The sequence below is a fragment of the Collinsella bouchesdurhonensis genome, assembly GCF_900155365.1.
GTDB classification, from domain to species: domain Bacteria; phylum Actinomycetota; class Coriobacteriia; order Coriobacteriales; family Coriobacteriaceae; genus Collinsella; species Collinsella bouchesdurhonensis.
In genome coordinates this window covers 288358-519043 of record NZ_LT699739.1, presented here as the reverse complement: position 1 = coordinate 519043, position 230686 = coordinate 288358, and the positions used below count along the sequence as shown (strand labels likewise).

Below are 230686 nucleotides of genomic sequence, written 5' to 3'. Positions count from 1 at the left end.
CTCGACGGACAATCTGGTACAAGAACGGCGACTTGATGTACTTGACCTCGATAGGCGTTGCATGCACGGTGCTTTCGCTCGAAAGGCGCAGGCTCGGATTGAGGGGCGCCACGATGTGCGTCTCGCGCTTTTCGCTGAACACCACTGCTGCCGCGCGACCGGTCTGTCCGTTGACGGCGATGCGCACCTGTTCGTCGTCTCGACCATCCGCCGCTGGACGGTCAACAAAGTACACGGGCACCATGACCAGGCCGTCCTTGTGCCTGCGCGCCTTGCGAGCCCACTTGCGGATGCTTTTTTTGTTGAACCCTAGGGCAGACTCGGCGTCATTGCCCGCGATATCGAGCGCTAGCTTGTCGATAACGACGTTGTCTTTGGTCGAGGCATCGACGGCGATCACGCGGAAGTCACCCTCCTGCATTGCGGGATCGAACGGGGCGACTTTCGAGAAATCCCAGGGCTCGAGAATTCCCATAAGGCGAACATCCAGGTAATTGGCTCGGGGGTACGCCCAGTCGAGTACCTCGTAATACACCAGTGCTTCCTTATTCAGGCCCTTGCCTGGGAAGGACGCCATCATACGCAGGTCGGCAAGCGCCATGGGGAAGTAGAAGAGCATCATATCGTTTTGAATGGCGTCTTCCACGTTATGGCCTGCAAAGGCATCGGGGTATTGCCGCACGAGGTGCAAAGCGTTGGCGCGTGCCTGTTGCTCGGTAATCGTGCATGGAATTCCCTGTTCGGGCACGTATTCCGCACCAACGCCCATGGTCAGGCGCTTGCTGAATGCGCCGGGTTTGAGCAAGTCGGCGACACCGATTTTATTGCCACACGACGGGCACTCGAACACGCGCTGTGTCGACGAGCCCTCAAAGGCCGCACCACAAAACGGGCAAGGGATGGTCACGTGCTCGGCTTCTTGGTACTCAGAAGCGGTGGCGCGGTCTTCCCATAGAAGATGCTCGAGCACCGTTTGGTTGCGCCAATGGGGATTGAAGAAATACCAATCGGGATCTTCGGGCGTTTCGAGCTGCGAGACATGGGTGAGTTTGAGCAGACCGTCGACAACTTGAAGCGTCTGATGCCGAATGCCCAGAGCGCTCTTGGGCTCTCCTGCGCCCGGGGCCCACGGTGTGGTCGTTCCGCAGTAGGCGCACTCAAATGAGCGGCTGGCCTGGTGCGAATACATGGGACCGCCGCAGTTTTGGCACTTGATGGCAAAGAACTCGTCCATAGGGTGAGCCTCCTTAACGCTTGGTCTGTTGCCACCAAGTATGGAGAGGCTTGTTTTTCGTGCCTAGACCCTTAGGTCCCGTTTTGGAGCTGTGACGGCGCCCTGCGGTGCACTGTCATGCAGGGCTAGATGGATGGGCGCCGTCAGGCGGTCGCTGTGCGTCGGGTGGCCATTTCATGTCCGGCGGTCATCGAGTGTCGGGCGCTCGCTCGTGCCCGCAGAGTCCTGTCCTCGCAAGAACCCGTGCTGGCAATCGTCAGCACGCACATGTGCCAGTGCCCGCAATCGCCCACGTCGGCAATCGCCAGTCCGCGCAATCGCCAGCGTACGAAAATGCCAATGCCCGTGACCGCCCACACCCACAGTCGCCCTACTGATACCTCAGACACTCCACCGGGTCGAGCTTTGCTGCACGGCGGGCGGGGTAGAAGCCAAAGATCACGCCTATACCTACGGATACCGCAAAGGCGAGCAGTACCGTCGTGATGGAAAAGCTCGGGGCGATTCCTCCGCTTGCGCCAAGCTCGTTCAGGATGCCGGAGTTTGCGGCAAAAAGCGTCAGCGCCCAGGCAAGCAGGTATCCGATGACCACGCCCAGGATGCCGCCCGTGATGCACAGCGCCGAGGATTCGGCCAGGAACTGGGCTGTGATATCGCGTCTGCTCGCGCCGAGTGCGCGGCGGATGCCAATCTCGCGGATGCGTTCGGTAACGTTGGTGAGCATCATGTTCATGATGCCGATGCCGCCCACCAAAAGCGAGATGCCCGCCACGGCGCCCATGATGAGCGAGAACGAGCCCATAAAGGAGTTCATGGCGTCGATAGCGCTTTTCATCGAGCTGACCATGACGTCTCCGCTTTCATCGTCACCGCTCAGCCCCTTGAATTCCTGAATCTTGGTCTTGATGGTATTGCACAGCTCGTCGATATCGGCGTCTTCTCGTGCGAGGGCCGTCACGTTGGGGAATACGCTATTCGAGTCCATGAACAGCGCAGCGATTGTCGCCCTCGGTATGATGAGCGACAGCGATCCCAGGGATTCGGCGCCATTATCGACCACGCCGATGATGCGCACTTCGCCGCTCGATACCTTGATTGTCTTTCCCAGGGCGTCTTCCATGTTTTGGCCAAAAAGTTGTTCAGCGCCGTTGCGGCTGATCATCGCCACGCGCGCGCCGGTCTTGGCCTCGGCCTCAGTATAGGAGCGTCCACAGAGGGGCTCGTCATATCCCTTAATCTTGAGCACGGAGATGTCCATGCCCTCAGTTGAGACGTTATATGTGGTGTCGCCTTTTTGATAATCGGTATAGGCGTTGTCGATGATGCCTATCTGCTCGATCTGGGGAATCGTCTTACGCAGTTTCTCGATATCCGAATCGGTGAGGTTTTCTGATGAATAGATTTGGATCATGCGCGCCGCATTGAGGCCCAGACTGTTGATGAGACCGTTTTGGATGCCGCCGATGAGCGAGGTCATGGCTATGACCGATGCGATGCCAATGACGATACCCAAGATGGTAAGCAGGCTTCGACCCTTGTTGGATTCAAGCGAGTGCAATGCCTCGCGAATCAAATCGCGGATGCTCATAGCGTTGCCCCCTCTCGTGGCTGCAGGGTGGGAAGTGCAGCGATATCCGAGCGAAAGCCGGTGGCGCCGGCAGCGTTGGCAGCACTTCGCGCGTGCGCCGCGCGCGGAATATAGGCGCCTTCGTGCAGACGTCCGTCGCGGATGGTCACGGCGCGGTCGGCCTCGGCGGCAATTCCGGGGTCGTGCGTGATGAGCACGATGGTCTTGCCGCGCTCCTGGAGCCTGTGGAACGTTTCCATGACAAGGGCTCCGGTGGTCGAGTCGAGATTGCCCGTGGGCTCGTCGGCCAGGATGATGGGCGGATCGTTGACGAGCGCTCGCGCGATGGCGACGCGTTGCATCTGGCCGCCCGAGAGCTCGGATATGCGATGGTCCCAGTGGTCGACGGGAAGCGTGACAGCTTGCAGTGCGTGGACGGCGCGCATCTCGCGCTGCGAGCGCGGTACATTGGTGTAGGAGAGAGGGAGCATCACGTTTTCGATAACCGAAAGACGCGGCAGCAGGTTGAAGCTCTGGAAGACAAAGCCGATGCTTAAGGCGCGCACCTCGGTAAGCTCGTCGTCATCGAGCTCGGCCACGTTGAGTCCTTGCAAGAAGTAGTCTCCCGCCGTCGGTTTGTCCAGGCAACCCAGGATGTTCATGAGCGTCGACTTACCCGAGCCGGAAGGGCCGGTGATGGCCACGAACTCGCCCGGATCTACAGCTAGGCTTACGTTATGGAGGATGTGCGCGCAGCCGGCCTCGCTCTCAAAGATGCGATGCACGTTGCGGATGTCGATGACGGGGCGCATTACATGTCCTCATATGGCGTAGCGTCTGCGGGAGCGTCGGCATCACTGGAGCCGGATTCCGTGTCGACCACAAGAGTGTCGCCGTTGCGTAGTTTGGTTACGGGAACGTTTGGATTGATCTCGTTGCCTTGGTCGTCGTACTCGGTTTCAACCTTACCCACCACGGCTTCGTCGTCATTTTGGGTCACGATGGTCACCTCGACGCGGCGGGTCTCGGTGCCCGTCTCGTCGGTTGCCAGGTTGACGTAGTACGTGTCCCCGTCGTCGGTCATGAGGGCGAGGGTCGGAACCATGACAACGTTGTCAAGCTGTTCGGTGATGATCGAGACCTCGGCGGTCATGCCGGGCTTTAGGCGTTTGTCGGGCGCGTCGATGAGGATGTCGACGTCGAAGTTCACGCCATCGCCGCCATCACCGCTTGCCACCGAGGCGATGGCGGTGACGGTTCCCTGGCTCGTGATATCGGGAAATGCGGGATAGGTGACGTTGGCGGTTTGGCCCACGGCGATCTTTGCGATGTCTTTTTCACCCACCTGGACCGTTACCTTCATCTTGGAGAGGTCGGCGATCTGCATGCACTGCTTGCCGCCGCTCGTGTCGCCTTCGCCCATGACCATGCCGCCCGAGACGGTGGCGCCAACCTTGGCGTTGAGCTCCACGATGCTGCCCGAGCTGGGTGCCTTTACGGTGCGCTCGGCGGCGCGGGCATTGGCCTGGTCGAGGGCCGCCTGGGCGGATTCCACGGAACGCTGGGCGCTCGAGACGGCGCTTTGTTCCGAGGAGGTGTCGGTAGAGGCAGGGCTGCCCTCATCATCGACGGCCGGTGCGCTCTGTGCGCTGGTCAGGGCCCTTTTTGCAGCGGCGAGGTCTTCCTGCGCCGCGGCGAGGGTGCGCTGGGCCTCGGTAACATCGCGATCGAGGTCGTCGTTCTTGATAGTCATGAGCACGTCGCCGGCATTGACCTGCTGGCCCGTCTGCACGTTGATCTCTGCCACGGTTCCGTCGACGGTAGGGGAGACTACCGATGCCGAGATAGGCTTGAGCTGGCCTTTTGCCTCAACCGAGGTCGTAAACGTTCCTTCCTGGACCGTCTCGAGTACGGGCTCGTTTGTGGACTGCGGTTTCGAGCTCATGATGGCGGTCGCAACGACAGCGATGAGTATGATGCCGGCGATGACGCCCGCGACAATGCCGCGACGGATGAGCTTCTTGCGGCGGCGTTCGGCACGCTTGGCTTTGAGCTTAGCGTATGCCTCTTCATCGGAGATGGAAGAATCTTGCTGCTCGGGGTCTGCGGTGGTCAAGAGCGGCAAGGTCTCAGTCGAGTCTACGGGCAGGTGCTGGACCTCGTCCTGGGAGGTGCGGGGATCTTGAGCCATGGGGTCTCCTCTATAGATTCGGTTTCCTCGATGGTTTACATGCTTTCCTCGAAAGTTTACATGACGACCCTGGACGGTGTGTCGTGCGTGCGCTTTCTTACGAGCATGTTAGGAACCGAAGGGACCGCTCGGGTGGCGTCCAACTGCGCACAAGAAGCAAATTCGACCAGTGTCACCGCGCCGCCGCGGGAACCGGCTCATCCTCTGTGCAAATGAAGCAAATAATCCCATTTAGAGCTCGTGACCGCGTCCCTAAGTGGGATTATTTGCTTCATTTGGAAGCGTGGCGAGCCCGTGCCTGTTTTTGCCCCTCTGGTCGTTCCTCGATTCCAAGGGTATCAAACGCCCAAAGCGGGGATAATACGGCCAAGACGATAAACCAGGGAGAATTATGGGTGATAGCCTACATATCCGGTCCGAGATCGGCCGGTTGAAAAAAGTCATGCTTCATCGACCGGGCAGGGAGTTTCTCAATCTCTCGCCGGACAGTATGGGACGTTTGCTGTTCGATGACATCCCGTATCTCGCGGCGGCGCAAGAGGAGCACGATAGATTTGCCGAGCTTCTGCGCGAAAACGACGTTGAGGTTCTGTACCTTGACCAGCTCGTTGCCGAGTCGATCGCATCGAACGCGGCTGCCCGGGAAGAGCTCCTGGATGGTTGGCTTGCGCAGTCGGGCGTTTCTTCCCCTTCGGTTCTTGAGGCGGTGAAAGATAAGCTCGAAAGGATTGAGGACCCCCTTGTCCTTGTTGACAAGCTGATTGAAGGTATCAGGGCCGACGAGCTCGAGCTTTGCACGAGTGGGTCGTGTCGTTCGCTTGCCGATGTTGTTGCGGCAGGCGGTAATGAGCGCGGTGGCCTTCTTATCGATCCCATTCCCAACTTGTACTTTACGAGAGATTCCTTTTCCATCATCGGACAGGGCGTATCGCTTAACGGTATGTGGTCGGTCACGCGGCGTCGCGAGCCGTTGTTTGGGCAGATCGTTTTCAAGCATCATCCTGTCTATGCGGGCGCGCCCGTGTGGCGCGAGCCCGGCCATGAGGCGAGCGGATGTATCGAGGGCGGAGACATTCTCGTGCTCGGGCCGAGTACGATTGGCATCGGCATTTCCGAAAGGACCGATGCTTCCGGTATTGACGCTCTCGCCGAGACGCTGCTGTGGGGGAGTCCCGCCTCTGGCGTCGACCGGGTTTTGGCGTTTTCGATTCCGCGCAAACGCTCGTGCATGCATCTGGACACGGTGTTTACGCAGCTTGATGTCGACGCCTTTTTGGTGCACCCCGGGATTCTCGGGACGCTTAAGGTTTTTGAGCTGACGCGTGGGGCAAGCGCTGGCTCGACTGCCATCAGGAGCCTCGAGGGGATGCCGCTCGAGAGTGTACTGGCCGATGCGATTGGGGTCGATTTCGTTCGAATCTACGAATGCGGTGGTGGCGACCCGTTGGCGGCTGCCCGCGAGCAGTGGAACGACGGTGCCAACACGCTGGCCGTAAGTCCCGGCAAGGTTATTGTCTACCAGCGAAATTCGGTCACGAACGACCTCCTGTATAAGAGCGGGTTCGACCTTATCGAGGTCCCGTCATCCGAGCTTTCGCGCGGTAGGGGAGGTCCTCACTGCATGAGCATGGCCTTTGAGCGAGAGGATTTGTAGGCACAAGTTCCCGTTGCAACAAAGCGCGGCGCGCAGATGCCCATGGCTCTGCGCGCCGCGCTATGTATATAAATGGGTTTTGCTGCGATACCCGAGAGGCTGTTTAGCCCCACACGCGCTCGGCCACGCGCTTGACCAGCGCGATCTTTGCCCATTGCTCATCTTCGGTAAGCTTGTTGCCGCATTCGCAGGAGGCAAAGCCACATTGCGGGGAGAGATAAAGATTCTCGAGCGGCACGTACCTGGCGGCTTCATTGATACGGTCGATCAAGAGCTCTTCGTCCTCAAGGCCGGGCTGCTTGGAGGTCACGAGGCCGAGCACGACCTTCTTGCCGGGCGCTACATACTTGAGCGGTTCAAAGGTTCCGGCACGCGGCGTGTCGAACTCAAGGTAGAAAGCGTCGACGTTCTCGTGGGCGAACAGGTACGGTGCGATGGGGTCGTAGCCGCCCTCGAAAGCGTATGTCGAGTGGTAGTTGCCGCGGCACACGTGCGTAGTGATCACCAGATCCTCGGGTTTGCCCTCAATCGCAAGGTTGTTGAGGTGAACGCCCAGCTCGGAGACCTTTTGGATGTCAACCGGGCTCATGCCGGTCTTGGCCACGAAGTCCGTGTCGCAGTAGATGCCCCAGGTGCAGTCGTCAAACTGGATATTGCGGCAACCTGCGGCGTAGAGGTCGGCGATGACGGTGCGATAGGCGGCAGCGATGTCTTCGATGAGGGCCTCGTCTGTCGGGTAGACGGAGCGCAGGCTTTCGATTTGCCCGTCGCAGCGGTCAAGAATCACCTCGGAGTAGGTTTGGACGGGGGCGGGGATGGTCTGGCGCGCGACCTGGTCGTCCTCCTCGAGTGCCTTCACGAATTTGAAGTGCTCGACGAACGGATGGTTCTCACCGGAGATTTTGCCGGCAACGACGGCGGTATCGGCCGTGGTCTCCTCGTCGTGGAACATATAGCCGGTGCGGCTCGCGCGGCGCTCGATACCGTTGAGTCCCCACATAAAGTCGAGGTGCCAATAGCTGCGGCGAAACTCGCCATCGGTGATTACGTGCAGGCCGGCGGTCTTTTGTTTGGCTACGAGGTCGCGGATGGCAACGTCTTCGACGGTCTTGAGCGCGGCGTCATCGATGATGCCTGCGGCATGGTCGGCGCGAGCCTGCTTGAGCACGTCGGGGCGCAGAAAGCTTCCGACGATGTCGTAGCGAAACGGTGCGTTATGGGTAGTGGGCATTGGGGTCCTCTCTCTGGTTTGATTAGTAAACCAGAGTATGGCAGCGGCTTTTGCCATAGGGAACTACTAAGAATTTATCGATATATATAGGTAATGGCTATGGTCTGACGAGGAATCTAGATTTGGATTGGTTTTCGCTTTGTTAGCAGGCCTGCGCCTGTTGAATGCTGCGGTTCGAAGTCGGATGGGGCTGATTTGCCGAGCGTCTGGGAAGCAGAATGATAGTATAAAATGTATAAAAATGTCCAAATCTGCTGTATAAATGTATCAAGAAAACTTCGGTTTTCCCATATTGACGTTTTGGGGCGCTTGACTGCAGGCCGGCTGCTCCGAAATGGCAAAAAAGTCAAATATTGCGCGATGGCAAGATGTCTTTTTGGCTCATATGGGGCATTTGAAGGTTTGGGGATGGTTCATGAACGGCGTTCATGAACCATTTTGCATGTTAAAGCATTTATACATTGATAAATTAAAGGGTTCCGAAGGCCCCCCATCGCGCATTTCTAAACTTTTTTACCAGATAGATCAGTGCATGTTGCAGCGAAGTTATTTTTTGTTGCGACCTAGTTGATATATCGCGACAGAGTGGGGGTCGAACATGTCTTTCAAGGCTCGATACTTAGCTTTGCCTTCGAGTGTCGCTTTGACTCTCGCGCTTTTGCTCAATCGAATACGAATGCATTTTGCATAGGAGTTTTCACTTGACGATTTTGTGTCGCCGGCGCCGCAAAAGCGCCCGTGCGATTCAATCCACGGCAAGCCGGGTAAGTATGCCATATGCCAACAGTGCCGCGGTGTCGATGCTGCGGCGTAGAGGAGGAACCATGTCTAAATACGCTGGAACCCAGACCGAGAAGAACTTGGCGGCTGCCTTTGCCGGTGAGTCGCAGGCAACCAATAAGTACACGTACTTCGCTTCCGTCGCAAAGAAGGAGGGCTTCGAACAGATTGCGGAGATCTTCCGTAAGACCTCAGCAAACGAGCAGTATCACGCCAAGATGTGGTTCCGCGAGCTCGAGGGCATCGGCGATACCACCGAGAATCTCGCCGCTGCAGCCGATGGCGAGAACTTCGAGTGGACCGACATGTACGACGGCTTTGCCAAAACCGCCGAGGAGGAAGGTTTCCCCGAGCTTGCCGCGAAGTTCCGTGAGGTGGGCGAGATCGAGAAGCACCACGAGGAGCGTTACCGTGCGCTGCTGCACAACGTCGAGACCGCTGCTGTCTTTGAGAAGAGCGAGGTCAAGGTGTGGGAATGCCGCAACTGTGGTCACGTCGTCGTGGGCACCAAGGCTCCGGACGTTTGCCCGGTTTGCAACCATCCGCAGGCGTACTTTGAGGTTAAGGCCGAGAACTACTAAGGTCCGGTAAGTCATATATACGACGGCCCCATCGGCTAGAGCTAACGCCACAGCATCGCACAGGTGCCGTGGCGTTTTTAATGCGCAACGGGCCTGGGTCGTATGTTTTGCGTTGAGTTTGCGCGGTCATGCTAGGATGGTCAACGAACTTTGACTAAAAGGGGATGCCAATCGTGACCATGCGTACCGATGATTTTGATTACACCTTGCCTGAGGAACTTATCGCCCAGGCGCCTGCCGAGCCGCGCGACTCGTGCCGTCTACTTGTACTTAACCGCAAGGGGGGCGACGCCGCAGATGCCGTGGCGTTGGAGCACGGTGGGACGGTCGAGCATCGCATCTTCCGCGACATCATCGATTACATCGAGCCGGGTGATCTGCTGGTCATCAACAAGACCCGCGTGATGCCGGCGCGCCTGATGGGGCGCAAGGCGGAGACTGGCGGTGTGGTAGAGACGCTTTTGCTCAAGCGCTGCGAGGACGTTGATCCTTTGGGCCACGTATGGGAATGCCTGGTCAAGCCCGGTAAGCGCCTAAAGCCCGGCGCGAAGATCGAATATCGTGCGGGCGGCGCCCATGCTCCCGAGAGCGCGCCGGTCGTGTTGACGGCCGAGGTTACCGATTACGTCGTTGACAGCCGTGGTGGCCGCCTGGTTCGCTTTGAGCCTCAAGGCACCGACCCCGCAACGGGCGAGTCGCGCACGCTTGACGAGGCCATTCATGCTGCGGGCCATGTGCCGCTGCCTCCCTATATTACCGATTACGAGGGTGATCCCGAGAAGTACCAGACCGTCTACGCGATGCCCGAGGAGCATTCGGCTGCGGCGCCAACGGCGGGTCTGCACTTCACTCCCGAGCTTATGCAGCGCATCGAGGATAAGGGTGCGCACTTTGCCGCTGTCGAGCTTGAAGTGGGTATCGATACGTTCCGTTTGGTGGAGGAGGACGACCCGACTCAGCATGTCATGCATACCGAGCGCTATCATGTGCCGGCCGAGGTAGTCGACGCCGTACATGCCACCAAGGCGGCGGGCCATCGCGTGATCGCCGTGGGGACCACCGCCGTGCGCTCGCTCGAAAGCGCCTTTGACGCGGATGCGCCCGTGGCCCCAAAACCCGTTACCGCACGGTACTTCGAGAATCGCGCCGATGGCGCCGACACTCTCGGGCGCGGCGATATCACCGTGCATGAGAACGCGACCACGCAGCTCTATCTCATGCCGGGAAGCACCTATCACGTGGTAGATGCCCTTATCACCAACTTCCATGTGCCGCGCTCCACGCTCATGATGCTTGTCTCGGCGCTTGCTTCGCGCGATCAGGTGATGGACGCATACAGGCAGGCCATCAAGGCGCGGTATCGCTTCTTTAGCTTCGGCGACGCAATGCTTATCGAGTAGGGTTTTCGCCATACACGTCCAAATATGAAGGCCGTGTGAAAATGTGACAAAATAAACCTGTCGTTTTGCTGTCACATCGATGAAAAACGGTCCCCCGGGGTGTGTGGGGCGACCGTTTTTCGTTACGTGCGATGTGAAAAGCTGCACTCGAGTTACTTCTTGATCCAGCTGAACATGGAGCGGATCTTCTCGCCGGTCTTCTCGATCGGGTGCTCGTTGATGGCCTCGCGCTGCTCGAGCAGCCACTTGTGGCCGTTGTTGCAGTCGCCCACGAACTCCTGGGCAAAGCTGCCGTCCTGGATGCGGGCGAGAATCTCCTTCATGGCACGGCGGCTCTCGTCGTTGATGACCTTGGGGCCGGCATAGTACTCACCGTACTCGGCGGTGTTGGAGATGGAGTAGTTCATGAAGTGGATGCCGCTCTCGTACATGAGGTCGACGATCATCTTCATCTCGTGATAGACCTCGAAGTAGGCAAGCTCCTCGGGGTAGCCGGCCTCGGTCAGGGTCTCGAAACCGGCCTTGATCATCTCGACGAGGCCGCCGCAGAGCACGGCCTGCTCGCCAAAGAGATCCTCCTCGGTCTCGTCCTTGAAGGTCGACTTGATGATGCCGGAGCGGGCGCCGCCCAGACCCCAAGCGTAGGAGAGGGCGATGTCCCAAGCGTCGCCGGTGGCGTCCTGGTAGACGCAAGCCAGGTCGGGCACGCCGGAGCCCTCGGTGTACTGACGGCGAACGATGTGACCGGGGCCCTTGGGGGCGATCATGATGACGTTGACGTCCTCGGGAGCCTTGATGTAGCCGTAGTGGATGTTGAAGCCGTGAGCGAAGCACAGAGTGTCGCCGGCCTCCAGGTTGGGCTCCACGAACTCCTTGTAGACGGCGGGCTGCGTCTCGTCGGGGGTGAGGATCATGATGACGTTGGCCTCCTTGGCAGCGGTGGCCATGTCGGTCACCTTAAGGCCTGCCTCGCGGGCCTTGTCGGCAGAGGAGGAACCCTCGCGCAGACCGACGCGCACGTCGCAGCCGGAGTCCATGAGGTTGAGTGCATGAGCGTGGCCCTGGGAGCCGTATCCGATGATGGCGACCTTCTTGCCCTGGATGATGCTGGGGTCGCAATCCTGCTCGTGATAAATGGTAACTGCCATGTCGTTTGTCTCCTTAAAATCGTTGGTAGGTGTGACATGTGCGCCCGTGGGGGGCTATCTATTCGCCGGATGGGCGGATAAACCGATGAATGGGTGTGCGGCCGCGCTGTGGCGCCGTCGCACAAGGCGTTACAGGTCGTGGTCGTGTGCCCCGCGGGACATCGCGATCTTACCGGTGCGCGTGAGCTGGCGAATGCCGTAACCGCGAAAGAGATCTTCCATGGCATCGAGCTTGGAAGGGGTTCCCGTGGCTTCGACGGTGAGCGTGTTTTTGCCCACGTCGACCACTTTGGCACGAAAGACGTTTGCGATTTCGATGATCTCGTGGCGACGCTCGGGCGTGGCGAGCACCTTGAAGAGTACAAGCTCGCGCTCGATAGCATCGGCCTCGGTGAGGTCGGAAATCTTGAAGACGCTCACGAGCTTATGGAGCTGCTTGGTGATCTGCTCAAAGCCCACCTCGTCTGCCTCCACGATAATGGTCATGCGCGAGAGCGTTTCGTCCTCGGTAGGGGCGACGGTAAGGGACTCGATATTGAAGCCGCGACGCGAGATCATGCCGGTGACGCGTGAGAGCACGCCGCTTTTATTCTCGACGAGAACGGACAAGATGTGCTTCATGCTCACTCGCCTCCCTTCTTGGGCCCGAAGCCCTTCTCGCTCACGCGCACACCGCCAAGGGTGACGTCGAGCGCGCCGATGATATCGTCGATTGGCGCGCCGGGGGCGACCATCGGGTAGACCGTCTGATCGATGGGGATTTGGACATCCAGCAGGTAGGGGCCTTCCGCCGAGAGCATCGCGTCGAGCGCCTCGTCGATCTCTTCGGGCTTGCTGATGCGCGCGGCCTGCCAGCCGTAGGCGTCGGCGAGCTTGACGAAATCGGGGTTGGCGTCGAGCTCGGTGAACGAGTAGCGCTCGTTGTAGAACAGGCGCTGCCACTGGTGAACCATGCCCAGGGCACGGTTGTCCATGATGAGCACCTTGACGCCCACCTTGTTGATGGCGGCGGTGGCCATTTCCTGCGAGTTCATCTGGAAGGAGCCGTCGCCTGCGATACAGACGACCTCGTCTTCGGGGCAGCCGATCTTGGCGCCAATAGCGGCGGGGAAGCCAAAGCCCATGGTGCCCAGGCCACCGCTCGACAGGAACGTACGCGCATGCTCGCGATGGATGTTCTGGTGTGCCCACATCTGGTGCTGGCCCACCTCGGTGGTGACGATGGAAGCCTCGGGATCGAGCTTGTCGGAAAGGTGGGAGAGCACGACTTCGGGTGCGATCATGCCGGGGAAATCCTCGAAGTCCTCGGTATAAAGCGGCCAGCGCTTGCGCCACTCGCACACGGTCTTGACCCACTCGGTGCCTACGGGTTGCGCCTCGGTCTTCTCGAGACGGTCGTTGATGGCGCCGAGCACCACCTTCGCGTCGCCCACGATGGGCACAGCGGGGTCGATGATCTTGCCGATCTCGGCCGGGTCGATGTCGATGTGGATGATTTTGGCGTGCGGGGCAAACTCATCGACCTTGCCGGTCACGCGGTCGGAGAAGCGCGCGCCCACGGCGATGAGTAGGTCGCACTCGGTGACGGCCATGTTGGCGTACTTGGAGCCGTGCATGCCCACAGGACCGAGGTTCAGCGGGTTGGAGCAGCGCATGGCGCCCTTGCCCATGAGCGAGGTGACCACGGGAATCTGCATGCGCTCGGCAAGTTCGGTGAGCTCGGAGCAGGCGTGGCTCGTCACGATGCCGCCGCCGGCGTAGATGAGCGGACGCTTGGATTCCTGGATGCAGGCCACGGCCTGGCGCACCTGCTTGGCGTTTCCCTTATAGGTGGGTCGGTAGCTGGGCAGGCTGATCTTGTTGGGGTAATGGAAGACCATCTCTGCGCTGGACAGGTCGCTTGGGATATCGATAAGGACAGGGCCGGGGCGACCGGTGCTTGCGATATAGAACGCCTCACGGAACGTGCGCGTAAGGTCATCGGTGGATTGGAGCAGGAAGGAGTGCTTGACCACGGGCATGGTGATGCCCACTATATCGGACTCTTGGAACGCGTCGGTGCCGATGACGCCGCGCGTAACCTGGCCGGTGATGACCACGAGGGGCACGGAATCCATGTAGGCGGTGGCGATGCCCGTCACCGTGTTAGTGGCACCGGGGCCGGAGGTGACCAGCACCACGCCCACCTTGCCGGTGGCGCGGGCATAGCCGTCTGCCATGTGCGTGGCACCCTGCTCGTGGCGGGCAAGCACATGGTGGATCTTCTTGGAGTCGTACAGCGCGTCGTAAATCTTGATGGCCTGGCCGCCAGGATAGCCAAAGAGCGTGTCCACGCCCTCGGCCTCAAGGCTGGCGATAACAGCTTGGGCGCCGGTCATGGTCTTGCCCTCGTGCTCGGTTTTCGAGCCGGGACCGAACGGACGGCCCTCGATGGCGGCCTTCCTCATCGCGAGTTTTTCTTCGAGTGTCGTCATCCGATATACGCCCCCTTATCTGCGCTGGAAACGAGTTTTGCGTACTTGGCAAGCACGCCGTGATTGTGCTTGGGTGCGGGTGCCGTGAAGGAGGCACGGCGAGCGGCCATCTCCTCGTCCGAAACGTCGACATCGAGCTTGCCACCTTCGATGTCGACGGTCACCATATCGCCTTCGTGAATAAGGGCGATGGGGCCGCCGGCTGCGGCCTCGGGGCTCACGTGTCCAATGCACGGGCCCTTGGAGGCGCCGGAGAAACGGCCGTCGGTGATGAGTGCCACGCTGGTGGAAAGCCCCATGCCGCAGATGGCGGAGGTGGGGGTGAGCATCTCGCGCATGCCCGGACCGCCAGCGGGACCCTCGTAGCGGATGACCACCACGTCACCGGGGTTGATCTTGCCGCCGAAGATGGCCTCGCAGGCCTCTTCCTCGGAATCAAAGCAGCGAGCGGGGCCGGTATGCTTCATCATCGAGGGGTCGACGGCTGCCTTCTTGACGATGCCGCCGTCGGGAGCGATGTTGCCGTGCAGGACGCGCAGAGCACCAACGGGCGAGATGGGGTTGTCGTGCGTGCGGCAGACCTCACCGTCAGCGGGCTTGGTGCAGCTCTTGAGGTACTCGGGCAAGGTGCCCATGCATGTAAGGGCACTCGTGTCGAGCAAGTTGAGCTCGGCCAGCTCGTGCATGACCACAGGCACGCCGCCCACGGCGTACAGGTCGATGAGCGGGCGCGGGCCGGAGGGCTGGAGCTTTACCAGATGCGGGGTGCGTGCAGATGCGGCGTCCCAGTCGTCCATGGTGATGGGGCAGCCGGCCTCCATGGCGATGGCGGTAAGGTGCAGCACCGTGTTGGTAGAGCCGCCAAAGGCCATATCGCACTCCATCGCGTTGTGGATGGCGGCGGGGGTGATGATGTCGCGGATGCAGATGTTTTTCTCCAGCAGCTCCATCACCTTCATGCCGGCGTGCTTGGCCAGGCGCAGTCGCTCGGAGTAGACGGCGGGGATGGTGCCGTTGCCGGGAAGCGCGATTCCCAATGCTTCGCACAGGCAGTTCATGGAATTGGCAGTGAACATGCCAGAGCACGATCCGCAGGTGGGGCAGGCGGAATCCTCAAGGTACTTGAGTTCCTCGTCGGTCATGGTGCCGGCTTGGACCTGGCCCACGCCATCGAACAGTGAGTTGAGGTCGGTGGTGGGGCCGCAGGTGCAGCCCTGCTTGTGACCGGGGAGCATGGGGCCGCCCGAGACAAAGACGGTGGGAAGGTTTACACGCAGCGCGCCCAGGAGCATACCCGGAACGATCTTGTCGCAGTTGGGGATGCAGACGGCGGCATCGAAAGCGTGGCCCTGGACAGCGATCTCAAAGCTGTCTGCGATGGTCTCGCGCGAGACCAGGCTGTAGTGCATGCCGTCGTGGTTCATGGCGATGCCGTCGCATACGCCGATGGTATCGATTTCAAACGGCACGCCGCCTGCCATATAGATGCCGGCCTTTACGGCTTCGGAAATCTTGTCCAGGTTGTTGTGCCCGGGGATGATATCGCTTTTGGAGCTAAAGACCGCGACGAGCGGACGGTTCATTTCCTCATCGGTGAGTCCGTCTGCCTTAAGGAGGCTGCGGTGGGGGGCTCGGGCCAAACCGCGCTTGATGGCATCGCTTCGAAGTTGCACGCTCGTGTCTCGCTTTCTCGCTGCGTTGGATACTCAACGGTGTGATGAGAAAATGCGAGCCAGATGGCGGTGCCCATCGCTCGATGCCTATGACGGAAGGCTTCCGGCCAAAAGGTACTTGCGCCGATCGGGACCGTGCGGGGGTGACCGCTGGCCGTGCGCGTTCGCTCGAGGCTGCTCGAGGGAATGTTCGGAACCGTCCACCGCAGGTTCTCAGATCCGCCTGCTTGCTGTGGGATGGATGAGGCTCCTACTCGCCCTGTCATCGCATTTACTCGTTGGCGGCTACTATACAGGAATATTGCGACTCACGGTTGAGAAAGTTTGGCGAAAGGCAGGAAATACTCTAGACGGCTAAAGTTTGTGAGGAAAATAATGCCCCCGAAATCTTGAGCGATTGCAGGGGCATGCGGTTTGAGGTGCATACTTGTGAACGCGTTGGGCTGGCTTACAGTTGCGTCTGAACAATCTGTGGGGTAAAGCCGGCGGCGGCAAGTGCCTCGACGATCTGCTGCTTGTGGTCCTCGCCGTAGGCCTCGATGGTTACGCGCAGCTCCACTGCGGCGTTGCGGTTGGTGGTCACGAACTGGTTGTGATCGAGCTTGATGACGTTACCGTTCTGCTCGGCGATGGCACTTGCCACCTTGAGGAGCATGCCGGGACGGTCGGGCAGCATCGTGGAGACGGTGAAGATGCGTCCGCGCTGAATCAGGCCGTGCTGCACGACGCTTGCCATGGTGATGACATCCATGTTGCCGCCGGAGAGGATGGAGACCACGCGCTTGTTCTCGGCGGGTAGGTGCTTGAGCGCCGCTACAGTGAGCAGGCCGGAGTTCTCCACGATCATCTTGTGGTTCTCCACCATGTCGAGGAAGCAGCCGATGAGCTCCTCGTCGGGGATGCGAATCACGTCGTCAAGGTTTTTCTGCAGGTACGGGAAGACTTTGTCGCCCACTTCAAGCACGGCGGTGCCGTCGGCGATGGTGTTGGCGTGGTCGAGTTTGACGGTGTGGCCAGCCTCGAGCGCACGCGTGAGGCTGGGCGCGCCCTCGGGCTCCACGCCGATCACGCGGATCTTGGGGTTGTAGAGCTTGGCAAAGGTTGAGACGCCGCAGGACAGACCGCCACCTCCCACGGGGACCAAAATGGTGTCGACCAGCGGCAGCTCCTGGATGATCTCCATGGCGATGGTGCCCTGACCGGTGGCGATGGTCTCGTCGTTGAACGGCGGGATGTAGGTGAGGCCCTCGCGCTCGGCAAGTTCGATGGCATGCGACTGTGCCTCGTCGAACACGTCGCCAAAGAGCACGACCTCGGCGCCGTAGCCCTTGGTGCGCTCGACCTTGATGAGCGGTGTGGTGGTGGGCATCACGACCACGGAGCGCGCGCCCGCATGCGAGGCTGCATATGCCACGCCCTGCGCGTGGTTGCCGGCACTTGCGGTGATGACGCCGCGATCGAGCTCCTCTTGGCTGAGCTTGGAGATCTTGTAGTAGGCGCCGCGCAGCTTGTAGGCACCCGTGCGCTGCATGTTCTCGGGCTTGAGCCACACACGATTGCCGCATTGCGCAGAAAGCGAGGGGCTTTCTACAAGCTTGGTCTCCTGGGTGACCTCCTTGACCTTTGCGGAGGCCTCCTCAAAGGCTTCGAGGGTGAGCATGTCTGCCATATGCACTTCCTTTTGATTTTTGCGCGTACGCCGCCGGTGATTTGCCTATAGTAAGGCAATCGGCTTTTCAATTTGGTGAGGTTTATGCAAAAAGGGGAGTGCGCATCTATGGAAGAGGAACGTATCGATGTGGGTTCGACCGTCATGCCGCCGCTGTTTCGCATTCACGATGCAGAGGTGGTGCGTGCGGGCAAGACGATTTTGCGCGTGGACGATTTTAGCCTGACGGAAGGCGAGCACGTGGCACTGCTCGGTCCTAACGGCGCAGGCAAGTCGACCTTCATCCAGTTGCTCACGCGCGAAGTTTTCCCGTTGTATCGCGACGAGCCTCCCGTGCGCTTTCGCGGGCAGGAGCGCCCCTTGCTGGACGATATTAAACGTGCCCTTGGCATTGTGAGCTCGACCATGCACGAACAGGTGCGCGTGCACCTGCCGGCCGAGGAGATCGTGTGCGGCGGCATCTTTGGCACGTTGGGTTTGCCCATGCATCGCGAGGTGAGCGACGTTGACCACGCGCGTGCGCTCGAGGCGCTCGACCGCTTGCACATCGCGAACCTTGCCGACCGCGACATCATGACGCTTTCCACCGGCCAGGTGCGCCGCGTGCTCGTGGCGCGCGAGCTGGTGCGCAACCCCTCTGTGCTGGTGTTTGACGAGCCTTGTACGGGCCTTGACCCGCAGGGTATGTATCATCTGCGCGAAACTATGCGCACGCTTGCCGCCGAGGGCTGCTCTATCATTCTGGTCACGCACTATCCGGAGGACATCATCCCCGCCATCGACCGCGTGCTACTCATCAAAGACGCGTCCATTTTTGCCGACGGCTCCAAGCGCGAGCTGCTGCGCGACGACGTGATGAGCGATCTGTTTGACGTGCCCTTGACCGTGAGCGAGCATGATGGCTGGTACTCGCTCTACGGCGCTCATCGGGGATAGGGGCTGCGATGTTAACGATTGGATGTCATCTTTCCATCTCGGATGGATACGAGGCAATGGGAAAGACGGCACTGTCTATTGGAGCCAACACGTTCGCGTTTTTCACGCGCAACCCGCGCGGCGGTTCTGTGCGTCAACTCGATTTAGACGATGTAGCCGCACTGCGCTCGCTCATGGCGGAGCATTCATTTGGGCCACTCGTGGCGCACGCTCCCTATACCTATAACCCCTGCTCTGCTAAAGAGCGTGCACGCGAGTTCGCGCTCGAGGCGATGGGGGAAGACCTGCGTCGTATGGAGGCGCTGCCGGGCAATTACTATAACTTCCATCCTGGCGCCCATGTGGGCCAGGGCGTCGAGCACGGCATCGAGCTCATCGCCGATACGCTGTGTCAGGTGATGTTTGAGGGGCAGCGCACGTGCGTGCTGCTCGAGACCATGGCGGGCAAGGGTACCGAGGTGGGAAGCCGCTTTGAAGAGCTCGCGGCGATTATCGATGCGGTGCGTACGCGCCGGCCCGAGCTGGACGGCTGCCTGGGTGTATGCCTCGATACCTGCCATGTGAGCGATGCCGGATACGATATCGTGCACGATCTCGACGGCGTGCTGGCTGAGTTCGACCGTGTGGTGGGGGCTTCGCGTCTTCGCGCCGTTCACATCAACGACTCCAAGAATCCCTGCGGGGCGCATAAGGATCGTCACGAGGTCATTGGCGCGGGCTACCTGGGGTCTGCCGAGCTCGGCGGGGGCGAGGAGGTTTTTGCGCGCATTGTTTCTCATCCGCGCCTGCGCGGACTGCCGTTTATTCTGGAAACGCCCAATGAGCTTGCGGGTTATGCGCATGAGATTCAACTGCTGCGGGGTCTGCAGGGGAACTAGTCGTTTGGGCGATTGTTTTCAATTGTGGATAAAAATAAGTCTATTTTGTTACATAGCACTTTTTCGTAGGGCAATTATGCACGGCGGAGCATAATGGCCCCTAGTTTTATGCGTTCCTGACCAAGAGGGGACGCGTGGAAGGAGAAAAGTATGTACAAGTTCAAGAAGTTTGGCGCTGTAGTCGCCGCAGGCGCATTTGCCGCTGTTCTCGCCCTTGCCGGTTGTTCCGGCAACGGTGGCACCTCCGCTGGTAGCGCCGATGCCGGTTCTGCCGCGAAGTCCGACAGCGTGCAGCTCGTCACCAAGGGCAAGCTGACCGTGGGCACCTCTGCCGAGTACGAGCCGTTTGAGTATATGGAGGATGGCGATTACAAGGGCTTCGACCTCGAGCTCATCAAGAAGATCGCCGAGAAGCTCGATCTTGAGGTCGAGTACAAAAACGTCGACTTCGACTCCCTGGTAGCAGGCGTTGCCAGCGGCACCAAGTACGACTGCTCCATCGCAGCTATCACCGCTACCCCCGACCGCAAGAAGGAAGTCGATTTCTCCGACTCCTATTACATGGACGACCAGGCTATCGTCACCCTTAAGGACAACACCACCATCACCGGCGACAACTATGCCGACGAGCTCAACAAGGAGGGCGTGAAGATCGCCGTCCAGTCCGGCTCCACTGCCGAGTCCTTTGCCAAGGAGAACTTCCCCAACGCCGAGCTCGTTCCTTTCAAGAACGCCACGGACTGCTTCTCTGCACTTCAGGCTTCGAAGGCCGACGCTTTGGTGACCAACCGCTCCGTTGCTTCCCAGCTCACCGCATCCTCGTTCGACAACTGCCAGACCATCAAGCAGATCAGCACTGGCGAGGAGTATGCCATCGCTGTCAACAAGGACAACCCCGAGCTCACCAAGAAGATCAACGAGGCTCTGAAGGAGCTTACCGAGGATGGTACCGTTGACGCTCTGATGGAGCAGTACAACATCAAGTAGTTTGTTGCCCCGCTTGTAGCCATCCGGCCCCTTTCGCTCACGGCGAGAGGGGCCTTTGCGCGTATTCGCGCGTGCTTTGGCGAGCGGGAGCGTAAGGAGTTTTATCGTGACTGAACCCGTGAACACAACACTTGGCGGCGCCCGCACGGCCCTGCGTCGTTTGGTTGCTGCCTGTGCCCTTGCGGCTTGTGCTTTGGGCTGCGGCGCCGTTCTGGCCCCTGCGCCTGCCTGCGCCCTTGAGGTGCAAAAGCTCACCGCGCAGCCCAATGCCGATGCCGGCAGCGACGTCCTGGGCGGCAAGGAGACGCGCCTGACCTGGGAGTTCCAGGCCGATGAAGACGAGGCTCTCACCGGCTTTACCGTTACCCTTCCGCAGGGGACCGAGTTTTCCACCGAGGACGCGCGCGTGACCATCCTGTCCGGAGAGGACCTGATGGATCGCACGTTCGTCAAGCCCAAGTACAGCGTCGATGGCCAGACGGTAAAGGCCACCTTCCCTAAGGCAACCGAGGCGGGCAAGTATTTTCGCCTTGAGCTCTACCATGTCGTCTTTCCTACGCAGGGCGGCAGTGAGCAACTGAGCGCAACGTATGAGCTCGCCGATGGTACCGAAAAGGATGTGGCGAACATTCCCGCCCTCACCATCAAGGGCACTTCGGCACTCGACCAGCTTGAGTCGTTCCTCGAGGAGCAGCCTTGGGTTGAGGCATGGAATTCCAACCGCTTCCTGCGCTTGTTCCTCAACCCGCTCATCATCGTCTCCAGTTTGCCTGTTGTGTTCTCGGGCTTTTTGATGGCGCTCGCCATCGTGCTCGTGGCGTTCCCGCTGGCAATTCCCTTTGGCTTCATCCTTTCGCTTATGCGCATCTCCAACTCGCGCATCCTGCACGGCATCTCGGGGTTCTATATCAACATCATCCGCGGCACGCCGGCGTTCCTGCAGATCTACATCGCGTTTTTCGGCCTGCCGCTTGCGGGCGTGAATATTGGCAACTATCCGCTGGGCGTTATCGTGATGGCCATGAACTCGGCGGCCTATCTGTGCGAGATCTTCCGTGCGGGCATCCAGTCCATCCCGCCGGGACAAAATGAGGCGGCTCGTTCCCTTGGCATGAATCGCATGCAGACGATGCTCTATGTCATCATTCCGCAGACCTTCCGCAATGTCTTGCCTACGCTTACCAGCGAGTTTATCTTGCTGTACAAGGATACGTCGCTGCTCGCCGCCGTGGGTGTGATGGAGATCGTCATGTATGCGAAGACGATCGTCGCCACCACCGGCTCCATCACTCCGTATGTGGTGGCGGCCCTGTTCTACCTGCTGGTTACCCTGCCGCTTACGCGCGTGGTGAGCGGTCTGGAAAACAGGCTTGCGGGTAAGACGCCTGCCAAGAAGAATTCCCCCAAGGGAGCCCGTGCAAAGGCGAATGCTGCCGACGCCACCCTCTAGGACCGAGAAGGAGATCTATCTATGAGTGAGAGCAACGAGGTCCGGGAGGACGTCATGTCCGAGGACGACGTAATCGTTCGCATTAAGGATTTGCACAAGAGCTACGGGGACCTGGAGGTCCTGCGCGGCATCGACATCGACGTACACCGCGGTGAGGTTGTGGTTGTGCTTGGCCCTTCCGGTTCCGGTAAGTCGACCATGCTGCGCTGCGTTAACTTGCTTGAGAAGCCCACGAGCGGCCAGATTATCTTCGAGGGCGCTGACATCACGGCTAAGGGCGTGGATATCAACGGTGTGCGTGCCAAGCTGGGCATGGTGTTCCAGCAGTTCAACCTGTTCCCGCATCTTTCGGTCAAGAAGAACGTCATGATCGCCCAGCAAAAGGTGCTCAAGCGTTCCAAGGAGGAGGCCGAGCAGATCGCTGTCCAGGAGCTTGGGAAGGTTGGTTTGGGCGACCGCGTGGATTTCATGCCGAGCCAGCTTTCGGGTGGTCAGCAGCAGCGCGTTGCCATCGCCCGCGCCTTGGCCATGAACCCGCACGTGATGCTGTTTGACGAGGCCACGAGCGCGTTGGACCCCGAGCTCGTTCGCGACGTCCTTGCCGTTATGCGTGATCTTGCCCGCGGCGGCATGACCATGATTGTGGTGACCCATGAGATGAAGTTCGCGCGTGACGTTGCCGACCGCGTGATCTTTATGGACGGCGGCGTGGTTGTCGAACAGGGCACCCCTGCCGAGGTCTTTGACCACCCCAAATCCGAGCGCACCCGCGAATTCCTCGGCCACATCTCCTAATGTGACAAAAAGTCGACAGGTTTATTTTGTCACATTTTCACAAGGCCTTCATATTCTAGGCAGTTGATTGCGGCGTCCCCGCTGAGGTGATCCTTGGCAGGGGCGCTGTTTTGCTTGGGTGTTTGGGACAGGCGAGTGCCAGCAGTGTCTTCTCGACAGCAACTTGTGTCCGGGCGGCATGCTACTTTGATGTCAGTTAAAAAACGAGCGTAAGGATTACCGTGTTTAGCATTGAAGAGAACCTGTTTGATTTCGCATTTTGTCCCATGCCTGCCTTTGCCTATCTGAGCGAGCTTGCCGCTCCCGAGGATTGGGGCGAAAACGATCGCGTGCTCAAGAACTATCTGACGTTTACATTCAAGCGCGCCGTCCATCTGTACAACAAGGCCGCTGAGGCGGGGGAGGGCTGCTCGGTCCTGATCTTTCAGCATGACTGCTGCCTGATGGATACGGGTCTGTTTACGGAGCGTTTCGAGCCCATCTACGTGCTGTTTGAGCCCAATGAGCGACCGGATGCCCACCAGCAGTGGTTTCTCAAGGGCTTCTATAAGGCGAGCGATCCGCGTCTGATTGAGTTCAGCGTGCTTCCCGATCGTGTGCACTTTAGCGAGAACCCTGCCGACTTCGTGTTTGATTATCGTCTTGAGGTACGGACCAATATCGACCATATCTTGGGCGATGCCGAGAATCTCTCTCGTATACCGGATCAGCTCAAGGGCGAGGGCAAGGCGTTTTTGCTACGCCACGCTTTTGAGGGTGCCGTCATGGAGGCAAGTCGCCGGGCTGCTGCCAATTACACCATCGCCGTGCCGCAGTACTACAACGGCAGGATTCAGCTGCTGCTGCCGCTTTGCTTGACGGGCGATACCCCGGAGTTGGCTCTCACCATTCAGCGTGAGGACGGTTACTATTCGGCTCGTACCTGTCTGACGCTTGATATGGCGTACAACAACGCGCGTTTGATCTGCCGCCCCGAGGCTCCTTGGATTAAGGACGCCGCTTGTCCGGACGTGTGCGATGACTAGTGGGCACGGCTGAATAGTTTGTGTCGAAGGATGACGACGCCCCCGCCGAGATTGATTCTCGGCGGGGGCGCGTTGCGTTTGATCATGTGCGCGCCAGGGCCGGGCGTGCTCCGGTGCGATGCGCATCGTTGCGGCTTCCGCGTGTGACGATCGAGGTGACGCGGGCGACAACGGGTGGCGCGGTCGGGCTTCTGGTTAGAGCGCAGATTCGTAAATCGCGCGGGCGTCGTCCAGTGTGAGCTTTTTGAAGTTGCCAAACACCTCGCCGCGCGTGATCTTGAGGCCCGGCATCAGGCTGTCGATATCATCGGCCTTCATGCCAAATTCCGCGAGCGTGCGCGGCATGCCGAGGGAGCAGAAAAACTCCTGGAGTTCGTCGATGGTTTCCATCACGGCATCTTCGATTGCCTGCTCGGGCGTGATGTCTACGCCGTCTGCCTCGGGGTCCACAGGCTCGATGCCAAAGACCTGACGGCCAAACTCCAAGAAGCGCTCGGGGTGCTCGCGCCACACGTAGCGCATCCAGGCGGGGAAAAGTACCGCGAGGCCGGCACCGTGCGTGATCTTCACATCAAAGGCCGAGAGCTCATGCTCCATGCCGTGGCAGGTCCAGTCGCCATCGCGGCCACCGGCACAGCCCAGACCCAAGCCTGCGATGCCATTGTGAGCGAGGGTGCCTGCCCACATGATGTTGGCGCGCGCGTCGTAATCTTGCGGATCTTCCATTACGCGCGGTGCCGCATCCATGATGGCGCGAATTAGGCCGCAGGCGATGTTGTCGGTGACGGGAACCGCGGGCTGGCCGGAGAAGAACCGCTCCATGATGTGCGCGCACATGTCGGTGATGCCCGCTGCGGTTTGGTAGGGCGGCAGGGTGAAAGTGAGCTCGGGGTCCATGAACGCCATGACGGGGCGGTTGAGGTCGGTGTTGCAGCCGCATTTGAGGTGCTCGGCATCGTTGCTGATGACGCAGGAATTGGAGGCTTCGGAACCGGATGCGGGGAGAGTGAGCACGCAGGCGACGTCTACGCGCTGAGCCGGCGCGGCGCGCTTGCGGAAGAAATCCCAGACATCGCCGTCGTAGGGAATGCCCAGGGCAATGGCCTTGGCGCAGTCGATGGCGCTGCCGCCGCCTACAGGCAGAATCAAGTCGACGTTTGCCTCGCGTGCGATGCGCAGGCCCTCGCGAACCGAGGAAATCTCGGGGTTGGGGCGTACGCCGCCGAGCTCCACGTGTGCAACGCCCGCGGCGTCGAGTGAGGCCTTAACGCGTTCGAGCGTTCCAGTGCGCACTACGGATCCGGTGCCGTATACCAGGAGCACCGAGGTGTAGCCAGCGGCTGCGATGTGCTCTCCTACGTGGTCGGCCATTTTGCGGCCAAACATGATGCGCGTTGGCGAATAGAAGGAAAAATCGTTCATGGGGACGCCCTTTCTCGATGGTGTCGTGGCGACATCTACTATAGCGCCCGCCGATGGGGGCCAACGGGCGCTATTTGGGCGGTGACGCAAATTAGCTGAGATGGGGCGCTCGGCAGTTACGCACATGCCGCTGCCGGAGGGCTTGATATTTTTTGATAGACGGCAAAATGTGACAGATTAAACCAGTCGACTATTTGGCACACATGGAGGTGTCGACCGCTGAGCGGTCGGATGTGACAGAATAAACCTGTCGACTTGCTGTCACATGGGCTGCTAGGCGAGTTGAGCGCCGAGGGCATGGCAGGCGGCAATGCCGTCGTCATCGGGCTGTTCGTTGATGATGAGGGAGTCGATGACGTTGACGCCGGTCTCTTCGGCATCTTCCTTCCAGGCATCCATCCACTCCCCGCTGCCCCAGCCGTAAGAGCCAAAGAGTACGACTTTCTTGTCGCCAAGACTGCCCTTAACTTCGTCCCACATGGGTTGGAATTCGCTGTCTTCAAGCTCCTCTGCACCCATGGCGGGGCAACCAAAGGCGTAAGCGTCGTATTCCTCGGCTGCGGAGAGGGAGAAATCGGCGGCTAGAATCTGTTCGACGGTTGCACCCTTTGCCTCGGCTCCCTTGGCCACTGCCGCTGCCATCGCTTCGGTGTTGCCGCTGCCGGTCCAATACACCACTGCTACCTTGCTCATGTTGAACTCCTTTGTTCGATCGATGCCCGGATGGGAAGGATTACCGTTGTACGTGTTGTGGGCGCGTTGCGTTGCGCCCGCTTGCCGCGGGGCTTACTGTGAGGCGGCGAAGGCTCTGTCCGCTTCGATATGCGCGAGCGTATATGCGTGCACAGCGTCGGTAGCGAGCGAACGTCCGCCTTGCTTGGTTTTGGTTGGCGTATACCTTCCAAGGGCCAACTTCGAGGTAGTTTTGCCCGCGGTTTTTGATGAAGCCGATCACGTCTTCGTAGGGATAGCCCAGGAAAAAGCCGATTTCGTGCGGAAACTCACTTCGGCAAACGCGATTGTTGCAGGGGCAGGGCTTGCTTTCATCGTGCACGCGTTTGGCGCCTTGTTTGGCGCTCTCGCTCGACCGGTTCTGCAGGCGACGCGACAGCTCATCGAGGCACGCATCGAGATCGCCGGGGCGATACCCTTCGTTCTCGAGCGGATGCGCCGCCCGCTGGTCGACAAGATACGCTGCAAGTTCGCGAGGGCGATACACGTAGACGAGGGCTCCGCAGCGCTTCCAGGCCAGAATGCGGATTGCGACCCCGGCGTTTGAAACTTGACGTTGGCAATACTTCACAGCTTCGAGAAGGGCCTGTCTGCGCGCGCTTGCTTCGTTCTGGCTTTCGGGCGCTTGCGCTGTGAACGAGCCGGGAAAGGTGAACAGGCTGGCGGGTTTTAGCGCAGCCAAAGTGGGGGAGCAGTTGCGCACTATGGCTTGTTCGAGGGCCTGGACATCGATGGGCCATGTCATGGCGTTCTCCTCTCGTGGTTTCGCTGCGTGCAGGGAGCAGCGGGTTGTTACCATAAGTTAACTATGGGGAACTTATAGCCTTGCAGCGCTGCAGTCAAGAGAAAAAGTCAACTTGATTAAACTTATATGACGGTCGATGCTTCCCAACCCGAGCGGGGTACAGTCGGCAGCGCATGGGCTCGGGGGTTGCCCACCAACAAGAAAGGCACATTGATATGTCCGTATCCACTGTCGTCGTCGTGATCATCATTGCGGTGGGATTCTTCTTAGGTCTCTCTCGCATTGTTGCCAGTTTTTCTGGCAAGAGCTGCTGCTCGGATGGGCAGAAGCGCGCGCGTGTTAAGAGGGCTATCGTGGCCGATATCGATGTCTCCCACTATCCGTATCAAGCGAATTTTCTCATCGGCGGCATGAGTTGCGAGGGCTGTGCGCAAAACGTCGCCAATGCCCTGAATGCCGTCGAGGGGACTTGGGCCACGGTTGACCTTGGGAGTCGTATCGCCACGGTTCGATCGAAGACTCCAATCGATCAGGGGGCTCTTTCGGATGCCGTGCGCAAAGCGGGCTATAAAATCTTGCAGCCATAGTGTTGCCGGGCGCATGCGTTGCGGCGCGTTGTAGCTCGGACGTCGCGTGGTGGCCGTCGCTGCGGCAGGCGGTATGACAAGGCGTGGCGGCCAAGGAGCCGTCTTCGATTCGTCCACGGTAACTCGACATTTCGGCCAGTGGCAAAATGTGACAGATTAAACCTGTCGTCTTTTTGTCACATAGGCATCTAGCTGGGGCTTCTTGGGAAGCGCTCCTCGGCGAAGGCTTGGATGTGACAAAATAAACCTGTCGTTTTTTTGTCACATGGGAGCAAGGGGCTTTTGGGTACACTTCCTTAAATTTGAAATGAGGAGGACACACATGCCTTATTACGGATACGGTTACGGCTACGGAATAGATCCGCTTTACTTGCTCGTAGTGCTTGTCTCCACGGTTATCGGTCTTGCCGCCCAGGCGTATATCAAGTCAACGTACGGCACCTGGTCTAACGTCAAGTCCGATGGCATCACCGGCGCCGAGGCGGCGCGCCGCATGCTCGACGCCAACGGCTGTCAAAACGTTGGCATCAAAAGCATTGGCGGCACCCTTACCGATAACTACAACCCTACCGATAACAGCCTCTATCTTTCGCGCGATAACCAGTATGGCGGGTCGGTCGCGAGCGTTGCCGTCGCTTGCCACGAGGCGGGTCACGCCGCTCAACACGAGCAGGGCTATGCGATGATGAAGCTCCGCTCGGCCCTGGTGCCGGTCGTGAACCTCACCCAGAACGCCTGGACGATCGTCTTTATCCTCGGCGTTGCACTGAACCTTGCGGGCCTGACCACGCTTGCCATCTGGCTCTTCTCGTTCTCCGTTCTCTTCCAGGTCGTTACCTTGCCGGTCGAGATCGATGCAAGCCGTCGCGGCGTGCGCTATATCCAGGAATCGGGCATGAGCGCTCAGCAGGTGCGCGGCGCCAAGAAGGTACTCACCGCAGCTGCGCTTACGTACGTGGCGGCTGCCCTCTCCTCGGTGATTCAGCTGCTCTACCTGCTTGCTCGTACGTCTCGTCGTAACGATTAGCGACCCTATCGAGAAATATGACAAAACAAACCCGTGGGCTTTTGTCATGCGGGGAGCAGTATCGCGTCGTTCCTGTCCGGGCGGCGCGATAGACTTGTTATTTGATAAGACGATGCTTCATATAAAAAGAGAGGGGGCTGATAGTGGAAGGCTGGAACTTGACCGGGACCTCTTCGGGCTCGTTTATCGACTTTGCGAACGCCATGGCCGATAGCGAGGCCGCGGGGCAATCCGCTGCGGGAAAGGACACCGACGCCCTTTCTGTTTCCCAAGCGGTCGAGATAGCGGCGAATGCGCTCGATGCCATCCCGCAGCTCACGGTAATTGGCGAAGTGACGGGTTTTCGCGGCCCCAACGCTCGAAGCGGCCATTGCTATTTTCAGATTAAAGACGATTCCTCTGCGGTCGATTGCAAGATTTGGCGCGGCGTCTACTTAAAGCGTGCCTTCGATTTGCGCGACGGCTTACAGGTGCAGTTTACCGGCTCGTTTGATCTGTACAAGCCCACGGGGCGCATGAGCTTTATTGCGCGGAGTTTCTCGCTTGCGGGGGAGGGCCTGCTTCGTCAGCAGGTGGCGGCTCTTGCCGAGAAGCTGCGCCGCGAGGGCCTTATGGACGAGACACGCAAGCGCCATGTTCCCGTGTTTTGCAATCGCGTGGCCGTGGTCACGTCGCTTTCGGGCGCGGTGATCGACGACGTGAAGCGTACGCTGCGCCGCCGCAACCCGCTTGTGGAGCTTATCTGCGTGGGCGCGAAGGTTCAGGGCGAGGGGGCTCCTGCCGAGCTTATCGAGGCCTTGCGCCGCGCCGCCGCAATCGAGCCTGCTCCCGACTGCATCTTGCTTGTGCGCGGAGGCGGTTCGTTTGAGGACCTTATGACCTTTAACGATGAGTGCTTGGCGCGCGCCGTGGCCTCCTGTCCGGTGCCCGTGGTGACTGGTATCGGCCACGAGCCCGACACATCCATCTGCGATATGGTGAGCGATCGACGCTGCTCGACGCCTACGGCCGCGGCGGAGTCGGTGGCGCCCGCCCTTGCCGACCTCGTCGAGGTGACCTCCACGCGCGAACGCCGCCTGGCAAACGCGATGAACGTGCGTCTGGCTGCAGCCCAAGATGCTCTTGGCAATGATTTGCAGCGCGTGCAGAGGGCTATGGACGCGCGCTTGGAGCGCATACGCCTCACGCTCGAGGCAGCTGCCGCCCGTCCCTGCCTGACCGACCCTACGGTTATTGTGGATCGCCGTCGGGTGGAGCTTTCGCAAACCGCCGAGCGTTTGGACGCGGCTATTGAACACGCGCATAAGCGTTTTGCGCAGCAGCTTGAGCTTGTGACCCCTCGTTTGCGTGGGGCCACTGCGGGCTTTTCCAAGAAACGTCACGCGCTCGAGCTCTCCACCTCGCAGCTTCGCCATGTGGGCGCGAGTCTTCTTAACGCTCCTCATTCGCAGCTGGCGTCTTCGGCCGCGGCACTTGATGCGCTTTCTCCGCTCAAGGTCCTTGCGCGCGGATACTCGATTGCCTATGCGCCCACAGGAGTGCTCACGAGTATTGCCGATGCGCGCCCGGACGACGAGGTTCGCATTGCGCTCGCCGACGGTAACGTGCGCGCACGCGTGACGTCTGTCGAGGCGGCAGACAACCTGAACGTCGATGCTGCGGACCCTGCGAACTAGCGGGAACTTTTGGATATAGATACCTTGGAAGAAAGGGATTGTGACAATGGAGAACCAGACCAACGTAGACGAGCTGAGCTACCGCGAGGCATCGACCGAGCTCGAGCACATCATTCGCAACCTCGAATCGGGCGATATGGAACTTGAGGCTTCCCTTAAGAGCTATACACGTGGTGTGGAGCTGCTTCGCAGCCTGCGCGGTCGCCTGGCAGATGCCGAGCAGAAGGTCTCGGTGCTCATGGCCGATATCGATGGAAACGATGTGCTGCAGCCCGCAGACGCAGCGAGCACGGAGGACAAGCCGAGCTTTTTATAAGGGTGCGCCGGGGATGCGCCGGCCTCGGCCGCTTGCGGTGAGATAGATGCGGCCGGCTCACCCGTGCTCGCCGTATAATCGAGGAGGCCTGCGCTGTCGTGGCTTTGCGTCCGGCTGCCGTGCACCGTGCGGCTGAAGCTTTGGCCTTGCAACTCAACATGAAAGGACCCAACATGGAAGACTGCATCTTCTGCAAGATTGCTGCTCACGAGATTCCCTCTACCGTGGTCTATGAGGACGATCAGGTTATCGCTTTTGACGATCTGAACCCTCAGGCGCCCGTGCACACGCTTGTTATCCCCAAGGAGCACTACGCCAACATCTGCGATGGCGTGCCGGGCGAGACGCTCGCCGCCATGGCGCACGCTGTGGACGAGGTTGTGCGCGCAAAGGGCCTTACCGGCGGATTCCGCGTGATTACCAATACCGGCGCCGACGCCGGTCAGACCGTGATGCACTTCCATATGCACGTGCTGGGCGGATGCGACCTTGGTGAGAACCTCATCTAGGTATGCATGACAACGTTTCCCCAGCGTTAACGTCGTATTTGGTTGTAAATACCCTGTAGCAGTTGCGTATTTTGCCCATGCAGACGCCGTTTCTGGCGTATTATGGGCACCGTTGTGTCGAGGGTGCGTCCTCGACACGCTTGAAAGTATCTTGAAGATAGGAGATTCATGAACGTTCTTGTTGTGAACGCAGGCAGCTCGAGCCTCAAGTATCAGTTGCTCAACACGACGACCGGTGAGGTTTTTGCCAAGGGTAACTGCGAGCGCATCGGCATCGACGGTTCCTTCATCGGCCACTCCGAGAATGGCAAGAAGGATACCCTGGAGGTTGCCCTGCCCGATCACAAGACGGCCATCAAGCATGTCTTCGATATCCTCAAGACCGTCGACCAGCCCATCGAGGGCATCGGCCACCGCGTCGTTCAAGGCGGCTGGTACTTCCCCGAGTCCAAGGTCGTTACCGACGAGACCCTCGGCTGGGTCCGTGAGGTTGCACCGCTTGCCCCGCTGCACAACTATGCCGAGGCCGATGTTATCGAGATTTGCCGCGAGATGTTCCCCGAGCTGGGCAACGTTATTGTTCCGGATACCGCATTCCACTACAACATGCCCGAGCACGCCTGGCGCTATGCCATTCCGCGTGACGTGGTCGACACCTACCATGTGCGCAAGTACGGCGCTCATGGCACCTCGCACCGCTACATCTGGCGCACCGTTGATAAGTTCACCAACCACGAGACCCACAAGCTCGTGAGCTGCCACCTGGGCTCTGGCGCTTCTCTGTGCGCCATCGAGGACGGTCAGTGCATGGATACCACCATGGGCCTGACCCCGCTCGACGGCCTGGTCATGGGTACCCGCTGCGGCACTGTCGACCCTGCTACCGTGTTCTATCTCAACCGCGTTGCCAACATGAGCATCGACGAGATCGACACTATGATGAACAAGCAGTCCGGTCTGCTCGCTGTTTCTGCCAAGTCTTCCGATTCCCGTGACATCACGGCCGCTGCTGCCGAGGGCGACGAGAAGTGCGCCATGGCCCTCGAGATGTTCTACTATCGCACGAGCCAGCTCTTCGCCGAGATGGCTGCTTCCATGGAGGGTGTGGACACCATGGCCTTCACTGCGGGCATTGGCGAGAACTCTGCCGAGATGCGTCAGGGCGTTGCCGACCGTCTGGCCTGGATGGGCGTCAAGATCGATCCCGAGCTCAACGCCATCCGTTCCGACGATCCGCGCGTCATCTCCACGCCGGATTCCAAGATTCGCGTTCTCGTGGTTCCCACCAACGAGGAGCTTATGATCGCTCTTGATGTCGAGGCCCTGCTTGGCTAATCTCAGCTGATTGCTCGATTGATGCATGCGCCCGGTCGCCCTGTGCGGCCGGGCGTTTTTTATCGCGCAACTGGCCCGCGCTACTCCACGGCACCACTCGGATTCCAGGCGATTCCCCCATGCTCTTTTTGCTTTTAGCCGTGGCCGTCCCTTTTGGTGAACGGTCCGAACAAAGATGTTCATCTTTTGTATGCCGAGTCAAAATAGCTTCGCCTGCGGGCTATTTAAGGCCGCTGGGGGAGGGCATCCGTCTTGGAAGAAATGGCAGCCGATACACTTGCACCAATTTGTTGCTTTGCGATAGCTCATTGCAACAAGAGGAGAAATGCAAGGTAGACAAGTAAGTTTAGGCTTACTTGCTGTGTGTTGCTATGGAGAGGGGAGACTGTATGGCAAGACTTCACGTAATGGAGCGCAGCCATGCGCAGGCGGTCATGGACGATCTGCACGACGCGCTTGGCCGCAGGCTGGCAGTGAGTTCGCTCGCGCCATGTCCTGTCGAGTTCACCGCAGCGCTCGTACGCATGTGTTCGACGCAGAGCTGTGGCAAGTGCACGCCGTGCCGAGTCGGACTGCGTGCACTCGATGACCTTTTGCAGGATGTGCTTGAGGGAGATGCCAACGACGACACGCTCGCGCTTATCGAGCGCACGGCCGAGACCATCTATTATTCGAGCGATTGCGCCATCGGTTACGAGGCGGGCGAGATGGCCCTTACCGCCATCCGCGGTTTCCGTGACGACTTTGAACATCACATTCAGCATCATAGCTGCGGGTTCGACAGAGCAGAACAGGTTCCCTGCGTTTCCGGCTGCCCTGCTCATGTTGATATTCCCGGCTACATCTCTTTGGTGGAGGCTGGGCGCAACACCGATGCCGTCAAGCTCATTCGTAAGGACAACCCCTTGCCGTGCGTCTGCGGCCTTGTGTGCGAGCATCCATGCGAGATGCACTGCCGTCGTGGCATGGTAGACGATCCCATGAACATCCTTGCGCTCAAACGCTTTGCTACCGAGCATATGGAGTGCGATTACCGCCCTGCGATCGCGTCTGCCACAGGCAAGAAGATTGCCATTGTCGGAGGCGGCCCCGCCGGCCTTTCGTGCGCTTACTACCTCGTTGTTATGGGCCATAAGGTCACGATCTTTGAGCAGCGTAAACATCTTGGCGGCATGCTGCGCTACGGCATTCCCAGCTATCGCTTGCCTCGCGAGCGCCTTCAGTCCGAGATTGACTGGATTCTCGCCTGTGGTATCGATGTCGAACTCGAGCATTCCATCGATGCCGCGGAGCTTGAACGTCTTGGTGCCGATTTCGATTCCGTCTATTTGGCAATCGGTGCGCATGCAGACAAGAAGCTTGGCCTTCCCAACGAAGATGCGCCCGGCGTCGAGTCTGCGGTGAAGATGCTTCGCGCCATTGGCGACGAGGTCATGCCCGACCTTTCGGACCAGCGCATCGTGGTCGTGGGAGGCGGAAACGTCGCCATGGACGTTGCTCGCTCCGCTGTTCGTCTTGGCGCACAAAAGGTTTCCATCGTCTACCGTCGCCGTATCTGCGATATGACGGCGCAGGATGCCGAAATCGCCGGTGCCCAGGCCGAAGGCTGCGAAATTCTCGAGCTCACGGCCCCTGTTGCGGTTGAGGTCGATGCATCCGGACATGCCTGCGGCCTTCGCGTTCAGCCTCAGATCATCGGCGAGCCTCGTCGTGGTCGCCCGGCACCGCGAGCTTCCGAAGAAGCCGAACGCGTGATTGCGTGCGAGCGCATCTACGTGGCCATCGGCCAGGATATCGTCTCTGCGCCGTTTGAGGCTATGGGTGTTGCCTGCAAATGGGGACGCATCCTCACCGAGCCCGATGGAAGCGTTCCTGGGTTTGACGGCATGTTTTGCGGTGGCGACTGCCAGACCGGTCCCGCAACGGTTATTCGCGCCATCAATGCGGGTAAGGTCGCAGCTGCGAATATCGACCATTATCTTGGCTTCGATCACAAGATCGGCATCGATACCGAGCTTCCTTCACTCAAGCTCAAGGGCCTTCACAAGTGTGGCCGGTGCGAGCTCAAGGAGCGCGAGGCTGGCGAGCGCATCGATGATTGGGAGCTTGTTGAGCAGGGTCTCTCGTCCGAAGAGGCGCGCCAGGAGGCTTCACGCTGCCTGCGCTGCGACCACTTTGGCTTTGGCTCGTTTCGCGGAGGGAGGATTGACCAATGGTAACGATTACGATTGACGGTAACGTCTGCGAAGTGCCCGCCAACACGACGATTCTGGAAGCGGCGGCTTCTGTAGGCATCAAGATCCCAACACTGTGCTATCTCAAGGATCTAAACGAGGTGGGCGGTTGCCGCGTTTGCGTTGTTGAGGTCGAGGGCGCCGAACACCTTGTTGCCGCCTGCAACAACATTGTTCTCGATGGCATGGTCGTCCATACGAACACGCCCAAGGTCCGTGCCGCGCGCATGACCAATGTCGAGCTTTTGCTCTCCCAGCACGATTCCTCGTGTACGAGCTGCGTGCGTTCTGGCAACTGCACTCTTCAGACCGTAGCCAACGACCTGGGCATCTATCGACTTCCGTACAAGAAGCATGTTGAGCATAACTCCTGGGATCGCACGTTCCCGCTTATTCGCGATAACGAGAAGTGCATCCGCTGCCTTCGTTGCATCCAGGTGTGCGAGAAGGTTCAGGGGCTTGGGGTCTGGGACCTTACCAATCGCGCCTCGCATGCCTCTGTGGACGTGTGCGGCCGCAAGCCCATCACCGAGGTCGACTGCGCCGCGTGCGGTCAGTGCATCACCCATTGTCCCGTGGGCGCTCTTCGTGAGCGCGACGACACCGAGCGCGTCTTTGACGCCATGGCAGACCCGAACAAAGTCGTCATGTTCCAGATCGCTCCTGCCGTGCGCACCTCCTGGGGAGAGGAGCTGGGTCTTTCCCGTGAGGAGGCAACGGTCGAGCGCCTCTGCTCCCTCCTGCATGCCATGGGTGCGAGCTATGTCTTCGATACCGATTTCTCGGCTGACCTCACCATTATGGAAGAGGGTTCCGAGCTGCTGCACCGCATTGCCAGGCATGACGCCGGCGGCGAGGATGCGCCCGCGTTGCCGCTCATGACGTCGTGCTGTCCGGGCTGGGTGCGCTACGTCAAGGCGCGCTATCCGCAGTTCGTGCCGCAGGTCTCGACTTCGAAGTCCCCGCAGCAGATGTTTGGCGCCATGGCAAAGACGCATTATGCCGATGCGCTTGGTGTCGAGGCGAAGGATGTCTTTTGCGTCTCGGTCATGCCCTGCGTTGCGAAGAAAACCGAGGCCGCGCTTCCCACCATGGTGGGGGAGGGCGGCGACCCCGATGTTGACGTTGTCCTGACGGTTCGCGAGGTCGTGCGCATGATTCGGGCGTCGCATATGGACCCCGCCAGCTACGAAGATCGCGAGCTCGATCGACCGCTTGGTTTTGGCACGGGTGCCGGTGTGATCTTTGGCACGACCGGCGGCGTTATGGAGGCGGCGCTGCGCTCGGCATATTTCCTTGTAGTGGGGGAGAATCCCGCGCCCGATGCCTTTAAGGGGGTTCGTGGCTGTGATGGCTGGCGCGAGGCCGTCTTCGACCTCAACGGCCGCGAGCTGCGCGTGGCGGTAGCCCATGGCCTGGCAAATGCCGGCAAGCTGCTCGATGCGCTGGAGCGCGGCGCTGTGCACTATGACTTCGTTGAGGTCATGGCGTGCCCGGGCGGCTGCGTTGGCGGTGGCGGCCAGCCCATTCAGGATGGCGTTGAGCTTGCCGACGAGAGGGCGGCGGTGCTGCGAGCGCTTGACCATGATGCGCAGATCCGCTTTAGCCACGAGAATCCCGACGTGGCAGCCTGCTATCGAGACTTTCTGTGCGAGCCGCTTTCCGAGCTTTCCGAAAAGCTGCTGCACACAGATCATACGGCTTGGGATATGCCGTAGCCTGTAGATAAAAAACGCCCTCCCTCGCTTTGACCGACTGGTCGTTACGGGGGAGGGCGAATTCTTACCGCGTAGACAGGCGCGTTAGAAAAGGGCTTTTGAGCAGCAAGGTTACTCGGCCATCTGAGCCTGGACGGCGGTGATGGCAACGACGCCCACGATGTCGTCTGCAGAGCAGCCGCGGGACAGGTCGTTCACCGGCTTGGCGATACCCTGGAGCACGGGGCCGTAAGCCTCGGCACCAGCGAAGCGCTGAACGAGCTTGTAGCCGATGTTGCCACTCTCAAGGTCGGGGAAGACCAGGATGTTGGCGTTACCGGCAACGGAGGAGTGGGGAGCCTTGAGCTCGGCCACGGACTTCACGAGCGCGGCGTCGAGCTGCAGGTCGCCGTCGAGAGCAAGCTCGGGAGCCTTCTCGTTGGCAAGCTGCACGGCCTCCTGGACCTTGGCGGGAACGTCGCCCTTGGCGGAGCCCATGGTGGAGAAGGAGAGCATAGCGACCTTGGGGTCGGCACCGGGCATAAAGGCGCGCCAGGAGTCGGCGGAGGCGATGGCGATCTCGGAGAGCTCATCGGCGGTGGGGTTGATATTCAGGCCGCAGTCGGCAAACAGCAGGGTGCCGTTCTCGCCGTACTCGGGGGTCTTGGTGCACATGATGAAGAAGGCCGAGACCAGCTTGGTGCCGGGGGCGGTCTTTAGGATCTGCAGTGCGGGGCGCAGGGTGTTGGCCGTGGAGTGGCAAGCGCCGGAGACCAGGCCGTCGGCGTCGCCCATCTTGACCATCATGGTGCCAAAGTAGGTGGCGTCGTTCATCTGCTCGCGAGCCTCGGGAAGGGTGACGCCCTTCTTAGCGCGAAGCTCGGCGAACTTGGCGGCATAATCCTCTTTGCGCTCGGCAGTGCGGGGGTTGATAACGGTGGCGCCGGGAACGTCGATCTCTGCGGGGTCGCCCAGGATGATGAGGTTGGCAAGGCCTTCCTCGACAATCTTCTTGGCAGCCTCGATGGTGCGGGGGTCCTCACCCTCGGGAAGAACGATGGTCTTCTTGTCTGCCTTGGCAGCAGCTTTCATACGGTCCAGGAAATCGCTCATGTCTCTCCTCATCTCTTTGCGCACAAACATTCAAGTTCATGTTGAGCATTCCTTGTGTGGCACGAAACATTATAGGTACCACGCGCTATAATCCATACGACATTTTGTGCACGCTATAGAGCTTGCGCATTCGAATTTCCTGCAAGGAGCTGTAATGCAGATCACTTCTGGTCTACCGGAGAAATTTAACCCCGACGCATATGACATGATCGTCGTGGGTGCCGGATACGCCGGCGCCGTTTGCGCGCGCCGTTTGGCCGAAAACGCTGGATTCCATGTTGCCGTGCTCGAGCGCCGCGACCATATTGCGGGCAACGCCTACGATTACCTGGACGAAAACGGCATCCTTGTCCACAAGTACGGTCCGCACATCTACCACACCTTCAACGAGCGCGTGCACAACTTCCTGTCGCGCTTTACCAAGTGGACGGACTATCAGCACAAGGTCCTCGCCAACATTCACGGCACCCTGATGCCCGTGCCCTTCAACCATCAGAGCCTAAAGCTCGCCTTTGGCGAAGAGCGCGGCGAGCAGCTCTTTAACAAGCTTGTGGATACCTTTGGCCGCGACGTCAAGGTTCCTATCATGGAGCTGCGCAAGAAGAGCGACCCTGACCTCGCCGAGGTTGCGGACTACGTGTTCGAGAATGTCTTTTTGCACTACACCATGAAACAGTGGGGCCAGACCCCCGATCAGATTGACCCGTCCATCACCGGACGCGTGCCCGTTTTCATCGGTGACGATGACCGCTACTTCCCGCAGGCTCCGTACCAGGGAATGCCCGCCGATGGCTACACCCCGCTGTTCGAGCATATGCTCGACCACGACCTTATCGATGTCTACTGCGATGTGGACGCACGCGATATCTTCGAGATCGGCGATACCATTGTGCGCGTGTGCGGCAAGGTCTATGGCGGCGAGATTGTCTACACCGGTCCGCTGGACGAGCTGTTCAATCTTGATCTGGGCGCCCTGCCGTACCGTACGCTCGACATGAAGTTCGAGACCCTCGACATGGACCAGTTCCAGCCGGTGGGTACCGTCAACTACACCACGAGCGAGGACTTCACGCGTATCACCGAGTTCAAGAACATGACCGGTCAGGTTGTTCCCGGCAAGACCGTTATCATGAAGGAGTACAGCCACGCCTACGAGCCTGGTAGCGGTCAGACTCCGTACTATGCGATTCTTGAGCCCGAGAACCGTGCGCTGTACGAGCGCTATCTCGAGCGCGTCCAGGACCTTTCCAACTTCCACCCGGTGGGTCGTTTGGCGGAGTACCGCTACTACGACATGGACGCCGTAACCGATTCTGCCCTTAACCTGTCTGATGAGATTATCGCCTGTCATGCCTAATACCGCCTGCGCCAAGACCATAACCTTCGGCATCCCCAGCTACAACGCCGCTGCCGACATGGACCATTGCATCACCTCTATCCTGGAGGGTTCTGCCTACGCTTCCGATGTGGAGATCATCATCGTCGACGATGGCAGCCACGACGAGACGCCGCAGAAGGCCGATGAGTGGGAGGCTCGCTATCCCGGGATCATTCGTGCGGTGCATCAGGAGAACGGCGGACATGGCATGGCCGTGATGGCCGGCCTGCGCGAGGCTCAGGGCATCTACTATAAGGTTGTCGACTCCGACGACTGGCTGGACGGCCAGGCGCTTTCTGCCATGCTTTCCATCCTGCGTGGCTTTATCGAGCGCGATTTGCGTGTGGACCTGTTTATCTCGAACTACGTGTACGAGAAAGTGCATGAAGGTACGCACAATACCGTGAGCTACCGCATGGCATTGCCGCGCAAGAAGATTTTTGGCTGGGACGAGATGGGCCGCTTCCGCCCCGATCAAAACCTGCTCATGCATAGCCTGTGCTACCGCACCGATGTGCTGCGCGATGAGGGCCTGCCCATGCCGGCGCACACCTTCTACGTGGATAACATCTATGCGTACGTGCCGCTGCCGCGCTGTCGCACCATGTACTACGCCGATATCGACCTGTATCGCTACTTCATTGGTCGCGAGGGCCAGAGCGTTAACGAGGCCACCATGGTTAAGCGTCTGGACCAGCAGTTCCGCGTGACGCGTATCATGATGAACTCGTTCCATTTGTTTGACGACATCGAGAGCTCGCGTTTGCGCAGCTACATGATGGGTTATTTCACCATGATGATGGCCATTTGCTCGGTGTTCACCAAGCTTTCCGACGAGGAGGGCGCTGACGAGCGCTTGAAGCAACTCTGGGCGGACCTCAAGGAGTTTGACGCTCGCATGTATCGCCATGCTCGCTATGGCGTGCTCGGCTTCTTTACCAACCTACGTGGCCGCGCCGGCGAGAAGACCACTGTGGGCATTTATCACATGGCCTCGAAGATCTTTAAATTCAACTAAATTGTCTGCGGTGCTAGCAGGTTGCGTTAAAACACGAAAAGAGGGGGCGTTCGCCCCCTCTTTTTTCAAAACTTCTCGAAATAGGTACCCTAAATAGAATTTCGTGAATAGACGACTGTTTTACCCTTCCGTATCCTGGGCCTTTGCTGTTCGAAAACGGTCTCTACTTCGCAAAATCGATTTAGGGTACCTATTTCGAATTGTTTTATTCAGGTCACATATTATATGGGCGGCAAAACAGGTCGAAACCCGTTAAAGGGCGTCGAGCGCGCGTTTGACGCGAGCGATGGGAAGACCCACCACGTTGTAGAAGTCGCCATTGATGGCGCGAACGAGCATACGGCCGCCTACGCCCTGGATGCCGTAGGCGCCTGCTTTGTCCATGGGCTCGCCGCTTGCCACATAGGTTTCGATTTCGGCGTCGCTTAGCTCATAGAATGTGACGTCGGTCACTTCAACAAAGGATCGACGTGTGCCTCCGGAGATAATGCAGACGCCGGTTGCCACCTGGTGTGTGCGACCGGAGAGGTCACGCAGCATGGCGAAAGCTTCATCGGTATCGTGGGGCTTGCCAAGCTTTTTGTTGTCGATCGCGACGATGGTGTCGGCTGCAACAACGATCTGGCTTGCTGCGAGTGGCAGCGCAGCGATAGCTGTCGCCTTGGCGCAAGCCAGACGTTCTACGAGCTCAAAGGGTGATTCTCCAGCACGCGGGGTCTCATCGATATCGGCGGGGACGATCTGAATGTCATAGCCGGCCTCTCGCATCAGCTCAATGCGACGCGGCGATTGCGAAGCTAAGATCACAGCTGGATACCCTCACGAACCTTGGAGACGGCAACCTCTCCGGCAATATCTTCAAGAACGGCGAGGGCAAAGGGAAGTGCCTGTCCCATGGCCGACGCAGTAATGATATTGCCGTCGACAACGACGGTCTTGCTACCTGCATAGGTGCCTTCGGGGAAGTCGAGCTCAAAGCCGGGGAAGCAGGTGGCGCGTCGGCCCTCAAGCAGGCCCAGGTGGGCCAGGATGGAAGGTGCTGCACAAATAGCGGCGACGTGCTTGGTTGCGGCGAACTCGCGCACAACGTCGCATACGCGCCCGTCGTTTTGCAGGTTGGTGGTGCCAGGCATGCCGCCGGGGAGCACCACGTAGTCATATTCCGAGAAGTCGACCTCGTCAAAGGTGCAGTCGCACGAGACGGAGATCTGTTGGGCCGAGATGACGTCGCGCGTGGGCATGATGGACACAAGCGTGGCGCGCACGCCCCCGCGGCGCAGGACATCGACAATGGTCAGACACTCGATCGTCTCAAAGCCATCGGCGGCAAGAATGGCAACAGCAGACATGTTTTCCCTCTCGGACGTGGTTGATGTTGGGGCTTTTATACCCCGCTAAGGCCATGAGTGTGACAAAAAGTCGACAGGTTTATTTTGTCACGTTCGGATTGCGGTGCGGCGCGGGCTATTTGCGCGTCAGATGAGTGACAGCCTCGCAGTGGAATGTTTGGGGGAAGAGGTCCACCGGGGTGATGCTTACAGGTACGAATGTGCCCTCGTCACAGAAGCGCTTGAGGTCGCGTGCAAGCGTGGCGGGGTCGCAGCTCACATAGGCGACGTCTCGGGCGGAGGTGCTGGCGATGAGGTCGATAGCCTCGGGCGCGAGTCCCGCGCGCGGCGGGTCCACAACCAGCACATCGGCATCCTCGTCGGGGAACTCGCGTACGGCATCGCCGCCGATGACGTCAACGTTGTCCAGGTGGTTGATTTCGAGGTTGCGACGTAGGTCGCGCACTGCGGGGCCATACGCCTCAACGGCAGCGACGTACTCGCAGCGGCGCGCAAGCGGCAGCGTAAAGGTGCCGGCACCGCAGTAAAGGTCCACGGCGACTTCCTCGGGCTGTGGGTTCAGTGCATCCATGACCAGATCGATGAGAATCTCGGCCGCTTTGGTGTTGACCTGGAAAAACGAAGGTGCAGAAAGGCGCATCTGAGAATCGGCGATATCCTCGGTCCATGAGCCCTCGCCGGAGAGAACCTCGACCTTGGAGACGCGACGAGCCTTTTTTTCGCCCTTGCTCATCACACGGACCATGCTTGTTGAGGGCAGTGCGTCGGAGAGTACACGCGACACTTGACCTCGGGGGAAGCCACCGGTGGGCGTCCACAGGGCAACCTCGAGCGCGCGTGTGCGGCGTGAAGCTCGAATGCCTACGCGTTCGAGCGAAAGGTCGTGCGAGTTGCCCAAAAAGCCCAGGGCACCAGAAACAGCCTTGATGGCGCGGGGGAACTTCTTTTCAAAAAGAGGGCAGGCGTCCACATGGATGATTTGCTGCGGATCGCGCCCGTGCAGGCCCAGGCGGAAGCGTCCATTTTGAATGGTGGGCGCGAGCTCGATTTTATTGCGGTAGCCCCAATCATCGCGGGTGGCGCGGATGGGCTGCACCAGCTGGGCGACAGCGTCGTCATCAAACTTGCCAATGCGTTTGAGCGAGGAACGCAGGTTTTCTTCCTTTGCGGCGAGCTGTGCCTCGCGGGAGAGGCCGCCCCAGGGACATCCGCCGCAGACGCCCACAAACGGGCAGGGCGAATTCACACGGCTGGGGGAGGGTTCCAGCACCTCGCTTACCGTGGCGCGCGAGAACGAAGAGCCGTCCTCGACGATTTGTGCCTCCACGACGTCTCCCGCAACACCGCCGGCAACAAATACAGCTTTGCCGTCCTCGGCGTGCGCGAGGCCGTCCGGTCCGTACATCATGGATTCGATAGTGAGTTTCATGATTATGCCCTCCTGCGTATTCAACCTGTTCATAGTAGCAGGTTGCGCAGGAGGGCACGGGTGGCACGTGCGTGTTGACGCGTTCTCTACTTGGTCTTACCGGTGATGAGCGTCTTTATGCCCATGCCGATGAGCCCCAGGCCTAGCTTGAAGCGGCCCGGCTGGCGGCGTGCAAGCGCCTTTTTTGCGGCCGCTTTGGGCCTTGCGTGCTGGCCACGAGAGCTGCCGGCAGTCGCGCGAGGTGCAGATTCCGCCTGGCTATCCGGTTCGGGCTCCACGATGGTTGCCTTTACGGGGATGCCTGCGGCAGCTGCGGTCTGCGGCGCCCCAGCATTCCCGCTTGATGCGGCCAGTGTCTGAGCCTCGACAGCGGATGCCTCGGCTGCATCAAGCTCCGCCTCGGCCTGCGCCATGGCTGCGGGGCTATCGTCTGGAATGTCCACTAGGGGTGCACTCTCGCGTTTGGTTGCTGCCTCGTCGGCATCGCGATATGCGCGGGCCAGCAGATACTCCTGCGAGTTGAACGGAGCCTCGCCCGCACCGCGCGTCACGGGCATCCACTCGCCTGAGGGCGAGAGCACGCGAGCTTTCACGTTGTCCTTGAGCTGCGTTTGCACATAGCGTTGCACGAGGGCACGGCATGCGGGATCGAGCACCGGGTAGGCAATCTCTACGCGATGCTCGGTGTTGCGCGTCATCATATCGGCGGAGGACAGATAGATCGTGTCGGAGTCCACGCCAAACGAGTAGATGCGCGCGTGCTCCAAGAAGCGTCCCACGATGGAGCGGATGTGCACGCCGTCGGTCTTGCCCTCGATGCCCGGCAGCAGGCACGAGATGCCGCGGATGATCATCTGCACTTGCACGCCGGCGCGGCTGGCCTCGGAAATCTTGTCGATAACCTCGCGGTCGGTGAGCGAGTTGAGCTTGAAGAACACGCGGGCGGGCTGGCCTGCCTGTGCGCGCTCGATCTCGCGGTTGAGGCCGCGCAGGATGAGGGGCTTGAGACCTGCGGGCGCTACGCCCAGGTAGCGGTAATCGCCCTTGAGGTTACCAAGCGAGAGGTTGCGGAAGAACAGGTTTGCATCCTCGCCTATGCCGGGATGCGCGGTCATAAGCATGAAGTCCGAGTACAGCTTGGCCGTCTTCTCGTTAAAGTTGCCGGTGCCCAAAAGCGTGAGACGCGTGAGCGACATGCCCTCGCGATAGGTGATCTGGCAGACCTTGGAGTGGCACTTAAAGCCTTCGGAGCCATAGATGACGGTACAGCCTGCCTCTTCCAGACGTTCGGCCCATTCGATGTTGTTTTGCTCGTCAAAGCGGGCGCGCAGCTCCATGAGGACGGTGACTTCCTTGCCGTTCTCCGCCGCGTCGATCAGGCTTTCGCACAGGCGGCTTTGCTTGGCTACGCGGTAGAGCGTGATGCGGATGGAGATGCAATCCTCGTCAAAGGCCGCCTGATGCACAAGGTCCAGCAATGGCGTCATGGCCTGATAGGGGTACATGAGGAGCTTATCGCCCTCGAGCACCTGTTCGCGCATGGGGCGGGAGGGGTCGATATCGGGGTTCTGCTGTGGCTTGAACGGGGGGAATAAAAGCCTCTCGCGCGCATGCGTCGGTACATGGCTTTCGATACCAAAGACATAGCCAAGGTCGAGCGGGGCGTCCATGCGCAGAACCGAGCGCGATTTGAGGCCAAGCGATTTGCGGATGGTCTTGAGCGTGGAGGGGGCAAGGTCGCCCGAGACGGAAAGAGCCACCGGCTGCAGGCGCAAGCGCTTCTTGAGAATGCGCTTCATGTGCATGCGGTAATCTTCGTCTTCTTCTACACCCTCGCCGTCGGGGTCGATATCGGCGTTGCGCGTCACGCGGATCACGGCGCGATCGAGTGGCGTATAGCTGCCAAAGCAGCTGTCAAAGCAGGCGAGAATAACGTCTTCGAGCAGGATATAGCGGTATTCGCCCACAGCGTGCGGCATCTCGATCACGCGGTTGAGCGAGGGCGGGATCTCGATCAGGCCCAACAGGTTTTCCTCTTCGGCGCTCTCGATGGCGCATGCCAGATACAGCCCTCCGTTGCGCAGGTTGGGGAAGGGATGGCGCGGATCGATGACGAGCGGTGAGATGACGGGGGAGACGTAGGCTTGGAAGTAACCCTCTACAAAGGTGCGCTCATCGCCGTCGAGCATGTCGGGGTGCGCGCGCACGATGCCATAGCTCTCCAGCGCTGCCTCGATGCGATGCTGGGCGTCAACTGCGCGATCGATCATCGGTGGGAGAGCATTAAAAACGCACTCTATCTGCTCGGCGGGGGTCATATTGCTCTTGTTGTCTACGGGCTGGCGCTTGAGTGTGGCGAGGTCTGACAGGCCGCCTATGCGCACCATAAAGAACTCGACGAGGTTGCTCTCGAAGATGGAGACAAACTTGAGGCGTTCGAATAGCGGAACCGTCTCGTCAAAGGCCTCGTCGAGCACGCGGCCGTCAAAACGCAGCCAGGAAAGCTCGCGATTTTGCGTGTAGCTGAGGTCGTGACGCTTGCGTGGCGAGACCGTTACCACGTTTTTCGCGGCCGATTTCTTGCTGTCCTTATTTTTTGCCATGATGCTCCCTTTGCATGTACTTTGCTCGCCATCAACAATACCCGGCTTTTGGGTGGGGAGGGGGCACATATTGGATTGTTGACCATATGATTACACAGGCGTTATGTGCTCGGTTTTACATGCCGGCGGGGCACGGCCGTGTACGCGCCGGGAATCACGATGCCGGCGGCAGCAGGTGGCCCAATCGTATACACGTGCCGCCCCTAGATGAAGGGACATTTTGTTAACAAAACGGCCCCGTGCGCTTTACCCGTGCAGAGTGCATGCGAACGTGGCATACTTTTGACCAGTTTCCCTGACGAAAGGACCTGCTATGGGCGTCAATATCTCTGGTCGCAGCTTTTTGAAGCTGCTCGACTTCTCTACCCAAGAGATCGAGTACCTGCTGGCACTCTCCCGCAACCTTAAGGACCTCAAGCGCACGGGCGCCCCGCACCGCTACTTGGAGGGCAAAAACATCGTCCTGCTCTTCCAAAAGACTTCCACGCGTACCCGTTGCTCCTTTGAGGTGGGCGCCATGGATTTGGGCATGGGCGTAACCTACCTGGATGCCTCTGGCTCGCAGGTGGGCAAGAAGGAGTCCATCGAGGACACCGCGCGCGTGCTCGGCCGCATGTACGATGGCATTGAGTTCCGCGGCTTTGCCCAGGCAGACGTTGAGGAACTTGCCGCAAAGTCCGGCGTGCCTGTGTGGAATGGTCTTACCGATGAATGGCACCCCACGCAGATGCTCGCCGATGTGCTTACCATCCAGGAGAACTTCAACTACGACATCAAGGGCCGCACCGTCGTGTTTATGGGCGACGCCAAGAACAACGTAGCGCGTTCGCTCATGGTCGTTTGCGCCAAGCTGGGCATGAACTTTGTTGCCTGCGGTCCCGAGTCCTGCATGCCCGCCGCCGACGTGGTGGACGCATGTACGCCCATTGCCCAGGAGAACGGCAGCACCATCAAGCTGACGAGCGACGTGGCCGATGCCTGCACGGGCGCCGACGTGATTTATACCGACGTGTGGGTTTCGATGGGCGAGCCCGACGAGGTATGGGCCGAGCGCATCGAGCAGCTGGAGCCCTACCGCGTGACGTCTGAGGTTATGGCGATGGCTAAGCCCGAGGCGATCTTTCTGCACTGCCTGCCCAGCTTCCACGACACCAACACCCAGGTGGGCGCCGAGAAGGCCGCGCAGTTTGGCATCACCGAGATGGAAGTGACCGACGAGGTGTTCGAGTCCGCGCAGTCCAAGGTCTTTGACGAGGCCGAGAACCGCATGCATACCATCAAGGCCGTGATGTACGCAACGCTCAAGTAGTTGTGCGCGCGACAATTTGCGAGTTTTGACGGGGACGTTGCCCTTGGGGCGGCGTTCCCGTTGTCTACCCCGGAGTGTGTCAAAAAGTCGACAGGTTTAATGTGACACATTGGGGGATGGGGCCGGGAGTTACGAGGCGTTAAAGCCCAAGCTTGGGAGCGTGGCCTCAATGGCGCTTGCCGCGCGTTCCTTTAGGTATTCGCGGTTGAGTTCCTTCTTGCGATAGGCAAGATAGGTGTCCTTAGTTTTTTGGATGAGAGCATCGGTGAAGAATGACTCCCAACTAAAGAACCGCTCCGAGTCAATAAAATCGGCTGGATGCTCGAGCATCTCTCGCATTTCGGTATCGTCGAATAGCCCCGAAGAAAGAACGAGCCACTCGAAGGACTCCGGTAAGAAAAGCTCGATGTTCTTTAGCCTTGTGAGTGCATAGACGGCTTCCATCTCGGGTCCGAAAGCGGCACCATCGGCAATAACCAGGAAGCTGGTTGCATTGCTTGCAAGAATGGTCGAGTAGATATTCGACTTTCCCTTTGCGCTTACGCAAGGAATGCCGCTTTTAAGGCACAAAGCGCTAAAGAATTCATATCCAGAGTTGGAATCTTCCACGATAACAAGCCCGGGGCGTTGCCCCGAGAACGATTGTTCTCCGTAGATGCGGTACGTCGACGTGTATATCCGGGAGTAGACGGGATACTTGGTTGTCGCCCTGTTGGTGTTTTTTAATCCGTAGATCTCATCCACGCTATAGGGAAGCTGGGGGAGGGATTCGCGTGCTACAAGGACATAGTAGTTGTCGCTCTCTCTTGCGGCGTGGGCAAACTCATGGGAGCGCATGAACGCACTGTCTTCATCGATAAAAACAATGCTTGAACTGATTTCTTTAAGATCGCGTTTCCAATTGCGCCCGGAAAGGACGTGACAGGGGGCATCACATACAACGGAGACGCCACTGTCCGGCCCTAGCTGGTCGAACTGATCGATAAGCTCAAGAAGGGTCGTTTTGCCGGTTGCGCTGTTGCCCTGGAGAATGGTTAGGTTGCGACGGATATTCAGTTTGAATTTAACCCGGTTGTTCGCCACGGTGACGAGGTACTCGCCGTGCATTATGCGGTCTCCTTTAGACAACGGAGCGCGATGGGGATAAGCTCGTTCATGGAGTGGACGATGTCTCCAGTGTTGGAGACGGTCATGGTAAATCTACCTTTACCAAAATCCATAAGATGGTAAAGATTGATGGTGATGTCCTGCTTAGCCGCGATTCGCAAAATCCAATACGAGCAGTTGTCGCCGCAGTTTGAGGCGTTGTAGACCATGTTGGGCATAAAGTGCATGAGTAGAAGCGTTTTGGTTCCGCTGGAGAGCTTCTCGGGAGGAATGATGCCCAGGGCTCTGGTCTCGATCGCATTGGGGCCGAGGACGGTTCCACGGTCAATCGATTTGATGATGCGCTGCGCAAAGGGGTCTTCAAACCAGTCGGGGGAATAGACGTTGTTGAAATACACCGACGTGTTGTACACAACGTTTTCCATGTCGCCAAAATGCACGGTGAGCAAGAGTGCACCTTTCTGAGTCATTTATTGGGTTTAAGTATAGCTTGATTTGTTCGGCGTGGTTTTAGCGAGGGATGTTGATAAGCAGAGCAAATGTAGATGAATAGATACTGAGCGGACAGAGCCGTTTACAACTGACCTAGAACTTTTGTCCGCGGGTTTCCAACACCTTTTTGATAAGAAGCCGATGCGCTATGTCGTTTGCGTAATTCCAGGGCCTGCGGGTGCTGGCGATAATCGCCATTTCGATATTAAGAAGCTGCTCAAACTCTAGCTTAGTTGATTCATTTTTTGAGAGATTATCGAGGTTGTATTTGATAAACAAGTCTAGAGATTCGAATAAGTGTGAATCGCGGGAACAAGGCTCCATCAGGTCGCAATCAATGAGGTAATAACTTCGAGGGTCGTTTCGAAGGCCGTTCACATAGTCCCGAATATCAAACAGCAATGAAATAGCCGTGCCTGGTTCCTTTCGGATAGTTACTTCTCCCAAGGAGGCCAGGTAGCTATTCAGAGTTTTTTGATTATTGAACAGATCCCAGTCCGGTGATGGATGGCCAAATGCACTTGCAAGTTGAATCGTAAGCGTTGTTAATTCGCTCTTTATTTCTGAATAAAAAGACCACTGTCGTTTCAGCTGAAGATTTCTTTCGGTTTCTTTTTGTATGGCTTCTTGTATTTGCAACAAGACTACAGAGCTCAAGACAATAGAAGCGACTTCAAAAACTACAACAAAGCGCGATTCTTCGCTGAAGGCATTGCAGACTGCGTATAACATTGCCCCCGCCGTTGGTACGAAGATAACAAGAACGGCAATCCAAATAATTTGGCGTTTCGCCAGTCGTTTCAATGCTCGTAATAGTCGCCGTATGGGAAACCAGAGCATCATAAGTCGCAATCGGATGCCCTGGAACAAGGTTGTTTCATATGTTTGTGAGTAAAAAGACAATCTCATTTGTTCTCCTTCGAGTTGATTGTGGAATTGACTTTATACATGCATGCAGATTTTGCTTAGGATTAATTGTATTAGAACGAAGTTCATTTATAGATATAAGTGTTTTCAGCGCTTGGTCCCCAGATAGCTTTCTTACTGCTTAACGATGCGTTGGTTAAGTTTCGGCAATACACTTAATGACGATACCAATTAGATCGAGAACGGATGACAAACATGCGGACACGATATAAGAACATCCTAGTGACAGGCGGCTGCGGATTTTGCGGCGGTGCGTTTGTCCGCTATGTCGTGAATCACGCGCTAGACGTTCATGTGACAGTGCTCGATAAGCTCACGTATGCTGCCGACATGCGTAACATCGAGGATTTGCCTGCTGGGCGGGTCCATCTTGTGGTGGGCGACATCTGCGATCGTGGACTGTTGAAGCGCGTGGTGCCAGGTCATGATGCCATCGTGCATTTTGCCGCCGAGTCTCATAACGATAACGCGATAGCCAATGCGGCGCCGTTCATAAAAACGAACGTTGAAGGTACGTATTGTTTGCTCGAAGTTGCTCGCGCGCACGGCATTCGCTTCCATCATGTAAGCACGGACGAGGTTTTTGGCGATCTTGCCTTGGAAGATCCTGTGCGCTTCACGGAGGATTCGCCGTATCGACCAGGTTCGCCCTATGCGGCATCCAAGGCGAGTTCTGATCTGCTTGTTCGCGCATGGGCTCGCACATATGGCTTGCCAGTTACTATTTCAAACTGTTGCAACAACTATGGTCCGCTGCAAAACGAAGAGAAGTTCATCCCTGCAGCGATAGGGAGCATTAGGTATGGTAGGCGTCCGAGGCTGTATGGCGACGGCAAAAATGTTCGTGATTGGATTCACGTTGATGACCATGCCCGTGCTGTATGGACCATTCTGAATGAGGGCAGGCTGGGAGAGACTTATCTGATTGGCGCCAATTGCGAGCGGAGTAATCTTGAGGTCCTGCAGACGATTCTTAAGGATATGGGCAAACCCCGTAACTTCATCGATTGGGTGAGTGATCGCCCCGGTCACGATAGACGCTATGCAATTGATACATCTAAGTTGCGACGTGAGCTTGGGTGGGTCCCCATACATGATGATTTTGAATCAGGGTTGCGGGAGGTCATCGTGGCGCGAACAGCAATGAACAAGCGCGACTTGGCCGACTAATCCCGAAGGGTGTCGGAGCTTATTTTCAAATACATTGCCTTTCGATAGCTGTCATTTCGCGATAATGCAATATGTATAGAAGCTCAGCCTGCTAAAATGATTGCTGCGTAAATGCCAGAGATTGTAAAGGCCGTCTTCATGAATCGATTTAAGCATCTAATTAAATCCGCCGTTGCTATTGCTCTCACCTACGTGCTGTGCGCATCGGCGCTTCTGCAGCCCATGGCTGCCTATGCTGCTACGCTGCAGACTCAGCAGTCTACTGCCGAGGCGGCTGACGCATCCAGTACACAGGATAGCTCTGCCGGGGACGTGTCTGATGGCACAACCGATGGGGTGAGCAAAGACGCTGACTCTGCGGATGCGGCGCAAGACGAAGCAGCCCCCGCCGACGCTGCGGATGAAGGCCAGACGGCGAACGAGGAGGACGCTGCGGCTCCCGAGTCTCTCGATACTGAGGACGAGCAGGCGGCAGATGGCACCGTAATTGGTGACAGCGAGGCAAACTCCTGGCGTTACCAGAACGGTCAGTTACGTAGCGACCTGCAGGACGATAACGCAACTGACCTCGGCATCGAGTCTCGCTCGATGCACGAAATGCCCGAAGGCGCTACGTTGCAGGGTATCGATGTAAGCGGACACCAGAAAGATATCGATTGGCAGAAAGTCAAGGATGCAGGTATTGACTTTGCAATCCTGAAGATTGGCAACATCAATGCTCGCGAGCCGGATGGCTGGTATACCGATAGCTATTTTCAGCGCAATGTGACTGAGTGCGAGCGCCTGGGTATTCCTTACGGCGTATACACCTATTCGTACGCACAGAATGCTGACGATGCCGTGAAGGGTGCAGATCGCATCATTGCGCTGCTAAAGGGCCATAACCCTACGTTGCCGGTATATCTTGACCTTGAAGATGACAGCATCAAGGACACCGATCACGCGGCGATTGCTACGGCATTCTGCAACACGATCTCTGCTGCTGGCTACACTCCCGGTATCTATGCGAGCGCCAGCTGGTTCAAAAACATCCTGACCGACCCGTGCTTTACCAATAGCGGCTGGAACATCTGGACTGCGCAGTATTGGTATGGGCAGCGCTATGACGCCTCTTTGGGCTTGGGTCCGGAGTATCCTGCCAAGTTTGACTGCTGGCAATATTCATGCCTTTCTACTGTGCCGGGCATCGATGGACATTGCGATATCAATTACTGGTATAAAGACGGTTTTTCTGCCGGCGGTAGTGATCTTCATGTCGAGTGCCGGGCCCACGTCGCGAAGTACGGCTGGCTCCCGGCCGTGCGCGACGGCGCGACCGCCGGCACCACCGGGGAGTCACTGAGGCTCGAGGCCCTCAGGGTCGCCCTGTGCGGCTCCGACTACGCCGACGGCTCCTCGGTCGAGGTCGACGCGAACGTCTCGGGCCTCGGCTGGCAGGGCTGGGACTCCCCGTCGCCCTCCGAGGGCGGCACCACGGGGCAGTACCGCGCCGTCGAGGCCGTGCGCCTGAGGCTCACCGGCGAGGCCGCGCGGGACTACGACGTGTGGTACCGCGTGCACGCCGCCGGCTACGGCTGGATGGGCTGGGCCAAGAACGGCGAGGACGCCGGCACGACGGGCTTGTCCTGCCGGCTCGAGGCCGTGCAGGTGAGGCTGGTTAAAAAGGGCGGGGAGGCTCCAGGTTCGACTGCCTCGCCTTTTGTGTCCGCTCCTGTTATTACCTATAAATCTCTTATTTCATCCGGTTGGCAAAACGAGGTCGCCGCCGATGGCATTTCTGGCGTGGTCGGTCAGGGATCTATTCATGCTTTTGAGCTTCGCTCGACCTCTGATATTTCCGGCTCATTTAAATATCGGGTTCATTTATCGGGTCTCGGTTGGCAAGGCTACGTTTCGCAAGGGGCTGCTGGTTCAACTGATTCATGCCATGCAGTCCAAGCGATTCAGATAACGCCTACCGGGGATTTTTCAAAGAAGTTCGATATCTATTATCGAGTTTACGTGGATAAGCTCGGTTGGCTCGGCTGGGCAAAAAACGGAGCTTCGGCTGGAACCATTTCCTGCTATCTGGATATTCAGGCTGTGCAGGTTTGCGTCAGAGCGCGTGGCACAAAGGCTCTCGGCGGCGGTATTCCTTTCTATTCGAGTAAGGCGACTCTTCCCTATATCGGTTTTCAAAATCCTAGTCAGTACTATCAAGTTTCCAATCGCTCTGTCTCTGTCAAAAACATGGGTGCGGGGATATTTGGCTATCGTACCGAGTCTCGAATCCCCTATAACGCTTCGAGAGAAGACTGCATCAACGCGATGATTACTCGTGCATATGACTACGTGGGCACCACGCCATATATTTGGAACTATTCATGTGCGCCAGGTGTCGGCGTGGATTGCGCCGGTCTTGCCATGCAGTGTTTGTACGCAACCGGCATGAATCTTGGGCGCTATAATCCGTGGGATCATTACTACACTCCAGGTCATGATCACTATGCAAACGATATGTGGAATGATCCGAAATTCAAACATCTTGATTTTTCGCAACGCCAGCGTGGCGATTTGATTTGCTATAGCGGCCATATTGCAATTTATCTTGGTAATGATCGTATTATCGAAGCAGCGTCCCCGCGTTACGGCGTGCGCGTGCACAGCGTTTACGTGGGATATCCGATTAAAGGCGTGCTTAGGCCGTTTGTCTAAAGTGCATGTAGATAAGGCGCCCCAGCGTCCTTTTGACCATTGGACTTTGGGCCGCCTCGCTTTTCTCCGTAAGGGATGCTGGAACTTATGCACGCGTCTTCTTGGCGTTTAACGCACCGGGTTTTCTCTGAGCAGGCTTACGAGCATAAGCAGTGAGCCAAGTATGTATGAGATCGCGATAACCAAGCTGACTCCGTTCATGCCGAATTCTCTGATAAAGAACGGTGTTAGAATGAGAGAAAGGCAAAGTGCAATCGCATTGCAGATGCAACAGATGATCATTTTTCGCTTTGCAACCAAAAGGTCGCCTAGAAAGGCAATGCAGGCGGCACTTCCGCATGACAGTATAGCTGCATACATCAAATAGGAGTAAGCGCTGATTTTTGCGCCAAATACAATTGTCAGGAATTGTTTTCCAATAAAGAAGAAGCCAGTTGCTCCAAGTCCAAAAACAAGAAACATTGCAACCAACACTTTCCCAAGCCTTTTTCTAAAACCTGGGAAATCATCATTCTCAATCAGGTTTGCAAAACCGCCCAATAGGGGCGCGTAGATATATCCGGCGCAGGCTTGAATGATTACGACAGGCGTGCAGACAGAAGCATAGATGCCAAGCATGTCTTGTCCCATGTTCGTACCAAGATATTGGCGAGCCTGAGTTACAACTAGATTGCACGCGGCCATTCCAATAACCGAGGGAAGGCAAGTCTTTAGCAGGAAAAAGATTTTTGAGAACTGAAATATGGGTTTAACTGAAGAGAATTGCGATGCGCGTTTTAAGTCAAGAATAATGATGGGATAGGTGGCGCAAATCATACCGACGATGGAAAGATTAAGGTTGTCGGTTAGGACCATCACGCAACAAAAGGCAGCGAGCATTAAAACGCCGCGAATCGCATTGGATTGCCCACAGTAATCCATGCGCAACTCTTTTTGATCGATGCCGTGGAGGACATCAATGAAGACATCTCCAGCCCTGAATACCAGGTAAAGAAAAATGCAGAGGATGTTGGAAATGGCCGTGGTGGAAAAAGCGTAAAGAAGCGTTATGGAGAATGCTACGAATATGGTAACTAATCTTAACGCAACGTAAACGCCGGATGCTATCTCATTTTTAACGTCTGATACTTGATAGGCCCTAATTCGATACAGGGCGATTGGCTGAAATACATTGCTCATGGCCATCGCGAGGGCAAGCGCACCAGAGGCACTGAAGTCCGCGGAGAGCTTGACGACAAGAACGGTGATGAGCCATTGGCACATTGAATAGGTTAGGGATCCGATGGAATTCCACAGCATATTGCTTTTTAGGGATAGCTGAGACACGTGAACCTCGTGGGATATTGGCTATTTTTAATGTCGTTATTATATGCCTTGTCGAGGGCGGGATTGAATTATCGATAATAAGCCCAGCATGTCCGCAAGGATGGGCCGCCTGATTCCGGCGAATCATAATGAGTTTGATATGTGATTAGGAGAGGGCGGCAACGATTTTCTCTGCGCTCGATTTCAGGAGAAATAGTCCTGCACACGCTCAAAAAGGCGTTTTCCAGCATTGATGGCTTCTTTGGGATTATCACAATATCAAAGGATCGCATCTACAAAGTTTTGAGCTGTTGGCGTTTCAACTATGGTTCCATGGCCAGGACTGGGTGTCGCGTCTGCAGCTCCGGCACAATTGGACGAGATGATCGCGAGTTTGTGGGCCGCCGCCTCGAGCAGAACCGATGGCAGACCCTCTGGATAGGTCGACGGATAGCAGAATATGTCGACATTCGACATGAGGGAGCAGACATCCGCAGGGGTTAGCGCGCCCACGAAGTGGATGTGGCTTTCCGTAAGGGACGCGATGCTGTCGGCGAGCGGGCCGTTCCCGGCGATAACCAGATCGACGTCCTCGCCTTGCCCGCGCAGAAGCTCGACGGCCTCGATGGCGGTCTGCACGCCTTTTTCTTTCACCAGGCGCCCGATGTAGGCGACCTTGATCCCGGTGCATTCTTTGTCGAGATCCGACCAATCCCGAGACGAGCCGAGCGCGAGGTGGCGACCGATTATGCAGATGGGGTGGATAGCAGACCATTTCATCCTTTTTTGCTTAGAAGTTTCTGTCTACATAGAGTTTCCTGTTTGCCCTGATAACTCAAGTAAACTACTATGTTCAAATACGTAAATAAATAGTAATGATTTGAACAAAGGTGTGCTCATGCTTACAAAATGTCAATTCGACGTGCTCCTTTCTTTGCGACAGAACGCGGCAGCTACCCAACGATCGATAGCCGAATCTATCCAAGTATCCCTAGGCTCAGTCAACAACGCTCTTGCTGAACTCAAGTCGAAGGGACTGATCGAAGCTGATGGGGCTTTAACGAAGGAGGGGCATGAGGCTCTTGCGCCGTATAAGGCGGACAGCGCCGTCATCCTCGCTGCCGGTGCGGGCACTCGATTTGCCCCGCTTTCTTTTGAAAAGCCAAAAGCGATGTTTGAAGTGTGTGGGGAAACGCTAATCGAGCGTCTTATTAGCCAGCTCAAAGAAGCGGGTATTAATCACATAGTTGTTGTCGTCGGCTACATGAAAGAGGCTTTTTTCTATTTGGAGGATAAGTATGGCGTGGAGATCGTCATCAACCATGAGTATGCCGACCGCAATAATCATTCCTCCGTTTGGGCTGCTCGCGACCATTTGAGCAACGCTTATATCGTCTCTTCCGATCAATACTATTCAAAGAACGTCTTCAAGTCTTACGTTTTTAAGTCCTATGTATCTGCGGTTTTTGAAGAAGAAGAGACTGAAGAATACGCTTTGCAGGCGGATAAGAAACACCGAGTTGTCGGAATGGCCCGGGGTGGAAAATACACGTATCGCATGCAGGGGCCTGCTTACTTTACGCGCGAAGACGCTCAAACCTTCCTTGCTCTATTGAAGGCAGTGCACGCTGATCCCAATGCTGCAGGGTTGCTTTGGGATGACGTTCTTGCTGCGCATCTAGACCAGTTCAACATCGTCCTCGGCCCCATTGAGCCCGATGTGATCCATGAGTTCAACTTTGTTACCGATCTCACGGCTTTTGATGCTGATTTCTTTGCCAACGTTGATTCCAAAATCCTCGACAACATTTGTGCCACACTCGATTGCGATCGCGAAGATATCGTTCGTGTGGATCCTATTAAGGCGGGTCTTACCAACCTGTCCGTTCTCTTTGAGGTCAAGGGCGCTCAATACGTCTACAGACATCCCGGCAATGGAACCGAGGAAATCGTTAATCGTAAGGCCGAGACTCATGCTCTCGGCGTTGCAAAAAAGCTGGGCCTAGACGATACCTTTATTTACGAGGATCCTAATGAGGGCTGGAAGATTAGTCATTACATCGACGGCTGCATTGATTTTGACTATCACAATCAGGTTCATGTTGAAAAAGCCCTCTTCATGATTCGAAAGCTTCATACGAGTGGGGAAGAGTCTCCGTGGTCGTTTGATTTTTATAACGAAGCATTGAAGATCGTTGAGTTGCTTAAGAAGCTCAATTACCCCTTCCCGCTTGATTTTGATGAGCTCTTCAAGCTGATCACGTCTCTCGGTGAAAAGATGAAAGTCGATCAGGGAAAACCGGTGTTTTGCCATAACGACTTCTATGGCCCCAATTTCCTCGTAAAAGGCGATGAGATGCGTCTGATCGATTGGGAATATGCCGCGATGGGGGATTATGCATGTGATCTGGGTAACTTTGTTGCCCAGGGATCGGGCTACTCTGTTGAAGAGGCATGCGATGTTCTACATTTTTATTATGGTAGAACTCCAACGGCTGCTGAGGAGAGGCACTGCTTGGCGGCGGTTGGCGTTGTGGGCTTTTATTGGTATGTATGGGCCATGTACAAGGAGGCCATGGGAAACCCTGTGGGCGAGTGGCTTTACGTTTGGTATAAGGCCGCAAAGCAGTTTGGTGCTGCTGCGCTAGAGCGCTATTAAAAGAAATGCAAATCGTGCCCGTAAGCTAGGCAATTGAATGTTTGAGTAGGTGCTGTTTTGGAAAAGGATATATCCCAATCTCGCAACGAAGATGCTGAGTACTTTGATAAAAGGAGCTTGAAAGCCGGCTCTGTTAATTGGATTTTGCTCATAGGACTAGGCGTGTCATACGTCATAAGCGGAGATTTCTCTGGCTGGAACTACGGTATTGCAAAAGGGGGATGGCTCGGTCTTGCCATCGCCTTTGCCGCTATGGGCCTTATGTATCTCTGCACCGTTTTTGGGCTTGCTGAGCTTTCGAGCGCTATGCCCACGGCCGGGGCGGGCTATGGTTTTGCTCGGAGTGCGCTGGGGCGGATGGGAGGTTTTGCAACGGGTCTTGCTCTTACCATCGAGTATGTTTGTGCGCCTGCGGCAATCTCAACTTTTATCGTAAACTACATCGTTTCTTTGGGGATAGCTCCAGATGTTCCACCTTTGGTAATGGTAATTATCGTTTACGCCGTTTTTACAGCATTGCACATTATCGGTGTGGGCGAAGCGCTCAAGCTCATGTTTGTGATCACTGCAATAGCGCTCTCCGCTTTACTTGTTTTTCTCTTTGGAACCGCTGGCAGTTTTCACCTCGGCAAGCTTTTTGATATTAGCCCCATTGCTTCTTTTGGGGCTTCTCGGGCATTGCCTATGGGAGTAAGTGGCGTTTTAGCCTGTTTGCCCTACGGAATTTGGTTTTTCTTGGGCGTTGAGGGCACGCCTCTCGCATCTGAGGAAGCAGAAAACCCAAAGGTCGATGTTCCTCGTGGCCTTATCGGATCGATGTTCATCCTTGTTGTTTCGGGTTTGCTCGTTCTTTTTTTAGCTGCCGGCACAGTGGGCGCTGCCACAATCGGTGCTTCAGATACGCCGTTGATCGATGCACTTGTTCTTTTAGATCATCCTGCGCTTGCGACGTATGTTAACTGGGCTGGCCTTGCGGGTCTCATTGCGAGCTACTTTAGCTTGATGTTTGCTGGCAGCAGACAGATTTTTGCCCTTTCTCGCGCTGGGTATTTCCCGACGTGCCTATCTGTTACCGGGAAAAGAAAGACGCCGGTCTCGGCATTGCTCGTGCTTTCGGTTGTTGGCATCGTCATTGTCGCAATCATGGGAGACGGTTCGCTTATTTTGAACGTAGCTGTTTTTGGCGCCTGTATTTCCTACGCGTTGCTCAATTTATCTCATATTATTTTGCGCAAAAAAGCTGCCGATATGAAACGTGGCTATCGTACTCCGGGCGGTACTTTGACCACTGCGATTGGCTTTTGCTTGAGCGTTGTTGCGGTTATCTCGACCTTTTTTGTTGATGTAGTCGCTGCCGGTTCCGTTCTTTGCATTTATGTGCTTGGTTTGCTCTATTACATGCTCTTTGCACGAAATAGAATTGTGGGCAACGCGCCAGAAGAAGAGTTGGCGGCTCTTATTTCTGCAGAGCAGGAACTGCGTTAGAAAGGTGCTGGCTTTCGGATGAAACTCATTACGTTCAACGATATTCAGAAATCCGGCGTTACACCTTTGCAGTGTATGGATTGGGTGGATGCCGCCATCGCTCGAAAGGAGGATGCGATTCTGCCGCCAAAGATCAGCTTGCATCCTGGGGTCGAGGGCACTTTTTGCAATTTTATGCCTTGCATTGCGCCCGATGCATCTGGTCGGCTGTACGGCGGCGTCAAGCTGGTTACGCGCTATCCCGAGCGCATACCAGCCTTGGACAGCAAGATGCTGCTCTTTGATGCAGAGTCTGGAGAAACCCTTGCGTTTGTTGACGGCGACTGGATAACCGCCATGCGCACCGGCGCTGTTGCTGCTCATTCGGTTTTGCTTTTTGCCAAGAAAGATTTTAAGAACCTGGGTGTTATCGGACTTGGCAATACCGGTAGGGCCGCGATGCTGATGCTGGCCGAAAAAATGCCGCAAAGGGACCTCTTCGTGACGCTTCTTGCACATAAAGGTCAGGAGGATTCCTTTATTGATCGTTTTAGCAAGTATCCCAACCTACATTTTGATGTTGTGGATAGCTATGAGGAACTGGTTTCACGTTCCGAGGTTGTTATCTCCGCGGTGACGTATTTTCCCGACGATATATGCTCGGATTCTTGCTTTAACGAGGGCGTTCTTGTTGTCCCGATTCATACCAGGGGATTTACAAATTGTGACCTGTTTTTTGACAAGGTTTTTGCCGACGACACCAATCATGTCAAGGGCTTCAAGAACTTTAATCGGTTCCGTTCGTTTGCAGAGGTATCCGATGTGGTTACCGGCAAGGCGGAGGGTCGTACGAACGAGAGCGAAAGGATACTTGCATACAATATCGGCATCGCCATGCATGACGTTTTGTTTGCGGCAAATATCTACAAGATGCTCGATAAGGATCTGTTGACTGATATCGACCTTGCCCAGCCTGACCTAAAGACATGGGTCTAGGCGTGGGTGCGTGGCGGATAAAGTGTTCGTTTGCTTTTTCGTGCGAAACTGATTGAGAAATTCGATTGTGGATTGGCAGTTGGTGGGGATATGACCGTATACGAAGGATCAATTCTGACCGTTGACCGTATGGACACTATTACCCGTTACTTGGTCGAAGACGCTGGAAGAATTGTCTATGTTGGCGATTGTCTCCCGGAACGATATCGTAGCGCCCCGCGCGTCCAGCTTGGTGGCAGGACCCTTTGCCCTGCTTTTGTTGACACGCATGAGCATCTGGCGAGCTTCGCTACGTTTAATGCTGGACTGAATGTGATGAACGCACGGTCCAACGAAGAAATCAAACAGATGATTTCTGACTTCTTGCCCTCTTCAAAGATGAAGATCGTGATTGCCTTTGGGGCGTCCCCGTATTCAGTGAAGGAGGGGCGCCTGCTCAATCGAGATGAGCTTGATTCGGTTTGTCCGGATCGGCCGTTTTTCATGGTCAAATATGATGGCCATGCCTGTATTGTAAACACGGCACTTCTCAATCAGGTAAAGGAAAAAGTATCCGCACTAAGAGGGTATCACCCTGAATCCGGAGAGATGAATCAAGAGGCATTTTTTGCTGTGAGTGATTACATCACTGCCAGCCTCTCGATCCCCGATCTTGTCTGCAATATCCAGCATGCCATCGACTACCTCGCCTCCAAGGGAATTGGAATGGTCCATTCGGTGAGTGGGGTTGGCTTTGTGCGCGATTTGGATATCTCCCTTGAGAATTGGCTCTCAAAGAGTGTCCAGCATGGCTTCTCCGTGCGTGTCTTCCCGCAATCGATGGATATCAACGCCGCTTTAAAACGAGGTCTGCCAAGGATAGGGGGCTGCTTTAAGTGCGCGCTCGATGGCTGTTTCGGAAGCGGGGACGCCGCGCTAAAGCACCCGTATTCAAATGATGCATCCAATGATGGCGTGCTCTATTACTCCGACGAGACGGTGATTGACTTTTGTATGCGCGCCAACCGTGCAGGTCTTGAGATTGAGATGCATGCGATTGGAGATGCGGCTTTTGAGCAAGCTACAAAGGCCCTCAAGGCAGCGCTCGATGATTATCCGAGGGGCGATCATCGCCATGGCATCATCCATGCCTGTCTGCCTACGGAAGAGGGATTGAAGATATGTGCTGACTATGGGATACATCTTCCTATGCAGACGAGTTTTATCGATTGGCCCCAGGAACCAGATGCGTATCTTGTTTCGATTCTTGGATCCGAGCGCGCGCTGCAGCTTAATCCGCTTCGTACTATGTGGGATAGGGGAATTGTTCTTTCGGCTGGATCTGACGCTCCTTGTACCGATCCTGATCCTATTTTGTGGATGTACAAGGCCTGCAATCATTCAATACCGGGCCAGAGCCTAACCATTCAGGAGGCGCTGAGGATGTGTACGTATAACGGCGCTTGGGTCTCTTTTGATGATGGGGAGCGCGGATCTCTTGAAGTAGGAAAGATTGCTGATATGTGCATCCTTTCCGATAATCCATATACTATGAATGCAAAAGACTTAAGAAAGCTTTACGTTGAGAGCTTGATATTGGGCGGTTGTGCATATCAGGATCAAAAACAGAGTTGGATTTCTGCTGTTGTTAAGGGAATGCTAGCTCGAGTTTGAGTTTAGACGGTTAGGGATTGTGATAATGGCTTTATTGACGTGTGATCAGTTTAATGAGCTGTGTGAAAAGCAGGAAAAGGGCGAGGCTACACAAAAGGAGCTTGATGCGCTTGAGCCGTACAAGGCTCGCCGCGCGGTTTTGCTCGCATCCGGCTTTGGGAGCAGGATGAAGCCCGTTACGCTCAATACCCCTAAGCCTCTTGTCAACGTGCGCGGCAGGCAGATTATCTCAACGATTCTCGATGCCCTTTTGGCTATCGATATTACAGAAATCTATATTGTGACCGGTTACCTGAAGGAACAATTTGAGCTCCTGAAGGATAGATATCCGACTATCACCCTGCTTGATAATCCTATCTATGATCAAACAAACAATATTTCTTCGGCGTACGTTGCAAAGGATTATTTCAAAAACGCTTATGTTTTTGAAAGCGATCTGTTTCTCGTCAATCCTTCATTGCTTAAAAAGTACCGATTTAATTCCTGTTATATGGGCGTTCCTGTTGCTTCTACGCCGGATTGGTGCTTTGACGTTGAGGACGGTCGCATTGTCGATCTGCATAAAGGCGGCTCTGACTGTTACCACATGTTTGGAATCAGTTACTGGAACGCCAACGACGGTGAAAAGCTCTCGGTCGACTTATCTGCTGCTTTTTCAAAAGATGAGAATCGCCAGCGTTTTTGGGACGATGTACCCTGCGTTCTCTCAAGGGACAACTATCGTATTTTGATCGAGCCGTGCGCGTTTGACGATGTGGTCGAGATTGATTCGTTTGCAGAGCTTCAAGAAATCGATCCGCGATATAAGGTTGACATGTAGTAAGAGTTGCTATGCAGGTTTTCTCGTGTATCGCTCTTATTGTTTATGAGGTCTTTAAATGACAAACGATGAAGTACTGAATGCTCTCCATCGCGTTGAGCTTGATGCTCTTCTGGCGATTGACGCTTTTTGCTCTGAACACGATGTTACCTGGTGGCTGGACAGCGGAAGCGCGCTGGGTGCGGCTCGTCATTGTGGTTTTATTCCCTGGGACGATGATGTCGATATTGCTATGCCGCGTGCAGATTACGACAGGTTTTGTAAATTGGTATCAGAGGGACACCTACCCGGCTATTCATTGCACAATACAGACAATACGCCGGAATTTGCGCCCTTGTTTTCCAAAGTGTGCGTTGATGGGACGCGCTTTGAGACTGCCGAGACGCGTGCTGCAGGTTATCAGCAGGGTATTTTCATCGATGTTTTTCCGTATGATGCATTATGTAAGGATCGCGCTAAGAGCTCACTTCAGTTCAAATATGCTTCAATGGCTCAAAAGCGCTCCTATCTCTATCATTCGTCTAAAATCAATGTTCCTCATGCCGGTTTGCTAGGGTTTCTTGAGCGTACGGGCTGCGTTTTGCTCCACTGGGTCGAACGGGCTCATGTGAAGGACCCTTCTGTGTATCAAAAACTGTACGAATCGATGCGTCCGTCTGCCGGGGAAGCATCTGAAGAGTTGTGCCCGTTTTCCTGGAGCCGTCAGGTTTCATTTCCCGTCTCTGTTTTGGTCCCCACGACAAGAATCAAGTTTGAAGGCCATCTGCTTCCGGTTCCTGCGGATTATGATCGCTATCTTACGCTAACGTATGGCGATTGGCACAAGGTGCCGCCGGCAGATCAAAGGCATACCCATCTCCCGCTCCTGATTCAATTTCCTGATGGCGAAGTATGGGATTCCTGCCCTGCTAAAGATTGTGCCTAATCAAGTATGTGCTCTTGATTGATGAAGGCGCTGTCGAACGATTCTCCCTCAGGTTGCTACTCTGTTTGCGAAAGGGCGTCTATTAGCTTTTCGGCACTTGTCTTCCAGGAGAAGTTTTTTTGCACATGTTGGAAAACATGTTTTCCAACAGCGGCCGAATTCGCTGGATTGTCGTAGTAGTGCTTGATTGCTTTCGCGAAGTTTGTGGTAGATGGATCGTTGAGTACAGTTCCGTATGCGGAATCAGGAATTACATCTAATGCCCCGGCGCAGTTTGACGAGATGATCGCGAGTTTGTGGGCCGCCGCCTCGAGCAGAACCGATGGCAGACCCTCTGGATAGGTCGACGGATAGCAGAATATGTCGACATTCGACATGAGGGAGCAGACATCCGCAGGGGTTAGCGCGCCCACGAAGTGGATGTGGCTTTCCGTAAGGGACGCGATGCTGTCGGCGAGCGGGCCGTTCCCGGCGATAACCAGATCGACGTCCTCGCCTTGCCCGCGCAGAAGCTCGACGGCCTCGATGGCGGTCTGCACGCCTTTTTCTTTCACCAGGCGCCCGATGTAGGCGACCTTGATCCCGGTGCATTCTTTGTCGAGATCCGACCAATCCCGAGACGAGCTGAGCGCGAGATGGCGATCAATGTCTATGGAGTTGGGGATGGTGCCCAGAAAAGCGAACCCAAGCTCCTCGAGCCAGCGTCCGCTCCTGCTCGATACGGCGTATGTCTGTGGTTGGAAATAGGCAACAAGCCGAGTGGCGATCTTTTCATATGCCCGGATGCACACGCCGAGCGCCGTCTTCTCTCCGGATAGATAACCGGAGCTGTGGTCGATGAGAACAGGCCTCTTTCCATTTTTCTTTGCGAGATGGCACCCGATTATGCAGATAGGGTAGTAGCGGGTGTTGATGACATATCCGTCAAAGGATTGGGATTTCAATCGGGCCAAAGCGCTATGAAGGGCGGCTCCGGGTTTGACGATGGGAAAGCGGTCCCCCATTACCGATACGGAGGGAATCTCAACGATTGAGAAGGGAAACTCATCGCGTTTGGGATTGTTGTCCAGGGATGACGTTACGACGGTGACCTCATGGCCCATACCGGTCAGCTGGCTGGCGATATTGAGCGTGTACTGCTCCACCCCGCCGATATGCGGGGGAAAGTAAGCCGAAAAAATAGCTATTCGCATTGGCGTCTCCATTGCTGCATGGCGATTGTGCATCACTTAGTGCTCTGTATATTTTAGAAGCGGGAGTGGGAAATCGCAAAATGCGCAAGATGTATGCTTGACGGTTAAGAAGGCCCTTTATTGAGGCTGCATGCTTTCGCTCTCTGTCTTGAAGGATTAGTTTTTAGCGTGCGTTATTTCATTTTTCCCTATCTTTTGCGATAAGATTATTTATTGCAGTTATTGATTCTGTTCTTACAAATCCTTTATTGTTTTTGTCTCATTTAGGTTACGTTTATATCTGATTGCTGGGCTATGTCGAATAAAGTGCTTGCCATTATTCCTGCTTACAACGAGGAGGAATGCCTCGAATTAACGGTTGAGGAGCTAAAGGCCGTTGCCCCCGATTTCGATTTTATCGTTGTGAATGATGGCTCGACAGATGCCACGGGCGATATTTGTTGCAAGAATAAATATCCCATGCTTGACCTTCCCGTTAATGGCGGCCTTACCGTTGGGTTTCAAGCTGGTATGAAGTATGCCGCCCGCAATGGTTATCGTTATGCCGTTCAGTTTGACGCTGATGGGCAGCATATGCCTGATGTTTTGGAGTCAATGCGTGCCAAAATGGACGCTTCGAATGCGGACATCGTCATCGGTTCCCGTTTTGTTCAATTCAAGAAGGAACACTCTGCGCGCATGTTCGGATCTCGTATCATCACCTTCATTATCAAGCTGACTACTGGCAAGCGCGTGAGCGATCCAACGAGTGGTTTGCGTATGTACAACTGCCGTATGATCGAGTTGTTCGCTCACGACTCGTCTCTCAATCCGGAACCCGAGACTATTGCCCACTTGATTCGAAAGGGTGCAAAGGTCGAAGAAGTCCAGGTGACGATGCGTGAACGCCAGGCGGGGGAGAGCTATCTTAATCTTAAGCGTTCTGCAGCTTATATGATTCGGGTTTGTACCTCTATTCTTTTTGTTCAGTGGTTTAGGTGATGTAGATGACAGGACCTCTACGTATCGTTTTGATTGTCTGTGCTGCTTGCTCGCTCTTTTTTATCGTTCGTCGACTCAAGAAAAACCAGCTTGATGTCATGGATACCATCTTCTGGCTGTTTTTGTCACTGAGCTTCGTTGTACTCGCTGTGTTTCCCGAACTAGCTGCACGGCTTGCTCATTTGCTTGGATTTCAGGCGGCGTCCAATTTTGTATTCGTTTACGTAATTGCCGTGCTTGTTATGCGTGATTTTTCAAATACGGTGAAAATCGCTGCTCTTCGCAAGAAGATTAACGCCCTCATTCAAGAGATTGCCTTGAGAAGCTAGGTTACCTGCTTCCTGTATTCTTTTATATAGGCTTTCCGTAAGGACTTTCCTGAGAGAGCGCTAATTTTTGGTAGCTGCCGAATGTCATGATCTGCAGCTTGGCAGCGTCTGATGAAGGCTGCCGCCAAAGCTTGCATTACATTGAATGTAAAGCGCGCGTGCCGCCTTATTTTGGGCGGCACGCGCGCTTAATCTTTGTTCCTGTTGATCGAGGACTTGCTATTCCATGAGGTCGATGCTGTATAGCCTCATATCGTCATAGCTTGCAATAAGGGTGAATCCAGGGGTTGATTCGTCAATCCGGTCGATTCCCTGCCATTTATTTTGATTATCGTTGTTATAGACGATGCGATATTCCTGGCTGGCGTCACCATGATCAAGCTGAATCACATATTTAGCTCCAAGCTTTTTTACAGCCTGCTGAACTTCTTCGTTATGGTCGACTTCATCCAGATGAAGTCGAATGAGCTTGCTTTCTTCGGTTTCTAGGTGCTTTGAAGGCGGATACCAGAATCGATAGTAGACATTAATGCCATACACACTGTATGCGAAAAGGCTTCCGTCATCCGGGTTGTTGATGATAAGGGCGTTTCCTGGGTTGAGTTGTTTGACCGTGGTAGTGCAGAATGCTTCTTCGAGCGGAGAGAAGACGTCGTAGTAGATAAGATTCTTGTCAAACTGATACTGCATCTCGGTCGTTTGATATCCAAAAGCCGTTTGAATGTCCTTATCTTTTCTAAAAGGAACAGATGGATAAAAAACAAGTAAGGCGATCACGATGGTGATGGAGGCAAAAGTGGCGCCCTTGATAGCTTTGGAGTATTTTTGAGCGAGCATGCATTGTTCGATGCGTGAGGTTATTGTACTAGCCGCGACACTTGCCAGAAGGATAGAAGTAAGACCAAGCATAGCGCTTATTCGGTGATAGTCGTTGTACCAAAAACCGGTTAGATACGGCTTGATGGGTAAATTGGTTCCCGCATCGATGACGTAGAAAACCAGCAAAATAAAATATGTGAAAACAAGGTTAGATCGATTGGACTTTATTGAAATGCATATTCCTATAAAGGTCAGTATCGGAATGAGCACTTGAATCGGATGAGTTGTGGTTCCAAGGAATAATGCCGACCCTACCGCTTCCCCAAGCGAGGTAATGGCGGGCCAACTGCAGTTTACAACCCCTTTCAAGAACGGCATGCGATTGACCGCAATCCATATGGCCGCAATTGCGATGAAGGGTATCGAATAGCAGCAGACTTTTGGGGCACGGGGCATCTTTTTATTCAGTATCTGTCCCAGTGCACTGACAATGCAAGGCGCGAGCATCAAACCAAGCGAGAAGACCGTATTTGTGTGGGCAAATGTCAGAGCTGTGATTCCGATGAGAAGGAGTATGGCGTTTTTGATGATATTCGCCGCGCGATCTTCTTTGTTTACGTCAGTGAGATGAAGCAGCAGCGCCATCTCACCGGGCAGGAGACAAAAGCCAAGAAGATTGGGATAGAGGGGGCCGTAAGAAATAAGATCCCAGGGAAATATTGGCACGCCAATGCAGATGACGGCGCAAATGGCAAGTTTTTTAGGATCGGTTATCCCCAGCTCTTTCAAAATGAGGAAAAACGTCAGGGGGAGAATGAGTCCAACGCAAAGGCAGTTAACCGCGTTCGCCGCTTCTGTAACAGGGATATTGAGCGCAGAAACCATCATCGCTGCCAGCAAGTGCCAGGCAGAAGGGTAGAAGGAAGGGGAGCTTGCCGCTGGAGCTAGATTGCTATCTAGATAAGATTGACTATTGAACGATGAGTAGTTCTTAGTTTCTATAAAAGACCTGATTCTTCTTAAATGTGACTGATTGTCCCAAGCCTGGAAATAGCAGTCTGGGCCATCGAGAACTACCAAGAAAACGTGGGCAGCTAGAAACGCGACAATCGCAATAAAAAGGAAAAGACCCAAGAGCTCCTTTTTCTTAATGGGCTCCCTAGGCGTTTTTTTAAATAATTTGAATGGCAATGAAATCAAAAAGGCTACCAGCGCGAGCAGGATTAAGCCTGCCGTGAGGGTCTTGTAGCTTGCCTTGATTCCGGTCTGTGCATACATGATGGCAAGGAAGCAAAGGATTGCAATCGACGAAGCCGGTGCTAGACAAAACGCCCTTGCGGTATTTGAAGTTAAAGATTTATTTAAAAGCATGCCTGGGATGAGCAGGCTGAAAAAAAGCAAGGTTGTAGCTAATGCGAGAGAGAGCATAGGGTCCTACCTTTAGGGATGGATTTTTCCGCCAACAAATAGCGATGAATGGTCGATTGCTGCGGAAAATGATTTGAGACCGATAATCGTCGGTTTACGGAACAATTTTCCTAACCAGGGGAATTCTCTTAAGTACCAAGATAATCCCGATACAGAAGATATAGAAGATAATCACTCCCACCGTCCGCAGTGCGATTGAGGTCATGGGGATATTCAGGCATCTTGGAGATAAGATGAAATGATCGAGAATCGGCTTGTGAATCAGGTATACGCCAAAGCTGCACGAAGAAATAGCCGAGAGGAGACGCTTCTCCTTTTCACCGAGCGTGCTGAAGTTCAGGTTCTTAAAGAAAGTGAAGACTGCAGCGCCTTGGAGGACGGCAGGGAACGCCAGATAGTTAAAGAAGAGACGATCTACGCCCCCGATTGCTTCACTACTTACCGCCGTGTAGGCAAAGCGGAAAACTGTTCCAAGAATGCCCAGGACATAAATTATCATCCGTTGCTTCTTGTTGAGTTCTGTCGTTGAGAGCAGGTAGCCCAATGCCGTAAAGAAAAGATTTCCGGAGAGCGCTAGAATCGAAATACTTCCAGACCACTCAATGCCAAGAACGGGGAGAGCGTACGGCAGAACGGATTGCAGAATGAAGGACGCTCCAACGCCGTAGGCAAGTGCTTTCTTGTTGTCGGCAAGCAGGGAGAGCAACGGCATTGAAAGGTAGATCGAAAACAGAGGGAAGAAAAACCAGTAGACCTGTTCAATCTGATTGTTGAGCATCATGTTGATGAAGCTGCGCGGCCCAAGGTGTACATCGCTGCTGCGCGTGGAGATGAGCAGGTACCAAATAAGGCTCCAAGCGATGAAGGGGATTACCGTACGCTTTACGCGCTTGGACAAAAAGGTCTTAGTGTCATAGCGCTCGTGATAGCGCATAAGGGTGGCGCCTGTGAGCATAAAGAAGATCGGTACCGCCCAGTAAAACAGCACTTCGATTAGAAGGGCAAACAGCCAGTTGTTGCCCGGCTGCCATGTATGCACCATCTGGTTGCAGTGGAGCGCAACGACAGAGATGCATGCGGCTATGTTGAGGAGATCGAAATAGTAAACTCGGTTCTTCACGTCACTGACCTGTCTAAATTCTTACGTTCGTACTAGGGGGCGGCTAAATATTAGCGACAAAGGGAAGAAAAGCCCCTCTTGAGAGCGGAGGCGAGTCCTTCTTCCTTGAGGTAGTAGGAAAAAACGGCCATCTTGCCCTTTTCGCGAGCAAGATCGAGCTCAGACTTGCATTCCCTGCTGTCACGAATCTCGTTCACGTATGCCTCGGGATCCTCAACGATGCTCTTGAGCCTCTTGAGCTCGTCGGGCCAAAATAGCTTTTCATCAATCTCGTTATTGTCAAAAGCCTGTTTGTATTCGGCAGAATACCTTTCCAGGAACGGAAGCTGGAACTCATCGGCGAGCCTGCTAAAGGCAAACTCGCAGTTGTGCGTCTTTTTGTACTCAAAGATGCCAATAAACTTCTGGCACAGCTCAGGGTTGCTCCTCAGCCAATTCTCAATCCACTGGTACTCATCGAGCATGACAAACACTTTATTGGACTGGTTAATCGAAGAGGCAGCGTTATCCTGTCGATAGCAATAGAATGCCTCGTCTAAAACGGCGATCTTGGTAGCCCAGCAATAGGACTGGAACCAAAAACCATTGTCCTGAAAGCCCGCTCCGGGGCTTTCGTTGAATTTGATGTTGTGCTCTGCGAGCCAGGAGCGCTTATAGATGCCTGTCCAGTTTTCCATGCGAATGTTGAACAGATCGACGTTGGTCTGCGGATTGAGCACCTTGTTGTAATAAGAACTCTTGTTGCAAATGGGTTCCTTCTCAAGATGGTCGACACCTTTCTCATTGGTGGTGAGGCGATAATAGTCGGAGCGAACAAAATCGAGGTCATCTTGAATTGCCCGGTTATAGAGCTTCTCGAACATCTCGGGCTTAAGGTAGTCGTCCGGCTCGAGAATGCCAGCGTATTCGCCGGTAGCATTGCTTATGCCCACATTCATGGCGTTGCCGTAGCCGCCGTTGGGCTTATCGATAACTTTGATTCGAGCGTCGTTTGAAGCATAGCGCTGCATGGTCTCGAGAGAGGTGTCCTTCGAGCCATCGTTTACACATACGATTTCGAGGTCGGTAAGCGTTTGTGCCAAAACGCTGTCAAGCGCCTGTTCCAGATAAGGTTCGGCATTGTATACGGGCATGACGACTGAGACTTTTGGCGTTGCGTTGCTCATGTATCAATCTCCTAAGGTGCGAGAGGATGTATTCTTAGCTGCAATTTTGCCAGTAAGGGCAAAGTCCGACCCTCGTGCTATATGAGAGCTCGGCTGCGAAACTGCCTGCTTCAGGAGTTTTCGCTTGAACCAACCAAGGCTCTTACGTAGAGTGCGGGGTAAACCGTCGTACTGGATTCCTTCGAGGAATTTTATCAAACGCGGGATGATGCGGTGGCGCTTTTGCTGCTTTGTGCTACTTGCGGTTTGTCCATCGTTTCCAATTGCTTCGTCTAGGAGGGCACAATACCTTGCGTAGGCGGTGGGTTCCAGGCCAAAGAAAGCGGGGGAGTGAAGCCCGATTTCAAGCTCCGGGAACTCGTCATTCGCAAGGGCCTTTAGCTGTATTTGACGGCCACTTTCGTCGTCCATGGTTTCGATGTTCCACACCAAGTACCCGATAGCCCAATTGAGAAAGCCCCAAGAGGTTTTTTCGTAAAGGTTCGGGTGCTTTTTGAGCTGCGCTTTTAGCAGACAAGTACTCTCGTAGAAAGCAAGTGGGTCTTTTGCGCGCGAGCCGGAGACCGATCCCGAACGGTTGACCCTATGGCTGATGAGTGGGGTGTCGACAATGGAGATTTTTGAGGCAAGTGCAAGGGAAAGGAAGACGAAATAGAGGTCCTCGCTGTTAGATAGCCGTGGATAGCGGATAGCATTTTCTTCGATAAACGAGCGGCGGTACAGTTTGTCCCAGGGCCAGCCGATGAATGCGGTGAAGATGAAGTCGCGCATGTCAGCGGCATTGAAAACTGGCATATCTGGAATCTGGGCGATGTTGATAGTCCACCACGAATCGACAGGAGCGCCGGTGGAGTCGTCAAATTGCGAGGACCTGCATACAGCAACATCGCTGCCGTGCGCCTCCGCGCTTGCATAGAGCTCTTCCAGAAGAGTTGGCTCGTAAATGTCGTCGGCGTCGAGCATGATGACATATGTTCCCGTTGCTGCATCGAGACCGGTATTGCGCGCTGCACCCGGGCCGGAATTCTCTTGCGTAAGGACATGAAACCTCGTATCTGCCTGGGAAAATTCTTCTAGAATACTGAGGCTGTTGTCGGTCGAGCCATCATTTACGCACAGGACTTCGAAGTCCGAATGCGTTTGTGATTGTATGCTCGTTAAGGTTGTTTCCAGATAGCTCTCTCCGTTATAGACGGGAAGAACAATGGAAATGCTCGGTGCCGTGGGGTTATTGTTCAAGTAAATCGATCTCTTTCGTTCAACGGACTGTCTTGTGTCATTTTATCGCCTGGTAATGTCTTTTACCTTGCTCAGAGGCTTAAGCAAGGTATTTCCTAGCTTGTAGGAATGGGACGCATATATATCTGCAAGTCTCTTCTCGCTTTCGTTTCGCCAGGAGTCAAACTGCTGACGCTCCGCCTCAAGTGTATGCGCCAGCTCCTCTCGCTCGCAGATTGCGTTATCGCGCTCTCTCAGCGTTGTGATAGCACTGGAGATGGCCTTTGCCCTGTTGGCATCCAGCAGCTCCATGAGTCTGTTCTCATATGGATCCAGGCGAAGGTCGGTGCTGCTGGGTATAGCGCGGATGATGGGATCGACCTCGCGAAGATAGGCATCTGCCTCGTTATCGGGCAAGCTCTCGATGGTCCAAATCGAGTAGTTGAGGATCCAGCGGTAATAGGAGTTTAGACAAGTCTTGCCATTTTCAGATTTGTTCAATAAATTCCCGATGGCGCGGATAGCGCACAGTGCGTTATCCCAGCTCTTTGCACGAGAGCCTTCCAACGAGTTCTTGTTGTTGGTCCGATGATGAAACAACACAGAGTCCAGGCACACGATGCTTTTTGCCAGCGCCAGGGCGCAAAAGACAAAGAGGGCATCGTTGGTGGTCCTGAGCGGCTGGAACGTCAGCTTGGTCTGGTCGATGAAGTCCTTGCGGAAGAGCTTGTCCCAGGGCCATCCAATAAAGCTTTGGAATAGCTTTCCGCAATACTCGGCATGCTCGACGGGGCGATTAAAATCTATGCCGTTGAGTGCACCGTCGATGGGCCAGGCGTTGCCCGTCTCGTTGTCGAAGCCTTCCGATTTGGCGATGGCGATATCCGCATGGTTTTTTTCAATGGCATCGACAAGCTCTTCGAGGGCTGTTTTTTCGATATAGTCATCTGCATCGAGAAAGTAGAGGTACGTGCCCCGAGCTTTGGCCATGCCGTTATTGCGTGCCACTCCGGCAAACTGGTTTGCCTGCTCAATGAGTGTGACGCGCGAATCTTTGCGAGCAAACTCCGCTGCAACGTCGCGTGTGCTATCGGTCGATCCGTCGTCCACGACGATGACCTCGATATCGCTGAGCGTCTGGGCAAGGACGCTCTCCAGCGTTTGCGCAATATACTCCGCCGCGTTGTAGCTGGGGATGATTACGGAGACGATAGGCATGTCTTGTCCTTTGGCTTGAGAGTAATGGTACGGGATGCCGCTGGCGTAGGCCGAGGCAGCTTGCGGCGGTGCTAGTCTTTGTGCCACAGGTCACGCGTGTAGACTTTGGCGGCTATGTCCAAAAGTTCATCGTTAAAACGATTGGCGATAATCAAGTCACAAGACTCTTTGAACTGCGCCAGGTCGTGCGTTACCGGGATGCCGTGGAACTGCTTGGCATCGAGTGTCGGCTCGTAAATAACGAGTCCAACATCGCGTTTGTGCAGCTCGTCGATAATGTCGACAATCGAGCTTTGGCGGAAATTGTCCGATCCTGCCTTCATGGCAAGGCGATAGGCGCCAATCATCTTTGGCTGCTTGGCCAAGATGCGCTCTACTATGAAGGCCTTGCGCGTGGCATTCGAGTCGACGATGGCGCGCATGAGGTCCTGCGGAATATCCTCGTAGTTTGCCAAAAGCTGTTTGGAATCTTTTGGCAGGCAGTAGCCGCCATAGCCAAAAGACGGGTTGTTGTAGTGGTTGCCAATGCGGGGGTCAAGGCACACGCCCTCGAGTATCTGTTTGGCGTCGAGCCCCTTGCTTTCCGCATAGGTATCCAACTCGTTGAAATACGAGATGCGCAGGGCAAGGTAGGTGTTCGCGAAGAGCTTGATGGCCTCCGCCTCGGTGGCGCCCGTCACCAATACGGGGGTGTCGTCGTCTTCCGATCCATCGGCAAGTAGGCGTGCAAAAAGCTCAGCGTCTTCTTTGCGCGCGGGCTCCGGCGTGCCAACGACGATGCGCGAAGGGTGCAGATTGTCGCCTAGAGCATGTCCCTCGCGCAGGAACTCGGGGGAGAACAGGACGCGAAGCTGTGGGTATTGCGTTGCAATCTGCTCAGTATAGCCAACGGGAATCGTCGACTTTATGACCACAAGCGCATCGGGGTTGAGGGCGGCGGCAAGATCGAGGACGCTTTCGATGCTTGTGGTATCAAAGCTGTGCGTCGTGTCGTCGTAGTTGGTGGGCGTGGCGATAACCACGATGTCGGCATTAGCGTATGCCGCATGGGGGTCGGTCGTTGCCGTGAGAGTTGCGGGGCGGCTCGCGAGATATGCCTCGATCAGCTCGTCGCGGATGGGCGAGATTCCTGCATTGATGGATTCGACGCGGTGGGCGTCGATATCGATAGCAGTGACGTCGTGATGTTTGGAAAGCAGGCATGCGAGCGAGAGGCCCACATATCCAACGCCCGCTACGGTAATCTTCATATCCGATCCTTAACGCCTGAGGAGTGCTCTAGGGATAGCGGTAATTGCTCTGCCTATTTTAAAGGAGATGCTACTCTCAAATTTTGCTTTAGTGACGTTTTCTGCATCGTGGTAAGCAGCGTTGCGTGCTGCCTGCAGTTCCGATTCTCGATTTCTTGTGTATCGCGCTCGTTGTTCAACGAGTTCATAAAATAGAATTTGCTCTTCGGGCGCATAGAGGGCCAGCAGTTCGGAAATTTCGCTCGCGTCTAACGCGCTGTAATAATCAGAGGCTGAAGAGAGCCACATATCGATGACGCTCGCACAGTCGTCGATGCGGCGAACGACGACTGTGCTTTTATATAGGTAATCAAGTGCTTTAAGAGCACATTTAAAGTAGCCATCAAGATTGGCCGTACTGGCGGTTTTAGTCATAATCGAGTTGGGGCGCACGCGGCGTATATAAATCTCGTTCGCTATAAACTTGACTTTGCTTGCATGGAGTAATGCCTCGAAGCTGAAAAGGTTGTCTTCATGAATGATTCCATTGCAGAAGCGTAGCTGAGCGGATTTAAGAAAAGAGAGGCTGAATGCCTGATGGCAGACATTGGGGCGAAAGTCGCCGTTGGGTAGAACCGCGTGCAGGTATTCTTGACCGGACATTACCGCTGGATAACTTCCTTTTCTTTTGTAAAAGGAGAGATATGCTGGTTTTTCTTTCTTTAGCTGCTCGCTTTCATACAATGGCTGTGAGCCAAAGGCGAGGATGTCGAGGTTGTTGTTCATAAATTGTTGGGCAATGAGCTCGAAAGCTTCGTTGGTGAACATGTCGTCTGCATCAAGGAAAAGAACAACTCCGTCGGTGCTGTAGTTTTGTTTTATCCAATCCAAACCGGTGTTTCTGGCCGCAGAAACACCCTCATGGCTATTGGAGACTACATGTTTTGAAAAGCCTTCAATCGAGAGTTCATTCATTTTCTTTAGAGTTTTGTCTTCGGAACCATCGTCAATAAAAATGACGACTTTGTTACCTGAATAGGTTTGGTTGGAAAGCGACTGAGCGAGACTATCGAGATATGTTTCGACGTTATAACCAGGAACGATCGTGTATATAGTCGGTTCAGTTGGCATGATTGCAATTCTGCTTTCTCTTATCAGATTTGGACTCGTGTGGGTGTTTTTTGCGGGCTATTCTTAATCTTATTTTAGTGACTTAGGCACTTTCAAGTGTGAACACTTGGGGGTTACGGCTTATTTGCTGCATGATTTAAAGGCCTGGCTTTTCTGCTTCCCGATGACATCAGAAAAACGCCCCGCACAGCACTTGCTGCACGAGGCGTATCCATAAACAATGGGGTGCGCCATGTCGGATTCGAACCAACGACCTTGGGATTAGAAGTCCCCTGCTCTATCCAACTGAGCTAATGGCGCATGTGCACCTGATTATACCGTGCCGGTCCGTTTCGTGATATGACAAATAAAGCTTCTAGGCTGTTGTCCCATCCTTGGGATAATCATCCCATAATTATGGTATTCTCAGCATAACAGCAGCTAAGGAGGCCGTTATGCCCATTTGCGTTCCCATCAAGGACCTTAAGGATACGTCGAAGTTCACAAATACGGTTCTTTCTGCCATGGAGCCGGTTGTCGTTACAAAGAATGGCAAGGAATCGTTCATTGCCATGTCTCCGGCCCAGTATGAGGGTTTGCGCCTCGAGGCCGCCCGTTCTCGTCTGTACCAGATTCTCGATGAACGTGAGGCCCAGATTGCAGCGGGAAACGTTCATGAAGCGGAGCAGACCGCCGACTACCTCAAGGCGCGTTATGGCCTATAAGGTTGTTGAGACCGATGCCGTGCACGATGAGCTTGTGAGGACGTTAGATTATCTGGAGTTCGTGCTGTTCGAGCCTTCGTTTGCTAAGAAGCTTGCCGGGGCGTATCTGGAGTTTCTCGGTAACATTAAATCATTTCCCGCTATGTACCCCGAGGCCAGGGACTCGCGATTGCAGGCGGCGGGCTACCGCAAGGCGAGTTTGCTTGGCTATGTTGCCTTGTACTTGGTCAAGGGCGATACAGTTGCGGTTGTTCACCTGTTCCATCAATCGCAGGATTACGCGCAATTGGTTTAGTGACCGCTGGGACTACTCGTCCGTCCTTGCTATTCCACATCCTTATCCGGCTGGATGAGCTCCTCGTAGCGGCTAATGTGCTCGCGGCCGCCTTCGATCTCGGGCAGCAAGAAGTAATAGAGGGTTTCGACAATCGCCATGGCAGAGATTTTGGAAAACGCGAAGTCGCCCGTGGTGAGCAGCGCTTCGTGGTTCACGGTTCGCAAAACGTACGATGCCTGGCGGGCGAGGGGAGACTGCTCGTCACTTGTGATTGCGATCACGCAGGCGCCACGGTTTTTGGCTGCTTGGGCAATGCGCATCAGGCGCTGGGAACGTCCGGAGTTGGAGATTACGAGCAAGACGTCTTCGGGCTGCATGGTGAGGGCAAAGCCTACGGCAATCTCGCTCACCTCGTGCGTGGTACAGCGCAGTCCCAGCTGAGAGAACTTAAACGTGGCATCGAGCGCGACGGAGTTGGTGTTGCCCACGGCAGCAATCTGGATAACGCCGGCACCTGCCAAGCGCTTAACCACCGCGCTGACCGTCGGTCCATCGAGGCCGCGTAGCGTTGCCTCGAGCTCGCCTACCTTGGTGGCCAGGATGCTTTTAAGCGAGTCTTCCACATTTTCGAGCGACACCTCGCCGTCTAAGTCCAGCCCGTCGTGCTTGAGCGTGAGGTCGCGCCCGAGTGAAAACTGGAAGCTGCGATAGTTGTCAAAGCCCAAGCGTTTGCAAAAGCGTGAGATCGTGGCCTCGGAGGTGCCGCTGCGGCGCGCGAGCTGTGCGGCGGTCATGGTGGGGGCCTCGTCACGATGCTCCAGGATGTAATCGACGATGCGCTGCTCCGAGCTCGAGAATTCGCGGGTCGACGTGATGAGCGATAACGCACTGAGTTCTCCACTTGCCATGAAAACCTCCGCAATTCGGTGAACGGTATTGGTCAATTAGCTATCGCAATCATTATCACGGCTTCTGAGCTGGTATTTGACGAAAACATTTCATACACCGTTCACCGGTGTGAAAGAACCTTTCACCCTGTGCGGTATCCCGCTGTGAAGAAGCCGTGTACGCACGTGCTATGATTTTCGGCGAAAACCCGGGAGGAGTGCGCATTGCACGTCTTGCGGATGATCGAGGATGCAGCGCCCAAAAGGGGAGGGCGCTCACTTCTAGAGAGAAGGAGGGACGTATGGCTCAGCAGTATGACGTTATCGCGGCAACCGGTTGCCCGACCGGCATCGCGCATACCTTTATGGCAAAGGAAGCGCTGGAGAAGGCTGCGGCTGAGCGCGGGCTCACCATCAAGGTTGAGACCCACGGCCAGGTTGGAATCGAAAACGAGCTTACCCCCGCAGAGATCGCCGGCGCTCGTGCCGTCGTGGTCGCTGCCGATAAGGACGTTCAGGCAGAGCGTTTTGCCGGTAAGCCCCAGGTGACGGTCGGCGTGTCCAAGGCTCTGTCCGTCGAGGCCGCAGGTGCCCTGATCGACCGCGCCCTGGCTGCCAAGGGTGACGCTTCTAAGGTCGTCGCTGCTGCAGACGACGCTGCAGAGGAGAAGGAGTCCATCGGACACCAGCTCTATAAGCACCTTATGAACGGCGTTTCCCATATGCTCGTGTTCGTCGTCGCCGGTGGCGTGCTTACCGCGGTGTCGTTCCTATGGGGCATCATGTCGTTCGACTCCACGAACGTCCAGTACAACACCTTTGCCGCGATGCTCAAGATCATCGGCGGCATTGCCATGAACCTCATGGTTCCCGTGCTTTCGGCCTACATCGCTGAGTCCATCGGCAAGCGTCCGGCTCTCGTTCCCGGTTTCGTTGCCGGTATGATCGCCATCACCGGCCTTCCCGTCTCGCCCGAGACCGGTCTGATTGACGCCGGTGGCTCGGGCGTGGGCTTCGGCTTCCTCGGCGGCATCGTCGGTGGTTTCCTTTCTGGTTACGTTATCCTGCTGCTGGAGAAGGTTTTTGCCAAGCTGCCTCAGAACCTCAATGGTCTGAAGGCCATTTTCCTGTACCCGCTGTTCTCCACGTTCATCGTGGGTATGGTTATGCTCGGCATCTCTGGTCCCATGGCTGCCATCAACACTGCCATGATGGACTTCCTCAAGGGCCTCTCGGCCTCCGGCCCCATTGTCCTGGGCCTGGCCATTGGCTGCATGTGCGCCTTTGACATGGGTGGCCCGGTCAACAAGGCCGCATACGTCACCGGTACCGCTATGCTTACCGAGGCTCTGGCCGCAGGTGTTGGCACCGATACGTACAACTTTGGCACGAACTTCATGGCTGCTGTTTCCGCCGCCTGCATCGTTCCTCCGCTGATCACCACCTTTGCCGTGGTTGTGGGCAAGAAGTACTTTAGCCAGGAAGATCACGACGCCGGTATCGTCAACTTCATCCTGGGCTGCACGCACATCACTGAGGGCGCCATTCCGTTCATGACCAAGAACATCTGGCCTGTCATGCCCATCATGATGATCGGCTCCTCTATCGCCTCTATCCTCACCATCTTCTTTGGCGTTCACGATCCCGCGCCCCATGGCGGCTTCCTCGTGCTGCCTGTCGTGGATGGCGGCCTGCAGTGGGTTATCGCCATCCTGATCGGCGCCATCGTGGGCGGTATTCTCTTCGTGCTCTTCAAGAAGGTCGAGTACGACAAGAAGCAGAAGGTGGTTCCCGCCGTCGAGACTGCATCTGCCGCCGCTGTGGCCGCTCCCGCTGAGGCTCCCGCTGCCGACGGTTTCGTCAAGGAGGAGAACATCTTCTTGGGCCAGGACTTCGCTGGTCGTGACGATGCGCTCTCCTTTATTTCCAACGAGGCTGTGAAGAACGGTATCGCCGATGACGCCGATGCGCTCATGCAGGCCTTCCTTGATCGCGAGAGCGAGGGCACCACGGGCATGATGGACGGCTTTGCCATCCCGCATGCCAAGTGCTCGGCCGTTAAGACCCCCGCCGTCATTGTGGTCAAGGACGACTCGGGCGTTACCGGTTGGGACACCATGGATCAGGCTCCGGTCAATGTGGCTATCGCCTTGCTCATCCCCGAGGCTCAGGCCGGTACCACGCACCTCAAGCTTCTTTCCAAGGTTGCCGAGGCGCTTATGGACGAGGATTTCCGTACCACCGTCAAGGGCGCTACCGAGACCTCCCAGGTGCTCAATGCCATTAGTGGCCGTCTGGCTTAACAGCATCTAGCGCAAGCTATCGCCCAGCGGGCGCGTCGCAGGTCCACCCCTGCGGCGCGCCTTTTTTCATGATGTGACAGAAAAACGACAGGTTTATTTTGTCACATTTTGCCGTTGAGCAGTCTTTTTCTTCCCATTGCGGCCGGGTGTGTAAATAAACCTGATGTCTTCTCGCATACTTGGGGGTTAGCCTCTCTTTGAGGTAAACTATGCGAGGTATGTTTCACACTTGCCAGCACGCTGCGCGTGATTGGTTAAAGAAGGAGTCGTCATGGTTTCCGAGAAGGTCACCCTTATCAACCCCCAGGGCCTGCATATGCGTCCCGCCGGTCTGTTCGCGTCCACCATGGGCAAGTTCGCTTGCGATGTGAAGGTCGTCGCGGTCACGGACGAGGGTTCTACTCGCGAGGTCAATGGCAAGAGCCCCATGGCCTTGATGGCTGCCGGCATCAAGAGCGGCGTCGAGGTTGAGATTCGCTGCGATGGCGAGGACGAGGCCGATGCCCTGTCCACCGCTATCGAGCTCATCAAGAGTGGCCTGGGCGAGTAATTTGCACATCATGCTCTGTAATTTTAGGTAACATAGCGCAGGTGCCCGCCCCATGAGGGTGAGTGCCTGCGTTATTTTATGCGGTGCCGCATCTGGGCACCAAAGAGAGAAGGGCGCCCGACGGGGGCGCCAAAGAGAGAGGACATCTGCATGTACAAGGGAGTAAACGCTTCCGAGGGTATCGGTATCGGCACCGTTGCCGTTGCTGTCGAGCCCGATCTGAGCTTTGAGGCGCACGCCGTTGAGGACGCTGCCGCCGAGAAGGAGCGCTACGCTAAGGCTCTCGACGTCTTCTGCCAGAAGACCGAGGCTCAGGCTGAGGCCATGAAGGTCTCTGTGGGCGAGCACGAGGCCGAGATTATGATCGGTCACATCGCGCTGGCTCAGGACCCCGGCATGAGCGATCAGATCAACCAGGCTATCGACGCCGGCACCTGCGCTGAGCAGGCACTCGTCGACACCACCACCATGTTTGAGAACATGTTCCTCTCCATGGACGACGAGATGTTCCGTCTGCGCGCTGCCGACATCGCCGACATCCGTACCGGCCTTCTGGCCGAGCTGCTGGGTCGCGAGGTCGTCGACCTTTCCGTGCTGCCTGCCGGCACCGTCATCTGCGTGCATGACCTCACGCCTTCCATGACCGCCACCATCGACAAGAAGAACGTTGCCGCTATCGTTACCGAGACCGGCGGTCGCACCTCTCACTCCGCCATCATCGCTCGTGCTCTCGAGATTCCTGCGGTTCTTTCTGTTGAGAATTCCTGCACCGAGCTCAAGAACGGCATGACCGTTATCGTCGACGGCTCCAAGGGCGTTGTCGTTGCCGATCCCGACGAGGCCACCCTTGCCGATTACACCGCCCGCGCCGAGGCCTTCGCTGCCGAGAAGAAGGCTCTCGAGGCCTATCGCGGCAAGGAGACCGTCACCGCCGACGGCGTGAAGAAGATCCTTGCTTGCAACATCGGTAGCCCCGACGACGTTACCGCTGCTCTTGAGCACGACGCAGAGGCTATCGGTCTGTTCCGCTCCGAGTTCCTGTTCATGGATGCAAAGGAGCTTCCTTCCGAGAACGAGCAGTTCGAGGCCTACCGTAAGGTCGCCACGGCTCTTAAGGGTAACCCTGTCATCATCCGCACGCTCGATGTGGGCGGCGACAAGGAGATTCCGTACCTGCACATGGTCAAGGAAGATAACCCCTTCATGGGCTTCCGCGCTGTGCGCTACTGCCTGGCTAACCCCGACCAGTACAAGGTCCAGCTGCGCGCCCTGCTGCGCGCCAGCGCCTTTGGTGACGTCAAGATCATGATCCCGCTTGTCACCTGCGTCGAAGAGGTTCGCGCCGTCAAGGCTCTCGTCGAGGAGTGCAAGGCTGAGCTCAAGGCCGAGGGCGTCGAGTTTGACGAGAACATCGAGGTCGGCATCATGGTCGAGACCCCTGCCGCCTCCCTCATCGCCGACAAGCTGGCTCAGGAGGCCGACTTCTTCTCCATTGGCACCAACGACCTGATCGGTTACACCATGTGCGCCGACCGTGGTAACGACACCATTTCCAACCTGTACCAGGTGTACTACCCGGCCGTTCTCCGTTCTCTCAAGAACATCATCGAAAGCGGCGTCAAGGCTGGCATCATGGTCGGCATGTGCGGCGAGGCCGCTGCCGATCCGCTGCTGGAGCCGGTGCTCATCTCCTTTGGTCTGGAGGAGTTCTCCATGTCTGCACCGAGCATTCTGCGCGCCCGCAAGACCATTTCCCAGTGGTCCAAGGCCGATGCCGACGCTCTTGCCGAGAAGGCTCTGGCGCTCGACACCGCCGAAGAGGTCAAGGCGCTTCTCGAGGCTAACGCTCGTTAATCGCGCAGCGGTCATGAGATAGGTAATTTGCAGGGTCGTACGGTGTGGAATCCCATGTCGTGCGGCCCTGTACTCAAGTTAGGGGGACCTTTGTTTTACACGTTAACCGCCAACCCTGCCGTCGATATGACGGTCTCCTGTCAGACACTCGTGCCCGACGAAAACATTCGTTCGAGCAATGCTAGTTACACGCCCAATGGTAAGGGTCTCGATGTATCGTTTGCCCTTAAGAAGTTTGGTGTCGACTCCGTCGCGCTCGGCTTCTTTGCTGGTTTCACTGGTCGCTTTATCGTTGACGAGACCATGAACATGGGCTGCCTGTGCCGTCCGGTGTGGACCGACGGCATCACCCGCATCAATTCGTACCTCAACGATGGCGAGCACGAGTACGGCGTTTTGAACCCGGGCGCTCCGCTTACTCCGCAGGCTCAGCAGGAGCTCTACGACATTTTGGATACCGCGGGTAACCTTGACTGCCTGGTTGTTTCCGGCTCTGTGCCGCCCAAGGCCTCTCCGGACTTCCTGGACAAGGTTATGGATCATGCCCATGCGCGCGGTTCCGATGTGGTTCTCGACCTCTCCAGCTCCAAGCTCAAGACGCTTGCCTCTAAGAAGCCGCTGCTCATCAAGCCCAACCATCACGAGATGCGTGAGATTTTTGGCGTCACCATCGATACCGATGACGACGCTCGTCGCGCTCTTGCCATGGCTCACGAGGTGGGCGTGCAAAACGTCCTGCTCACGATGGGTAGCCGTGGCTCCGCGTACTTCTCCAACGGCGAGGACATCTGGTATGCCAAGCGCCAGTTCAACATCAAGCTGGTTTCTTCCGTGTGTGCCGGCGACTGCACGCTCGCCGCGTTCCTCACCATGTGGTACAACGATCGCGACAACGTGGAGAGTGCTTTGAAGCTCGCTCTTGCTACCGGCGCAAACGTTGCAGAGAGCGTTGGCCTGGGCGACTTCTCGCATGTTGACGAGTACAGCAAGCGCATTGAGGTTCGCAAGCTTCCTCGTCTGTAGGACGTGAGGCTGCCGCCTCGTCTCGAACATATTGTTCGGTCTTTTAGGCCGGGTGCTATATCCCCCTATGGCACCCGGCCTTATCTATGTGACAAAAAGTCGACAGGTTTATTTTGTCACATTTTACCGTTCACGGGCTCAAATCGACCGTTGGCAGGAGTTTATGCAGGTAGATGAAGTGATGTCGCAATGCCCACCGCCGGCGTGCATCGCAGCCCGTCTTTCGCTTTTTGTCGTGTTTGTTTGTTTTTGGATAGGGCTTTCGCGGGTCTTCGATTTGGTACGCTAGGAGCGGTTTTACACAGCAATTTCGCCTCGTGGACCATACAAAGGAGACATCATGATCTACACCCTTACCGCTAATCCTGCGATCGACTACAACATTACATGCGATGGCTTGGAGCCCAACTGCGTCACGCGCACGCGCGACGCCGTCTACAGCCCGAACGGCAAGGGTCTGAATGTTTCTTTTGCCCTTCATCACTTTGGTAAAGACACTGCTATCCTTGGCTTTTTTGCTGGCTTTTCCGGCCGCTTTATCGTCGAAGGCGCCGAGGCCAAGGGTGTCGACGTGCACCCCGTGTGGACCGATGGCATCACGCGCGTGAATGTATTTCTTAACGCTCAGGATCGCGAGTTCAATATGGTGAACGCCGGTGCTGCGGTGAACCCTGCCAACGAGCAGGAAATGTACGACCTGATTGACTCGCTTGAGGATATGGAGTGCCTGGTTGTTTCCGGCTCTCTGCCGCCGCATACGTCCGAAGATTTCCTTTCGCAGGTCATCTCGCGCGTTAAGGCTCGCGGTGCGGAGTTCGTGCTCGACATCTCGAGCCCTCAGCTGTCCGATCTTATTGCGGCCGAACCGCTGCTCATCAAACCCAACGACGATGAACTGCTCGACATCTTTGGTCTCGAGGTTTCGCTTGATAACGAGCAGACGGTTGTGGACGCGATGGCCGAGCTTCATAAGAAGGGCGCCAAAAACGTGCTGCTCACGCTGGGTGGCAAGGGGGCGTATTTCTCCAACGGCAAGCATATCTGGTATGCGCGCTGCACGGTGCCGGTAAAGGTGCTTTCGACGGTTTGTGCAGGCGATTCTACGCTCGCAGCGTTCCTGTCCATGTGGCATGACGATCCCGAGCATGTTGAGGATGCGCTGCGTTTGGCCATGGCGACAGGTGCCAATGTTGTTGAGTGCGCAGGCCAGGGCGATTTTTCCAAGGTCGACGAGTACCGCCAGCACGTCGAGGTTCGCGCGATTGCCTAAATGTGACAAAAAGACGACAGGTTTATTTTGTCACATTCCGCCGTTCGCCGATTTTTACTGAATATGGCCTTTGAGATATGGACTCGCCGTGAATTATCGGCGGGTCCTTTTGTTTTGCGCTGTCTTGTTTGGCCATTGCAAGCAGCCATGTTTGATTTGTGTTAGATGTTGCGATCTTTTTTATTTGAAGGAGCGGAATTTCCGCAGATACCGTTCGCCATTGTTTTCCCTGTTAAAAGCTCCTTTTTTCTAATCTGTGGTCAAATGCAATTAACTGAGGGGGGCATTATGGCAACAGACGCGCGTAAAATGTCGGAATCTGGCTACTATCACGCAATCGCTCGTGGCAATGGCCGTCAGCTGATTTTCGAGGACGATGATGACCGGCTTCTCCTGCTGCAAAAACTTGAGGAGGTTTTCGCGCAAAAGCATATCGTTGTTATCGCGTGGTGTCTGATGGGCAACCATTTTCATCTGGCGTTACTCGATCGAGAACAAGCATTGTCTGCTGCTTTTCAAGCGGTTCTCTCGTCATATGCGCGTATATACAATCGCAAGACGGGTCATTCTGGTCATCTTTTTGATGCGAGATTTTGGAGTGAGCCGATCAAAAGCGACGCACAGTTGCTCGAGACCGTGCGCTATATTCACGATAACCCGCAAAAAGCCGGTATTGAACCTTCCTGGTGTTATCGATGGAGCAGCTATGGCCAGTACGCGCGCGGTGAAGAAGGGCTTGCGGATACGACTGTGGTGCTTGATCTGATTGGCGGACCGCGCGGCTTTGTTGCCTTTACGAACAATATCTTGCCCATATGGGATCCTGCGGAGGAGGAACTGGAGGAGCTTCGCCATGACTTTCGTGTGGTAGAGGTCTTGACGGAACATGGCGTCGCAAGTCCCGCGAAGATAAAAGCCCTGCCAAAACCCGAGCGCGATGGCCTTTTGAGAGATTTAAGGGCGCGCGGCTTCAGCATACGTGAGCTGGAGCGATTGACGGGCATTGGCAGGGGCGTTATTCAGCGATTGTGAAGAACCGATGAAAATGTGACGAAATAAACCTGTCGACTTTTTGTCACATCGTCTAGGCAAGAGATCCCATGGGGTCCCAGGGGGCAAGCTCGATTGGGTCGCTCTCGAAGGCGGCGAGCTCTTCGGGCGTAAGGTATTTCTTGTCTACGACCACCTGGTAAACGTACTCGTCAAACCATGCGGCGGAGCCGATGTCATAGCCTTCGTGGCCGTGGTCTTCGCCCCAGCTGTTCTCAATGCGCCAAGAGGTTGGCTCGCCCGCCGCATCTAGGCTCACGCCCTGCAGAGTCATGGCATGCGTCATGAGCGATTCGCCGTATTGCAGGCGATCGCCCTTGTTGAGACCAGCCTCGATAGGCAGGCCGAAGAGCGCGTCCACATCGATCGAGGCGGGGTCGAGCAGACCGCGCTCGGAATCAAATCCCTGGTCCACGTCGGAGCCAAACCACACAGGCAGGCCATCGCGCATCTGCGCTACCGCCACGCGCTTGAGTGACTCGATGGGGAGGTTTACGTATCGCACGCCGCCATCTTCGGCGACATTTCCCAGGTATTTAACGGTGTAGGAGCGGTAATAAGGCTTGTCGGGCGTGGGTGCATTGATGATTGAGATATAGCTATCGAGGTCCATGTCCACGTACTCGCGGAAGAACTCCTGCGGCGTATAGGTTCCCGATGCCTTGAGTTCGCCCTTTTCATCGCGGATGCGGACGTCAAATGACGCAGGTGGCTCGCCCAGGCAGATCACAAGGGCGCGATAGACATCGGAGAGCATCTCGTTCTTAGTCGCCTGCAGCTCTTCTGTGGTTTGGCCAGCAGTTACCGCCTCGCGGAGTTTCTTTGCACATGCGCGCAGATAACGGGTGAGATATTTATCCAGGTCACGGGTATTGGAGGAGTTTGCCGTTTCCGGCATAGCCTCTTTGGGACACACGCCGTATTTTTTAACGAGTGAGCGGAACATGTCCCACTGGCCTCCGTCACACAGTGGGTCTGCTAGCAGGAAAGACACCTCGCGGCCGGCAAGGTCTTGATTGGCGGTGGCGATAATGTTTTCGAAGAACCAGTTGGCACGCTCGTATTTATCCCAGAAGAGGGGATAGGCCTGCGAAAGTTCAAAGGTCTTGATGCCAAGCTTTTTGATGATGCGGTAGCGCATGGTATTGAGGCTGGCGAACATCCAGCAGCGACCGGAGCGTTTTTGGTTGGTGATGTCGCCCTGCTTGAGCTGCACATCAAAGGTGGTCGAGGCGAGCGACGCTGCCTGTGGATTGTGTGCTGCAGCGCGGATGCCGCAGGAACTGGCCGCATTGCGTGCAATGACGGTAGCGCGGTCCTGCGCGATGCGGGCTGATGTTTCCCGGGTTATGGCGAGGTCTATGGCGTGCATGGTCATGTTTGTCTCCAATCAAATGCATGCGTTCCCGTGCGATGCGGCGCAACAGGAACGTGACGGCTGACCATTGCAAATATATTCCTGTTCTAGGGCGAAAGAAAGATGGCGACCGCCAGCCCGGTCGCTTTTTGTTCCGGATGCAATGGCGCGAGTATCTGTCGGCTGCGTCTGAATATGTAGGACTCGTGAAAATGTGACGAAATAAACCTGTCGACTTTTTGTCACGGGGAAGTGGGGGCGGGGAGCGGAGTCGGTATACTGGTGGGCGAAACGTACGAGGAAGGGAGATCGGTGGCGGATATCAGCGCATATGAGGATGTCGATCTTGAGGGAACGCGACTTTCGGGGCCTGCGTGTCGCGTGCTGTGCGCGCTTGAGGCGGCGGGTCTTGAGGCATGGGTCGTGGGCGGCTGGGTTCGCGATGCCCTCATGCATGCGCCTTCCCATGATGTCGATATGTGCTGCTCGGCTCCGTGGCAGCAAAGTAAGGCAGCGCTTGAGGCTGCGGGCATCGACGTGGTTGAGTCGGGTATCAAATTCGGCGGCATTACCGCCATCGCGGACGGCGAGCGCATTGAGGTCACCACGTATCGTCTTGACGGCTTCTATACCGATGGCCGCCATCCAGAGGAAGTAACCCGGGCTGAACGCGTTGAAGACGACCTTGCCCGCCGAGATTTCACCGTGAATGCTATGGCGTGGCACCCTGTTCGCGGGCTCCTCGACCTCTACGACGGCGTAGGCGATCTTGCACGCCGTGAAATTCGGGCGGTGGGGGAGCCGCGTCGTCGTTTTGAGGAAGACGCCCTTCGGATGCTTCGTGCCGTGCGCTTTGCTTGTCGTCTGGACTTTACCGTGGAGCCCGCCACGCGAAAGGCCCTGGCAGATTGCGCGCCTCTGCTCGATGCCGTCGCTCGTGAACGTGTTGGCGTGGAGTTGCAGGGCGTTCTCGCAACCGGGCTTGGGGGAGATGCTCTCGAACGCTATCCCAAGGTGATGTGTGCTGCCATTCCCGAGCTTGCGCCCTGCCGGGACTTTGACCAGTGCAGCATCTATCACGATTACGATGTTTACGACCATACCCACCGTGTGCTTACGGTGGCCTGCGTGCTCGCTCGTGCGCAGGACGATGGGGGCGCTCAGGCGGTTGCTATTTCACCTTCGCTTATGTGGGCGGCTTTTCTGCATGACATCGGAAAGCCTCAAACGTTTTTTAAGGACGAGGCAGGCCATGGCCATTTTTACGGCCATCCCGAGCTTGGTTCCACGATGGCTCAAAAGATTATGCATCGCCTGGCATTGCCAAACGATTTGATTCGCGACGCCTGTCTTCTCATCAAATATCATGACCGCCCGCTCGGGGCTGATCGAAAGAGCCTGTTGAAGATGATGAACCGCTTTGCGGCAGAGGGTGTGGACACCCCACGGCTCATGGATGAGCTGTTCGACCTTAAGCGTGCCGACGCGCTGGGCAAGTCTGCGCTTTGCTTTGAGTACGTGTGGGAAGTCGAGGACATGCGGGAGATGTTTCACAAGCTACTTGAGGCAGACGAGGCATATAGCGTAAAGACCTTGGCTATTTCGGGCCGCGACCTCATTGCCGCGGGGGTCGAACCGGGCCGCCGGATCGGTGAGTTGCTGGATCAGGCTCTCGTAGCGACGATGCAAGGTGGCGTTGCCAACCGTCGGGATGATTTGCTGCGCTATCTCGCGCGGACGGCCAGCATTTGCGCAGATGCTCCTACCTTGTCTCTTCATGATTCATCCATAAATTAGGACGATTTTAAATCACCCCTTGCGCAAAAGCCTCAGTATCCCGTAATATAACTTTCGCATTGAGGCAGCAATGCTTCGGCACATGGCCCGTTCGTCTAGCGGTTCAGGACGCCGCCCTCTCAAGGCGGAGATCACCGGTTCGAATCCGGTACGGGCTACCATCGATTGCTCAGGGCTCCTTCGGGAGTCTTTTTTGTTATACAGTCAGTTTGGCGTCTGGCTCCACAGCGGTTTTTTTGATCCTTCTCTTCGGTCGGATTTTAATTCAGCGAAAAAAAGTTTAAATTTTGGCTTGCGCGCTGTTGGCATCTGCCGTAATATACTTTCTTGCGCAACGGCAGCAGCCGAGCGCGACTGGATGCATCTTGGGATGTCGTCTAATGGCAGGACAGCGGATTCTGGTTCCGTCAATGGGGGTTCGACTCCCTCCATCCCAGCCAGTGCATCTTACATATTATGGCCCGTTCGTCTAGCGGTTTAGGACGCCGCCCTCTCAAGGCGGAGATCACCGGTTCGAATCCGGTACGGGCTACCATCGATTGCTCAGGGCTCCTTCGGGAGCCTTTTTCATATTGCTTGCTGTCGTAGTTGCCATTCTCTAGCGAATGCGTCAAAGTCATACCTTTCAAAAATGTGATGCAGGCTTGCATGGAAGTCTGGGGATAATGGCGCTCAGGACGTACAATGGAACACGTTCTACGTCTAATTAAAGGAGAGCCATGACGGGGCCCCTTAAGCACAAAACTTCTCATCCGCAGGTTGACGTTCAGGTTGCCGGCGGCGACGATACCAAAACCGCGCGTCGCGGTGCCATCTTCATCGGATTGGTCCTCATCGCCTATATCGTTTATTTGGTGGTTACGGGACAGATGGCGCAGTTTTGGGGCGCTATGGCGTCTGTGAAGGGCGGTTGGCTGTTCGTTGCCTGCTTCTTCATGTTCTTGTACCTGGTTTTCGGTATCCTTGCTTACGCGATTGCCGTGTGGCTTGATCCCAATTCGCCTGTGGGCATTCGCGATCTTATCTCCGTCGAGGCTTCGGGCATTTTCTTTGGCAATCTCACGCCCATGATGATGGGCTCCACGCCCGCGCAGATTTACCGTTTGACCAAGGCGGGGCAAAACGTGGGCGAGGCGGGTGCCACGCAGTTCACGCGATTTATCGTGTATCAATTTGGCCTCGTTGCCTGGGGCGCCATTCTGCTTTTGGCTCGGATGCCGTATTTTGCCGAGCATTATGGCGACATCACGCTGCTGTGCGTCTTCAGTTTTGGCGGCCACTGCCTCATCTTGCTTGGCATCTTTGCCGTGGCGCTCATGCCGGGTATGGTGACGCGTCTGGCACATTGGATTATCAACCTGCTTGAGCGAGTTGGCATGTCCAAGTCGAAGATTGAGGGATGGCGCGGCTTTGTCGACAGCGAGATCTACTCGTTCTCCGATAAGTTCAAGCTTTCTGCCGGGCATTTCTCTTCGATGGTGCTTACCGTCATCATCACCATGCTGCAGCTTGCTTTCTTCTATTTGGTGCCATATTTTTTGATGCTCGCCTTTGGTAAGCACGAGGTCGACTTTTTCTCGGTCATGGCGGCGAGCGCTTTTGTGCAGCTGCTTTCTTCTGCGGTTCCTCTGCCGGGCGGCACCGGTGGTGCCGAAGGCGGCTTCGCACTGTTTCTGGGCCATTTCTTTGGCTCTGCTGCAACAGCAGGATATCTTCTGTGGCGCCTTATCACGTTTATTGCTCCCACTATCCTGGCGGCGCCGCTTCTGGGTCTTAAAAGCGCTCACAACGCGAGCATTCATGCTCGCTGGGACCGTGTGCTGCGTCGCTTTGGTAAGGATTCATCTGGATCGGCCACATCCTCCTCATCCGGCTCTGCGCACAAGAAGGGTAAGAAGCGCAGCCATCCCTCGCATCATGAAGACGAGATTGCTGCTCCGCTGGCTTCTGTCGGGTCTCTTGAGGGAGCGTCCGCATCGTCTTCCCATCGCTCGAGCGTCAACGGCGCCGCGTCTTCGGGCCCTTCGCGCAAAAAGCCTGTTGCTCGAAGGACGGTGCGCCAGTCGGCAGATGGCATCACTGTGTCCCCATCTCAGTTCAAAAAGAAGCAAAAGAAGCCTCGCGCATAGGGGAGTGCCAGGGCAGCGGCCCATATCGTCAACACTTTAGATTTGTTAGGTAAAAACGCTCTCTCGGCATTGTGCCGGGAGAGCGTTTGTCTACCTATATGGAGGACTCGTGAAAATGTGACAAAATAAACCTGTCGACTTTTTGTCACATTATTGCTTGAGAGTGCGGCCCTGGGCGGCGAACTTGTGCATGTCGGACTCGGCCATGCCCTGAGTGCGATCGTTGCGGCGCTTGGTGTACAAGGGATCGTTCTCATCCGTCCACAGGCGGTCGGCAACGGGGCTCCAGGCCTCAGCTGCGGCCTTGGTCTTCTCACGCAGCTGCTCGGGCGTCTCTTGCTCTACGAGGTCCGTAGAGTGTGCGCCGGATTCCGCGACCATCTTCGGCAGGACATCGGGATTCTCGAGCATGGGGCACGGCTTGAGGTAGTTGTCGTTAAACGGCATATTCTCGTAGTACTTCATGAACAGGGGAGAGCGCAGCGCATCAAGAAGACTCATGTCATGGATGTTGGCGTTGGAGTAGTGGATAAACACGCAGGGCTCTACGTCGCCTGCGGCGTTGATATGCAGGTAGCGACGGCCGCCGGCAATGCATCCGCCCACGTACTCACCGTCGTTTTGGAAGTCGAGCGTGAACAGCGGCTTTTTCTCGCGCATCTCGCGTACGAAGTGATACATGCGCTCGCGTTGCTCGGGTGTGGGGATGAGGTCGGCTGTGGCGCCGCGTCCGACGGGCATGAAGTGGAAGTACCAGCAGAACAGCGCGCCCTCGTTAATCATCCAGTCGATGTTCTCCTCGGTGGCAACGGCATCTGCATTTGCTTTGGTCCAGCAGCATGAGATGCCAAAGGGCAGGTCATGCTCGCGCAAGAGCTTCATTGCGCGCTCGATCTTCTTATAGGTGCCCTCTCCGCGACGGGCGTCGGTGGTATGCTCGTTACCCTCGGCCGAGATGGCGGGAACAAAGTTGGCCACGCGAATCATGTCCTGACAGAACTGCTCGTCGATAAGCGTTGCGTTGGTAAAGCACAGGAACGCGCAATCGGGGTGTTTCTCGCAGATGCGGATAAGATCTGCCTTGCGCACCAGGGGCTCACCGCCGGTGTAGATGTACATATGCGTACCCAGCGCTTTGCCCTGAGTGACGATGGAGTCGATATCTTCAAAAGAGAGGTTTTGCCTGTGCCCGTATTCTGCTGCCCAGCAGCCCGTGCAATGCAGGTTGCATGCGCTTGTGGGGTCGAGGAGGATGGCCCAGGGGATATTGCACTGGTATTTATCGCGGTTTTGCTCCTGCTCGGGCCACGCCAGGATATTGCCGTCGACAATGAGGGTCTTGAGCAAGCGTGTGCGCATCTCGGGATTTAGCTTAAATGCGCGCATGATAAGGTCGTACCAGTTGCCGCGACTCTTGATGACGTTGGTGAACGCCTCGCGCTGAGTGGGGAAAACGTTATCCGGTACCAGCTTGTTGATGAGGTCCATGATCTTATCAACGTGCTTTACGGGGTCTTCGTCCAGATAGTCGATGAGCTTGTTGAGCGCAGCGCGCTCTGCGGTTTCCTTGAGTGCCATGTGTACCCTCCTGGTTGATATCGACGAGTGGTCGGGCGGTGCGGGGTCTCTCGGTCTTCGAGAGAAGCGGCTGGGGTCGTAGATGCGGTAACGAGTCGCTTGTGGACGACATCTGCGAAATTGCACCGCCTGACGCATTCGCTACAGGAATAGTACCCAAACGTGATATATTCAACAAACGTAGAAAAGTCTATTGTGTCTATTCAACAAAGGTATCTAGGTTCGTATCTTCTTCTACAAAAGGGGTTGTGATGGCCAATATTAAAACGGAAAAGGGCGTGCGCGTTGACCGTCGCGTTGTGCGCACGCGCAAGGCGATCCTTGCCGCGTTTGAGAAGCTTCTCGAGAAGAAGGACCTGAGCGAAATCACCATCAGCTCGATAGCGCGCGAGGCAGACATCGATCGAAAGACGTTTTACCTGCATTTTGGCAGTATCGATGGCCTGCTCGATGCTGTTGCCGAGGAATCGGTCGACTATATCGTCAATACGGTAGAGGAGGCTTTGAGCGGACACCAGGCCGAAAGCGCCAAAGACGTGCAAGTTGCCGCTGATACGTTTTTCGCAACGGTGAATCATGTGGTAAGTCAAAACATCGTCATCAATAAACGTCTGTTTGAGCTGTTGCCGCCCGAAGAGCTCATTACTCGTATTCGTAAGCCGCTCGAACGTGCGCTGCTCGACGGCAATTTGGTGCCGAGCGACTTGCCCGATGAACTCTTTGAGTACTATCTTTCGTTTTTGCTCAGCGGCATCGTAGGTATTTACCGAGCGTGGGTGCTTTCGGACGGATCGATTCCTATCGAGCAAGTTTCTGCCGTTGCAAATGATCTTACGCAGCACGGCTTGATGTCACTGGAGAAGCGCCTCGACGCCTAGGGCGGCGTTTAGGACGTTGCTGGATTACAAAAAACGGCGGACCCCATTTCAAGGGTCCGCCGTTTTTCTATTGACGTTTGAGCGTGTTACTAGTTGTGCACGACTACGCAGTCGCCGACATTGATCATGTCGTAGAGCTCTGCTGCTTTGGAGGGCGGAAGGTTGATGCATCCGTGGCTGCCCACGCTCAGGTAGGCATTGGGATTGGAGAAGCTTGAAGATGCTTGCCAGTTGGCGTCATGAAGGCCCACGGCACCGCCGATGAAGGACATCCAGTAATCAACGTAGGAGATGTAGATGGGCTCTCCGGTCTCTGGATCTTTTTTGCCGGTGAGCTTAACGTTGCGCTCCTTGTTGTTGATGGAGTAAATGCCGGTAGAGGACGCATTGCCCTCATTGGGATTGCCTGAAATGATGCCAGATTCCCACTTGAGATTGCCGTCTGCATCGTAGTAGCGCGCGTGCTGCTCGGAAAGGTCGACGTCGACATAGGCGCCCCAATCGGGCTGGCCCGCATCGGTGTATTTTGCAGCGGTCTGCTTGGTGGGGATGTCGATATCGCCCGTCTGCTTGTTGGCAACGGCGTCTTGGATCATCTGGGCGAGGGATGCCTCGTCGCTGATCCAGCCATAAGTGCCGCCGCCGATGGTGACTTGCTTGCCATCCGGGCGCGTGTAGGTGCGCTCGCTGCCGGCGGTATCGAGCTTGGTCACGGCGAGGTTGTGAATCCATTCGGCAAGCTGATCGTGGTTGAGCGTGGGCTTGAGTGAATCGTCGAAAGTGATCCACTTGCACATCTGGGCGCCGTTGAGCGTAGCCACGGTGGCTCCGCCCATCTTGAGATTCACGTTGACGCCGAGCAACTCATTTGCTGCGTCGCAGGCCTTTTGGAGCTGTTCGTCGGTGGCGCCTCCGGCGAGGGGCTCGTAGGCAGAATCATCAAGGGAGCAGGTGGACTGAGCATGCTCGATGGCTTCCGTTGCCGCCTTTGTTACCGTATCGGCATTTATGCGCTGGCTCGAACGCGCCTTTTCGACGGTGAACTTGCCGGCATCGGCGTCATAGGCGCCGGCGGCATCGAAGGTGCCGGGTCGGTCTTGGTTGAAGGCATCGATGGCAGCGGAGAGCTCCTGGTTAAAGGCGTCCTTGTCGTAGGTTGCCTTGATTGTCTCGTCGAGAGAGGCGAGGTTTTCCTTGGCGTTACCCATGGCGAGCGATCGGATGAGCTTGACGGGCCAGAGGAAGGCTGAATCTCCCGCTAGAACGGCTTGTGCCTCGGCTTTAGCGTCGATGGAGAATGTCCCTTTGGCAGGCGTAAAGGTCCAGTCCATGCCGCAGCCGGTGAGGTGCATCGAGTAGTTTGCAAGTGAGGATTCGATTCGCTCCGCAGCAGTGTTTGCTGTGGCAAGAGACACATCCACGCCGGCAATCGACGTATTGGGATAGTAGATATTGGAGAAGGCGATGACGCCGGCGATATAGGCTACGACAACGACGCCTCCCACGATGGCGGCTGCGATCTTGCCATGCTTACGGTTCTTGGGCTCTCGGGGTGCAGAATCGCCTGCATTTGAAGCGGCCTTGGAAGGAGCCATATGAGTGGGCGCGCGGTGTGCGCCAGCAGGCTGCTGGGCGCGCGTGCTTGCCGAACGGGTGCGAGCTGCCTGTGGGACAGGGGGCATGATTCTGGTGGAGTTGGGCGTCACGGGCTGAGGCGGGGTTACGCCACCGTTCCCGGATTGTGCATCAAATGCCATCGGGTCTTTCCTCGATTTGATTGAAAACTTGCCATCTAGCAAAGGCGATTATACCTATTCGATCTTGAATAGGATGCACGACATGGAGTTTTCACCACTTTTTGAGGAGCATTTGAGGTGCGGAAACGGCGGCGTTGTAAAACGCTAGGCGCAGATGCCGCAGCGGGCACATGCCGAGAGCGCGGAGGGCGCCTGGGCAATGCCGCCGCGTGCGGTCTCGCGAAGGCTTGCGGGCAGGGCATGGCCTACGCTGAGCATGACTTTTGCCATCTCGTCAAAGGGGACAAGGCTGGCTATGCCGGAAAGTGCGAGCTGTGCGGAGGAGAATGCGGCTGCCACTCCAATGGCGTTTCGTATTTGGCAGGGTACTTCCACGAGTCCGCCCACCGGGTCGCATACGAGGCCCAAGAGGTTGGAGAGTGCCAAAGAGGAAGCGTGGAGTGCCTGCTCGGGCGTGCCGCCCATCATCTGGACGAGTGCCGCTGCCGCCATGGCGGCAGCGCTTCCGACCTCGGCTTGGCAACCGCCTTCGGCTCCTGCTACGCAGGCTGAGGTCGTAAGGTTGAGTCCGATGGCTGCCGCGCAGAAGAGCGCCTCTATGATGGTCTCGTCGCTGGCGTCAAGATGCTCGGCCAGTGCCAAGACGCATCCAGGGACGATGCCGGAGGAGCCTGCCGTAGGCGCTGCGACGATGACGCCCATGGATGCGCTTCGCTCGAGCACCGCCATGGCTTTGGCGGTCGCGGCGGTTTGGACCTCGCCCAAAAGGGAGAGACGCGTTGTTTCCGAAGCCGTTGCTACGCGTTGCGCTTCGCCGCCCAGGAATCCGCCAAGAGAGGGCGTGGGGTTCGCGAGGGGCGCGCTGGTCTCCTCGCGCATGACGTCGAGGGTGCGCGCCATGGAGGCACGGGCGCGCTCCTCGCCGATGAGGCGATGTTCGCGTAGCTCCATGACGGCGCCAATGCTCATCTTGCGCTCGCGGCAGGCATCGAGAAGTTGGGCGCCGTCATCAAAGAGCTCGGGTGTCGAGACGCCGGGGGAGAGCGAAGAGGCAGATCCGGGCAGCTCGATAAAGGTTGCAAAGTCTACGTGATCGAGATTTTTGAGTACGGGGAGCACCTCGCCACAGGCGGCTCCGTCGGTCTCGAAGACGGAGTACGCCTGACCGCCCTGCTCGGTGCGGTATGTGCGGCAAAAGGCGATGTTGACATGCGCATAGGCGAGCAAGTTGGTGAGGGCGGCAAGCACGCCCGGAAGGTCGCGATGGGCTACGAACAAGGTGCTGTACATGCCGGAGATATCGACGCCCACGCCGTTGATGCGACTGATGCGCATCTTGCCTCCGCCGAGGCTTTCGCCGCGCACCTGCATGGACTCGCCGCGGGCGTTTTTCATATCGATATCGACGGTGTTGGGATGGATGGAGCCGTCGTCGCCGGCAACGACGAAGGCGTAGCTGAGCCCACGAGCGTGTGCGATGTCGAAGGCGTCGCGGATGCGCTCATCATCGGTATCGAGGCCCAAGATGCCGGCCACGAGGGCACGGTCTGTACCGTGGCCTCGGTAGGTGTGGGCAAAGCTGTTCCAAAGCGTGAAGGTCACGTCGGTGACGTCTCCGTCGACAAGTGAGGCGGCGACCTGCGCGCAGCGCAATGCACCAGCGGTGTGGGAAGACGAGGGGCCCACCATGATGGGGCCGAGGACCTCGAATGCTGAGGTTGTGGCAAGTGTTTGCGGGGTTCCAGACATGAGGGCTCCTAACTGCGAGGCTGGCGGTTGGCATGCCGAGTTTCGGCTCGGTCAGGTCCTGCGCAAGACGAAGCGTCCACTGGACGCTTCTTTGCGTGCGGAATCTACCGAAACTCGGCATGCCAAGCGCCTCTAGGATAGGGCATTCGCGTCCCTACGGCTAAGCGGGAGGGAAAAGAAGTGTGCGCTTCGCGCACGTTTTGAGGCCGTTCGTGCGGAATCTAGCGAAATCAAACGGCACGGCACCCGGAAGAGCTGGCTACTAGAATAGGGCATTCGCGTCCCTACGGCTAAGCGGGGAGAAAGGAAGTGTGCGCTTCGCGCGCGTTTGAGATAGGAAAAGAGCCCGGCGGTGGACCGAGCTCTTTTGAAAGACTGTATTCGTGTGACTGCAGGGGACTTACAAAGCCATCGTCTTGGCGCGGGCGATGCGGGCCATGCAGTCTTCGCGGCCGATGAGCGCCATGGTGTCCGAAAGCGGGGGGCTCACCAGGTTGCCGCAGATCGCCACGCGAACGGCCTGAAAGACGATGCGCTTCTTGAGGTCGAGCTTTTCGGGCAACGGCTCCAGGGCGGCATCGATGGCCGCAGGCGTCCACTCAACGTCGGCGAGTGCCGCTTCGGCCTCATCGAGAATGGCGGCCATACCCTCTTTGGCGAGACCTTTGGCCACGGACTTCTCGTCGTACTCGAGCGTCTCGGCAGTGGCGAAGATGGGGGAGGCTACCGTAACGACATCTGCCGGGAACTTGGTACGCGGCTTTGCGATGGCGGCAAGCGCATCGATCCAAGCCTCATCGTACTCAAGGTTGCCTTCGATCAAGCCGGCCTCATGTAGCTCCGGAACCATGATCTTATCGGCGAACTCCTTGTCGGTCATGGTGCGAATGTACTCCGCTTGGATCCAGTCGAGCTTCTTGGGATCGAACGTAGCCGGGTTCTTGGACACGTGATCGAGCGAGAATTTGGAGGCAAGCACGTCGCGGGGAACGATGGTCGTTTCGCCATCGAGGGACCAGCCGAGCAGAGCCAGGTAATTGACGAAGGCATCGGACAGGTAGCCCTGGTCGCGGTACTCCTCCACGGAGGTGGCGCCATGGCGCTTGGAGAGTTTCTTGCCGTCAGCGCCCAAAATCATGGAGATGTGCGCGAACGTGGGCACGGGGGCTCCGAGTGCCTCGTAGACCATAACCTGGCGCGGCGTGTTGGAAAGGTGGTCGTCGCCGCGGATGACGTGGGTGATGCCCATCATGGCATCGTCGACAACGGTCGCGAAGTTGTACGTGGGGGTGCCGTCGGAGCGGAAGATGACGAAGTCGTCGAGCTCGCGGGCGTTAAACGTAACCTCACCGTGGACGGCATCGTGAATCACTACGTCGCCGCGGTCCTCGGGGACCTTGATGCGCAAGACATACGGCTCGCCGGCGTCGATGCGGGCGCGAGCCTCTGCGGGGTCGATATTGCGGCAGGTGCGCTGGTAACCCTGGAACGGGTCCTTGCGCGCCTGGGCGGCAGCACGATCTTCGGCGAGCTTTTCGGGGGTGCAGAAGCACGGATAGGCACGGCCCTCGTCCCAAAGCTTTTGGGCAGCGGCACGATACAGGTCCAGGCGCTCAGTCTGAGCATAGGGGCCGTGCTCGCCGCCGACTTCCGGACCCTCGTCCCAGTCAAGACCCAGCCAGCGCATGGCACGCAAAATGATCTGAGTGTTTTCGTCGGTAGAACGGGTGGGGTCGGTATCGTCGATGCGCAGGATGAAGGTGCCGCCATTGGCGCGGGCAAATGCCCAATTGTAGATGGCGGTACGAGCGCCGCCGATGTGCAGCTTGCCGGTGGGCGACGGTGCGAAGCGGACGCGAACGTCTGAGCTCATGGATGCTCCTTGCATAGATAGGTTCAACTGTTTGACCCATGCATTATAGAGCACAAGCGGGCGCGAACGTTATACGGAGCGCGGTATCGGCGTAAATGACGGATATCAACACTCGTTGGAGGCGCGAGAGGCCCTAAAGCGTCTCACGCTCTGACTTCTGTTGCTGTTCGGCGGTCGGTCTTGCCGCTACACCATTAGCGTGATGAGTGGGATGGTCAAAATCGATGCCACGATGGTCACGAAGTTCGCCTGCATCATCGGTTTGGGGTCAACTCCGTATAGGAGGCTGAACAGCACGCCGTTGCTGGCGGCGGGCATGGCGCTTCCCACCACGAGCACGCCTTGTGCCAGCGGATCGGTGACGAAGCCGCCCAAGATGAGGAGAATCGCGCACGGAACGAGAATCAAGCGCGCGGCTCCTGCCACATAGGCGCGCCAGTTTCCAAGCATCTCGCGTGCGTTATAGCTCGCGAGGGTGGAGCCGAGCATGAGGAGCACCGCCGGCGTGGTGAAGTTGCCGATTGTCGTCAAACCGTCTCCAAGGATCCCAAGGTCATGTATGCCCAACAAGACAAGGGCGAGCAAGATGAAGCTTGCGAAAAACGTTGGATTCGCTGCGTCGTGGACAAGCTCGCGCAGGCGTTCGCCAAGCGTGTGGTTGCGCTGCTCTTGCGCGTCGTGGGCGCCGGCTTTTACCATAGCTGCCCCGATACTGAAATTGAACAGGTTGAAGGGGATGTTGGCGATTGCGGCGTAGAGCACGGCTTGCGGCCCGAAGATGGCGGAAAGCGCAGGATAGCCGATAAAGCCCACGTTGCCAAAGGTGATGGAGAAGTGCCAGGCGCTGCGCTCGGTTGCGGGCGTGCGCATGAGCGCGGTGACCATGAACGCGATGATTGCCGCGATGGCATAGCCGACGATGGAAGCGGCGAGAAGCGTGAGGAGAACGGGTGTTTCTGGCAGGGTCTCGTTTGCGCCCACGGAGGCGACGACCATGCAGGGCAAGGTGATGTTCATGACGAGTCGCGTGAGGGCGGTATTCATCTTTTGGTCGAGAAATCCCGCGCGTGCGGCAACGATGCCGCCAACGATGGGGATACACAAGGTGAGCATCTGCAAAAAGATGGTCATGAAGGTCATGGGCTAGCCTTTGATGGTTGTGGTGGTTCGCAAGGTAAAACAGCGTGTGATTCTACCACGGGAGGGCCTTGGCGCAGCACGGGGCCACTCACGAATTATTCGGTGCAAATGGCACAACTGGCGGGAGCGTTAATGACCCGGGAGGACTACACTTGATTGCGTTTAATAGGCAGCGGAGTAGAATGTCTGCCTACACATATGCTCGACGGAATGGTAACGGTCGTCGGGCGCGTTATTGAAAGGGGCATGCCATGCCAGCTACTAATCGTTCCACCTCCGATCGCGGCAACTTCGTGTTCACATCAGAATCTGTGACCGAGGGACATCCCGACAAGATCGCAGACCAGGTGTCCGACGCCATTCTCGACGCCATTCTTGCCAAGGAGGCCGCGTTGCAGGCCCAAGGCTACGTGGCGCCCAACGGCGTACCCGCCAACGTTGACAACGTCCGTTGCGCATGCGAGACACTCGTGACTACCGGAACCGTGATCGTTGCCGGCGAGATTCGCACGCAGGCTTATGTTGACGTGCAGCAGATCGCACGCGACACCATTCGCCGCATCGGCTATGACCGCGCGAAGTACGGCTTTGACTGCGATACGTGCGGTGTCATGAGCCTTATCCACGAGCAGAGCCCCGATATCGCTCAGGGCGTGGACGAATCCTACGAGACCCAGACCGGTGTCACCACCGACCCGATCGACCTGATCGGTGCAGGTGACCAGGGCATGATGTTCGGTTACGCTTCAAACGAGACCTCGACGTTGATGCCCATGCCGCATTACCTGGCGAGCCGCCTGGCGGAGCGTCTGGCCGAAGTTCGCCATGACGGCACTTTGGATTACCTGCGTCCCGATGGCAAAACTCAGGTCACCGTCCGCTACGAGGACGGCAAGCCCGCGGGCGTGGACACTATCGTCGTTTCCACGCAGCACGCTGCCGAGATCGAGGATATGGGCATCATCAAGAACGACATGATCAAGCACGTGATTGCCCCCGTTATGGATGCCGAGGGCATCGATTGGCGCGATGCCGACATCTACGTTAACCCCACCGGTCGTTTTGTCGTTGGTGGCCCGATGGGCGACACCGGCCTTACCGGCCGCAAGATCATCGTCGATACCTATGGCGGCATGGGCCGTCATGGCGGCGGTGCCTTCTCGGGCAAGGATTGCACCAAGGTCGACCGTTCTGCTGCCTATGCCGCACGCTGGGTTGCCAAGAACGTGGTTGCTGCTGGTCTTGCCGATCGCTGCGAGATCGAGCTTGCCTACGCCATTGGCGTTTCTAAGCCGCTCTCCGTTATGGTCGATACCTTTGGTACCGCCCATGTGGATGAAGATCGCATCGTCGAGGCCATCAACAAGACGTTTGACCTGCGGCCCGGTGCTATCATCCGCGACCTCGATCTGCGTCGTCCGATTTACGAGAAGACCGCTGCTTATGGGCACTTTGGTCGCAACGATCCAGACTTTACGTGGGAGAAGACAGATCGCGTCGATGAACTTCGCGCGCTGTGCGGCATGAGCGCGTAGCCTGGGTTAGAATTGAGGCATGAACAAGCAGCCCTCGCTCTTTCCCCAATTGGATAGTAAGCCGAAGGAGGCGCCTGCTCTCGCGGGCGCCTCTTCCTTATCTGCCGCCCCGTGTGCCTACGTGCGCGTGGTGGTTGATATTCCCTCACGTGCGCTTTCGGAGCCGTTTACCTATGGCGTGCCAGAAGAACTGGGAGCTACGGCGCTTGTTGGCGCTACGGCGCTTGTGCCCTTTGGGCCCCGTATGGCCCTGGGCTACATCTGCGAGCGCATGGACAGCTTGCCTTTGAGCGGGGAGGGCTCCGTGCCCCATCCTTCGCGCATCAAGTGCATTCGCGATATCTTGGCTGCGCCTGCTTTTACCGAGCAGTCTGCACGCATCGCCTTTTGGATGGCGCGTGAGTATGTGGCTTCGGTTTCCGAGTGCCTGCGGCTCTTTTTGCCTCCCGGTGGGACGCCTCGTCTTGTGCGCGACGCCAAAGGGTCCTATCGCGTGGAGGCGCCTGCCACGTCCGAAGCGCACGAGCGATGGGTGTCCCTTACCGAAGAAGGCCGCTCTTTTGAGCCGGCCGCACGGGCCGTACGCCAGCGACAGGTGCTCGACGCTCTGGCCTGCGGGCCGGTGACCACGCGCGAGCTGCGCGTTCTCTATACCGACATGTCCGCCACGGTGCGCGCCCTCGAGCGTCGCGGCGTGGTGCGTGTCGAAGAACGTCGCGCATGGCGCGGATGCGAGGATGCGACGACGTTGTCTTCTGCCAATGGTGCGGCGCCCGTTGCGCTCACGGCAGGGCAGCAAGAGGCGCTCGAAGCCATCGAGCATGCGCGCGATGATGCGGCCGGTCGTGTGGTTGTTGTCGATGGCGTGACCGGTTCGGGCAAGACCGAGGTGTACCTTTCTGCCATCGAGCGGGTGCTTGAGGATGGCAAGTCGGCGTTTGTTCTTGTCCCCGAGATTTCGCTTACCGCTCAGACCGTGGGACGCTTTCGCTCGCGCTTTGGCTCGCGAGTCGCGGTCTTTCATTCGCGTCTTTCGGCTGGCGAGCGCCGCGATCAGTGGGATATGGTTGCAGCTGGGACCGCCCGCGTGGTGGTGGGTGCGCGCTCGGCGCTGTTTTGCCCCCTGCGCAATCCCGGGATCATCATCATCGATGAGGAGCATGAGCAATCTTATAAGCAAGGGTCTTCGCCGCGCTATCACGCGCGCGAGGTGGCGGCGCATATGGCTTCGGTCTATGGGTGCCCTCTCGTGCTTGGTTCTGCAACGCCTAGTTCGGAGGCTCTTGCCCGCTGCCGTGCAGGGGAGTATGCGGGCCAGCGTTGGCTGCGTGTTTGCATGCCCGAGCGACCCGGTGCCGCGCGTTTGCCCGAAGTTACCATATGCGACTTGCGCCGTGAGTTTATTGGCGGGAGTCGCTCGATGTTTTCCAAGGAGCTTCGAGAGGCGCTCCTGGGCGTGGCGGAGCGTAGGGAGAAGGCTGTCCTTTTGCATAATCGCCGAGGATTCGCTCCCTTTTTGATGTGCCGGGAATGCGGTTGCGTGCCAACTTGCAAGCATTGCTCGACGGCGCTTACCTATCATGAGCGCACGCATACCCTTGAGTGCCACACCTGCGGTGCTACGTATCGCGTGCGTCCCTATCCTGCTGTGGGTTCCGCTTGTCCTAAGTGCGGAAGTCGATATCTTGCGAAGATGGGGCTGGGCACCCAGCAGGTGGAGGATGCTCTTATCCAGCTGCTGCCCAACGACGTTGAGGTCATTCGCATGGATGCCGATTCGACTCGCGGCAAGGATGCCCACAAGGAGCTGCTCGAGCGCTTTGACGCCGCAGAGTGTGCGGTTCTTCTTGGTACGCAGATGATTGCGAAGGGACTCGACTTTCCCGAGGTAACGCTCGCCGCCGTGGTGAATGCCGACTATGCTCTTAAGATGCCCGACTTTCGCGCATCCGAGCGCGCTTTTGACCTATACGAACAGCTCGCGGGCCGTGCGGGCAGGGGAGAGCAAGCGGGTCGCGTGATTATCCAGACCTATTTGCCGGACGATCCGGTGATTCGCGCCGTGGCGACGCATGACCGTTCCATATTCACTGAGAGCGACCTTGCCCAGCGTGAGGAGGCGGCCTATCCGCCTTTTGTGAGGCTGACCAATGTCGTGGTTTGGGGTGCCGACGAGCGCGCCTGCCGGCGTTATATCGAGGAGCTTGCAGCGGCTGTCCGTGCTCAAATGGGTATTGACAACCCGACGTCTGCTATCGGTCTCACGCCGCTATCCGAAGATGAGGGGCTCGAACCCCCATCCTCCCCGGTTTTGCTTGGTCCCGTTCCCTGCGTAATTGAGCGTGCAAAAGACCGATTTAGGTTCCACTTTATATGTAAGACCCCGGTGGGGTACCATGTTTCAGACTGTATACGTGCCGCACTTGCGAGCGTCGGTTCCCGCGAGGGCATCAGCTTGAGTGTCGATGTGGATGCATACGACCTGATGTAGATGCGGGGCCGCACAAATTAGAAAGGAGCGATGGCGTCAATGGAGATAAACGGCATCGTGATATCGCCCGACCCTCGTCTTCGCCAGGAGTGCGCCGAGATCACCGAGATTGGGCCGGAGATCGAGCGCCTGGCCGAGCGCATGAAGCAGATGATGTTTGACAACGGCGGCTGCGGCCTTGCTGCTCCGCAGATTGGCGAGCTTATTCAGCTCGTGGTTATCGATACCGACTATACGGGCGCCGATGACTACGACCCTTATGTGCTTATCAATCCCGTTATCGTGGAGCAGTCGGACACGCTTGCACCTTATAACGAGGGCTGCTTGTCCATTCCGGGTATTAACTGCGAGATTTCTCGTCCCGATCACGTGGTTGTCGAGGCATATGACCTCGACGCGAACCTCATGCGCTATGAGGCGGCAGGCGATCTGATGTGCGTGTGTCTGCAGCACGAGATCGACCATCTCCATGGCAAGACGATGTTCGAGCGTTTGGCTCCCGGCAAAAGGATTGCCGCCCTCCATGATTATCAGGAGGCGCGCGCTCGCGGTGCCAGGCCTGGCGAGACGGAGTAGTAGCTGGAAAGGAGCGCACGAATGCGCGTTGTATTCATGGGCACGCCGGATTTTGCCGTGCCGTCCCTGCGTGAGCTTGCTTCGCGCTTCGAGGTGGTCTTGGTGCTTACGCGCCCCGACGCCGTGCGCAGCCGCGGAAAGAAGCTCGAGCCCTCTCCCGTAAAAGCTGCGGCTCTTGAGCTCGATATCCCCGTGATGGAAGCCACGCGCATCACCCCGGAGGTCATGGATCGTTTGCATGAGGCCGATGCCGATATCTTCTGCGTTGCCGCCTACGGCTGCATCCTGCCCGATGAGGTTTTGCATATGGCACCGCTCGGTATCGTGAACGTGCATGCGTCGCTGCTGCCGCGCTGGCGCGGTGCTGCCCCCATTCAGCGTGCGATTCTGGCTGGCGACGAGCGTGCCGGCATTTCCATCATGCGTATCGGCCATGGTGTCGATACCGGCGCCTACTGCGCTCAGGCGAGCTGCTCGGTGGCGGGCAAGACTGCCGACGAGCTTACCGCCGAGCTGGCACAGCTGGGCGCAGATCTTCTGTGCGATACTCTTCCGGCCCTTGCCGATGAGACTGCGGTGTGGACAGAGCAAGACGAGTCCCTTGTCACTCACGCTCAGAAGATCTCTAAGGCCGAGATGCGTTTGGACCCGCAGGAAAGCGTTCTTGTCAACCTGCGCCGCGTGCTCGCCTCTTCTGATGCGGCCCCTGCGCGCTGCATTGCTGCCGGGAAGCCCGTGCGCATTATGCGTGCCGAAGGCACGGATGGGGCTGCTCCCGTTTGTGCCGCGGGTGAGCTTATTTGCCAGGGTAAGCGTGTCTATATCGGTTGCTCGGATGGCGTGCTCGAGGTCATGTCCGTTAAGCCCGATGGCAAGCGTCAGATGGATGCGAGCGCTTGGGCGGCGGGGCTGCATGGCGATGGCCTTGCCTGGGAGATGCTCTCGTGACCAAGCTTTCACCTGCGCGTCGCCGCGCGTTGAGTGCGCTCATGGAGGCCCAGGATGGTCGGGGCTTTGTCCGCGACATCCTGGCGGCTTCTACAGGAACGTTGTCCGATGCGCGCGACGAGGCATTTGCTTTGACCCTTGCCTTGGGCGTGACCGCCACCGTGGGTGCGCTTGACGAGGCGCTTGATCGCTATATTGCCAAGCCTTCTAAGGTTTCTGCTCGTGTGCGCATGGCCCTGCGCATCCCTGCGTTTGAGATGCTCTATCTCGATACTCCGGGGCATGTTGCGGTGAGTCAGGGCGTTGAACTCGTGCGTTCGCAAGCACGCTCTGCGGCGGGCCTTGCGAACGCGGTGCTTCGTCGCGTCGACGAGGGGCGCGCTGCGTTTTTTGCGGCCACGGATATTTCCGATGGCGAGCGCGAGCTCACTGCCCGCGCTCGTCGCCAGGGAATTCCCGCTTGGCTTGCTTGCATGCTCGACGCTTCCCTTGCGCACCGTGGCTTTGGCGGAAAATCGCTTTGCCTCAATGGCATTGCCGCCCCAACCTGCGCTTGTATGTGTCCCGATGCTGTTTGTTCCGGCGATGTGTCGGACTGTCTTGAGCCTTCTGTGCTTGGGGGCTCTTATCTGGTGGGGTCTCCCGCGGTCGTTGCCGCGTCGAGTGATCTGGCTCAGGGCAAACTGGTGATTTCCGATCTTAATGCCCAGCTCATTGCTGCCTCAGCCGTGCGTCCTGGCTCATGTTTGGAGATCGGGGCCGGGCGCGGTATCAAGACGTATGTCATGGCATGCCGTGCGAATCGATTCGGGCTGCGCGGGCGTCATGTTGCCGTAGATCTTTCTGCGGCAAAATGCGAAATCAATCGCCTGCGCCTGGAGCAAGCCGGTCTTGCCAAGGGAATCGAATTTGCGCCGGGTGATGGTTGTAATCTTGATGCGACGCTTGCACGCATCGATGTTGCAGGCGAGCGCACCTTGTTCGATACGGTCTTTTTGGATGCGCCCTGTTCGGGTACGGGCACCATGCGCCGGCATCCCGAGATTCCCTGGCGTTTGGTTTCAAGCGATGCCGAGGACGGTCTTCCCAAGTTGCAACTGCAGCTATTGCAGGAGGCTTCGCGTCGTGTGAAGCCTGGAGGCGAGTTGATCTATGCCACCTGTTCGGTACTCGAGGAAGAAAACGAGCAGGTAATCGATGCGTTTTTGCAATCGGAGCAGGGACGTGCATTCAAGCTTGCCCCGCTGCACGAAGCCGATCCCTTCAAAGACGAGACTGAGGCTATGGCATATATTTGCGAGCGAGAGGACATGCGTGGGCTCTTCCAGTCCACCCCTCTTTCGCCCACAGACTTCGATGGCCATTTCTGCGCCCGCCTCATCTATCAAATATGACAAAAGTCCACGGGTTTGTTTTGCCATGTTTTTCTGTCAACGCCCTGTCAACGCGAAGCGCCCAGCAGTCTGAATAAACTGCCGGGCGCTTTTAGCTGCATAGCGATGGACGCTTAGTTGTTATGGGGGCAATCGGCGCAGGAATGCGTCTCACTTGATGCGCCCGACGTCGCCGAGGTGCTCGAAGAGCCACCGCGCTGGTCGGTGTTATAGAAGCCTGAGCCTTCGAATTTAATGCCACTTGCGTTAAAGACGCGCTCGGTGGCGCCGCCACACTCGGGGCATACGATGTCCGGGTGCTCTGTCATACCATGCTCGACCTCAAAGACTTTGCCGCATGAGCCGCAGCGATAGTCGTACCGTGCCATGAAACTCTCCTCTTAAGGTATACGATGTAAGCAACGTTGCCTACTGTACCCGAATCTGCCCTGATTTGTTCTTAAAACTCAACAAGCCTATTTCTGTCACATAAGAGCTCGTCCGCAACGCACCGCAACTTCTTTCATGCGCTCAATCGAGGCCTCGAGTTCTTTTTCGGTTGCCTGCCAAGACCAATTGCCGCCGGTGGTCCCGGGAACATTCATGCGAGCATCATCGCCCAAGAGCATCACGTCTTGGAGCGTAAGCATAACAAGAGGACTGCTGCTTTTGAATGCACGTTCGATCATGTCGAGGGCGGTTTGTTGAAGCTCCGGATCGTTTTCGCTTGCGTTTGCAAACCAGCGAGATTTCACCCAGCCCATGAGTGTTGAGGTGTCATGGGTTGAGGTGTAAACCACGTTTGCCGGATTGTCGGGCATTGAGAAACGGGGATCATCGTCGCTAAACTCAAGTACATCCATACCGGGGAAGCCGCACTGCACTTTGAGCGCGCGCACGGCGGGTGTGAGATACCCCAGGTCCTCGGCTATGAAGGGCAGGGGTCCCAGCTTTTCGTGAATGTGTTCGAACAGTTCCAGACCGGGACCGGGAATCCATCGGCCTGCGGAACCGGTCATCCCGGCAGGGATGGAGAAGTACGACTGGAAGCCAAGGAAGTGGTCCAGGCGCACCTCGTCATAAAGATCGAGAGAACGGCGCAGACGCTCAGTCCACCATACGTAGCCGTCGTCGTGCATATGGCGCCAACGGAACGTGGGGTTTCCCCAAACTTGTCCTGTCTCGGAGAAGCGGTCGGGTGGAGTGCCGGCGATTTCTGCCGGCAATCCCGCTGCATCGAGTTGGAACATCTCCGGTTCGCTCCAGGTATCGGCAGAATCGTCCGAGACGTACATGGGGATATCGCCGATGATGCGAATACCGCGCTCGTTGGCGTAGCGTTTAAGCTCGCGCCACTCGCAGTCAAAACGATATTGCGCGAAGGTATGGAAGCGTGCGCGTTCTCGATAGGCAGGGTCGTCGAGAATCGCGATATCGTAGCGCGAAAGCTTTTCTTCCCAGGTATGTCGGGATGCTCCGTCGTGCACATCTTTCACTGCTGCGAATGCGCAGTAGGGGTCGAGCCAGGTGCTTGCGCGCTCGGCGAAAGCGCGAAAATCAGCTTGGTGTTCGCCATCGCTTGCGATGAATGCGCGATATTGCTTTTGAAGCGCGGCGCAGTCTTCCTCCAAGAGGTCGATATTGCCTGCAAAGGCAGAAGGGCCAGCGTAGGGAGAACGATGTTCATCGGTTGGGTTGAGAGGCAGAACCTGCCAATACGATGCTCCCATTTCCTGTAGATGATCGACAAAGCGACGTGCTGGAGCGCCCAGGGTACCGGGCTTGCCCTCACAGGGGATGGAAGTGACGTGGCACATCACGCCCCAACCGTGGCAAAGCGGCTTTTGCAGGCGCTCGCGCGAATGAAAATAGACAGCAGCACTGCCCAGGGGGTACAGCGTTACCGTCGTCATGCCATCGACATCTGCGCGGAGGGTGTGCCCAGAAATGAGGTCGGTCGCGGCTTCTCCCATAAACGGAATGCGCACCGTATGCGTGTTGCAGGAATCGCGATTGATGAGCATGCTCACGTGCTCGTTGTGAGCGCCGTGCCTCGTGTACATGAGGACGTCGGCATCGAGAGCTCGAGCCTCAATCGATGCGGTTCCAAGTAGCGGCATAGACCGGCGAAGAGAGGCGGCGTTTTTAATCATAGCCTGGAAATCCAGGTCTTCATGTCCCCATGGGTAGGTTGAGCGGTTGCCGGGGTCTGTGGCGCCTTGCAGGCCTGCTTCATCGCCGTAATAAATGCACGGTACGCCCGGATAGGTCATCTGCATGAGCGTGGCGAGCCAGAATCGGCCCTTGGCAAGACCGAGCTTGTCGCCTGACAGACGCCATGTTGCCCGCTCGTTTTCGGGAATGCCATCCGGATTGTCCATCCCGCCTAAAACCGAGATGATGCGTGCGCGGTCATGGCTGCTCAGAAGGTTGAGCGAGCAGCGCAAGGCCTCCGCAGGATAGTTCTCGCTTTGCGACTCGATCGTCTCGGCGGCACGGTAGGCGTCGATGCCCTCAGCGCCGGTAAGAAAGCCGATCACCATGTCGCGGAACGGATAGTTCATGGCCGCATCGAGCTCATCGCCCAGCAGGTAGCGACGAAGATTGCCATAGCTGATCTTATTCGAAGCGTCTTCCCAGACTTCACCCAGTACGAGCGCGTCGGGCTTTTCGGTAGTCGCCGCTCGCTTGATTTCGGCGATAAAACCATCGGTAAGCTCGTCTGCCACATCCAGGCGCCAGCCGTCGGCACCCATGCGTAGCCAGTGGCGAATCACGCCGTCTTTTCCCAGCAATAGCTCACGAACGGCGGGGGAGTTTTCGTTGAGCGCCGGCATGTTGGTTACGCCCCACCAGCACTCGTAGGTCCCGTCTTCGTTGAAGTTGAAGGCGTCTCTCCAGGGTGAAGTTCCACCTTGCCAGGCGCCAGGAGCGGGATAGTTCTCGTAACGGTTGAAATAGATTGAGTCGTCGCCCGTATGGTTAAAGACGCCATCGAGAATGATGCCGATGCCATGCTCGTGTGCTGCTTGGCATAGGTCGCGAAAGTCTCCGTCGGTTCCCAGCATCGGATCGATATGCAGATAGTTTGCCGTGTCGTATCGATGATTGCTCACAGCTTCGAAAATGGGGTTGAGGTAGATTGCCGTAATGCCCATTTCGCTCAAGTGGGGGAGTTTTTCTTCGATGCCCTTGAGCGATCCGCCGTAGAAGTCCCATGAGGTAATGGAGCCGTCGGGGTTTCTGCTATAGGTGGGGGGTGTGGACCAATCCTCTATGAGGTGCTTGGTGCTGCCGCGTCGGGGCTTTGCGCATTCGGTTGCAGTTCGCTCGCGCCAGGCAGCGTCGCGCGCAAAGCGGTCCGGGAAGATTTGATAGGCAATGCCATTTTCATACCATGCAGGGCGCTGGCGGCGCGGCTGATACACCGTGAGCTGGAACGAGGGAACTTCTGTGTAGTCATAGACAACGCCCTCGCCGCCCTGGGCGCCCGCCGGGGCTCCGATGCGCACTTCGGTGCCGTCGGCCTGGCAAATGATGAACGAGTACCAGACGATAGCCGGTGTGTCCCTGGTAAACGTTGTCGAGAACATGCCGTTTTCGCCACGATCCATGGCAATGAGCGTTTCGCCTTCGCCATCGATCCAGATGCGCAGCGTGCATGTTGTTTCTTGAGCTTGGCAGCTATCGACCTGGCAGCTCAGGCGCACTGTCGTGTTGCAGGGGACTGCTCCAAAGGGGCTTCTAAATTGAGGGGAACGGGAGTTGTGTCGGAAAGTCATCGACGGTTATTCCTTTGATGGATGTATAAAAAGCACTGTACAAGTTTACAAGAATCCAAAAGAAAATACGGGATGTTGCAGCTTAACTGCCACAACATCCCGTATCAGCGCTTGATACCTTTTGTATAGGTGTGTGGTTACTTACTGTTTGATCGGCTGCGGCCTTTCGGCTCGGTGGAGGACATCTTGCGCGAGGCGGCCTTTTTTGTGCCGTTGCCGCTCGTTTTGCGCGCCCTGACCGATTTCGCGGGATTCTCGGCGGTTTTTGTCGAGTTCGAAGAGGTCTCTGCTTTTGCAGCGGTCGTCTTGCGCATTCGCGTCGATGCGGACTTTGCCGTAGGCTTGGGCTTGGCAGCCGGGGTGCCTTTGGCAGCTTCGGCTTTTGGTTTGCCAGCGGCGGCCGATTTGGGTGCTGCCTCAGGTTGAGGCAGGCTGCAATCCGGGTGCAGGCTCAGGTAAAGGTCAAGATAGCGCGCAGCAGATGCCGTCCAGCTAAAGTCGCAGGACATGGCCTGGAATACAAGCTTCTTCCATACGCTGGGCTCGTCCCAGAACAGACGTGCCGCGCGGAAGACCGTATCGCCCATTTCCTCACCATTGAAGTGTGCGAACGAAAAACCTGTGCCTTCTCCCGTGTACTGGTTGTACGGGGTCACGGTATCACGAAGGCCGCCCGTTTCGCGTACGATGGGCAGGGTGCCATAGCGCATGGCAATCATTTGGGATAATCCGCATGGCTCAAAGAGCGAGGGCATGAGGAACATATCGGCACCGGCATACATCCGCTGCGAAAGCGCCGGATCGAACTCAATGCGTGCCGCCATCTGACTGGGATAGACCGATTGATACCAGCGCAGGGCATCTTCGTAGTCGGCATCGCCCGTGCCCAGAACTGCCACCTGAACACCACCGTCGAGGATACGCTCAAGGCAGTACATGACCAGATCCATACCCTTTTGCCTGGTGAGGCGCGTAACCATAACCAGGAGGGGACGGTCGTCTCGTACCTCAAGCCCCAGCTCTTCTTGAATGGCCTTCTTGCAAAGCGCCTTGCCCGTCATGTCTTCTATCGAGTAGGGTGCAGCGATGCGCTTGTCGTGTGCCGGATCATTGCGCGCCACGTCGATGCCGTTGACGATGCCGTGCAGGACATTTTGACGGCGACGCAGGGCGCCGTCGAGGCCCTCGCCGTATTCGGGCGTGCGAATCTCTTCTGCATAACTGGGAGATACGGTTGTAATGGCGTCGGAGTAGTTGATGGCGCCGAGCATGTAGTTGATGGAATCGGCATCGCTTCTCAGCTGGCGTGCCGCGGCTTCCACGCCGCCGAGTCCCAGGATATCGCCGAGGACAAAGTCGCTGAATTGCCCCTGGAACGCGATGTTGTGGATGGAATAGACGGTGCGCACGTTTTCGTACAGGGGAAGACCCTGGTAGAACTCGCGCAAAAACACAGGCGCCATGGCGGTGTGCCAGTCGTTGCAGTGCAGGATATCGCAGACAAAACCATCTGGTAGGTGCTGCAGGGACTCGCAGATGGCTTTGGAGAAGAATGCGAAGCGTTCGCCATCGTCAAAAAAGCCATACGGATAATCGCGCTTAAAATAGCGCTCGTTGTCTACAAACAGATACGTGATGCCGTCGTACACGAGGCGCTCAAGGCCGCAGTACTCGTTGCGCCATCCCAGGGGCACGTAAAAATCGGTGACATGCTCCATCTGGTTGAGGTAGGAGCTATCGATTGTGGAGTATTTGGGCACCATCACGATGACTTCTGCCCCAGCCGCCTTCAAGGCATGGGGGAGCGAGCCCGCGACATCGCCAAGGCCACCCGTCTTGACAAACGGAGCGGCCTCCGCGCTCGCGAACACCACATGGAGGGGTTTGGTTGCCGCTTCGGTCATATGCTGGGTTTCCTTTCTTTGTCGCGGGTCACGTGAACCGTTGGGGTTAGTCAAGGGTTGCAAGCTCCTTGGTCGCCAGGGGCGCCTTGGGGATGATGAGGGTTGCGTCGGGGGTGCCACGCAGCTCTGTCTGCGCCGGAATCACGTTGTTCTTATCGACGATGGCGTTCTCCACGCGCGCCCCGCTACGAATCACGCAGCTCTGCATGATGATCGAGTTCGATACCGAGGCGCCGTGCTCAACGATAACGTCGCGTGCAAGGATGGACCCGCGTACCGTACCTTGAATCAAACATCCTGCAGACACCAAGGAGTTGCACACCGTGCTGCCCGTGCAGTACTTTGCGGGCGGTGCGTCGTGTGCCTTGGTCATGATGGGACGATCGGGGTTGAACAAGCGGTCGTTCAGGTCGGGGCGCAGCATCTCCATGGAGCGCTGGTAGTAAGACTGCTCATCAAAGACACCGAATGCCAGGTCCTTGAACTCGTAAGAGCATACGTCGATGCGGCCGAACTCGGGCTCGATGGCCTCAAAGAGGTCCAGATGATCAACGTCTTGATAGTTGTCGATAATGTCGAGCAGCACGTTTCGGTTGATGACGCAGCAGTCAAGGAATTTGTTGTCGCCGAAGGAGCATCCGGCGTGTAGGGCGTGCACGCGTCCCGCCTCGCCAATTTCCAGAGCGGTTACGTCATCGTCGTGTTCGCGCTCTGCGCGACAGTACACCATCGTGGCGTGGGCGCCAGAGCGCTCGTGGGCATCGATGATTTCGGCGAGGTCGATGTTGAAGATGATGTTGCATCCGCACATGACCACATAGGGCAGGTCGGAGCGCTGGAAGAGCGTCTTGTTGGCGATGATGTCGCGCAGCAGGAAGCGCATGCCACGCTTGGAGGCGCCGAATGCGTTGCCGGGGAGCAAGAACAGGCCGCCTTTTTTGCGGTCGAGCATCCAATCGCGGCCCGACTCCATATGGTCGATAAGCGAGCGGTAATTGCTCGGCATCACGACGCCGACGGTTTTGATGCCGGCGTTCATCATGTTGGAGAGCGGGAAGTCGATCAGGCGATAGCGGCCAAAGACTGGCAGGGCCGCCAGGGGACGGCATTCGGTGAGCTTGGAGCTCGTGCGACAGGTATAGTTTGCGGTGATGTAGCCGATGGCTTTACGGTTGATCATCGGTTCATTCCCCCTTCCCGATCACGACATCATTACCAACGACGGCGGTGTCCTTTGTAACGTCAACGCTGCCGAGCTTGACGTCTTCTTCGACCGTCGAGTTTTCGCCCAGAATCGCACGGGCCACGTGGGCGCCGGCCTTGACATGGGCGCCGGGTAGCAGCACCGAATCCTCAACGACGGCGCGCTCGTCAATTACGCAGTCGGTCGAGATGATGGAGTGGCGCACGGAGCCAAAGACCTTGCATCCATTTGAGATCAAGCAATCCTCGACGCGCGCATCTGATCCAATGTAGTGCGGTGGGCGCGTGGTGACGTTGCTCATGATGGGGAAGTTCTTGTCGAACAGGTCGAACTCGGGATTTTCGCCCAGCAGATCCATCGAGGTTTCGTGGAAGCTCGAAATGGTGCCGACGTCTTTCCAGAAGCCATGGAACTCATAGCAGTACAGACGGCGGTTTTCTTCAAGAAGTTTGGGGATGATGTCCTTGCCAAAATCATGACTGGAGCGCGGGTCGAGGGCATCTTCCTCGAGGGCATCAATCAAAAGCTTGGTGCTGAAGATGTAAATGCCCATGGAGGCAAGGTTGGAATCGGGCTTCTCGGGCTTCTCCGTAAACTTGAGGATGCGATCGTCCTCGGGGTCCTTGGTGATGATGCCGAAGCGGCTGGCCTCTTCCCAGGGTACGGGCATGACCGAAATCGTGAGATCGGCGTTATGCTCGATATGCGACTTGAGCATCTTGCGATAATCCATGCGATAGAGATGGTCGCCAGAAAGAATCAAAACATATTCGGGGTCATGCTCTTTGATGTAGCCGATGTTTTGCGCAACGGCATCGGCGGTCCCTGCGTACCAGCTGCCGCCTTCCTGTGTGGCGTAAGGGGGCAGAATCGATACGCCGGCGCCGCGCTCGTCCAGATCCCATGCCTCGCCAGAGCCCACGTAGGAGTTGAGGAGGTAGGGGCGATATTGCGTAAGCACTCCCACCGTATCGATGCCCGAATTGGCGCAGTTCGACAGCGAAAAGTCGATAATCCTGAACTTGCCGCCGAAGGAGACGGCTGGTTTAGCGATCTTGCTGGTTAATGCACCCAGCCTACTGCCTTGTCCTCCTGCGAGGAGCATGGCAATGCATTCCTTCTTGCTCATCGGTTTCTCCTTTTGCCGATTGACGGTTACCTATACGTGCCAGATATCGCGAGCGTACTCACGGATGGTGCGGTCGCTCGAGAAGTGCCCAGAATTCGCGATATTGGCCAGTGCCTTGCGCTGCCACTCACGTGTGTCGTCGTAGGAATCCGTAAGCTCGCGCCAGGCCTGCGTGTAGCTCGCGAAATCGGCGATGACAAAGTCGTAGTCGTTGTTGTTCATGAGTTCGGCATGAATGCTCTCAAAGTTGCCGGAGAGCGCACCAAAGGTGCCATCGACGAGCTGCTTGACGCAGCGGCCAATGTGTTCACGATCGTTGTTCACCACGTCCCATGCAAAGTAGTTGCCGCGGCGCAGTGCCTCGACTTCATCGACTTTCATGCCGAAGATCTTTTCGTTTTGCATACCCGCAAGCTCGGCGATTTCGATGTTCGCGCCGTCGAGGGTGCCCAGGGTAAGGGCTCCGTTCATCATGAGCTTCATGTTCGAGGTTCCCGACGCCTCTTTGCCAGCCGTCGAGATCTGCTCGGAGATTTCGGTAGCGGGGTAGATAAGCTGGGCGTTGGAAACGGCGAAGTTGGGAACGAAGGCGACCTTGATGTAGTCGTTGACGCGCTCGTCGTTGTTCACAACGTCGGCCACGGAGTTGATGAGGCGAATCGTTTCCTTGGCAAAGGTGTACGCGCTTGCTGCTTTGCCCGCGAAGATGAACGAAGTCTTATGCGGTTTGTAGCTCGGGTCTGCAAGCATCCTGTTGTAGATGTCCATGACCTTGAAGATGTTTAGCAGTTGACGCTTGTAGGCATGGAAGCGCTTGACCTGAACGTCGAAGATGGAATCCACATCGAGCTCAACACCGGTCTGCGTAGCGATGTAGCGAGCGAGGCGCTCCTTGTTCTCGCGTTTGGATGCAGCGAGCGCATCGAGGAAGGCATCGTCATTTGCAAAGGCTTCAAGGCGCTTGAGCTCCTCGGCGTCGCGCAGCCAGCCGTCACCGATCTTTTCGGTGATGAGCCGGGCAAGCGAGGGGTTGGCGTTTGCGAGGAAGCGACGCGGCGAGATGCCATTGGTCTTATTGTTGAACTTCTCGGGCGTCATCGCATAGAAATCATGCAGCGTCTCGCGCTTGAGGATGTCGGTATGAATCTGTGCCACGCCGTTGACGGAATGGGAGCAGACGACGGAGAGGTTTGCCATGCGCACCTGTCCATCCCAAAGGATAGCGGTGTTGCGCAGGCGATCTTGCCAACCTTCGCCCTCGCGCGGGAAGGATTCCATATAGCGGCGATTGATCTCGTCGATGTACATGTAGACACGCGGAAGAAGGCGCTGGAAGGTATCGATCGGCCACTTTTCCAGGGCTTCGGGAAGAACAGTATGGTTGGTGTAGGAAATGCTCTTGGTCACGATGTCCCAGGCGGTATCCCAATCCAGGCCTTCTTCATCCACCAGCAGGCGCATCAGTTCGGCGCCGCACATGGCGGGGTGCGTGTCGTTGGTGTGGATTGCCACGAGCTCGGGGAAGCGTTTCCAGTCGGCATCGGGGTGATCGAACTTGAAGTTGCGGATGATGGACGCAAGGCCGGCGGCAACGAACAGATACTCCTGCTTAAGGCGCAGGATGCGACCATGCTCGCCTGCATCGTTGGGATACAGGATTTCCGAGATCGCCTCGGCATCGGTGCGGAACTTCGCGGCAGCGGCGTAATCGCCACGGTTGAATGCATCAAGGTCGAAGTCCTCTTGTGCGGGCTCGGCGCTCCACAGGCGCAGACGATTCACGGTCTTGCCATCCATGCCAATGATGGGCACGTCATAGGGGACGGCCTTTACCATCTCTCCGCCCTCTTGGCTAAACCAGAACTTTCCGCTTTCGTCTTCATGGCGAACAACCTCTCCGCCAAAACGAACGATGACGGAGCTCTCGTCATGTCGCGTTTCCCACGGGTAGCCCTTGTCGAGCCAGTTATCGGTTACCTCGACTTGGCGTCCGCCCTCGATTTTTTGACGGAAGAGTCCGTAGCGGTAGCGCATGCCGTTGCCAAAGCCCAAGATGCCCTCGGCGGCCATAGAGTCGAGGAAGCAGGCGGCAAGGCGGCCCAGACCGCCATTGCCCAGGCCAGGGTCTCCCTCTTCGGCCAAGACATCGTCGAGCTTGATGCCCATGCTGTCCAGGCCCTCGGTGACAACATCGCGGATACCATAGTTGAGCAGGTAGTTATCGAGCAGGGGACCAAGCAGGAACTCCAGCGAGAAATAGTAGACCTTTTTCTTGTCGCTTTTGGCGTTTTCCGAGTCGGACTGCGCAAACTGCTGGTTTGCCTTTTGGGCAATAAGTTTGGCGAGTGCCTGGTAGCGCTCGGTGTTGGTGCAGCCGGCAAGGTCCTTTCCAACTTCGGCGGTCAGAACGCGCAGATATTCATCGGCGAACTGCTGTGGGGTTTCGAAAATCTTTGTCATGCATTCTCTCCTTTGCGTGCGCTGCTGCGCTGGGATTTCTTCTTTTTGGTTTTAATGGACGCTTTGGCAGATGCCTTAGCGGGGGTCTTTGAACGCTTGCGCGCGGATGCCTTGGGCGGCACGTAGCTCGAGGGCCCAATCCTGCGGAATACAAGGCCGGCAAGACCGGGTACGGGAGTTTCGATTGAGTTCTCCCTGCCGTTCCAGGCAACCGGTTCGCTTGAAACAAGCTCGCGCACGGGATAGTCAGAGCCTCCGTAGCGCGCATCATCGCTATTGAAGACGAGCTTCCAGTCGCCTTCGCATGGGGCGCCTATACGGAATCGCTCATAGGATGCCGGGTCGAAGTTGATAAGGATGAGCAGGTCGTCTTTTGGGTCGTCGCCATGGCGCACAAAGGTCACAATGGACTGATCGGCGTTGTCGGCATCGATCCACTCAAAGCCGTCCGGAGTGTAGGAGCGCTCAAAGAGTGCGGGTTGTTCGAGATAAAACGCGTTGAGGGCTTTGACGAATTGCTGCTGGTTGCGGTGGGTCTCGTATTCATGTGTTAAGAACCACTGAATGGACTCGTAGTAGCGCCATTCGATGAACTGAGCGATTTCATTGCCCATGAAGTTGAGCTTTGCTCCCGGGTGCGTTATCTGGTAAAACGCGAGCGTGCGCATGCCGGCGAACTGGCGCCACCAATCTCCGGGCATACGGCCGATCAGTGAGCATTTGCCGTTGACGACTTCGTCGTGTGAGAGCGGCAGCACGAAGTTCTCGTTAAAGGCGTACATCATCGAAAACGTAAGCAGTCCGTGATTGCCGGGTCTCCAGGGAAAATCGGTTTGCATGTAATGCAGGGTATCGTTCATCCATCCCATATCCCACTTGTAGTGGAAGCCCAAGCCGCCTTCGCTTGGCGGATAGGTGACGAGGGGCCAAGCTGTGGATTCCTCGGCGATCATCATCACGTCGGGCATGCGCTCGGACACACAGGTGTTGACGGAGCGAATGAAGGCGCTGGCATCCAGGTCCTCCTCGGTTCCTAGGGCGTTGAATTTTTTATCGGATTCGTTGTCGATTCCGAAGTTGAGATAGAGCATGCTCGAGACGCCGTCCATGCGGATGCCATCGATATGGAAGTTCTCGAGCCAGAACAAGATGTTGGCAGTAAGAAAGCTCACTACCTCGGGGCGCGAGAAGTCGAACTTGTGCGTTCCCCAGTTGGGGTGAATCTCGTGTTCGTAGAGCATATGCCCATTGAACGTGGCGAGACCATGGGCATCTGCGCAAAATCCGCCGGGGACCCAGTCCATGATGACGCCGATACCTGCTTGGTGGGCGGTATCGACAAGCTGCATGAACTCCTGAGGCGTCCCAAAGCGCGCCGTGGTAGCGTAGTAGCCCGTTGTTTGATAGCCCCATGATCCGTCGAAGGGATGCTCGGTTATCGGCAAGATTTCGATATGGGTATAACCCATATCTTTTGCGTACGGCACAAGCTCCTGCGCAAGGTCGAGGTAGCTGTAATACGTTCCACGCTGGGCGGGGAAGGGGTCGCCCGGGCCGGGATAGGTTCCATCTTCGCGCGGCTCTCCCTGGGGCTCATTGCCATGGCGATTCCAGCTGCCCAGGTGCACCTCATAGATATTGAGGGGCTGTTTCATGTGGTTTGAGGCGCGGCGCTGCTCGAGCCATAGCTCATCGTTCCACTTGTAGCCATCGAGCGACCACAGCTTCGAGGCAGTTCCCGGCGGAAGCTCATCTGCCACTGCCATGGGATCTGCCTTGAAAAGGATCTCCCCAGAATCCGTTTCCAGCGCGTATTTGTACAGCTCACCGGCCTTGAGTCCGGAGATAAAGCCCTGCCAGATATCGCTTTGATGCACGCGTGCAAGGGGATGCGTCCCCGGTGTCCACGCGTTGAAATCTCCAACAACGCTTACGCTTCGGACCGCTGGTGCCCAAACGGCAAAACTCCATCCGCGGGTTCCATCTTCGATGTCGGGGTGGGAGCCGAGCTTTTCGGCGCAGCCGAGCCAAGTGCCTTGGCCAAATAGATAGATATCGTCTTTGCTGATGGCGAGGGAGGACTCGACGGTGGTTGTGGCAAGGGTTTCGTTTTGTTTGCTCACGATAATCAGTCCATCGAATGTCGGGGTCTTCCAAGGAAAAAATAACCTTTTTTAAGGTAGCACTTCCCAGCTCTTTCCTGCTCATGGGAGCGCGGGGCGGTCGATTTTAATCCATGGGTGAACGACGCTTGACAACTTACGATTATCGTATTTTCGATTTAGATGCGCGGCTTTCGGTGTCCTTCGTCTTGGTTTGGTGTTTTGCTACCATGGACACTGTTTGATGTATTGGTTTTTCGTTCCAGGCCAGTCTTCCGAGAGGGGATTTTATGACACTCGACCAGAAGATGCCCCGTGCATTTATCTTTGATTGCGACGGCACTATTTTGCAGTCCATGGGAATGTGGCTGCGCATACAGCCTGCACTGCTCAAGACGTACGGTGTCGATACCGTGGCTGATGATTTTGCCGAATTCGAGTCCCTTTCCGTTATGGGCGAGTGCGAGGGATACCATCGTAAGTGGGGCGTCGGTAAAGACGCGCAAGAGGTCTATGACCGTCTTTTGGGCATGCTTGCGCGCGGCTACAGTGAAGAGGTTTCTGTCCGCGAGGGAGTAGCCGATTTCTTGAAGTCTGCGTATGATGCGGGCATTCCGATGGCTATTGCCACATCAACCCCTGCGGAGTCGGTTCAAATCGGTCTTGATGCGTTGGGCATCGGTCGTTACTTCGATGTAATCGTCACGACGGCAGACGCCGGTGCTTCTAAAGACCATCCGGATGTATACAATTTGGCGCTGGAAAAGCTGGGCGAGATCCACGGCATGAAGGATGTCGACCATACGGATGTCTGGGTATTCGAGGACATGCCGTTCGGTCTTATCAGCTCCGCTTCTGCGGGGTATCGCCGTGTGGGCATCTTTGATCCCGAAGGCCGTGCCCCCCGTTCGGACGTCCAGGCGAATTGCGATATCTTCATCGATTCCTTTACCGAGCTCACACTTGATCGCATTCTTTCGTATGAGGACTGAATTCCCGGGCAGCTCTGCGCAAATGGATGTTCTCATTGTGGCCTCTGTGCAGAGCTGATGCGGCGACGTGCAGAGGCTGCACAGGCCGCCTATCTTGACGATATCGAGGTGTACGAAGGGTTTGAGGGAGATGAGGGCCTTGTCTAATTCGGATGTCGATTGTGTTCTCATCGTCGGTGGCTCCCCAGATCGCTCTTCCGCTAAAACGATTTGTTGTGCGGCACGGGGCTGTGCTCATATCGTTGCGGTCGATCGCGGCTTAGATGCCGTTCTCGATGCCGGTCTTTCGTGCGATCTGTTTTGCGGCGATGCCGATACGGTGGGGGAGCGCGGTCTTCGCCTTGTCGAGGAGGCACAATCGCGTATCAAGGCTGCTTCTTTTGAGGTTGAGCGCTATGACCCCCATAAGGATGCGACCGATCTTGCCCTGGCGTTGCGTGCGATCGAGAAGCGCTGGCCTCTTGCCGAGATTGTGTGTACATGCGTGTCTGGAGGCGCTCCCGATCATGCGCTTGGCGTGCTCGGGCGTCTTGCCGGAGCACGATCCTCTGTTCGCGTTATCGAAGACGATTTTGAAGCGCGGATTCTTCATGCGAATGACGCTTGGGAGATTTGCGCGGCCCAGGGTCGCCGTTTTTCGTGCATTCCCGTAAGCGTTGGGGCGGAAGTGTCTGAGCAAGGTTTTTGCTGGAATGTCGATCATGCTCAAATGCCCTTGCTCTCCGACTGGGGCATCTCCAATGTTGTTGAATCATCTCGGGCTAGCGTTCAATGTCATGAAGGCGTAATCGCCTGCTGGCTTTATTGCTAACAATTCTTGGTTTTTAACGATAGACGCCGCGGGTCGATGCAATTTCGCATCGACCCGCGGCGTTATGTGTTCGGGTTGCTTGGGTTGATATACGGCTCGACTAACGGCCCAGACGCACCTGTGGCTTACTGATAGTCCACAACATCGACCCAGCTCAAGAGCGCGTCACGATCCTGGCCTTCACGGTTGCGGGCAAGTTCTGAGGCGGCGACAACAGGCATCCACTGACGCACAACCTGCATCGGCGTGCCGGAGCGGTCACAATACATTTCAAGGAAGGTGTCGGCTTGCTGCTTGTCCTGGATGGAGAGGAGCAGATACGTCATGGCTGCGTCTGCCGCAGGCTCACCCTGGGTGGCGTGAGCCCAGTCGCAGACATAGAGCTTGCCGTCTTCACCAATGATGATGTTCGTGGGATTGAAGTCGCCATGGCACACACACGTATCCTTCTTCATGCCATCAAGACGCTCAAGGAGGTTGTAGCGGGTCGTGCCGTCGATTCCGTCGAGGCTCTTAATCATGCGGGAATACTTGTCCTTCTGGCGGTTGAGCTGCTGGCAGCGATAGCTGTGAATCTCAATCAAGAGGTCCACAAACTGCTCGAGATACTCGTAGAAGTGACCGGGCTCCGCCTGCATCTTCTCCGCCATCACGGTGCCGGGGATCTTGGTGGTCTCCATGGCCCAGCCACCACCGTTTTCGATTTCGGATACCTGCAGCACCTGAGGGCTGCGGATGCCGCACTCGTTGATGCGGGCAAGGTTGAGCGCCTCGTTGAAGACATCGGACAGCGGTTTTGTCTCGTTGAAGACCTTCACCATCTTATCGCCCAGGTCATAGACGACCTTGTTGCCGCGCTTTACCAGCTCGACCTTGTTCTCCGGAAGTTTCATGATCGATGCATCCCTTCTGCCCAGATGGGCAACCGACGTATGAAAAAGGGAGGTAACCGCCTATTGCGTGTTACCTCCCCTCAAACCCGAAGTTGCTACTGTTAGACGCCGTAGCTCTGCGGCTCACGGCCGTAGTATGCGTCCAGGTAGAGCTCCTTGATTTCGCTCATGAGCGGGTAGCGCGGATTGGCGCCGGTGCACTGGTCGTTGAACGCCTGCTCGGTCATCTCATCAAGTGTATCCAAGAAATACTTCTCGTCCACACCGTATTCGGCGATCGTCTTCTTAACGCCGATGAAATCGCACAGCTCGGTGAGCTTAGCGATGAAGTTCTCGAAGACCTCTGCATCGTCCTTGCCCTCAATGCCGCAATAGCGGGCCATGTCGGCGTAGGCGTGCAGCGCGTTGGGGTAGGGGTACTGCGAGAAGGTACCCATCTTGACCGGTGCCTCAGCAGCGTTGTAGCGCATGACGCGCGTCAGGATGACAGCGTTTGCCAGGCCGTGCGGGATGTGATGGAAGGCGCCGAGCTTGTGGGCCATGGAGTGGTTGAGGCCCAGGAAGGCGTTGGCGAATGCCATGCCGGCCATGCAGGAGGCGTTGTGCATCTCCTCGCGGGCATGCGGGTCTTTGGCGCCGTTCTCAAAGCTGGAGGGCAGGTTCTCGAATACGAGCTTGGCAGCGCGCTCGGAAAGGCCACGCGTGTAGTCGGAAGACATGATGGAGACATAGGACTCGATGGCGTGGGTCATGACATCGATGCCGGAAGCAGCGGTGAGGCCGCGCGGGGCGGTCATGGCGTTGTCGACGTCGACGATAGCCATCTTGGGCATCAGCTGGTAATCGGCAAGCGGCCACTTGATGCCGGTTTCCTTGTCGGTGATGATCGCGAACGGCGTGCACTCGGAACCGGTACCCGAAGAGGTGGGGACGGCGACGAAGTAGGCCTTCTGACCCATCTCGGGGAAGGTGTAGACGCGCTTGCGGATATCCATGAAGTCCATGGCCATATCCTCGAAGTTGACCTCGGGATGCTCGTACATGACCCACATGATCTTGCCGGCGTCCATGGCGGAGCCGCCGCCGACGGCGATGATCACATCGGGCTCGAACAGGCGCATCTGGGCGGCACCACGGCGAGCACACTGCAGGGAGGGGTCGGGCTCAACATCATAGAAGCAGTCGTGCGCGATGCCCATCTCGTCGAGCTTAGCCTCGATAGCGCGGGTGTTGCCATTCTTGAACAGGAACTGGTCGGTCACGATGAAGGCGCGCTTCTTGCCCATGACGCGGCCGATTTCGTCGAGCGCCACAGGCGTGGAGCCCTTCTTGAAGTACACCTTCTCGGGAGCGCGGAACCACAGCATGTTCTCGCGGCGCTCCGCGACGGTCTTGACGTTGATCAAGTGCTTCACCCCAACGTTCTCGGAGACGGAGTTGCCGCCCCAGGAGCCGCAGCCCAGGGTCAAGGACGGCTTCATGCCGAAGTTGTACAGGTCACCGATGCCGCCCTGCGAGGAGGGGGTGTTGATGACGATGCGGCAGGCCTTCATGGTGTTCTCGAACAGGGAGATCTTCTCGCTCTGGGCGGGGTGGACGTAGAGCGACGCGGTGTGACCCGGGCCGCCGGCGAGCACGAGGTGCTCGGCCTTGTCCACTGCCTCCTGGAAGTCCTTGGCATGGTACATGGCGAGGACGGGGGAGAGCTTCTCGTGGCTGAACTCTTCCTTCTCGGGGTCGGTCGAGGTGACCTCGGCGATCAAGATCTTGGTCTTGGCGGGAACCTCGATACCGGCGAGCTCGGCGATCTTGGCGGCAGCCATGCCGGGGATGCGGTGGTCGAGAGCGCCGTTCTTGAACATAGCCTCGCGCAGGGCCTCGAGCTCCTTGCCCTTCTTGACAAAGTAGCAGCCGCGGCGGGTGAACTCCTCTTTGACCTCCTTGTAGACGCTATCGATGACGGTCACGGACTGCTCGGAGGCGCAGATCATACCGTTGTCGAACGTCTTGGAGTGAATGATGGAGTTGACAGCCAGCTTGATGTCGGCAGTGTCATCGATGACGACGGGGGTGTTGCCTGCGCCGACGCCCAGTGCGGGCTTACCGGAGCTATAGGCGGCCTTGACCATGCCCGGGCCACCGGTGGCCAGGATGATATCGACGTCAGCCATGACCTTGCCGGTCAAATCGATGGAAGGTACGTCGACCCAGCCGATGATCTCCTCGGGAGCACCGGCCTTGACGGCGGCGTCGAGCACGAGCTTGGCTGCGGCGATAGTGCACTTGGCAGCAGCGGGGTGCGGGGAGATGATGATTGCGTTGCGCGTCTTCAGGCAAATCAGAGTCTTGAAGATCGCAGTAGAAGTGGGGTTGGTGGTCGGGATGACGGCACCGACGATGCCGATGGGCTCAGCGATCTTGGTGATGCCATAAGCCTCGTCGCGCTCGAGCACGCCACAGGTCTTGGTGTCCTTGTAAGCGTTATAAATATACTCGGCGGCGTAGTGGTTCTTGATGATCTTGTCCTCAAGAACGCCACGGCCGGTCTCCTCAATGGCCATCTTGGCCAGGGGGATACGGGCCTTATTCGCAGCGAGGGCTGCCTCGTAGAAGATCTTATCGACCTGCTCCTGGGTATAGGTGGCGAAGACCTTCTGCGCTTCACGCATGCGCGCGAGCTTTGCCTCGAGGGCGTCGATGTTGTCCACGATCTCGGGCGCGGCGTCAGTCGTTGGCTTTTTTGCCATGCTAAGCTCCTCCTCTTAGTTGGGCTGTGCCTACGAGCTGAAATTCTATGACATACATGCGCGTTTGGATGCGAGCGGTAGCTTTTTGTCGATAAATGGCATAAATGAAGCGTTTCACTTTCGATTTCGGTATTCAATTATGGCGAGAATCTGGAGGAGGCAAACGGTTTGTTCCTCTGGGATTTCGCAGATGAATAGCTATATCGTCATCGTTTTTACGCCCAGGTGTCGTTTCTTCGTTTGAATCGAAAGATGAAGCGTTTCAATAAAGAAATCGAAAGAAGCTATTCTGTCTTAACGTAAACGCGCCCCTAAAGATTGGTCCATTGCGGAAGATGGGCTCGACCTTATATATAAGTGCGATAAGTGCGCTGCCGGCGCCCATAATCGCCACTCTTCACTTTTAGCTCTTGCACGCAGGCGAAAGTGGGGTATGATAGCCTGCGCATTTGCTTGGGAACGGTCTGCTCCACGTATCTATGGTTTTCCAAGTTCATTGTGTAAATATCGCGCACTATTTCATTTCTGTGATATAGTGCAATGCTGTTTGTTCACGCGGCATCAACAACATACGCCGCCCAAGGAGGGTTACACATGTCCAAAGTTTGCGAAATCTGCGGTAAGCACCCCGTTGCTGGTCGCTCTGTCAGCCACTCTCACCGCGTCTCCATCCGCAAGTTCCGTCCCAACATTCAGCGTGTCTACGTTGTCGTCAACGGCCAGCGTCGTAAGATGAACGTCTGCACCTCCTGCCTTAAGTCCGGCAAGGTCGCCCGTTCCTAAGTTCTTTCGCGGCAGCCACGCGTGAACATGCCGATACATCGGCTCCGTCACGAACTTGAAAGCCACCTTCGGGTGGCTTTTTTGATATCTCGGATCGATAGCCATCTGTTTGTTGAGGATTCATGCCGCACCCGTACTCCGCTCATCATGTGTGCGCTTGATTGATTACTGATTTACATGCGCTTGCGTTGTAAAATACAAGGATGATTGCTCCCGCAAACCGATGCTTGGTATGCATCTGGAAAGGAGATTTCTGTGTGTGAAACCATTCCTGGCACCTTGAGTGTCTCTAACGACGTCATCGCCGATATCGCTGGGTATGCCGCTATGTCTTGCTACGGCGTGGTTGGCATGGCCGAGCAGCTTCAGGGCGCCGAGAGCGTGCGCCTTCTTCCCGGCCAGCGTCTGCGCAAGGGCGTCATGGTGTCGAGCACCGAAGACGGTCTTGTCGTGGACCTTCATGTCGTGCTCGAAAATGGCGTCAACATGAAGTCCGTCTGTGCGAACCTCACGAGCTCGGTGTCGTTCACCCTGGCCGAGATTGCCCAGATCGACCCGGCTCACCTCAAGATCGCCATTCACGTCGATGCCCTTAAGTCCCGCGGCTAACCCTCTTCTTGTTCGGAGATTCACCCAATATGATTGCCAATACCATCCGCACCTGCTTTCCCATTGCCGCGAAAGCGGTAGCCGATAAGGCCGAGGAGATCAACAAGCTCAATGTCTTCCCCGTGCCCGATGGCGACACCGGTACCAATATGTCCTTGACTTTGGCTTCTGTCGTCAAGGAGGTGGCGGAGCTGCCCGCAGATGCCAATATCGAGGCTATCGCCGCTGCCATCACCCATGGCTCCCTCATGGGCGCTCGTGGTAACTCCGGTGTTATTACTTCGCAGATTCTTCGAGGTGTGGCTGAAGGCCTTATCTCGGCGAGTAACCCCGTGAGCGCCGCCGATATCGCTGCAGCCCTTCGCAACGCCGTGAAAGTCGCTTTCCAGGCTGTTCGTAAGCCGGTGGAGGGCACCATTCTTACGGTGCTGCGCGATATTTCCACCAAGGCTGATGAATGTGCCAAGAAGAAAATGACTCCCGCCGATGCGCTTGACGCCATCGTGGTCGAGGCCTATCAGTCTGTGGCGCGTACGCCCGACTTGCTGCCCGTTCTCAAGGAGAACGGCGTGGTCGACTCCGGTGCGTTCGGTTTTGCCATCTTTGTCGAGAATTTCGTCTCGGCTGCCTTGGGCCGCACGTCCAATATCGAGGGCTTTTCGGCTACGTTTGATGCCGATGCCAGCTCTGCGAAGGAAAACGCGCTCGGTCGTGTCGAGATTGAGGCCAATGATGACTGGGAGGGCTCTGAGTTCCGCTATTGCAACGAGTTCCTCTTCAAGGCAGAGAAGAAGTTCGATGAGGAGAAGTGCCTCAAGTTCCTCGCCTCCATGGGCGATTGCGAGCTTCTCGTAGGCGCTTACCCCGACTATAAGGTGCACGTGCACTCCAATACCCCCGATAAGATTTTGGCTCATATGCTCAAGTACGGCCAGGTCTACGAGGTCTTCATCCACAACATGGATATGGAGTCCCACGAGCGCACTGCAAAGATCAAGGCCGATCAGGCTGCCGCCGCCGAGCCCGCGAAGCCGCTCGGTTTTGTTGCCGTGGCTGCCGGTTCCGGCCAGGCCGAGATCCTGAAGTCGCTCGGTGTCGATATGATCGTCTCTGGCGGACAGACCATGAATCCCTCCACTGCCGACCTTTTGGCTGCAGTGGACCAGGTGAACGCTGAATCCGTCATCATCCTTCCCAATAACGGCAATATCCGTATGGCAGCCGAGGCCGCTGCGTCTGCTTGCGAGAACAAGCGCGTTGCAGTTGTTCCCACCAAGACCGTTCCCCAGGCCTTCTCGGCTCTGTTTACCGTTGTTCCTGACGCTTCGCTCGATGAGGTTGTCGAGACCATGACAGAGGCTGTCTCCGAAGTACGCGATGGCGAGGTTACGACCGCTGTCCGCGATAGCTCCGCTTCCGATGGCAGCCCGATTCATGCCGGCGACGTCATGGGCATCATCTCTGGCTCTATCGATATCGTAGGCTCCGATGTGGCCCAGGTCACCGTCGACTGCATCAATCGCATGCAAGACGAGGAGGAGGGCGATACACTCACCATTCTCGCCGGCGCCGATATGTCTGATGATGACTTCGAAGACCTCCTTTCTGCTATCGAGGAGGCCCAGCCTGATCTTGAGATCGATTCGCACCGTGGTGAGCAGCCGCTCTATCCGGTGATCTTCTCGATCGAATAGGACGTGCGATATGACGCGCGCAATTATGACACCCGAGGCTTCCGCGCGTCTTTCTCGGACGGGCATCCTTGCGCAGGATGTTTCGCGTCTTAAATATGTTTCGGGTGCACGTGAGGAGGCTCTCCGTAGGCTCGGTATCGAGACGGTGGGGGACCTCCTCCTTCATATTCCGCGGCGCTATCTCGATTTCACGCGTGGCTACAGTATCGAGACCGCGCCGCTGGGGCAGGTGTGCACCATCATAGCCACCGTGGATCGCGTGATGGAAAAACGCCCGAGGCCTCGTCTGATTGTGACTGAGGTGATGCTTGTAGATGATTCGGGTGTTCTGCGCGTTTCGTTTTTCAAGCAGCCCTGGATTGCAAAGCAGCTCAAGCCTGGTGACCGTCTTGCCGTTATGGGGAAGGTGGAGTTTGCCTACGGCTTTAAACAAATGGCTTCACCGCATTATGAGCGACTCGATTCGTCTTCCTCCCTGGGCGCGATTGTGCCGGTGCACGGTGCGTGCGAGGGCCTGAGCGCAGCCTGGATGCGCCGTATTGTTTCTGTTGCCTGCGAGACAGCGGATGTGTTTTGCGATCCTATGCCCGCCAAACTGCGCTCACGACGCCGCCTTATGAGCATCTCGCGCGCGTTGCGCTCCATTCATTTTCCTTCGTCTCTCGCCGAGGTCACGCTTGCTCGCCGCAGGCTTGCCTATGATGAGGTCCTATACCTGCAGCTCGCCCTTCGATTGCGCAACGACGCTAATCTATTGGGCATTACTCCTGTGAAGCATATGGTCAAGGAGCACGTTTCTGCTGTCTTGAAGTCTCTTCCCTTTGCGCTGTCCGACGAGCAGCAAGCGGCTGTCGATGAGATTTTGACTGACATGCAAAGCTCTGATCGCATTATGAATCGTTTACTCTTGGGCGATGTGGGAACGGGAAAGACGGCCGTCGCGATGGTTGCACTGGCCTCGTGCGCGGATACGGGCACACAGGCCTGTGTAATGGCGCCTACCTCTGTGTTGGCTCGTCAGTATGCTTCTTCATGCATGCCCGTTCTCGAGCAAGCTGGCGTGCGCTGCGCGTTGCTTACCGGATCGACATCTGCTGCAGAGCGCGACCGTATCCTGCTTGCCCTTGGCTGCGGCGAGCTCGACATCCTCTTTGGAACCCACGCTGTGCTGGGGGATGACGTTGTCTTTTCGCATCTTTCGCTTGTGGTGATTGACGAGCAGCATCGTTTTGGTGTGGGACAGCGTAATCTTTTGCGTGCCAAAGGGCCCGGCGCCGACTTGCTCGTTATGACCGCTACCCCGATTCCGCGTACGCTCGCGCTTTCGGTTTACGGTGACCTTGAGACGAGCATTATCAAGCATAGGCCCGTTGCGGGTGCGGGTGTGACAACGCGCGTTCTTGCCGATGCAAATCGTGATATCGCCTATGGCGCGCTGCGCGCTGCTCTTGAAGAGGGCCAGCAGGCATACGTTATTTGCCCACTTGTCTGCGAAAAGGACGATCAAGATGAGCTTGACGTCCAACCTGGCTTGGAACTCGATGAGCTGGGGCGCCCTGTTTCGGCCCAACATCTGCATTCTGTCGAATCGGAGGTCGAGCACCTGTCCCATCTGTTCCCCGAGGCACGTATAGCCGCGCTTCATGGGCGCCTCTCCCCGCGTGACAAGGACCGCGTGATCGATGCCTTCCGCGGAGGAGAGGTGGATATTCTCGTGGCGACCACGGTGGTCGAGGTGGGTGTGGATGTTCCCCGAGCCACGGTGATGATTATCGAAAACGGCGAGCGATTTGGTTTGGCGACGCTGCATCAGCTCCGTGGACGCGTGGGCCGTGGCAGCTTGCCCGGTTCGTGTTTTGTCCTCTCGCAGCTTTCGAGTTCTAAACATACTGTTGCGAGCGACCGGCTCGAATCGCTCGAGAAGAGCAACGACGGCTTTACGCTTGCCGAGGAGGACCTTCGTCTTAGGCATGAGGGAGAGATTTTGGGGCTTCGTCAGCATGGCGGTGTGACCTTGCGCTTTGTCGATCTTGATGCCGACACCGATATTATCGAGGCGGCACACGAGGACGCGCGCGAGCTTTTGCGGTATGCTCCTACTTTGTCCTCGCAGGCTACGCTTCCGTTGCGCCTGCAGGTTGTCGAACGGTATGGAAATATCTTTAAGGAGGTAAGCGGAGGATGAGAATCATCTCCGGACAATGGCGTGGGCGCAAGATCGCCGAGCCGCAGGGGAGAGACGTCACAAGGCCTACGACCGATCGCGTGAGGGAGGCCATGGCATCGATGGTCGACTCTTCGCTTCCTCAGGGGATCGAAGGCGCTCGGGTGCTCGATGCCTTTGCGGGATCAGGCGCATTGGGAATCGAGATGCTCTCGCGCGGTGCTGCTTTCGCCGCCTTTTTTGACATCAATCGTTCTGCCGCGGCTCTGGTGCGCAAAAATCTTGAGTCGCTCTGTGCTCCACGCTCATCGTATCGCGTATTTTGCGCCGATTGCCTTGCTTCGGCAGCGCGCGGTCGTATTGAGGGAGCGCCGTTCGACCTTGTGATGGTCGACGCTCCGTATGCGTTGGGGGCAGACCCGGCCACGCAACTTGCGGAATCCCTTGTCAAATCGGGATTGCTGGCTTCCGGCGCTCTTGTTCTCGTCGAGCATGCTGCTGCGGACGAAGGGCCGCGGCCGGATGGCTTTATTGTCGAGCGCGAGAAGCGCTACGGCTCTACCGCTGTCGATCTTTTGCGTTTCGACGGCTCGCTTACCATCGAGGATATCGATCGCTAGCTTTAGCTTGCTTTAACTATAACCACCAACGAAGGCAGATTATGATTAAAACCATCGACCATGCACTCGTCCCCGGTACGTTTGACCCTATCACATATGGTCATATCGATGTGGTGCGACGTGCATCCCGTATGTTCTCTCAGGTGACGGTTGCTGTTGCCGAGTCGCTTGGTAAAGGCGGTAGCGGTCCCGTTTTTTCCCTTGATGAGCGCGTCCGACTTGCTACCGAGGCTCTTGTCGATCTTGAGAATGTGCAAGTGAGGCCTTTTTGCGGCCTCCTGGTTGATTTTGCCCATGAGATTAAGGCGGGCGCTCTTGTCAAAGGCCTTCGCGCTATGACCGACTTTGAGTACGAATTGCAGCAGGCCGATTTAAACTATCGCCTGGATGCAGACCTTGAGTCGATTTTTGTGATGAGCGCTCCGCAGTATGGTTATATTTCGTCTTCGGTTGTGCGGCAGATTGCCTCGCTTGGGGGCGATGTGTCCGGCTTTGTTCCCGACAATGTGGCGCATGCCCTTGCGGAGCGATTCAAGTAAGCAACACAAGCCACCACTTTGTGCAAGGCGATACTGTTCATGTGCTACTATTATCGGTTGATTATAAGCAAACGAAGGGAGACAGGATGGCTGGGGACAACTTTCCTGGCGAGAGGATCGAAAGCCTCGTAGACGAACTCGAGGGGCTTATCGAGGAAGCAAGGCCACCTTTCGGCAAGAACCAGCAGTTCAAGGTCATCGAAACGGAGGTCTTCTTCAATATTCTTGACGAGATCCGCATGAGCTATCCGGAGGAATGGCAAAAATCCCGCCGCATCCTCAAGGAGCGCGATGAGTTGATGGCCAGCGCCACCGCACAGGCCGATTCGATTATCGCCGATGCCCAGCAGCAGGCGCTCACTATCGCGGGCGAGCAGGAGATTGTTCGTCTGGCTCAGCAGCAGGCGGATGATATTCGCGATCGTGCCCAGCAGTATGAGCGCGAGACGCGCTATGCTGCCGAGGACTATGCCGAGCAGGTGTTCACTCACCTTGAGGAGAACCTCAAGAGCTTGACCGGCACGGTTGCCCGTTGTCGTCAGCAGCTCAACGAGGGCGCTAACTCCGCTCAGCAGAATGGCGCTTGGTAATCATGTCGCAGTTTGCTTCTGTTGTCGTCAGCCTTGAGGACAAAATCGAGAATCCCGGCGATACCCTCCCGGTCGCTGGGCACATCGATGCCGCGACCTATAAAGCGGGGGAGAAGTCCTTTTCTCTTGACGATGGCATTTCCTATGATGTGATGCTCACCAATACCGGCGACGGCGTTCTTGCTACGGGTATCGTTCGCGCGCATGTCACCGGCGAGTGCGATCGCTGTCTCGATGTTGCCCACTTTGAGGTCGCGGGCGAGATCGAGGAGTACTACCTCTTTGAGGAGCCAGAGGACCCGGAGAGCTATGAGGACGGGTTCGAGCTTGTGAGCGAGGACCGCACCATCGATCTTTCTGATGCCATTGCCGATGCCGTCGTGATGGACACGCCTTTTGTGGTTCTCTGCCGTCCCGATTGCGCTGGCCTTTGTCCCACGTGCGGAGCGAATCTTAACGAGGCTCCCTGCGCATGTGAGGATAAGCAGAAGGACGATTATGCCGCTTCGGATTCCAATCCTTTTGCGGCATTGAAAAATCTTAAGTTTGATGAGTAGACCGCTATTGTATGGTCAACTCTTGATGGAGAAAAACTTCCACCAAAACCCAGTGGAATGTGATAGTATCGGTGCTTGCGCGTAATTGTGCCAGGCAATAGTTATGTATAAGGAAGGTCATCATGCCAGTACCTAAGCAAAAAAAGGGTCGTGGAGCTGTGCACACCCGTCGTTCCGCCAACATGAAGATTGACGCCCCGTCTCGCTCCGTTTGCCCTCGTTGCGGCGCCGTCAAGCTTCCGCATCACGTCTGCCCCAACTGTGGCTTCTACAAGGATCGCGAGGTCATCGTTACCGAGTAGCTTTTGCTTAAGGTAATGCTGCGCGCTGCATCATCGATCTTGTTTTGCATGGCGTGATAGATCTGGAACAGACATGGCCGGCTCTTCGAGTCGGCCATTTCGCTATAGAGGGAGAGTTCATGGATAAGGTTCGTGTTTGCGTGGATGTCATGGGCGGAGACGAGGAACCGTCGGTCGTCATGGCCGGCATCGAGGCCGCGCTTGCTGCCGATGCCGATCTTACCGTTGTGGCCGTGGGTCCTCAGGATATTGTCGAGGCGTTTGCAAAGAAGCATGAGCGCGTCGAGCCGCTGGTGGCTCCCGATGTCATCACGATGGAGGACGATCCCATTCAGGCTGTCATGCATAAGCGCAAGTCGTCGGTGGTGATTGGTTGCCGAGCCGTCAAAAAGGGCACGGCGGATGCTTTTTTCTCCGCCGGCGCTACCGGTGCCATCACCGCTGCCGCCACCGCCTATGTAACTCCTTTTAAGTACGAGAGCGAGGGCACACGTCGCCCTATTCGTCCGTGCCTTACCTCGGCGCTTCCTAACCGGCAGGGCGGTTTGACCGTTTTGTGCGATATGGGAGCCAATCCCGATGTCGAAGTGGAAGACCTCGTTCGTTTTGCTCAGATGGGTGCTACGTATGCGAAGGTCGTCTGCGGCATTTTAAATCCTCGTGTAGGCCTTTTGTCCAACGGCTCCGAGGACACCAAGGGATCGCATTTCACCAAAGAGTGTTTCTTGCACATGGGCAAGAGCGTGCCGGGCTTTGCGGGTAACTGCGAGGGCACGGACTTGACCTCCGGTAACTTTGATGTTGTTGCTACCGATGGTTTTGCCGGAAACGTTGCGCTTAAGGCAACCGAGGGAGCCGCAAAGCTGCTCATGAGCGAGCTTAAAGGTGTGCTCATGGGGTCTTTGGGCGGAAAGATCGCCGCGCTTCTCGTTAAGGACGGGTTAAAAGAGCTCAAGGCCAAGCTTTCGGGCGATGCCAAGGGCGGAGCGATTCTTTTGGGCCTTCGTGGCGTTGTCCTTATTGGCCATGGAGCCACCAGTGTGGAGGCTATTAAAAACGGTACGCTGGCTTCTGCCTATGCCGTTCGCGAGGGTCTCGTGGATAAGCTCGCCTCATCCATGGAGAACATCGTTCGCTAACCGGTCTCTGTTGGGCCGATGCGGTAAAATCACACTGTTAATGCGTCGCGGCCGCGTGCCGTGTCCGTGTATGGGTGAAAGGAGCCCACAATGGAGCATTCTGAGATTTTTGAGAAGGTTGCCGACATCGCTAGCGATGTACTCGGCATCAATGCCGATGAGATCACCGAAGAGACCACATTTGACGATCTTGATGCCGATTCTCTCGATCGCCTCCAGCTTGTTACTGCGATGGAAGACGAGTTCGATATCGAGATCGATGATGAGAAACTCGAAGCAATCAATTCTGTAGCGGAGGCTATCGTAGCCATCAAGTCCGCTCTGGGGGAATGAGCGCGTGTATTCGATCGCTGAAAAAATGAATCGGGCGGAGGCGATCTGTGATTATACGTTTACCGATCGCGATTTGCTTCGTTCTGCCATTACGCATCCTTCTGCTGTAGAAGGCCAGCCCGTCTCTGCATCCTACGAGCGCTTGGAGTTTCTGGGCGACTCGATTTTGGGCTCTATTGTGGCGCTTGCCCTGTTTAAAGCCTATCCCAATTTTGATGAGGGCAAGTTGACGCGCCTTAAGGTGTCGCTGGTTTCTGGCGCCACGCTTTCCGATGTAGGCCTCGAGCTTGGTATCGACAAATGCATCGTCTTTGGTGCCTCCGAGACGGGGACGGGCGCGCGCGGCATGCACTCCGCGCTCGAAAACGTCTATGAGTCTCTTGTCGGCGCCATGTACCTCGATGGTGGCTGGGATGTTGCCGAGGCGTTCATCTCGCGTACGCTCAAGCCGCATCTGGCAACCGAGCGTGCCGAGCATCCCTCGAATCCCAAATCCTTTTTGCAGGAGTGTGTGCAGGGTGACCGCTTTGATCCTCCTGCGTATAAGCTTGTGGACACGAGCGGTCCTGCGCATGCGCCCACTTTCACGGCGGTTGCGCTCGTCGATGGCATTCGCCGTGGGCGCGGTACGGGATCTTCAAAGAAAGAGGCCGAAGCCGCAGCTGCTCTCGACGCACTCGAGCGTATGGGCTACACGCATAACGGCGTCATTTTGAAGAAAAAGCTTGGATAAGCGAGGCATAGGTGTATCTCAAGTCCCTGACACTCAAGGGCTTTAAGTCCTTTGCCGATCGTGCGCATATGTCCTTCGAACCCGGACTGACGGTTATCGTGGGTCCCAATGGTTCGGGTAAATCCAATATTTCAGACGCTATCCTTTGGGTTTTGGGCGAACAGAGTGCCAAGCAGCTGCGCGGCCAGGCCATGGAAGATGTCATTTTCTCCGGCTCGTCGGCGCGAAAACCCGTTGGCGTGGCGGAGGTCACTCTTGTTTTGGATAATTCTGACCATATGCTTCCGGTCGACTTTAACGAGGTCGCCGTTACGAGGCGCATGTATCGTTCGGGCGAGTCGGAGTATCTGATTAATTCGAGCCCCTGCAGGCTTATGGACATCCAGGATATCCTGCATGATTCCGGGCTGGGCAAAGATACTCATTCCATCATCAGCCAGGGAAAACTCGATGCCATCTTGCAAAGCCGTCCTGAGGAGCGCCGTGCTCTGATTGAAGAGGCGGCCGGCATTTCCAAACACAAGCGTCGCAAGGAGCGCGCGCTCAAAAAGATTGCTTCCATGGATGAGCATCTCAAGCGTGCTCGCGATATCAATCGCGAGATTACCCGCCAGCTGCGCCCCCTTGAGCGTCAGGTTGATCGAGCGAGGAAGTACCGCGACCTTACCGATCGAGCCAACGAGCTTACGCAGATTCTTGCTGTTGATGAGCTGCGCCGCCTCCAGGCTTCCTGGGGCGATATGGAGTCTTCGTCGCGTGAGGCCGATGCTGCGTTCGAGCTTGCGAACTATCGCTTGGGCGAGAAACAGCGCGAGCTTGAGAAGCTCCAGGTCATGCTTGAGGAAAAGGGCCTGTTCGTCGGCGACCTTGGCGAGCAGCGTCGCCATATGCAAGATGTCGTGGGCCGCATTGGCTCCGATATGCGCTTGCTCGAAGAAAAGGGCCGCAACATGGTGTCTCGACTTTCCGAGATGCGCGGCACGCTATCTTCTTCTGAACATCAGCGTAAACGCGTTGCGGACGAGCTCGAACAGATTTCTGCCCAACTTGATGAGGTGCGCGCTGCAGCGCATATTGCGCGAGAGGATGTGGACGAGGCTGCTCCGGCAGCCGAGAAGCTCCATGCGCGTCGTAAAGAGCTTGACGTTTCCATCACCGCGCTCACGCGCGATCAGCGTGATGCCCAGCGTGCCGCCGATGCAGCGGCGCTTGAATACGTCAAGGTCAAAGAGACGATCTCTAATGCGGAGCTCGAGGATTCGATGTATGCATCGCGTCTCGACCAGCTCGATGAGCAGATGGAAAATTTGGCGGCCTCTCTCGAAAACCGCCGGAGTCGTGCAGAGGAGCTCGATGCCGAACTCACCTCGACGGCCCAGCGCCGCGAGGACGCGAAGGGCGCCATTGATCTTGCCCAGCGTGCTCTTGAGGAGCTTCGTGCTCGCGAGACCGAAGCTCGCCAGCATCTTTCCGAAGTGAGAAGCGAGCTTGCCAGTTTGAAAAAGCTCGACGAGCGCGCAAAAGGTGCCTCTCCGCTTACTTCTACCATTGCAAATTCCCATGCTGGGGATATCGCTGCGCGACTGGGCGATCTTATCGAGGCTCCAGAAGACCTTGAGTCTTTAGTGGAAAGCCTGCTTTCTTCCGATATCGATGCTTTGGTCACTACTGATGAGCAGGCACTTGCCCGTTTGGGTTCCTTTGCTGTCGAGCAGAAGGGCGCTTCTGGTGAGGCTTTGCTGCTTTCGTGCGATGCTGCGGGTACAGACCCGGCTGCCAGCGCTGCTGGTTTCCGGTTGGTTGAGCGCCTGAGTGTTCGCGATGGTTTTGCTTGTGCTGTGGCGTCCATCCTCGGCGGCGTCTATGTTGTCGATTCCCTTGACGAGGCTCTTGGCGCCCCCGCCATTCCGGGCGTCATGTACGTGACGCGCGACGGCGCACGCGTTACTTCCGGTGGCGCTGTTCGCGTCGGTTCTGCGGGCGATGCCGCCGATGGCGCACTTGAGCGCAAGCGCCGTATCCGCACTCTCGAGGGCCTTGAGCCCGATCTTTCCTCCGTGTTCGAACATGCCGGTCATCAGGTTTCGGAGGCTTCCGACGCCGTGGCTCAGGCGCGATCCGCTGAGGCGGAGGTTGCGGGCGATATCGCTCGTATCGAGGGGGAAAAGCGCTCCTTGCTTTCTGAAATCGGTCGCTTGGAGCAGTCGTATAACCAATCGCAATCCGAGCGCAAGCAGGTTGAGCGCCGTCGTGAGCAGTCGGCGAGCGCCGTACGCGAGGCTCAGCCACGTCTGGATGAACTCGCGACGACGCGTGATTCCGAGCGCGAACGCGCCGATTCGCTTGCTCTCGAGATCGAGGATGCAAGCGACGAACTCGAGGCGCTACGCCGCGAAGATTCCGAGGCTGCGAGCAAGCTCGCTGATGCCAAGGTCCGTTTGGCACAGTCTTCCGAACGCTTGCGCAGTCTTGAAGCTCGTAAACCTGAGCTCGAGCATCGGCTCGAAGGGATTGACCGCCGCATTCGCTCCACGCGTCAGGCATCGCGTTCGCTTGAGGTCTTGCGCCTTCGTGTCGATCCGTTGCATGACCGCTATCAAGCCTTGTCTGAGCGCGCTCTTGACTGGGCTGCTCGTTTGCGAGATCAGGCGTCTATCGAGGAGGCCGACTCCGCGTCGCTTAAGAAGACAATCGCCGACGCGCGCGCCGAAGTGGAGCGTGCAAAAGGTGAGGTTGATGAGGCCAAGGCCGCTCAGGGCGAGGTCAAGGTTGCACGAGGCAAGCTCGAGGTGCAAGTCGAGGCAGCCATCAAGGCCATTACCGCCGATGGCAAGACAGTGCTCGAGGAGGCGCTTTCTCTGCCTGCGCCCGACGACCGCGCGGCCTGCGAGCGCGAGCTTGCCGACCTTGCGCGTCAGATCAACAATTTGGGCCCGGTGAATCAGGTGGCTTTCGAGGAGTATGAGCGTCTTCGCGAGCGTGCGGATTATGTTGCCACTCAGCTGGCAGACCTCGAGAGCGCCCGCACTTCGCTTACGAAGATTTCTCAGGCCATCGACCGAAAGATGCGCCGTCAGTTCCTGACGACCTTCGAGGCCGTCGATGCAAATTTCCGCGAGGTCTTCTCCATGCTCTTCCCGGGTGGTCAGGCGCATCTCGAGATGACCGACCCCGAGCATCCCGCGCAGACCGGTATCGAGGTGGTGGCGCAGCCACGCGGCAAGCGCATCACCAAGATGATGCTTATGAGCGGTGGCGAAAAGAGTCTGACGGCTTTGGCGCTTCTGTTTGCGGTCTATCGTACGCGTACGGTGCCGTTTTATGTGCTCGACGAGGTTGAGGCCGCCCTTGACGACTCCAACCTGTCTAAGCTCATCGGCGCCATCGATGTTTTGCGTCAAAGCACTCAGTTGCTTGTTATCTCTCATCAGCGTCGTACGATGGAAGATGCTGATGTCTTGTATGGTGTGTCGATGCAGGCCGACGGCGTGAGCCGCGTGGTTAGCCAGAGGCTCGACCGAGAGACCGGAAAGGTTGTGAACGCGTAGATGGGTTTCTTTGATTCGCTTTCGCGTGGACTTGAGCGCAGTCGCGAGGCGCTTAACCAGATTTTCTATTTTGGCGGCGACGTTACCGAGGACTTCTGGGAGGATCTTGAGGATACGCTCGTCATGGGCGATATGGGCGCCGACATCGCCATGCAGGTTACCGATGATCTGCGCGATATGGCAGCGAAGCGCAATCTTACCTCCGCTCGACAGTTGCGCGAGGCGCTGATCGACCGCCTGTCCGAAACCTTTGTGAGCCCTGAGTTCGATCCCTTTGACGACACGCCTTCCGTCGTCTTGTTCGTGGGTATTAACGGAGCCGGTAAGACCACTACGGTGGGAAAGATTGCCAGTGCCGCTGCCCATGAGGGGAAAAACGTGATTATCGGCAGCGCCGACACCTTTCGCGCTGCCGCAATCGAGCAGCTGGACGTTTGGGGCAAGCGCGCGGGCGTTTCCGTTGTCAAGCGTGATCGAGGCAGCGACCCTGCGAGCGTTTGCTATGACGTCTTGGACGAGGCCGACAAGTGCGGAAGCGAGCTGGTGTTGATCGATACCGCCGGCCGCTTGCACACAAGCGCCGACCTTATGCGCGAGCTTGCCAAGGTGGTTAATGTCACGCGCAAGCGCGCCGCCTCTGCGGCAGCGGGCCCCATGCCCGTGCGCGTGGTTCTTGTAATTGATGCCGCAACGGGACAAAACGGCCTGAATCAGGCCTTGGAGTTCAATGAGGCGCTGGGTCTTGACGGTATCATTATGACAAAGCTCGACGGCACGGCCAAAGGCGGTATCGCCATGGCTGTTGCCTCCAAGCTCAAGCTTCCCATCTTCCGTATCGGTGTGGGCGAGCAGGTCGAGGATCTGCAGCGTTTTGATGCCCACGAGTTCTGCCGTGCCCTGGTGGGCAACGGCGACAAGGAGTAGTCGATGTTCAACAGCCTTTCCGATCGCCTGAACGATACTTTTGACCGCCTGCGCGGCAAGGGCAAGCTGACCGAGGCCGATATCACGAGTGCTATGCGCGATATTCGCATGGCGCTGCTTGAGGCCGACGTCAACTTCAAGGTCGTCAAGGATTTTGTCGCAAAGACCAAAGAGCGCTGCATGACCGCCGAGGTCATGGAGTCACTCACCCCGGCACAAAACGTCGTCAAGATCGTGCTTGATGAGCTTACCGAGCTTTTGGGTTCCACCGAGAGCAAGCTTGTTCTCTCAAGCCGTATCCCCAATGTGATCATGCTCGTGGGTCTTCAGGGTTCTGGCAAGACCACTGCCGCTGTAAAACTTGCCTACCTGCTCAAGAAGCAGGGTCGTAGCCCTTTGCTCGCCGCGTGCGACGTGTACCGTCCCGCTGCAGCCGATCAGCTCGCCACCCTGGGCGGCGAGATCGGTGTGCCGGTCTTCCGCGGTGATGGCAAAGACCCGGTCGAGATTGCCCGCGGTTCTATTCGCGAGGCTGTCGACAATATGCGCGACGTGGTCATTGTCGATACCGCCGGTCGTCTGCAGATCGACGAGCAGATGATGCAGGAGGCCGTCGATATCAAGCGTGCGGTCAAGCCCGACCAGGTTCTGATGGTTGTGGACGCCATGACCGGTCAGGACATCGTCAACGTGGTCTCCACGTTTGCCGAGCGCACCGACTTTGACGGCGTCATCATTTCCAAGCTCGACGGCGATGCCCGTGGCGGCGGTGCCCTTTCCGTGCGCCAGGTTACCGGTAAGCCCATCAAGTTTGTCTCGATGGGCGAGAAGCCCGATTCGCTCGAGACGTTCTATCCCGATCGCATGGCCAAGCGCATCTTGGGCATGGGTGACGTCGTTGGCATTATCGAGCAGGCACAGGAGATGGCCGACGCCAAGCAGATTGAAAATGCCAAGCGCATGCTTCGTGACGGCTTTACCATGGATGACATGCTCGAGCAGATGGCCGCTGTCAAGAAAATGGGCGGCATGAAGGGCATTCTTTCCAAGCTTCCGGGCGGCCAACGCGCTTTGAATCAGATGGGTGGCAATCTGGATGAGAAGATCTTTGATCGCAACGAGGCCATCATCCACTCCATGACCAAAGCCGAGCGTCTTAAGCCTTCGATCATCAACGGCCAGCGCCGCGCTCGCATTGCCCGTGGCTCGGGCACGACCCCGGCAGATGTCAATTCCCTCATGAAGCAATGGGGCGAGATGAACAAAATGATGGGGAAGATGCGCTCGATGCAGCAGCAAGCGAGCGGGAAAAAAGGCAAGAAGGGTAAGAAGATGCGCATGCCCGCTATTCCCGGTATGGGCAATTTGGGCGCCATGGGCGGTATGCCGGGCCGTGGCGGCGGCGCCGATATGGACATGCTGCGCCAGATGGAGCAGCAGATGCGCCGCAAGTAGTTCTTTTGAACACAGACAATTTCATCTGTTTTTGGGCGGGTCTTCGGGCTCGCCTTTTTATTACTGGGGTATCCATGTGCGTCGGATATGGGTATGAGAGCCTCGATGCTTGCTGTCGTACAATGGGATGCATCGCTCGCTATCGTTTGGAGGCGCTGATGAGCAAGGCCGATGAACTCTTTGTTTCCATGTGCCAGGATATTCTCGATAATGGCACGACGACCGAAGGCCAGAAGGTCCGTCCCCACTGGGAGGATGGTACCCCTGCTTATACCATCAAGAATTTTGGCGTCACCAATCGGTACGACTTGCGTGAGGAGTTTCCCGCGCTGACCCTGCGACGCACGGCGCTCAAAAGCGCTATGGACGAGATCCTTTGGATTTATCAGCGTAAATCCAATAATATCAACGATCTTCATAGCCATATTTGGGATGAATGGGCCGATGAGACGGGCTCAATCGGTAAAGCGTACGGCTATCAGATTGCGCAGAAGTCCCATTACGCCGAGGGCGACTTCGATCAGATGGACCGCGTTTTATATGATCTGCAGCACACGCCATTCTCGCGTCGTATCATGACCAACATGTACACCTTCAGCGACTTGTCCGAGATGCACCTCTATCCATGCGCCTACAGCGTGACCTACAACGTCACGGAGCAGCCCGGAGACGAGAAGCCTACGCTTAACATGGTGCTTATGCAGCGTAGCCAAGATATCCTCGCCGCTAATAATTGGAACGTCTGCCAATATGCGATTCTGCTGATGATGGTGGCGCAAAGTTGCGGAATGATTGCAGGCGAGCTGCTTCATGTGATCGTCGATGCGCACATTTATGACCGTCATGTCGATATCGTTCGCGAGCTTATCGCACGTCCTCAGTACCCTGCGCCGCGTGTGTCCCTCAATCCCGAGGTGACGAATTTTTACGATTTTACAACCGATGATTTGATCGTGGAGGAGTATGAGCACGGGCCCCAGATCAAGAACATTCCCATTGCGGTGTAAGTCGATTTGACCAACATGTCGCATGAGTGAGAGGTTTAACCAATGGATAATTTGAAGGCAATCGTTGCAGTATGTGACGATTGGGGTATTGGCGCAAACGGAGACATGGTTGTCTCCAACCGTGCCGACATGCGCCATTTTGTCTCTTGCACCAAAGGCCATACTGTCATTATGGGCCGCAAGACGCTCGAGAGCTTTCCCGGTGCGCGTCCACTCAAAGATCGTCGCAATATCGTTTTAACGCGCGACCCGCTGTTCTTGTGTCGTGGTGCCGAGGTTGTCCATACTATCGAAGAAGCGCTCGCTGCTCTTGAGCCCTCTGAGCTCGCTTGGGTTGTCGGTGGGGGCAAAGTGTATGAGCAGCTTTTGCCCTATTGCTGCGAAGCGGAAGTGACTCGCAATCATTGTCTGCGCAATTCCGATACGTATTTTCCCAATCTTGATGAGGACCCTGCATGGGTTGTCGTCTCTCGTTCCGAGATGCAACAGGTCGCCGAAGGCGAAGGCGATGCTGGCGTTTTCTATGAGTTCGCCACGTACCGACGTCGTGATGAGAGAGCGGGGGAGTAGCGCGTGGCAGTTCAGCTCATACGTATCGAGTCCCTTGAGGACAAGCGCCTTGATGCCTATACCAAATTGACGGAGCGTGAGCTTCGTTGTGTCCTTGAGCCCGAGAAAGGCATCTTTATCGCCGAGAGCGCCAAGGTGATCGAGCGCGCCGTTGATGCAGGCCTCGAGCCGGTGAGCTTTCTTTTGGGTGAGCGTTGGGTGCCTCAGCTGCAGCCGTTTTTTGAGCGTTTGGAACAGGAGCGTCCCGAACTCGATATTCCTGCGTTTGTAGGGTCGATGGACCTCATGCGCGATCTTACCGGTTTTACGGTGACGCGTGGCGCGCTCGCTGCGTTTCGTCGCCCACCGCTGGCCGATGCGAGCGCCTTTCTTGCCGCGTTGAATACGCGTGCCGAGGGACGCTCCGTGCGCGTCTGCGTGCTCGAGGGAATTGTTGATCATACGAATGTCGGCGCCATCTTCAGGAGTGCGGCAGCCCTTAACGTCGATGGCATTCTGGTGAGTCCCACATGCTGCGACCCTTTGTATCGTCGTGCTGTCCGCGTGTCGATGGGAACCGTTTTTCAGGTTCCTTGGACTCGTATTGGAACCGAGGCACGCGTCTGGCCACATGATGGTTTGAACGTGCTGCACCAGGCTGGATTTGAGTGCGCGGCCATGGCGTTGACAGACGAATCCGTCTCTTTGGATGCTCCTGAACTTCAGGAGTGCGAGCGTCTCGCCATCTTTATGGGTACCGAAGGGGAAGGTCTGCAGGCGCGTACGATCCGCGGTTGCGATAAGACCATTCGCATCCCGATGGCACACGGAGTGGATTCCTTAAATGTGGCGGCGGCGAGCGCGGTGGCATTTTGGCAGCTTTGCCCCCATGTTCCCAATGACTATCATTACCGTCCCGGGATGTTCGCTTAATCTTTTTGACTAATCCGCACGCACGTTGCATGTTTTGCAAATCGTCGCTTGAAGCTCTTTGCGTGTCGGCGTACCCTATGGTGCTGTCGCGCTTAAGGGAAGAGAAGGGGGCGAAATGGCGAGGCCGAAGGAAACTGCTGTCGACGTTACCGAGGGCGTAATCTGGAAGCAGCTGTTTACGCTGTGCATTCCCATTTTCTTCAGTTCCTTTTTTCAGCAAGCGTACACGCTTATCAACACATTCGTTGTCGGACAATTTGGCGGCAAAGACGCCCTCGGTGGCATTCAAGCAACTACGTGCTTGACCGAGCTTGTCGTTGGTTTTTGCGTCGGCCTCGGTGCTGGCTGTGCCGTTTGTGCCGGACAGTTTTTTGGGCAAAAAGATGATGAGAGACTCTCTCGCGCCGTGCACACGGCCATGACGCTTTCGCTGCTCATCGGCCTTTGCGTTACCGCTTTTGGCGTGATCTTTATCCCCGATATCCTGCGCCTCATGGGCACGCCCGAAGAGCTTCTTCACGATTCGATTCTCTATTCGCGTTGCTATCTGGGCGCCATGACCTTTACGCTCATGATGAACATGGGCGTGGCCCTCTTGCGTGCGGTGGGCGATACACGTGGGCCCGCTTTGATCACGGCTGTGAGCTGCATTGTCAACATCGCGCTCGATCTTGTGTTCGTGGTCTGGCTTCGCCTCGAAGCACTGGGCTGCGGCATCGCTACGGCTCTCGCCATCGCAAACAGCTGTATGCTGATTCTTCACCGTATGCATAAGGCCGAGGGGGCTTGGCGACTCGAGTTTTGCCGAATGCGTATCGACCCCGTAATCTTGAAGAATATGGTGTCGTGCGGTTTGCCTCTTGGCATTCAATCTGCTGCTTATTCGATTTCCAACATCATCGTGCAATCCACCATCAACAGCTTTGGTGCCGATGCGGTTACGGGCTGTGGCCTGGCAAGCCGACTCGATGTGTTTGTCTGGCTGGTCGTAGAGGCACTTGGTGTGGCGCTTACGACGTTTACGGCGCAGAACTTTGGGGCGCGCAATTACCGGCGCATGCGTGAGGGCTACCACACCTCGCTTGTCATGTCGCTTGTGCTCGTGGGCTCTTTGTCCTTGCTGCTGATTTTCTTCGTCGATCCGCTATCGCGTTTCTTTATTGATGACGTCGACGTGACATATTACACGCGCCTGATGATTCACTATGTTGCGCCCTTCTACATTTTCTACTCTGTGGTCGATAATGCCTCCGGAGCCATTCGAGGTTCGGGCGTAAGCCTGCAACCCATGATCTTGACTTTGTTGGGTACCTGCGTTCTTCGTATCATTTGGCTTTTCACAGTCGTGCCGCTGCATCACGAAATGGGCACGATGCTCATGGTGTACCCTGTTACCTGGGTTGTGACGGCGATTCTTTTTGCCATCTACCATCACTCCGGTAACTGGCTGGGCCGCGCTCGCGAGCGCCAGGAACGTTTTGAGATTGCGCTCTAGTACTCGATGCCGCGCCGGGCGAGAAGGCCTTCGTCAAAATAGTGTTTTATCGGAACCATTTCGGTGACCAGGTCCGCTCTGTCGGCAAGGTCTAGCAATCCGCGTCCTGTAAGCACCAGCTCGGTTGTGGCGGGTTTTGACGCGATGAGCTTTTCGATGTCTGCTCGCGTTACGTAGCCTTGATGCATCGCGTAGCCCACCTCATCGAGCACGAGTACGTCTACGGGCTTATTCCGTGCAGCGATGGGGATGCTCGCGTCTGGAGCGTCTCCCGCTGGCGCCAGTGCCCAGTGCGCTAGATTCAAGATCTGCTGTGCGCATAGTTCTGGCGTTTCCCGCGTGGCTTGTGCAATTTCGAGGCCTATCTGTGGCGCTATCTCGTGTTCGGCGCAGACGAGCTTTTTTGCAAACTGGAGAAAAAGGACGTCGAGCCCTAGCCCGCGAGCGCGAAGGGAAAGACCGAGCGCTGCGGTGGTCTTGCCCTTGCCGTCTCCGGTATAGATTTGCACTTTTCCACATTCGAGTTGAGCCATCGTATTCTCGAGCCTTTCGTATACGCGACATATGTCTTTATGAGCTTATCGCTGGGGGGAGCTTCGCTTCGAAAACAATTTGATTATCTTATTGTCGATAGGGTATCAAACAGTAATCAACAATTCTCGAGATGGAGTATTGCCAATGGAGATGGATGATCGCAAGCGTAGACGGAATATGATCCTCTACGTTCTTATCGCGTTCGTTGTCTATCTTGTGCTCAGCACGGTGCTGTTTCCCAATTTGGGACGCACCCAGCAGATCACCGAGACAGATTATTCGACATTTGTGACCGCTTTGAAAAAGAAGAAGGTCGATAAGGTCGAATACAACACGGACGACTACACGATTTACTACACCAAGAAGGGTGAGAGCGAGGATATCGCCTATAAGACGGTGGGAGTCCCCAACGATTCGGGCTTTACCGATCGCGTGCTCGATGCCGGTGCCTCTCTGACCTCGGTGGTTCCTGATAAGAACTCCGGGCTTATGATGTACTATCTGCTCACTATGGTGCTTCCCATCGCCATCTTCTTCTTTGTTGGCTGGTGGCTCAACCGTAAGATGAAGAAGGCCATGGGCGACGACGGTCCGTCGATGAACTTTGGCGGCGGTTTTGGCGGCGGCGGTCTTGGTAAGTCTGGCGCGCGCGTGATCGCTTCCAAAGACGTGGGCGTGACATTTAAGGACGTCGCTGGTCAGGAAGAGGCCAAGGAGTCCCTGAAGGAAGTTGTTGACTTCCTCGAAAACCCAAAGCGTTATGAGGAGATTGGCGCTAAGCTTCCCCGCGGCGCTCTGCTCGTGGGACCTCCGGGTACTGGTAAGACCCTGCTTGCCAAGGCGGTTGCCGGTGAAGCCGGTGTGCCGTTCTTCTCCATCTCCGGCTCGGAATTTGTCGAGATGTTTGTGGGCCGTGGTGCCGCAAAGGTGCGTGACCTGTTCAAACAGGCCAAGGAAAAAGCCCCGTGTATTGTCTTTATTGACGAAATCGATACCGTTGGCAAGAAACGCGATGGCGGTGGGCTTTCGGGTAACGATGAGCGTGAACAGACCCTGAACCAGCTTTTGACCGAGATGGATGGTTTCGATAACCATAAGGGCATCGTTGTTCTTGCGGCCACTAACCGTCCTGACAGCTTGGATCCGGCGCTGCTTCGTCCCGGTCGCTTTGATCGTCGTATCCCCGTCGAGCTTCCCGACCTTAGCGGACGCAAGTCGATCCTTGAGCTTCATGCTAAAGACGTTAAGGTGCAGCCGCCAATTGATCTTACCGCCATCGCGCGCGCCACGCCGGGCGCGTCCGGTGCCGATCTTGCGAACATCATCAACGAGGGTGCCCTTCGTGCCGTTCGCATGGGCCGCAAGCGCGCTACCCAGGATGATTTCGAAGAGTCGGTTGAGGTGGTCATTGCCGGCCAGCAGCGTAAGTCCACGGTTCTTTCCGATCATGAGAAGCAGGTTGTTTCGTATCACGAGATCGGCCATGCCATCGTGGCGGCGCGCCAGAAGGGTTCTGCCCCTGTCACCAAGATTACAATCGTGCCGCGTACCTCGGGTGCCCTTGGTTACACGATGCAGGTTGAGGAAGATGAGAAGTTCCTGACGACCAAGCAGGAGATTCTTGATAAGCTTGCGGTCTACTGCGGTGGCCGTGCTGCCGAGGAGCTCATCTTCGGTGAGATGACGACAGGCGCTGCCAATGATATCGAGCAGGCAACGAAGCTCGCGCGCAACATGATCACGCGTTTTGGTATGTCCGATGAGTTTGGCATGATGGCTTTGGGTACGGTTCAAAACCAGTATCTCAACCAGGATACCTCGCTTACCTGCGCCCCTGGAACGGCCGAGCAGGTGGACGCCCTGGTGGTAAAGCTGATTGAGGAAGCTCACGCCCGAGCTATGCAGATCTTGAAGGAGAATAAGTTCAAGCTGCACGAGCTTGCTCGCTATCTCTATAAGAAGGAAACCATTACCGGCGAGGAGTTCATGACGCTTCTTTCGCGCGAGAATCCGCTGATGCCTAAAGCGCAGTAATTGATTACTTGGGACTTTCGTCCCGTCTTTGATGCACGCCTCGCATGCCTCACGTGTTTGAGGCTGCGAGGCATTTTTTGTATACATGGGTTTGGAAATCGCTTCGATTCGTATCGAAGCTGTGGCGTTTGTTAAGGATTTGTTTTTCGTCAGGTGGGCCGCGGTGCGTTATCAGAATTATGGCATCGCGTGCAAGCGTGGCGGTCTCTCATGAGTCCGTCGATTATCGTTTCGAGAAGGGCATTCCATGCGAACTGTCGAGTTGAGCAACTACACGATCGGCGAGGATTGCTTTGATGCGATTCCTGAGGTCTTGACGCTTCATAAGGCTAAAAAGATCATGTTAATCGGTGGTGAACGCGCTCTTGCGGCAGCTGCTCCCGGTATCGAGGCTACAGTTGCTGGCACTGATATCGAAGTGCTCGGTCGTCATGTGTACGGCAAGAACAGCACGCGAGAGAATATTGCCAAGATCGTTAACAGTCCTTTGGCCCAGGCTGCAGACGTACTCTTCGCGATCGGCGGCGGTAAGGCCATCGATACGGTGAAAACGGCGAATATCGAGCTCAACAAAATAGTGTTTTCAGTTCCCACCATCTGCTCAAACTGCTCGGCAGGTACTGCCATCGCCGTCGTGTACAACGCCGACGGTTCGCTCGAGGGGTATAGCTACCCGCATTGTCCCGACCACATTTTTATCAACCCTGCGATTATCGCAGCGGCGCCTGCAGAGTACTTCTGGGCTGGTATCGGTGACGCGCTTTCAAAGCAACCCGAGGTGGAGTATGCCACCAGTGCTGGAAACTTGGAGCATACCGCTGCTTTGGGCTTGGCCCTGGCTCGCACTTGCTCTGAGCCTCTTTTCACCTATGGAGAGCAAGGCTTGGCCGATGTACGTGCAAGCGCGAGCTCGGAGGCTGTGCGACAGATTGCGCTTGATATCGTGGTCAACACGGGTTATGTCTCAAACCTCACCAACCAGACTGATTTCTACTACAACTCAAGCGTCGCTCATGCTTTCTACAATGCGAGCTGCTCGATTGACCGCCCAGGCAGCTATCTTCATGGTGAAGTCGTAAGTTTTGGCGTCCTCGTTTTGCTCGCCTATATCGGTGATGAGGAAAATCTTGCTCGCTATGCTGCCTTCAACAAGAAACTCGGCCTCCCGGTGACGCTCGAGGCTGTCGGCTTGGATGAGAGCTTTATTCCTGCACTTTGTGAGGCTGCCCATGCTACCAACGAATGGAGGCAGGGCAACCCCGAGCCCTTTAGCGACGGTAGATTTGCTCAGGCTATCAAGGACGCCGACGCTTTTGGCAAACGTCTCAGCTAGAGAATGCGCTGTGGGCAGCGCTGTCAGGATGCCATGATAAACCTCGCTATTTAGCACTACTTCACCTTGATGTGGCATAGTGTCCTTATTAAATGGGATTCTATCCATAAGCAATGAGAGGAATGCCAATGGGCTTTTTTGATGATATTCAAGCCTCTATGAATCGAGGCATGGCTAGCGCTGGTCGTGCCGTGGATACGCAGAAGATCAAGATGCAGATGAACGATGCTGCGAAACGCCGGCAGGCGCTTGCGGCCCAGCTTGGTGCAAGCCTTTATGATGTCACCAAGGATACTCCTGAGTTTCGTTTGGGCCGCGAGCCTCTTTATGATGGCATCGCAGCTGTCGATGCCGAGCGTGCATCGCTTCAGGCACAGCTCGATGAGCTTGAGCGTCAGGCGCAGCAGGCGGCTCAGGCTGCCACCACATTTGCATGCCCCTTCTGCGGAGCGCGCATGGGCGTGAGTGATCTGTTCTGTTCCGGTTGCGGCAAACCTATCGCCGAGATCAAGGATGCCTTTGCCGCGCAGCAGCAGGCAGAAGCCCCCGTTGCATCTACCGTCGGTCCCGTGTGCCCCGCGTGCGGCGCTCCTGTTGTCGAGGGCGATGCTTTCTGCATGTCGTGTGGCAAGAAGCTTGGCGAAGACGCCTCTGCAGAGTAATGCGACATATGGCCGGGACAAAATCCTACGACGATTTTGTCCCGCTTTTTTTGCTTTGTAAAACATCGATGCTCGCACTGTTCGTTCGTGCTAGCATACAAACCTGTTAAGCGTTGATGGGGACGAGTAATCGGTCATACGCGCACATCAGAGAGTTGGACCTTGGCTGAAAGTTCGACGTGCGCGCCCGTATGAAAATCACCCCGGAGCTGCGGCCCCAACGGGAGCATATCCTCAGTAGGCGTCGCCGGGATGGTCGCCGATATAGGCCAGCCGAGTATCGGATGCGAGGCATACGTGGTTGCCTGTGCATCTAAGCTGGGTGGTTAAACGAAGAGCATGAGCGGCTATACCGCATGAGAGCGCTTCGTCCCAGCTTGTAGGGACGGGCGCATTTTTTGTGCCCAAAGGACGCGAGAGCGTCCGCGTGTATACGAAAGGGGTATTCGTGGCCAACGAGTACAAACAGACCATGAACCTGCCCAAGACCGGGTTTCCCATGCGCGCCGGTCTTTCCAAGTCCGAGCCCAAGCGTCTCAAGGACTGGCAGGACAACAAGGTCTATGAGCAGGTTTTGAAAAAGAACGAGGGACACAAGAAGTTCGTCCTACACGACGGACCTCCGTATGCAAACGGCCCGATTCACATCGGCCATGCCATGAACAAGATCTCTAAGGACATCATCAACCGCTATCAGGCCATGCAGGGCTATGAGACCCCCTACGTTCCGGGATGGGACTGCCATGGTCAGCCCATCGAGCACAAGGTCGAAGAGAAGCTCGGTACCGCCAAGTTCAATGAGACCCCGGTGGCGAAGATCCGCGAGCTCTGCAACGAGTTCGCTGTCGAGAATATCGAGCTCCAGAAGGCGGGTTTCCGTCGTCTGGGCGTGCTCGGCGATTGGGACAATCCCTACTTGACGCTGTATCACCAGCATGACGCTGCCGATATCGAGGTTTTCAAGGCCATGTTCGATCGCGGTATGATCTATCGCGGCCATAAGCCCGTTCACTGGTGCAAGCATTGCCATACCGCTCTCGCCGAGGCAGAGATCGAGTACTCCGACGAGACGTCCCCCTCGATTTTTGTCCGCTTTGAGCTCATGAGCAAGCCTGCGGGCTTGGAGGGTTTCGACGGTCCTGTCGATTTTATTATTTGGACCACGACCCCGTGGACCATTCCTTCCGACCAGGCGGTATCCCTCAAGCCCGGCGAGAAGTATGTTGCTGTTGAACACGACGGTCGCGCCGAGATCATGCTCGAGAAGCTCGCTCCTTCTTGCTGCGAGCAATTTGGGTGGGAGTACACCCCGGTTCAGGTCGACGGCGCCGACTATGTAGTCGATGCCGAGGTCTTTTATCATCTGCACTATAAGCAGCCCGTCTTTGATGGCGTTGAGGGCGTGGCGCTTCTTGCCGATTACGTTGGAACCGAAGACGGTACCGGTATCGTCCATAACTCTCCTGGCCATGGCGCCGACGACTACTACGTTTGCGTCAAGGAAGGCATGGATATCTGCATGCCGGTCGATGATGACGGCAAGTTCTACGTGGGCGATGAATTTGGCTGCGGTGGTCCCTTCAGCGGCATGGATACCGATGAGGCCAACCCTCACATTATCGAGTTCCTTCGCGAGCGCGGCACGCTTGTGATGGAGAAGAAGATCACGCACAGCTATCCTCACTGCTGGCGCTGCAAGCATCCGGTTCTTTTCCGTGCCACCGACCAGTGGTTTGTATCTATGGACAAGACCGGTCTGCGCGAGATTGCTGCCGATCAGATCAAGAACCATGTGAAGTGGTATCCCGCGCATGCGGCCAATCGTATTGGTGCCATGGTCGAGCAGCGCCCTGACTGGTGTATTTCCCGCCAGCGCAACTGGGGTGTGCCTATCCCGAGCTATACCTGTGCCGACTGCGGCGAGAAGGTCATGAACGACGACACGCTCGACGCCGTGATCAAGCTCTTCCACGAGAAGGGCTCCGATGCTTGGTTTACCGATGAGCCCGCAAGCTATCTGGGCGACGCCTGTGTCTGCCCTAAGTGCGGTGGCCATCATCTTAAGACCGACCGCGATATTCTCGATGTGTGGTGGGATTCCGGCGTCTCCTGGAAGGCTGTTTGCGAATATCGCGACGAGCTTCAGTATCCCGCTGATGTCTATCTTGAGGGTTCCGATCAGCATCGCGGATGGTTCCAGAGCTCGCTTCTCACCTCTGTGGGCGCCAACGATATTGCCCCGTACAAGGCAGTTGTGTCCCAGGGCTTTACCCTGGACGGCAAGGGTCGCAAGATGTCCAAGTCGCTTGGCAACGTGATCGACCCCAATAAGGTCTGCGACGAGATGGGTGCCGATATCATTCGCCTGTGGGTATCCTCGGTCGATACCAGCTCTGATGTCTCCATCGATCACGAGATCCTCGCTCGTACCTCCGATGCGTATCGTCGTTTCCGCAACACGTATCGCTTCCTGCTTTCCGAGCTTGAGGGGCAGTTCGATCCCGAGCATGACCGCGTTGCGTTCGACGAGCTTATGCCGCTTGACAAGCTCATGGTTGCTCGTCTGACTCAGGTGCAGGCCGAGGTCGATGACGCCTATGCCTCCTATGAGTTCCCGCGCGCTTACCGCGCTCTGTACGACTTTGTGGTCACTGAGCTCTCCAATGTCTATTTGGACGCTCTGAAAGATCGCCTGTACTGCGAGAAGCTCGGCTCTCTCAAGCGCCGCAGCGCTCAGACCGTCCTTGCAGAGCTGCTCTCTATGCTGCTGCGCGACATGCAGCCCATTCTCGCCTATACCACAGACGAGGTTATGGCGTATGCGCCCGCAGGCATCGTGGACAACCAAAAGTACGCTGCACTGCTCGATTGGTACAAGAGCCCCATCACTTTTGAAGAGGCTAATGAGTTCGAGGGCATTCTCGAGGCTTCGCTTGAGCTTCGTTCCGTTGTCACCAAGGCGCTCGAGGAGGCGCGCGCTGCCGGTACCTTCACCAAGAGCCAACAGGTCAAGGTCAAGGCGACCGTTCCTGCCGAGATGTATGAGCTGCTTTGCGGCGACAAGGCCGTCGACCTTGCCGAGTTCTACATCGTCTCTGCCGTTGAGCTGACGTCCGGTGACGAGCTGACCGCTACGATCGAGCCTGCCGATGGCGAGTGCTGTAACCGCTGCTGGAACTATCGTACCGATGTTGCGACGTACGGCGCTCATGAGCATATCTGCGCTCGTTGCGCCGCCGCGCTGGGGGAATAGCGGTACCGTATCCGCATCCTTTCATGTGCGTGTCGAGGGGTCATCGATTTCATCGGTGACCCCCTTTTGTGTGATATGGTTTTGCAGAAAAACTGCTGGCAAGGAGTACGAATGAAACAGCAACAGCCCGAGATGAGTCCTAGTCGTGTGTGGCGCTTTGCCGCTGCCGCCGGCATTTCCGCTCTCTTTTTGGTGCTCGACCAGATCACCAAGGCGGTCGTGCGTAACGCTCTTGCCTTGGGCGTGCCCGGCCCCGAGCTCATACCAGGTGTGATTCGTCTGTTCTATGTGCAAAACGTGGGTGCAGCGTTTTCTCTTGGTGAGGGCCTGGGCGGAGCTTTTGTTCTGCTCGCCTTGGCGGTAATCGCTGCTACGGTATGGTACCTATGGAAGACCCCGTTGCTTTCGCATCTTGAAGTTGTTGGTCTCGCCATGGTTGTAGGCGGCGCTGTGGGCAATGCAATCGATCGCTTGACGTGCGGCTATGTTGTTGATTTTTTTGCCACGGAGTTCATCGATTTCCCTGTCTTCAATGTTGCCGATATCGGCATCACCGTTGGAGTTGTTTTGGCATTCATCGGGTTCACGTTCTTTTCTCCCGCCAATAAGATCGATGCGACAGAGGAACTCAACCGTCGCGATGCCCAGGCGCGCGCCAAGCGCGAAGCAAAGCGTGCAGCTCGTAAGAAGGGTGACTCTTGATGGCCGACATGCATTATTTGGTCGATATATCCGATGCCGGCTCGCGTATCGATGCCTATCTTGGCGCTCAGTCAGGCATGCCCTCGCGTTCTGCTTGCGCGCGTTTGCTCGAGGCAGGCTCCGTCGATGTGAACGGTGAGACCTGCGCTTCTAAGAAATACGCTGTTTCTGCTGGCGACCGAATTTCTGTTGAGCTGCCCGAAGTTGACGAATCTACCGAGATTGTGCCTCAGGCGATTCCTCTGGATATTCGCTATGAGGATGATTACCTGATTGTTTTGTCCAAGCAGCGTGGTCTCGTATGCCATCCAGCTCATGGACATGATTCGGGTACGCTTGCCAATGCGCTTGTATATCATTGCGGAATCGATCATTTGGGTACCGTTCAGGGAGAGGACCGTCCTGGCATTGTGCACCGCTTGGACCGCGATACTTCGGGTCTCATGCTTGCCGCTAAGGACGATGACACTCAACGCGAATTGCAAAATCTTATTCGCACGCGCACGCTTGACCGTCGCTATATCGCCTTGTGCCACGGATACATTTCGCTTGATTCTGGAACCATCAACACCGGTATCGCTCGCTCCACGCGCGACCGCGTGAAGATGGCCGTATCCGATGACCCGTTTGCACGCCAGGCCATTACCACGTTTCAGGTGCTCGAACGCTTTGAGGCGCAGCGCGGAGACGATGGCTACACGCTTGTTGAATGCCATCTGTATACCGGGCGCACGCATCAGATTCGCGTGCACATGCGTCATATCAATCATCCGCTTGTGGGCGACCCGCTTTACGGCAAGCGCAATGCGGGTCACGCTGACCTAGGGCTCGATCGCCAGTTCCTTCATTCCTGGAGCGTTCGCTTTACGCATCCGGTGACGGGGGAGAATATCGCCTGTACCGATGGGCTGCCCTGGGACCTTGCTGCCGCCCTCGATGAGCTCGAAGATCGCTCAATGGGCCGCACGGAGGCGGGGGAGCGTATCATTCCGCAGCTCAACATGTATGTTTAAGTGAGCACATAAGCTTCACCATCTGCACTGAGCCCTGCGTTAGACTCTTTGCTGTTTGTCTTTATTTGAATGATCTCGAGGTTCTCGATGGCTTTTGATTTTTCTGGTATGACCCCCATTGTCGCGTTCAATTTCATCGTTGGCACTCTATTTGGATTGTGCTTCCTCTACCAGGTCGTTTTCTTTCTTATCGGCCTTTTTCATGGCGAGGTCAAGCTTCCTCCCGCCCGCAAGCAGCACCGCTATGCGTTCTTTATCGCGGCTCACAACGAGGAGCCCGTTATCGCCAACCTGGTGAAGTCTATCAAGCAGCAGGATTACCCTTCCGAGCTCATCGATATTTTTGTTGTAGCGGATGCGTGCACCGACAATACCGCTCAGGCTGCACGCGACGCGGGCGCCATCGTCTACGAGCGAAACGACCTTGCGCGCAAGGGTAAAAGCTGGGTTATGGACTATGGTTTCGACCGCATCCTCAGCGAGTATCCCGATACGTATGAGGCATTTTTTATCTTTGATGCCGACAACCTTCTTTCGCCCAATTACGTGAGCATCATGAACGATGCCTTTGATCAGGGATATCTTGCGCTTACGAGCTACCGCAACTCCAAGAATTTTGGAAGCTCTTGGATTTCCGCTGCTTATGCAACATGGTTTTTGCGCGAGGCGCGCTTCCTTAACAACGCGCGCATGATCTGCAAGACATCGTGCGCCGTTTCTGGCTCGGGCTACCTGGTTTCTTCCAAGATCGTCGAGGGCATGCATGGTTGGGATTTCCACACCCTGACCGAGGATATTCAATTCTCCACGTTCTGCGCCGTTCACGGTGTTCGCATCGGGTATGCGCCCGCAGAGTTCTACGATGAGCAGCCGGTGACGTTTTCGGCGTCCTGGAAGCAGCGTATGCGTTGGACTAAGGGCTTTTATCAGGTCTTTTTCACCTATGGAGGACATTTGCTCAAATCAATTGTCCACTTTAGGCGTTTTGCTGCCTACGACCTCATGATGACGATCGCTCCAGGCATGCTGCTGACGCTCATCTCGATTCTCGCCAATGGTACGTTTATGCTTGTAGGCTCGCTTTCACATGGCTTTTTGGCTACCGATCGCGAACTCGGTATGTGCTTCGGTTCGATTCTCATGACGCTTCTCTACATGTATGGAACGTTTTTTGTAATGGGCCTGCTCACGACGGTCGTTGAGTACCGTCATATTCATTGCAAACAGAAGTGGCGCATCATCACGAATCTCTTCACGTTCCCACTGTTCATGTTTTCCTACATTCCCCTTACGGTCGCTGCCTTGTTCCTTAAGGTTGACTGGGTCCCCACGCCTCATGAGGTTGCTGTTACGCTGGACGAAGTTATGGAAGGCGCTCAGTAGTATTTTGAAGGTCCGTCTGTCTCTGTCTGCGTCTTCGGGGTACATACCGTGCAGTTTTGTGAGTATGTCGGGAGGAGCAAGCAGGCATGATGACCGTCGGGGCATTGCGACTGATCTTTTTCTTCATCTATTTGTGCCTAGCAACTGCGGCGGCTGTCTGTGACGCCAGGACGAACCGTTGTCCTAACGCTCTCGCCTTCGCTTTGGCTCTATCGTCGTCGGTGCTCGTGGGCTTTTCGATTTCTGAACGCGCATTCGTTCATCGCCTCATTTTTGCCGCGGTGCCCCTGTTGCTGCTAGTGATCTTCGAACTTCTGTGGCGTCGTGTAAGGGGCAACGCTGGCTTTGGCATGGGGGACATCAAGGTATTCTTTTCCATGCTGTTGATTCACCCACTGTGTGCATTTACAGCGCTCGGCATCGCATGCGTATTTCTCTGCTTGTTCTGTTTGGTTCGTTCGCGCACGCACGCTCCCTTCCTTCCGTTTCTCGTACCGTCTTTCGTCTTGGTCCTCATATTGTTTGAATCCTGTGCATTGATTCTTTGATATGCGATGATGGTTCAAACGAAGGGATGGTTCATGGGTGATTCTGCACAGGGCTTGCATGCCCGTCTTCTAGACATGTCCGAGACGCTCAGCGACGATCTGCTTGAGCAAATGGAGGAGAACCGTGCTAGCGGTTGGGTCAATCCGTACCGCTGCGATGATGGCGATGTCATTCGTCGTTTCCCTCGTTCTCAGGATGCTTCCACCATCTTTCGTCCGCCGTTCGTACGTGATATCGAGAAGATCATCCATCTTCCTGCCTATAATCGCCTAAACGGCAAAACCCAGGTCTTTAGCCTTCGTAGCAACGATGATCTGTCTCGCCGTGGCCTACATGTACAGCTCGTTTCGCGCATTGCCCGTGATATCGGCGCCGCTTTGGGCCTTAACTGCGATCTTATCGAAGCAATAGCGCTTGGACATGACCTTGGCCATACGCCATTTGGCCATGCGGGGGAGCGCCGTTTGCACGAGCTGCTGCAAACCCATACGGGGCGGTCGTTTTACCATAATGTTCATTCGGTTCGTGTTCTCGATACGCTCTTTGGCCGTAACGTGTCGCTCCAAACGCTTGATGGCGTCCTTACGCATAACGGTGAGTACGAACAGCGCGCGTTTCGCTTGTCGGGACTTTCTTCTTTCGATGCCTTCGATTCCGTCATGGAGTCGTGCTATACCGAGGATTTCGGCTATATCAAGACGCTTTGTCCGGCGACTCTCGAGGGCTGCGTTGTGCGCATTTCCGATATTATCGCCTACGTTGGACGCGACCGGCAAGATGCCATCGAGGCTGGTCTGTTAGACGAAGACGCTTTCGATGATGGGCTTGGGAGCCTATATAATTCTTGGATTTTGTCGCACGCTTCGGTCGATATTATCGAAAACAGCTATGGCAAGGATCATATCGAGATGAGCGAGGGGCTCTTCCGTGAGCTTTCGCGCGCAAAAGCCGAGAACTATAGCAAGATTTATCTTTCGGCGGGAGTCGAGGAAGAACGTTCCGAGATGCTTACGCGCGCATTTGAGCTCATGTATGAGCATTTCCTTGCCGATCTTTTGCACCGAGACGAGTCGAGCTTTATATATCGTCACCATATCGCCCGCATCGACCGCGCCTTGTCTCATTACGGTCGCTCTTACGATTGGCAAAGTGACCTTAACCAGACGGTTGTGGACTATATTGCGAGCATGACGGATGGCTACTTCACTGAGCTTGCTTGCAAGCTCTTCCCCGAACTTGAATTACCTGGTCGAACCTATATTAACGAGCAATGATTATGGACACTTTGTTTTCTTCTGCCCAGCGGGAGCGCTCGCTTAAGCATGCGCCTCTCGCCGTTCGGATGCGCCCGGAATCGCTGGACGAGTATGTCGGTCAGGATAAGGCAGTCGGCCCCGGTTCCTGGTTGCGTCGCGCCATTGAGCACGATGTTTTGTCCAGTGTGATTTTGTATGGTCCGGCCGGTACAGGCAAGACAACACTTGCGCATATTATCGCCAAACACACGAGGAGCGAGTTTGTAGAGGTCTCTGCCGTCACCGGTTCGGTCAAGGATCTACGCCGCGAAATAGAGGAAGCTAAGCACCGCTTGCTCACCTATGACCGGCGCACCATCTTGTTTATCGATGAAATCCATCGCTTTTCTCGCTCACAGCAAGACGCCTTGCTCCATGCAGTTGAGGACCGTACCGTGGTCATGATCGGTGCCACGACGGAAAATCCCTACTTTGAGGTCAATTCTGCACTTCTTTCGCGCGGGCGTGTCGTGGAGCTTGAACACCTCACCAATGAGGACATCGCTCGCATTGTTCGTCACGCCATCGTCTCGCCTAAGGGCCTTGATGGCGCGTTCGCCGTTTCGGACGACGCTATCGAGGCCATCTGCATGCTTGCTGCGGGCGATGCGCGCTCGGCGCTCACGACGCTTGAGCTTGCAAGCGAGGTTTCGCTTACGTCCGACCATGGACAAGACAGCGCGGAGGGCTCTTCGAACCCCATTCCCATTACCGTTGATGATGTGAAAATCGCGAATCCGCGTCGGGGTTTTACCTACGATAAAGACGGCGATATGCACTATGACATCATCTCGGCCTTCATTAAGTCTATGCGCGGAAGCGATCCTGACGCGACGGTCTACTGGCTGGCGCGAATGATCGATGCGGGGGAGGACCCCAAGTTTATCGCACGACGCATTATGATCCAGGCATCCGAGGACGTGGGCAACGCCGACCCCCAAGCATTTTTGATTGCCGAGGCAGCTTTTAAGTCTGCCGAGGTCATTGGGTATCCAGAGTGTCGTATCAACCTTGCACAGGCTGCGCTCTATGTGGCGCTTGCGCCCAAGTCGAATGCTTGCGAGGCGGCGATAGATGCTGCCTTGGCCGATGTTCATTCGAGCGGTCTTCGCGAGGTGCCCTCTCATTTGCGTGATCGCCATCGTCCCGGTTCCGATTCCTACGGGCCTTACCTGTATCCTCATGACTTCCCAGAGGGCTGGGTCGATCAGCGCTATCTTCCCGAGGGACTTGATCGAGGGGCGTTTTGGAAACCCGACGGCAGGGGATGGGAGCAATGGCGTTTTGAGCAGAGCGAGCGAGATCGTACTGGTCTGGCGCCCGATGTTTCGGATTCGGCGGAGTAGAAGGTTTCTTTTCGCTTCGGGTATATCCATGCTCATTTGTCTAGCGTCCCCGCATCGGGGGTATCCTTGTCTATCGGTATATCTTTTTTGACGACCGTTTGTTGCAGGAGGCATTGATGGATCCCATGCAGATCGCTCTTATCGTTTTGATTGTGGCCGGCGTGTGGGCTGTGGTTGAGCTTGCCCTCGTTTTACGCCGTACGCGCGGAACGGTTGACACACTCGACAAGACGGTGGGAAAGCTTAACGATACGATCGATGATGTGCGTCCCGTTATCAATAAGCTCGATGAGACCGTCGAGAACCTCCAACCCGCTATTCAGCAGATTGAGCCGTTACTCCAGCGTTCGACGATTGCGGTCGAGGCCCTTTCTGCCGATCTGATCGAGGTAAATGGCGTCTTGCGCGATGTCTCGCAAATTACCGGCGGCGTTTCGACTGCCTCTGGCGCTATGTCCAACATCGCTGGTGCCGCGAGCGAGAAGGTGCAAAAACTGTTTAATAAGAAGCATCACGGCGAGGCTGTTTCGCACGATCGCACCCTGACCGAGTCTGCCGGGGTCGACGGCTCGCATGCTGATAACTCCGTGGAGAACACGGATGAGCATCAAGATGAGATGCCCGATGCCGCGGCGTCTTGCAAGTCCTATTACACCTATGGTGCCGATGGTGCAGCGGCTGGTTCGGAGGATGACCATGAATAGCGTGAGCCTTCGTCTTGAGGCGACACCCGCCCTCGCGCGTCTTGTGCGCATGACTGCCGCAAATATCGCTGTCCTGTCCTCCATGTCGGTAGACCGTGTCGAGGACCTTCGCATGGCGGCAGAGGAGGCATTCGTTCTTGCGTGCTCTTGCATCCCGGGACAAATGGTAACGGTTGATTTTGATGCCGATGATCAGCATGTGGGCATGACCTTCGATATGGGCGATGCACCGATTGTTGAGGGCGATGACTCTGCATCCACGTATGCTGACCTTATCCTGACCTCTGTTTGCGATTCGTATGAAAAGCTCAGCAATCCCACTCGTCTCGTGCTCGATATGAAGGCGGATGTTTAATGGCCGAAAAGTCCTCTACGGGCAAGGTCGCATGGGATAAGGAGCGCACCCGTGAGCTCTTTCGCCGTCTTAAGGAAGATGGTGACACGGATGCTCGCGAGAAGCTTGTCATGTCCCATATGAATCTCGTCCGCTTCCTTGCAAATAAATTCAAGAATCGCGGTGAGCCCCTCGACGATCTGATTCAGGTTGGCTATTTGGGTTTGCTCAAGGCTATCGATCGATTCGATCCCGATCGCGGTCTTGAGTTTACAACGTATGCGACCCCTACCATTTTGGGCGAAATCAAGCGTCACTTTAGGGATAAGGGCTGGAGCGTGCGCGTCCCACGTCGTCTTCAGGAGCTTTCTGCCAAGGTGAACCAGGCAACCGATGCGTTGACCATACAGCTTCAGCGTTCTCCGAAGGTCGAAGAGATTGCCGAATATCTTGGCGCCACGGTAGACGAGGTCCTCGAGGCCATGGAGTCTTCTAGCGCCTACAGCTCCGTTCCGCTTGAGGCCCCCGCCGGCGGAGCCGATTCCGAGGATGCGCCTTCCGTTCTTGATCGCTACGCCACCGAAGATTCTGAGCTTGATTTCACTGACGACCGCTTGATTCTAGAAGAGGCTCTGCGTGACTTTACTCCCCGTGAGAAAGAGATCATCGAGATGCGTTTCCTCAAGGGGATGACGCAGATCGAGATTGCCAAGGAGCTGGGGATTTCTCAAGTACAGGTGTCTCGTCTGCTACGCCGTACCCTTAAGAAGGTTCAGGATAAGATCGATCCCGAAGGAGTGATGGGGAAGTAATGGCACGGGATACCTCTGCGCGTCGTCGTGAGGCCGCCGAACTCCGGCTTCCCACCGCCCGCCTGACGCTCATCCGCATTTGGTCCGTTGTGGGTGCGATCGTTATCGCCGCAACGGTTCTCAATGTCTTGGGCGTCCTTTCTCCCGTTATCGAGTTTTTGGCCGTCGGCTCGCTTATCGCCTTTGTCGAGTCGCCTATCGTCAACGGCTTGGAACATCGCGGCGTTCCACGCGGCTTGGGTGCTCTTATCGGCTTAATCGTAGTCATCGCTATTATTGCCTGCGTTGTCATGGTTGTCGTTCCCATGTTCTTTGAGCAGTGCCTGGAGATTTTGTCCAACTTGCCTGCACAGCTACGCGAGCTCGGTACCCTTATCACTTCTGCCCTGCAGCGCTTCCGCTCCTTCTCACAAGGGTCTTGGGCGCTTGATATCGATTCCGTTTTCGCTTCGCTCGCAAACATCGTTCAGGTGTACGGCAAGCAGATCGCCGGTGACCTTGGCAAAGGGATGCTCCCTTTCATTACCGCTATCGCATCGCAGTTTTTCGTCGTCTTTTTGGGCTTGGTGCTCGCTTATTGGCTTGCTTGCGACTATCCGCGCATCCATCGCGAGATCAGCACCATCGTGGGCGAGGAGAAGGAGACGAGCTACCGTTTTATGGTTGCCATCTTCTCTCGCTCTATTGGCGGTTATATGCGCGGCATGGTTATCACGTCGATCGTTGGCGGCTTCCTTGCCTTCATGGGCTTTTTGCTTATTGGCCATCCTTACGCCTCGCTCATGGGAGTTCTGACGGGCATCATGCATCTCGTCCCCGTTGTCGGTCCCTGGGTTTCTGCTGCCGCAGCGACGATTTTGGCATTTTTTATCAACCCCTTCTTGGCTCTTTGGACCTTGCTAGTGACAGTCGTTGCGCAAAATATCACCGATAACGTTGTTTCGCCAAAGGTGATGCAATCTGCCGTGCAGGTCCATCCCGCTATGAGCCTTGCGGCACTTGTCGTGGGCAGCGCCCTTATGGGACCGCTTGGCATGGTGATTGCTATTCCCCTGTGCGCAGCGCTGAAGGGACTGTTCATCTTTTATTTCGAGAACGATACGAATCGCCAGATCGTCTCCTACGATGGAGCCCTTTTCAAAGGTACGCCTTTTGTTGATAAGGAGGGCATGCCGGTCGCCGCGTTCGATGCGCTGGGCGACGATAAATTCGCTTCGGATTCCGAGATTATCAAGGAAGATCACATGCCCGACGCGCAGGCAAAGCCGCGCCCCGACTTGGATAATCCCTGGTCGGCGCTGTCTATATTGCAAACAGGCGCACTGCCTTCGCAAACCGGTATCTTCCGCATGCCTCGCGTGGATGAAAACCATGCTGAGGGCAGCGCGGACGAGCGGGACACTATGGAGCCGCCTGAGAATGACGATGCTGACGAGTAGAGCGGCTTCCCCGTCTTTGCCCGCTCTTTTCCGGTTCTCTGTGTCGATTTAACCCTTGCTGCGCGCCGTCGCTTTTCGACGGCATACACACTGCATGTTAGCTGCTACAATCACTCTGTTTGAACAGAGGCGCCCGATGACGGCGCCCTATACTGATCGAGGAGTTTTCTTACCATGGCTGTAGACTTCCCTAAGATGACCACCGCTGAGATTCGCTCAGCTTTCCTCAAGTTCTTTGAGGAGCGCGGGCTTAAGCTCTATCCTTCTTCGAGCTTGGTGCCTGATGATCCCTCTTTGCTGCTTGCCAATGCGGGTATGAACCAGTTCAAGGAGTATTACCAGGGCAAGAAGACCATGAAGGAGATCGGTGCTTGCTCTTGTCAGAAATGCGTGCGCACCAATGATATCGATGTCATCGGCGAGGATGGCCGCCACCTCTCCTTCTTCGAGATGCTTGGCGATTTTTCTTTTGGCGGCGTTTCCAAGGAGCAGGCATGCGCTTGGGCCTTCGAGCTCATCACTGATGTCTTCAAGCTTCCGCTCGATCGCTTGTATTTCACTGTCTTTACCGATGACGACGAGACCCATGACATTTGGCGCTCGCTTGGTGTTCCCGAGGATCATATTTCCCGTCTGGGCGAGGACGATAACTTCTGGGCGGCAGGCCCCACCGGTCCGTGCGGCCCGTGCTCCGAGATCTATTTTGATCAGGGCGAGGAAGTAGGGTGCGGCGAGCCCGATTGCGCCCCTGGCTGCGACTGCGATCGCTTCCTTGAGTTCTGGAATCTTGTGTTTACGCAGTTTGATCGCCAGGAAGACGGCTCTATGCCCGAGCTTCCGCATCGCAACCTTGATACCGGTATGGGTCTTGAGCGCATGGCCGCGATCATGCAGCACAAGAGCGCCAACTATGATGGCGACCTTATGCAGGGCCTTATTGCACTGGGCGAGAAAATCTCGGGTAAGGCGTATGATCCTGAGAGCTATGAAGGCGCATCGCGCTCGCTGCGCATCATCGCCGATCATGCTCGCGCGGTTGATTTCATGATTTCCGACGGCGTTCTTCCCGGCAACGAGGGTAGGGAGTATGTCCTTCGTCGCCTTTTGCGTCGCGCTGTTTTCCATGGTCGTCTGCTTGGTATCGAGGGGGCTTTCCTCAACAAGTTCATCGACGCCGTGAACGAGCTGATGGGCGAGGCCTATCCCGAGCTTTTGAAGAACGTCACGCTTGTGCGCGGTATCGTTGCTGCCGAGGAAGAGCGTTTCTCCACTACGCTTGATAACGGTCGCGTTTATCTGGACGAGGCTCTCTCTCAGCTTGAGGACGGTGCCGTTCTTGGCGGTGAGACCGCTTTTAAGCTGCACGATACCTTTGGTTTCCCCATTGACCTGACGGTTGAGATTTCTCGTTCTGCCGGCCATGAGGTTGACATGGACGGCTTTGATGCCGCTATGGCTGCCCAGAAGGACCGAGCTCGCGCAGCCGTCAAGGGCGACGCTTGGGGATCGTTCAACGATGTCTGGGTCGAGCTTTCCGACACCTGTGCCGTCACTGAGTTTTGCGGCTATGATGACTGCACCCTCGATGACGCTCACGTTGTCGCTCTTGTAGCCGACGGCGCTTCGGTTGACTCGGCTGCTGCTGGCCAGGATGTTGAGGTCGTTCTCGACCGCACGCCGTTTTATGCCGAGATGGGCGGCCAGATGGGCGATGCGGGCTCGTTGACGGGCTCCGCCAATCTTGAAGTTTCCGATACTAAGAATCATAACGGTCTGTATGCGCACGTTTCCCATGTCGTGTCGGGCGAGATTCATGTGGGCGATACCGTTTGCGCTGCCGTATGCGCTCATCGTCGAGAGCTGCTTCGCCGCAACCACACTGCAACCCACTTGCTTGACGCTGCTCTTAAGGCGGTTTTAGGCGATCACGTTTCCCAGGCCGGATCGCTTGTTGCGCCCGAGCACCTGCGTTTCGACTTCACTCACTTTGAGGCGCTCAGCGACGAGCAGCTTAAGCGCGTCGAGGATCTTGTTAACGAGCAGATTTTTGCCGCCAAGCCGGTCGTCACTGTCGAGATGAATATCGAGGATGCGAAGGCTTCTGGTGCTGTCGCCCTGTTTGGTGAGAAGTACGGTGACGTCGTGCGCGTTGTTTCCGTCGGTGCCGAAGATAAGCCGTTCTCGCGTGAGCTTTGCGGCGGTACACATGCTCGCAATACTGCCGAGCTTGGTTTCTTTAAGATTGTCAACGAGTCCTCTACTGGCTCGAACGTGCGCCGTATCGAGGCTGTAACCTCCGAGGGCGCCGTCGCATACCTCTCCGATCGTGCAGCTCTTGTCGATTCTGCTGCCGCAACGCTCAAGTGCCGTGCCGAGGAGGTCCCTGCCCGCGTTGAGATGCTGAGCCAGGAGCTTCGCGAGGCAAACTCCAAGCTCAAGAAGGCTTTGACCGGCGGTTCCTCCGATGCGATTGGTTCTGCTATCGAGGCTGCTACCGATATGGGTGCCTATAAGCTCGTTGTCGCCGAGGTTCCTGGTCTTGAGGCTGCAGACCTTCGTAACGTTTGGGACACCATTCATACTAAGTTCGGCTCCCAGGCCGCTTGCGTTATCGCCACGGTTACCGAGAAGGGCACGCCTGCTCTGCTTGCTGCTGCTGCCGAAGATGCCGTTGCCGCGGGTTTCCATGCGGGTAATTTGATCAAGACGATTGCCCCTGCTGTTGATGGCCGTGGCGGCGGTCGACCCAATATGGCTCAGGCTGGTGGCAAAAACGCAAAGGGCCTCTCTGCTGCCCTCGATCTTGCCCGTACCGAGCTTGGCGCCTAAGAGGCATCAACGTGGTTGCACTGGCTCTTGATATCGGCGAGACACGAATCGGCATTGCGGTGTCGGACCGTAGCGGCCGCGTTGCCTCGCCGGTCAAGGTGCTTCCTGCTGCCGAGGTCATCGGGCTTGCGAAGTCCTTTCTCTATATCGTGGAGGACTATGAGCCCGATGTCTTGGTGTCCGGACGTCCCATGACTATGGCGGGGGAACGCGGGCCGCAGGCCGAGCGCGTCGAGGTGCAGGCTCAAAAAATCGCCGATGCCCTCGATCTCCCCTTATATTTTGAAGACGAGCGCTTGAGTTCGGCTGAAGCGAAACGCATCTTGCGAGAGCAGGGGCTTTCTGAAAAGCAGATGCGCGGCAAGGTGGATATGATAGCCGCATCGCTCTTTTTGCAATCATGGCTCGACTCTCGACAGGAAAGGGATGAACGTGGCTAACACCCCTAAAGGACCTTCTCCTCGCGATGGACATCGTAGGGCAACGCCCACTCGTCGTGCTGAGGCGTCCGCGCATCGGCAGGTGCCTCAGGCGCGATGCGCTTCGCATGCATCCCGTGGGGTTCATTCGCCGCGTCCTTATGCGCCTTCGCCCTATTCGAGCGCTACGCATTCTCGAAGCGCAGCACGTCGTCGTCCTCAGCAGCAACGTCGCTCGAAAACTCCGTTGATCGCGGCGATTGTCTCTCTCTTGGCTATCGCTGTCATCGCATACTTCTTTGTGGTTCCAGCTGTCAAATCGATGTTTGCGCCTCAGCAGGGGCAGACGGTTGCGGCTGGCCAAGATGTGAGCATCACGATTCCCGAGGGCGCTTCGGGCGATGACATCGCCTCGATCCTTTCGAAGAATCACGTTATCGAGAATCCGAAGGACTATTATGCTGCCGTCGCCAAAGAGGGCGCCGAGATGTCCCTCAAACCAGGCGATTATGCGCTTAAGACCGGTATGGATGCTGTCGATGTCGTAAGGCAGCTCGTTGCGGGTCCCAATTCCGGTGCGGTCCTCACGATTCAGGAGGGGCTCACGCTGGAGCAGACCGCCGAACGCGTCGAAGCGGCCTATGGGATTTCGAAAGATGAGTTCCTCGCTCAAGCTAAGGCATCGAAGTATGCCGATGACTATCCGTTCTTAGAGGGCGCATATAACGATTCTCTCGAGGGTTATCTCTACCCGAAAACCTATACGTTTACGGGTGCTCCTTCGGCAGACGACATCATTCGCAAACTTCTCGACCAATTTGTGTCCGAGACCGCATCTCTCAACTTGGATAAGGGGGCAAACGGTCTTTCTGCTCAGCAGATCGTGACCATGGCATCTCTTATCGAGCGAGAGACCGCTGTCGATTCTGAACGCCCGACCATTGCGAGCGTTATCTACAATCGTCTTGACGCCGACATGCCGCTTCAGATCGACGCTGCTATCGTCTATGCGCGCGGCGGTGGGAACCAGGCCGTGACCTATAGCGACCTTGAGATTGATTCGCCCTACAACGTGTACAAGAACTACGGTCTTACTCCGGGACCCATCTGCAGCCCGAGTATCTCTTCGATCAAGGCTGCGCTTAATCCCGATAAAACCGACTATCTGTATTATGTTGCCTCGGCGACAGGCGATGGCACCCATAAATTCTCTTCTGATTACGAACAGTTTGAAAAAGACAGTCAAGAGTACTCGGAGTCCCTATCATCATGAGTTGGTTTTCTCCCACCCGCTACGTTTCCCGCGTCGAGCGCATCGACCTCGATGAGCTTTGGGCTCAAGGGAAGCGCGCAATTATGCTCGATCGCGATAACACGCTGGTGCCGCGCGACATGAAAAGCGCTCCCGAATCGGTTGCTGCCTGGCTTGACCATGCGCGGGAACTTGGGTTCTCCCTTTATATGGTCTCTAATAATTGGCATAAAAACCAAGTCGCTCGTTCCAGTCGTGAGTTGGGCATGACGGCAATCTGTTTTGCCTGCAAACCGCTTCCTTTCGCTATTCACCGTGCTCTCGATCGCATGGGGGTGCCGAATGAGCAGGCGGTTATGATTGGTGACCAGCTCTATACGGATGTCTGGGCCGGTAATTTTGCCGGGGTCGATAGCATTCTCGTGAAGCCGCAGACTCATGTTGACCTTTGGTACACGCAAATCTTTCGTATCTTCGAGCGCCGTGCCCTTGCGCATGTTCCCTGCGAGGAGTAGCTGGCATGCCATCGCTTGAAAAACGAGGCTGCGACCATATTTTCTTCGTTGGGTTCCTCGGCGCGGGAAAATCTACCTTGGCTCGAAACCTCGGGCACATGTTTAATCGGCGCTATGTCGACACCGATCGTTTGGTGGAACGTCGGGCAGGTAAAACCGTTACGCAGATTTTCGAGTCCGATGGGGAAGCGGCGTTTCGCATTCTCGAGACCAAGGTTTTGAAGTCGCTTTCTACGGGCCGTAGCTTGCTTGTTTCCTGCGGGGGCGGCATTGTGGAGACGCCGCGCAATATCGAACTCATCCATGAGCTTGGCTATTGCGTATACCTTGACGGTGACATCGACGACTCGTTGAGGCAGATACGCAGAAGCGATACGCGTCCCGATTTTCGCTCAGAATCCCATGCCGCCGATCTTTTGCGACATCGCAGACCGCTCTATCAGCAGGCGGCCGATCTGACGCTCGATATCCGTGGAAAGAGCTTTTCGGAAGTCGGCTTTGAATGTGCCGAACTCTTGCTAGAAAGTGGGTTGTTGTAATGATTCGTCGTCAGCTTGTGAACCTTGGCGGCTTTGGTTGCGATTATCGAATCGGATGCGGTGCTCTTGGTGATTTTTCGCGTTTCGCCTCCAATGTCGTGGCCACCCCTAAGCGCGCAGTTCTCGTCATCGAAGCTGGAGCTGTTGATTCGACTCTTACACTTGTTAACCGCGGCCTGATCGATGCTGGCTTTCGAGTCTACACAATGCAATTTGCGCCCGATGATTCGGTTTGTACGGTTGATTGCGCCCTGAGGATTCAGGAATTCTGTGCCGAGTCCCAGCTCACCTGCGATGACGTTATCGTTTCGGTTGGAGGCATGGATGTAGCATCGGTCGTCGATTATGTTGCCATGAGCTGGTGCGGCGGTTGCGCCTGCGCCCATGTGCCCACGACGTTTGATGCCATGTGCCTTGCCGCTACGCGCATGCGTCCCCTCGGCCTTTCTTCGGCTCATGAGCTTGTCTCTTTCCATCCTCATGTTTCACTTGTAGTTTGCGACCTTGATCTGGTGATGGGGCAGAGCGCTGACGATAAAATGCTCGGCTTGGTTTACCTCGTTGCAGCCGCAATGACCGAATCCACTCGTTCTTGGGAGAACTTCGCCAAGAAGATCCCCGGTTATCTTGCGGGCGAAGAGGTTGCCTATATCGATATGCTCGGCATGGCTCAAACCGCTTGGAGCGGTGTTCTCAAGGCATCTAATCCTTCTGCGCGCAAGGCTTTCAATTACGGCCAGCCCACGGCTCGTGCGCTTGCGTCGTGCCTTGGGGATTCGTTTGCCCCCGCTCAGTATCTTGCTGAAGGCTTGCGCTTCGAGGCGCGTCTTGCTCATGAGGTCTTTGGTCTTGATTTGGACACGGTTTTTGATCAGGATGATCGTTTGGATGACTTGGGAATTGAGGAAATCGCTTTCGATTTGGATGTCGATGTCTTTATCGCCGCGCTAAAACGCGAAGCGTATCGACTCGCCAACCGTTTCATGCTCTCTATCCCCAAGGCTTCCGGCACCATTCGCCTCGCAACTGTTGACGATGATGTGCTCGAGCGCCACGCGAAGGCGTATCTTTCCTCGCGTGCCGATTTGATCAATGGGTAATTCAACCTCGTTTTGGAAAGGTGATTGTTGATGGATACTAAGCTTAACGGGCCTCTTGGTCGTATCGCGCGCGTGCGCAAGATGATGGAGGAGCGCGGCTACGACGCCGTGGTCATTCGCGACGAAGCTAACCTTCGTTGGCTCACGGGCGCAAAGGGTACGTTCGACTATACCTTTGAGTTCCCGCACGTCACCTTTATCACGGCAGACGAGTGCTATTTCCATACCGATTCGCGCTACTTCAATACCTTCCAGGAGAATCTCCCGGCCGATTCCCCCTGGAAGCTCGACATGAATGAGGGCACTATGCCCCGTTGGGTCGCCGAACGCGCCCGCGATACGCGCTCTCGTGTGATTGCCGTGGAGGATGACATGCAGATTTCCTTCTATTTTGGAATCATGCGCGCCCTTGAGGACCTCTCCATCACGGCGAGTCTGCCGCAGCTTCATCATGACCTTCAGCGCATGCGCGCTGTGAAGGACGATGAGGAGATCGCTCTCATGCGCCAAGCGCAGTCGATCACCGATGCCGCCTTCCAGCACATGCTCACCTTCATCAAGCCTGGCTTGACCGAGAAGGAGATTCGTACCGAGCTCGAGAACTTTATGTTCAGCAACGGCGCCGATTCCCTTGCATTTGGTTCTATCGTGGCTTCTGGTCCCAATACGGCCAATCCGCACGCCGTGCCTTCCGATCGCGTTGTTCAGCGCGGCGACTTCGTGCTGATGGATTACGGTGCGGGTTATTGCGATTATCGCAGCGATATGACCCGTACCGTGGTAGTAGGTGAGCCCACGCCCGAGCAGCTTGATCTGTATGCGCTTGTGCGCCGTACGCATGAGGAGTGTGCCGCAGCCGTTCATGCCGGCGTCGAGGGCAACGACATCTTCAAACTCTCGCGCAAGATCATCGGCGATGCCGGCTATGGCGACTACTACAACCACGGCCTTGGCCACGGTGTGGGTATCGACATCCACGAGATGCCGAACTTCAATCGTTCGATGAATATCATCGAGGCCGGCTCCGTCATCACCATCGAGCCTGGTGTCTATCTACCCGGCATCGGTGGCGTGCGTCTTGAGGATTACGGTGTGGTGACCGAGGACGGGTACGAGCCGTTCACCAAGTCCTCGCACGAGCTTCAGGTTATCGACTGCTAACGTCGAAACAAGCCTGCAACACGTCGTGTTTCCTTGCGTACTTTACCGTGGGAAACCAAGAAACGTGTATACTTTTAAACTGTCTGTATGGAGCGTTTTGCCGCTCAGTGTTAGAAAGGTAATCATGGCTAGCATCACCACTGCCGATTTTAAGAACGGCCTCGGTCTTAAGATTAAGGACAAGATCTGCACTATCGTCGAGTTCCAGCATGTCAAGCCGGGCAAGGGCGGTGCGTTCGTTCGCTATAAGACCAAGGACCTCAGGACTGGTCGTGTTGTCGAGCAGACCTGCAACGCTGGCTCTAAGTTCGAGAGCGTTACCCTCACCACTACCGAGATGCAGTATCTCTACAACGATGGCGATAACTACTACTTCATGAATATGGAGACCTACGATCAGATCCCCGTCTCGTCCGATTTCATCGGCGATAACGCGAAGTGGCTGCGCGAGAATGACGTTTGCCAGCTTCTGTATGCAGATGAGGACCTCATGGGTGTTAATCCGCCCATGTTCATCGAGGCCGAGATCACCGAGACCGACCCTGGCTTCAAGGGCGATACCGTTCAGGGTGGTTCCAAGCCCGCGACCATCGACACCGGTGCTATCGTGCAGGTTCCCATGTATCTCAACGTGGGCGAGAGGATCAAGGTCGATACGCGCGACGGCAAGTTCGTTTCCCGCGTTTAATTTCGGCGTACATCGATTCCGCATCGGGCGGGGGAATTTACCCCGCCCTTTTTATACCGAGAGCACGTAGATTGGGGTTCACATGGCTGATAAACGCCTCCGCGTGATGGACACGACCATCCGTGACGGACAGCAGTCGCTCTGGGCGACGCGCATGACTATCGGCGATATCCTTCCCATCTTGCCCAAGATGGACGAAGTTGGATATTGGGCCATCGAGGCGTGGGGCGGTGCCACGTTCGATTCGTGCCTGAGGTTTCTAGATGAGAACCCTTGGGACCGTCTTCGTCAGATAAAAGCCGCTACGCCCAAGACTCCGCTCGCGATGCTCGTGCGCGGTCAGAACCTCGTTGGCTATCGCCATTATTCCTCCGATGTTGTCGACCGCTTCATTGCCTGTGCGCACAAGAACGGCATCGATGTCTTCCGTGTCTTCGACGCTTTGAACGATATCGATAACATGCGCGATTGCGCCCGTGCCGTAAAAGCCTGCGGTGCGCATTTTGAGCCTGCCATTTCTTACACGACCAGCCCGGTCCATACCCTTGATTCCTATGTCGACTATGCCTGTAAGCTTGCCGAGCTCGGTGCAGACACCATCTGCATCAAGGATATGGCCGGCCTGCTCACGCCGTATCGCACCGAGAAGCTTGTGAATGCTTTGCGTGCTGCTGTTGACGTGCCGATCCATCTGCATAGTCACTATGTTGGCGGCATGGCCCCTTCGTGCTTTATCAAGGGCGCCGAAGCAGGCGCCTCGATTGTCGATACGGCTTCTGCTCCGCTTGCTTCGGGCAATTCCCATCCTGCAGTTGAGATGGTCGCGGCTTCCTTCAAGGAATCTGCTTTCGATACCGGATTCGATCTTAACCTTCTCTTTGAGATCGCGAACTACTGGGAGGAGGTGCGCCGTCGCGGCCACTATAAGCGCGGCGTCTCCTCGCTCATTCACATGCAGGTCTATAAGCATCAGATTCCCGGCGGCATGATGAGCAACCTCATGAGCCAGCTTGAGGTCCAGCATGCGACTGACCGTCTGGAAGATGTCGTGGCTGAAATTCCGCGCGTTCGCGCTGAGGTCGGTTTCCCGCCGCTCGTTACTCCTATGAGCCAAATCGTCGGTACCCAGGCTGTCATGAACGTGCTTACTGGCAAGCGCTGGAGCATCGTGTCCAAAGAGATGCGCGACTATCTGCTTGGTGCGTATGGTCATGCTCCCGCGCCGTTTAACTCTGAGATTATGCATAAGGTCTTTGGCGAAAACGTCGACCTCGCCACGATTGGAAATGAGTTGGCACTCGACGAACCGCCGACCTTTGCTCAGTGTGCGGAGGAGATCGGCGAGCTAGCACATAGCGATGAAGATGTCTTGATGTATGCAATGTTCCCGGTGGAGGCTAGGGCCTTTTTGTCCAAGCATCCCTCGAACGAATCGGTTGAGTTCTTGCACGATGAGGACGCAAGTCAGACCAAGGAGGATGATTACGTGGATATGAATCAGATTCGCGAGCTTATTCGCGCTGTTGAGGAGAGCAAGATCGGCGAGATCAGCATCAAGGATGCCGGCAGCGAAATCACCGTTCGTAAGCCTGAGGTTGCCCTTGCGGCGAATCTCGCAGCCGCACAGGCCGCTCCCGCCGCTCCTCCCGCGGCTGCTGCTCCCGCCGAGCAGTCCGAGGCCGATGACGCCAAGCGTCCTTTGAGTTGGAAGCCCGTTAAGAGCCCCATGGTCGGCACGTTCTATTCGGCGCCTAGCCCCGACGATCCCGACTTTGTCGCCGTGGGCGATGAGGTCATGGCTGGCTCCACCTTGTGCATCGTTGAAGCTATGAAGCTCATGAACGAAATCGCTGCCGACGAGATGGGTACGATTCGCGAGGTGTGCGTCGAGAATGGCGATGCTGTCGAGTACGGCCAGGTGATGTTCTATCTGGAGCCTATTACTTCGAAATAGGATTTTGTTCGCTCTGTCCTGTTCGTATTATGAAAGGCCGATATCCGGATGTTCAAGAAGATTTTGATCGCCAACCGCGGCGAGATTGCGTTGCGTATCGTTCGTGCTTGCAAAGATCTAGGCGTGAAAAGCTGCATTGCGTATTCCGAGGCGGATACGAATACTACAGCTGTCCTTGAGGCTGACGAGCGCGTTTGCATTGGACCGGCTCCTTCTGCCAAGAGCTATCTCGACTATGCTCGCATCATCGGAGCTGCAGTCTCGCGCGGATGCGAAGCGGTTCATCCCGGTTATGGCTTTTTGTCCGAGAACGCCGAATTTGCACGCGCCTGTGCCGACAACGATCTGGTGTTCATAGGTCCCGCTCCCGAGGTTATCGATGCGATGGGCGAGAAGAGCAATGCCAAGCAGACCATGAAGGCTGCAGGTGTCCCTACCGTTCCTGGCAGCGACGGCCCCGTTGAGTCCGTCGAGCAAGCGCGCGCCTTTGCGGAGGCTGTCGGGTATCCCGTTCTCATCAAGGCGTCCGCTGGCGGCGGCGGCAAGGGTATGCGCGAGGTGCATGATCCGGCAGATCTTCAGAAGGAATTCGACGCCGCCCGTTCCGAAGCGCGTGTCGCCTTTGGCAACGATGAGGTGTATCTCGAAAAGCTCATCTTGCGCCCTCGCCACGTTGAGATTCAGGTTCTGGCCGATTCTTTTGGTCATGCTGCTGCCCTTTGCGAGCGCGATTGCTCCGTTCAGCGCCGTCATCAAAAGCTTGTTGAGGAGGCTCCGAGCCCGGCGCTTTCCGATGAGCAGCGCGCCCAGATGTGCAAGGTCGCCATTACCGCTGTCCGTGAAGTTGGCTACGTCAATGCCGGTACCATAGAGTTTCTCCTCGATGAGGATGGCAGCTTCTACTTTATGGAGATGAATACCCGCATCCAAGTGGAACATCCGGTGACCGAGGAGATCACGCGTACCGATCTTGTGTGTGAGCAGCTGCGTATCGCATCCGGTGAGCCCATGACGGTTCCCGATGGGGGCATTACGGTGCCTTCCGGCCACGCGTTCGAGTTCCGTATTAATGCAGAGGATCCTGCACATGGATTCAGGCCTTGTCCTGGTACCATCAAGCACCTTCGTTTGCCTGGTGGACCCGGCGTGCGCGTGGAGACGCATGTATATGAGGGCTATACGATTCCACCTACGTATGATTCTCTTGTAGCCAAGATCATCGTTTGGGGTGCCGACCGTGCACAGGCTCTTGCCCGTGCTCGCCGCGCTCTTGATGAGTGCGAGATCGAGGGAATCGCCACAACGCTTCCATTCCATCGGGATGTTGTGCGAAACGCTCAGTTTGCGTCTGGAATCGTGTACACTGATTTCATTCCTGAGCATATGCCCGAGTATCTTTGCTAGAAATGGGTGAGTCATATGAGTCAAGAGATCAAGATTGATGGCATCGCTATCGCACCGGACGTTCTGACCACAATAGTCGTTCGTTCCCTTGCTGACATTGAGGGTGTTGCCTCGGTCGGTAATAACGACCTTGCTGCAAACCTTGTTTCGATGTTCTCGTCCAAGACTTCTTCTCCGTCTCTTCCTGCGGTCGAAGCTACGGTCGAAGACGACGCTCTTCATATCGTCGTCCGCTTGACCGTATTTTTTGGCTATCCGTTTAAAAAGCTTGCCGAGGCTGTGCGCGTCGCCGTTTCCAAGGCGATTGATGCGCAGGTAGGCGTTGCTGTTTGTGCTGTCGATGTTTGCATCGACAACCTGGTATTCCCCAAGGAGTAGCTTTTGAGCTCTAAAGTCAATCGCGGCCGTACGCTTGCGCGTAGCCAGGCTCTTCAGATTCTGTTCCAGGCCGAGGCTCTCGATAAGCCCGTTGATGCTGTTCTCGCTGGCGACTATCTTCTGTCCAAGGGTCCCTTGGACGATTATGCCGTTGAGCTTGCTCGCGGTGCATATGAGCATATCGACGAGATCGATTCTGCTCTCGTTGCGTGCTCCAAGAACTGGGATCTTAATCGCATGCCCGCTTCCGACAGGAATTTGCTGCGCATCGCTGTTTTTGAACTTCGCTGTGCCGATCCGAGCGATCGCCTGGATGCTGCTGTCGTGATCAATGAGGCGGTGGAGATTGCCAAGGCATACGGAACCGATGAGTCTGCGAAGTTCGTCAACGGCGTTCTCGGTCGTATCGCTCGTCAAACTCAGCTGCCAGCCGATGCCGCCTTTGACGCGGCCCTCACTCCTCGTGTGGATGAGTCGGCCGATGAGACTGACAGCGACGATTCCATTGTCCTCGATACGACGGATATGGACGACTAACCATGTCTGAGTCAACAGTCCATACGTTTGATGACGTTATGGCGCGCATGGACGATATCGTCGCTGCTGTGCGCGCGAAAGACGCTTCTCTTGAGCATAGCCTCGATCTTTTTGACGAGGCTATCGCTTTGGGCTCTAAGGCAGTCGAGATGGTGGATAACTTTGAGCTATCCGATCGCGAAGCCGCTCAACTTGAAGAGACTTCGGCGAAGGACGATTCGCATTCCGAATCTGCCGTAGAATAGTTGCTCGCATGAAGCGGCGCCGTTTAGATGATGAGATGATTGCGCAGGGTATTTGCCAGACGCGCGATGATGCCTTGCGTATGTGCATGGCGGGCCTTGTGTCCTGTGCGGGGGAGCGTTTTTCTTCCCCCGCGGTACGGGTTGAGATTGGGTGCGACTTGCATGTTAAGGGCCGTATTCCCTATGTAAGTCGAGGCGGTCTTAAGCTATCTGGGGCTTTAGATGCCTTTCGTGTTGACGTGCATGATCTCTATTGCCTTGATATCGGTTGTTCTTCCGGCGGTTTTACCGATTGCCTGCTTAAACGCGGCGCTCGTCGCGTGGTTTCGGTCGATGTCGGCCATGCCCAGTTTGACTGGTCGCTTCGAAACGATGAACGCGTTGACCTGCACGAGCGAACCAACATAGTGGACCTTCCCGCTCAAGGATTTAATTCCTCTTTCGATCTTGCTGTCTGCGACGTATCCTTTACGAGCATTCGGACTATTCTTCCTGCAACGCTTGAATTGCTCGCGCCGCATGGTGCGTTTGTTTCCCTTGTAAAACCTCAGTTTGAGGCACAGACCCATGAGGTGGGGGAAGGCGGTATCGTTCGCGATCCGAAGGTACATGCACGCGTTCTTGCGCAGACCATCGATTTATTTGCCGCTCACGGTTTGTATCCGGTCGATATCTGTGCCTCGCCCATTCATGGGGCTAAGGGCAATCGTGAGTTTTTCATTTACGGTGATCGAGTTCGCTTTAATGACGGCTCGTCTGATGACGTGAGGTTACAGGTTTCGAGGCTCAAGGAGAAGACTGAGGAGCTATGAAAGTCTTTTTGGTCCCCAATTATTACAAGGACGAGGCGATCCAAAGCGGCTTGACCCTTGAGCTTTGGCTTACTCGCCAAGGTGTCGAGGTCGCTTGGGCGGTCGATCAGCGATCTGGCATTAAAGACGAAACCGATATCTCCGATTTTGATCTTGTTATCTCGCTTGGCGGCGATGGCACGTTGCTGCGAGCGGCCCATCTCGTTGGCACAAACGAGATTCCTATCTTAGGCCTTTCCTATGGCCATGTTGGCTTCCTCACAGCGGCGAATCCCGAGGAAGGCGATATATTGCGCGTTGTTTCCGATGCGCTTGCAGATGAGATGCATGTAAGCCGTCGCGCTACGCTTTGCTGCGAGGTTCACAGCGTGCTGCCAAATGGTGAGGAGCGCGTTATCGTCGCTCAGGCCCTTAACGATCTGGCTCTCACGCGTGGACCGCTTTCCGACATGGTCGAGTTCGATATCTGCGTTTCGGGCCATCATATCGATCGCCTTCGTGGCGATGGCGTTGTCGTATCTACGGCGACAGGCTCTACGGGCTATGCGCTTTCGGCCGGTGGACCCATTGTCAGTCCCGATTTTTCGGGTATGGTCTGTGTTCCCATCGCGCCTCATACCATCCAGGCCCGAGCCTTCCTCACGTCACCTTCCGATGTTGTGGAAATTGCCATGTCACATGACCGCCCTTCTGTTCCCGCTATTGCGGTGGACGGCCAGTTCTTGAATCCAGAGGGCGACGTGGAGTATGTTGCCGTGAGACGCGGCGACGCCGATGTTTTGCTGCTCGATTATGGACCCGAAAGCTTCTATAATTCCGTTTCTCGCGTTTTTTACGGTGTTCGTCATGATTGATGAGTTGCTTGTCCGCAATATCGCGCTGATTAGCGATGCACAGATTTCGTTCGCTCCAGGTCTGACGGCTCTTACCGGTGAGACGGGTGCTGGCAAGACGGCACTTCTCTCGGCTTTAAAGCTCTTGATGGGTGAGCGCGCAGACTCCTCTTGTGTGCGAGAGGGCGAGGCGGGAGCCCTTGTTCAAGGTCGACTCTATCGCAGTGATGCTGATGTCGAGGGTTTTGTTGTTGAGCGGCGGCTTTCCGCCGACGGTCGTAGCCGTGTTAAGATCGACGGCTCCTTGGCAAGCGTTTCGGAGCTTGCGTCTCAGGTGCGTCCACTCGTCGATATATGCGGTCAGCATGAACATCAGCATCTGCTTGACACTGCATATCACCTGACCATGGTCGATACCTGGTCGCGAGACACCATCGCTCCTGCACACGCTGCCTATATTGCTGCTTTTCGTGAACATAAGCGTCAGTTAAGGGAATATGAGGAGCTCGAGCGAGCCGCGCGTACTCAGGGCTCACGTCTTGAAGAAGCTCGTTTTTGTGTTGAGAGAATCGAAGAAGTCGATCCCAAGCCCGGTGAGCTAGAGGAATTGGAAGAGATCCTTCCTCGTGCTGAGCATGCAGAAGCGCTTGCTACCTCTGCAAATGATGCCCAGGAATATCTGTCGGGCGAAGGAGGAGCGCTCGATACTCTCAACAGTGCTATTGCTGAGCTTTCACGTATGGGAAGTGTCGATGCGGCTCTTGCTGGATTTGCCGATGAGCTAAGTGGTGCTGCCATTACCATGGAGGATGCTGCCGCTGAGCTCCGCCGCTATCGCGATTCCGTTGATTTCGATCCTGCCGATCTTGCTTCGAAGCATGAGCGTCTAGGTGCGCTCAACGCTTTGAAGCGTCAATTTGGGCCTTCGATGGATGACGTCTTTGAGCGGTATCGTCAAAGTTCCGAGCTATTGAGTCTCGTAAACGATTCCGATGCGCGCCTTGCTCGGGCTAAGCGTCTTGTAGATGATTCTGAGCGCGCCCTTCAAGATGCGGCGAAAAAGCTTGCCCGCCGCCGCGCGGCGGCCGGCCCTCGATTCTGTCGAGAGGTGGGAAAGCAACTTGCACGTCTTGAGATGGGAAGTGCCGAGCTTGTTTGGCAGGTTCGCGACCTCGATCGCAAGGCATGGACCGAATCGGGTTCCTGTTCGTATGAGCTGCTGTATCGAAGCGGTGCTGGTTTAACGCCGCGCCCTTTGCGCCGCGTCGCTTCGGGCGGTGAGCTTTCGCGAGTCATGCTTGCCTGCAGCGTTGTTCTTGGAGAGGCCGATGGCGTCTCGACAATGGTCTTTGATGAAATCGATGCTGGCGTGGGCGGAGCAACCGCTCGTTCCCTTGCGTCTGTTCTTTCCGATCTTGCCCGCACGCATCAGGTTATTGTGGTTACGCATACCGCACAGATTGCCGTTGCGGCATCGCGGCATTACCTGGTCACGAAGAATAGCGGCGCAGAGGTTCCCGTTACCTCGATCGCGCCGATTACTGGGGATGGCCGCATCGAGGAAATTGCGCGTATGCTTTCGGGAGATACCGAGCAAGTGTCAATCGATCATGCTCGAGCTCTTCTAGAAGAAGCGGGCACCCTGGATTAACCCGATGCCCGCTAGTTGCTTATCATGAAAGATGCTCTTTGAGGATATGCAGCGCGTGTGCGTAGCCCGTAAGGCCCTCTCCAACTACGCGATCAAAGCAGGCCATGCCTGCGTATGAAATTTGTCGGAAACCCTCGCGCTCGTCGACCGCCGAGATGTGTACCTCAACCGCGGGAATCTGAACTGCCTTGAGTGCATCGAGAATGCCGACGCTTGTATGCGTATAGGCCGCTGGATTGATAACGATGCCATCATAGACTCCAAGGGCCTGTTGGATGGTGTCGATCAGGTCTCCCTCATGATTGGATTGGTAGACGTCGACGGTATCAAAACCCTCTTTTTCTCCTGCGGCTCGACATAGTTCGATAAGGTCATCATAGGTTTGACGACCGTAGATATCGGGTTCTCTGATGCCGAGCATATTGAGGTTTGGTCCGTTGATAACGAGTGCGTTCATGGTTACAACCTTCTGCTAAATCATGGGCGGCAGGGTGTCGCGAATCAGCGACGCCGTGAGCATCGGGGTCTCTTGCGAGTCGACCTCATAATCAGCCCAAGCGTGGTAGAGCGGCATGCGTGCGGCTGCCAGCGCTTGTATGCCGTCTCGCGCAGTGATGGGGCGGCCATGGGTTGCGAGCTGCGAGAGGTCGCGATCGATCATGACAATCACACTGTTCTGATGTAGAAGCGGGTAGTTTTCGGGACGAGTGACGACGCCGCCTCCGCAGGAGATGACCTGACCGCTACGCTTGGCGATATCGGCAAGGCAGGCGGTTTCCTGCTGACGAAATGCTCCTTCGCCTTCCCATTTGATGTATTCTGAGCAGCTGCATCCAAGGCGCGATTCGAGTTCTTGATCGATATCAACAAATGATCTGTCGAGAATCGAGGCTAGGGCCTTGCCGCCGCGTGTCTTGCCGCATCCTGGCATACCGATAATTGCGATATTTTGCTCTGTGGTGGCTAGTCGCTCGCTTACCTCATACGTGCGAGAGAGCTCGATAGCTCTGCCGGTGTAGCGCTCGACGGCCTGCGCCGCCTGGGCGACAAGCATCAAAAGGCCACTTGTGCAGGGAATGCCGCGCTTTTCGGCCTCGAGGATGATTCCAGTTCGTGCTGGGTTGTAGACAATGTCTACAACAGCCTTAAGATCGGGAAGGACATCAAGGTCGCAGGGCGAATCGGGACAGTTCGGGTACATTCCTACGGGTGTGCAGTTGACGGCCAGCTCAATATCGGAAAGGTTTTTGAGGTCCTCGTACGTGTGCTCTCCGTGTCGGCTGATAGAGATTGCCTCGACATTCATATCGGCCAGTACAGCCATGACGGTTGCACCGGCACCACCTGTTCCGCCAAAGACAACGGCTCGCATCCCCGCAACATCGATACCGAGTGATTCTACGAGGCACTTGAATCCGTAGTAATCGGTGTTGTCGCCATAGAGCGTGCCATCTTCGCGGCGCGTGATGGTGTTGACGTTACCCAAGCGGCGGGCTATATCGCTCATGCCGGCGAGATAGGGGATGACGGAGCGCTTATAGGGGATGGTGACGTTGACGCCTTCCCATTCATCGCTTTTGAGAAAGGTTTCGAGCTCTTCGGGTTCACGCTCAAAGCGTCGATAGTCAAGTCCAGCAAGTTCCCTGTAAATGGTAGGGGTGTAGGAATGGCCTAACACACGGCCCAAAACGCCATATGGTCTTGATGTCATTAGAGGACCTCCGTATATGTGCCAAAGTAGACATAGGAATCGCAGATGTCATCGAGGGAATCCAGCAGTGTGTCGAGTTCGTTGCTCGCCGCAGGGGCTTCAAGATCAAAATAGAAAACAAACTCAAAATCACGACCAGGGATGGGGCGGCTTTCAAGTTTGACCATATTGATTCCCAGGGCATAGAAGCGCTCGAGCATGCGATACAGCGAACCTGGTTCATGCTTGAGCGTGACCATCAGCGAAGTCCTGTTGGCACCGGGGTAGATTTTAGGTTCGGCGGAAATAACGACAAACCTAGTGTAGTTGGAGTCGGCATTTTGGACATCGCGTGCGGCCACTTCAAGTCCATAGAGTTCCGCACAGCTTTGAGACGAGATCGCGGCGATATCGTCTCGATCGGATTCGGCGACCATCTGAGCGGCCATGGCCGTATTTTCGGTAACCGTCACCTGGGCGCCAAGACGTTCAATGATGTCGGAGCATTGAGCAATTGCCTGTTGGTGGGAGCAGATCTCGGTAATATTCTCAAGTTCTGTTCCTGGTGTGACCAGGAGTTGATGGTCGATCTTTTGTCGCAGGCTCTTGACGATGGAAACGCGGTATTGCGCCATAAGGTCATAGACTTGGTTGACCGAACCCGCCGTGGAGTTTTCGATGGGAAGTACGCCATATTCGCAAAGTCCGCTTTGGACGGCGCGAAATACGCCTTCGAACGTGGTGAAGTACGATATGACAGGGACCCTGAACAGGCGACATGCTGCAATTTGGCTATATGCCCCCTCAACGCCCTGACAGGCTACGTGCGCGGTGCTGGGGAAGGCTTCCGATGAGGGAAGAAGCGAAGCGCGAGCGCGTGAGGAAAGGCTTTCCGCGTCGTCTGAATGAAGTATCTTTTGCTGTTCCGCCTTGTTCATGGTCATGAGAAGCGAGAAGAGCGAGACGGCTTGCGCGGAGTAGCGCGCAGGCGCGCGGCCCATGATATCAGCGAGCTTTGCGCGCTCGCGAGCTGGGTCGAAGACCGCTTTTTTCATACCCTTTTTTGCTGCGGCAACTTCTTGTGCCAGGTCCATACGACGGCAGAAGAGTTCGAGCAGTTGCGAATCGATTGAGTCTATTTGGGTTCTGACATCGGTAAGTTCCATCGAGCATCCTTGAGCGAGTGGTGATTGCGGCTATTGGCGGCAACGTTGGGGGCAGAAATCGGGCGAAGGCGGGACTTCAAAACGACCGTCTTCAAGAAGTGCATCGAGCACGGCAAGGGCGGCTGCGGCCTCCACGACCGGTACGGCGCGCGCGACGATACAGGGGTCGTGCCTCCCTTTGACAGAAAGAGGCGTGTCTGTCCCATCGGGCAAGCTTACGCTTTGCTGCTCCTGGGCGATGGACGGAGTGGGTTTGAGTGCGACTCGAAAGACAATCGGCGCGCCGGTGGTGATTCCGCCGAGGGCACCGCCTGCATGATTGGTTTGGCAGCATACGCGCCCGTTGCTCATGCGGTAAGCGTCGTTGTTTTGGCTCCCGTACATGGAGGCCACCTTGAAGCCTGCGCCGAATTCAAGTCCCTTTACCGCCGGTATGCCAAATGCGATGTGCGCAATGCGGTTTTCGATACCATCAAACATAGGGTCGCCAATGCCTGCGGGAACACCGTAGACCGCACATTCCACCGCGCCACCCACAGAGTCGAGGCGTTTTTTTGCCGAAAGAATGGTCGTGTGTATCAGTGCGGCTGCTTGAGGGTCGATGCAGGGGAGCTCGTTTTGAAGGATTGCCTTGGCTTGAGACGTTTCAAGAAACAAGTCGTTTAGATGTACGTCTGTGACGTCTCCCACCTGTTGCATATGGGCGCAGACGATGATGCCAAGCTGCGCGAGGGCCTGCAGGGCAAGACCGCCGGCAACGCAGAGAGGGGCGGTGAGTCGTCCGGAAAAATGGCCGCCGCCAGCGACATCGTGCCAGTTTCCGTAGCGTATATATGCAGGCCAATCGGCATGACCAGGGCGAGGAACACGGCGCAGTTCGCTGTAATCTCTAGAACGGGTGTTGGTGTTTTCGATGACGGCGGCAAAGGGCGCTCCGCACGTGTGTCCGTTGGCGATTCCGCTCAATACATGGACGACATCCGCTTCGCGGCGGGGGGTCGAGGTATCGTTTTTGCCTGGCGCACGGCGATCGCAAAACGCCTGAAGCGCCTCCAGGTCAATGGGAATTCCGGCCGGCAAGCCGTCCAACGAGCAACCGATGGCCGTGGAATGCGATTGTCCAAAAATACTCAGATGAATGCGATTTCCGAAGGTCGAAGACATAGGTTACTCCTCAATGAGCGTAACGTCGCCGCCCAGAAGTCGGTAGTGATCGAAGAAATCGGGGTAGGATTTGTTGACTGCTTCGGCTCCGTTGATGACAACTTGGGATGTGCAGCGCGAGGCCGCGACAGCGGCCATCATGGCGATGCGATGGTCGTTATGGGAGTCGACGGTGCCGCCGTTGAGCTCGGTCGTGCCTTGAATGATCAAGCTGTCGGCGTCAATTTCAACATGGGCGCCCAACGCGGTGAGCTCGGAGGCTGTTGTGGCGAGTCGATCGGATTCTTTGATGCGTAGGCGCGCGCAATCTCGGATTACGGTTGTTCCCTGTGCGCAAGATGCTACTGCCGAGATGACGGGAACAAGGTCGGGGATATCTTGCGCACTCATCTCAAACCCGTTGAGCGCATCGGGCTGGGCTGTTGCGCGCTTCGGTGCGCGCTGGATCCGTGCCCCAAAGCGCGAAAGGGCTGCCATGACATTTCTGTCTCCTTGAGCCGAGTTGAGTGAGACTCCCTCAACGGAAATGGGAGCATTGCTCAGGGCTCCGGCGCAGAGCCAGAATGCGGCGTTAGACCAATCGCCCTCTACTTGCACGGTTCCAGGGGAGCGGTAGCCCCTGGCATTGACCGAAAACGTCGTTGTTTCGGGCTGGGCGGACGTTGCGTCCGCGTGGCGAACGGCAACCTCTACGCCGAATTCTTTCATTGCCTGGATGGTGAGATTGATATATGGACGACTTTCGATCTTTCCCATCACGGCAACCTCGCTTGCCCCGTCAAGCAGGGGGAAGGAGAGCAGAAGGCCGGAGATATACTGGGAGCTTACATTTCCCGGAAGCACGAAGCGGCCGGCTCGCATACGCCCGGAGGTCTTGAGTGGGAAGCCTCCCAAACCATCCAGGTTACATCCAGCGGCGATGATCTCGTCGGACAGCGGGGCCAACGGGCGGGAACCGAGCCTTCCGGCTCCGATGAAGGATGCTTCGGCGCCCAGAGCGCAAGCTACGGGGAGCATGAAGCGAAGGGTGGAGCCGGATTCGCCACAATCCAGCGTGCCTCCATGAAGAGCTTTGAGGAGACCGAGCTCGACGCTTCTCGGCGCGGGCCGTACCGAGAAGCCGTTTTCGGTGGCTTCGATCTTTGCGCCCAGCGCAGCAAGACAGCGAACCGTCGCCTCGATATCGGCGCAGGTCGTATTGCAGACCACGTGAGTGGGGTCGTTTGCAAGCGCCGCGGCGATGATCAGGCGGTGAGCCATCGACTTCGATGCGATTGCGGGCACAGTGCCGGCGAGTGGACGAGGATTGATGATCGCTTTCATGTTCCTGCCTTATGTCTACAGTCCCTGTTCGATGAGCGTGCGGAACTCATTGAGGGGAAGCGTTTTGATGCTTACAGATCCGATAGCCTCTATGGCCACGATATTCATCGTGTCGCCATGGCGTTTCTTATCGGCCTTGGCATGCCTGAAGAGCGTGTCGACATCGAAATCGGTTGAGGTGGGAAGGCCGTGGGCGGCAACGGTCGCTTCGATGCGATGGGCGACATCTTGGTCGCACCAACCGCGTTTTGCGCAGGCGCGCGCCATGATGCACATGCCCGCTGCAACTGAAGACCCATGGCCAAGACGGTATTCGTTTGCGCTCTCGACGGCGTGTCCGATGGTGTGCCCAAGGTTAAGGGTCTGGCGCAGCCCGCGCTCGCATTCGTCATTTGAAACAACATCGCGTTTGATTTCGACGCAACGCGCGATTACTTCTTCGAGCCGCTCGTGATCATCGCACGACTCGGTGAGCGGAGTTTTTTCGAGCGAAGCGAAAAGGCCGGGATTGCACAGCACGCCGTATTTGATAACTTCGCCGCAGCTGTCGGCAAACAAGTTGGGGGCAATGGTGTCGAGCGCTTCGACGCTGGCGACAACGGCGCGCGGCTGGAAGAAGGCGCCAGCAAGATTCTTTCCGTGTTCAAGGTCGACCGCCGTTTTTCCTCCAACGGAAGAATCGACCATTGCGAGTAAGCTTGTGGGCACCTGCACGAGTTTACAACCGCGCATGTAGGTTGCGGCGGCAAAGCCGGCGAGGTCGCCGACGACGCCACCGCCAAGCGCTACTACAACGTCATCGCGGGTGAGTTCTGCCTCGGCGCAGTGCTCAAGGAGGAGCGCGAGTTCGGACATGTTCTTAACGGTCTCACTCGACTCTACGATATGGATATCCGTTTTGTACCCGGCAGCGTTCAGTGACTCGAGAACAGCAGCAGAGTAGAGCGGGGCCACATCGGTGTTCGATACGACCATGGCCCGGGAGCCACCGGCGGTGCCGCGTGTGATTTCGCCCACACGCGGAAACAGCCCACACGCAATGTGGACGTTATATGTCCTCGATGAGGTGGCAACTTCTATCGTGTGCACGAGGCTTCCTCCTGATGGCTAATCGTTGTCGGGGGTGTTGGCGTCGAGAGCGCGCTTGATGCGATCTCCCTCGGCGAGAAGCTCTTCGAGCTGCCCTTCGTCCTTCTTCTCGAGTGCATCGCGATAGGCTGCGAGGGAATCGATGAGATAGGTCAGCTCTTGGCTGAGATATTGCGCGTTATCGGTCATGAGCTCGGCCCACATGGACGCATTGAGGTGCGCGACGCGTGTGAGGTCACGATAGCTTCCTGCCGAGAAGCCGTGGTGCTCTTGCGCAGTCGGGCTCTTTACATAGGCGTTGGACACCACATGCGCAAGCTGACTCGTAAAAGCAATTACGTGGTCGTGCTCCTCGGCGCTCGTAACGCTAAACTTCCCAAAGCCCAAAGGACGCACCATCTCGCGTACTTGACTCAGGAGTTCCAGCTTAAGGGAATCATCCACCGCGGGCGGCACGAGCACGAGCGGCGCACCCTCAAATAAGTCGGCACGGGAGTGCGCGTAGCCCGAGAATTGCGTGCCCGCCATGGGGTGTGCTCCCACAAAGTAAAAGCCGTTCTCACGCGCCAGGTTAAAGGCACGCTCGCACACAATGCCTTTGATGCCTACGGTATCGATCACCACGGGGCCCATTATGGCCTCGGTATCGGTGGCATCGGCGAGCGCTTGGGCGTGTGCCTCAAGCCATTCGATACAGGCTTCGGGGTAGCAAGCAAGGACGATGATGTCGCACTCGCCGAGTGTTTCGTCGTTAAGCTCGCCGGAGACGGTGCCCATGCTGGCGGCCACCATAACGTCTTCATCGGGATCCCATGCCAGTACGCGAACGCCTGCCTGCGCATAGCCTCGGGCAAAGCTTCCGCCAATAAGGCCCAATCCCACGATGCCTGCACACCTGGGCCCACCTTGGTTAACGCGCGCGTTTCTCACCGTCCCCATGGCCTACTCCTGCACGGTCTGTTGGCAGATGACTTCCCGGATAGCGCGGATGCGGCGCATGGTGTCGTCAAACTGATCGGGAGTGAGTGCCTGGGCGCCGTCAGACCATGCCTTGCTGGGATTGTCGTGAACCTCGATCTCCAAACCATCAGCGCCGGCTGCCGTGGCGGCAAGCGCCATAGGCTCAACATAGCGGGTGTAGCCGGTGGCGTGACTGGGGTCGGCCACGACGGGAAGGTGTGAGAGGTGGTGAAGCACGGGTACGGCGTTGAGGTCGAACGTGTTGCGCGTGCGCGTTTCAAAGGTGCGAATGCCGCGCTCGCAAAGGATCACATTTTCGTTGCCCTCGCTCATGATGTACTCGGCAGCCATAAGCAGCTCGTCGAGCGTGCCGGACATTCCGCGCTTAAGAAGAACGGGGGTTTGGGTTTTACCGACCTCTTTGAGGAGGGGGAAGTTTTGCGCATTGCGGGCACCGATCTGCATGACCTCGATATTCTTGTCCAAAAAGAGCTGGACGTCGCGAGGGTCCATGATTTCAGTGACGATAGGCATGTCGAGTTCATCGGCTGCTTCGCGCAGAAGGTCGAGGCCCTCGGCGCCCATTCCCTGGTAGGCATATGGGGAGGTGCGAGGCTTAAAGGCGCCGCCGCGCAGCATGGTCGCACCGGCCGTTTTGACGCGTCGGGCAATGCGGATGAGGTTTTCACCCTCAACGGAGCAAGGGCCTGCGATAACCTGGAAGTGCCCGGCGCCGATCTTCACTCCATGGCCGCAGTCGACCGCGGTGTCTTCGGGATGAAACTTGCGGTTTGCTTTTTTGAAAGGTTCGGAGACGCGTTTGACCTGGTCGACGATATCCATGGATTCAAGTAGGAACGGATCAATTCGACTCGTGTCGCCCACGAGTCCGATGATCGTCTCCTCCTTGCCGCGGCTGATGTGCGTATCGAGGCCTTTTTTGTGAATCCAGCTCACGAGGTGGGAGACGGACTGATCGGAGGCTCCTTTTTTGAGAATGGCAATCATGTCGACGGTTTCCTGTTCTGTAATAATTCGAGCAATGCGTAGCACTCGAGTGTATACCAAAAACCGTATATATCTGGTCAGATGAACAAGTTATGCAATCTGTAACGTGGTGCTGCCGCAAGCTCGTTAACAATGGGGTAACCGTTGTATACTATCTGCTCGTTGGCCCCATTAGCTCAGGGGATTAGAGCGTCTGCCTCCGGAGCAGAAGGCCGTTGGTTCGAACCCAACATGGGGCGCCACCTGCGTATGCGAGGATCGATTGAGGTACGCCTCGTCGATCCTCTTTTTATATGCCACGATCGAATGGCGGTAACCATGATCGATAACACCGTAAACGTCTCGGAAGCAAATGGAGTCGCGAAGACTTCTTCCATGGCAGTTGCGGAACCTTTGTTGGGATTGTCGAGTGCTGAGGTTTCCGAGCGGATCGCTGCGGGCAAGGTCAATGTCAACACCGATTTAAAATCCAAGTCGGTCAAAGAGCTGATCATCGAAAACCTCTGCACGCTTTTCAACCTCATCAATCTTGTCCTGGCCATTCTTGTCATCCTTACCGGTTCCATAAAGAACCTGAGCTTTCTTTGCATTGTCGTGCTCAATACGGGAATTGGCATCGTCCAGTCTTGGCGTTCGAAGCGTATGGTCGATAAACTGACGCTTCTTGCAAGCAAGCGTGCGACGGTGGTTCGTGGCGGTTCTGAGATCGAGGTGGATTTGGACCAAATCGTTCTTGACGATGTCGTCCGCTTGGGCCGTGGTGACCAGATTCCCGCCGACTCCGTCGTGGTTGCGGGCGATGCCCAAATCAACGAAAGCCTTCTTACCGGCGAAAGCAATTTGATTCGCAAGCAGCCCGGCGCCGAGCTCATGAGCGGCAGCTTTGTTGATTCCGGCTTGATCTATGCTCGTGTGATCCATGTTGGCGCCGATAACTACGTTGCAAAGATTAACAACGAGGCTAAGTACGTAAAAAAAGTCAATTCCGAGATCATGAAGGCACTCAATGCCATTGTGCGTTTTGCGAGCGTCATCATGCTTCCGCTGGGCATTGCCCTGTTCTATTCGAGCGTGCATGTGGCATATGAGCAAGATGGCGCCTCGATGACGTTTTGGGCTTGGGCTTTCTCGGGCTCTCGGGCATGGTCTGACGTCTCGGCTGCGATCCTTTCGACGGTGGGTGCACTTCTGGGCATGATTCCGCAGGGCCTCGTCTTGCTCACCTCATCTGTTCTCGCAATTGCGACGATTCGCCTGGCTCGCCGCCGAGTCTTGGCGCAACAGCTGTACTGTATCGAAACGCTTGCTCGTGTCGATGTTCTTTGCTTGGACAAGACGGGCACTATTACATCTGGAAAAATGCAGGTAGCTGGCGTTTACACCGCTGCGGATGATGGCCGTGCCGTGCCGCTCGAGAACTCTGATGCCGAACGTGCTGCGCTGGTCGACTTCGCTCTTGCGAACATTGCCAAGGCAACTTCGGCAGACGCCAACGAGACATGTCAGGCTGTTATTTCCTACTATTCTGGCACCGACATTTCTCTTGCCGAGCCTCTTGCCGTTGTTCCCTTCTCTTCTGCCAAGAAATGGAGCGGTGCTTCGTTCAAGCAGGGTTCTTATGTGATGGGGGCTGCGCAGTTTGTCTTGGCCCCCGATGTCTATAAAACCTTTGAGGGAGCAGTGAACGCTCTTGCCGATACCTGCCGCGTTCTCGTTATCGCTTCCGTTGATGGTTTTACCGATGAGGGGGATATGGAAGGCGGGGCAAACCCCCTGGGTTTCGTGACGATCCGCGACGAGATCCGATCTTCTGCAGCCGATACCATTGCGTATTTCTGCGACCAGGGCGTTACGCTCAACGTCATCTCGGGCGACGATCCTCGCACGGTTTCGTCCATCGCAAAGGTGGTTGGCGTTCCCGGCGCCGAAGCGTTTGTCGATGCGACTACGCTCGATACGCCTTCGAAAATCGACGCCGCTGTCGATAAGTATCATGTCTTTGGTCGAGTGACGCCCCAGCAGAAACGCGAGCTTGTCGTTGCCCTCAAATCGCGTGGCCATACTGTTGCCATGACCGGCGACGGCGTCAATGACGTATTGGCGCTCAAGGAGGCGGACTGCTCTGTCGCTATGGCGGCTGGTTCCGACGCCGCGCGTAACGTGGCAGAGATCGTCTTGATCGACAACGACTTCGCATCTATGCCAGCCGTTGTGGCAGAGGGGCGTCGCTCCATCAATAACCTGCAGCGTTCTGCCTCGCTCTTTTTGACAAAGACGTTGTTTTCCATGGGGCTTGCCGCGCTTTGCATCTTCTTTCCGCCTTACCCTTTCCAGCCCATCACGATGACGCTCATCAACTTCTTCTGCATCGGGTTTCCGAGTTTCGTGCTTGCGCTGGAGCCCAATAAATCACGTATCAAGGGCAGCTTTCTCGTCAACGTGCTCAGGCGCGCCGTCCCTGCTTCGGTGGCTGTGCTCATCGCTTCGTGCCTTTGTATGTTCGCCGCTTCCGTTTTTGGGTTCAGCAAACCGGTGCTATCTACGATGTGCCTCATTTCTACCAGCGCAATCGGCTGCAGTTTGATCTGGCGTATTTCGTTCCCGTTTTCGCCATTGCGACTCGCTGTGTTCATTTTCGTCACCGCAGGTCTTGTGGTGGGCGTTGTCTTCTTCCCAACGTTTTTCTCCATTGCGGCTCTTGGTTTAGGGCAGCTTCTCGGTTCGGTTGTCGTTGCGGTGCTCGGCTGTCTGCTCTTCTTCTTGCTTGCGGATGTGTTTGATAGGGTTCCGCAACGCGTGACCAAGCGTGCCACGGGATTCGGCCGCGGCGTGCGGATGTCTCTTCGGGGAGGAAAGCGCACCGTGAGCTCTACAGGCTCCTCGTTAGAGAGAAGGGCGGGCGCGATTGCGCGAAGGGTGTCGCGTGTTCATGAAGAGCGTGAGCTGTCCCGCGCCCAGGCATCCGCTCGACGTGCGGTGGATGATGCGACGCCAACCGCTCGGGTTCTCAAGCGCGTCACCAAGGCCGGCGGCGGGATTCGCGTCGCCATGCCCTCCTCTAAAAAAAGAAAACCGGACACCAAACGGTAACAAACAGCACGTAGTATCGACGGTTACCCACCAACGACGAAAGAGAGTTGAATATGAGCAAAGAGGGGATGCGCATCGGTTGTGCGCGCAATGAGTTTTCCTGCGGGGGCGAATCTATCGCGTATGCGCGCGTGCTGGATATTCCCGGTGTGGATCGTCTTCCTGTGTGCTTGCGCGTCCTGTTGGAAAACGTCTTGCGCCGCGCGACAAGCGAGCAGCAAGCCCAAGCTGCCGCTCGGTGCATCGTCGATGCCGGCCTTGCTGGTGAGGCTGGCGGCGAGATCGAGTTCATGCCCGCTCGCGTCCTTTTTCAGGACTTTACCGGCGTCCCCGTATTCGTTGATTTTGCTGCCATGCGCGACGCCGCTTCAGATAAAGGCGGGGATCCCAACCGCATCAACCCGCAGATTCCCTGCACGCTCGTAGTTGATCACTCCGTAGCCGCCGATGTCGTTTCGTGCTCCCGTGCTGCCCTCGAAAATGCCCGTATCGAAGCCGAGCGCAATGCGGAGCGCTTCTCCTTTCTCAAATGGAGCGCCAAGAGCTTCGATAATGTGCAGATCGTGCCGCCCGGTGTGGGTATTTGCCACCAGCTGAATATCGAGCGTTTTTGCCAGGTTGCGATAACCGGTGGCGATCAGGCACCTGTCATGTACTTTGATTCACTTGTGGGCACCGATTCCCATACCACGACCGCAAACGGCATGGGCGTGCTTGGGTGGGGCGTAGGCGGCATCGAGGCGGAAGCGGCTGCTTTGGGGCAGCCGATCACGATGCTCGTTCCCCCTGTTGTGGGCGTTCACCTTACCGGTTCGCTTTCCGCCGGTGTTACCGCCATGGATCTGGCTCTGACCTTTGCCGAGCGCCTTCGCTCGGTCGGCGTCGTCGGCAAGCTTGTCGAGTGCTTTGGCGAGGGCGTCTCCACTTTGACAGCCACGCAGCGTGCGACCGTCGCCAATATGACTCCCGAGTACGGCTGCACCTCAACGTTTTTCCCGGCGGATGATAAGACGTTTGCCCAGCTTGAGCTTTCCGGCACGGATAAGGCTTCTATCGAGCGGGTTCAGGCCTTCTTGCGCGCCCAAGGTGTCGACGCCGAATCGCTTGACGGTGCCGATATCGTTTACTCGCAGGTTATCGATATTGATCTTTCTTCGATTGAACCCTCTTTGGCCGGTCCCTCGCGCCCGCATAATCGTGTTGCTGTTTCTGGTTTGCAGCAACGCTTCCGCGATTCATTGACGCAGCATGGGCGTGCTCCGCAGGACACCGTAAAGACCGTCTCGTTTGATGGCGAGGATTTTGCGCTAACGCACGGTGCTCTTGGCATCGCCGCCGTGACGAGCTGCACCACGGCAACAGATCCCGCCATGATGATCGCTGCCGGTCTTGTGGCGAAAAAGGCTCTGGAGCTTGGCTGTGTGCCGCTTCCCTGGGTCAAGAAGGTCTTGGCGCCTGGTTCCCACAGCACCACCGAGATTCTTTCTCGTGCGGGTCTCGTTGAGCCGCTGGCGCAGATGGGCTTTTCTGTCTGCGGCTGGGGCTGCATGAGTTGTATCGGCAATTCCGGTCCTCTTTTCGAGCCGATGCATGCGGTCGCCGATGAGCTTGAGCTCACGAGTATCCTTTCGGGCAACCGCAACTTCGACGGGCGCATCAGCCCCGATGTGGCTCAAAATTACCTTGCTGCCCCGGCGTTTGTGGTGGCTTACTCCCTTGCCGGTACGCTCGATATCGACCTTTCAAACGATCCCGTGTGCACAGGGAGCGCTGGCCCGGTTTACCTTGCCGACCTGCTTCCGCAGGACGAGGAGGTCGAGGCGCTTCTGCATGAGGTCGTTTCTAGCGATCTTTTTGCCGAAACGGGCAAGACCTTGTTTGATGGTGATGAGCATTGGCGTTCCCTCACCGTCAACGCGACTTCTACGTTTGAGTGGGACGACGGCTCGACCTACGTTCGTCGCCCGCCTTATTTTGAAGACGCCGTGGCTAGCGATGTGTTTGAACTATCCGGTGCCCGCGCCCTCGCCAATCTCGGTGACTTTGTGACAACCGATCATCTTTCTCCTGCCGGGGCAATCGCGCCGGATTCTCCTGCGGCGCGTTATCTGCGCGAACACGGCATCGAGGAGTCCGAATTCAACACGTATGGTTCTCGTCGCGGCAACCATGAGGTTATGATGCGAGGTTGCCTTGCCAACGTGAAGCTCGTCAATAAGCTTGCAGAAGGCAAGGTTGGCGGATACACGTGGGACCATTGGGGCGCTTGCGTCTCTACTATTTTTGATGTTTCCCAGCGTGCTGCTGCCGAAAACACGCCTTTGGTCATTTTGGCGGGTAAGATGTATGGCTCGGGCTCTTCCCGTGACTGGGCGGCCAAGGCGCCTCAGCTTCTTGGTGTTCGTGCCGTCATCGCGCAGAGCTTCGAGAGGATTCATCGCTCCAATCTGGTGGGCATGGGCATCTTGCCGCTTCAGTTCAAAGAGGGTGAGAGCGCCGATTCCTTGGGTTTGGACGGCCACGAGGTTTTTGACATCGCTCCCGTGGATTTTTCGCAGGGGCTCCCTTCTCCGTCGTATGCTCGAATCACGGCATTGCGTCAGGACGGATCTACCGTCGAGTTTGAGGCTGAGGTCCGCGTCGATACTCCGACGGAGGGCGCGTATTTTAGCGCCGGCGGCATTTTGCCTTTCGTTCTCGATACGTTGATGGCGTAGTTATTTGTTCGTATTCTGAAATGGAGTTGTGCGTGATCTGCCCGAACTGCCTCAAGACTGTTGAAGACGGCACCACGTTTTGTCCGCACTGCCATGCCTATATGGGTGGCACGGCAGGGGAGAGCCGTTCCGACTTCGTCTTTTGCGAAGGTTGCGGAGCACGCCTCTCCATTCACGATCGAACTTGTCCTAAATGTGGAAGGCCTGCTCCCGGCATCCTCTCCGTTAAATCTGCCTCTTCAGATCTTGCTGCCGGAAGAACTGCCAGTTTTCCTCGCCTTACTCCCGAGCTTATTGATACCGAGACCTCTCGTTCCTCGTCGGTTTCGGTTGCCGAGGTTCTCAACGATACAATGAGTCCCGCCGAGACCTCGGTTTTGCGTGCGGCAGATCTTGAGCAGCAGGCAAGAAAACTTGCTTCCGCACCTTTACAGGATGACCCCTATCATTCTCGACGTCGCCCTCGCAAGGGGCTTGTCGTTTCGCTTATCTCTCTTCTTGTTGTCGGTAGCGTCGCTGCTTTTATCTATTTTGACCCCATGCATGTCATGCCGGGCTTCTATGAGTCTTTTCAAAACGCGGCGCATGAGATGTTTCCAAGCCGACAGCTGCCTGAAGACCATGATGCCGCGACGGCAACGCCAGCGAAGCCGAAAAAAGAAGAGGCCGAGCGGGACTCTCAGCCCCTTACCGATGATCAAGTGTTTGATAAACTGACGACCATTTACCAACAGATTCTCGACTATGGCTCTTCTGATCGTTTCGGTTCTTGTGTCGATGCCTTCAATAGCGCATATCTAGCCTCATCGTATGCCGATCGCGAAGAAGCATCTGCATCGGCCTATGAGCTTCGCGACAGCGTTCAAAAGACGATCGACGAGCTCAATCAGCTCCAAGCGCCCGAGAATTCTGTTTACACCGAGGATATTGAGCACATGAAGCAGCTTGCCCAGTGGATGTACGGTCGTATCGATCAGATATGCGCTTCTTGGGACGTCTCTCTTTCCTATAAAGACGGAGAGTTGCCAAGCGATCATCAGGATGAAATCTTGGCGCCCATGCGTCGAGCGGGAAGTAGCGATTACGATTCCTACTATGAGAATATCGAGGCATGGGAGCCTCAGCGCAAATAGTGTCCCTTTGCATGCCGAATTGATGAATGGCGCCCCTTCTTGCTAAACTAGGAGAGATATATCCAACTTCATTTCCAAGGGGTTTTAATATGTTCGGTATCGAGCTGTATACACCTGAATATAACGTTGTCGGCGATGAGGTGGCAATCGTCGAGACTTCTAAGGGCACTATCAAAGTTGAGCTTGACGGCGCCGGTGCTCCGATTCATGTTGCTAACTTCTGTGAGCTTTCCACCATGGGTTTCTACGATGGCCTTAAGTTCCATCGCTATGTTCCCGGTTTCGTGATTCAAGGTGGAGACCCCAATACGCGCGATATGACGGGAGAGCAGGTTGCGGCTGGGCTTCCTGGCCCCGATGGCATGCCTGGAACCGGTGGACCCGGTTATTGCATCAAGGGGGAGTTCAATACCAACCCCCGCAATAGCCATGATGACGGCGCGCTTGCCATGGCCCGCTCCATGAATCCCGATTCTGCGGGTTCCCAATTCTATTTCTGCCTTGGCGCTCAGCATAATCTCGATTCTGGGTATACCGTCTTTGGTCAAACCCTTGAGGGCAAGGATGTTATCGCCGCGCTTCGCGCTGGTGACGAAATCGTCCACATCGACATCGTCCATAAGGAGCAATAGTGAACGCTCAGTATCTTGAACAGGCACGTGCAGCGTATCGTGCTGGTGATTTTTCGGCAGCTTCGAGCATGTTTCTTGCCTCCAAGGAGCCCGGCGAGCTGCTCGGTGAAGCCGATCACCTCCGTGGTAACTGCCTGATGAGGCTTGGAATGTATGCTGACGCCGCATCGGCATATGCCGATGCGCTTCAGGACACTTCCTATGGAAAACAGGGCGCACTTTTGACGAATCAGGGTAAGGCGCTTTCTGCCGCAGGAGACTTGAACGGAGCCGTTCAGGCATTTTCTGCGGCAACCCGCGATGCCTCCTACGCTACGCCGTACAAGGCTTATCTCGGACTTGGCAACGCTTTGCTCACCTTGGGAAATGTTACCGACGCCGGTGTGGCGTTTCGCGCCGCTGCCATCGATGGCACAAATCCGGCTCCCGCTTCGGCGCTTTCTAGTCTTGGCTCTTGCTTCCTGCAGCTTGGCCGTCCCGCCGACGCTATCGAGGCATATCGCACCGCCTTGGATTACGTCGGGCCTCATGACGATACCCGTTCCATTAATGCCGGTCTTGGCGAGTCCCTCGTTGCAGATGGTAAAATCGCCGATGCCATCGATGCGTTCCAGAGTGCTACCGCAGATGGCCTGTATGAGTTGACCCCCAGCCAGCAGGCTGCGTTCGATAGCGCTCGCGAGACGGTTTCCTCGCAGAGTGCCATTGCTTCCACGCAGGCAGGGGGGGCTGCTTTTGATACCGGCGCAGATCCCCTGGACCCGCTGGGTAAATCTGGCAACTTCATGCCCGATCCTTCCGATACCGGTTTCTTCACGCTGTCTGAATCTGAGATGATCCAGCAGGACAAGAAGGATATGAAGGTTCGTCGCAAGCATCGCCATACCGGTCTTAAGGTGTTCCTCGTTATTCTCATCATCCTTCTTCTGACTGCTGGCGGTCTTGGATTCGCGTATACGCGCGGGTTTGGTTTCCCTTCGCAGCAGGATGCTGTGAACGGTTTGTTCCAAGCCGTGACGGATGGTTCCGATACTGCTGCTTATCTCTCTCCGTCCCTTTCTGACGATGCGAAGTCCGCCATCGTTTCTTCCATTCCTTCCGGCGCCACGGTGACGATTTCGGCAATGGATCAGAACATGACCACCTCTACCGCCAAGGTTACGGCTCAGCTCTCCAAGGGCGCAACCATTGTCTACCAGGTTGAATTCGATCGTTCTTCCAATCATATCGGTTGGACTGTCAAGTCGCTTTCGGCAGATTTCGGTACGGCGGGCACGGGCGGCTCGGCTACGGGAGAGGCGACCGTCTCTTCTGACGACTCTAATGCGCCGGATTCTTCGACGGGCGAATCTAGCGATGCTTCTACCGACGAGAACCAGGGTTCTTCGGATAGTACTTCAGAACAGTCTTCCGATACCGACTCTGAAGCTTCTTCTACGACCGATTCTGCACAGTAACGTGTGACTGCTTGATATGTTCTTTTGCGCGGAGGCGCCTTTGGCACCTCCGCTCGCTTTAGGGTGACGTAAACTTTCTCACGAGTATGCTTCGTCTTCACGACGATTATCGTAGGAGTCGACTTGTTTTCTTTCATGGATATGTTCTTTGGTCAGTACGGGGGAGACCTTGCTATCGACCTGGGCACCGCTAACACGCTTGTTTCCGTTCGCGGCAAGGGCATCGTAATCCGCGAGCCGTCCGTTGTCGCCATCGACAAGAACGATGAGCGCATTTTGGCTGTCGGTATCGAAGCTAAGCGCATGCTTGGCAGGACGCCGGGCAATATCGTTGCCGTCCGTCCTCTCAAAGATGGCGTTATCGCCGATTTCGATGTTACCGAGGCCATGCTTCGGTACTTTATCGACAAGGCAAGCGATAAACGCTACCCGTGGACGCCCCGTCCTCGCGTTGTCGTTTGCGTGCCCTCTGGCGTGACGAGCGTTGAGAAGCGCGCCGTCTTCGAGGCGACAATTTCTGCCGGCGCACGTCAGGCCTATCTTATCGAGGAGCCGATGGCGGCGGCCATCGGTGCTGATCTTCCCGTTGAAGAGCCAACGGGTTCTATGGTTATCGATATCGGCGGCGGCACAACCGAAGTTGCCGTTATTGCCATGGGCGGTATTGTTGTCTCTCAATCTATCCGCATTGCTGGCGATGAGTTTGACCAGGCCATTCTCACGCATGTCCGCGATGCCTATAACCTCGCCATTGGCGAGCGTACGGCTGAGGATATCAAGATTAAGGTCGGTTCTGCTGTTCCGCTGCGCGATGAGCTCGATGTCGAGGTCAATGGTCGCGACGTGATCAGTGGTCTTCCCAAGACCGTCCGAATCGAGAGCGAAGAGATTCGACGTGCGCTCAACAAGCCTCTTGATGAGATGACGAAGGCCGTCAAGGATGCTTTGGACACAACGCCACCCGATTTGGCTTCCGATCTTATGTATTACGGCATTCTTCTTACCGGCGGCGGCGCACTGCTACGCGGTCTGGATGTTCGTCTTCGCGATGAGACCGGCGTCGCCGTTAACGTGAGCCCCACTGCGCTTGACAACGTTGTCAATGGTTGCGCGCGCGTGCTCGAGGCTAACGCCTTTGACGGTGGATTTGTTCAGAGCAACGCTTAGCTCGATTTAGAAGGGTAATCTTTGCCGAAGTCTAAAGGGTTTTCGTCACATCTGAATACGCAGCGACAATCAACGGGGGTTCGCCCGTTGATTGTTTTGTGCCTGGTTTCGATTTTGCTCCTTACGTTTTATATTCGTGAGGGCGAAAGCGGACCTATTCACTCGGTTCGTGGTGCCGTCTCCGTGGTGACCACTCCTGTTCGGGTCCTCGGTTCCCTTGTCGCTACGCCCTTTAATGCTGCAGGCAATGTCATGGGCAACCTCACCGCCTCGCAGGAGACCCTCTCAGAGCTTAGAGAACAGAATGCCGAGCTGACTGCTCAGGTTGCCGAGCTTTCTGAGTCCAAGAAGACATCCGAGCGCCTGGAGTCCTTGCTTAATCTTCAGTCCACGTACAGTCTGACCTCCACCGCTGCCCGCATTATCGGTAATTCTTCCGATGCCTGGTCGCGTGCTGTCACCATCGACAAGGGTACGGCGGCCGGTTTTTCGTGCGGAATGGCCGTGTGCAACTCCAGTGGCGTCATCGGACAGATCGTGGAGGTTTCGGCTACAACTTCTACCGTTCAGCTCATCACCGACGAGGGCTCTGGTGTTTCGGCGATGATTCAAAGCACACGTGCACAGGGTATGTTGCAAGGTCAGCCCGATGGTTCCTTGCGCCTTTCGTACGTTTCAACCGAATCGGATGTGAAGGTGGGCGACATCGTTATCACCTCGGGTATCGGTGGCGTGTATCCCAAGGGTTTGCCTCTCGGTACCGTTTCTTCTGTCGAGAAGTCTGACAATGATGTCTATTACACCATTGTGGTGAGGGCTCAATCTACTGCGGAGAATAACGAGGAAGTCCTTGTGATTACTTCTCTCACCGATGACCAGATAGCATCCGATCAAGACGTTGCCAGTGCAAACAAGAGCGGTGCGGTTACGTCTGCCAGCACAAAAGACGAAGATTCTTCTGAAGACTCGTCTGACGATTCGGAATAGAGAGGGGATGTGTACATGCAACTCAAAGACACGGGCAAAACTCGTTCGGCTACTGTTGCCTTTTGTATTGCCGCCGTCGCCCTCCAGATCGGTTTTGCCCCTCAGATTGAGGTAATGGGCGGCAGAATCAATTTCATGCTTATCCTTGCATGCATTTTTATCTTAAGCGGCGATACACATCGTGCAACGATTGCTGGCTTTTTCTGCGGCATCGCATATGATTTGACGGCATCGGTTCCTGTTGGCCTTATGTCTCTTATTCTGACGGTGACATGCTTTATCTCGAGCGGTATGTTCCGTGGTGTTCAGATTGGCCTTAATCCCAATGCGCTTCGCTGTACTGCAATCGTGATGTTTGCCGTTAACGTTCTTTACGGCCTGCTCCTCTTCTTCATGCATGTGCAGACCGATTTGTTCTGGGCAATTATCGGCCACGGCCTTTCGAGCACTCTCCTCTCGCTCCTTGTTGCGGTTCCCTTTTTTGTCCTTGCCGGGAGTGCACTTTCCCAAGGCGGCTTTTCTGCCCGTTCCCGCGGAACGCGCTATAAGGGCCTTCGCTAGGGGCTCATATCGTGGATGCTAAAATTTTTGTCATCATCACCGGTGCCATCCTGGTGATTGCCATTTTGGTTTCGCTTGTGATGATGCGTCGCAATCCAAACCGATTTACGTACGACACCGCTCACGGTACGCGTCCGCGTGCCTCGGAAGGGGAGGGCAATACTTCCCAGGTTGCCTTCAAGGGTCGATTCACCATGCTTGCCGCTGGCGTCGGTGCTGTCTTTGCTGCGATCTTCGCAAAGCTTTGGAGCATGCAGATGGTCTCCTCGGATTATTATGAGGGGCTTTCAAATCAAAATCAGACCCGTACGGTAACGACGCCCGCTCCGCGCGGTCGCATTCTCGACCGAAACGGTACGCCTCTTGTCACCAATCGTCCGTGCTTGACCGTTGCCGCGTATCGCTCGCTTGCCGAAGATACCGTCACCGTTCGGCATCTTGCAAATGTGCTCGGTATGCCCTATATCGCCGTCAAGCGCAATATCCAAAACTATAACGAGAGCGCTCAGAGCCTGCATACCGTTGCCTCGGATGTTCGTCGATCCACGGTTGCATATATTCAAGAACATGCCTCGTTTTTCAATAATGTCGAGGTCGTCGAGCGCACCGAGCGTTACTACCCGTATGGATCGCTTGCCGGTCATCTGCTTGGATATACGGGTACCATTACGAGCGAGCAGCTCGAAAAACAAAATGATGATGAGAACAAAAGTGCTGGAACGATTGCCTATAAATCGGGTGATATCGTTGGTCAGACCGGCGTCGAGCTGCAGTACGAGCGCTTGCTTCAGGGCATTCGCGGCGAGCAGACTGTTCAGGTGAATGCTGCAGGTGCAGTGACCGGTCGCTCCGGTGCCGTGCCGGCAGAACCTGGCAGCGACGTTAAATTGACCATTGATCTTTCGATTCAGCAGGCTTGTGAGAACGGTCTTGCTCATGCAATTGAGATTGCGAAGCAAAACGGGCATAACACGAATCGTGGCGCCTGCGTATGCCTCGATTGCACCAATGGCGAGATCTTGGGAATGGCAAGCGCGCCTGAGCTCGATCCTTCGGTCTTTATCGGTGGTGTCTCAAACGATGTGTGGAACCAGCTGAACAGCGAAGATAACGGGTTGCCTATGATCAATCGTGCTATCTCCGGTCAGTACATGTCGGCGTCGACCATCAAGCCTCTTTCTGCGCTGGCTGCTCTCAAACATGGCATTTTCACCGAGACACAGACAACGGTGTGCAGTGGCTGGTGGACTGGTTTCGGCGAATCGGATGGCAAGTGGTGCTGGCTCCATTCCGGTCACGGCACGATGAATCTTCGTAACGGTATCGTCCATTCTTGCGACCCCGTGTTTTACGACATCGGAAAGGGCTTTTTCTACGATAAAGATAATCCCGAGGGATTGCAGGAAATGTATCGCAGCTGGGGACTTGGCTCTTCGACGGGTGTGGATCTGGGGGGAGAAGCCGCGGGCCGCGTTCCCGATGCCGAGTGGAAGTCGGAGTATTTCTCTAGCTGGAGCGAGTCTGACCGTGCTTGGAACGGTGGCGATATGACCAATATCGCTATCGGCCAGGGTGACATCTTGGTTACTCCCTTGCAGATGGCTTGCGTATACGCTGGCATTGCAAACGGGGGCAAGGAGTATGTGCCGCATGTATTCCTGTCTGCTGTCTCTCGCGACGGCGAAGGGGATACTGTGACGTATAAACCAAAAGAGCGCCTAAAGGGAGATTTCGCAAAAGAGTCCCATCTTAATCTTGTGAGAGATGGACTGAAGGGCGTTATCTACGAGGAGTCTTCTGATCAAGCCTCGCATTTCACGAGCTTGAGCACGACTGTGGCGGGTAAATCCGGTACTGGTCAGAAAACGAACGAGGATGATTATTCCTGGTTTATTGTCTATGCGCCCTATGATGACCCTAAATATGTCGTTGCCTCGCTTGTCGAGGAGGGCGGCTTCGGTGCCACAGCTTCACTGTATGCTGTGCGCGATGTCCTTGGTGTGATATACGGCGAGCCCGATACCGCAGGCACTACTGCAGGCGATGGCGCACGATAAGGAAGGAGGGGAGACCCATGGCTCAACGCGCAGTTTCGACAAAAGATGCATTGAAGCATGTCAATAAACGAATAGGCCAGGCGCGCGGTTCACTGCGTCGTCAGATCAGTCTTCCTGTCCTCTTTGGTGCCGCGGGCCTTGTTGCATTTGGCTGTCTTATTATCTGGACTGCTTCTCTTACCATTTCTGCCGCATCTTTTTCGCGGCACCTGATTGGTATTGGCTTGGGTACCATCCTTGCCCTTTTCTGCTGGAAGACCGATTTTCGCGGCCTCTCCAATATCACGACCGTCCTTATGGTCATAGATATCATCGTCATTTTCTTGCCCTATGTTCCTGGCCTTTCTTACAGCGCGAAGGGCATGACGGGATGGATTCAGATCCCTTTAATCCATTTGACATTTCAGCCGGTAGAGCTTGTCAAAATCATCACGGTCTTTATCGTGGCCGCGCTTGGAGCGCAGTATAACGGTCGCATTGATTCCGTTCGTAATTATGTGAAGCTCTGCGGCATGCTTGCCATTCCGTTTTGCTGCGTGCTTATCGCTGGCGACCTTGGAAGTGGCCTCGTTGTCTTTTTCTCTGGTGCCATCATCATTATGATGAGCGGCCCGCGTAGGGAGTGGGTGCTTTCGACCATCGCCATCCTTATTGGCCTCGTTGCCTTGCTGCTTGCTGCGGATTCGCTGGTTGATAGCATTGTGGGGCGCGATGTCTTGCTTAAGGCCTATCAGATGAATCGTTTGCTGGTCTTTCTCGATCCTACGGCTGATACCACGGGTGCGGGTTACAACCTGATGCAATCGCTTATCGCCGTTGGCTCCGGTGGCTTTTTTGGCAAGGGTATCGGAAATGCGACGCAGTCTGCTTCGGGTTTTCTTCCGGAAGCACACACCGACTTTATTTTTGCCCTTACGTCCGAAGAGTTCGGATTTGTTGGAGACCTGTTGCTGCTCTCTCTGTTTGCCCTTTTGATTTTTTCGACGATCCGTGTTGCCTACAAGAGCGACTCTTTATTCTTGCGCCTTGTTGCCGTTGGCATTGTGGGCATTTGGACGTTTCAAGTTCTTGAAAATGTGGGCATGTGCATTGGGCTTATGCCAATCACCGGCATTCCTTTGCCTTTTATTAGCTTTGGTTCGAGTTCGATGCTGATGCAGCTTGCTAACGTCGGTATCGTACAATCCATATGGAGACATCGCACGCAGGCCCGGTAGAAAGGAGCGCTTATGCGTGTTCCCTTGAATAAAATCGCCGATATGGCAAAGCTCGGTGCTACAACGGTTAAACAATCTGACGATCCCGTACGTGTTGCGGTTATCGTTGACGATACGGCGACGCCTTTTCTTATCCAGACGGTGCGCGATGCGTTTGTCCCGCAAACCACCTCTGCTATCGTTCGCGTATCGCGTATTGCCGATTTTGATGCTGCGCTGAAACGCGATACCGACATCGTGCTTGTTCTGACGTGTGGGTCCGATGCGTTGCAAGACGCCGTGCAGCGCATTGTTATCGCCGGTGCTCCTGTGGCTGTTCTCTGCGAATCGAGCGTTGAGGTGCCGTTTATCGAACAGGATACAAAGATGCTCGGTCTTGTTTCGGCGACGGATGAGACCACGCTTCTCGAAACCCTCGCCCGCTGGATTCTCGATCACACGGAAAAGCAGACGGCGTTTGCGGCAAACTTCCCCTTCATGCGCATTGCCGCCGCAAATCGTGTTGTCACCTCGAGTATGCTCACCAATATGGCGACGGGTGCCCTCGTCTTTGTTCCGGGGGCTGATTATCCCGTTATGGTGGCGGCCCAAATCGGCATGATGATCCAGCTTGCTTCGATCTTTGGTAAGCCGCTTTCCTTTGATCGTGTCTACGATGCGGCGGGCATTCTCGCATCCGGCTTGGGGGTGCGTGCGATTACTCGCCAACTCTGTCGTAGCGCCGGACATTATGCCTTCGCTGTCAAGGCCGTTATGGCCGCTGGCGGCACCTATGCTATGGGTCGGGCGCTTTGCTCCCTGTACGAAAGCGATATCGATTATTCGCGTGCGAATGACGCTGTGTCTTCGTTCGTTTCTTTTGTTAAACGCAATCTATCGACCAAGGATGTTCAGCAAGACGCGGTCGACATGACCGCCTAGAGGATTGTATCGTGAGAATTCCATACGAAGACAGATTCAGTGACTTGGAACCGCTGCTTGCTCGCGTTGAAAAACCGAGCCGCTATATCGATCATGAATGGGGCACGCTTAGTTCTGCAGAGGCCGATTACCGTGCCTGCTTGATCTATCCCGATGTTTACGAGGTCGGTTTGCCCAACCAAGGTCTTACCATCCTGTATAACATCTTGAACCATCAGGAGGGCATTTCCTGCGAGCGCGCCTATCTGCCCTGGATCGATATGGCCGATGCCATGCGTGAAGCCAATGTGCCCCTTCTTTCCCTTGAGGGGGCGGCACCGCTCGCTTCGTTTGATGTCGTGGGCTTTCATATTCCGCATGAAATGGCCTGTACAAATTATCCTGAAGCGCTCGATCTTGCGGGCATTCCGCTTTTTGCCAAAGATCGTGATGAAGACGATCCGCTTATCATTGCGGGCGGCCCTTCCGTTTACAATCCCGAGCCGGTCGCGGCTTTTTTCGATGCCATCTTGATTGGCGAGGGCGAGGAATCCTTAGTTGAAGTTTGCCGTACACATCAGCGCCTAAGAGATGCTGGCGCCTCTCGTATCGAAATTCTTCGTGCGCTTGCGCTTGTGCCCGGCACCTACGTACCGGCACTCTACGAGGAATGCCATGATGGTCCCTGTACAGAGCATGGATACGTGGTGCCCAAGCAGGGGGAGGATGTTCCCTCCGTTGTGTACAAGCGCGTCATTGCCGATTTCTCCTCGACAAACCCGGTCCCGCAAACCGTGATGCCCTATGCGCAGCTCGTTCATGACCGTCTTTCCGTTGAGGTGCTGCGCGGTTGTGCCCGTGGATGTCGTTTTTGTCAGGCAGGCATCACATATCGACCTGTGCGCGAGCGCACTCCCGACCAGGTTGTCTCTGCTGTCATGGGGGGCCTTAAGGACACCGGCTACGATGAGGTCTCTCTCACCTCGCTTTCAACGACCGATCATTCTTGCTGCTCGCAGATTCTGGCGCGTCTCAATCGTCGTCTTGCCGATACCGGTATTCGTGTGTCCATTCCTTCCCAGCGTCTTGATTCCTTTGGTGTCGACATGGCGCTGCAGGTGGCGGGGGAGAAGAAGGGCGGTCTCACCTTTGCTCCCGAGGCGGGTAGTCAGCGCTTGCGCGATGTTATCAATAAAAACGTGACCGAGAACGATCTTGAGCGCGCAACTCGCGCCGCCTTTGAAGCCGGCTGGCGTCGCGTCAAGCTCTATTTCATGATGGGTTTGCCTGGTGAGCGTGACGAGGATATCGTCGCCATAGCGAATCTCGCCGATAAGACCTATGAGCTCGCTCGCGAGGTTGTTCCTAAGGCCCAGCGTGGAAATGTATCCGTTTCCATTTCATGTTCCGTTTTTATCCCCAAAGCGCAAACTCCGTTCCAGTGGTGTGCTCAGACGCCTGACGAAGAGGTCAAACGTCGCCAGCAGCTGCTGCTTGCCAGTGTTAGAAACCGTGCTGTTCGTGTGCACTATCACGATGCGGACACTTCGCTTCTCGAGGCGGTTCTTTCTCGTGGTGGCAGGGATATCACGCCTCTTATCGTCGGTGCCTGGAAGCGCGGTGCGCGCTTTGACGCTTGGACTGAGCAGTTTGATCTTTCGCGTTGGGAGGATGCGGCTGCCGAGCTTGGCATCGATCTTCGCGCCGTGGCTTCGACGCCGTTCGATCTTGACATGCGCCTTCCTTGGGAGCATGTGAGCCCCGGTGTCAAACGCGGTTTTCTTGAACGCGAATACCGAAAGTCCCTTGAGGGTGAGACCACACCCGACTGTACGCGTACCTCGTGCACCGGTTGTGGAATCTGTCCTACGATTCATGCCTCGAACGTTTTGGTGGGTGAGCGCGGATGAGCGACCCTAATGCACAATCTCTGTTCCGCTTGCGCGTGCGCTATCGCAAGACGGGGCGCCTGGCCTATCTGGGCCACCTGGAGGTCATTCATACTATCGAGCGTATTGTGCGCAGGGCGGGGTTGCCCTATGCGGTGACCCAGGGCTTCTCGCCCCATATGCGTGTCGGGTTTTCCTCGGCACTCCCCGTGGGCACGAGTTCGACCTGTGAATGGTACGACCTGTTCTTGACCGACTTAATTCCTGTCCCAGAGGCGTTTGAGCGCCTTCACGCGGCCTCTCCGGCCGATTTGGCTCCCGACCTCGCTGCATATATCGATGTCAAGGCACCGGCGCTCACGGCGCAGATTACGCGTTGCGAATATCGCGTTATGCTCCATATGGCCGCCGCCTACGAATCGCGTGGCGAAGCCATTGCCGGTATTATCGATACGTTGCTCTCGGAGGGTCCGATCGAGTATCAGCGCGGACGCAAGTTCAAGAAGCTTGATCTTGCGGGCACCATCGCTTCGTTTGACGTCGCCCGCGAAGATGCCAAAACGATGGTTCTCACGTTGGACACGCGTGTTTCCAATGAGGGGGCGCTTCGCCCCGAGATTCTTCTCGCCGCGCTCGATCGACGTCTTGTTGGGGGACCATTTGCGTCCGAGCCGATTGTCTCGACGGGTATTCAAGACCTTATTTCTATCGAACGATATGATGTTTGTCGGATTTCTCAGCATATTGAGGACGAAAACGCTACACTGAGACCCGTACTCGAGGTGTTCGATGTGCCGTCCAGACCCGTCGCGGCAACGCATGTGCCGTCCTTGTGAATTAGCAGGGAATTCTTTCTCTCAATTCGTTGACGGGTGCATACGCACCTGTTACTATATTCGGCTGTTGCACTAACTGATGCATGAAGGGCAAAATAATGTACGCAATCGTTACAACTGGCGGCAAGCAGTATAAGGTCGCCACCGATGATGTTCTGAACGTCGAGAAGATCGACGGCGAGGTTGGCACTAAGGTCACCCTGCCGGTCGTTTTCCTGAATGACGGCAAGAAGATCGTTACCGATCCTGCCAAGCTTGCGAAGGCTAAGGTCACTGCTGAGATCGTCGAGCAGTTCAAGGGCGAGAAGCAGCTCGTCTTCAAGTTCCACAAGCGTAAGCGCTATCGTCGCCTCAAGGGCCATCGTCAGCAGCTTACCCGTCTGAAGATCACCAAGGTCCAGGCCACGACGCGTGCTCGCAAGGCCGCTGCCACCACCGAGGCAGCCGCTGAGGCACCCGCAGCCGAGTAGTCTCGCACGAGAACTGTAAGAAAGTAGGTAATAGACATGGCACACAAAAAAGGTCTTGGCTCGTCTCGTAACGGCCGCGACTCCCGTGGTCAGCGTCTGGGCTGCAAGCGCTTTGCCGGTCAGACCGTAACCACCGGTACTATCCTCGTCCGTCAGCGCGGTACGCACATCCACCCCGGCGCCAATGTCGGTCGTGGCAAGGATGATACCCTGTTTGCTCTCGTCGACGGTACCGTTGAGTACTCGCATGGCGTTAAGCATCGCGTCAGCGTTCTTCCGCTGGTCGAGGCTTAATCGCACCCTTCATCTCAAGCATCTATGGGAGACCCTTGCCCGCGAAGGACAAGGGTCTTTCTTTTATGAGAAAGGTATCCGATGTCTCAGTTTACCGATATCTGCCGTATCAACGTTAAGGGCGGCGACGGCGGCGCTGGCTGCATGTCCTTTAGACGCGAGGCGTACGTGCCTAAAGGCGGTCCTGACGGCGGCGACGGCGGCCGTGGCGGCAACGTAGTGATCCAGGCTACGTCTCAGCTGTCTTCTTTGGTCGACTACCGCTTCAAGCATCATTTCCGCGCAGAGCGCGGCACACATGGTCAGGGGTCGCGTCGAGACGGAAAATGCGGTGAAGATCTGATTCTGAAGGTGCCGATGGGTACAATCGTGCGCGAGCTCGATCCTGATACGCAAGAACCTCTGTACGTCGTCGCCGACCTTACGCATGATGGCGAGTACGTCACGGTTGCTCCCGGTGGATGCGGCGGACGTGGAAACACGCATTTCGTGACCTCGACGCGCCGCGCTCCCGCCTTTGCCGAAAAGGGTGAGCCTGCAGAGGAGCATTGGATCGAGCTCGAGATGAAGCTCATGGCCGACGCCGCCCTTGTTGGTATGCCAAGTGTCGGCAAATCGTCCTTGATCGCGCGCATGTCTGCCGCACGTCCCAAGATTGCCGACTATCCGTTTACGACGCTCGTTCCCAATCTTGGTATGGTGCGCGCCGGCGACTATTCTTATGTCGTCGCCGATGTTCCGGGTCTTATCGAAGGCGCAAGTGACGGTCGCGGCCTAGGCCATCAGTTCCTTCGCCATATCGAGCGCACCGCGCTTATCATGCACGTTATCGATGTTACCGGTAGTTTTGAAGACCGAGATCCGCTTGAGGACTATCGCGTCATCAACGATGAGCTTGCCGCGTATGCCTCTGAGCTTGCCAAGCGCCCGCAAATCGTTGTTGCCAATAAATGCGATGTGAGCGGCATGACCGAGCGCGTCGCCGCTCTTCGTCAGGCGGCAACGGCCGATGGCCATATGTTCTTTGCGGTTTCGGCTCTAACCGGTGCAGGCCTTAATTCCTTGATGTTTTCCGTTGGCGAACAAGTTTCTAAGCTTCGACAGGAGCTTGCCAAAGATGCTCCCGCCGAAGAAGTCGATACCGAGCAGTGGGAGCGTGTCCGCCATGAGCGCGATAGGCGCTTTAGGGTTGTGCCCGAGGGCGATGGTATTTGGCGCGTTCTTGGTCGTGGCATCGAGCGCATGTGCGTTCAGACCGACTGGGAAAATGAGGATGCCATCATCTATCTGCAGCATCGTCTATCCCGCATTGGCGTCGACGATGCCTTAGAGAAAGCAGGTTGTCGCGCGGGCGATGAGGTTCGCATTACGGGCTATTCATTTGCATATGAAGGCGCCCTTGACGATATTGAGGACGAAGTGTTCGAAGACACCGACTTCGCGGTCGAACCCTCTCTCGATGACGGGGAAATCGATGGGTAGCATTTCTCATCTTCCCGAGCTTGGGGCCGATCCTGAACGTGAATATCGATTGGGGATTATGGGTGGAACCTTTGATCCCATCCATTTCGGTCACTTGGTAACTGCAGAGCAGGCGAGGGAGGCGCTTTCGCTTGACCTCGTCCTGTTCATGCCCGCCGGCTCCCCGGCGTTTAAGCAGAATTCCCCTGTTACCGATGCTGAGGACCGATATGCTATGACGTTGCTTGCCACGGCGGCAAACCCCGCTTTCGACGCAAGTCGATTCGAGATCGATCGCGAGGGCATCACCTACACCATCGATACTCTCGAGGCGCTGCGGGCGCATTATCCCTTAAACGTCAAACTCTATTTCATCACGGGTGCCGACGCCGTGCTCGACATCATGACTTGGCATGATGCGGAGCGCATGGCCAAGCTTGCTACGTTTATCGCAGCTACGCGCCCCGGTTATGACATCAACCATGCTTGCGAGTGCATCGAGGCGAGCGGAATCGAGTTCAATGTTCGCTATATCGAGATTCCCGCTCTGGCAATTTCCTCTACGAACATTCGCGAGCGCATTCGTCATGGCAAAAGCGTGCGCTATCTGACCTCTGAGCCTGTGATTGGCTACATTCACAAGAATCGGCTCTACAATACAGATTCACGTGAGCGCGTGGATACGCTGAGAACTGTCGGAGAGGGGTGAATGATCGTGGCCGATATCCAAAACGCGACCGAAGATGAAAAGCTTCGTTATTTGACTCGCATGCGTGAGCTTTTGAGCGTTCGCATGGAAGAGGTCAAGCCTCGTCGCTATAAGCACTCGCTTGGTGTTGCGCGAACCGCCGCGCACCTTGCTGAGGTGTATGGGGTCGATTCATTTTTGGCCGAGGCCGCCGGGCTCGTCCATGACTGGGACAAGGTGCTCGACGACAGCGAGCTGTTGGCGCGTGCAGCTCAGTACCGCATTCGACTTGCGGGATCGCCTACCTATAGCACTCCCTTGCTCCATGGTCTTGTTGCAGCTGTAGAGCTGCCTCATATATTTCCCGAGCTCCCTGAAGAGGTTTGGCAGGCGATTGCGCGTCATACCGTTGCCGCCGTTGATATGACGCCACTCGATATGGTTGTATTCATTGCTGATGCTATTGAACCCATGCGACAGGGCGATTATGCCGATGAACTTCGTGCCCTTGTGGGTAAAATCTCCCTTGAAAGCCTTTTTTTCAAGTGCTTTTCCCAAGGCCTCTCGTTTGTCATCTCTACCGGCCGCTACCTCTATCCCACGGCCATTACCATTTACAATGCCTATGCTACGAAAGGATTCGCATGACCGATTCGATCGATATGTCTGCACCCATTGCCGACGCCGACCAGTTTGCCGTAGACTCCGAACGCTCTGCCGCCTCTTTGTCGTCTTCGGGTGTCGACGCTGCCTCCGTTGCCCGTCGTGCAGCACAAGCTGCATTTGATAAGAAGGCAGAAGATGTCTGCGTTCTTGACCTTACTGAGCTTTCCGATGTCTGCGATTACTTTGTTATCGCTACGGGCTCCAACGCCCGTCAATGCGATGCGGTGATTGACGAGGTTGAAGAGAAGGTTGCCGAAGCATTTTGTGAGCACCCCTTCTCCATCGAAGGACGTGACGAGAAGACCTGGATTCTTATGGACTACGGTTCGGTCGTCGTTCACGTTTTCACGCCTGAGGCTCGCGACTTCTATCGCCTGGAAAAGCTTTGGGGAGATGCTCCCCAGCTCGACGTAGAGCTCGTCTAATCCTCTTTGTGCATATACTTATCTTTTCGCACGATATCGCCATCGAAGCGGGCGGCACGGCCAAAACCTACCGCCCCTTCGCCAAATTTTTCACGCACCTGGTCTATCGTCACCGATAGCTTGCGGCGCTCAGAGGTTTGTGCTCCACGCTCATCAAGCGTGCAAAAGAGGTCGGTTTGGACTTCTTTAGGGCTGTCGAAATCACTCATGGCAAGGCCGGCCAGGCGTACATGCATGCCTTCAGACCAAACCGACGAAAGCAAGCTAAGGGCTACGGGCACAAAGACGTTTTCGTCATCGGTAGGGTGGGGAAGCCTTCGTTGAATGGTTTTTCCTGCGCCCCAGCTGTATTTCAGCTTTAAGGTGACCGTATTGCCTAATAGGGCTTTTCGGCGCATGCGGCGTGCAATTGATTCACCAAGCAGCACAATGGCTGCTTCAATGTCTGCACGTTCGATAAGATCATGGGCAAAGGTCCGCTCGTTGCTTACCGATTTGACGTCTTCAGGCGCATCGATAGGGGAGACCGCACTCAGCTCCCTGCCTTGTGCGCGCTCGCGCATGAGGTCTGCGTTTACGCCAAACACTGCAATTAAATCGCTTTGCCGCGCACTTGCAATGGCTCCAAGCGTTCGTATGCCACGTTCGTTGAGCATTCGCTCTGCCGCGGCTCCGATTCCGCTCATCGCACGTACTGGCAGAGGGCTCAAAAATGCTCGCTCGGTTCCCGGTATGACAATTGTCAGGCCATGGGGTTTGTCGCGCTCGCTTGCGATTTTGGCTACTGTTTTGCTTGATCCTAGGCCAATGGAGCAGGTAATCCCCAGCTTGGAGACACGCGCCGAGATACGCTTGCATATTTCGACCGGGTTTTCGGTATTGAATCTGCCCGGGGTGACATCGAAGAAGGCTTCATCAATCGATACCTGGTCAACATAGGGTGTCTCATCGGCGAGAATCGCCATAACCTGAGCGCTCATCTCCCGATATCGAGCGAAATTCCCCTTAGTCCAAAAGGCATGAGGACAGAGTCGTTGGGCTTGCGCGGAGGACATTGCGGAGTGAACCCCGAACATGCGTGCCTCATACGATGCGGTCGACACCACCCCGCGCGACTCGGGTGGCCCCCCGACGATGACGGGTTTGCCGCGCCATTCGGGATGGTCGAGCTGCTCGACGCTTGCAAAGAAAGCGTCGAGGTCCAAAAGCCCGATGGCTTGTCCACGCCACGCACCGAAGAGGGAATCAAATGCGTTGTCTAAATCGTATGTATGTTCGGTATCCATGAAGCAAGTATAACGCGATTACGTGGAAACCCTTGCATTTTGTCGATTCATGGTTAAGATATGAAAACGCTGTCGTTCATACCGAAGAAGTTTCTCTCACGACTTCACCTGCTCCGAACGATGGCGTATCATTACAAATCGTTTGTTTGTTGTTGCAGCTCAGCTGCTTGGTTGGAGGAGTTTTCATTGGCAGTCAAAATCCGCCTCGCTCGTCATGGTTCTAAAAAGCGTCCGTACTACCGCGTAGTCGTTGCTGATTCTCGCAGCCCGCGCGATGGTCGTCTGATCGAGGAGGTCGGCCGTTACAACCCGCTGACCACGCCCAAGACCATCAATCTTGATCTCGAGAAGATCGCCGACTGGCAGACCAAGGGTGCTCAGCTCACCGACGCCGTTGCCGCTCTGGTGAAGGCCGCCAACGAGGGCGAGAAGGCCGCTGCTGCCCCCAAGAAGTCCAAGAAGCAGCTCGCTCGCGAGGCTGAGGAGGCCAAGAAGGCCGCCGAGGCTGCTGCTGAGGCCGCTGAGGCTACCGAGGAGTAACGTTGTCCGAGGAGCTCAACGCAATCGAGGATGAGCTTGAGGTTTCGAGCACTGACGAAGAGATGGTTTCCGATCGCATTGCCGATTTGGTTGAATATCTTGTTGTCAGCATTGTTGATGATGCCGATTCCGTGAGCCTCGAGGTTATCGACGGCGAGGATTCATCCACGATTGAAGTTAGCGTTGCCGAGCCTGACGTCGCGAAGGTGATCGGCCGTCATGGTCGCACCATCAAGGCGGTTCGCACGCTTGCGCGCGCACTTGCTGCGCGTCTTGAAACGTCAGTCGAAGTCGAAGTCTTGGGATAAGCCTTGGCTGTTCGTTATCGCAACATAGCTCGTGTGGTGCGTCCGCACGGGTCAAAAGGGGAGGTTCTCGTGGCGCCGCTGCGAGGCCTTCCTTTCCTTTTGAAAAAAGGGCTCACCTGCGCTCTGACGCCGCCTGCGCTTGACCGCGATCGATTCTGCTCCATCAGGTCTCTTTCGTGTGGTGGCTCTGAGGCGCTCGTTTCTTTTAGCGGTGTCGATTCGCTCGATGCTGCCGAGGCAATTGCCGGATGCTATGTTCTTATAGCAGAAGATGAACTCGATCTTTCGCCCCTTGATCATTCGATAGATGATTTGATTGGGAGAAAGGTCCAGGATTCCCGTTACGGCTATCTGGGTGTTGTTACCGAAGTTATCTGCACGCCGGCAAATGATGTTTGGACTATCGACGAGGGTCCTTTTGGGGAGCTCCTCATTCCTGTCATCGATGAGGTGATTGATTCGATTCCCGATGACGGCCCCATCCATACCTCTATCATGGACGGTATCGTTACCGAGAGCGAACGTGAGGACGCTTGATGATCATCGAAACCCTTTCCGTTTTCCCCGAGATGTTCGATACCGTGATGTCGACATCCATTTTGGGACGTGCTAAGGCATCTGGCCTCTTTCAATTCCATGCATATAACCTTCGCGACTGGACGCACGACCGCCATCGTACGGTCGATGACGAGCCTTACGGCGGCGGACAGGGCATGCTCATGAAAGTTGAGCCTCTGGCCACAGCCATCGAGGATATCGCCTCCACGGGTCCTCGTCCCCATGTCGTCTTCTTTACACCGTGCGGCACCCCTTTCAACCAGCAAGTTGCCGAGCGACTCTCGCATGAGGAACGTATCTTGATGGTTTGCGGGCGTTATGAAGGCATGGACGAGCGTGCATATGAGTATGCCGATGAGCGCTTGAGCATTGGTGATTATGTTCTGACGGGCGGCGAGCTTCCTGCAATGGTTGTTGCCGACTCCGTTGTGCGACTTTTACCGGGTGCACTTGGTGACGAAATGTCGAATGTCGATGAATCCTTTGCGACGCAGGCGGGCGGCGGGCTCTTGGAATATGAGCAGTACACGCGACCTGCAACGTTTAACGGCAAAAGTGTCCCCGATGTCCTTCTTTCGGGCGATCACGCGAAGGTCGATGCGTGGAGGCGGAAGAATGCTATCGAGCGTACTTGTCGTTGGCGCCCCGATCTTATCGACACCGCCGATCTTTCGCCTGAAGAGACCCGTTTTGCCCGTGAGCTTATCGAGCGATATCATGTTATTCCCTCTGAATAGCGAGAATTGGAGCCATCGTGACGCCGCATAACGGTTCTTTCCTCCGAGGTTTTGCCGAATGGCTGATCGTCATTGTCATTGCCTGCGCCGCAACCTTTCTCATCCGTTCTTTTATCATTGAGCCGTACGTGGTTCCCACGGGATCGATGGAGTCCACCATCGAAATCGGCGATCAGGTCCTTGCCGAAAAGGTAACGGTTGAGCTTGGTCGGGGAGTGCGCACGGGTGACATCGTCGTCTTTCATAACCCCGACTCCAGCTCAGAGCACGACGTGCTTGTCAAGCGCGTCGTCGCGCTTGGAGGACAAACTGTCGATATGAAAGATGGGGTCCTTTATGTTGACGGCCAGGTGCTCGATGAGCCGTATGTGGCAGGGGAGTCTTGGCCGCTTGCCGCACAGGCCGATGGGATAACGGTGACGTTTCCGTATACGGTGCCCGAGGGCAGCGTATGGGTTATGGGCGACAACCGTGAGAACTCCGCCGACTCTCGCTATTTTGGAGCGGTGAGCCAGGAGAATATCATCGGCGTGGTCGTTTTGCGCTACTGGCCCTTGAATCGTTTCGGCACCCTGTAGAAATAACGCATCATCTTAAAAGTTTGACCCGAGCCGTGCGTATTCGCTCTGCACTTGGGCTACCATAGCAAACCGTATGAACCAATCGTGAATCGAGGGGATTTTGGGTATGGAGAAAAACGCTCTCACGTTCCAAGAAATCATCTTGCGTCTCCAGCAGTATTGGGGAAAACAAGGCTGTGTCATCATGCAGCCGTATGACTCCGAGGTCGGTGCGGGTACGTTCCATACTGCAACCCTGCTGCGTTCCTTGGGCAAAGATTCCTGGAGGGCCTGCTATGCGCAGCCGTGCCGTCGTCCAGCCGATGGTCGTTATGGCGAGAACCCCAACCGTATGCAGCACTATTACCAGTTCCAGGTACTTATTAAGCCTTCGCCTGTAAACAGCCAGGAACTTTATCTTGATTCTTTGGCGGCTATCGGCTTGGATCCAAACGAGCATGATGTGCGGTTCGTTGAAGACGACTGGGAGAGCCCGACGCTTGGTGCCTGGGGCCTTGGCTGGGAGGTCTGGCTCAATGGTATGGAGGTTACTCAGTTCACCTATTTCCAGCAGGTGGGCGGAATCGAGGTCAACCCCGTTCCCGTCGAGATCACCTATGGTCTTGAGCGTATCGCCATGTATGTTCAGGGTGTGAATTCCGTATATGACATCGTGTGGAGCTACTTGCCCGACGGCACGCCCATGACCTACGGAAACGTTTTCCTCGAAAACGAGCGTGAGTTCTCGGCATATAACTTCGAGGTCGCAAATATCGACATGATGCGTCAGAAGTTCGATGATTATGAGGCTGAGTGCCACTCCTGCCTCGATCGCAAGCTACCGCTTCCCGCTTATGACTGTGTCATGAAGTGCAGTCATGCATTCAATATCCTTGACGCTCGCGGAGCCCTGTCCGCCGTCGAGCGCGCCAATTACATTCTTCGCGTTCGCGCCGTCGCGAAGGCCTGCTGCGAGTCGTATCTCGCCGAAGTGGCCTGTGGCTCCGCCGATAACGCTTCGTCCCAGAAGGAGGCATAGAAACGATGTCTGAAAAGAAAGACTTCTTGCTCGAGATCGGAACCGAGGAGATGCCCTCCGCTCCGCTCATTCACGCTTCGAAGCAGTATCGTGAGCTTTTGGCCAAGGGCCTTGATGATGCCGGTCTCGCTCATGGTGATATCAAGATCATCACCTCTCCGCGCAGGCTCGGCGCGGTCATCGCCGATGTAGCGATCGAGACCGAAGAGGTTCATGAGGTTAAGCGCGGCCCCGCTGCGAACATCGCTTTTGATGAGTCTGGTGCTCCCACCAAGGCGGCGTGCGGCTTTGCACGCAAGTGCGGCGTTGATGCTTCTGAGCTTGTACGTCGTGAGGACACCGATGGACGCGAGTATGTTTTTGCCGAGCGCTTCGTTCCCGCGGCTCCTGCCCAGCCTATTTTGACCGCACTAGCCGAGAATGTCATTTCCTCTCTTGAGTGGCCAAACTACCGCTCCCAGCGCTGGGGTTCCGAGAGCGCGACGTTTGTTCGCCCTATTCGTTGGATCTGCGCGCTTCTTGGTAACCAGGTCATTCCGGTACATTATGCGGATGTCGATAGCTCCAATACGACTCGCGGTCATCGTGTTTTAGGTCCGGGGGACCACGTTGTCGCTTCTCCTGCCGATTACGAGCATGTCCTCGAGGAGAATGGCGTTTTGTCTGCCGAGCGCCGTCGCAAGGTTATCCTGGATGGCATTGCTCAGATTGAAGCGGAGCGTGCTGGTGCCCATGTGGACACGCCCAAGAAGGTCTTCGATGAAGTTGTCAATCTTTGCGAGTGGCCTACGGTTCTCGTTGGTGTTTTCGACGAGGAATTCCTCGCTGTCCCGCATGAGATCATCTGCGAATCCATGCTCTCCAATCAGCGTTATTTCCCCATTTACGATGCGAACGGAAAGCTGACGCGCGAATTTGTCGTTGTTTCCAACACTAAGCCGGAAAACAACGAGCGAGTTATCGATGGCAATGAGCGCGTTGTTCGCGCTCGCCTCTATGATGCCAAGTTCTTCTATGACGAGGATCTTAAGGTTTCGCTTGAGACCTTCCGTTCCCGTCTCGCAAGCGTTGCCTTCCAGGAGAAGCTCGGCAACGTCTTGCAGAAGACAGAGCGCATCGAGTCGCTCTCTTTGGCAATTTGCCGTGAGGCGCGTATCGGGGCACATGTTGCATCCGATGCTCAGCGCGCTGCTCATTTCGCCAAAGCCGACCTCGTTTCCTCCGCTGTTGTGGAGTTCACTAACCAGCAGGGTGTCATGGGCGGTTATTACGCGAAGGCTGCCGGTGAATCCGATGAGGTCGCTGAGGCTATCCGCGATCACTATCGTCCTCGTTTTGCAGGCGACGATCTTCCCTGCGGTCTAGCCGGCTGTGTTGTAGCCGTTGCCGATAAGCTTGATACCATCGCTGGTATGTTTGCTATTGGCGAGCCTCCGACCGGTTCCAAAGATCCGTTCGCGCTGCGTCGTTCCGCTATCGGTGTCATCAACATCTTGGCAGATCGTCTGCGTTGCGGCTATGTTGCCTTGGTCGATGCTGCTCTTGATGCCTATCTTGAGCAGGGCCTCTCGTTTAATAAGTCTGAAGTCGCACAGAATATCTGCACCTTTATCAAGGGTCGTATGGAGCAGATTGCCCGCGATGCGAAGATTAAGTCCGATACGGTTGCTGCGGTTTCCCGCGGCACCATTGAGGCCCCTGTCGATTTCTTTGCGCTCGCCCATGCACTCGACGACGCTCGTGCCAACGATGCCGAGACGTTTGATAATCTTGCTACGGCTTATGCGCGTGCAAGCCATCTGGCTGATTCGTCGCTGGGTCAAGATGTTGACGAGGCGCCTCTTCTGCCTGTCGAGCATGACCTTCTTCGTGCAATCGATGCTGCTCAAGATAAGGTTCACGCCGCGATTGATTCCTCTTCCTACGCTGAGGTCATTTCTTCTCTCGCCGAACTGCGTGAGCCTATCGATCGCTTCTTCGACGATGTCCTGGTAATGGATGAAGATGAAACGATCAAGAACAACCGCCTGCGTTTGCTCAATCGTTTCGTTTCTGTTTTCCATGATGTTGCCGACATGGGTGAACTTGCTCGAAAGTAATTTCTTTCGACATATTTTGATATGAAAGCGAATCGCTCTAATATTGTGCGATTCGCTTTCGTTTTATTCCGGCCACTTGAATCCAATTACTCATAACACCTTAAAACAGGGTAGTATGTCTTTTATATCCACCGAGAGGATAAAGGGGCAATAATGCCGGATAGGTTTGATGAAACAACGCCCATAGTCCATGTTATCTCCGATTCCCTTGGCGATACGGCTTGCGAGGTCGTGCTTGCCGCTGCAGGGCAATTTGATGAAGGCAGCATTCGCATTTCGCGGTTACCAAAAGTTTCGCATATCGCTCAGGTGACTTCTTATCTCGATATGCAATCAAAGAAATGCGCGAACAGCGCGGTATTCCATACGATTGTCAATACCGATCTGCGTCACGCGGTGATGGACGAATGCGTAAACCGCAACATCCCTAACGTCGATTTGATGGGTCCCGCAACCTGTATCATTTCCCAGCTTACCGGTAAAGAGCCCCATGGTATCCCTGGTACGATCCACCGAACCGATCAAAGATATTTCAAGCGCATCGAGGCGATGGAGTATTTTGTTGAGCACGATGACGGCAGGGGAGCTGACGATATTCGTGACGCTGACATCGTCTTGCTGGGCATTTCTCGAACTTCAAAAACTCCGCTCTCCATGTATCTTGCTTTTCAGGGGTATCGTGTTGCCAATATTCCCCTTGCGCTTGAAATGGAGCCGCCTCAGTCGATCTTTGAAGTCGACCCCATGAGACTATTTGGGCTTCTTTCTACAACGGATGTCATCGCCGACATCCGTGACCGGCGACTGGGGGATGACTATTCGCGAGCTTGGGCCTCTTCTTATTCTGATCCCGAATCTATTACTCGAGAGATGGAAGAAGCTCACAAACTGATGAAACGCCTGGGTTGCTTTGTTATTCGCACTGACCGAAAGGCAATCGAAGAGTCTGCTGCAGAAATCATCGACCACCTTGAAACAGTTCAAGCAGCTCGTGCAGCCAGGGCAAGAAAAAATTCAAAATAGGTATCTACATCAAGTAACCACATGTAGAGCCGTTTACGGTAACTTTCGTTACGGTCGCGGGTCATATCCCTTAATACGAAAGATTTCGTAGGTTTTTGCCTATCATGCTAATTGCCCGGACTCCAACTGAGGTCCGGGCTTTTCATACCACGATAGTGCATCAACACAGATGCGATGAAAGGGGATTATCGTGAGCACACAGCAGCGCGTCTACCGTTTTGGTGTTGACGAGCACGGGACCGATGTAACCGAAGGCGCATCGAGCATGAATTACACGCTCGGCGGCAAGGGCGCCAACCTTGCCGAGATGGCGCGCATCGGCCTGCCTGTTCCTCCGGGATTCACCATCACCTGCCAGACCTGCGTCGAGTACTCGGGAGCCAACAACACCTGGCCCGATGGCGCTCTTGACGAGATCGGTCAAGCAGAGGATGATCTCGAGCGTCGCATGGGCAAGAAGCTCGGCGATCCTAACGACCCTCTGCTGGTTTCCGTGCGTTCCGGTGCCCCGTTCTCCATGCCCGGCATGATGGATACCGTTTTGAATCTTGGCCTTAACGACGAATCTGTGCAGGGCCTGATTAAACAGACGGAAAATCCTCGTTTCGCCTGGGATTCTTATCGTCGCTTCATCCAGATGTTCTCGAACGTCGTTCTTGATGTCGATGCTGATCTTTTTGAGAATGCCATTACGCAGAAGAAGGTTGTCGCTGGCGTTCGCAACGACTCCGATCTTTCTGCCGAGGACCTCGAAGAGCTTGTTGCCGAATTCAAGGAGATCTTCTCCTCTCACGTTTCTGCCGAAATTCATCCTGAGCTCGTCGTTGATGGCGAGGTGTGCTTCCCGAGTGACCCGAGCCTCCAGCTTCGCCTTGCCATCCAGGCCGTTTTTGGCAGCTGGATGAATGAGCGCGCTATCCTGTACCGCAAGCAGCACGCAATCTCAGATGATTTGGGCACTGCCGTCAACGTGCAGGTGATGGTTTTTGGTAACAAGGGCGAGACTTCAGCTACCGGTGTCGCCTTTACCCGCAACCCGGCAGACGGAACCAAAGAGTTCTACGGCGACTTCCTTGTCAACGCCCAGGGCGAAGACGTTGTCGCTGGTATTCGCAACACCGAGCCCATCACCGATCTTAAGAAGACCCCCGGTCTTGAAGAGGCGGGCGCCGAGCTCGAGCAGGTTTTCGTGACCCTTGAAAATCACTATCGTGATATGTGCGATATCGAGTTCACAATCGAGCAGGGCAAGCTCTGGATGCTGCAAACTCGCGTGGGCAAGCGTACCGCTACGGCTGCGTTGCGCATTGCCATCGAGATGGTCGAAGAGGGTCTTATCACGCGTGACGAAGCGGTTTCACGCATCGATCCGTCTCAGCTCGATCAGCTGCTCCATCCGCAGTTTGACACCACGGCCAAGGTCGATATCCTCGCTCGCGGTCTCAATGCAAGCCCCGGCGCCGCTGTGGGCAAGGTCGTCTTCTCTTCCGATGATGCCGTCGCGAGCGCAGAGGCGGGCGAGCCGTGCATCCTCGTTCGCTGGGAAACCAACCCCGATGACCTCAAGGGCATGGTTGCCGCAGAGGGCATCCTCACGAGCCACGGTGGCAAGACCAGCCATGCTGCCGTCATCGCGCGCGGCATGGGTACTCCGTGCGTTTGCGGTGTTGAATCCTTCCGCATCGATGCTGCCAAGAAAGAGGTTCGCGTAGAGGGCACCGATACCGTTCTTCATGAGGGTGACATGATTTCCATCGACGGTGCTCAGGGAATCGTTGTGCTCGGTGCCGTACCGCTGGTTTCGGCCGAGCTTTCCGGCGACCTCGAGACCATTCTGTCTTGGGCAGACGATATTCGCCGCGATGCCTCCTTCGGTCATCTTGTCGGCGTTCGTGCCAATGCGGATAACCCCGAGGATGCAAAGCTTTCTCGCGAGCTGGGCGCCGAGGCAATCGGCCTGTGCCGCACTGAGCATATGTTCCTGGGAGATCGCAAGCAGATCATTCAGACCTTCATCCTCACTGACGAGCCCGATGTCCGCCAGCATGCACTCGCCGATCTTCTTTCCGTTCAGACCAAGGACTTCCTCGAGATGTTCCGCGAAATGGACGGCAAAAACGTTATCGTTCGTCTGCTCGATCCGCCCCTGCATGAGTTCCTGGATGATCCGCGTGCCCTTGAGGTCGAGATTGCGCGCGCCGAGGCTGAAGGTGCAACTGCGGAGGAGCTTGCACCCAAGCGCGCCCTCCTGCGTCGTATTGACGGCATGATTGAGTCCAACCCGATGCTTGGCCTTCGTGGCGTGCGCCTTTCGATTGTATTCCCCGATCTGCCTTTGATGCAGGTGAGGGCTATCGCTTCTGCTGCCGCCACTTTGAAGGCTCAGGGCCTCGATCCGCGTCCCGAGATCATGGTGCCGCTCGTCTCTATGACCACCGAGCTTGCGCAGCTGCGCTCTGTAATCGAACGTGTTATCGACGACGTCGAGCGCGAGAATACTGTTGAGCTTGACATTCCTATCGGAACGATGATCGAGCTTCCTCGAGCCTGCGTTACGGCAAACGAGATCGCTCAGCACGCAGACTTCTTCAGCTTTGGCACAAACGACTTGACCCAAACCACGTTCGGCTTCTCCCGCGATGACGCCGAGTCGAAGTTCATCCCGATTTATCTGCATCGTCACGTTCTCGAGTCCAATCCGTTCGAGACGATCGATGACGGAGTGGTCTCGCTGGTGAAGATGGCTGTCGATCGCGGCCGCTCCACCAATCCCAAGCTTGATCTTGGTGTTTGCGGTGAGCACGGTGGTGATCCCCGTTCTATCAAGAAGCTCTACAAGGCGGGAGTCGACTATGTCTCTTGCTCTCCGTATCGCGTGCCTATTGCTCGACTTGCCGCAGCGCAGGCAAAGCTATCCGATCGCTAGTTGCATCTAGCATCGTTTTGCGATAAAAACGCTTCCCCCTTTCGTACCCCCTCCGTGAGGAGGGGGTACGCTGATTTAAGGAACCTCCATAAACTAAGGTTTTGTCGCTATTTCTTCTTGCTTCGCGCAGGTACTTGCGTATAATTACTTTCGTTTGTTCAACTACGTGTCGACATTCGTGTGCGGCACCTCTAGAAGAGTAAGGAAATAACATGGACTACATTCGCGCAATTGAGCGCCAGCAGATCCGCGAGGACATTCCTCAGGTTCGCGTCGGCGACAACGTCAAGGTGCACTACCGCATTAAGGAAGGCGATCGCGAGCGCATCCAGGTCTTTCAGGGCGACGTTATCCGCATGAGCGGTGCCGGTGCTCGCGAGACCTTCACCGTCCGCAAGATCTCCTTTGGCATTGGTGTCGAGCGTACGTTCCCGCTGCACAGCCCCAAGATCGCCAAGCTCGAGGTTGTTCGTCACGGCCGTGTTCGTCGCGCTAAGCTCTACTATCTGCGTGACAAGGTGGGCAAGGCTGCTCGCATCCCCGAGAAGCGCTAAGCACAACTGCGAGTCGGTTGTTAATCGCCTGTTAAAGGACCGCCTCCGGGCGGTCCTTTTTTAATGATAGGAAGTCCCATGGCCAATATGACAAGCTCCGCTCCAGCAGCTGTCATCTCTGCAGAGCTCGCTTCAGCTCAAATCGAGGAACTCGCAGCGCTTATCGAGCGCTATCGGGACGACCCGCGCCAGCAGGTTAAAAAAGCCTGTGAGCGCGCTTCGCGTCGTCTTGAAAAAGAACAACGCGAACAAGAACGCGTCCGTCACATGTATGAACAGATGGTCGAGCTGGGCGGAAACGGCGTTGTGGTTGGTGTTGACGAGGTGGGCAGGGGGTCTGTTGCTGGCCCGCTCACCGTGTGCGCCGTTTGCCTTCCCGCAGAGCCCATCATTTGGGGCATCAATGACAGCAAGCAGCTTACGCCGGCGCGTCGTGAGTTATTGGCGGTCAAGATTACAGATGTTGCCACCGCTGTAGGCATCTGCCATATTGCTCCGGAAGTGATTGATGAGATTGGCATGGCGGCGGCCCTCAGACGCGCTGTTGCTGGAGCTGTTGAGGATACCGGCCTTGCGCCCGACTGCGTCCTGATGGATGGCAACCCTCTTGGAGCGGTTCCCCAAGAGCGAAATGTCGTCCATGGCGATGCACATGTTGCCTGCATCGCCGCCGCTTCCATCGTGGCCAAAGTGACTCGTGACGAGATGATGGTTGAGCTTGACGCTGAGTATCCGGGATATCACTTTGCGCAATCAAAAGGCTACGCATCGGCAGAGCATATCCAAGCCATCAAAGAGCAGGGTCTATCGCCTGTACATCGCGTATCATTTTGTGGCAATTTCTTAGAAACGCAGACTCTTTTCTAGATCATGATTGCGCTCAATTTCTTCTCCGTGCCAGCTTTTGACCCTTTTACCTGGGCTGTTAGATTTGGGGAAGAATCAAAGGACTTTTGATCAAGTCCCCTGTGAGTTCTTGCGGTTTATTGAGGCGCTTCCTCCATCGATACTTCCTCCAACACAGGAAGGAAGTGATCGGTATGTCTACAACGGATCGGCAAGCTGGGCGAATCAGCAATTCAAGGCGCGTCGCGGAGGAAGCTCTTAAAAGCGGCGATGATTTCCCCGAGTTCATTGAAACGCTTACGCCCAAGGAGCTCGGTTATCTAGGTGAGGCGCTTGCGTGTTCATATCTTGAGGAGCGGGGCCTCGAGGTGGTTGAGAGGCAGTACCGCTGTCGCGAGGGCGAAGCGGATATCATCGCTCACGATCTCGATTCGGATGAAATCGTACTTGTCGAGGTTAAAACAAGACGCGCCTCAAGGTCCTCAACGATTGATATATATCCCGAGGAAGCCGTTGATGAAAGAAAGTGCCTTCGGTACGCTCGCATTGCCTCATGCTATGTAATGGAACATTACCCAGTCACATCGCTGCGTTTTGACATTATTGCCATTACGCTGCTGAGCGGGGGTGCTGCGCGCATCACTCACGTTCAGGATGCATTTGAATGGGACGCCCAGCGATGAGCGGGCGCGAAGTTTATGCGATTCACGCCGCCTGTATTCGCGGGGTCGAAGCATTCCCTGTGACGGTTGAGGTTTCGATGGCGGAGGGTATTCCGGGAATCACGATTGTCGGAATGCCCGACTCAACTGTTTTGGAAGCTCGAAGCAGGATTCGCTGCGCATTGCGTTCAACCAGTTTCGAAATCCCTCGCAAGAGCATTACGGTCAACCTCTCTCCAAGCGATATAAAAAAGACAGGGTCCAGCCTTGACCTGCCTATTGCCGTGGCAATATTGGCCCTTTCAAAGCAAATACCGCGTGAAGGCCTCGAAAGCAGCCTCTTCTTTGGGGAGATTGCACTTGACGGCAGCGTCCTTGCCACCCGAGGAGAAGTGCCCTATCAAATTCTTGCTCGAGAGATGGGTCTAGATCTTGTTGGAGGCGAGATGGGTGAGCCTGTTTCGCTTCCAAACGTCAATCGCTATTACGTTCAAAGCATCAGCGCCTTTCGCGGCGGCAAAGATTCCTGGGCGGCCCTTCGCGTTCAACCTCAATTTAGGCAGCGGACACCGGCGGTGTCACTAGATTACGCCGATGTCGTTGGACAGGAAATCGCAAAGCGAGGTATGGTCATCGCCGCTGCAGGCGAGCATGGTTTGATGATGATCGGAACGCCCGGCGCAGGAAAAAGCATGCTTGCGCAACGCCTGTGCGGCATTTTGCCGCCGATTGACGATGCGGAACTTTTAGAAGCGCTCAGCATTCATTCCGTTATCGGTGAGCCGTTGGAAGATCTGCTTTGCGGGCGACGGCCATTTCGTCGTCCTCACCATAGTCTTTCTGCGGCAGGCCTTTTAGGCGGCAACCGGCCCGTCCGTCCAGGGGAGGCGAGCCTTGCACATGGTGGAGTGCTGTTTCTCGAAGAGATGGGGGAGTGGCCGTCTCATGTGCTTCAAATGCTCAGGCAGCCTATCGAAGAAGGAGTCGTTCGCATTATCCGCGCAGACGGTTCCTATCTTTTCCCGGCGCGTTTTCAATTGCTTGCTGCAAGCAATCCCTGTCCCTGCGGCTATCTCGGTGATCCAGAAGTCGAATGCCGGTGCACTCCGGCAGCGGTCGAGCGCTATCAAGCAAAGCTATCGGGACCGCTCGCCGACCGAATCGATATCTCTATCAGCGTAATGCGTCCTTCTGCAGAGCTTATCGTTCAGGGAAGCGAGGGGATGTCGACTGCAGAGATGCAAGCGCAAGTTCTCGAGGCTAGAGAATTTAGATCTGCACGCATACGCCGCGCATTTCGCTCTTTTGCGCCAGACGCCTCCACTTCGGCCGAAGCCTCTATCCGAACGCTCGAATTCAATGAGGATGGAGAGAGTACCCTGCTGGCTTATTCAAAAAGAAATCTTTTGACGGCACGAGGAATCGTGCGATTAGCTCGAGTGGCAAGAACGGTCGCCGACCTATCGCATTCTGCATCTGTGACGAGTGAGCATGTTCTGGAAGCCGCCATGTTTCAGGGAAGGGCACGTGCATAAGATGAAAGCCAATTGTTATGAAATCGAGCGCTTGGACCCACGCTTTCCCCCAAGCATTCTCGAACTGCCCAGCCCTCCCAATAAGCTCTATGTTCGAGGCAATATTGAGCTGCTCAATAGGCCTGCGCTCTCCATTATCGGAGCTCGCTCTGCGTCGCCATACGGCCTGGCTATTGCCGAAATCGCCGCAACTATCGCAGCTCAATCAGATATATGTGTTGTATCGGGTGGGGCTAAAGGCTGTGACCAAGCCGCGGGGCGCTCTGCCCTTGCTGCCGGTGGCAAGCACGTTGTTGTCTTGGGGTGTGGCGCCGATGTCGTTTACCCGCGTACTTCTAAGTCGCTCTTCGATCTGACGCTGGCGCAGGAAGGGGCGATTGTCTCGCTCGATCCTTGGGGAACACCGCCGAGAAAATATGCCTTTCCGCGCAGAAATCGAATCATCGCTGCCCTCGGTAACGCTCTGTGTATAACAGAAGCGGGTCTGCCTTCCGGCACGTTTAGTACGGCGGAAACCGCAATTGAGCTTGGCCGTGAGATATTTGCCGTCCCCGGCTCGATCTTTTCCCCCGAGTCGCGCGGAACCAACTACCTAATTGCAAACGGCGCTTGCTGTATCGCCGATGAGGATTCACTCGAAATGGCGATTTCGCGCGTGTTTGGAAAACTGAGGATGTTTAGGGAGGGGGCGCACGATCCCCTTGAACAACGCTCGCAGCTCGAGCAGCGCATTTTACATGCTGTAATCGCAAATCCGATGTCAATAAACGAACTGTCCCTTTTTCTCAACCTTAGCTCTATAGATACGCTGCAGGCTATGAGCAGTTTGACCGTCGACGGATTTGTCGAGCGATTGCTCGATGGACGATTTGCGCCGACCAAAGAATTGCTTCAGGCTTCCTCGGCAATCATGCACAATACAACATGATGAATTGATTAACGGGGGAGTGTCTTTTATGGATCAGATCGTGAGCATTATCGGCGGAGGTCTTGCTGGATGCGAGTGTGCATGTCAACTTGCCGATCGCGGCGTGCGCGTTCGACTGTACGAAATGAGACCGCATAAGATGTCCGCTGCGCACCATACGGGGCATCTCGCAGAGCTCGTCTGCTCTAATTCCTTGAAGTCGCTGCGTGAAGACTCCGCTGCGGGGATGTTGAAGCGCGAGCTCACGCAGTTGGGCTCCGTGCTTCTCGAATGCGCCAAAAGCGCATCTGTTCCCGCAGGTGGAGCGTTGGCGGTCGACCGCGACGTCTTTGCATCATGCGTGGAAAAGCAGATTGCACAGCGCGACCGTATTGAAGTGATTCGTAAGGAGGTTTCGTCCATTCCGGACGGCCCGGTTGTCATCGCGGCGGGTCCGCTGTGTTCTGCCACGCTTGCCGATGCCATTTCAGACCTTACCGGAAGCGCCCGTCTCTCGTTCTTCGATGCTGCCGCGCCGATTGTCGAAGCCGATTCCCTCGACATGAACATCCTCTTCTCTCAATCGCGATACGAAGATTCCGCTACGGGCGATTACCTCAATGCTCCCTTTTCAAAAGATGAATATGTGGCGTTTATAGAAGCTCTCACATCGGCCGAGCGCGTCATTATGAAAGACTTCGAGACGCGTGACCTATTCCAAGCGTGCCAGCCTGCAGAAGAAGTTGCGCGCAAGGGAATTGACGCGATTCGCTTTGGAGCGATGAAGCCGGTTGGCCTTACCGATCCGCGCACAGGCCGTAGGCCATGGGCTGCAGTGCAGCTTCGTGCCGAAAACCGCGACTGCACCGCCTATAATCTTGTGGGCTTTCAGACGAATCTGACATTTCCGGAACAAAAACGCGTGTTTCGCATGATTCCAGGGCTGGAGCATGCAGAGTTCTCGCGTTTTGGCGTCATGCATCGCAATACTTTCATCGACAGCCCCCATGTTTTGGACAAGACGATGCGTATACCCGGCACAAAAGTGCGCTTTGCGGGCCAAATCGCAGGAACCGAAGGCTACACCGAGGCGATTGCTTCCGGTTTGCTCGCAGCTCTCAACACCTTTGCAGATCTTTCGTCGCGTGACTATCTCGAGCTTCCCAACACATCTGTGCTGGGGTGCCTGATTGATTATGCAACCGATCCCGCTGTCGAAGATTATCAACCGATGCATGTGAACTTTGGCATCATGCCGCCCCTCGAAGATGGGCGCCGCCGTTCCAAACGCGACCGTTATGCAGCTTATTCCCAGCGGGGTAAGGATGCACTTGAACGAGTGATTCGCGATAGGGGAGACCTTTTTGACCGCAACGCTCTATAGCTATATAGATTCCTTTATCCAATATATTTCTCGCGTCCAAGGCCTGTCGCCTCAAACCGTGCGAGCATATCGGTCGCATCTCGAGGCATATGCTCGGTGGTGCGAAAAAGAACACGTTGAGGGCCTTAGGGTGTCTGTAGCCGAGCTGAGGGGCTATCTGGGCGACCGCCAGCGCTTGGGAGATGCACCCCGCACCTTGGCGGCGCATCTCTCGGCCATTCGCTCGCTGTATCGCTGGCTCAATATCGAGGAGATTATCGATAAGGACCCCGCAGCGGCCCTTCAGTCGCCCAAACTTCCCTCAACGCTCCCTATCGTTTTGAGCACCTCCCAGCTTGATTTGCTATTTGATGCGGTCGACGGTTCTACCCCCGGGGGAGTTCGCGACGGCACCATGCTTGAACTCCTTATAGCAAGCGGAGCCCGCATCTCGGAGCTAGCGCGCCTTTGCCTTAATGATTTCGATCGCTCTCACCAAACGCTGCGTTTGCTTGGCAAAGGGTCAAAGGAGCGAATCGTGCCTCTCTACAATAAGGCGTTCGACTCCTTGGATATCTACGTACGCCAGGCTCGTTTGGCCCTATTGGAGAAGGCACACTGTAGTCAAAGCGATACGACTCGGCTATTTATCTCTGATCGCGGTCGCCCCATGGACGCGGCGGCCCTGAGAAGAAGATTTGACTTGCTTGTAAGAAAAGCGGGACTTCCCGCCGGCATTACACCGCACACCATGCGCCACACTTATGCGACGGAGCTATTAGAGGGGGGAGCGGATCTACGAAGTGTCCAGGAGCTCTTGGGCCATAGCTCGCTTTCCACGACGCAGATTTACACACATGTGTCGCCCGAACGCCTTCGCACGGCGATACATCAAGCCCATCCGCGAGCGTGATACGTGTCTGATTCGTGTCGGGGCGATCATTTTATCGGAATCGACCCTTGCGTATTCTTCTCTGCCTGTTATTATTTTGCAGGTTGTGCTTGGCACAGCTCTATTCATTTCACACGCACGGCTACTTGCCTGCCGCGGTGCTCGTCCCTAGGTAGCTCAGGGCCGAGTGGCAGATAAGGTCGACCCCGTGCGGAGGCAAACCAGGAGGTAAAACATGGCTACCAAGATTAATGTCCGCACCCTTCTCGAGGCCGGCTGCCACTTTGGTCATCAGACCCGTCGCTGGAACCCCAAGATGAAGCCGTACATCTTCGGCGAGCGCAGCGGCATCTACATTCTCGACCTCAAGCAGACCATCATGGAGGCCGACTCCGCATACACGTTCATCAAGAACACCTGCGCACATGGCGGCAAGGTTCTCTTTGTCGGCACCAAGAAGCAGGCTCAGGATGCTGTCAAGGCTTCTGCTGAGCGCGCCAACATGCCCTACATCAACCAGCGTTGGCTCGGCGGCATGCTTACCAACTTCGTGACCATCCGCTCCCGTATGAACCGCATGGAGGAGCTCGAGGCCATGATCGAGGATGGCCGCATGGCTGTTCTCCCCAAGAAGGAGCAGGCTGTGCTTGGCAAGGAGCTCGCTAAGCTCCAGGCCAACCTCGGTGGCGCTCGCGATATGAAGGCCCTGCCCCAGGCTCTCTTCGTCATTGATACCAAGCGTGAGGAGAACGCCATCAAGGAGGCCCAGCGCCTGAGCATCCCTGTCGTCGCTCTTATCGACACCAACTCCGATCCCGATGTCGTCGATTATGGCGTCCCCTGCAACGACGACGCCATCTCCGCTGTCGCCCTTATGTGCGATCTGTTCGCCGATGCCTGCCTCGCCGGCTCTGGCAAGGAGCAGATCACCGAGGCCGAGATGACGGCTCCTGCAGCCGAGCAGACCGCTGAGCCGGCTGCTGACGCTGAGTAAAACAGTTTCGCGATTGTACCTGGTTCAAGAAAGGACCCAATCATGGCACAGATTACCGCCGCTATGGTCAAGCAGCTCCGCGAGATGACCGACTCTCCCATGATGGAGTGCAAGAAGGCTCTCGTTGAGGCTGATGGCGATATGGACGCCGCTGTTGACGTTCTGCGCAAGAACGGTCTTGCTAAGGCTGCTAAGAAGGCCGGACGTGAGACCAACGAGGGCGCCGTCGCCGCTTTCGTTTCCGAGGACTCTAAGACTGGCGCTCTGCTTGAGCTCTCCTGCGAGACCGACTTCGTTGGTTCGAACGCTAAGTTCACCGGCTTTGCTACCAACGTTGCCGAGGTCGTCGCCACGACTGAGCCTGCCGATCTCGATGCTCTGCTCGCTGCTCCCATGAATGGCGCTACTGTTTCCGAGGAACTCACCGAGATGATTCATGTCATGGGTGAGAACATGAAGATCGCTCGTTTTGCCGCACGCAAGGTTGAGGCTGGCGCACTTTCCACCTACATTCACATGGGTGGCAAGATTGGCGTTATGGTCGAGTTTGCTTTCGAGAAGCCCGAGACCGCTTCTGCCGACGCTTTCAAGACCTTTGCGCATGACGTTGCCCTTCAGGTTGCCGCCGCTGCCCCCATCTGCGCCACCCGTGAGCAGGTCCCGGCAGAGACCGTTGCCCACGAGAAGGAGATCTACATCGCTCAGGCTGCTGAGTCTGGTAAGCCCGAGGCCATCCAGGAGAAGATGGCTGTTGGCCGCCTGGAGAAGTTCTACAAGCAGTGCGTCTTGAACGAGCAGGAGTTCATCAAGGATTCCAACCTCACCATCAAGAAGTATGCTGAGCAGGTTTCCAAGGAACTCGGCGACACCATCACCGTTGTCGACTTTGATCGCCTGGTCCGTGGCGAGGCAAACTAGTCTCTCTATTGAGCCTTTATAAAGCAGGCTGTGGGTTTTGCCCATAGCCTGCTTTTTTATGGGCCGCAAGCTCATTCCTGATAGAATGAATCCAAATGAACGAGTAAGGAGGACCTCTTGTCTGATTACCTCTATAAGCGCGTCTTGCTCAAACTCTCGGGTGAAGCTCTGATGGGCAACAACGGCTACGGTATCGACCCTTCCGTCACGGAGCGTTTGGCCATACAGGTCAAGCGTCTTCACGATGACGGCGTCGAGGTTGGCGTCGTGGTGGGAGGTGGCAATATCTTCCGTGGCCTCGCCGGAGCCGCCGGAGGTATGGATCGCGCCCAGGCAGACTATATGGGCATGCTCGCTACCGTAATGAACGCCCTTGCGCTACAGGATGCTTTCGAGCGTGTCGAGTGCCCATGCCGCGTGATGAGCGCCATTCAGATGAATGAGGTCGCAGAGCCTTATATCCGTCGCCGCGCCATGCGTCATCTTGAGAAAGGCGACGTCGTGATTTTCGCCGCCGGTTCCGGCAATCCGTATTTCACCACCGATACGGCAGCTGCCCTGCGTGCCTGTGAGATCGGCGCCGATTGCCTCATCAAGGCAACTAAAGTCGATGGCATCTACGACAAAGATCCTGTTAAGAATGAAGACGCCGTAAGGTTCGACAAGATCACCTATCACGAGGTTCTTGTGCGCGGCCTTCAGGTTATGGATTCGACGGCTGCTGCCCTGTGCCAGGACAATTGCATGCCGATCATGGTCCTCAATATCGAGGGCGAGAATAATATCCAGCGTGCTCTTGCGGGCGAATCCGTGGGCACCATCGTTTTTCAGGAGGATTAATCATGTCTGACACTCGTGAAAAGATGGACAAGGCCATCGAGGCTCTTAAGCATAATTTCACCAAGGTGCGTACTGGTCGCGCTAACGCTACTATTCTGTCTGATATTACGGTCGATTATTATGGCGTTGCCACTCCGATCACCCAGGTTGCTGCCGTAAAGACCCCCGAGGCCCATATGCTCATGATTGAGCCTTGGGACAAGGCCCTGCTCAATGCTATTGTAAAGGCTATCAGCTCTTCCGATCTGGGCATCACCCCTAACAGCGACGGCAGCGTTGTGCGTCTTCCCTTCCCGGCGCCCACCGAGGAGCGTCGTCGTGAACTCGTCAAAGAGTGCCGTGAAATGGCCGAGCAAGCTCGCGTTGCCGTGCGCAATGTTCGCCGCGAGGCAAACAATAAACTTGAGCGCGATGAAGAGCTTTCTGAAGACGATGTTCGTCGCGAACAGGCTAAGATTCAAAAGCTCACCGATGAGTATGTCGCTAAGGTCGAAGAAGTCCTGAAGGCCAAAGAGGCCGAGGTCATGGAGATTTAATCTTGAAATACGACCAGGCTAAATTCGAGGCGTACTTCGCTGACGCTCCCGAAGATATCGATATGGGTCTGCTTGATATGGCGCGCATTCCGCGCCATATCTCCTGCATTATGGACGGAAATGGGCGCTGGGCAACTTCGCGCGGCCTTGCGAGAACCGAGGGGCATAAAGCGGGGATCATCTCGCTTCGCGAGATCATTACTGCATCCGTGCGCCTTGGCGTCGATGTTCTTTCGGCATATGCATTCTCGACCGAAAACTGGAATCGTCCCCAGCATGAGGTCAACGTTCTTATGCACTTATTCGCTAAGACGTTTATCGATGAATTGCCTTTGCTCAAACGCGAGAACGTTCGCGTTGTTTTCTTGGGGGATATCTCTGCGCTTCCCAAGAAAACGCGTGATGTGTTTGAGTATGGTTTAGAGGAATGCCGCTCTCACACGGGCATGGTTCTTGCGCTTGCTGTCAACTATGGCGGCCGTGCTGAAATTGTCCGTGCCGCCCGCACGGTTGCCTCGGCTGTAGCTACTGGTGCTCTTGCGGTCGAAGATATCGACGAAGCAACCTTTGCATCAGGCCTCTACACAAGCGATTTACCCGACCCGGAACTCGTTATTCGTACTTCGGGGGAGATGCGCGTTTCAAACTACCTTTTGTGGCAGATAGCCTATTCCGAGTTTTACATCACCGATACCTATTGGCCAGATTTTGACCGATGGGGGCTTATTCGCGCCATCTTGGGGTACCAGCATCGCGATCGTCGATTTGGCGGGCTTAGCGGCGAATCCAAATAACAATGCATTTTCTAGGACGTTTTAATTATGGACCAGAGCTCATATAGCACAACTGATAGCGCTGATATAACAAATGAGAGCCCCTCTCAAAACAAAGGGGGTCTCAGCTCGTTTGCTGTCCGCGCTGCTTCCGGTTTAATCTATGCCGGTCTCTTTATCGGTTGCCTATATTTTGGCACCATTCCTACTACAATCTTTGTCTCGGCTATGAGCTGGCTATGCTGCTTTGAGTTTTTCCGGATGATGAGACTCGACGGCAAAGTCGCCAACGAATTTATCGGCCTCACGGCATCGATTCTTTTTCCCGTTGCCTCCATGTTTGGAAGTCTTTGGGTAACGATGCTCTTTGCCGTACTCGTTCTCGCGCTCGGTCTTTGGTACGTCTATTCTCCGCGTACACGAATTTCGGACGTTGCAGTTACTGCCTTTGGACCCCTCTATACCGGCTTCATGATGTCTGCGATCGTTTTGCTACGTGAACAGGTTTATGGACCGAAAGGCGCCCTTCTCACCATTGGCGTATGCGCTTCTCTATGGGTAAGCGATTCGTTTGCCTATATCGTGGGAAGCCGTTTGGGCAAACATAAAATGGCGCCCAAGATTTCTCCCAAGAAAAGCTGGGAAGGATTTTTTGGTGGCATTGTTGGTTCCATGATTATCTGGGGAATTCTTTGGGCGACGAAGCTCTATACCTTGAACCTGCCGTTTGCAATGCTGTG

Annotated in this window: 195 protein-coding genes and 5 tRNA genes (2 of these 200 running past the window's edge); 142 read left to right on the top strand and 58 right to left on the bottom strand. The window is 56.1% G+C overall.

Annotation, left to right across the window (positions count from 1 at the left end; genetic code table 11):
- From BQ9843_RS04310 to BQ9843_RS04295, 4 genes are all read right to left on the bottom strand, one after another.
- Nucleotides 1-1234, bottom strand: the 5' portion of a protein-coding gene (locus BQ9843_RS04310; protein ID WP_075844010.1) for a TFIIB-type zinc ribbon-containing protein. 104 nt of this gene lie to the left of the window's left edge; the window shows 1234 of its 1338 coding nt (coding positions 1-1234); its start codon is at nt 1232-1234; its stop codon lies beyond the left edge, outside the window.
- A gap of 370 nt (nt 1235-1604) precedes the next feature.
- The gene (locus BQ9843_RS04305; RefSeq protein ID WP_075844009.1) at nt 1605-2822 is read right to left on the bottom strand and encodes an ABC transporter permease; all 1218 of its coding nucleotides are present in this window, start codon (nt 2820-2822) and stop codon (nt 1605-1607) included.
- On the bottom strand, nt 2819-3613 hold the full coding sequence (locus tag BQ9843_RS04300; protein ID WP_083647913.1) for an ABC transporter ATP-binding protein: 795 nt from the start codon (nt 3611-3613) through the stop codon (nt 2819-2821). The genes BQ9843_RS04305 and BQ9843_RS04300 overlap by 4 nt, the downstream gene beginning before the upstream one ends.
- Entirely contained in the window at nt 3613-4992 is a 1380-nt protein-coding gene (locus BQ9843_RS04295; RefSeq protein WP_075844008.1) for an efflux RND transporter periplasmic adaptor subunit, read from the bottom strand. Before BQ9843_RS04295 ends, BQ9843_RS04300 begins: the two co-directional genes overlap by 1 nt.
- Before the next feature lie 391 nt (nt 4993-5383).
- Here BQ9843_RS04295 and BQ9843_RS04290 point away from each other — a divergent pair, with 391 nt between their 5' ends.
- Nucleotides 5384-6646 carry an arginine deiminase gene (locus tag BQ9843_RS04290; protein WP_075844007.1) on the top strand — a complete coding sequence of 421 codons (1263 nt, stop codon included), beginning with the start codon at nt 5384-5386 and terminating at the stop codon, nt 6644-6646.
- A 103-nt stretch (nt 6647-6749) separates the two neighbouring features.
- Here BQ9843_RS04290 and BQ9843_RS04285 read toward each other — a convergent pair whose 3' ends face one another.
- Nucleotides 6750-7877: a 5-methyltetrahydropteroyltriglutamate--homocysteine S-methyltransferase gene (locus tag BQ9843_RS04285; RefSeq protein WP_075844006.1), complete on the bottom strand. Its 1128-nt coding sequence runs from the start codon at nt 7875-7877 to the stop codon at nt 6750-6752.
- An 824-nt stretch (nt 7878-8701) separates the two neighbouring features.
- On the opposite strand from BQ9843_RS04285, the gene rbr reads away from it, so the two are divergent.
- Entirely contained in the window at nt 8702-9238 is a 537-nt protein-coding gene (gene rbr, locus BQ9843_RS04280; RefSeq protein WP_075844005.1) for a rubrerythrin, read from the top strand.
- A 179-nt stretch (nt 9239-9417) separates the two neighbouring features.
- Nucleotides 9418-10638 (top strand): tRNA preQ1(34) S-adenosylmethionine ribosyltransferase-isomerase QueA, encoded by a 1221-nt coding sequence (queA, locus tag BQ9843_RS04275; RefSeq protein WP_075844128.1) that lies wholly within the window; start codon nt 9418-9420, stop codon nt 10636-10638.
- Nucleotides 10639-10790: 152 nt separating this feature from the next.
- On the opposite strand, the gene ilvC is transcribed toward queA, so the two are convergent.
- The 5 genes from ilvC to ilvA form a co-directional block, all read right to left on the bottom strand.
- The gene (gene ilvC, locus BQ9843_RS04270; protein ID WP_075844004.1) at nt 10791-11786 is read right to left on the bottom strand and encodes a ketol-acid reductoisomerase; all 996 of its coding nucleotides are present in this window, start codon (nt 11784-11786) and stop codon (nt 10791-10793) included.
- A 129-nt stretch (nt 11787-11915) separates the two neighbouring features.
- Nucleotides 11916-12407 (bottom strand): acetolactate synthase small subunit, encoded by a 492-nt coding sequence (gene ilvN, locus BQ9843_RS04265; RefSeq protein ID WP_022387721.1) that lies wholly within the window; start codon nt 12405-12407, stop codon nt 11916-11918.
- Between the two features lie 2 nt (nt 12408-12409).
- Nucleotides 12410-14260 carry a biosynthetic-type acetolactate synthase large subunit gene (ilvB, locus tag BQ9843_RS04260; protein WP_075844003.1) on the bottom strand — a complete coding sequence of 617 codons (1851 nt, stop codon included), beginning with the start codon at nt 14258-14260 and terminating at the stop codon, nt 12410-12412.
- Nucleotides 14257-15933 (bottom strand): dihydroxy-acid dehydratase, encoded by a 1677-nt coding sequence (ilvD, locus tag BQ9843_RS04255; protein ID WP_075844002.1) that lies wholly within the window; start codon nt 15931-15933, stop codon nt 14257-14259. The genes ilvB and ilvD overlap by 4 nt, the downstream gene beginning before the upstream one ends.
- Nucleotides 15934-16381: 448 nt before the next feature.
- The gene (gene ilvA / locus BQ9843_RS04250; RefSeq protein WP_075844001.1) at nt 16382-17602 is read right to left on the bottom strand and encodes a threonine ammonia-lyase; all 1221 of its coding nucleotides are present in this window, start codon (nt 17600-17602) and stop codon (nt 16382-16384) included.
- A 108-nt stretch (nt 17603-17710) separates the two neighbouring features.
- Between ilvA and BQ9843_RS04245 the strand changes: the two genes are divergently transcribed.
- The 6 genes from BQ9843_RS04245 to BQ9843_RS04220 all read left to right on the top strand — a co-directional run bounded on the left by BQ9843_RS04245 (nt 17711) and on the right by BQ9843_RS04220 (nt 23673).
- Nucleotides 17711-18538 (top strand): ABC transporter ATP-binding protein, encoded by an 828-nt coding sequence (locus BQ9843_RS04245; RefSeq protein WP_075844000.1) that lies wholly within the window; start codon nt 17711-17713, stop codon nt 18536-18538.
- Nucleotides 18539-18546: 8 nt separating this feature from the next.
- Nucleotides 18547-19416 carry a deoxyribonuclease IV gene (locus BQ9843_RS04240; protein ID WP_075843999.1) on the top strand — a complete coding sequence of 290 codons (870 nt, stop codon included), beginning with the start codon at nt 18547-18549 and terminating at the stop codon, nt 19414-19416.
- Nucleotides 19417-19566: 150 nt separating this feature from the next.
- Entirely contained in the window at nt 19567-20403 is an 837-nt protein-coding gene (locus BQ9843_RS04235; RefSeq protein WP_075843998.1) for an ABC transporter substrate-binding protein, read from the top strand.
- A 106-nt stretch (nt 20404-20509) separates the two neighbouring features.
- The gene (locus tag BQ9843_RS04230; RefSeq protein WP_230205579.1) at nt 20510-21853 is read left to right on the top strand and encodes an amino acid ABC transporter permease; all 1344 of its coding nucleotides are present in this window, start codon (nt 20510-20512) and stop codon (nt 21851-21853) included.
- A 21-nt stretch (nt 21854-21874) separates the two neighbouring features.
- Nucleotides 21875-22648, top strand: coding sequence for an amino acid ABC transporter ATP-binding protein (locus BQ9843_RS04225; RefSeq protein ID WP_040220665.1), 774 nt, complete (start codon nt 21875-21877; stop codon nt 22646-22648).
- 221 nt (nt 22649-22869) lie between these two features.
- On the top strand, nt 22870-23673 hold the full coding sequence (locus BQ9843_RS04220) for a DUF3825 domain-containing protein (protein ID WP_143327621.1): 804 nt from the start codon (nt 22870-22872) through the stop codon (nt 23671-23673).
- Between the two features lie 195 nt (nt 23674-23868).
- On the opposite strand, the gene BQ9843_RS04215 is transcribed toward BQ9843_RS04220, so the two are convergent.
- From BQ9843_RS04215 to BQ9843_RS04205, 3 genes are all read right to left on the bottom strand, one after another.
- On the bottom strand, nt 23869-25095 hold the full coding sequence (locus BQ9843_RS04215) for an iron-containing alcohol dehydrogenase (protein ID WP_075843997.1): 1227 nt from the start codon (nt 25093-25095) through the stop codon (nt 23869-23871).
- A gap of 273 nt (nt 25096-25368) precedes the next feature.
- Complete coding sequence (locus tag BQ9843_RS04210; RefSeq protein ID WP_075843996.1) at nt 25369-25788, bottom strand: flavodoxin; 420 nt, start codon at nt 25786-25788, stop codon at nt 25369-25371.
- 40 nt (nt 25789-25828) lie between these two features.
- On the bottom strand, nt 25829-26572 hold the full coding sequence (locus BQ9843_RS04205) for a DUF3793 family protein (protein WP_075843995.1): 744 nt from the start codon (nt 26570-26572) through the stop codon (nt 25829-25831).
- A gap of 215 nt (nt 26573-26787) precedes the next feature.
- On the opposite strand from BQ9843_RS04205, the gene BQ9843_RS04200 reads away from it, so the two are divergent.
- The 8 genes from BQ9843_RS04200 (at nt 26788) to BQ9843_RS04165 (ending at nt 35974) form a co-directional block, all read left to right on the top strand.
- A complete protein-coding gene (locus BQ9843_RS04200; RefSeq protein WP_075843994.1) occupies nt 26788-27159 on the top strand; it encodes a heavy-metal-associated domain-containing protein in 372 nt (123 codons plus the stop codon).
- Nucleotides 27160-27481: 322 nt separating this feature from the next.
- Entirely contained in the window at nt 27482-28186 is a 705-nt protein-coding gene (locus tag BQ9843_RS04195) for a zinc metallopeptidase (RefSeq protein ID WP_075843993.1), read from the top strand.
- Nucleotides 28187-28329: 143 nt separating this feature from the next.
- The gene (gene xseA, locus BQ9843_RS04190; protein ID WP_326844825.1) at nt 28330-29862 is read left to right on the top strand and encodes an exodeoxyribonuclease VII large subunit; all 1533 of its coding nucleotides are present in this window, start codon (nt 28330-28332) and stop codon (nt 29860-29862) included.
- Between the two features lie 46 nt (nt 29863-29908).
- A complete protein-coding gene (xseB, locus tag BQ9843_RS04185; protein WP_022387738.1) occupies nt 29909-30178 on the top strand; it encodes an exodeoxyribonuclease VII small subunit in 270 nt (89 codons plus the stop codon).
- A 173-nt stretch (nt 30179-30351) separates the two neighbouring features.
- The gene (locus BQ9843_RS04180; RefSeq protein ID WP_040220863.1) at nt 30352-30687 is read left to right on the top strand and encodes a histidine triad nucleotide-binding protein; all 336 of its coding nucleotides are present in this window, start codon (nt 30352-30354) and stop codon (nt 30685-30687) included.
- A gap of 168 nt (nt 30688-30855) precedes the next feature.
- Nucleotides 30856-32022, top strand: coding sequence for an acetate/propionate family kinase (locus BQ9843_RS04175; protein WP_075843992.1), 1167 nt, complete (start codon nt 30856-30858; stop codon nt 32020-32022).
- Nucleotides 32023-32411: 389 nt separating this feature from the next.
- The gene (locus BQ9843_RS04170) at nt 32412-34241 is read left to right on the top strand and encodes an NAD(P)-binding protein (RefSeq protein WP_075843991.1); all 1830 of its coding nucleotides are present in this window, start codon (nt 32412-32414) and stop codon (nt 34239-34241) included.
- Nucleotides 34235-35974: a [FeFe] hydrogenase, group A gene (locus BQ9843_RS04165; RefSeq protein ID WP_075843990.1), complete on the top strand. Its 1740-nt coding sequence runs from the start codon at nt 34235-34237 to the stop codon at nt 35972-35974. Before BQ9843_RS04170 ends, BQ9843_RS04165 begins: the two co-directional genes overlap by 7 nt.
- A 111-nt stretch (nt 35975-36085) precedes the next feature.
- On the opposite strand, the gene pta is transcribed toward BQ9843_RS04165, so the two are convergent.
- Nucleotides 36086-37066, bottom strand: coding sequence for a phosphate acetyltransferase (pta, locus tag BQ9843_RS04160; RefSeq protein ID WP_022387743.1), 981 nt, complete (start codon nt 37064-37066; stop codon nt 36086-36088).
- 154 nt (nt 37067-37220) lie between these two features.
- Between pta and glf the strand changes: the two genes are divergently transcribed.
- Complete coding sequence (gene glf, locus BQ9843_RS04155) at nt 37221-38423, top strand: UDP-galactopyranose mutase (protein ID WP_075843989.1); 1203 nt, start codon at nt 37221-37223, stop codon at nt 38421-38423.
- A complete protein-coding gene (locus BQ9843_RS04150; RefSeq protein WP_040220653.1) occupies nt 38416-39462 on the top strand; it encodes a glycosyltransferase family 2 protein in 1047 nt (348 codons plus the stop codon). The genes glf and BQ9843_RS04150 overlap by 8 nt, the downstream gene beginning before the upstream one ends.
- Nucleotides 39463-39714: 252 nt before the next feature.
- Here the strand turns inward: BQ9843_RS04150 and BQ9843_RS04145 are convergent, their stop codons facing one another.
- The 4 genes from BQ9843_RS04145 to ppk1 form a co-directional block, all read right to left on the bottom strand.
- A complete protein-coding gene (locus BQ9843_RS04145; RefSeq protein ID WP_075843987.1) occupies nt 39715-40269 on the bottom strand; it encodes a Maf family protein in 555 nt (184 codons plus the stop codon).
- A complete protein-coding gene (locus BQ9843_RS04140) occupies nt 40266-40811 on the bottom strand; it encodes a DJ-1 family glyoxalase III (RefSeq protein ID WP_075843986.1) in 546 nt (181 codons plus the stop codon). The genes BQ9843_RS04145 and BQ9843_RS04140 overlap by 4 nt, the downstream gene beginning before the upstream one ends.
- Nucleotides 40812-40926: 115 nt before the next feature.
- Entirely contained in the window at nt 40927-42240 is a 1314-nt protein-coding gene (gene rlmD, locus BQ9843_RS04135; RefSeq protein WP_075843985.1) for a 23S rRNA (uracil(1939)-C(5))-methyltransferase RlmD, read from the bottom strand.
- Between the two features lie 86 nt (nt 42241-42326).
- Nucleotides 42327-44843: a polyphosphate kinase 1 gene (gene ppk1, locus BQ9843_RS04130; RefSeq protein ID WP_075843984.1), complete on the bottom strand. Its 2517-nt coding sequence runs from the start codon at nt 44841-44843 to the stop codon at nt 42327-42329.
- A 313-nt stretch (nt 44844-45156) separates the two neighbouring features.
- Between ppk1 and argF the strand changes: the two genes are divergently transcribed.
- A complete protein-coding gene (gene argF, locus BQ9843_RS04125) occupies nt 45157-46152 on the top strand; it encodes an ornithine carbamoyltransferase (RefSeq protein ID WP_075843983.1) in 996 nt (331 codons plus the stop codon).
- Nucleotides 46153-46281: 129 nt separating this feature from the next.
- On the opposite strand, the gene BQ9843_RS04120 is transcribed toward argF, so the two are convergent.
- From BQ9843_RS04120 to BQ9843_RS04110, 3 genes are all read right to left on the bottom strand, one after another.
- The gene (locus tag BQ9843_RS04120; protein WP_075843982.1) at nt 46282-47259 is read right to left on the bottom strand and encodes a hypothetical protein; all 978 of its coding nucleotides are present in this window, start codon (nt 47257-47259) and stop codon (nt 46282-46284) included.
- Entirely contained in the window at nt 47259-47729 is a 471-nt protein-coding gene (locus tag BQ9843_RS04115) for a DUF4869 domain-containing protein (protein ID WP_230205578.1), read from the bottom strand. The genes BQ9843_RS04120 and BQ9843_RS04115 overlap by 1 nt, the downstream gene beginning before the upstream one ends.
- Nucleotides 47730-47844: 115 nt before the next feature.
- Complete coding sequence (locus BQ9843_RS04110; RefSeq protein ID WP_143327620.1) at nt 47845-48594, bottom strand: hypothetical protein; 750 nt, start codon at nt 48592-48594, stop codon at nt 47845-47847.
- 270 nt (nt 48595-48864) lie between these two features.
- On the opposite strand from BQ9843_RS04110, the gene rfbB reads away from it, so the two are divergent.
- Nucleotides 48865-49848 (top strand): dTDP-glucose 4,6-dehydratase, encoded by a 984-nt coding sequence (rfbB, locus tag BQ9843_RS04105; protein WP_075843979.1) that lies wholly within the window; start codon nt 48865-48867, stop codon nt 49846-49848.
- Nucleotides 49849-49959: 111 nt separating this feature from the next.
- Entirely contained in the window at nt 49960-52542 is a 2583-nt protein-coding gene (locus BQ9843_RS04100) for a GH25 family lysozyme (RefSeq protein ID WP_075843978.1), read from the top strand.
- 108 nt (nt 52543-52650) lie between these two features.
- Here the strand turns inward: BQ9843_RS04100 and BQ9843_RS04095 are convergent, their stop codons facing one another.
- Together BQ9843_RS04095 and BQ9843_RS04090 are read right to left on the bottom strand one after the other, a co-directional pair.
- Nucleotides 52651-53868, bottom strand: a complete 1218-nt coding sequence (locus tag BQ9843_RS04095; protein WP_143327618.1) for a lipopolysaccharide biosynthesis protein — start codon at nt 53866-53868, stop codon at nt 52651-52653.
- 258 nt (nt 53869-54126) lie between these two features.
- Nucleotides 54127-54627, bottom strand: coding sequence for a glycosyltransferase (locus BQ9843_RS04090; RefSeq protein ID WP_075843976.1), 501 nt, complete (start codon nt 54625-54627; stop codon nt 54127-54129).
- Between the two features lie 118 nt (nt 54628-54745).
- On the opposite strand from BQ9843_RS04090, the gene BQ9843_RS04085 reads away from it, so the two are divergent.
- The 6 genes from BQ9843_RS04085 (at nt 54746) to BQ9843_RS04060 (ending at nt 62364) form a co-directional block, all read left to right on the top strand.
- Nucleotides 54746-56506 (top strand): sugar phosphate nucleotidyltransferase, encoded by a 1761-nt coding sequence (locus tag BQ9843_RS04085; protein ID WP_075843975.1) that lies wholly within the window; start codon nt 54746-54748, stop codon nt 56504-56506.
- A gap of 57 nt (nt 56507-56563) precedes the next feature.
- Nucleotides 56564-57991 carry an ethanolamine permease gene (gene eat, locus BQ9843_RS04080; RefSeq protein WP_075843974.1) on the top strand — a complete coding sequence of 476 codons (1428 nt, stop codon included), beginning with the start codon at nt 56564-56566 and terminating at the stop codon, nt 57989-57991.
- An 18-nt stretch (nt 57992-58009) separates the two neighbouring features.
- Complete coding sequence (locus BQ9843_RS04075; protein ID WP_075843973.1) at nt 58010-58966, top strand: ornithine cyclodeaminase; 957 nt, start codon at nt 58010-58012, stop codon at nt 58964-58966.
- A 90-nt stretch (nt 58967-59056) separates the two neighbouring features.
- On the top strand, nt 59057-60619 hold the full coding sequence (locus BQ9843_RS04070; protein WP_075844124.1) for an amidohydrolase: 1563 nt from the start codon (nt 59057-59059) through the stop codon (nt 60617-60619).
- A 25-nt stretch (nt 60620-60644) separates the two neighbouring features.
- Nucleotides 60645-61439 (top strand): NTP transferase domain-containing protein, encoded by a 795-nt coding sequence (locus BQ9843_RS04065; protein WP_075843972.1) that lies wholly within the window; start codon nt 60645-60647, stop codon nt 61437-61439.
- Between the two features lie 58 nt (nt 61440-61497).
- Entirely contained in the window at nt 61498-62364 is an 867-nt protein-coding gene (locus BQ9843_RS04060; protein WP_075843971.1) for a LicD family protein, read from the top strand.
- 56 nt (nt 62365-62420) lie between these two features.
- Here the strand turns inward: BQ9843_RS04060 and BQ9843_RS04055 are convergent, their stop codons facing one another.
- Nucleotides 62421-63557 (bottom strand): glycosyltransferase family 4 protein, encoded by a 1137-nt coding sequence (locus BQ9843_RS04055; RefSeq protein WP_075843970.1) that lies wholly within the window; start codon nt 63555-63557, stop codon nt 62421-62423.
- A gap of 306 nt (nt 63558-63863) precedes the next feature.
- On the opposite strand from BQ9843_RS04055, the gene BQ9843_RS04050 reads away from it, so the two are divergent.
- Both BQ9843_RS04050 and BQ9843_RS04045 read left to right on the top strand, forming a co-directional pair.
- Nucleotides 63864-64538 (top strand): glycosyltransferase family 2 protein, encoded by a 675-nt coding sequence (locus BQ9843_RS04050; protein WP_230205577.1) that lies wholly within the window; start codon nt 63864-63866, stop codon nt 64536-64538.
- A gap of 5 nt (nt 64539-64543) precedes the next feature.
- On the top strand, nt 64544-64867 hold the full coding sequence (locus BQ9843_RS04045) for a DUF2304 domain-containing protein (protein WP_075843968.1): 324 nt from the start codon (nt 64544-64546) through the stop codon (nt 64865-64867).
- Between the two features lie 219 nt (nt 64868-65086).
- Here BQ9843_RS04045 and BQ9843_RS04040 read toward each other — a convergent pair whose 3' ends face one another.
- From BQ9843_RS04040 to BQ9843_RS04005, 8 genes are all read right to left on the bottom strand, one after another.
- The gene (locus BQ9843_RS04040) at nt 65087-67114 is read right to left on the bottom strand and encodes a DUF6541 family protein (RefSeq protein ID WP_075843967.1); all 2028 of its coding nucleotides are present in this window, start codon (nt 67112-67114) and stop codon (nt 65087-65089) included.
- Nucleotides 67115-67208: 94 nt separating this feature from the next.
- Nucleotides 67209-68234 (bottom strand): acyltransferase, encoded by a 1026-nt coding sequence (locus BQ9843_RS04035; protein ID WP_075843966.1) that lies wholly within the window; start codon nt 68232-68234, stop codon nt 67209-67211.
- 50 nt (nt 68235-68284) lie between these two features.
- The gene (locus BQ9843_RS04030) at nt 68285-69400 is read right to left on the bottom strand and encodes a glycosyltransferase family 2 protein (RefSeq protein ID WP_075843965.1); all 1116 of its coding nucleotides are present in this window, start codon (nt 69398-69400) and stop codon (nt 68285-68287) included.
- 3 nt (nt 69401-69403) lie between these two features.
- Nucleotides 69404-70639 (bottom strand): glycosyltransferase family 2 protein, encoded by a 1236-nt coding sequence (locus BQ9843_RS04025; protein ID WP_075843964.1) that lies wholly within the window; start codon nt 70637-70639, stop codon nt 69404-69406.
- A 42-nt stretch (nt 70640-70681) separates the two neighbouring features.
- Nucleotides 70682-71836 carry a glycosyltransferase family 2 protein gene (locus BQ9843_RS04020; protein ID WP_075843963.1) on the bottom strand — a complete coding sequence of 385 codons (1155 nt, stop codon included), beginning with the start codon at nt 71834-71836 and terminating at the stop codon, nt 70682-70684.
- Between the two features lie 71 nt (nt 71837-71907).
- Entirely contained in the window at nt 71908-73086 is a 1179-nt protein-coding gene (locus BQ9843_RS04015; protein WP_075843962.1) for a nucleotide sugar dehydrogenase, read from the bottom strand.
- Between the two features lie 9 nt (nt 73087-73095).
- Nucleotides 73096-74196, bottom strand: a complete 1101-nt coding sequence (locus tag BQ9843_RS04010; protein ID WP_075843961.1) for a glycosyltransferase family 2 protein — start codon at nt 74194-74196, stop codon at nt 73096-73098.
- Nucleotides 74197-74422: 226 nt separating this feature from the next.
- Nucleotides 74423-74496, bottom strand: a tRNA-Arg gene (locus BQ9843_RS04005).
- A 134-nt stretch (nt 74497-74630) separates the two neighbouring features.
- Here BQ9843_RS04005 and BQ9843_RS08770 point away from each other — a divergent pair.
- Both BQ9843_RS08770 and BQ9843_RS08765 read left to right on the top strand, forming a co-directional pair.
- On the top strand, nt 74631-74900 hold the full coding sequence (locus BQ9843_RS08770) for a type II toxin-antitoxin system Phd/YefM family antitoxin (RefSeq protein ID WP_075843960.1): 270 nt from the start codon (nt 74631-74633) through the stop codon (nt 74898-74900).
- Nucleotides 74890-75195 (top strand): type II toxin-antitoxin system RelE/ParE family toxin, encoded by a 306-nt coding sequence (locus BQ9843_RS08765; RefSeq protein ID WP_075843959.1) that lies wholly within the window; start codon nt 74890-74892, stop codon nt 75193-75195. Before BQ9843_RS08770 ends, BQ9843_RS08765 begins: the two co-directional genes overlap by 11 nt.
- Before the next feature lie 29 nt (nt 75196-75224).
- Here BQ9843_RS08765 and BQ9843_RS03990 read toward each other — a convergent pair whose 3' ends face one another.
- Nucleotides 75225-76085, bottom strand: a complete 861-nt coding sequence (locus BQ9843_RS03990) for a MurR/RpiR family transcriptional regulator (RefSeq protein WP_075843958.1) — start codon at nt 76083-76085, stop codon at nt 75225-75227.
- Nucleotides 76086-76366: 281 nt separating this feature from the next.
- On the opposite strand from BQ9843_RS03990, the gene BQ9843_RS03985 reads away from it, so the two are divergent.
- The 6 genes from BQ9843_RS03985 to BQ9843_RS03960 all read left to right on the top strand — a co-directional run bounded on the left by BQ9843_RS03985 (nt 76367) and on the right by BQ9843_RS03960 (nt 84096).
- Nucleotides 76367-78367 carry a PTS fructose transporter subunit IIABC family protein gene (locus tag BQ9843_RS03985; RefSeq protein ID WP_075843957.1) on the top strand — a complete coding sequence of 667 codons (2001 nt, stop codon included), beginning with the start codon at nt 76367-76369 and terminating at the stop codon, nt 78365-78367.
- 271 nt (nt 78368-78638) lie between these two features.
- Nucleotides 78639-78917, top strand: a complete 279-nt coding sequence (locus BQ9843_RS03980; protein WP_022387280.1) for an HPr family phosphocarrier protein — start codon at nt 78639-78641, stop codon at nt 78915-78917.
- A gap of 150 nt (nt 78918-79067) precedes the next feature.
- A complete protein-coding gene (gene ptsP, locus BQ9843_RS03975; protein WP_022387279.1) occupies nt 79068-80771 on the top strand; it encodes a phosphoenolpyruvate--protein phosphotransferase in 1704 nt (567 codons plus the stop codon).
- Between the two features lie 90 nt (nt 80772-80861).
- Nucleotides 80862-81794 (top strand): 1-phosphofructokinase family hexose kinase, encoded by a 933-nt coding sequence (locus BQ9843_RS03970; protein ID WP_040220612.1) that lies wholly within the window; start codon nt 80862-80864, stop codon nt 81792-81794.
- A 340-nt stretch (nt 81795-82134) separates the two neighbouring features.
- On the top strand, nt 82135-83064 hold the full coding sequence (locus BQ9843_RS03965; protein WP_075843956.1) for a 1-phosphofructokinase family hexose kinase: 930 nt from the start codon (nt 82135-82137) through the stop codon (nt 83062-83064).
- Nucleotides 83065-83229: 165 nt separating this feature from the next.
- Nucleotides 83230-84096, top strand: coding sequence for a transposase (locus BQ9843_RS03960; RefSeq protein WP_230205576.1), 867 nt, complete (start codon nt 83230-83232; stop codon nt 84094-84096).
- Nucleotides 84097-84148: 52 nt separating this feature from the next.
- On the opposite strand, the gene BQ9843_RS03955 is transcribed toward BQ9843_RS03960, so the two are convergent.
- The gene (locus tag BQ9843_RS03955; RefSeq protein ID WP_143327616.1) at nt 84149-85492 is read right to left on the bottom strand and encodes a C1 family peptidase; all 1344 of its coding nucleotides are present in this window, start codon (nt 85490-85492) and stop codon (nt 84149-84151) included.
- 291 nt (nt 85493-85783) lie between these two features.
- Here BQ9843_RS03955 and BQ9843_RS03950 point away from each other — a divergent pair, with 291 nt between their 5' ends.
- From BQ9843_RS03950 to BQ9843_RS03930, 5 genes are all read left to right on the top strand, one after another.
- Nucleotides 85784-87268: a CCA tRNA nucleotidyltransferase gene (locus tag BQ9843_RS03950; RefSeq protein WP_326844824.1), complete on the top strand. Its 1485-nt coding sequence runs from the start codon at nt 85784-85786 to the stop codon at nt 87266-87268.
- 84 nt (nt 87269-87352) lie between these two features.
- Nucleotides 87353-87429 (top strand) — tRNA-Glu (locus BQ9843_RS03945).
- A 205-nt stretch (nt 87430-87634) separates the two neighbouring features.
- Nucleotides 87635-87708: transfer RNA gene (locus tag BQ9843_RS03940), tRNA-Gln, on the top strand.
- A gap of 18 nt (nt 87709-87726) precedes the next feature.
- Nucleotides 87727-87803: transfer RNA gene (locus BQ9843_RS03935), tRNA-Glu, on the top strand.
- A gap of 184 nt (nt 87804-87987) precedes the next feature.
- Nucleotides 87988-89397: a lysylphosphatidylglycerol synthase transmembrane domain-containing protein gene (locus tag BQ9843_RS03930; protein ID WP_075843953.1), complete on the top strand. Its 1410-nt coding sequence runs from the start codon at nt 87988-87990 to the stop codon at nt 89395-89397.
- 150 nt (nt 89398-89547) lie between these two features.
- On the opposite strand, the gene BQ9843_RS03925 is transcribed toward BQ9843_RS03930, so the two are convergent.
- Entirely contained in the window at nt 89548-90975 is a 1428-nt protein-coding gene (locus BQ9843_RS03925; RefSeq protein WP_075843952.1) for a radical SAM protein, read from the bottom strand.
- Between the two features lie 251 nt (nt 90976-91226).
- Between BQ9843_RS03925 and BQ9843_RS03920 the strand changes: the two genes are divergently transcribed.
- A complete protein-coding gene (locus BQ9843_RS03920; RefSeq protein ID WP_075843951.1) occupies nt 91227-91853 on the top strand; it encodes a TetR/AcrR family transcriptional regulator in 627 nt (208 codons plus the stop codon).
- An 89-nt stretch (nt 91854-91942) separates the two neighbouring features.
- Here the strand turns inward: BQ9843_RS03920 and BQ9843_RS03915 are convergent, their stop codons facing one another.
- From BQ9843_RS03915 to BQ9843_RS03900, 4 genes are all read right to left on the bottom strand, one after another.
- Entirely contained in the window at nt 91943-93610 is a 1668-nt protein-coding gene (locus tag BQ9843_RS03915) for a L,D-transpeptidase family protein (protein ID WP_083647905.1), read from the bottom strand.
- A gap of 144 nt (nt 93611-93754) precedes the next feature.
- Nucleotides 93755-95359, bottom strand: a complete 1605-nt coding sequence (gene sdaAA / locus BQ9843_RS03910; protein ID WP_075843950.1) for an L-serine ammonia-lyase, iron-sulfur-dependent, subunit alpha — start codon at nt 95357-95359, stop codon at nt 93755-93757.
- 400 nt (nt 95360-95759) lie between these two features.
- The gene (gltX, locus tag BQ9843_RS03905) at nt 95760-97232 is read right to left on the bottom strand and encodes a glutamate--tRNA ligase (protein ID WP_075843949.1); all 1473 of its coding nucleotides are present in this window, start codon (nt 97230-97232) and stop codon (nt 95760-95762) included.
- Nucleotides 97233-97418: 186 nt separating this feature from the next.
- On the bottom strand, nt 97419-98372 hold the full coding sequence (locus tag BQ9843_RS03900; protein ID WP_075843948.1) for an AEC family transporter: 954 nt from the start codon (nt 98370-98372) through the stop codon (nt 97419-97421).
- A gap of 251 nt (nt 98373-98623) precedes the next feature.
- Between BQ9843_RS03900 and metK the strand changes: the two genes are divergently transcribed.
- Genes metK through BQ9843_RS03875 form a run of 5 tightly spaced genes read left to right on the top strand, consistent with a single transcriptional unit; the run spans nt 98624 to nt 105316 of the window.
- Entirely contained in the window at nt 98624-99907 is a 1284-nt protein-coding gene (gene metK, locus BQ9843_RS03895; RefSeq protein WP_022386596.1) for a methionine adenosyltransferase, read from the top strand.
- Nucleotides 99908-99926: 19 nt separating this feature from the next.
- Nucleotides 99927-102398, top strand: coding sequence for a replication restart helicase PriA (gene priA, locus BQ9843_RS03890; protein ID WP_075843947.1), 2472 nt, complete (start codon nt 99927-99929; stop codon nt 102396-102398).
- A gap of 39 nt (nt 102399-102437) precedes the next feature.
- Nucleotides 102438-102974, top strand: coding sequence for a peptide deformylase (gene def, locus BQ9843_RS03885; RefSeq protein WP_022386598.1), 537 nt, complete (start codon nt 102438-102440; stop codon nt 102972-102974).
- Nucleotides 102975-102995: 21 nt separating this feature from the next.
- On the top strand, nt 102996-103922 hold the full coding sequence (gene fmt / locus BQ9843_RS03880; RefSeq protein ID WP_075843946.1) for a methionyl-tRNA formyltransferase: 927 nt from the start codon (nt 102996-102998) through the stop codon (nt 103920-103922).
- Nucleotides 103919-105316 carry a transcription antitermination factor NusB gene (locus BQ9843_RS03875; RefSeq protein WP_230205575.1) on the top strand — a complete coding sequence of 466 codons (1398 nt, stop codon included), beginning with the start codon at nt 103919-103921 and terminating at the stop codon, nt 105314-105316. Before fmt ends, BQ9843_RS03875 begins: the two co-directional genes overlap by 4 nt.
- A gap of 113 nt (nt 105317-105429) precedes the next feature.
- Here the strand turns inward: BQ9843_RS03875 and BQ9843_RS03870 are convergent, their stop codons facing one another.
- The 7 genes from BQ9843_RS03870 to glgB all read right to left on the bottom strand — a co-directional run bounded on the left by BQ9843_RS03870 (nt 105430) and on the right by glgB (nt 117897).
- The gene (locus BQ9843_RS03870; protein WP_075843945.1) at nt 105430-105684 is read right to left on the bottom strand and encodes an FmdB family zinc ribbon protein; all 255 of its coding nucleotides are present in this window, start codon (nt 105682-105684) and stop codon (nt 105430-105432) included.
- Nucleotides 105685-105780: 96 nt separating this feature from the next.
- The gene (locus BQ9843_RS03865) at nt 105781-109077 is read right to left on the bottom strand and encodes a 4-alpha-glucanotransferase (protein ID WP_075843944.1); all 3297 of its coding nucleotides are present in this window, start codon (nt 109075-109077) and stop codon (nt 105781-105783) included.
- Nucleotides 109078-109214: 137 nt separating this feature from the next.
- Nucleotides 109215-110981, bottom strand: a complete 1767-nt coding sequence (gene glgA / locus BQ9843_RS03860; protein ID WP_075843943.1) for a glycogen synthase GlgA — start codon at nt 110979-110981, stop codon at nt 109215-109217.
- Nucleotides 110982-111027: 46 nt separating this feature from the next.
- Nucleotides 111028-112161 carry a glucose-1-phosphate adenylyltransferase subunit GlgD gene (gene glgD, locus BQ9843_RS03855; RefSeq protein ID WP_075843942.1) on the bottom strand — a complete coding sequence of 378 codons (1134 nt, stop codon included), beginning with the start codon at nt 112159-112161 and terminating at the stop codon, nt 111028-111030.
- 4 nt (nt 112162-112165) lie between these two features.
- The gene (locus BQ9843_RS03850) at nt 112166-113314 is read right to left on the bottom strand and encodes a glucose-1-phosphate adenylyltransferase (protein ID WP_075843941.1); all 1149 of its coding nucleotides are present in this window, start codon (nt 113312-113314) and stop codon (nt 112166-112168) included.
- A gap of 30 nt (nt 113315-113344) precedes the next feature.
- The gene (locus BQ9843_RS03845) at nt 113345-115774 is read right to left on the bottom strand and encodes a glycogen/starch/alpha-glucan phosphorylase (RefSeq protein WP_075843940.1); all 2430 of its coding nucleotides are present in this window, start codon (nt 115772-115774) and stop codon (nt 113345-113347) included.
- Complete coding sequence (glgB, locus tag BQ9843_RS03840) at nt 115771-117897, bottom strand: 1,4-alpha-glucan branching protein GlgB (protein ID WP_075843939.1); 2127 nt, start codon at nt 117895-117897, stop codon at nt 115771-115773. The genes BQ9843_RS03845 and glgB overlap by 4 nt, the downstream gene beginning before the upstream one ends.
- 269 nt (nt 117898-118166) lie before the next feature.
- Here glgB and BQ9843_RS03835 point away from each other — a divergent pair, with 269 nt between their 5' ends.
- Both BQ9843_RS03835 and BQ9843_RS03830 read left to right on the top strand, forming a co-directional pair.
- Entirely contained in the window at nt 118167-118868 is a 702-nt protein-coding gene (locus tag BQ9843_RS03835) for an HAD family hydrolase (RefSeq protein WP_230205574.1), read from the top strand.
- A gap of 139 nt (nt 118869-119007) precedes the next feature.
- Nucleotides 119008-119679 (top strand): thiamine diphosphokinase, encoded by a 672-nt coding sequence (locus BQ9843_RS03830; protein ID WP_230205573.1) that lies wholly within the window; start codon nt 119008-119010, stop codon nt 119677-119679.
- Between the two features lie 125 nt (nt 119680-119804).
- Here BQ9843_RS03830 and BQ9843_RS03825 read toward each other — a convergent pair whose 3' ends face one another.
- The gene (locus BQ9843_RS03825) at nt 119805-120572 is read right to left on the bottom strand and encodes a phosphotransferase family protein (RefSeq protein WP_075843937.1); all 768 of its coding nucleotides are present in this window, start codon (nt 120570-120572) and stop codon (nt 119805-119807) included.
- 101 nt (nt 120573-120673) lie between these two features.
- Nucleotides 120674-123319, bottom strand: a complete 2646-nt coding sequence (gene adhE / locus BQ9843_RS03820; RefSeq protein WP_022387518.1) for a bifunctional acetaldehyde-CoA/alcohol dehydrogenase — start codon at nt 123317-123319, stop codon at nt 120674-120676.
- A gap of 594 nt (nt 123320-123913) precedes the next feature.
- On the opposite strand from adhE, the gene rpmB reads away from it, so the two are divergent.
- The 19 genes from rpmB (at nt 123914) to BQ9843_RS03725 (ending at nt 143293) form a co-directional block, all read left to right on the top strand.
- Nucleotides 123914-124102: a 50S ribosomal protein L28 gene (gene rpmB / locus BQ9843_RS03815; RefSeq protein WP_022387517.1), complete on the top strand. Its 189-nt coding sequence runs from the start codon at nt 123914-123916 to the stop codon at nt 124100-124102.
- Nucleotides 124103-124357: 255 nt separating this feature from the next.
- Entirely contained in the window at nt 124358-124711 is a 354-nt protein-coding gene (locus BQ9843_RS03810; RefSeq protein WP_022387516.1) for an Asp23/Gls24 family envelope stress response protein, read from the top strand.
- 29 nt (nt 124712-124740) lie between these two features.
- On the top strand, nt 124741-126405 hold the full coding sequence (locus BQ9843_RS03805; RefSeq protein ID WP_075843936.1) for a DAK2 domain-containing protein: 1665 nt from the start codon (nt 124741-124743) through the stop codon (nt 126403-126405).
- A gap of 10 nt (nt 126406-126415) precedes the next feature.
- On the top strand, nt 126416-128590 hold the full coding sequence (recG, locus tag BQ9843_RS03800; RefSeq protein ID WP_075843935.1) for an ATP-dependent DNA helicase RecG: 2175 nt from the start codon (nt 126416-126418) through the stop codon (nt 128588-128590).
- Entirely contained in the window at nt 128587-129189 is a 603-nt protein-coding gene (gene rsmD / locus BQ9843_RS03795) for a 16S rRNA (guanine(966)-N(2))-methyltransferase RsmD (protein WP_075843934.1), read from the top strand. Before recG ends, rsmD begins: the two co-directional genes overlap by 4 nt.
- 41 nt (nt 129190-129230) lie before the next feature.
- Complete coding sequence (gene coaD, locus BQ9843_RS03790; protein WP_075843933.1) at nt 129231-129728, top strand: pantetheine-phosphate adenylyltransferase; 498 nt, start codon at nt 129231-129233, stop codon at nt 129726-129728.
- 86 nt (nt 129729-129814) lie between these two features.
- A complete protein-coding gene (locus BQ9843_RS03785) occupies nt 129815-130318 on the top strand; it encodes an ATP synthase subunit B family protein (RefSeq protein WP_022387511.1) in 504 nt (167 codons plus the stop codon).
- Nucleotides 130319-130320: 2 nt separating this feature from the next.
- On the top strand, nt 130321-130875 hold the full coding sequence (locus tag BQ9843_RS03780; RefSeq protein WP_075843932.1) for a YceD family protein: 555 nt from the start codon (nt 130321-130323) through the stop codon (nt 130873-130875).
- Between the two features lie 122 nt (nt 130876-130997).
- Complete coding sequence (gene rpmF / locus BQ9843_RS03775; protein WP_022387509.1) at nt 130998-131177, top strand: 50S ribosomal protein L32; 180 nt, start codon at nt 130998-131000, stop codon at nt 131175-131177.
- A 119-nt stretch (nt 131178-131296) separates the two neighbouring features.
- Nucleotides 131297-132316 carry a phosphate acyltransferase PlsX gene (plsX, locus tag BQ9843_RS03770; RefSeq protein ID WP_075843931.1) on the top strand — a complete coding sequence of 340 codons (1020 nt, stop codon included), beginning with the start codon at nt 131297-131299 and terminating at the stop codon, nt 132314-132316.
- 90 nt (nt 132317-132406) lie between these two features.
- Nucleotides 132407-132649, top strand: coding sequence for an acyl carrier protein (locus BQ9843_RS03765; RefSeq protein ID WP_022387507.1), 243 nt, complete (start codon nt 132407-132409; stop codon nt 132647-132649).
- 25 nt (nt 132650-132674) lie between these two features.
- Nucleotides 132675-133382: a ribonuclease III gene (gene rnc / locus BQ9843_RS03760; protein WP_075844118.1), complete on the top strand. Its 708-nt coding sequence runs from the start codon at nt 132675-132677 to the stop codon at nt 133380-133382.
- An 11-nt stretch (nt 133383-133393) separates the two neighbouring features.
- Nucleotides 133394-136930 (top strand): chromosome segregation protein SMC, encoded by a 3537-nt coding sequence (gene smc / locus BQ9843_RS03755; protein WP_075843930.1) that lies wholly within the window; start codon nt 133394-133396, stop codon nt 136928-136930.
- Entirely contained in the window at nt 136931-137854 is a 924-nt protein-coding gene (gene ftsY / locus BQ9843_RS03750; RefSeq protein ID WP_075843929.1) for a signal recognition particle-docking protein FtsY, read from the top strand. It begins immediately after the preceding gene.
- Nucleotides 137855-137857: 3 nt separating this feature from the next.
- Nucleotides 137858-139309 carry a signal recognition particle protein gene (gene ffh / locus BQ9843_RS03745; RefSeq protein ID WP_075843928.1) on the top strand — a complete coding sequence of 484 codons (1452 nt, stop codon included), beginning with the start codon at nt 137858-137860 and terminating at the stop codon, nt 139307-139309.
- A 158-nt stretch (nt 139310-139467) separates the two neighbouring features.
- Entirely contained in the window at nt 139468-140316 is an 849-nt protein-coding gene (gene thyA, locus BQ9843_RS03740) for a thymidylate synthase (protein WP_075844117.1), read from the top strand.
- Nucleotides 140317-140358: 42 nt separating this feature from the next.
- On the top strand, nt 140359-140886 hold the full coding sequence (locus BQ9843_RS03735; RefSeq protein WP_195906608.1) for a dihydrofolate reductase: 528 nt from the start codon (nt 140359-140361) through the stop codon (nt 140884-140886).
- Between the two features lie 3 nt (nt 140887-140889).
- Nucleotides 140890-141798, top strand: a complete 909-nt coding sequence (locus BQ9843_RS03730; RefSeq protein ID WP_075843927.1) for a TrmH family RNA methyltransferase — start codon at nt 140890-140892, stop codon at nt 141796-141798.
- Between the two features lie 115 nt (nt 141799-141913).
- Nucleotides 141914-143293, top strand: coding sequence for an MATE family efflux transporter (locus BQ9843_RS03725; protein ID WP_075843926.1), 1380 nt, complete (start codon nt 141914-141916; stop codon nt 143291-143293).
- Here BQ9843_RS03725 and BQ9843_RS03720 read toward each other — a convergent pair.
- Entirely contained in the window at nt 143290-143826 is a 537-nt protein-coding gene (locus tag BQ9843_RS03720) for a cob(I)yrinic acid a,c-diamide adenosyltransferase (RefSeq protein ID WP_075843925.1), read from the bottom strand. The genes BQ9843_RS03725 and BQ9843_RS03720 overlap by 4 nt on opposite strands.
- A gap of 178 nt (nt 143827-144004) precedes the next feature.
- Between BQ9843_RS03720 and ftsH the strand changes: the two genes are divergently transcribed.
- From ftsH to BQ9843_RS03570, 30 genes are all read left to right on the top strand, one after another.
- Nucleotides 144005-145861, top strand: a complete 1857-nt coding sequence (gene ftsH / locus BQ9843_RS03715) for an ATP-dependent zinc metalloprotease FtsH (protein WP_040220837.1) — start codon at nt 144005-144007, stop codon at nt 145859-145861.
- A gap of 247 nt (nt 145862-146108) precedes the next feature.
- The gene (locus BQ9843_RS03710) at nt 146109-147194 is read left to right on the top strand and encodes an iron-containing alcohol dehydrogenase family protein (protein ID WP_075843924.1); all 1086 of its coding nucleotides are present in this window, start codon (nt 146109-146111) and stop codon (nt 147192-147194) included.
- Nucleotides 147195-147322: 128 nt separating this feature from the next.
- Nucleotides 147323-147856, top strand: a complete 534-nt coding sequence (locus BQ9843_RS03705) for a zinc ribbon domain-containing protein (protein ID WP_075843923.1) — start codon at nt 147323-147325, stop codon at nt 147854-147856.
- Nucleotides 147857-148328: 472 nt separating this feature from the next.
- On the top strand, nt 148329-151109 hold the full coding sequence (gene ileS / locus BQ9843_RS03700; protein ID WP_230205593.1) for an isoleucine--tRNA ligase: 2781 nt from the start codon (nt 148329-148331) through the stop codon (nt 151107-151109).
- Nucleotides 151110-151220: 111 nt separating this feature from the next.
- The gene (lspA, locus tag BQ9843_RS03695; RefSeq protein WP_230205572.1) at nt 151221-151811 is read left to right on the top strand and encodes a signal peptidase II; all 591 of its coding nucleotides are present in this window, start codon (nt 151221-151223) and stop codon (nt 151809-151811) included.
- Nucleotides 151811-152824, top strand: coding sequence for an RluA family pseudouridine synthase (locus tag BQ9843_RS03690; RefSeq protein WP_075843921.1), 1014 nt, complete (start codon nt 151811-151813; stop codon nt 152822-152824). Before lspA ends, BQ9843_RS03690 begins: the two co-directional genes overlap by 1 nt.
- Before the next feature lie 108 nt (nt 152825-152932).
- Nucleotides 152933-154207: a glycosyltransferase family 2 protein gene (locus tag BQ9843_RS03685; RefSeq protein ID WP_075844114.1), complete on the top strand. Its 1275-nt coding sequence runs from the start codon at nt 152933-152935 to the stop codon at nt 154205-154207.
- 86 nt (nt 154208-154293) lie between these two features.
- The gene (locus BQ9843_RS03680; RefSeq protein ID WP_075843920.1) at nt 154294-154755 is read left to right on the top strand and encodes a prepilin peptidase; all 462 of its coding nucleotides are present in this window, start codon (nt 154294-154296) and stop codon (nt 154753-154755) included.
- 33 nt (nt 154756-154788) lie between these two features.
- On the top strand, nt 154789-156030 hold the full coding sequence (locus BQ9843_RS03675; RefSeq protein ID WP_075843919.1) for a deoxyguanosinetriphosphate triphosphohydrolase family protein: 1242 nt from the start codon (nt 154789-154791) through the stop codon (nt 156028-156030).
- A gap of 2 nt (nt 156031-156032) precedes the next feature.
- Complete coding sequence (locus tag BQ9843_RS03670) at nt 156033-157397, top strand: replication-associated recombination protein A (RefSeq protein ID WP_075843918.1); 1365 nt, start codon at nt 156033-156035, stop codon at nt 157395-157397.
- Between the two features lie 116 nt (nt 157398-157513).
- Complete coding sequence (locus BQ9843_RS03665; RefSeq protein ID WP_075843917.1) at nt 157514-158101, top strand: hypothetical protein; 588 nt, start codon at nt 157514-157516, stop codon at nt 158099-158101.
- The gene (locus BQ9843_RS03660) at nt 158094-158456 is read left to right on the top strand and encodes an ATP-binding protein (protein ID WP_171022737.1); all 363 of its coding nucleotides are present in this window, start codon (nt 158094-158096) and stop codon (nt 158454-158456) included. The genes BQ9843_RS03665 and BQ9843_RS03660 overlap by 8 nt, the downstream gene beginning before the upstream one ends.
- A complete protein-coding gene (locus BQ9843_RS03655) occupies nt 158456-159247 on the top strand; it encodes a SigB/SigF/SigG family RNA polymerase sigma factor (RefSeq protein WP_022387484.1) in 792 nt (263 codons plus the stop codon). The genes BQ9843_RS03660 and BQ9843_RS03655 overlap by 1 nt, the downstream gene beginning before the upstream one ends.
- The gene (locus BQ9843_RS03650) at nt 159247-160686 is read left to right on the top strand and encodes an AI-2E family transporter (RefSeq protein WP_075843916.1); all 1440 of its coding nucleotides are present in this window, start codon (nt 159247-159249) and stop codon (nt 160684-160686) included. Before BQ9843_RS03655 ends, BQ9843_RS03650 begins: the two co-directional genes overlap by 1 nt.
- Before the next feature lie 174 nt (nt 160687-160860).
- A complete protein-coding gene (gene alaS / locus BQ9843_RS03645) occupies nt 160861-163515 on the top strand; it encodes an alanine--tRNA ligase (protein ID WP_075843915.1) in 2655 nt (884 codons plus the stop codon).
- Nucleotides 163516-163526: 11 nt separating this feature from the next.
- On the top strand, nt 163527-163955 hold the full coding sequence (gene ruvX, locus BQ9843_RS03640) for a Holliday junction resolvase RuvX (protein ID WP_075843914.1): 429 nt from the start codon (nt 163527-163529) through the stop codon (nt 163953-163955).
- A gap of 250 nt (nt 163956-164205) precedes the next feature.
- The gene (gene mltG / locus BQ9843_RS03635; protein WP_230205571.1) at nt 164206-165207 is read left to right on the top strand and encodes an endolytic transglycosylase MltG; all 1002 of its coding nucleotides are present in this window, start codon (nt 164206-164208) and stop codon (nt 165205-165207) included.
- Nucleotides 165204-165701: a YqeG family HAD IIIA-type phosphatase gene (locus tag BQ9843_RS03630; RefSeq protein ID WP_040220549.1), complete on the top strand. Its 498-nt coding sequence runs from the start codon at nt 165204-165206 to the stop codon at nt 165699-165701. Before mltG ends, BQ9843_RS03630 begins: the two co-directional genes overlap by 4 nt.
- A 5-nt stretch (nt 165702-165706) precedes the next feature.
- Nucleotides 165707-166240, top strand: coding sequence for a shikimate kinase (locus BQ9843_RS03625; RefSeq protein WP_040220548.1), 534 nt, complete (start codon nt 165707-165709; stop codon nt 166238-166240).
- Nucleotides 166240-167340, top strand: coding sequence for a hypothetical protein (locus BQ9843_RS03620; protein WP_195906607.1), 1101 nt, complete (start codon nt 166240-166242; stop codon nt 167338-167340). Before BQ9843_RS03625 ends, BQ9843_RS03620 begins: the two co-directional genes overlap by 1 nt.
- 30 nt (nt 167341-167370) lie before the next feature.
- Nucleotides 167371-168501 carry a M24 family metallopeptidase gene (locus BQ9843_RS03615; RefSeq protein WP_075843911.1) on the top strand — a complete coding sequence of 377 codons (1131 nt, stop codon included), beginning with the start codon at nt 167371-167373 and terminating at the stop codon, nt 168499-168501.
- A 124-nt stretch (nt 168502-168625) separates the two neighbouring features.
- On the top strand, nt 168626-169189 hold the full coding sequence (gene efp, locus BQ9843_RS03610; RefSeq protein ID WP_040220543.1) for an elongation factor P: 564 nt from the start codon (nt 168626-168628) through the stop codon (nt 169187-169189).
- Nucleotides 169190-169271: 82 nt separating this feature from the next.
- Complete coding sequence (gene accB / locus BQ9843_RS03605; RefSeq protein ID WP_075843910.1) at nt 169272-171143, top strand: acetyl-CoA carboxylase biotin carboxyl carrier protein; 1872 nt, start codon at nt 169272-169274, stop codon at nt 171141-171143.
- A 48-nt stretch (nt 171144-171191) separates the two neighbouring features.
- Nucleotides 171192-172547, top strand: a complete 1356-nt coding sequence (gene accC, locus BQ9843_RS03600) for an acetyl-CoA carboxylase biotin carboxylase subunit (RefSeq protein WP_075843909.1) — start codon at nt 171192-171194, stop codon at nt 172545-172547.
- A 15-nt stretch (nt 172548-172562) separates the two neighbouring features.
- The gene (locus BQ9843_RS03595) at nt 172563-172925 is read left to right on the top strand and encodes an Asp23/Gls24 family envelope stress response protein (RefSeq protein ID WP_022387471.1); all 363 of its coding nucleotides are present in this window, start codon (nt 172563-172565) and stop codon (nt 172923-172925) included.
- A 3-nt stretch (nt 172926-172928) separates the two neighbouring features.
- Nucleotides 172929-173462 (top strand): transcription antitermination factor NusB, encoded by a 534-nt coding sequence (gene nusB / locus BQ9843_RS03590; RefSeq protein WP_075843908.1) that lies wholly within the window; start codon nt 172929-172931, stop codon nt 173460-173462.
- 2 nt (nt 173463-173464) lie between these two features.
- Nucleotides 173465-173707, top strand: coding sequence for an exodeoxyribonuclease VII (locus BQ9843_RS03585; protein WP_075843907.1), 243 nt, complete (start codon nt 173465-173467; stop codon nt 173705-173707).
- Nucleotides 173708-173715: 8 nt separating this feature from the next.
- The gene (locus BQ9843_RS03580; RefSeq protein WP_075843906.1) at nt 173716-174519 is read left to right on the top strand and encodes a TlyA family RNA methyltransferase; all 804 of its coding nucleotides are present in this window, start codon (nt 173716-173718) and stop codon (nt 174517-174519) included.
- Nucleotides 174516-175373, top strand: a complete 858-nt coding sequence (locus BQ9843_RS03575) for an NAD(+)/NADH kinase (protein WP_022387467.1) — start codon at nt 174516-174518, stop codon at nt 175371-175373. Before BQ9843_RS03580 ends, BQ9843_RS03575 begins: the two co-directional genes overlap by 4 nt.
- Nucleotides 175366-177003, top strand: a complete 1638-nt coding sequence (locus tag BQ9843_RS03570) for a DNA repair protein RecN (protein ID WP_075843905.1) — start codon at nt 175366-175368, stop codon at nt 177001-177003. Before BQ9843_RS03575 ends, BQ9843_RS03570 begins: the two co-directional genes overlap by 8 nt.
- Before the next feature lie 22 nt (nt 177004-177025).
- On the opposite strand, the gene aroQ is transcribed toward BQ9843_RS03570, so the two are convergent.
- The 8 genes from aroQ to aroF are packed head-to-tail and all read right to left on the bottom strand — an operon-like array spanning nt 177026 to nt 185403.
- Complete coding sequence (aroQ, locus tag BQ9843_RS03565; RefSeq protein ID WP_075843904.1) at nt 177026-177460, bottom strand: type II 3-dehydroquinate dehydratase; 435 nt, start codon at nt 177458-177460, stop codon at nt 177026-177028.
- Nucleotides 177461-177475: 15 nt separating this feature from the next.
- Entirely contained in the window at nt 177476-178714 is a 1239-nt protein-coding gene (locus tag BQ9843_RS03560) for a shikimate kinase (RefSeq protein WP_075843903.1), read from the bottom strand.
- Nucleotides 178714-179859: a bifunctional chorismate mutase/prephenate dehydratase gene (locus BQ9843_RS03555; protein WP_075843902.1), complete on the bottom strand. Its 1146-nt coding sequence runs from the start codon at nt 179857-179859 to the stop codon at nt 178714-178716. The genes BQ9843_RS03560 and BQ9843_RS03555 overlap by 1 nt, the downstream gene beginning before the upstream one ends.
- Before the next feature lie 30 nt (nt 179860-179889).
- Nucleotides 179890-181023, bottom strand: a complete 1134-nt coding sequence (aroC, locus tag BQ9843_RS03550) for a chorismate synthase (RefSeq protein ID WP_075843901.1) — start codon at nt 181021-181023, stop codon at nt 179890-179892.
- Nucleotides 181024-181026: 3 nt separating this feature from the next.
- Nucleotides 181027-182346 carry a 3-phosphoshikimate 1-carboxyvinyltransferase gene (aroA, locus tag BQ9843_RS03545; protein WP_075843900.1) on the bottom strand — a complete coding sequence of 440 codons (1320 nt, stop codon included), beginning with the start codon at nt 182344-182346 and terminating at the stop codon, nt 181027-181029.
- A 15-nt stretch (nt 182347-182361) separates the two neighbouring features.
- On the bottom strand, nt 182362-183435 hold the full coding sequence (aroB, locus tag BQ9843_RS03540; RefSeq protein WP_075843899.1) for a 3-dehydroquinate synthase: 1074 nt from the start codon (nt 183433-183435) through the stop codon (nt 182362-182364).
- Between the two features lie 18 nt (nt 183436-183453).
- Nucleotides 183454-184374 (bottom strand): prephenate dehydrogenase, encoded by a 921-nt coding sequence (locus tag BQ9843_RS03535; RefSeq protein ID WP_022387459.1) that lies wholly within the window; start codon nt 184372-184374, stop codon nt 183454-183456.
- A 3-nt stretch (nt 184375-184377) separates the two neighbouring features.
- Nucleotides 184378-185403 carry a 3-deoxy-7-phosphoheptulonate synthase gene (gene aroF, locus BQ9843_RS03530; RefSeq protein ID WP_075843898.1) on the bottom strand — a complete coding sequence of 342 codons (1026 nt, stop codon included), beginning with the start codon at nt 185401-185403 and terminating at the stop codon, nt 184378-184380.
- 165 nt (nt 185404-185568) lie between these two features.
- On the opposite strand from aroF, the gene BQ9843_RS03525 reads away from it, so the two are divergent.
- The 20 genes from BQ9843_RS03525 (at nt 185569) to rsfS (ending at nt 208050) form a co-directional block, all read left to right on the top strand.
- A tRNA-Arg gene (locus BQ9843_RS03525) sits at nt 185569-185645 on the top strand.
- A gap of 76 nt (nt 185646-185721) precedes the next feature.
- Nucleotides 185722-188493: an HAD-IC family P-type ATPase gene (locus BQ9843_RS03520; RefSeq protein WP_326844823.1), complete on the top strand. Its 2772-nt coding sequence runs from the start codon at nt 185722-185724 to the stop codon at nt 188491-188493.
- Nucleotides 188494-188546: 53 nt separating this feature from the next.
- Complete coding sequence (acnA, locus tag BQ9843_RS03515; protein ID WP_075843897.1) at nt 188547-191210, top strand: aconitate hydratase AcnA; 2664 nt, start codon at nt 188547-188549, stop codon at nt 191208-191210.
- 32 nt (nt 191211-191242) lie between these two features.
- Nucleotides 191243-192343: a double zinc ribbon domain-containing protein gene (locus BQ9843_RS03510; protein ID WP_075843896.1), complete on the top strand. Its 1101-nt coding sequence runs from the start codon at nt 191243-191245 to the stop codon at nt 192341-192343.
- An 89-nt stretch (nt 192344-192432) separates the two neighbouring features.
- Nucleotides 192433-192975, top strand: a complete 543-nt coding sequence (locus BQ9843_RS03505) for a peptidylprolyl isomerase (RefSeq protein ID WP_040220515.1) — start codon at nt 192433-192435, stop codon at nt 192973-192975.
- Nucleotides 192975-194432, top strand: a complete 1458-nt coding sequence (locus BQ9843_RS03500) for a tetratricopeptide repeat protein (protein WP_075843895.1) — start codon at nt 192975-192977, stop codon at nt 194430-194432. Before BQ9843_RS03505 ends, BQ9843_RS03500 begins: the two co-directional genes overlap by 1 nt.
- 135 nt (nt 194433-194567) lie before the next feature.
- Entirely contained in the window at nt 194568-195599 is a 1032-nt protein-coding gene (mreB, locus tag BQ9843_RS03495; RefSeq protein ID WP_075844112.1) for a rod shape-determining protein, read from the top strand.
- An 87-nt stretch (nt 195600-195686) separates the two neighbouring features.
- Nucleotides 195687-196586 carry a rod shape-determining protein MreC gene (gene mreC / locus BQ9843_RS03490; RefSeq protein WP_083647902.1) on the top strand — a complete coding sequence of 300 codons (900 nt, stop codon included), beginning with the start codon at nt 195687-195689 and terminating at the stop codon, nt 196584-196586.
- Between the two features lie 15 nt (nt 196587-196601).
- Entirely contained in the window at nt 196602-197147 is a 546-nt protein-coding gene (locus BQ9843_RS03485; RefSeq protein ID WP_083647901.1) for a hypothetical protein, read from the top strand.
- Between the two features lie 11 nt (nt 197148-197158).
- Nucleotides 197159-199204 (top strand): penicillin-binding protein 2, encoded by a 2046-nt coding sequence (mrdA, locus tag BQ9843_RS03480; protein ID WP_075843893.1) that lies wholly within the window; start codon nt 197159-197161, stop codon nt 199202-199204.
- A gap of 17 nt (nt 199205-199221) precedes the next feature.
- A complete protein-coding gene (locus BQ9843_RS03475) occupies nt 199222-200421 on the top strand; it encodes an FtsW/RodA/SpoVE family cell cycle protein (protein ID WP_022387447.1) in 1200 nt (399 codons plus the stop codon).
- A 12-nt stretch (nt 200422-200433) separates the two neighbouring features.
- Nucleotides 200434-201342, top strand: coding sequence for a YcjF family protein (locus BQ9843_RS03470; RefSeq protein ID WP_075843892.1), 909 nt, complete (start codon nt 200434-200436; stop codon nt 201340-201342).
- Nucleotides 201343-201353: 11 nt separating this feature from the next.
- The gene (locus tag BQ9843_RS03465; protein WP_075843891.1) at nt 201354-203231 is read left to right on the top strand and encodes a TIGR03960 family B12-binding radical SAM protein; all 1878 of its coding nucleotides are present in this window, start codon (nt 201354-201356) and stop codon (nt 203229-203231) included.
- The gene (locus tag BQ9843_RS03460; protein WP_075843890.1) at nt 203228-204046 is read left to right on the top strand and encodes a TIGR03936 family radical SAM-associated protein; all 819 of its coding nucleotides are present in this window, start codon (nt 203228-203230) and stop codon (nt 204044-204046) included. The genes BQ9843_RS03465 and BQ9843_RS03460 overlap by 4 nt, the downstream gene beginning before the upstream one ends.
- 98 nt (nt 204047-204144) lie before the next feature.
- The gene (gene rplU / locus BQ9843_RS03455; RefSeq protein WP_022387443.1) at nt 204145-204516 is read left to right on the top strand and encodes a 50S ribosomal protein L21; all 372 of its coding nucleotides are present in this window, start codon (nt 204145-204147) and stop codon (nt 204514-204516) included.
- 36 nt (nt 204517-204552) lie between these two features.
- Nucleotides 204553-204810: a 50S ribosomal protein L27 gene (rpmA, locus tag BQ9843_RS03450; protein ID WP_022387442.1), complete on the top strand. Its 258-nt coding sequence runs from the start codon at nt 204553-204555 to the stop codon at nt 204808-204810.
- Nucleotides 204811-204891: 81 nt separating this feature from the next.
- Entirely contained in the window at nt 204892-206292 is a 1401-nt protein-coding gene (obgE, locus tag BQ9843_RS03445) for a GTPase ObgE (RefSeq protein ID WP_075843889.1), read from the top strand.
- A complete protein-coding gene (gene nadD, locus BQ9843_RS03440; RefSeq protein WP_143327613.1) occupies nt 206285-206980 on the top strand; it encodes a nicotinate-nucleotide adenylyltransferase in 696 nt (231 codons plus the stop codon). The genes obgE and nadD overlap by 8 nt, the downstream gene beginning before the upstream one ends.
- Before the next feature lie 6 nt (nt 206981-206986).
- Nucleotides 206987-207607 carry a bis(5'-nucleosyl)-tetraphosphatase (symmetrical) YqeK gene (gene yqeK / locus BQ9843_RS03435; RefSeq protein WP_230205570.1) on the top strand — a complete coding sequence of 207 codons (621 nt, stop codon included), beginning with the start codon at nt 206987-206989 and terminating at the stop codon, nt 207605-207607.
- A gap of 14 nt (nt 207608-207621) precedes the next feature.
- The gene (gene rsfS, locus BQ9843_RS03430) at nt 207622-208050 is read left to right on the top strand and encodes a ribosome silencing factor (protein ID WP_229064730.1); all 429 of its coding nucleotides are present in this window, start codon (nt 207622-207624) and stop codon (nt 208048-208050) included.
- Here rsfS and dinB read toward each other — a convergent pair.
- On the bottom strand, nt 208047-209336 hold the full coding sequence (gene dinB / locus BQ9843_RS03425) for a DNA polymerase IV (protein ID WP_075843887.1): 1290 nt from the start codon (nt 209334-209336) through the stop codon (nt 208047-208049). The two genes, rsfS and dinB, sit on opposite strands and share 4 nt — an antisense overlap.
- A gap of 186 nt (nt 209337-209522) precedes the next feature.
- Between dinB and rpsP the strand changes: the two genes are divergently transcribed.
- The 22 genes from rpsP to BQ9843_RS03315 all read left to right on the top strand — a co-directional run.
- Nucleotides 209523-209876 (top strand): 30S ribosomal protein S16, encoded by a 354-nt coding sequence (gene rpsP, locus BQ9843_RS03420; RefSeq protein WP_022387436.1) that lies wholly within the window; start codon nt 209523-209525, stop codon nt 209874-209876.
- A gap of 62 nt (nt 209877-209938) precedes the next feature.
- Complete coding sequence (locus BQ9843_RS03415; protein ID WP_052445347.1) at nt 209939-210184, top strand: KH domain-containing protein; 246 nt, start codon at nt 209939-209941, stop codon at nt 210182-210184.
- 3 nt (nt 210185-210187) lie between these two features.
- On the top strand, nt 210188-210721 hold the full coding sequence (gene rimM, locus BQ9843_RS03410; protein WP_075843886.1) for a ribosome maturation factor RimM: 534 nt from the start codon (nt 210188-210190) through the stop codon (nt 210719-210721).
- A complete protein-coding gene (gene trmD / locus BQ9843_RS03405; RefSeq protein WP_075843885.1) occupies nt 210721-211479 on the top strand; it encodes a tRNA (guanosine(37)-N1)-methyltransferase TrmD in 759 nt (252 codons plus the stop codon). The genes rimM and trmD overlap by 1 nt, the downstream gene beginning before the upstream one ends.
- Nucleotides 211480-211496: 17 nt before the next feature.
- A complete protein-coding gene (lepB, locus tag BQ9843_RS03400; protein ID WP_075843884.1) occupies nt 211497-212057 on the top strand; it encodes a signal peptidase I in 561 nt (186 codons plus the stop codon).
- Between the two features lie 109 nt (nt 212058-212166).
- Nucleotides 212167-213078, top strand: a complete 912-nt coding sequence (locus tag BQ9843_RS03395; protein ID WP_075843883.1) for a glycine--tRNA ligase subunit alpha — start codon at nt 212167-212169, stop codon at nt 213076-213078.
- A gap of 5 nt (nt 213079-213083) precedes the next feature.
- Nucleotides 213084-215177, top strand: coding sequence for a glycine--tRNA ligase subunit beta (gene glyS, locus BQ9843_RS03390; RefSeq protein ID WP_075843882.1), 2094 nt, complete (start codon nt 213084-213086; stop codon nt 215175-215177).
- A 153-nt stretch (nt 215178-215330) separates the two neighbouring features.
- Nucleotides 215331-216200, top strand: coding sequence for a pyruvate, water dikinase regulatory protein (locus BQ9843_RS03385; protein WP_022387429.1), 870 nt, complete (start codon nt 215331-215333; stop codon nt 216198-216200).
- 190 nt (nt 216201-216390) lie between these two features.
- On the top strand, nt 216391-219126 hold the full coding sequence (ppdK, locus tag BQ9843_RS03380; protein WP_075843881.1) for a pyruvate, phosphate dikinase: 2736 nt from the start codon (nt 216391-216393) through the stop codon (nt 219124-219126).
- A gap of 212 nt (nt 219127-219338) precedes the next feature.
- Nucleotides 219339-219680 (top strand): 50S ribosomal protein L19, encoded by a 342-nt coding sequence (rplS, locus tag BQ9843_RS03375; RefSeq protein ID WP_022387425.1) that lies wholly within the window; start codon nt 219339-219341, stop codon nt 219678-219680.
- 78 nt (nt 219681-219758) lie between these two features.
- The gene (locus tag BQ9843_RS03370; protein WP_075843880.1) at nt 219759-220547 is read left to right on the top strand and encodes a ribonuclease HII; all 789 of its coding nucleotides are present in this window, start codon (nt 219759-219761) and stop codon (nt 220545-220547) included.
- Nucleotides 220548-220720: 173 nt separating this feature from the next.
- A complete protein-coding gene (locus BQ9843_RS03365; RefSeq protein WP_075843879.1) occupies nt 220721-221209 on the top strand; it encodes a YraN family protein in 489 nt (162 codons plus the stop codon).
- A complete protein-coding gene (locus BQ9843_RS03360) occupies nt 221206-222723 on the top strand; it encodes a YifB family Mg chelatase-like AAA ATPase (protein ID WP_075843878.1) in 1518 nt (505 codons plus the stop codon). The genes BQ9843_RS03365 and BQ9843_RS03360 overlap by 4 nt, the downstream gene beginning before the upstream one ends.
- 1 nt (nt 222724) lies before the next feature.
- Nucleotides 222725-223651, top strand: a complete 927-nt coding sequence (locus BQ9843_RS03355) for a DNA-processing protein DprA (protein WP_075843877.1) — start codon at nt 222725-222727, stop codon at nt 223649-223651.
- Nucleotides 223652-223679: 28 nt separating this feature from the next.
- A complete protein-coding gene (gene trmFO / locus BQ9843_RS03350; protein WP_040220492.1) occupies nt 223680-225014 on the top strand; it encodes a methylenetetrahydrofolate--tRNA-(uracil(54)-C(5))-methyltransferase (FADH(2)-oxidizing) TrmFO in 1335 nt (444 codons plus the stop codon).
- Nucleotides 224995-225906 (top strand): tyrosine recombinase XerC, encoded by a 912-nt coding sequence (locus BQ9843_RS03345; RefSeq protein WP_309598680.1) that lies wholly within the window; start codon nt 224995-224997, stop codon nt 225904-225906. Before trmFO ends, BQ9843_RS03345 begins: the two co-directional genes overlap by 20 nt.
- A gap of 214 nt (nt 225907-226120) precedes the next feature.
- A complete protein-coding gene (gene rpsB / locus BQ9843_RS03340) occupies nt 226121-226879 on the top strand; it encodes a 30S ribosomal protein S2 (RefSeq protein WP_075843876.1) in 759 nt (252 codons plus the stop codon).
- A 42-nt stretch (nt 226880-226921) separates the two neighbouring features.
- On the top strand, nt 226922-227797 hold the full coding sequence (tsf, locus tag BQ9843_RS03335) for a translation elongation factor Ts (protein ID WP_022387417.1): 876 nt from the start codon (nt 226922-226924) through the stop codon (nt 227795-227797).
- A gap of 117 nt (nt 227798-227914) precedes the next feature.
- Nucleotides 227915-228637, top strand: coding sequence for a UMP kinase (pyrH, locus tag BQ9843_RS03330; protein ID WP_022387416.1), 723 nt, complete (start codon nt 227915-227917; stop codon nt 228635-228637).
- A 2-nt stretch (nt 228638-228639) separates the two neighbouring features.
- The gene (frr, locus tag BQ9843_RS03325) at nt 228640-229173 is read left to right on the top strand and encodes a ribosome recycling factor (RefSeq protein ID WP_040220488.1); all 534 of its coding nucleotides are present in this window, start codon (nt 228640-228642) and stop codon (nt 229171-229173) included.
- A gap of 2 nt (nt 229174-229175) precedes the next feature.
- Nucleotides 229176-229967, top strand: coding sequence for an isoprenyl transferase (locus BQ9843_RS03320; protein ID WP_075843875.1), 792 nt, complete (start codon nt 229176-229178; stop codon nt 229965-229967).
- 27 nt (nt 229968-229994) lie between these two features.
- Nucleotides 229995-230686, top strand: the 5' portion of a protein-coding gene (locus BQ9843_RS03315; RefSeq protein ID WP_083647900.1) for a phosphatidate cytidylyltransferase. It continues 187 nt past the right edge of the window; only the first 692 of its 879 coding nucleotides appear in the window; it begins with the start codon at nt 229995-229997; the stop codon falls past the right edge of the window.

What these genes read in the sequence shown, in the direction of transcription:
- BQ9843_RS04305 (WP_075844009.1), bottom strand. Translation starts at nt 2,822, where the DNA reads ATGAGCATCCGCGATTTGATTCGCGAGGCATTGCACTCGCTTGAATCC.
- BQ9843_RS04300 (WP_083647913.1), bottom strand. Translation starts at nt 3,613, where the DNA reads ATGCGCCCCGTCATCGACATCCGCAACGTGCATCGCATCTTTGAGAGC.
- BQ9843_RS04295 (WP_075844008.1), bottom strand. Translation starts at nt 4,992, where the DNA reads ATGGCTCAAGATCCCCGCACCTCCCAGGACGAGGTCCAGCACCTGCCC.
- BQ9843_RS04290 (WP_075844007.1), top strand. Translation starts at nt 5,384, where the DNA reads ATGGGTGATAGCCTACATATCCGGTCCGAGATCGGCCGGTTGAAAAAA.
- BQ9843_RS04285 (WP_075844006.1), bottom strand. Translation starts at nt 7,877, where the DNA reads ATGCCCACTACCCATAACGCACCGTTTCGCTACGACATCGTCGGAAGC.
- rbr (WP_075844005.1), top strand. Translation starts at nt 8,702, where the DNA reads ATGTCTAAATACGCTGGAACCCAGACCGAGAAGAACTTGGCGGCTGCC.
- queA (WP_075844128.1), top strand. Translation starts at nt 9,418, where the DNA reads ATGCGTACCGATGATTTTGATTACACCTTGCCTGAGGAACTTATCGCC.
- ilvC (WP_075844004.1), bottom strand. Translation starts at nt 11,786, where the DNA reads ATGGCAGTTACCATTTATCACGAGCAGGATTGCGACCCCAGCATCATC.
- ilvN (WP_022387721.1), bottom strand. Translation starts at nt 12,407, where the DNA reads ATGAAGCACATCTTGTCCGTTCTCGTCGAGAATAAAAGCGGCGTGCTC.
- ilvB (WP_075844003.1), bottom strand. Translation starts at nt 14,260, where the DNA reads ATGACGACACTCGAAGAAAAACTCGCGATGAGGAAGGCCGCCATCGAG.
- ilvA (WP_075844001.1), bottom strand. Translation starts at nt 17,602, where the DNA reads ATGGCAGACATGCTCACCCTCGAAGCCTTTGAGGAGGCCTCCGCAAAG.
- BQ9843_RS04245 (WP_075844000.1), top strand. Translation starts at nt 17,711, where the DNA reads ATGGAAGAGGAACGTATCGATGTGGGTTCGACCGTCATGCCGCCGCTG.
- BQ9843_RS04240 (WP_075843999.1), top strand. Translation starts at nt 18,547, where the DNA reads ATGTTAACGATTGGATGTCATCTTTCCATCTCGGATGGATACGAGGCA.
- BQ9843_RS04235 (WP_075843998.1), top strand. Translation starts at nt 19,567, where the DNA reads ATGTACAAGTTCAAGAAGTTTGGCGCTGTAGTCGCCGCAGGCGCATTT.
- BQ9843_RS04225 (WP_040220665.1), top strand. Translation starts at nt 21,875, where the DNA reads ATGAGTGAGAGCAACGAGGTCCGGGAGGACGTCATGTCCGAGGACGAC.
- BQ9843_RS04215 (WP_075843997.1), bottom strand. Translation starts at nt 25,095, where the DNA reads ATGAACGATTTTTCCTTCTATTCGCCAACGCGCATCATGTTTGGCCGC.
- BQ9843_RS04210 (WP_075843996.1), bottom strand. Translation starts at nt 25,788, where the DNA reads ATGAGCAAGGTAGCAGTGGTGTATTGGACCGGCAGCGGCAACACCGAA.
- BQ9843_RS04205 (WP_075843995.1), bottom strand. Translation starts at nt 26,572, where the DNA reads ATGACATGGCCCATCGATGTCCAGGCCCTCGAACAAGCCATAGTGCGC.
- BQ9843_RS04200 (WP_075843994.1), top strand. Translation starts at nt 26,788, where the DNA reads ATGTCCGTATCCACTGTCGTCGTCGTGATCATCATTGCGGTGGGATTC.
- BQ9843_RS04195 (WP_075843993.1), top strand. Translation starts at nt 27,482, where the DNA reads ATGCCTTATTACGGATACGGTTACGGCTACGGAATAGATCCGCTTTAC.
- xseB (WP_022387738.1), top strand. Translation starts at nt 29,909, where the DNA reads ATGGAGAACCAGACCAACGTAGACGAGCTGAGCTACCGCGAGGCATCG.
- BQ9843_RS04180 (WP_040220863.1), top strand. Translation starts at nt 30,352, where the DNA reads ATGGAAGACTGCATCTTCTGCAAGATTGCTGCTCACGAGATTCCCTCT.
- BQ9843_RS04175 (WP_075843992.1), top strand. Translation starts at nt 30,856, where the DNA reads ATGAACGTTCTTGTTGTGAACGCAGGCAGCTCGAGCCTCAAGTATCAG.
- BQ9843_RS04170 (WP_075843991.1), top strand. Translation starts at nt 32,412, where the DNA reads ATGGCAAGACTTCACGTAATGGAGCGCAGCCATGCGCAGGCGGTCATG.
- BQ9843_RS04165 (WP_075843990.1), top strand. Translation starts at nt 34,235, where the DNA reads ATGGTAACGATTACGATTGACGGTAACGTCTGCGAAGTGCCCGCCAAC.
- pta (WP_022387743.1), bottom strand. Translation starts at nt 37,066, where the DNA reads ATGAGCGATTTCCTGGACCGTATGAAAGCTGCTGCCAAGGCAGACAAG.
- glf (WP_075843989.1), top strand. Translation starts at nt 37,221, where the DNA reads ATGCAGATCACTTCTGGTCTACCGGAGAAATTTAACCCCGACGCATAT.
- BQ9843_RS04150 (WP_040220653.1), top strand. Translation starts at nt 38,416, where the DNA reads ATGCCTAATACCGCCTGCGCCAAGACCATAACCTTCGGCATCCCCAGC.
- BQ9843_RS04140 (WP_075843986.1), bottom strand. Translation starts at nt 40,811, where the DNA reads ATGTCTGCTGTTGCCATTCTTGCCGCCGATGGCTTTGAGACGATCGAG.
- rlmD (WP_075843985.1), bottom strand. Translation starts at nt 42,240, where the DNA reads ATGAAACTCACTATCGAATCCATGATGTACGGACCGGACGGCCTCGCG.
- ppk1 (WP_075843984.1), bottom strand. Translation starts at nt 44,843, where the DNA reads ATGGCAAAAAATAAGGACAGCAAGAAATCGGCCGCGAAAAACGTGGTA.
- argF (WP_075843983.1), top strand. Translation starts at nt 45,157, where the DNA reads ATGGGCGTCAATATCTCTGGTCGCAGCTTTTTGAAGCTGCTCGACTTC.
- BQ9843_RS04120 (WP_075843982.1), bottom strand. Translation starts at nt 47,259, where the DNA reads ATGCACGGCGAGTACCTCGTCACCGTGGCGAACAACCGGGTTAAATTC.
- BQ9843_RS04115 (WP_230205578.1), bottom strand. Translation starts at nt 47,729, where the DNA reads ATGACTCAGAAAGGTGCACTCTTGCTCACCGTGCATTTTGGCGACATG.
- BQ9843_RS04110 (WP_143327620.1), bottom strand. Translation starts at nt 48,594, where the DNA reads ATGATGCTCTGGTTTCCCATACGGCGACTATTACGAGCATTGAAACGA.
- rfbB (WP_075843979.1), top strand. Translation starts at nt 48,865, where the DNA reads ATGACAAACATGCGGACACGATATAAGAACATCCTAGTGACAGGCGGC.
- BQ9843_RS04100 (WP_075843978.1), top strand. Translation starts at nt 49,960, where the DNA reads ATGCCAGAGATTGTAAAGGCCGTCTTCATGAATCGATTTAAGCATCTA.
- BQ9843_RS04090 (WP_075843976.1), bottom strand. Translation starts at nt 54,627, where the DNA reads ATGAAATGGTCTGCTATCCACCCCATCTGCATAATCGGTCGCCACCTC.
- BQ9843_RS04085 (WP_075843975.1), top strand. Translation starts at nt 54,746, where the DNA reads ATGCTTACAAAATGTCAATTCGACGTGCTCCTTTCTTTGCGACAGAAC.
- BQ9843_RS04075 (WP_075843973.1), top strand. Translation starts at nt 58,010, where the DNA reads ATGAAACTCATTACGTTCAACGATATTCAGAAATCCGGCGTTACACCT.
- BQ9843_RS04070 (WP_075844124.1), top strand. Translation starts at nt 59,057, where the DNA reads ATGACCGTATACGAAGGATCAATTCTGACCGTTGACCGTATGGACACT.
- BQ9843_RS04065 (WP_075843972.1), top strand. Translation starts at nt 60,645, where the DNA reads ATGGCTTTATTGACGTGTGATCAGTTTAATGAGCTGTGTGAAAAGCAG.
- BQ9843_RS04060 (WP_075843971.1), top strand. Translation starts at nt 61,498, where the DNA reads ATGACAAACGATGAAGTACTGAATGCTCTCCATCGCGTTGAGCTTGAT.
- BQ9843_RS04055 (WP_075843970.1), bottom strand. Translation starts at nt 63,557, where the DNA reads ATGCGAATAGCTATTTTTTCGGCTTACTTTCCCCCGCATATCGGCGGG.
- BQ9843_RS04045 (WP_075843968.1), top strand. Translation starts at nt 64,544, where the DNA reads ATGACAGGACCTCTACGTATCGTTTTGATTGTCTGTGCTGCTTGCTCG.
- BQ9843_RS04040 (WP_075843967.1), bottom strand. Translation starts at nt 67,114, where the DNA reads ATGCTCTCTCTCGCATTAGCTACAACCTTGCTTTTTTTCAGCCTGCTC.
- BQ9843_RS04030 (WP_075843965.1), bottom strand. Translation starts at nt 69,400, where the DNA reads ATGAGCAACGCAACGCCAAAAGTCTCAGTCGTCATGCCCGTATACAAT.
- BQ9843_RS04020 (WP_075843963.1), bottom strand. Translation starts at nt 71,836, where the DNA reads ATGCCTATCGTCTCCGTAATCATCCCCAGCTACAACGCGGCGGAGTAT.
- BQ9843_RS04015 (WP_075843962.1), bottom strand. Translation starts at nt 73,086, where the DNA reads ATGAAGATTACCGTAGCGGGCGTTGGATATGTGGGCCTCTCGCTCGCA.
- BQ9843_RS04010 (WP_075843961.1), bottom strand. Translation starts at nt 74,196, where the DNA reads ATGCCAACTGAACCGACTATATACACGATCGTTCCTGGTTATAACGTC.
- BQ9843_RS08770 (WP_075843960.1), top strand. Translation starts at nt 74,631, where the DNA reads ATGCCCATTTGCGTTCCCATCAAGGACCTTAAGGATACGTCGAAGTTC.
- BQ9843_RS08765 (WP_075843959.1), top strand. Translation starts at nt 74,890, where the DNA reads ATGGCCTATAAGGTTGTTGAGACCGATGCCGTGCACGATGAGCTTGTG.
- BQ9843_RS03990 (WP_075843958.1), bottom strand. Translation starts at nt 76,085, where the DNA reads ATGGCAAGTGGAGAACTCAGTGCGTTATCGCTCATCACGTCGACCCGC.
- BQ9843_RS03985 (WP_075843957.1), top strand. Translation starts at nt 76,367, where the DNA reads ATGGCTCAGCAGTATGACGTTATCGCGGCAACCGGTTGCCCGACCGGC.
- BQ9843_RS03980 (WP_022387280.1), top strand. Translation starts at nt 78,639, where the DNA reads ATGGTTTCCGAGAAGGTCACCCTTATCAACCCCCAGGGCCTGCATATG.
- ptsP (WP_022387279.1), top strand. Translation starts at nt 79,068, where the DNA reads ATGTACAAGGGAGTAAACGCTTCCGAGGGTATCGGTATCGGCACCGTT.
- BQ9843_RS03965 (WP_075843956.1), top strand. Translation starts at nt 82,135, where the DNA reads ATGATCTACACCCTTACCGCTAATCCTGCGATCGACTACAACATTACA.
- BQ9843_RS03960 (WP_230205576.1), top strand. Translation starts at nt 83,230, where the DNA reads ATGTTGCGATCTTTTTTATTTGAAGGAGCGGAATTTCCGCAGATACCG.
- BQ9843_RS03955 (WP_143327616.1), bottom strand. Translation starts at nt 85,492, where the DNA reads ATGACCATGCACGCCATAGACCTCGCCATAACCCGGGAAACATCAGCC.
- BQ9843_RS03930 (WP_075843953.1), top strand. Translation starts at nt 87,988, where the DNA reads ATGACGGGGCCCCTTAAGCACAAAACTTCTCATCCGCAGGTTGACGTT.
- BQ9843_RS03925 (WP_075843952.1), bottom strand. Translation starts at nt 90,975, where the DNA reads ATGGCACTCAAGGAAACCGCAGAGCGCGCTGCGCTCAACAAGCTCATC.
- BQ9843_RS03920 (WP_075843951.1), top strand. Translation starts at nt 91,227, where the DNA reads ATGGCCAATATTAAAACGGAAAAGGGCGTGCGCGTTGACCGTCGCGTT.
- BQ9843_RS03915 (WP_083647905.1), bottom strand. Translation starts at nt 93,610, where the DNA reads ATGGCATTTGATGCACAATCCGGGAACGGTGGCGTAACCCCGCCTCAG.
- sdaAA (WP_075843950.1), bottom strand. Translation starts at nt 95,359, where the DNA reads ATGTCTGGAACCCCGCAAACACTTGCCACAACCTCAGCATTCGAGGTC.
- gltX (WP_075843949.1), bottom strand. Translation starts at nt 97,232, where the DNA reads ATGAGCTCAGACGTTCGCGTCCGCTTCGCACCGTCGCCCACCGGCAAG.
- BQ9843_RS03900 (WP_075843948.1), bottom strand. Translation starts at nt 98,372, where the DNA reads ATGACCTTCATGACCATCTTTTTGCAGATGCTCACCTTGTGTATCCCC.
- metK (WP_022386596.1), top strand. Translation starts at nt 98,624, where the DNA reads ATGCCAGCTACTAATCGTTCCACCTCCGATCGCGGCAACTTCGTGTTC.
- priA (WP_075843947.1), top strand. Translation starts at nt 99,927, where the DNA reads ATGAACAAGCAGCCCTCGCTCTTTCCCCAATTGGATAGTAAGCCGAAG.
- def (WP_022386598.1), top strand. Translation starts at nt 102,438, where the DNA reads ATGGAGATAAACGGCATCGTGATATCGCCCGACCCTCGTCTTCGCCAG.
- fmt (WP_075843946.1), top strand. Translation starts at nt 102,996, where the DNA reads ATGCGCGTTGTATTCATGGGCACGCCGGATTTTGCCGTGCCGTCCCTG.
- BQ9843_RS03870 (WP_075843945.1), bottom strand. Translation starts at nt 105,684, where the DNA reads ATGGCACGGTACGACTATCGCTGCGGCTCATGCGGCAAAGTCTTTGAG.
- BQ9843_RS03865 (WP_075843944.1), bottom strand. Translation starts at nt 109,077, where the DNA reads ATGACTTTCCGACACAACTCCCGTTCCCCTCAATTTAGAAGCCCCTTT.
- glgA (WP_075843943.1), bottom strand. Translation starts at nt 110,981, where the DNA reads ATGACCGAAGCGGCAACCAAACCCCTCCATGTGGTGTTCGCGAGCGCG.
- glgD (WP_075843942.1), bottom strand. Translation starts at nt 112,161, where the DNA reads ATGATCAACCGTAAAGCCATCGGCTACATCACCGCAAACTATACCTGT.
- BQ9843_RS03850 (WP_075843941.1), bottom strand. Translation starts at nt 113,314, where the DNA reads ATGAGCAAGAAGGAATGCATTGCCATGCTCCTCGCAGGAGGACAAGGC.
- BQ9843_RS03845 (WP_075843940.1), bottom strand. Translation starts at nt 115,774, where the DNA reads ATGACAAAGATTTTCGAAACCCCACAGCAGTTCGCCGATGAATATCTG.
- BQ9843_RS03835 (WP_230205574.1), top strand. Translation starts at nt 118,167, where the DNA reads ATGACACTCGACCAGAAGATGCCCCGTGCATTTATCTTTGATTGCGAC.
- BQ9843_RS03825 (WP_075843937.1), bottom strand. Translation starts at nt 120,572, where the DNA reads ATGAAACTTCCGGAGAACAAGGTCGAGCTGGTAAAGCGCGGCAACAAG.
- adhE (WP_022387518.1), bottom strand. Translation starts at nt 123,319, where the DNA reads ATGGCAAAAAAGCCAACGACTGACGCCGCGCCCGAGATCGTGGACAAC.
- rpmB (WP_022387517.1), top strand. Translation starts at nt 123,914, where the DNA reads ATGTCCAAAGTTTGCGAAATCTGCGGTAAGCACCCCGTTGCTGGTCGC.
- BQ9843_RS03805 (WP_075843936.1), top strand. Translation starts at nt 124,741, where the DNA reads ATGATTGCCAATACCATCCGCACCTGCTTTCCCATTGCCGCGAAAGCG.
- recG (WP_075843935.1), top strand. Translation starts at nt 126,416, where the DNA reads ATGACGCGCGCAATTATGACACCCGAGGCTTCCGCGCGTCTTTCTCGG.
- rsmD (WP_075843934.1), top strand. Translation starts at nt 128,587, where the DNA reads ATGAGAATCATCTCCGGACAATGGCGTGGGCGCAAGATCGCCGAGCCG.
- coaD (WP_075843933.1), top strand. Translation starts at nt 129,231, where the DNA reads ATGATTAAAACCATCGACCATGCACTCGTCCCCGGTACGTTTGACCCT.
- BQ9843_RS03785 (WP_022387511.1), top strand. Translation starts at nt 129,815, where the DNA reads ATGGCTGGGGACAACTTTCCTGGCGAGAGGATCGAAAGCCTCGTAGAC.
- BQ9843_RS03780 (WP_075843932.1), top strand. Translation starts at nt 130,321, where the DNA reads ATGTCGCAGTTTGCTTCTGTTGTCGTCAGCCTTGAGGACAAAATCGAG.
- rpmF (WP_022387509.1), top strand. Translation starts at nt 130,998, where the DNA reads ATGCCAGTACCTAAGCAAAAAAAGGGTCGTGGAGCTGTGCACACCCGT.
- plsX (WP_075843931.1), top strand. Translation starts at nt 131,297, where the DNA reads ATGGATAAGGTTCGTGTTTGCGTGGATGTCATGGGCGGAGACGAGGAA.
- BQ9843_RS03765 (WP_022387507.1), top strand. Translation starts at nt 132,407, where the DNA reads ATGGAGCATTCTGAGATTTTTGAGAAGGTTGCCGACATCGCTAGCGAT.
- rnc (WP_075844118.1), top strand. Translation starts at nt 132,675, where the DNA reads ATGAATCGGGCGGAGGCGATCTGTGATTATACGTTTACCGATCGCGAT.
- ftsY (WP_075843929.1), top strand. Translation starts at nt 136,931, where the DNA reads ATGGGTTTCTTTGATTCGCTTTCGCGTGGACTTGAGCGCAGTCGCGAG.
- ffh (WP_075843928.1), top strand. Translation starts at nt 137,858, where the DNA reads ATGTTCAACAGCCTTTCCGATCGCCTGAACGATACTTTTGACCGCCTG.
- thyA (WP_075844117.1), top strand. Translation starts at nt 139,468, where the DNA reads ATGAGCAAGGCCGATGAACTCTTTGTTTCCATGTGCCAGGATATTCTC.
- BQ9843_RS03735 (WP_195906608.1), top strand. Translation starts at nt 140,359, where the DNA reads ATGGATAATTTGAAGGCAATCGTTGCAGTATGTGACGATTGGGGTATT.
- BQ9843_RS03725 (WP_075843926.1), top strand. Translation starts at nt 141,914, where the DNA reads ATGGCGAGGCCGAAGGAAACTGCTGTCGACGTTACCGAGGGCGTAATC.
- BQ9843_RS03720 (WP_075843925.1), bottom strand. Translation starts at nt 143,826, where the DNA reads ATGGCTCAACTCGAATGTGGAAAAGTGCAAATCTATACCGGAGACGGC.
- ftsH (WP_040220837.1), top strand. Translation starts at nt 144,005, where the DNA reads ATGATCCTCTACGTTCTTATCGCGTTCGTTGTCTATCTTGTGCTCAGC.
- BQ9843_RS03710 (WP_075843924.1), top strand. Translation starts at nt 146,109, where the DNA reads ATGCGAACTGTCGAGTTGAGCAACTACACGATCGGCGAGGATTGCTTT.
- BQ9843_RS03705 (WP_075843923.1), top strand. Translation starts at nt 147,323, where the DNA reads ATGGGCTTTTTTGATGATATTCAAGCCTCTATGAATCGAGGCATGGCT.
- ileS (WP_230205593.1), top strand. Translation starts at nt 148,329, where the DNA reads ATGAACCTGCCCAAGACCGGGTTTCCCATGCGCGCCGGTCTTTCCAAG.
- lspA (WP_230205572.1), top strand. Translation starts at nt 151,221, where the DNA reads ATGAAACAGCAACAGCCCGAGATGAGTCCTAGTCGTGTGTGGCGCTTT.
- BQ9843_RS03690 (WP_075843921.1), top strand. Translation starts at nt 151,811, where the DNA reads ATGGCCGACATGCATTATTTGGTCGATATATCCGATGCCGGCTCGCGT.
- BQ9843_RS03685 (WP_075844114.1), top strand. Translation starts at nt 152,933, where the DNA reads ATGACCCCCATTGTCGCGTTCAATTTCATCGTTGGCACTCTATTTGGA.
- BQ9843_RS03680 (WP_075843920.1), top strand. Translation starts at nt 154,294, where the DNA reads ATGATGACCGTCGGGGCATTGCGACTGATCTTTTTCTTCATCTATTTG.
- BQ9843_RS03675 (WP_075843919.1), top strand. Translation starts at nt 154,789, where the DNA reads ATGGGTGATTCTGCACAGGGCTTGCATGCCCGTCTTCTAGACATGTCC.
- BQ9843_RS03670 (WP_075843918.1), top strand. Translation starts at nt 156,033, where the DNA reads ATGGACACTTTGTTTTCTTCTGCCCAGCGGGAGCGCTCGCTTAAGCAT.
- BQ9843_RS03665 (WP_075843917.1), top strand. Translation starts at nt 157,514, where the DNA reads ATGGATCCCATGCAGATCGCTCTTATCGTTTTGATTGTGGCCGGCGTG.
- BQ9843_RS03660 (WP_171022737.1), top strand. Translation starts at nt 158,094, where the DNA reads ATGAATAGCGTGAGCCTTCGTCTTGAGGCGACACCCGCCCTCGCGCGT.
- BQ9843_RS03655 (WP_022387484.1), top strand. Translation starts at nt 158,456, where the DNA reads ATGGCCGAAAAGTCCTCTACGGGCAAGGTCGCATGGGATAAGGAGCGC.
- BQ9843_RS03650 (WP_075843916.1), top strand. Translation starts at nt 159,247, where the DNA reads ATGGCACGGGATACCTCTGCGCGTCGTCGTGAGGCCGCCGAACTCCGG.
- alaS (WP_075843915.1), top strand. Translation starts at nt 160,861, where the DNA reads ATGGCTGTAGACTTCCCTAAGATGACCACCGCTGAGATTCGCTCAGCT.
- BQ9843_RS03630 (WP_040220549.1), top strand. Translation starts at nt 165,204, where the DNA reads ATGAGTTGGTTTTCTCCCACCCGCTACGTTTCCCGCGTCGAGCGCATC.
- BQ9843_RS03625 (WP_040220548.1), top strand. Translation starts at nt 165,707, where the DNA reads ATGCCATCGCTTGAAAAACGAGGCTGCGACCATATTTTCTTCGTTGGG.
- BQ9843_RS03620 (WP_195906607.1), top strand. Translation starts at nt 166,240, where the DNA reads ATGATTCGTCGTCAGCTTGTGAACCTTGGCGGCTTTGGTTGCGATTAT.
- BQ9843_RS03615 (WP_075843911.1), top strand. Translation starts at nt 167,371, where the DNA reads ATGGATACTAAGCTTAACGGGCCTCTTGGTCGTATCGCGCGCGTGCGC.
- efp (WP_040220543.1), top strand. Translation starts at nt 168,626, where the DNA reads ATGGCTAGCATCACCACTGCCGATTTTAAGAACGGCCTCGGTCTTAAG.
- accB (WP_075843910.1), top strand. Translation starts at nt 169,272, where the DNA reads ATGGCTGATAAACGCCTCCGCGTGATGGACACGACCATCCGTGACGGA.
- accC (WP_075843909.1), top strand. Translation starts at nt 171,192, where the DNA reads ATGTTCAAGAAGATTTTGATCGCCAACCGCGGCGAGATTGCGTTGCGT.
- BQ9843_RS03595 (WP_022387471.1), top strand. Translation starts at nt 172,563, where the DNA reads ATGAGTCAAGAGATCAAGATTGATGGCATCGCTATCGCACCGGACGTT.
- BQ9843_RS03585 (WP_075843907.1), top strand. Translation starts at nt 173,465, where the DNA reads ATGTCTGAGTCAACAGTCCATACGTTTGATGACGTTATGGCGCGCATG.
- BQ9843_RS03580 (WP_075843906.1), top strand. Translation starts at nt 173,716, where the DNA reads ATGAAGCGGCGCCGTTTAGATGATGAGATGATTGCGCAGGGTATTTGC.
- BQ9843_RS03575 (WP_022387467.1), top strand. Translation starts at nt 174,516, where the DNA reads ATGAAAGTCTTTTTGGTCCCCAATTATTACAAGGACGAGGCGATCCAA.
- BQ9843_RS03570 (WP_075843905.1), top strand. Translation starts at nt 175,366, where the DNA reads ATGATTGATGAGTTGCTTGTCCGCAATATCGCGCTGATTAGCGATGCA.
- aroQ (WP_075843904.1), bottom strand. Translation starts at nt 177,460, where the DNA reads ATGAACGCACTCGTTATCAACGGACCAAACCTCAATATGCTCGGCATC.
- BQ9843_RS03560 (WP_075843903.1), bottom strand. Translation starts at nt 178,714, where the DNA reads ATGACATCAAGACCATATGGCGTTTTGGGCCGTGTGTTAGGCCATTCC.
- BQ9843_RS03555 (WP_075843902.1), bottom strand. Translation starts at nt 179,859, where the DNA reads ATGGAACTTACCGATGTCAGAACCCAAATAGACTCAATCGATTCGCAA.
- aroC (WP_075843901.1), bottom strand. Translation starts at nt 181,023, where the DNA reads ATGTCTTCGACCTTCGGAAATCGCATTCATCTGAGTATTTTTGGACAA.
- aroA (WP_075843900.1), bottom strand. Translation starts at nt 182,346, where the DNA reads ATGAAAGCGATCATCAATCCTCGTCCACTCGCCGGCACTGTGCCCGCA.
- BQ9843_RS03535 (WP_022387459.1), bottom strand. Translation starts at nt 184,374, where the DNA reads ATGGGGACGGTGAGAAACGCGCGCGTTAACCAAGGTGGGCCCAGGTGT.
- aroF (WP_075843898.1), bottom strand. Translation starts at nt 185,403, where the DNA reads ATGATTGCCATTCTCAAAAAAGGAGCCTCCGATCAGTCCGTCTCCCAC.
- BQ9843_RS03520 (WP_326844823.1), top strand. Translation starts at nt 185,722, where the DNA reads ATGATCGATAACACCGTAAACGTCTCGGAAGCAAATGGAGTCGCGAAG.
- acnA (WP_075843897.1), top strand. Translation starts at nt 188,547, where the DNA reads ATGAGCAAAGAGGGGATGCGCATCGGTTGTGCGCGCAATGAGTTTTCC.
- BQ9843_RS03505 (WP_040220515.1), top strand. Translation starts at nt 192,433, where the DNA reads ATGTTCGGTATCGAGCTGTATACACCTGAATATAACGTTGTCGGCGAT.
- mreB (WP_075844112.1), top strand. Translation starts at nt 194,568, where the DNA reads ATGGATATGTTCTTTGGTCAGTACGGGGGAGACCTTGCTATCGACCTG.
- BQ9843_RS03485 (WP_083647901.1), top strand. Translation starts at nt 196,602, where the DNA reads ATGCAACTCAAAGACACGGGCAAAACTCGTTCGGCTACTGTTGCCTTT.
- BQ9843_RS03475 (WP_022387447.1), top strand. Translation starts at nt 199,222, where the DNA reads ATGGCTCAACGCGCAGTTTCGACAAAAGATGCATTGAAGCATGTCAAT.
- BQ9843_RS03470 (WP_075843892.1), top strand. Translation starts at nt 200,434, where the DNA reads ATGCGTGTTCCCTTGAATAAAATCGCCGATATGGCAAAGCTCGGTGCT.
- BQ9843_RS03460 (WP_075843890.1), top strand. Translation starts at nt 203,228, where the DNA reads ATGAGCGACCCTAATGCACAATCTCTGTTCCGCTTGCGCGTGCGCTAT.
- rplU (WP_022387443.1), top strand. Translation starts at nt 204,145, where the DNA reads ATGTACGCAATCGTTACAACTGGCGGCAAGCAGTATAAGGTCGCCACC.
- rpmA (WP_022387442.1), top strand. Translation starts at nt 204,553, where the DNA reads ATGGCACACAAAAAAGGTCTTGGCTCGTCTCGTAACGGCCGCGACTCC.
- obgE (WP_075843889.1), top strand. Translation starts at nt 204,892, where the DNA reads ATGTCTCAGTTTACCGATATCTGCCGTATCAACGTTAAGGGCGGCGAC.
- nadD (WP_143327613.1), top strand. Translation starts at nt 206,285, where the DNA reads ATGGGTAGCATTTCTCATCTTCCCGAGCTTGGGGCCGATCCTGAACGT.
- rsfS (WP_229064730.1), top strand. Translation starts at nt 207,622, where the DNA reads ATGTCTGCACCCATTGCCGACGCCGACCAGTTTGCCGTAGACTCCGAA.
- dinB (WP_075843887.1), bottom strand. Translation starts at nt 209,336, where the DNA reads ATGGATACCGAACATACATACGATTTAGACAACGCATTTGATTCCCTC.
- BQ9843_RS03415 (WP_052445347.1), top strand. Translation starts at nt 209,939, where the DNA reads ATGGTTTCCGATCGCATTGCCGATTTGGTTGAATATCTTGTTGTCAGC.
- trmD (WP_075843885.1), top strand. Translation starts at nt 210,721, where the DNA reads ATGATCATCGAAACCCTTTCCGTTTTCCCCGAGATGTTCGATACCGTG.
- BQ9843_RS03395 (WP_075843883.1), top strand. Translation starts at nt 212,167, where the DNA reads ATGGAGAAAAACGCTCTCACGTTCCAAGAAATCATCTTGCGTCTCCAG.
- glyS (WP_075843882.1), top strand. Translation starts at nt 213,084, where the DNA reads ATGTCTGAAAAGAAAGACTTCTTGCTCGAGATCGGAACCGAGGAGATG.
- BQ9843_RS03385 (WP_022387429.1), top strand. Translation starts at nt 215,331, where the DNA reads ATGCCGGATAGGTTTGATGAAACAACGCCCATAGTCCATGTTATCTCC.
- rplS (WP_022387425.1), top strand. Translation starts at nt 219,339, where the DNA reads ATGGACTACATTCGCGCAATTGAGCGCCAGCAGATCCGCGAGGACATT.
- BQ9843_RS03370 (WP_075843880.1), top strand. Translation starts at nt 219,759, where the DNA reads ATGGCCAATATGACAAGCTCCGCTCCAGCAGCTGTCATCTCTGCAGAG.
- BQ9843_RS03365 (WP_075843879.1), top strand. Translation starts at nt 220,721, where the DNA reads ATGTCTACAACGGATCGGCAAGCTGGGCGAATCAGCAATTCAAGGCGC.
- BQ9843_RS03360 (WP_075843878.1), top strand. Translation starts at nt 221,206, where the DNA reads ATGAGCGGGCGCGAAGTTTATGCGATTCACGCCGCCTGTATTCGCGGG.
- BQ9843_RS03355 (WP_075843877.1), top strand. Translation starts at nt 222,725, where the DNA reads ATGAAAGCCAATTGTTATGAAATCGAGCGCTTGGACCCACGCTTTCCC.
- trmFO (WP_040220492.1), top strand. Translation starts at nt 223,680, where the DNA reads ATGGATCAGATCGTGAGCATTATCGGCGGAGGTCTTGCTGGATGCGAG.
- rpsB (WP_075843876.1), top strand. Translation starts at nt 226,121, where the DNA reads ATGGCTACCAAGATTAATGTCCGCACCCTTCTCGAGGCCGGCTGCCAC.
- tsf (WP_022387417.1), top strand. Translation starts at nt 226,922, where the DNA reads ATGGCACAGATTACCGCCGCTATGGTCAAGCAGCTCCGCGAGATGACC.
- frr (WP_040220488.1), top strand. Translation starts at nt 228,640, where the DNA reads ATGTCTGACACTCGTGAAAAGATGGACAAGGCCATCGAGGCTCTTAAG.